The following is a 167,874-nucleotide window of genomic DNA, read 5'->3' on the forward strand; positions in this document are numbered from 1 at the left end:
TTTCATGGAGGAGGTTCTCTCGGAAGTGCGAACGCTCGACATCCACCGAGAGGACTCCTTCCGTAGATTGGTCCCGCTACTCCCATCGGGTCCGTAAAGGGATCGCCGATGACGAACCTCGGTTTAGCCCACTGTCTTGCCCTCCTCCAGTACCAGCCAGACAGTCTCCGCCTTGAACTCGGAGGTGAAGCTGCGGCGCTTCCTTCTCTGCTTCGTATCCGTGGACATCCCTGAACCCCTTCATCACATCTCGGGTGTTCACGGAACTGGGGCAAGCTCAAGGACATGGTGCGCGCAGCGATATCGCACCGCACCGGGTCAGGGACCTGGCCCGCGCCGACCGTGTCCGCGCCATGACTCGTGCGGCGCGAGGAGCGCGCACCGCTCAGCCAGCGGCCTGCGCGAGCGCCGCGGTGAGCTCTTCGCGATACGCACCATAGAGGTCCTCCGTGCGGAAGCCCTCGGGCAGCCTGCCTCCTCGCCCGACGAAGAGGAGGATGAACAGGTCGAGCCGCAGAAGCTCGATGGGACGGGCGCAGAAGTGCCCGAAGGGGTGTCGCTCTTGATGCTCGGGTGGAACGAGCGTCTCGGCGAGCCGCTTGAGGCGCTCCGTGGCACCCGCCACCGCGGAGGGCGCGGCGAGCTTCGGGCGCTGGATGATGTGCTCGGCGATGGATGTGGGCAGCACGCGTCGGGCGACCTCGCGCAGCAGCACCTTCCGGGTCTCTCCGCGCAGGCGCCAGGACCACGGCAGCGCGAGGGCCAGGTCTCGAACCCGGGTGTCCAGGAATGGCACCCGCACCTCCAGGCCATGCGCCATCGAGCCGTGGTCCCAGACCCGCAGATGTGAGTAGCGCAGCGGACTGTCGAGGAAGAAGCGGTGGACCGCCTCGCGCAGCACGTGCGGGTCGCGCGCCGCCATGGTGGAGAGCACCGCCTTGGCCTCGCGGCACTCCTCCGGCGCCACCCGGCGGGTGCGGATGAGCCGGTTGTAGTTCTCCATCGACGCGCGGACCCACGGCTCGGGGGAGGCATGGACGGCATAGCCGGCGAACAGCTCGTCCGCGCCGTCGCCACAGAGCACCGTCTTCACGTGCCCTCGGATGTCCGGCGCCGCGCTCTCCACCAGGGAGGCCTCCATCGGCGCCTCCAGGCTCACGATGGTCTCGGGCAGCGCCCGCACCAGTCGCTCGGACGAGAACAGGTACTCGTGGTGCTCCGTGCCGAGCAGCGCCGCGAGCTCCCGGCTCGCCTGCACGTCGGGGTGCTCCGCGGACTCCGCGGCGGTGAAGGTGTGGACTTGCGCACCGCCCACCTCGGTGAGCAGCGCCGTGAGCAGGGAGCTGTCGAGCCCGCCCGAGAGGAAGACCCCCACCTCGTGGTCCGCGACCCGCTGCCCTCGCACGGAGGCGCGCAGTCGGCTGTGCAGGGCCTCCACGAGCGCCCCGGGCTCGCTGGGGAGCTCCACCGGGCGCGGCTCCCCGTGTCGGCCGTGCTCGAGCCGCAGCACCCCATCCGGCCCGCGCCGCACCGTGAGGGTGCCCCCCGCGGGCACCTCGCGCACCGCGCGGAAGAACGTCTTGTCCCCGAGCACATTGTGGAGCGTCGACCACTCGAAGAGTGACGCGCGGTCCAGCTGCCGAGGCACCGCGGGCTCCTCCAGCAGGGCCTTCAACTCCGAGGCGAACACGAGCCGCCGTCCGCCATCCACGAGGGCGTAGAGGAGCGGCTTGATGCCGAACGGGTCCCTGGCCAGCCAGAGCTGCTCGCCATCCGTCGCCGCGAAGGCATACATGCCCTCCAGCGCCTCGACGCAGCGCAGCCCCTCGTGCTCGAAGGCCCGCAGGAGGACCTCCGTGTCACTCCGCCCCTGGAACCGGACGCCGCGCGCCTCCAGTCGTGAGCGCAGCTCCTGGTGATTGTAGAGCTCTCCGTTGTAGACGAGCACGGGCTGGCCCTCCCGCCCTCGCATGGGCTGCGCGCCCGTCTCGAAATCGACGAGGCTCAGCCGTGTGCTGGTCAGGGCCGCATGGCCCAGGACCGCCGCGCCCGAGCCATCCGGCCCCCGGTGGGCGAGGCGGTGCCTCATCCTCGAGAGCAGCTGCTCGTCCACCCCTCCGAACATCCCCGCGATGCCGCACATGCCAGGGCTCTTGGACTCAGGCGTGACTGAACGCCACGTTGATGGAGCTGTCCGGCGCCGAGAGGACGATGAGGCCCTTCTGATGGAAGAGCTGCAGCGCCTCGAGCAGGGGGCGTTCGATCTCCTCGGGCGGGCGCCCCGTCCGCGCGGCCTCCGCGTCGAGGAGCTCCTGCGCCGTCTTCGTCCCGTCGCACCGCTCGAGCAGGCCCGCGGTCCACGCGTTCACGCGGAAGTGGTGGCCGTTCATGTTGGGCTGCTTGTGGAACACGACGATGCACGCGCCGGCGCTGGAGTCCTCCCGGCCAGGAGGAAGCCCGGGCGGCAGCACCTCGAACCGCTCGATGCGCAGCAGGTTGGAGCGCGTGGGGACCCGGCGGAGCATCGCCTGGATGGGCGCGGTCCGATTGTCGGCGCCCCACCGGTCCACCCGGTTGAAGAGGGGGATGCGCAGCTCCTCGGCGCGGGTCGTCCCCAGCCAGACGAGGCGCTCGCAATAGCGGGCGACGTCCCGCAGCCGCGCGTCACCTTGCGTCTGGTGATTCAGGACCCACTCGCAGAAGGCCGCGGCGTCCTCGAAGTAGCTGGGGCCGGAGCTCGGATGTGCCGACGCGAAGGACGCCACCGCGACACCGGCGCGCTCCCCGAGCGCCTCGAAGAGGGCGGGGACGAGCGTGCGCAGCGCCTCCTCCCGCGTCTCGGGCAGCCCCCGGTCCACCAGGGGCAGGGTGGAGGGACGCCCCCCGCGCCGCTCGAGCACGTCCTGGAAGATGGGCTCGTAGCCCCGGCCCGGCGGCTGCTCCTCACGCCCGTCGACGAGCAGCTCCGCGCCCTTCTGGCCGATGCGCGCCGCCAGCGCCGCGTCGTCGATGACCAACCGCAGGGCGTTGGCCAGGTCCGCGTGGACCTTGGGATCGGGGACGACCAGCGCGTTCTCCCCCGCCACGATGCGCTCGCGGAAGCGCTGCTTGCCGGCGATCTCCCCCGACAGGATGAGGCACGTCCCCGAGGCGAGCACCTCGCGCGGAACGGTGGGCGCGTGGAAGGTGATGGGGAAGTCGCGCTCCAGGAAGCAGACCGCGCGGCAGGCGCGGATGAAGCGGCCGACCTTCCAGTGCGGCACGAAGGGCAGCACCCACGTGGTGGCGGCCAGCCCCAGGTCCTCGACCACACGGAAGTAGGTGTCCATGTTGCGGCTGCGCGCCAGCGCGACGAGCTGGAAGCGGCGCCCCTCGGCCTTGAGCCGCGCGAGCGCGCGCAGCAAGTCATACGAGCCCTTGGCGATGCCGAGCTTGCCGTACACCCCGATGATGGGGACCGAGGGGTCGATGGGGCGCGAGTTGGAGACCAGGTGCGGATGCTCGCGCTGCATGCGCGCGGCATGCAGGGGGATGTCCAGCGGGGCCACCTCCGGGTTGAAGCACGCGCGCGGCAGGTGGGAGGGAGGGCCGCGGTAGAGCGCCTCGGGGCGAACGCCCATGCCCAGGTAGGGATAGGGGCTGCCCGAGCAGATGCCATCGGCGCGGCGAAGGACCTCGCGGTAGGTGGTGGACAGGCCCAGGTGGTTCATGAGGCGGCCGACGTCGCTGCCCGCGTTGCGCACCAGATAGGGCACGCCGGTCCACGACGAGGCCAGGTGCGCCGCCACCCCGTAGGGCTCCAGGTAGTAGCTGTAGATCAAGTCGCAGCCATACCGACGCACCACCTCCGCCGCGCTGCCAGCCAGCTTGCCGGTGAAGGGATTCGACTGGGGGATGTGCGTGAGCGTCGGGGAGAGCGGCTCGGTGCCGTGGAGGTGCACGCGGCCTTGCCGGAACGAGGGCGCCAGCCACTCCCGGTCATCCTCGTCGAAGATGATGCGGTGCTCCGGCTCCACTTCGTCCGCGTTGGTGACGACGTGGACCTCGTGGCCCGCCTCGGCCAGCCCGCGTGCCATCCAATACGACTGGGCGCTCACCCCGCCTTGAATCGGCGGGTACTTCATGACGGCACAGATGCGCAAGCGATGCTCCTGTCTGACGGGCGCCCGACGTTCACTGCTCCATGCCGAAGTCCAGCATGAGGGCGCCCAGGCGGTAGAGGTCTCGGATGAGCTTCAGGCCCCCCGCTTCGGTCCGGTCCTTGTCCTCTGTCGAGCCCCGCGACGCGAGCCGAGCGAGCAGCTCCGCGGTGGTGCACTGGCCATCGCACAGCGCGAGCACCGTGGCCGTGCGCTCGTTGATGCCCATGGGCTGCACGTTGCGCCAGCCTGGGGCCTTGAGGAAGAGGATGAGGGTGGGCGTGGTGGCGACGTCCTCCAGCGAGGCGCCGCTCGTCACCCGGCGGATGGCTTCGATGACGTCACACCCGAAGCGCTCCACCTGCGTGTGGGCGCCCAGGCGGGGGCGCGCCGTGAGCAGCTCGGCGTCGGTGGGCTCCGGGCGCGCATCGCGCGCGGCGCGGGCGGCCAGCGCGCTCTCCACCGGCGGCTGCGTGGAGTAGAGGCTCAGCTGCGCGCGCTCGAAGCGGGCGATGTCTCGCAGGTGCGCGAGCTGGAACTCGCCGTCGGCGAACATCCGCTCCACCAGGTCGAGCAGCCAGAAGCCATCGCGCACGGAGCGATTGGGGAACTCCCGTGACTCACGGGGCAGGTACGTGGTGACGAAGCGGGTGGTGAGGCCGTGCAGCAGCCGCTCCTTCTGGAGCAGCTTGAGGGTCGCCGGGGCGATCTTGGCCAGCAGCGCGAAGCGCTTGGCGGAGACCTCGCGCCCGAACAGGTCGATGTGCGCGGGGCCCGCCTGGAGCAGCGCCTCGGTGGCGGGGGCGCTCAGCTCCAGCGAGGCACACGTCGCGGCCGGCGCCTCCAGGAAGCGCTGGCGCAGGCCCGGGTCCACGATGAGGCGGGCCAGCGCGGCCTGGAAGCGCGGCTCATCCACGGGCAGGAGGGCAGGGGATGCGTCCAACTCCGGGGGAAGCGCGGCGGGAGCGGGAGCCTCCACGGCGCCTCGGCGTCCGAGGATCTCCCGGGCGTGCTCGATGTCCTGGAGCATCTCCTGGAACTCCGAGGGGAAGTTCTGGTCCCGCTCAATCAGCACGGCGCGCACGGGGCTGCGAGCGACGACGTACTCCAGCAGGCGCCACACCTCGGGGTGCGCGTCGACGGACTGGCTGTGGCTGTCCACCCAGCGTCCGCCGTGCTTCTCGCCCCCCGCCAGGTGGATCTGGATGACGCGGTCCAGCGGGAGCGCCTCCAGGAAGGCGTAAGGGTCGTACCGGTGGTTCTGGGAGTTGATGAAGACGTTGGTGAGGTCCAGCAGGAGGCCGCAGTCCGCCTCGGTGACGACGCGCGACACGAAGGCCTGCTCGGTCATCGGGCTGGGGAAGGCGAAGCTGTAGGAGACGTTCTCCAAGAGGAAAGGCACGCCCAGCAGCCGCTGGATGTCACGGGCCTTCCGGGCCGCGCGGCGCGCGGCGGCCTCCGTGAACGGCAGCGGCGTGAGCTGGCCGATCTCGAAGCCCCCTGCCTTCGTCATGCACAGGTGGTCGCTGTAGAACGGCGCGCGCAGCGTGCGCACCAGCTCGGCGACCTCGTCACAGTATTGAAGGTCGAGCGGCCCCTCGGTCCCGACGGACAGCTCGAGACCATGGGGGACGAGCGCCTGTCGGCCCTTCATGGCCCTGGCGCGCTCGATGCTCTCCGGCACGGAGCGGAGGTAGCGGTCGGCGATCAGCTCGAACCAGTCGATCCGATCCAGATGCCTCGACTGCTCCTTCTGTAGCTCCGGCCGAAAGCCGATGCCGACACCCAGGAATGGCAGTTCACGCAGAGAGACCACAGGCGTCGGCGTACGGGCGTTTGATCAGGCGTTGGTCTCGGACGTGCCCGTGCAGCCACACAGACAGCCGCTGCCGCAGAAGCAGCTGAAACAGACGGCCTCGCTGTTGGAGTAGGTATAGCCAGGGCCGCAGTCGAGCATCTCCAGCTTGAACTCTTCGGTCTCGACGTTCTGCGGAGACCGAGCCGACTGAGACTTGGGGAGTGAGCTGATATTGTTCATGGTGAAGACGAATCTCTCTCGAGGTGCGACTCTCTGTCAAGAAGGATTCACTGGGGGAGGGGTCGCTCTTGAACCAGGCTCATCCGAGGATTGACGCGTCAGCGTGACTCGCTTGCGTTGGATTGACGCGCAAGCGGGGCGCCCGTGCGGCCTTGAACCCTCGAGTGCCCCTGGGGTCGAGCGTGGCGCTCCGCTTGCTATGGGGGTCCAGGGCCTCGAACTGGAGACGCCCATGCCCAAACACTTGCGTCTGATTCCTACCGCGGAGGTTGTTCCCGCGGAGCGCCGTCGTCCGTCCCGCGTGTCGCCTCCCGAGGAGACGCCGGAGGACACCTCCGAGGACTTGCGAAACGCGAGAGACCTCGGCGCGGAGCTGCTGGCCTCGGGCGACCTGGAGGGTTCGCTCGCGGCCTTCCGTGAAGCGGTGCGCCTGGCTCCCGACGGGCTCACCTACCGGCAGAAGGTGGCGGAGCTGCTGCAGAGGATGGGGAGGACCCGGGAGGCCCTCGCCGAGTATCAGGTCCTCGCCGAATCCTGGTCCAGGACGGGCTGGGTGCTGCGCGCCATCGCGGTGTGCAAGGTCATGCTCCAACTCGACCTGAGACACGCCTGGGCCCGGAGCCTGCTCGAGGAGCTCCAGGCTCGGCGTGGTCTGCCCCACGCTTCGTCGCGGGACCCCCTCCCTCCGTGCGCCGTGGACACGAAGCCGGAGCGCTTGCTCGTGTCGGACCTCGAGGAGGCCCGGAAGGGGGCGCTGCGAGGCAGTCCCGTGTTCTCGGGGCTGTCTCCATCGTTGCGTGGCGCGGTCGAGGACTCGCTGGAGCCTGTCGTGCTCCAGGCAGGTGAGCGGATCCTGAACCGAGGCGAGGCGGCGCAGGCCCTCTTCGTGCTCCTGCGCGGCCGATGCTCGGTGTTCCACCCGCACCTGGATGGTCACGAGACGGCCTATGTGGAGCTGAAGGAGGGCGATGTGTTCGGCGAGATTTCACTGCTGCGCAGCAAGCTGGTGACGGCCTCGGTCCGGACGGTCACCGCCTGTCTGCTGATGAAGCTGGAGCGCTCGCGGTTCGATTGGCTCCTCCAGGAGGCTCCGGGGCTGCGCCTCGAGCTGCTGCGACTGGGCGCCGGGCGCCTGTCTCGCACCTCCGACCTATTGTCCAGGCGGTGACGCGCCCCATGGGCGAAGCCTCGCCCCGGACTCCCTCGTGGACGGCAAGCCTTGCCGTCCTCCGGCGAGCCTTGCCGCCCCATTCGTTCGGATTCCCAGCAAGGCTTGCCGGAGCGCCAGGGCCCTCAGAGGGAGAGGCCGCTGGCACCCCCGTTGCTCAGGGGCCAACCCGCTCTGCCCCGCTGCGCCACATCCCGTGGCGTCACGCGCGGGAGCGTTCCGATGTCGCACTGGAAAGGGTTGGGACGATGAACCGGATGAATGTGATGAAGCGCTGGTGTCTGGCCATGCCGCTGGCGGCCTTCGCGGTGGGCTGTGGCGTGGAGCAGGAGGACCTGGGCGCCGAGGGGGCCCCGGCGCCCGTGGCGGAGGTCCCCTCGGAGGAGACGGGCGCGGTGGCCCAGGCCGTCGGCGTCGAGAACGCCTACTGGTGGGGGACCTCGGCCAACGGCTACACGTCCACCAACATCGGGTCGATGACGGGCCGGACGTGCTTCCTCTCCGGGCTGCAAGGCAACATGAAGCCGGCCGTGGCGGGGCGCTGGGCCACCGGCGGCGTGCTCCAGTCCGCGGGCGACTACATCCTGTTCGTGAGCCACAACAACAGCAAGGCGCTGGGCGTGGGCGTGCAGTGCATCTACACGTCGGCCGGCCGGACGACGGAGATGTCCTGGGCCCAGGGCCAGGCGGCGAGGCTGCTCGGCGCCGTGACGGCGCAGCGCCGGTGCTTCCTCACGCAGGTGACGGCGTCGGGCGGCTTCACGTCGAACTCCGACTACGTGCGCGTGTGGAACGACGGCATCAACTGGTACCTGGGTGGCAACCTGTCGGGCGCCGGTGGCGGCCGGGCCGTCTGCGTGAACGTGCCCGAGGACCATGGCGGCTGGCTGTGGATCGCCGGCGACCCGGGCGGCTTCACGGAGACGCTGGCGTACAACCCGGGCGGCGTCGCGTGTGCGCTCTCCGGCGTGGGCGGGAAGTTCGATGACAACAGCTTCACCGACGGCGTGAGCGTCGACTACAACGCGGGCACGCGCTACTGGGAGATGTCCGTCATGAACGGCAAGCGCGGCTGGGGCAACTGCGTGAAGTAGTGCGCGGCCAGGGATGCCGGGCCTCCACCCTGGGAAGCCCGGCGTCCTCGCGTCAGCGCTCGTCTCAGAGACTCTGGAAGCCGTGAATCGTGGCGCCCAGGGTGCTGCCTTCGGCGTTGGAACACTGGACGTGCCAGCGAATCAGTTCGAAGGGCCCGGGCGCCGGCTGCGTGGCGGGGTTGCCCAGGTGGAGCGTCCCGAAGTCGACCGACGGGGGATAGGTGCCGCTGCTCCACAGCTCCGTGGTGGCCCAACCGAAGTTGTTGAGCCCCGTGGTCGTCACCACGCACGAGTCGGCGCCCACGCTCTCGTAGCGCTGGGACACCGTCGTGTTGGGGGCCCAGCTGAACCGGTTCGTGTTGATGCGGGTGCTCGCTCCGGAGAACTCCTGCGGGACATTGCCCGTGCTCGTGCTCTGGATGACCCAGACCACCTTGGAGACGCCTCGCAGGATGGTCGCCGTGATCTGGGTGGTGGCGGAGCGCGTGTTGGCGGCATTCGCGCACTCCAGCACCCACCGGTACTGGCCCGACGTCTGAGGCGCCGTGGGCACCGTGTCGTTGGGCGTGAGGTTGAGGTTCTGGGAAAGCAGGACGTTGTTCCGATAGGTCTTGATGGAGCAGCGCGCCGCGCCGGCCGAGCCATAGCGCAGGATGAACGGGTCGGTGTTGTATTGCTGGAAGTGGCTGGCGAGGCCGTTGTTTCCGAGCGCCACCGTGGGCTGGGAAATCACGGACTGCAGCTGTAGATTGGGCATCGTCGCGGTGGAGCCGGAGTTCGTCACGTGGCGCGCCCGGACCGCCTGTTCAATCTGCGCGGGGGTCGTCAGTCCTTGCGATTCCGCGAGGAACGCGGCGAGGCCCGCGACGTGCGGCGCCGCCATCGACGTACCGGACAGGTCGGCGTAGCCCCCGGGCCACGTCGAGCGGATGACCTGACCGGGTGCCCACGTCTCCACGCACCGGCCGTAGTTCGAGCCCGCGCCATCACCCGCGAGCGGCTGGTTGCGAATGTGGTCCACGCCCGCCAACTGCTGGACGGGCTGTGCATTGTTGTCGATGGCGCCGACGACCATGATTCCGTCGCTGGGGCTCGGCGTGTTGAAGGAATAGTTGCACGCGTCCCGGTGGTCGTTCCCGGCGGACTGGGCGATGAACGCGCCGGGATATCCCACGGACGGGTTCGGCGTCGCGAGGACCCGCAGCTTGTCGCCGAGGGCCCTGCCTTCCTTGAAGTCGGGGCCGTTCATCGAGATGTTGATGATGCCGACCGTGCCGGAGGCGAGGATGCGCTCGTAGACGAGGTCCAGCCCCAACCCGATTCCCACGGTGTTCCCGCCGGACGAGCAGGTCGTGACGCCCGGGTCGTTCTGTCCGACGGCCACCGAGACGATGCGCGCCCCCTTGTTGACGCCCACCACTCCGCCCTGGGGCGTGGGCCTGGCGCCGATGATTCCCGCCACATGCGTCGCGTGCGGATAGCAGCCCGTGGGGGAGTTTCCGGGCATGGCCACGAGCCGCTCGACGAACGGGAGGTTCGAGTGAGGCGCCACGCCGGTGTCGAGCACGTAGACGGTGCGCGAGCCATTGCTCGTCTGCGACCCACCGACGGCTTGGATGCCCCAGGGAATCACGGTCGTCGTGCCGGAGTTGCTCCACACGGCGCTGAAGTCCACGGGGGCATCCTCGGTCAGCCGCTTGACGCGAGGGTCCTTGCTCAGCCGCTCCACCTGCTCCTCGGTGAGATAGGCCGAGAAGCCCTTGCCGACGTGGCTGATGAGGTTCGTGGGGGTGACCGCGTGCGCCAGCCTCAAGTCATTGACCAGGTGCCGGGTCGGCAGGTCGTGGTGGCTGTCGAAGCCGTCGGCCGGGGGCGCTGCCTTCGCCAGGAACGCGTGCGCCGCGGAGTCCTCCAGGTCGACGAGGTAATGCGCTCGGCCCCGCGCATCGCGCATCAACCCCACGCGGTCCTGCTGTGCACGGAAGACAGGCGCTTCCGCCAGCGACGTGGTGCTCGACAAACCCGCGACCAATGCGACGACACTTCTCCAGTGAGACATCGGGAACCCCTTTCAAGGTGGACCCGACCTCCCTAACAACAGGAATGCGCGGACAACCATCCGCCAGATGAACGCAGGGTCCGTCTGTTGAATCGTCGCCCTGTTTTCTCAAACGCCGAGCTTCAGGAGCCCTGGATGGGAGTCAGTCCTCCTTTGTTGGCTCGGCGGGAAAGGCGCGTGTGAGCCGGGCAATCGCCCCGGGCAGGCCGCGCACGCGCAGCTTCCGGCCGTGCTCGTCGTACGCCTCGGCCAGCACGGTGGTGTGCTCATACACCTCGCCGATGCGTCCCTGGCTTGAGTAGGGGATGCTCAGCTGGGCCTCCACCATGGACGCCTCGAAGAAGCGCAGGATGTCCAGCCGCAGCCCGGCGACGTCCTCGGGGCGGTGGGCGGACAGCAGCACCGCCTCAGGATGCTCGGCGCGCAGGGCGTCGCGCGCGGCCTCATCCAACCGGTCGCACTTGTTGAGCAGCAGCTTGCTCGGCACCACGTCCGCGCCAATCTCTCGCAGCACGGACCGGGTGACCTCCAGCTGGGCGGGCCACGTCGGATCGGACGCGTCCACCACGTACAGCAGCAGCGACGCCTCCAGCGCCTCGTCCAGGGTGGAGCGGAACGAGGCGACCAGGTCGTGCGGCAGCTTCTGGATGAAGCCCACGGTGTCCGAGACGAGCACGCGGGGGCGCGTCTCCGGGTGCAGCGCGCGCACGGTGGTGTCCAGGGTGGCGAAGAGCTGGTCGGCGACCAGGACCTCGCTCCCCGTGAGGGCGCGCATCATCGAGGACTTGCCCGCGTTGGTGTAGCCGACCAGGGCCACCCGGAGCTGCTCGCGGCGGGCGTACCGACGCTGGTCCTGCTCCTTCTCGATGGCGGCGAGCCCCGCGCGCAGCTCCGCGAGCCGGTCGCGAATCTTCCGCCGGTCCAGCTCCACCGCGGAGTCACCCGAGCCGCGCCCCTGCTGGCGCTCGCTCCCGCCCGAGGACTCCCGGAGCCGGGGCGCCAGGTAGCTGAGCCGGGCAATCTCCACCTGCATGCGGGCCTCGTGGCTGCGCGCGTGCCGGTGGAAGATGTCGACGATGACGCCGGTGCGGTCCATCACCGGGACGCCGGTGGCCTTCTCCAGGTTGCGAAGCTGGCTGGGGGAGAGCTCGTGGTCCACCACCACCATCGTGGGGCGGGGACCGCTCGCGTCCAGCCCGGTCTCGGACGTCTCCTCGTCTTCCGCGTCGAAGTCCTCCTCGTCCTCCACGGGGGCGTCCGCTCCCTCGGGGGGCTCGCCCGTGGGCTCGGGGGCGGCCTCCTCGGTGCCCTCCTCCTCGGCGGCCTCCCACTTCGCGCGGGCCTTGCTGGTCCTGTCGCGCGCACCCGACGACACGACGCCCGGGCCGCCGGTGAGCGCGGCCAGATCCTTGAGCTTCCCCTTGCCGAGCACCGTCCCGGTGGCGAGCGCGCCCCGGCGTTGGCTCACCGTGGCGACGGCGTCGTAGCCCAGGGTGTGCACCAGTCGCTTCAACTCCGCGAGGTCCGCGGCGTGCTCCGTGTCCGACACGGTGGGGAACTGGACGCCCACGAGGATGACAGGCGGGCGGGGGGTGGGCGGCGTCTTCGACATGAGGCCCTCGTAGCACGGTGCGGGCCCAGGGTGGGGTGAAGCTGAACCCCCTCCAGGCGCCGTGGAGACACTCGCAAAGCCTTGTCTGCACTTGGAATCACAGGCTCAAGACAGGATTGACACACGCCGACGGCGCGCCCGGGGTCGTGTCTGACATGGCATGGGACTGGGAGTCCGGGTCTGTCTGTATGAGGACGAAGGGGTTGTCGTGGATTGTAGTTGTGCAGCCTCGCTGCGCTGAACGGGCTCCGACTGATTGAAAGGCGAAATCCGCTGCTCGTACTTTGGGTGTGCGTGTAGAAGGCGCTTGCCCTTTCCCGGGGCCCTTCCACCAAAGGCATGGCCGTGAATAGACGATTGGCATTGCTCCTGTCGGGGCTCGCCCTGGCTGCGTGTTCCGAGCCGGAGACGAGCGAGACCCAGGACTCCGCGACCCAGGCGCAGGAGTTGCCCGGGGACCCCATTTGCAAGTGGACCCCCGCCGCCGCCACCGCGCTCCCCGCCGCGGCCACGAGACGCTTCACGGGCGCCGCGAGCTCCCGAGCGGGCGCGTCGCTCGCCGCGGGCGATTTGAATGGAGACGGCATCCCCGAGCTCGTCGTGGGCGCGCCGGGCATCGGCACCACGTCGGCGCTCAAGGGCTACACCCACGTCGTTCCCCTGGGGCAACCTTTGCCCCACCTCTTGGACATCCGCTTCTATTCGACGCGCTACGAAGGAGAGGTGGCCTCGAATCGCCTGGGCACCTCCGTCGCGGTGGGAGACTTCGTCGCGGGCGGCCCGAGCGATCTGCTCATGGGCGCCCCGGGGTTCACCACCGCGCAAGGCATTGCCTATCCAGTCGACGGCAACACCATCTTCGGTGGAGACCGGCCGCTCACCGCGACGAGCCATCGCTTGCGGGGCGTGACGACCTCTCCGGAGCAGGCGGGGACCGCGCTGGCGGTGGGAGACATCACGGGAGACGGGACTCCCGACGTCATCGTGGGGGCGCCCTTCTTCGACTCGTCCGTGGCCTATCAGGACACGGGGGCCATCTATGCCTTCAACGGCCCGGTGACGACGACCTCGAGCGGGCAGCTCTCGTCCGCGCCCATCAAGGTGCTGGGCGGCCTGAACCAGGCCAACTACCAGGCGGGGACGTCCGTGGCCGTGGTGGACGTGAATGGCGACGGGACGAAGGACCTGGTGGTGGGCGCGCCACGGTATGACGCGGGCACATTGGTGGACGCTGGCGCCGTCTTCGTCTTCTTCGGTCCGGTCTCCGGACTGCAGAGCTTCTCGACGGCGAACCTCGTGCTGACGGGGGCCGTGGCGGGAGAGCTCGTGGGCTCCGCGGTGGCCAGCGCGGGCGACCTGGACAACGACGGACTGGAGGACCTGCTCATCGGCGCTCCGGCCTCGGGCAGCGTGGCGGGCAAGGCCTACGTCGTGTACGGCGGCAGCGTCACCTCGACGCCGTTCCCCCTGGCGGCGCAGCCTCGCTTCACGGGCATCGCGGCGGACCTGGCGGGCACCGCCGTCCTCGCGCCGGGCGACATCAACGGCGATGGCTTCAAGGACCTCCTCATCGGCGCGCCGGGCCACACCAGCAACATGGGCGCCGTCTACACGGTGTATGGCTCCGCGACCCGGTTCACGGGGAACGTCGCGCTGCTGTCGGTCGCCCGCCTCATGGGGGCCGCGGCGACCAGCGAGCTGGGCAGGTCGCTGGTGGCGCTCGGCGACGTGGACGCGGACGGCTCGGCCGACTTCGCCGTGGGCGCGCCGGGCTTCAACAGCAGCCAGGGCGCCGTCTACCTGGTGCTCGGCCATGGTCCTCGCACGTGGTTCGTGGACAACGACAGTGATGGGTTCGGAACGAGCGCGGGTTCCTCGCGGGTGTGTGGTGAGCCGGCGGCTGGCAGCAAGCGGGCGCTCACGGACGGCGACTGCGATGACACGCTCAACACCGTCTATCCCGGCGCGGACGAGCTCTGCGAGGCCACCCCGGAGGCGGAGATCGACAACAACTGCGACGGGCTGAAGGGGGATGAGCCGGGTGCGAATCCGGCGAATCCCAAGGATTGGGTCCTGGACCTGGATGGTGACAGGGCGGTCTACCTCAGCACCGCGCAGCGGCGCTGTGCTCCGCCCGAGACCTCGGGCTGGATTGCCTACGTGCCCGAGCTTGGCCAGGAGTGTGAGGCGCCTCCGGAGAACCCGGCCTACACGACCGACAATGACGCCTCCATCTACCAAGGCGCCCCCGAGGTCTGCGACGGCAAGGACAACAACTGCGACGGGGCCATCGATGACGACCAGAACCACTGGCCATCCTGGTATCCCGACAGCGATGGCGACGGCTTCGGCCGCAGCGACGCGGCGGCCGTGAAGGCCTGCGCGGCCCCTCCTCAGCATGTGGCGAGCAGTTCGGACTGCGACGACACCCGCAACACCACACATCCGGGCGCCCCCGAGGTCTGCGACCTCCGGGACAACAACTGCGACGGCGCCGTGGACGAGGGCGTCCAGACGACCTTCTACCGCGACGTGGATGGCGATGGTCACGGCGTGCCGACGGCGACCACGCTGGCGTGCACCCGCCCCAACGGCTACTCCGCCGTCAGCGACGACTGCAACGACACCGGACCGAACGGGCCGAGGATGTATCCGGGGGCCGTGGAGGTCTGCGATGGCCTCGACAACAACTGCAACTTCGACACCGACGAAGGCGTGAAGTCCAACTTCTTCCGTGACGCGGATGGGGACGGCTACGGCAACCCGCTCGTCGTGGTCGTCGCCTGCTCCGCGGCGGGTCATGTCTCCAACAACCAGGACTGCGACGACTCCCGCTCCGCGGTCCGCCCGGGTGCGACGGAGGTCTGCGATGGCCGGGACAACAACTGCGACGGCGCCGTGGACGAGGGCGTGCTCAACGCCTGGTATCCGGACGCGGATGGAGACGGCGTGGGCACCACCAACGAGACCTTCCGCGTCCTCGCCTGCACCGCGCCCCCGGGCTACGTGAACAGCAAGGTGGACTGCCATGACGGCAACGCCACGGTGAAGCCCGGCGCGCCCGAGCTGTGCGACTCCCTGGACAACGACTGCGACGGCGCCGTGGACGAGGGCATCGCCACCCGCTCCTGGTTCCCGGACGCGGATGGAGATGGCTATGGCAACGGCGCCGTGAGCGCGGTGGCGTCGTGCGCGTCTCCTGGCCCGGGGTACGTCAGCAACCGCACGGATTGCGATGACACCAGCGCCAGCATCAGCCCCGCGCAGTCGGAGGTCTGCGAGCTGACGGGCCCGCAGGTGGACAACAACTGCGACGGGAACACGGAGGGCGCCGTCAACGGCACCGCCTGGTACCGCGACGCGGATGGAGATGGCTTCGGTGTGAAGACGGACACGCTGAGGCGGTGCGTGCGCCCCGCGGGCTACGTCGCGGTGGAGAACGACTGCAACGACGGCAACGCGAGCGTGAATCCCGGCCAGACGGAGCTGTGTGAGGCGGGGGCCTTCTCCGACCAGGTGGACAACGACTGCGACGGGGACAAGAACGACGTGGACCCGGACCTGCCGGCCTCCGCGGGCGGAACGCGGCTCTGGTATGGAGACGCGGACCGGGATGGCCACTCGGGCCCTGGCTTCAAGCTGCGCTGGTGCACCAACCCGACGAACCTGGTGGACCCCACGACGGGCAACGTCCTGGTGCAGGGGACCTATCTGGCGACCGAGCCGGATGACTGCGACGACACCCGTGCGGGCGTCTTCCAGCGGTTGGTCTGGTACGAGGACCGCGACGGCGACGGGTGCGGCAACCCGCTCGCGGGCCGCGAGTCGTGTGGCTCCCCGGCCGGGTGCGGGTTCCCGTTCGTCCTCAACAACAAGGACACCAGCGACAACAACGCGTCCGACTGTCGTCCCTGAAGTCGGGCTCCCACCGTGTCCTCCACGGTGGGGCCGGGTCCTCCGCGGGTGACGGCTGCTCGCGGAGGCCCGCGCAACAGGTGCGCAGGGCTCATTCCGTCTGGATTCGAGCTTTCTCCAGACACGGAAGACCTGAGTCGGATTTACTGTCGGAATCACGACAGTCTCGCGAGGCCCTGTCGCCAGGGTGCCGGTGTCTGTCTTCATCTGCGGCTTCACGACGGACTGATTGCTCGTGGAGCCCATGAAGACCTCTGTGCGGACGCGTCTCATTCTCGTGGTGGTGATGAGCCTGGCGTTGGGGAGTGTGCTCGTGCCCGTCCCGGTGAGGGCGCAGGAGCCGAGCGGGGTGCGGCCCTATGTGCTGGCCGCGACCCGCCTCTACAACGACCTCGAGTATGAGCAGGCGCTGGAGCAGATCTCCCGAGCCAAGCGGCTGTCGAAGAGCCAGTCGGACGACGCCCTGTTGTCGCTCTTCGAGGGCGTCATCCTGGCGGACCTCGGGCAGCCGACCTCGTCCGACGCGGCGTTCAAGGCGGCGCTGTTCCTCCAGCCGGACGCGAAGCTCCCGCTCTCCGTGTCGCCCAAGGTCTCCGAGCGCTTCGAGTCGCTGCGAGGACAGGTGAAGCGAGAGCTGGCCGCGGCGGCGCCACCCCGCGAGCCGGAGGGCCCGCGCCGGGTGACCACGGAGGTCTCGGATGTGGCGGTGCCCGGGAAGGACGCCTCCCTCCCGCGGAGGGTGTGGCTGTCGGGCGCGGTGGGTGGAGGCCTGCTGCTAGGCTCGGGCGTGACGTGGATGTTGGCCCGGGGACAGCACTCCAAGCTGACGCAGGCGTCCGGCGCACCCGCGACGATGTCCGAGATGAAGGACACGGCCTCGCGGGGGAGGACCTATCAGACGGTGAGCGCGGTGCTCGCGGGCGCGGGCGTGGTGGGGCTGGGCGTGGCCGCGGGTCTGTATCTGTGGGGCGGCGCGTCGCGGCCTCCGGAGCCAGGACTGGTGTTGGGGACGGATGGCACGTCGGCCTTCGTCTCCGGGAGGTGGCCGTGAAGACGTGCTCGTGGTTCATCGTCCTGCTCTCGGGCGCCCTGGTGTTCCTCGCGGGGTGTGTCGACTTCGACGAGGGCGAGAAGACCTGGTGCCAACGCCATCCGGAGGTCTGCACGCCGTCCTTCGAGCAGGTGCCGGCCCCGGTGCTCTACGTGGAGAAGAAGGGGACGTTGCGGCTCCAGGCGGGCGCGAAGGACCCCGCGGGAGAAGCGCTCCAGTTCACCTGGTCGTCGAACGTGGGGAGTCTGGGCCAGGCTCGCGACACGGCCACGACGACGGAGGTGGAATGGACCGCGCCCGAGTGCATCCCTCCTCCCGCGGCGACCTTCACGCTCACCGCGAGCAGCAAGCTGGGGGCGTCCACGCAGGTGACGTTCTCCGCCATCGGCATTCCGGAGTGCCCGAAGATGGACGGCACGGGCCGGCTCACGGCGGCGCGCTCGGGCCACACGGCGACGCTCCTGTACACCGGCGTGGTGCTGGTGACGGGAGGCGAGTCCTCGGGGGCTCCGCTCGACGTCTCGGAGGGCTACTCCGCCAGGGCGCGGACCTGGGCCGCCGCGGGGAGGATGTCCACGCCGCGAGTCGACCACGTGGCGGTGCGGTTGGTGTCGGGCACGGTGCTGGTGACGGGCGGCCGCAACGCGACGGGCGCGCTGAAGAGCGCGGAACTGGTGAGCGAGGACTTCACCTGGACCGCCGCGGTGAGCCCCTCGACGGCGCGCCATGGCCACGCCGCCGCCCTCCTGGAGAGCGGCAAGGTGCTGGTGACGGGAGGCTTCGATGGCAACTCGGTGGTCACCACCTCGGAGCTCTACTTCCCGGGGCATGAGGGCGACCCGGTGCCCAAGTGGAGCACCACCGCCAGCGCGCCCGTGGCCCGCAACCACCCCGTGGCCACCGTGGTGGATGCGGGGGAGAAGGTGCTGGTGACGGGAGGGACGACGGAGGGCGGCGCGTATCCGACCAGCGCGGATGTCTACGATTCGGGGACGGAGATGTGGACGCAAATCGACGCGGTGGGGGAGGGCCGCATCGACCACACGGCGACGTCGCTCGCCTCCGGGCGGGTGCTGGTGACGGGTGGGAGGCGTGCGGGCGGGGCCCTGGGCTCGACGGTGCTGGTCGATGTGGCGACGCGGGTGGTGACGCCGGGGCCTCCACTGGCGACACCCCGGTACGGCCACACGGCGACGTTGCTGCGCTCCGGCCAGGTGTTGGTGGCGGGGGGGCTCGGTGCCCGCGGGGAGGCGCTCGCCTCGACGGAGCTCTTCGACCCGGAGACCGGGACGTGGTCTGCCACGGTGCCGCTCGCGGCGGCCCGACATGGCCACGAGGCCATCCTGCTGGATGCGGGGAAGGTGCTGCTGGTGGGAGGGCAGGGGACGGGGGGCGAGCTCGCGTCGGCCGAGGTGTATGACCCGGGGACGAAGACGTGGACGACCGCGGACCGCCTGCTCGTGCAGCGTGGGAACCATACGGCCACGCTCCTGCCGAGCGGCCAGGTCCTGGTGGTGGGGGGCAGCAACCGGTTGGTCTCCTCGGGCGCCTATCTCTCCGCGGTCGAGCGGTATGACTCCGTGGCGGGGACCTGGCGCGCGTTGGCGCCCCTTCGCGTGGCGCGTGATGGCCACACCGCGACCCTGCTGCCCTCCGGCGGCGTCCTGGTCGTGGGCGGCTACAACGGGGGAGAGCACGTGGCCGAAGTGGAGCTCTTCGACCCTGCCCGGGAGGAATGGCTGACGGGAGGCAGGCTCGAGAAGGGGCGGGACCTGCACTCGGCCACGCGTCTGGCCTCCGGCAAGGTCCTGGTCGCGGGCGGTCATGACGACAATGGAACACTCGCCACGGCGGAGCTGTATGACCCCGTCGCGGGGACGTGGTCCCGCACGGGGCCGATGGCGACGGCGCGCGCCGCGCACACGGCGACCCTGCTTCCCTCGGGCAAGGTGTTGGTGGCGGGCGGCTTCGCGCATGCGTCGGGCGTCTCGGCTCCGCTCCAGAGCGCGGAGCTCTACGACCCGGCGACGGAGCAGTGGTCCCCCGCGGCGAGCCTGGGGGCCCGGCGCGGCGGGCACACGGCGACGTCGCTGCCGACGGGCGACGTGCTGGTGGTGGGCGGCTATGCGGAGGAGATGGGGAAGGGCTCGCTGGCGACGGCGGAGCGCTATGAGCTGGCCACGGGGACGTGGACCCAGACGCCGCCCTTCGCGGAGAAGCGCGGGGCTCACACGGCCACGCTCCTGCCGTCCGGAAAGGTGCTCATCGCCGGAGGCTACGGGGGATACCAGGACCTCTATTTCCTCTCGCCTTGTGAGCTGTATGACCCGGCCACCGGACAGTGGACGTCCACCAGCGGCGTGTTGACGCCTCGCGCGAATGCCACGGCCACGCTGCTGCCCCTGGGCAAGGTGCTGGTGGTGGGCGGCTATGGCTACAACGACGAGGTCCACGGGGAGGCGGAGTTGTTCATGCCGTGACAAGGCCCGTCACCGGCGTGCCTTCGCCAGCCGTGGTGCAATCCCTTGCGGGTGAGGGGGAGGCGGGGCGTGTAAATGCTTGCGCCACCTTTTTCCCCAGCGCCCGCTGCGATATGACAGCCATCGCAGAAGGCTCTCGAGATTCCAGGGGGATGCCGCGTGTCGGATTCATCAGACGACGTGCTGCGCCAGGTTGGAAAGGCAGCGCAGGGAGTCCGGGAAGCGGAGACGGCCGCCCGTCAGGTGCGAGCCGGTGAGCCGCCCGTCCAGGCGGTGAAGCCGCTGGAGAGTGCCCTGCGGCAGATGCCAGGCGTTCAGCAGGCGACTCAGCAGGTCCAGCGCATCCAACAGGTCGCGGCCGTGGCGCAGGGCGCCCTGGGCGCCGTGGGCGGGTTGGAGGCCTTGTCCGGGGTGGTGCAGGCCCTCGGTGGTCAGGCGCCGTTGGACAAGGTGCGCTTCTCCTTCCAATCCAGCGCGGCGCCCGGCGCGGGCTGGCGCGTGGTGGCCTTGCACGCGCGCGAGGGGCTCAGCGAGCTCTACACCTGCGGGGTGGACCTGGCCAACGAGCACCTGGACGCGGACGTGGACGGGCTGCTCGGCTCGTCGGCGGAGGTGCTCATCGCCCATGAGGCGGGCGCGCGCCGCCTGTGCGGCATCGTCCACCGGGTGGAGCACCTGGGCACGCAGGCGGGGCATCTGCTGGCGCGCGCGCACGTGGTGCCCGCGCTCTGGGCGCTGTCGTTGCGCAAGGACCAGCGCATCTTCCAGGAGAAGACCGTCCCGGAGGTTCTCGAGGAGGTGCTCCTCCAGGCGCTGAGGCCCTTCGAGCGGCCCTTCCGGCTGGAGCTCAACCGCGAGTACCTGCCGCGTGAGTACTGCGTGCAGTACCGGGAGTCGGACCTGGACTTCCTCCAGCGCCTCATGGAGGAGGAGGGCATCGTCTTCTACTTCGACCACTCGGGGGAGAAGGAGGAGCTGGTCCTCATCGAGGAGAACGAGCAGTCGCCCGCGTGTCAGGCGGTGATGGGCACGCCCATCACGGTGCGGGGACCGGAGGCGGCGACCGCGTCGGATGAGTGCCTTCGTCACTTCGACTATTCGCAGCAGCTGCGCACCACCAGTACGGTGGTGCGGGATTTCAACTGGACACACCCGGACTACGATTTGACGCGCGAGTCCCGGAGCAAGGACGAGCTGGGCCGGGAGCGCGAGTCCTACGAGTACCCCGCGCCGCTGCTGGGGCCGTATGACGTGAAGGAGAAGAAGTACAAGTACGAGCCGGCCCAGAAGCAGGAGCTCCAGCGCCGTCAGGCCTTCCAGGCCGAGGGCAAGCGGGGGCTCGGTGAGGGCTACGTGACGGGCTTCACGCCGGGCTACATGTTCGAGCTGACGGGACACGGCCATGCGGCGCTGGACCAGTGGTACCTGCTCACCCGGGTGGAGCACCACGGCGACGCGTCCGAGGAGCTGACGCAGGATTCGCTGTCGTTGCGCGCGCCGGGCGAGCCGCGCGAGCGCTATCGCAACACGTTCGAGTGCATCCCGCTGGATGTGCCCTTCAAGCCCGAGCGTCGGCGTCCGCGCGCGAGGATGGCGGGGTTGCAGACGGCGACGGTGGTGGGGCCGTCCAGCGAGGAGATCCACACCGACGAGCACGGCCGCATCAAGGTGCAGTTCCATTGGGATCGACAGGGGAAGCGGGACGAGAAGAGCTCCTGCTTCCTGCGCGTGGCGCAGGCGTGGGCGGGGCTGGGGTGGGGCTTCGTCTTCCTGCCGCGCATCGGGATGGAGGTGCTGGTGGACTTCCTGGAGGGGGACCCGGACCGGCCGCTGGTGGTGGGCTGTGTCTACAACGGGAAGAACACGCCCCCGTATGCGCTGCCCGAGCACAAGACGCGCAGCACCATCCGCACGTCGAGCTCCAAGGACAGCGATGGGTTCAACGAGCTGCGCTTCGAGGACGCCAAGGACGCCGAGGAGATCTTCCTGCACGCGCAGAAGGACTTCAACGAGGTGGTGTTGCACAACCACTCCACGTCGGTGAAGGCGAACCAGACGAACGCGGTGGACGGCTCGCAGTCGGAGACGGTGGGCGGTGACCAGTCGATGTCGGTGACGGGCAAGCGCACCAAGTCCGTGGACAAGGACGAGACGACCACCGTCAAGGGCAAGCGGACGGAGACGGTGGACCAGGACGAGGACATCACCATCAAGGCCACCCGCACGGAGAGGGTCACCGGGAAGGAGACGCTGACGCTGGATGGCGGGCGGGAGGCGACGGTGAAGACGCAGGAGACGCTCACCGTCAATGGCAACCGCCAGGAGACCATCAACGGCAACGACGACCTGACCGTCACCGGCTACCGGAAGGACCACGTCACCGGCGTGTACGAGATGAAGGGCGACGCGCAGGTGAAGGCCCTCCAGGGCGAGGTGAGCATCACCCTGGAGGGGAAGATCGACGTCGCGGGACAGTCCAAGACCATCGAGATCCACAACAGCGCGGGCTCGATGAAGTACGAGGGCTCGAAGATCGACGTGACCGCCACGAGCGAGCTGAACCTCGTGTGTGGCAACGCGAGCATCTCGCTCAAGAAGGACGGCACCGTCGAAATCACCGGCAGCACGGAGGTCACCCTGAGCTCGAAGGGAAGCTCGGTGAAGGTGTCGCCGGAGGGCGTGTCGAGCTCCGGGGGGAAGGTCACCTCGTCGGCCACCGGGATCAACGAAATCACCGGCCTGATGGTGAAGATCAACTAGCGAGCGCGTCGACCTCGGGGGATGTCGTGGACTCAATCGCGAAGCCGCTGCGCGCCCTGGCGGAGGATGCCGCCTGGTTCGCGCGTGAGAAGTCGCTGCGACTGCTTCACGTGGTGACCACCACCGACCTGCGGGCTTCCGTGCTCGAGGTGGTGATGGGACAGGAGTTCCATGCGGACAACGTGAGTCCGTTCTTCCTGCTGGAGGATGCCTACGGCGAGGAGGGCCGCGGCTGGGACCTGCGCGCGCACCGGGTCCGTGAGCAGCACGCCGCGCGGCGCGAGGCGCTGGCGAAGGAGGGGATGGCGCTGCCGGCGTTGCCTGCCCCCCGTCCGGAGCGAGGCGATGGGCTGACGGCCTTCGCGGTGCTGCTGGGCCAGGTGCTGGACGCCCGGTGCGCGCCGCTCGAGGGCGCGCTGGTGGTCCTGGCGCCCACGCGCATGGCGGCGGCCCGGGAGTGGCAACGGGAGCTGCGCGTGTTGCTGGAGGCGCCGAAGCTGGCGGCGGTGCGGTGGGTGGTGGTGGAGCTCGACACCTCTTCGTCCGGCCCTCTCATGGATTGGCTCGGGGCGCGGGGCCTCTGCGTCACCTGTCGGGTGGACGATGCCGCCTTGCAGGCGGAGCTCGCGCGGATGGTGGAGCGCGCCGGTTCGACGTCGGCCACGGCTCCCGGGCCCGCGCAGACGGGCGCGGCCTGGCCGAGGGGGGTGACGCCTCCTGCGCGCAAGGGAATGCCCACGCCAGCGCCGGGAGCCCTGGACGAGGCCTTGCGGGGCGCGGGCGTGGCGCCCGCCATCGCTGGAGCGCCAGGACGGCAGATCCGCCAGAAGGTGCTGCTCGCGGCCCAGGCCCTGCGGCAGAAGAAGGTCGACGCCATTCGCTTGCAGCGTGAGGCGCGAGACCTGTGCCTCGAGTCCGGCCTGCCGCGCGAGGCGCTGCTCATGGAGCTCATCCTGGCGAGCTATCTCACCCACTTCGGGCAGCCCGCCAAGGCGCTGGAGCACTACGAGGACGCCTATGCCCGCGCGGAGCGGGAGGGCTTGCCGCAGCTGGCGGCGCAGGCGCAGCTGGGCATGGGGGCCCTGTACCACCTCGAGCGAAAGCCGGAGCTGGCCGCCGCCGCGTATGTCCGAGGCGCCGAGTGCTCGCGGTCGGCGGGGGAGCCCCTGCTCGCCATGGAGGGTTATCGCCTCGCGGGGCAGGCCTGGGCCGACCTCGGGAAGGGCGCGCTCGCGACCCAGGCGTGGCGCTCGGCGTTGGCCGTGGCGGAGGCGTCCTCGGCGCAGGAGGTGAAGGCGAGCAGCGTGGCCGAGACGGCGCGGGCGCTCGCCGCGCTCTGTCGTCGACATGGCCTGTCGGCGCAGGCCCAGTCCCTGGAAGAGCAGTCGCTGCGGCTGGAGGAGCAGGGCGTGCTGTCCGCGCCGGGAAGGGAGGTGTCGCGATGATCGCCAGCACGGACGGTCTTCGTCACCCGGGTGGAACTCAATCGCCAGAAGGCCATGACGGTGAGCCTGGGGAGTGGCCCGTCGTTGACCATGACGGTGACCCAGCGCAAGCGGGCTGGAGACCCGGTGTCCACGACGCTGCTGGGGGCGTGTGCCTTCTTCCGCGCCAAGCGGATGGGGGACGCCGCGAAGCTGATGAGAGAGCGTGCGTGCGCGAGAATCTTCGACACGCACCTGCTCATCGGCTGTCTGTCCGAGAGCGCACTCGGCGCGGAGGCGGAGGCGTTGGTGGGCGGGGTGGCGGAGCACTTCCGGGGCATGGTCTACAGCGGTCACGCGCTGCGAGACTGGGCCGGGCGCCTCATCATCGACGTGAGGGGGACGTTCGATGAAGGGGCGCTGCCCCCCGCCTATTTCTGTGTCGCCACGCGGCTGCCGCTGGCGAAGGCCCGGCAACAGGTGAAGGAGGAACTCGGAGCGCGCGCTGAGAGGCTGCGGTGGTATGCGGCGGATGACGTCTCCGGGTTCCCGTTCAGTACCAGCGTCGAGAAGCAGGTCGGCTATCTCGAGGCCAAGCCGCGGAACGCCAAGGCCGCTCAGCGACTCGAGCAGTTGCATCAGTTCTGGAGCGGAGTGCGAACGCTGGCTGCCTTCGAGACAGAGGAAGACCCCCGGCGGGACCTCTCCGAGGCGTTGGGTGTCTCCTCTGCTTGTCAGGGCATCGTGATGGACGGCTGGTCATTTCTCGCGCCGGATGGACACCTGCTCCTCGATCGTGGGGAGCAGCTGTCCTCGGACGCGAGCCTTCCCGCCGTCGCTGGGTGAGCACGCCCACCCAGGTGCTGGCGCTTCCGCCGGAAGCCTCACGGACCCGCGAGGCTCTCGATGTTCTTGCGGCGCGCCTCGAGGGTCGTGCGCTCGGTGTCGGAAATCTCGGGCAGTTGGAGCCAGGCGCAGACCAGCGCGTACTCGTAGCTCGCGTAGTCCTGGGTGTGCTGGTCCAGGGACTGGAAGAGGGCGCGGACCTCGGTGCGGGCCTCGGGCGTCGTTCGTGCCACGTGGGCCAGCGTCATGAGCGCGGCCTCCACCGTCCAGTCCATGGGGCCCTTCGCCAGGGCCAGCAGGAGCGTCCGTCGCCGTGAGTCGAGCCAGCCTTCCTCGCGGGCCGCGATGACGAATGCCGCGGCCAGCTGGATGCGCTGGAGCCACGCCCAGGTGGAGTGGCTTCCTCGCGGAGGCGGTGGATGCACCATCGCTCGGGCGAATGCCTCGGGCTCGTGCGCGCTCAGCGCGCGAGCCGTCCGCTCCGCCTCACGCCACCAGCCCTCCAACTGGAAGGGCGCGCTGGCCAGCTCGGCGAGCGCCGCGCCCACCTCGTCAGGCGGTGGCGGGACCGCGCGCGTCGGCCGTGTGTCGGTGTAGCTCCACAGCGTGAGCTCCACTGGCTCCACGGGCTGGCGCGGGTCGGGGCGCTGCACCTCCTGGACGACGACGTCGACGATGCAGGGGAAGCCGCGCCATTCACGATGGAGCTCCCACGCCAGTTGGACGCTGGGCGCCTCGAGCCACTGGGTGGTGAGCTTCACCCTCGGAGGCGTGTTCCCCGTCGCTGCGGGCGGCTGGAGGCTCATCTGCCGCAGGGCGTGGATGCCCGCGTCGATTCTCAGGGGCAGGTAGTCCACCCAGGGCACGAGCTCTCGCGTGACGGAGGCCGCGAGCTGACTCTCGCGCGAGGGCCCCGGCGTCGTGTCCGCCACCGACAGCAGGTGCTCCAGGGCGTCGCGTTCCCCGTTCGCGCGGTACTGGAGTGCAGCCACGGAGGCCAGTGCCCAGGATCTGCCCGGCTCATGGCTCAGCGCTGCTTGATACCAGGTGAGCGCCTCGTCGAAGCGTCCCTGTTCATGCAGCATGTCCGCGATGTCCAGCCGCGTGGCGTTCTGGGTGGCGTCGTGGCCGAGCGCGGCCTGATAGGCCTCGAGCGCGGGCGTCACGTCGCCTCGTGCGCGGTGGACGATGGCCAGGAGCGTGGCCGTGACCCAGTTCGGAATGGTGGCATGGGCCTCGGTGGCCACGGCGAGCGCCTCATCCAGCCGGCCGAGGCGGTGGAGCAGGGTGCCGCGCAGCCACACGACCCCCGAGTGGGTTCGATGCCGGGTCGAGAGCCGCTCCAGCACCTGCAGCACCCGCGTCGGTACGCTCGGGTCGGAGGGCGCCAGCCTCGTGAGGATGACGCTCAGCAGGCTCAGCGTGGGCTCGATGGGTGCCTGTTCGGCGACACCCTGGGCCTCCATCCAAGGGAGGCCCCAGCGCACGAAGTCCGTGTCCCGCTTCGCGTGGACCACCTGGGAGAGCAGCTCGAGGGCCTGTGCGGGCTGACCTTGTTCGTGGAGCATCCACGCGCGCACCCCGACGGTGGCGAAGGACACCCGACCCTGCAGGGGGACGATTCGCAGCGGGTCCGGGCCCGCGTCCTGCTTGATGCGCCGCAGCAGGTCCAACCACTCGGGGCGGGTGACGTCCGAGCCCAGCGCGCAGCCCACATGGTAGGCCGCGTGGGCGAGGTCGCCCGCGAAGAGCGCCTCCGCGGCGAAGGAGGCATCCTGGTCCGGCGTGGGCCGAAGTGAAGCGTGTGTGCAGTCCATATCGAAGGCCCACGGTACTTCGCCGACCCTGGTTCCGCCACGACTGGAACGCGTGGGCTCCTCGATACAAGGTCGCGCCTGACTCGGAGACAATGGCTTGCCACTGCGGGTCCGGCTCGCGCGGAGGTCACCCCTCGTTGTTAGGATTCAGACTGCGATTGACCTCAGGGGGACGGTCACATGGAGAAATGGGCCGAGCGGCGCATTCTCATCTTGGGGATGACCTACCCGAGCTACTCAAGCAGACGTGTGGAGAATGTCTGCACGGGCGGCTTGGACAGTGAGGATTTGAGGATGGTCCGGCTCCATCCCATCCCGCGCCGCTTCATGGAGGAGGGCCAGTGTCTGCGTGGCTTTCAATGGATAGCGGCCAAGACGAAGAAGCATGAGCGGGACCCACGTCCGGAGAGCCTCGAGGTCGCCCCGGATTCCCTCCGGCTCGAGGACCGGATGCCGGACACCGACGCGTGGAGGCAGGTGGAGATGCTGCGCGCCTCTCCGGGCTACGTTGCATCGCTCGAGCACCTCGCGGAGCTGCAGCGGACCGAGCACCGCTCGCTCGGAATCGTCGAGCCGAAGGTCATCACCGACGCCTACCTCCAGCCGCGCACCGAAGAAGACCGCCAGGCCTGGTTGAAGACCGAGGCGCGCGTGTTGCGTCAGGGATTCTTGTTCGCGCCGCCGAAGCCGCTGCCGTTCCCCGATGTGGAGTTCGTCATCAAGTGGGCATGTGACGATGCACGCTGTCAGGGGCATCGCCATTCCTTGAAGAAGTGGGACCTGCACGAGCGCTACCAGTCGCTGGCGGGAGACTCCCGACGCAAGCAAAAGCTCGAGGGCTTCCTCCGGGAGCAGCTGGACCTGCGCCAGCGGAAGGTCTTCTTCTTCATGGGGAGCTTTCGCAGGCGGCTGTTCCAGTTCGGTTTGATGGACATGTTCAGCACGCCCAGGGCCAGCCAGCTCCCGCTCTTCGAGAGTGATTGAGACGCCCGTGCCCGCGAGACACATCGCTCGCGGGCACGGTGGCACTCACGGTGTCTGGGTGAGCGTCTCCAGGCCCGAGGCGAAGAGCACGGCCGCCTCCGCCTGCTGCACCGCCTCACGTTGCTCCAGGTGCTGCAGCCGCAGGTCCTTCAGCGAGCGGAACGCGTCGAGCAGCTCCAGGATGCTCCCGCGTCCCTCACGGTAGGCGTCCTCCGCCATGCGCCGCAGCGTGGGCAGGCGCTCCACCACGTCGCGCTCCAGCGTGGCCAGGGCGCGGTGCCTGCCCGCCAGCACGGCGTGTGCGCGGGTGAGCTCCGCCCGGGCCTCGGCGACCTCCGCGTCCAGCGCCCGGGTCTCCGCATCCACCTCCGCCGAGGCGCGAGCGATGGCGCCCTGGTTCCGGTCGAACAGCGGCATCGGCAACGACAGCCCGAGATAGCCAATCGTGCTGTCCTCCCGCCGCGTCACCACCGCGCCCGCCTCGAGCGAGGGCACCGGCATCCGCTCCCTCTTCGCCACCGCGAGCCCCCCCTGCGCCACGGATTGCCGCTGCCGCGCCGCCACGAGCGACGGCCGATGCCGCACGCTCGCCTCCCACAGCCGCCCCAGCTCCGGGAGCGTCCCCGTGGCCCCCAGCGTCCCCTCTGCACGCGGGCTCCAGCCCGGTCGACCGAGGAGCGCCGCCAGCCGGCCCGCGGCGTCATCGACGCTGGCCTTCGCGTTGAGGACCTCGACCTCCAGCGTGCGTCCCTCCACCTCGATGCGCTCCACGTCATACCGGCTGGAGTCACCCGCGGCGGCGCGACCCTTCACCACCTTCTCCACGCGCCCCAGGTCCACGGAGGTCTCCTCCAGCAACCGCAGCGCCTCCTGGCTCGAGAGCAGGTTCGCGAAGGCCTCGCGCACCGACAGCTCCCGCTCCGCGAGCGACGCCGTCACCCGGGCCTTCTCCGCCGCCACGCTCCGCTCGGCGAGCTCCCGTCGGACACCGCGCTGCCCGAAGAGCAGCAACGGCTGCTCCACCGTGAACTGGTGCGACATCGACGAGCCCGTGTTGGCCCCGTGCAGCAGCCGCTGCCCGCCGTAGTTGAACGACGGGTTGGGGAGGATTCCCGCGGCGATGCGCTCCGTCTCCGCCACGCCCACGCGCGCCTTCTCCGCCGCCATCCACGGACTGTCCTTGGACAACAGCTCCAGCGCCTGGGGCAGGGTGATGACCTCGGGTGGCGCGGCGGCGGTCTCCTCCGCGCGGGCCCCCACCGACGTCAGCGCCCAGCACAAGCCCCACATCGACACGAGGCGCTTCATGCCGCCACCCCCTCGGCCTTGCCCGCTTCATGGCTGGAGCCCGGCACGACATGCGTCATGCCCGAGTCCCCGGCGTCCTCGTCCTCTTCCTCCTCCGGGGCCGCGTTGGGGCTCCGGTTGCCGACGATGACCGAGTAGAACGCGGGCAGCGCGAACAGCGACACCAGCACCGCCGTCACCAGTCCGCCGATGATGACGATGGCGAACGGGCGCTGCGTCTCGCTCCCCGCGCCGCTGGAGAGCGCCGCCGGCATCAACCCCAGCATCGCGAGCAGCGCCGTCATCAACACCGCGCGGAACCGGCTCGCCGCGCCCCTCGGGAGCGCCGTCTCCAGGGCCTCGCCCGATTTGCGCCGGTCATCCACCGCGCTCACCACCAGCAGCGACGCGAGGCACACCTGGCCCAGCAGGGTGATGAACCCCACCGCCGCGCTGACGGACAGCGGAATGCCCGTGAGCGCCAGCGCCAGCACGCCGCCGCACATCGCGAACGGCGCGCCCGCGAGCACCGCGCCCGCGCTGCGCATGGAGCCCAGCGCCGCGTACAACAGCGCGAACACCACCAGGAACGACAGCGGCACGATGACCGCCAGCCGCCCGAGCGCGCGCTCCTGGTTCTCGAACTCGCCGCCCCACTTGAGGAACATGCCCTCGGGAATCGTCACCTCGCGCTCCACCGTGGCCATGGCCTCCTGAATCGTCGAGCCCATGTCACGCCCCTCCACGTTGAACTTCAGCGCCAGCGTGCGGCTGTTCGCCTCGCGGTTGATGCTCGCGCGGCCCAGCGCCTTCTCCAGTCGGGCCACCTCGCGCAGCGGGACATGGCCGCCGCCCGCGGTGGGCACCAGGATGTCGCCGATGCGCGACTCGTCCTCCTTCTCGGTGCCGGGCAGCAGCACGCGCACGGGCACGGGCCGCTCCTGCTCCCACAGCTCCGTCACCACCTTGCCGCCCAGCGCCGTCTCCACCAGGTCCTGCGCCGTGGACACGTCCACGCCCGCGCGGGCGAGCGCCTGCCGGTCCAACACCACCTGGAGCTGCGGCACGCTCGAGTCGCGATAGAGCCCCAGGTCCACCACGCCCTCCACGTCCTGCAGCGACGTGACGGCCTTCTCCAACGTGGCGCGCATGGCCTCCAGGTCCGTGCCGAAGACCTTGAGCACCACCTTCCCGCGCACGCCGCTGATGGCTTCCTCCACGCTGTCCTTGATGGGCTGGGAGAAGTTGAAGCTCACGCCGGGAATCTCCAGCAGCGACGCGCGCATCTCGCGCACCAGTCGCTCCTTGTCCCAGCCATCCCGCCACGTCTCCGACGGCGTGAAGCGCACGAAGGTCTTCCCCATGTTGACGGACTCGTTGTCGGTGCCGTCCTCCGGGCGCCCCTGTTCGACGAGCACCTCCTTCACCTCGGGGAAGTCCAGCAGGCGCTTTCGGACCTCCAGGAGGATGTCCGCGCCCTTGGCCAGGGAGATGCTCGCGGGCATCTCCACGAAGACGTTGATGTCGCCCTCGTCCAGCTCGGGCAGGAACTCACTGCCCACGCGCGAGCCCACGACTCCCGTGAGCACCACCAGCGCCGCCATGGAGCCGAACACCAGGGCCCGGCGCGGCATCAGCCAGGTCACCGCGCGCGCATAGGCCTCGCGCAGGGTGACGAGCAGCTTGGGCTCCTTCACCTCGGCGTCCTTGGGCCTGAGGAGCAGCGCGCACAACGCGGGCACCACGGTGAGCGCGAAGACGAGCGCCCCCACGAGCGCGAAGCTGTACGTCAGGGACAGCGGGCGGAAGATGCGGCCCTCCACGCGCTCCAGGGTGAAGACGGGGATGAGCGCGGCGATGATGATGGCCATGGCGAAGAAGGTGGGCCGGGCCACGTCGAGCGCCGAGTGGATGATGAGCCCCAGCATCTCGCGCCGCTTGCGGGGCCGCTTCACGCCGGCTTCGTGCAGCACGTTCTCCACCAGCACCACCGCGCCGTCCACGAGGATGCCGAAGTCGATGGCGCCCATGGAGATGAGGTTGGCGGGCAGCCCCACCATGCGCAGGCCGATGAAGGCCGTGAGCAGCGCCAGCGGGATGACGGACGCGACGATGAGCGAGCAGCGCATGCTGCGCAGGAACAGCCACGCCACGGCGACCACCAGCAGCGCGCCGTGCAGCAGGTTGTGGTGCACCGTGGACAGCGTCTGGCCCACGAGCACGTTGCGGTCATAGAACGCCTCGATGCGCATGCCCTTGGGCAGCACCTGCTCGTTGAGCTCCTTCACCTTGGCGTGCACGCCCTCCAGCACCGTGCTCGGGTTCTCGCCCCGGCGCAGCAGGACGACGCCCTCGGTGACGTCCATGTCCAGATCATGGCTCACCGTGCCCCGGCGCGGCGTGTGGGAGGCCACCACGCGCGCGACGTCGCCCACCGTCACCGGCGTGCCGTCCTCGCTCTTGAGGACGATGTCCTGCACGTCCTTGGCGCCCTTGAGGTAGCCGACGCCTCGGATGAGCAGCTCCTGGTCTCCCTGGCGCAGGAAGCCTCCGCCCACGTTGCGGTTGGAGCGCTCCAAGGCCTCGGTGACGTCCGCCAGCGTCAGCTCGTGCGCGAGCAGTCGCGACGGGTCCACCTGGACGTGGAACTCCTTGAGGAAGCCTCCCAGGCTGAGCACGTCCGCGACGCCGGGCACCTGGCGCAGGTGCCGCGCGATGCTCCACTCCATCTCCGAGCGCGTCTCGGTGAGGGTGTGCCGGTCGCTCAGGACGCGGAACTGGTACACCTTGCCCAGCGGCGTGGCCTCCGGCGCGAGCCGCACGTCGGCCTCGTCGGAGAGGTCCGCGTTGGACAGGCGCTCGCCGACGATGGTGCGCGCCTTGAACGGGTCCACGCCGTCGTCGAAGGTGAGGAAGATGAGCGACAGCCCGAAGAGGCTCTCGCTGCGCATCTGGAGCATGCCGGGGGTGCCGTTGAGCACGCGCTCCAGCGGCACCGTCACCTGGCGCTCGATCTCCTCGGGGGCCAGCCCCGGCATCTGCGCGATGACGTTGACCTGGAGGTTGGTGACGTCGGGGAACGCCTCGACGGGCGTGTCCAGATAGGCCTTCACGCCGAACAGGCCGATGCCCAGTGTCAGCAGCAACACGGGCAGGCGGCTGCGGACGCAGAATTCGATGAGTCGTTGCAACATGGGGTGGGGTCTCCGCTAGAGCAGCTGGTCCGCGGCGCCGTCGAGCAGCAGCGCGCCCCGGGTGACGACAGGCTCACCCGCGGACAGGCCCGCGATGACTTGCACGCGCCCATCCACGGGCGTGGCGACGACGACGGGCCGGCGCACGAAGGTGCGCGCGTCCTGCCGCACGTACACCACCGAGTCCTTGCCGTTGCGCAGCAGCACCGCCTCCACCGGGAGCGTCAGGCTGGCCTCGGCCGCGTCGATGCGCGCGCGGCCGAACATCCCCGGACGCAGTCCCTTGTGCGGGCTGTCCAGCGCGATGCGCACCGGCGCCGTGCGCGAGCCGCTGGTGACCACCGCGCCCACCGACACGACCTGGCCCGTGAGCGGCTCGTGCAGCGAGGGCAGGGTGACACTCGCCCGCGTGCCCTCACGCACCTGCGGCAAATCCCGCTCGAACACCTCCGCCACCACCCACAGCGCGGAGGCGTCCCCCACCTCCACCAGGGGCTCGCCGCCGGGCTGCACGGAGACGCCTTCGGTCGCGGTGCGCGCGAGCACGGTGCCCGCCAGCGGGGCGCGCAGGACGACGGTGGTGCCGCCCCCCGTGCCCACGAAGCCCACGGAGGCCTGGGCGCGGGCCAGCTCCGCGCGGGCCTCCGCCAGGCGCGTCTCCGCGGACAGCCGCTCGCGCTCCGTGCTCACGCCCTGGTCGAACATGCGCCGCTCGCGCTCGAAGCCGGACTCCGCCTCGCGCAGCGCCGCCGTCGCGGTGGCCACCGCCGTGCGCGCCGCCGCGGCCTCCGGGCAGTCGAGCGTCACCAGCGGGTCTCCGGGCTTCACCGCATCGCCCGTGCGCACGTGCACCCCCACCACGCGGCCCGCCAGCGGCGCGCCGAGTCGGGACACCGCCCCGTCCCGGAACGCCACGCGCGCGGGCGCCTGGAGCCTCGCGCCGCCGGAATCGGGCTGGACGGGGGTGACGGTGACGAAGGCCTGGGAGGCCTCGGCGAGCTGCACCACCCCCTCCTTCAGCGTCTTGGGCGGAGGCCGCTCCGTGGTGGCGGTGGTCGCGGCGGCGCTGGAGCAGGCGGAGGAGAGGGCCAGCAGGCCCAGGAGCACGGTCCTTTTCATGGCCGGGCACCAAGGCAAGTCCTGGTCCAGCGTGTCTCGTACTCAACTCGTTGAAATCACACGGAGTGAACTCGCCCAGCGAGCAGGTAGGAGTGAGGCGAATTGAATCATCTGTGCACTTTCGCCACAGTGGGCGGCGTGCGCATCGCGACCAAACTGGGGCTCTGGCTGACCCTGACCAGCACCCTCATCCTGGGCTCCTACGGCTACGGGCAGCTCCAGCGGGAGGAGCAGGAGCTGCGGACGGCCACGGAGGAGTCCTCGCGGCTGTTGGCCACGGCGCTCCAGGTGGCCATGGAGAACGCGCTGCGGGACGGGCAGGGCGCGGACGTGCGGGAGATGCTCGAGTCGTTGGAGGTGAAGGACCCCACCGTCGACGTCTTCGTGTTCGACGCCAGCGAGGGGCTGGTCGCCCGCTCGTTGGGGAGCTCGCGCACGTTGCCGCTGGTGGAGGCGGAGGCGCTCCGGGTGATGGAGGCGCACGGCGTGACGTCGCGCTTCGAGGGGCCGGAGGGCCTGTCGCACCTGTCCGTGGTGGTGCCGCTGCGCAGCGACGAGGGCGGGACGGTGGGCGCGCTCGCGGTGGTCAATCCGCTGGATGGGCTGCGCATGGACCTGGACCGCACGCGTCGGTCCACGGTGCTGTCCGTGCTCACGCTCATCGCGGGCATCTCGTTGGTGGGGTGGTTGCTCTTGTGGCTCCACCTGCAGCGTCCGTTGGAGCGCGTGGTGCGGGCGATGCGCGCGGTGCGTGGCGGTGACTTCTCGGCCTCGGTGGTGGTGGAGCGCGAGGACGAGGTGGGCGAGATGGTGCACGCCTTCAACGCGATGGTGAAGGAGCTGGGCGAGGCGCGGGGCCGGCTCAACGTGGAGACGGAGGCGCGCATCTCGATGGAGGTGGGGCTGCGCCGCGTGGACAAGCTCGTCACGCTCGGCCAGCTGTCGGCGGGGCTGGCGCATGAGATTGGCTCGCCGCTGCTCATCCTCGGTGGGCGGGCGCAGGCGCTCGCGTCGAGGACGGAGCTCCCCGACGACGTCCGTCGCAACGCGGGCATCCTGGTGCAGCAGTGCGAGCGCATCACCCGCACGGTGAGCCAGCTGCTGGACCTCACGCGCCGCAAGCCTCCGCGTCGGGAGGTGCTGGATGTCCACCGGCCCGTGCGCGCCGTGGTGGAGCTGCTCGAGCACGACGCTCGCAAGCGGGACGTGACGCTGGAGTTCCAGGTGGAGACCCCGCTGCCTCGCGTCCTCGCGGATGGGGACGGCTTGCAGCAGGTGGCGCTCAACCTGCTCACCAACGCGCTGCGCGCCACGCCTCGCGGAGGTCGGGTGCGGGTGTCGTTGGCGCCGTCCGTCTTCCGGAGCGCGCCGGGGCTGTCGGAGCGCCGAGGCGTCTGTCTGCGCGTCGAGGACACGGGCGTGGGCATCGATGAGGAGCGGCAGGCGCGAATCTTCGAGCCCTTCTTCAGCACCTGGACGGAGCTGGGCGGCACGGGGCTGGGGCTCGCGGTGGTGAAGTCCATCGTCGTGGACCACGCAGGCGCCGTCTCGGTGTCGTCCCGCGTGGGTGAGGGCAGTCAATTCATCGTCCAGCTGCCGGCGGCCGAGGGCGAGGACACGAGTGAGGAGGCGGTATGAGCGCGCGAGGACAACGGCTTCTCATCCTGGATGATGACGCGGCGGTGGTGGACTTCCTCTGCGAGAGCCTCACGGAGCGGGGCTATGTGACGGTGGGGCTCACGTCCCCCGAGGAGGCCCTGTCCCGCTGCGCGGAGGAGACCTTCGACCTGGTCATCTCCGACGTGGAGATGCCGCGGATGCGGGGGACGGAGTTCCTGGAGGCGGTGCTCGCGCGGAAGCCGGGGCAGTTGGTGCTGCTCATCACCGCGTTCGGGAGCATCGAGCTCGCCGTGGCGGCGGTGAAGGCGGGGGCTTGCGACTTCGTGACCAAGCCCTTCAACATCGACGCGCTGGTGCTCTCCCTCGAGCGCGCCTTCCGGGAGCGTCAGCTGCGCAGGGAGATTGTCCGGCTGCGCGCGGCGGTGCCCATGGATGCGCCGGGGGGGCTGGTGGCGCGCAGCCCCGCGATGCGCAAGGTGCTGGAGCTGGCGCGGCGGGCGGCGCGCACGGACTCGACGGTGTTGCTCACGGGGGAGACGGGGACGGGCAAGAGCGCGCTCGCGCGGCTGGTGCACGAGTCGAGTGCCCGGCGCGCGGAGCCCTTCCTCCAGCTCAACTGCGCCGCGCTGCCGCCGGGGCTCGCGGAGAGCGAGCTGTTCGGCGCCCGGCGGGGTGCGTTCACGGACGCGCGCGAGGACCGGGCGGGCGTCTTCGTCGCCGTGGGCGCGGGGACGCTCTTCCTGGACGAGGTGGGGGAGTTGTCGCTGGAGGTGCAAGCCAAGCTCCTCCAGGCGCTGGAGACGGGGAAGGTGCGGCCGCTGGGGGCCAGCGCGGAGGTGACGGTGCGCGCGCGGGTGGTGGCGGCGACGAACCGGCCGCTCGAGGAGCTGCTGCGCGATGGGAGGTTCCGGCCGGACCTCTACTATCGGCTCAACGTCATCCGCCTGGAGGTGCCCCCGCTGCGCGAGCGGCGCGAGGACATCGTCCCGCTGGTGGACTTCTTCCTGGGGAGACTGGGTGGAGCGCAGGCGCGCGAGGTGCTTGGTGTGTCCGCGGCGGCGATGCGCAGGCTGGTGGCGCACGCGTGGCCGGGCAACGTTCGGGAGCTGGCGAACCTGCTCGAGCGCGCGGTGGCATTGGCGGACCACGACACGCTCGTGCCCGAGGACTTCGACCTGCCGGGCGAGAACGGCGGGATGCAGGCGCTGTTCACCCGGGCCAGTGGCGAGGAGCTGCCCCTGGAGGACGTCGAGCGGGCCTACGTGCGGCGAATCGTGGACGCGCAGAACGGCAACAAGGCCGCCGCCGCGCGCATCCTCGGCATCAACCGCCGCACGCTCTACCGGAAGCTGGGCGAGGAGTGAAGCGCCCTCAGTCCCAGACGAACAGCCACTTCACGGCCTTGCCCAGGCCGTAGAACACCCAGCCCACGGGCCCGGGGCGCACGGGGCGCTCGAAGTCGAGGTTCACGGTGGACAGGGCGACTTCGCCCTCGAGCCCCTCCAGGCGCGCCTTGAGCGTCTCGTACTCCACCGTGATTCGCTCCAGCTCCTTCTCCACCTTGAGGGTGTCCTCGACGCTGACGGCGCGCTCGAGCAGCTCCAGGTATCGCTCGCGGATGCGCGTCACGTTGGCCAGGCGCACCTTCAAATCCCGGTGCACGTCCGTCACGTCGCTGGCGGAGACGCTCTTGCGCTCCACCTCGCCCAGCGCGGGCACCGCGGCCAGGAAGCCCTCCAACCGCTCGGCGGGGATGCGCACCACCGCGGAACGGGTCGTCACGTGCTCGGCGTAACCCCCATGCGTCTTCGCGAGCTGGACGGCCTGCGCCGGTCCCGTCTCGGGCTCGTCCCGCTCCAGCGTCAGGGAGGCCCGATGGATGATGGAGCGATTCTCCAGCGGCACGGCGGCCCCCGGCGCACCGCCCGCCGTCAGGCCATCGGCGAACGCGACGCGCTCGTGGGCTCGGTGGGTGGAGCAGGCGGTGAGGGTCAGGGTGAGGACGACCAGGAGCGAGCGCACGCGGGTACCTTGTGAAGGGGAGAGGTCCGTTGAACCGGTCCTCTCAGGACACACCCGCCGGGCTCGACGTTCCAGCTCGACGGCCCGGTGTCGGGCCGGAGCCTCGACGTCCCTTCAGGACGCCCTGGGCGCGGGGAGGGGACGCACGCCGTCCCCCTCGTAATAGATGCTCGCGCAACCCTTCTCGTAGACGACGAGGACGCGATCACTCTGCTCGAGCAGGTCGGAGGCCTTCTCCGTGGCCTTGCGGACGAGGGTGTCGAACCTCCCCGAGCTCTGCTTGCTGCTGGCCCGGACTGTCACGACTGGCATGCGGTGTCCCGCTCCTTGTGCCCCACGGTAGGTGGCTCCAGGTACGACCTGGCTCCCGGCCCGTCCGCAGGTAACGAACGCGTCATAGCCAAACGAACACTTCGTTGACAAGCGCTCCGCTCCGTGGCGCAAAGATGGATTCTATGCACCGCAAGCTCCTCTTTTTGCTGGTTTTCACGCTGGGTCTGGTCTCCACGGCGCAGGCGCAGACGTTGCCGAGCACGCCTCGTCGCGTGCACACCTCGCCCACGCCCTTCTGGCTCCCGCGTGGCGCCTTCCTGGGGACCTCGTACAACGATGCGTTGCTGACGCCCCGGCTGAAGGTGCAGTGGGAGCTGACCTTCTTCCAGGACCGCAAGGACGCCTTCGTCTTCCTGGTGGAGGGCGGCCTGGGGTGGGGGGCGCGCATGCCCACCCCCAAGGCGGGCAAGCCCGAGACGAACCTGGGCGCCTACTACGAGCACACCGCGCAGGTGGGCTTCGGCTACCGCAACCAGCTGCCCAACGCCGCGCACTGGGGCTTCCAGGTGACGGGCGGCCCCGTCTTCTATGGCGCCAAGTTCAACGGCGGCCCGCTCCCGGACAAGAACGTGGCCGGCATCGTCGAGGGCCGAATCCAGATTGGCTACCAGTTCGACAAGGTGGGAGCGGGCATCGCGGTGGGCTACGGGGAACCCTTCGGTCTCAAGCGTCGCTACTTGGGCCGGGGTTTCGTGGGTGGCCCGATGGTCGGGTTGTTCATGGATTGGCGCTGAAGTCCGCGTAGACTGGGGTGCGTGGGAGCCTCCCCCCTTCCCGCGCCGCCCTTATGCCCGAGCTTCTGAGCGCCCATGTCTCGCGGTACCTGCGCAACCGGGGCGACCTCGAGCGGCAACTGCCGCCCGGGCTGCTCCTGTTCTCCCCCTCGCCCGCGGACGAGAGCCTGGTGGACCAGGAGGAGTACCGTCTCAAGACGGTGACGAACGCGGGGACGCCGACGCTGGGGGCGAGCGAGTCGGTGGTCTTCCCGGTGGTGAAGGCCCGCTCCAACGCCTTCGGCCGGGGAATCACGGTGGGGCGCACGGGCAACAACGACGTGGTGCTGGATGACGGCAGCGTGTCGCGCTTCCACGCCTGGTTCGCCCGGGACGAGGCCCAGGCGGGCTTCCTGCTGACGGACGCCGGCTCCAAGAATGGCTCGTGGCTGGGGGGCGTCCGGTTGACCCCGCGCAAGCCCGTTCTGCTGGAAGATGGCGCGCGGTTGCGCTTTGGACAGGTGGAACTCGCGTTCTACACGGCAAGCGGTTTTGTCCGGATGCTCTCCGTACGGATGGCTCCCTGAGCCTTGCCACGTCTCAAGTGGCCTGCGTAACGTACGAAGTCGCCTACAGTCACACACGGGAGTGTTCGCGGTGGCCTTGACCACAGAAGCCTTCGGACTGACCGACGTCGGCCGCAAGCGGCAGCACAACGAAGACGCGATGCTGGTGGACGTGTCGCTCGGGCTGTACGTCGTCGCGGATGGCATGGGCGGGCACGCGGCCGGCGAGGTCGCCAGCAATCGCGCCACCGAGGTCGTCAAGCAGCACATCACCGCGAACCGGCACCTGCTCAAGGATTTGGGCAACAACCCCACGGCGGATAGCCGCTCGGCGGCGGCGGCGCTGGTGGAGGTGGCCGTGCAGCGCGCGTGCGCGGACATCTACCGCACGGCGATGTCGGACTCGACGAAGCGGGGCATGGGGACGACGTTCGTGTGCCTCGCGGTGGGGGGCAACAAGGCCGTCATCGGTCATGTGGGCGACAGTCGCGTCTATCTGGTGAGGCACGGCCAGTGTCACCGGCTGACGGAGGACCACACGCTGGTCGCCGCGCAGCTGAAGGCCGGCACCATCACCAAGGAGCAGGCGGCCACCTCGCAGTACCGCAACGTGATTACGCGCGCGGTGGGCATCCAGGAGTCCGTCCAGGTCGACACGCTCATCGTGGACCTGGTGCCCGGGGACATGTTCGTCCTGTGCTCGGACGGCCTGCATGGCTACGTCGAGGACGAGGAGCTGTTGCCGCTGGTGTCGGGGCTGGCGCCGGGGGACCTGCCCAAGCGGCTCATCGACATCGCGAACGAGCGGGGCGGCAAGGACAACATCACCGCGGTGGTGGTGAAGATCGCCGGGGACAGCGCGGCGCTGGCGAGCGAGGAGTCGACCGAGGCGCAGTCGCGGATGGAGGCGCTGCGCAAGATTCCGCTGTTCCGTCACCTCACGTACAAGGAGCAGACGGCGGTGTTGTCCATCGCGACGACGCGCACGTATCCGGCGGGGCGTGAAATCGTGGTGGAGGGGCAGCCGGGCGAGGAGCTGTTCGTCGTCATCCGGGGCCGGGTGGCCATCGAGAAGAACGGGGTGGAGATCGCCGAGCTGCGCTCGGGCGGCCACTTCGGAGAGATGGGGCTCATCGACAACGCGCCGCGCTCGGCGACGGTGAGGGCGACGGAGCCCACGCGCACCATGGTCATCTCGCGGCCCGACCTGATGGGGCTGATGAAGCGCGAGTCCATCCTCGCGGTGAAGATGCTCTGGAGCTTCGTGCAGGTGCTGAGCGACCGGCTGCGCGCGACGAACTCCGAGCTGAGCGAGGCCCGCCAGGAGCTCGCGGTGGCGCAGGCCATCCAGCCCTTCGCCGAGGAGTGAGGGAGGCCACACCATGAGCACGCGCACCCGTCGTTCCAGCACCGTCGGTTCAGGTCAGACCCGTCGCGTAAGGTCCCGTCAGGATGTCACGGGAGGTCGTATGGCGAGGGTGGCGGGCAGGGACGTGATGGTGAAGTTGATGGGCGAGGTGGTGGATCTGCGCGAGGAGATGAAGTCCTCGCGGATGCAGACGCGCATCCTGGCCTCGGGGATGGGCTCCATGCTGAAGAGCATGGGAGAGATGCGCGAGAGCATGAGCGCGACGCGGGCGAGCATGAACGCGATGCAGGCGAACATGGGCGCGATGCAGGCGAACATGGGCGCGATGCAGGACGCCATCAGCGCGACGCAGGTGGCCCTGACGGAGACGCAGGTATCCCTGCGTGCGACGCAGGCGAACATGAACGCGACGCAAGAGAGCATGGACTTGATGATGACGACCATGGAGTCCGTGGTTGGTGCCGTCCGGACCGTGTCGGGCGGCTTCCAGCGGATGGAGACGCATGTCGGGCGCATGGCCCGGCTGTTGGGCTCGTTGGCCGAGACGACGAACAAGCGCTTCGAGCGAGTGGAGAAGCGCCTGGACGCACTCGAGGACGACACGAAGCAGTGATGGCTGCGTGACGTTGTCGCCCCACTGCGCTGGGGGCGACGTGGGGTGGGGGAGAGCGTCGGGGAGAGGACTGGGTCCGGAATTTCCGGTGGGAATCGGCCGTTGCCGGGCCCGCCGCGGGCTAAGGTCCTCGTGACGAGCGCATGCGCAACTGGATTCTCATAGGGGTTCTGTCCGCCCTCGTGGTGGCTGGGGCCGCCTGGCTCTGGTCTCGCTCGGAGCGAGCGCCTCGCGACTCCCGCGCGTCCGCGTCCCTGGGCGCGACGTCCAAGTCACTGCCCGAGTTCTCCGCCGTCGAGGTCACCTCCGGGAGCCAGGAGGGCCTGGTGCTCACGGGCCGCGTCCTGGATGCCTCGGGGCGGCCGGTGCCGGACGCGGAGGTGTTCCTGTCGGCCAGCGCGGAGCGCACCCTGGTGGATGTGCGCTGTGACGAGTGCGACCAGGCGCTCCTGTCCTGTCCGGCGCGCGAGTCGACGCTGCACACGCTGGCCTTCTTCGAGCAACAACGTGGCTTCCTCAGCCCTCGCGCCACGACGCGAACGGACGCCGAGGGGCGCTTCCGCTTCGAGCACCTGGTCGGCGTGTCCTTCTCCGTGTGGGCCCGCGCTCCCGGATTGGGTGTCGCGCTGCGGGACAGGGCCGCGCCGGGTGATCCGGTGGAGCTGTTCCTGCCGCCGCTGCGCTCCATCCTCGGCCAGGTGGTGAACGAGTCCGGACAGCCCTTGCGCGAGGCGCGCGTGTACGCGGTGTCTCGACGGGTGCCGCTACCCTTCGAGGCGCGCTCCGGGGCGGACGGCGCCTTCATGCTGGAGGGGTTGGGCGAGGGGCCGTTCTACGTGCTGGCCATGGCGGAGGGCTACCTGCCAGCCGTGGAGTCCCAGGTGGAGGCGGGCTCCCAGCCCGTGCGGCTGCAGCTGACGCCCTCGAGGACGCTGGAGGTCCGCGTGACACGCGATGGCCAGCCCGCCTCCGCGACGGTGCGTGTCCGGGGCGACCATCTGTCGCGCGACCTGCGCACGGAGGGCGAGGTCGTCCGCTTCACCGGCCTGTATCCCGATGAGCTGGTGGTGACGGCGGAGGCGCCGGGGCTGGGCTCGATTCCGCGCACGCTGACGCTCGAGGCGCGCGTCACGCAGGTGACGCTGGAGCTCGAGGAGGCCGGCAAGCTGCTCGTCACGGTGGTGGATGAGGCGGGTGAGCCCGTGCCGTCGCCGGAGCTGCTCCTGCGCACCGCTCGCGGAGACATCGTCCGCCGGGAGCGCGCGAGCACGGGCGCGTTGGTGGAGCTGGGGCCGCTCGCCGTCGGCGAGTACGTGCTGGAGGGCAAGGCGGAGGGCTTCCGCGACGCGCAGCTGCCTGCGCGCGTGGGCAAGGGCGAGACGTCGCTGGATCTGGAGCTGGAGCGCGCGACGCTCATCACCGGGCGGGTGATGGACGTGTACGGCCGTCCCGCGCCGCGCGTATCCGTGCTGGTGCAGCCGACGGGCGAGACGGTGCTGGCGGATGGGGACGGGCACTTCTCCGCGTCGGTGCCCACGCCGGGCTTGTACGAGCTGCACGCGCACCACTCCGAGTGGGGCGGTGGACAGGTGAAGGTGACGGCGCCCGCGACGAACGTCGAGCTGCCCCTGGAGCCGCATGCCTCCGTGGAGGTGACGGTGTCCTCCGGAGGTCGCCGCGTGGAGGGCGCGGACGTGGTGCTCTGGGTGGACCAGGAGGGCATCTTCCGGAGTGATCGCTCCTCGGGGCCCGACGGGGTCGTGCCCATGCGTGGGATGCCGGAGGGGACGTACTCGATGGTGGCCTCGCATCCGGACTACCAACCCTCCGAGCGCAAGCAGGTGACGGTGACGGAAGGGCAGACGCTGAAGCTGGAGGCGGAGCTGAAGCCCGGCGCGCCGCTCACGGGCGACGTGGTGGACATGCAAGGCGCGCCGGTGTCGGGGGCCGCGTTGTCGGTGGTGCCTCGTGGCGCGGAGCCCGTGGTGAGCGACGCGCGTGGCCACTTCGAGTTCCGCTCCCTGCGGCCCGACCGGGGCTACCGCCTGGAGGTGAAGCACTCCGGTTACGACCAGACCGAGCGCGCCGAGGGCAAGGCGGGCGGGCCTCCCGTGAAGGTGGTGCTCAAGAAGCGCGACATGTTCCGTGGCCGCGTGGTCGGCAATGACGGCGCGCCGGTGCGCCGCTTCCGCATGGACGAGCATCAGGTGGACAGCCCCGATGGACGCTTCGAGCTGCCGCTGCCCACGGCGGGAGACCGCGTCATCGTCGCGGTGGATGCCTCCGGCTACGAGCCGTTGATGGTGGACCGTCCGGTGGCTCCCGAGTTGGGAGACCTGGTGCTGGAGAAGCTGCCGAGCATCAGCGGGAGGGTGCGCGACGCGAGCGGCGGCCCCGTGGCGGACGCCGTGGTGTCCTGTGAGGTGTGCGACGAGTCCGTGATGTCGGGTCCAGACGGCACGTTCACGCTGGCGAGCCCTCCGTATGTGGCCCGCTACACCGTGTCCGCGCGCAAGGGCCGGCTGACCGGGACGCAGGCGGTGGAGCGCGGCAGTCGCGCCGCGCTGGAGCTGACGCTGAAGCAGGCGACGCGGCTGAGCGGTCGCGTGTTCCTGCAGGGAGGTCAGCCCGCCGCGGGCATCGGCATCGAGGCGGTGAACGGAGACCGGGGTGAGCCGCTCAACATCGTCACCGGGCCGGATGGGGCCTATTCGGTGGACGTGGCGCCCGGCAGCTATCGGTTCATGCTGGGCACCGGCCGAGACTTCGCGGGCGAGCCCGCGCTGGTGGTCCAGGTGGGGGGCGCGCAGATGCACCTCGACCTGGGGCCCGCGCCGGGCAGCGCGTCGCTCACCGTGCAGCTCAAGCCCGAGCGCGGCAAGGCGCTGTGGGTGGTGGCCGGGGAGGTGTCCGTGACGAGCAACCCGCCCGCGCAGGAGCTGATGCGCTCACGCTGGGCGCACCTCATCTACCAGCCACGCTCCGAGCAGGTCGTCATCAGCGGCCTGCCGCCCGGGCGCTACACGTTGGTGTGGGGGGCGTTCCATGTGGAGACACCCGGAGGCCCCGAGGTGCGGGTGGTGGACGTGCCCTCCAGGGGCGAGGTGACGCTGGGACGTTGAGGCACCGGGCCTGCGCGTGTGCGGCTCGGGTTGCGAGCCGGCATGCGGGCGCATTAGGAAGCCGCATGGACGTGACCGCGCTGAAGGGCCGTCGCATCGTGGTGGGTGTGGCCGGTGGTATCGCCGCGTACAAGGCCTGTGAGCTCGTACGTGAGTTGGGGCGCGCGGGCGCCGAGGTGCGCGTGGCCATGACGGAGGCCGCTCGGCAGTTCGTCACCCCGCTGACCTTCCAGGCGCTCAGCGGGCATCCCGTGCTCACCGACTATTTCGACCCCTCGCAGGAGGGGAACTTCGGCCACCTGGACCTGGCGCGGTGGGCGGAGGCGTTCGTCGTGGCGCCGGCCACGGCAGACCTCCTGGCGCGGGTGCGAGCAGGCATGGCGAACGACGCCGTGACGACCTCGCTCCTGGCCTTCCGAGGGCCCGTGGTGCTCGCTCCGGCGATGAACGTGGCCATGTGGGACAACGCCCAGACGCAGGAGAACGTGGCGGCGCTGGCGGCGCACGCGCGCTTCAGCTTCGTGGGACCAGGCGCGGGACTCCTGGCCTGTGGCGACGTGGGTGAGGGGCGGCTGGCGGACGTGCCGGCCATCGTGGCGGGAGTCGCCGCGCGCTTCGCGCCGGGGCCGCTCGCGGGCAAGCGGGTGCTGCTGACGGCGGGTCCCACGCGTGAGTTCCTGGACCCGGTGCGGTTCATCTCCAATCCCTCCACGGGGAAGATGGGGATGGCGCTGGCGCATGCGGCGCGTGCGCTGGGGGCCTCGGTGACGGTGGTGCTGGGGCCGGTGGGGGCGGTGGACCGCACGGGGCTGGAGGTGGTGGAGGTCGTCTCCGCGGAGGAGATGGCGCGCGAGGTGCTGAGCCGGGTCGCCGAGTCCGACGCGTTCATCGCCACGGCGGCGGTGAGCGACTGGCGGCCGGAGACTCGCGCGCCGCAGAAGGTGAAGAAGGGGTCGATTGCAGGCCCGGAGACGCTGAAGCTGGTGCGCACGCCGGACGTGCTGGCCGAGGCTTCGCGGAAGGTGGCGGGGCAGGCGCGGCGGCCGGTGCTGGTGGGGTTCGCGGCGGAGACGGAGCGGGTGGTGGAACACGCGCGCGAGAAGCTCGAGCGCAAGGGGCTGGACGCCATCGTCGCCAACGACGTGACGGCGCCCGGCGCGGGCTTCGGCACGGACACGAACCGGGTGACGGTGTTGACCCGGACCGGCGCGCCGCGAGAGCTCCAGGGCACCAAGGACGCCGTGGCCCGGAGCATCCTCGAGCTCCTGCTGGTGCAGCGCGCTCCTTCCGGTACTTGAGTCTCAGGGCGTCCAGGGCTCGAGGACGGCGAGCGTGGCCTGGACTCCCGCGCGGATGACGTCGTCCTGTTTCAGGTCGCCGGGCCGCACCGTGCGTGCCGTCACCTCTCCCGGGAGGATGGAGACGGGCTCGACACCGAGGTCGGCGACGAAGGGGGGCGTGCGGCAGAAGCGCTACGAAAGTCCTGCCGGCAGTCCGGGTTCCATCTCGCTCGGGAGGATGGAGACGGGCTCGACACCGAGGTCGGAGACGAAGGGGGCGTGCGGCAGAAGCGCTCCGAGAGTCCTGCCGGCAGTCCGGGTTCCATGGATTCATGGGAGGCGCGCCCGCCAACCCGCGGACTCACCCCCGGAGCCGGCGCGCGGGTCGACGGGGTGCGGTGAGTCGAACCGTTGGCCTTTGGCTCCGGAGGCCAACGGCGAGGGTTCGACAGGCCGCCCGTGACCCGGTGTGGTGGGGAACTTGACGCCGCGCGGGAGGTCCGGTCCACCCCGTCGAGGCGTGCTCCCGAGCGAGAGTCGTCCGCTTCCTTGCGCCCGGGCCTGCCCTCCGATACCGATCGGTCATCGTGAACGACGATTCGCCCGAAGCCACGCAGGAACTGAGCGCCGTGCTGGAGGATGTGCGCCGTCACCTGCTCTGGCAGGAGGACGGCGGCGGGCGCATGCTGATGATCGACGCCAAGGCGGCGGCCGAGCTCCAGCGCCTGACACCTTCCCTGCGCTCCCGGTTCGCCCGTCCGGGACCCGCGACCGAGCCCGCACCGGCCGAACGCAGGCCCGCCCCCGCCACGAGCACCGCCCCCACCACGCCGGTGTCGCGGCCGGTGGACGCGGCGCCAGGCCCGGGCACCTCGCGCGTCGATCGGCCCGTGGGCGCTGCTCCTGGCAACGCGACTCCCGCTCCGTCGGGCCGTCCACTGGCCCCCCCGGAGCCCGCCACGCATGCGCCCATCGCGGCGCGAGCGACCCCCCGTCCCACCGCGCCCACCTCGAATGGGATGCTCCTGGACGTACCGAAATCCTCTCCCACGGGCAGCGGAGCGCTGCCGGGCGTGGTCGACGGCGAGCGGCCGACGCTGGACCAGGTGCGGCGCGAGCTGGGCGACTGCCAGCGCTGCAAGCTGTGCACGGGCCGCAAGAACATCGTCTTCGGCTCGGGCAACCCCCGCGCGGAGCTCGTCTTCGTGGGCGAGGGCCCGGGCGAGAACGAGGACATCCAGGGCTTCCCCTTCGTGGGCGCCGCGGGAGACCTGCTCACGAAGATGATCGAGGCGATGGGCTTCCGTCGCGACGACGTCTACATCTGCAACGTCGTGAAGTGCCGGCCCCCGGGCAACCGGAACCCGGAGCCGGATGAAATCGCCGCGTGCGAGCCCTTCCTGCGCGCGCAGCTCGCGGCCCTCCAGCCGAAGGTGGTGGTGGCGCTGGGCAAGTTCGCGGCGCAGACGCTGCTTCGAGATTCGACGCCCATCACCCGCATGCGCGGGGCCTGGCGTGTCTACGAGGGCATTCAGCTGATGCCCACCTTCCACCCCGCGTACCTGCTCCGCAATCCCGCGGAGAAGCGCAAGGCGTGGGAGGACCTGCAAGCCGTGATGAAGATATTCGGCAAGAACCCGGGCTCGCGCGCGTAGCGCGGCCGCGAAGGGGAGACTCGGATGAAGGGATTGCTGGAGACGCGCGAGGTGCAGTCGCCCGCGCTGGAGTCCAACCCGCTGGGCGACCCGGCCCGGCGCAAGCTCACCGTGTACCTGCCGCCGGGGTACGCCGAGTCGGACCGGCGCTACCCGGCCGTGTACTTCCTGCACGCGTTCGGCAACAGCGGGGGCACGTGGACCAACGCCTCGGGCTTCGCACCCTCCGTGCCCGAGCGGCTGGACGCGCTCATCGAGTCCGGCGCGGTGCCGCCCGTGGTGGGCGTGTTCCCCGATGCGTGGACGTCGCTCGGCGGCAGCCAGTGGATCAACAGCGACGCCATCGGCCGGTATCGCGACTACCTGGCCAAGGACATCGTGGGCTTCGTGGACCGCACCTTCCGCACGCTGCCCAAGGCGGCGTCGCGCGCGGTGCTGGGGCACAGCTCGGGCGGCTACGGCGCGCTGGTGATGGGGCGCTACCACCCGGAGGTGTTCTCGCTGCTGGGCGCACACTCGGCGGACGCCTACTTCGAATACTGCTACCTGCCGGACCTCCCGAAGGCGGCCGGCTCGCTCCTGAAGTCGGGCGGCATCGAGTCGTGGCAGGGCGAGTTCCGGCAGCGCGTGCGCGAGACGAAGATGCGCGGGGAGGACTTCCCGGTGGTGAACACGCTGGCGATGGCGGCGGCGTACTCGCCGAAGAAGGGTGAGCCGCTCAACCTGGAGCTGCCCTTCGACGCGCAGACGGGCCGGCTGAAGCTCGACGTGTGGAACCGGTGGCTGGTGCACGACCCGGTGCGCTTCGTCCCCAAGTTCCTGGACGCCTTCCGCAAGCTGAAGGGCGTCTTCCTGGACTGCGGCACGCGCGACGAGTTCAACCTGCGCTGGGGCACGCGCATGCTGGCGGACGACCTGAAGAACGCGGGCGTGGACCTGGTGCACGAGGAGTTCGAGGACGGCCACTCCGGTGTGTCCTATCGCTTCGAGCGCTCGCTCTCGGTGCTGTTGCCCAAGCTGTCCCAGGAGTAGCCCCCCGACCCGGGCTCGCGCGGTGCTTGGCTCCCGCAAGGCCTTCCTGGTGACACAGGGGGGCTTTCGGGAGTGAACGCCGCGCGACGTGACGCTGGCCATCCCCCCGGCGGAGCGGATAGACGCAGGACTCCCGCGCGACAGGCCGCTCGGCTGCGGGCGCGGATGGACCTTCAGGGAGATGGGAACATGAGCAACGACCTCTACGGGCTGTCCCGCGTCGTCGGCGAGAAGGGCGTGCTGCCGCAGCGCGCGCGCAAGCTGGACCCCTCGCTGCCGTGCCGTGATTCGGAGGTGCTCATCGACGTGGAGAGCCTCAACATCGACGCGGCCTCCTTCAAGCAGATCAAGGGCGAGGTGGGTGGAGACCCGGCGCGCATCGGCGCGCGCATCCAGGAGATCGTCCTCGAGCGCGGGAAGATGCAGAACCCCGTGACGGGCTCGGGCGGCATGTTGATTGGCCGGGTGAAGCAGATTGGCGCCAGGCACCCCGCGCAGGGGCAGCTCCAGGTGGGCGACCGCATCGCCACGCTGGTGAGCCTGACGCTGACGCCGCTGGTCATCGAGGAGGTGAAGGCGGTCCACGTGGACATCGACCGCCTGGACATCCGCGGCCACGCGCTGCTCTTCGCCACGGGCATCTACGCGAAGCTGCCGGCGGACCTCCCGGACACGCTGGCGCTGGCGGCGCTCGACGTGTGTGGCGCGCCCGCGCTGGTGGCGCGCTACGTGCGGCCGGGCATGACGGTGGCGGTGCTGGGCGCGGGCAAGAGCGGCGCGCTGTGTCTGGCCCAGGCCCGGCGAAATCTGGAGAGCCGGGGACAGCTCATCGCGATGGACGTGTCGCAGGCGGCGCTGGACGCGCTGACGGCCATCGGCCTGTGCGACGTCGCGCTGAAGGTGGACGCGACGCAGGGCGTGGACGTGATGGAGGCGGTGAGCCAGGCCACCGGCGGTCAGCTCTGCGACCTGGTGGTGAACTGCGCGAGCGTGGGCAACACGGAGATGGCCACCATCCTCTCGGTGAAGGATGGCGGCACGGCCATCTTCTTCTCCATGGCCACCAGCTTCACCACGGCCGCGCTCGGCGCCGAGGGCGTGGGCAAGGACGTCACCATGCTGGTGGGCAACGGCTACGTGCCCGGCCACGCCTCGCTCACCCTGGCCCTGCTGCGCACCGAGCCCGCGCTGCTCCAGCTCTTCGCCACCCGCTACGTCTGAGCGGCGGACCTCCGTCGCGAGGCTATCTCCCGGCGGAGGTGTCTTCGGGTGACGCGGGGGCGGGCGCCACGGGGGCCTGGGGCGCGCTCTGCGTCCGGGCCCAGTCGGCGGCGCTGCGACCGCTGGCGTCCTGGACCTCCGTGGACGCGCCCTTCTGTCGGAGCGCGTCCACCACCTCCTGCCGACCGAAGAGCGAGGCGAACATCAGCGCCGTCTGGCCCAGGCTGTTGGCCTGGTCCACGGCGCACGGCTGCGCGTTGAGCAGCGTGACGATGTCCGCATGGCCCTTGAAGGCCGCGCCCATGAGCGCGGTGTTGCCGCGCTTGTCCCCGGCGCAGGCATCCACACCCGCCGAGAGCAGCACGCGCACGGTGTCCAGATGTCCGTGGTAGGCGGCGAGGATGAGCGGCGTGAAGCCGCGCTCGTCCCGGGCCTCCGCGGACGCTCCCGCCTTCACCAGGCCGGAGACGACCTCCGTGTCACCCACACGCGCGGCGGCGAGCAGGTAGCGCTCCGCCTCGTTCGCGGCGAGCAGACGCCCCTGGGACACGGGCTCGGCCTTCAGCGAGTACCACGCGGCCGTCGCCACCACGCACACCAGGACCAGCAGACCGAGGGCTCCGAGGAGCAGCTTGCGGAACATGTTCATCCTCCAGGTGGATGAGAGGGGAGGGGCCCGCGCCGGTGCTCAGGCACGGGCCCCGGTGCTTCACTCAGGAGTGCTTCAGCGGGTGGCGAGCGGCGCCACGGCGGCGCGGGCGTCATCCACCTTCACGTTCACCGCCTTGGCCAGCTTGGTGCCGTACTCCTCGTTGGCGACGAAGAAGTGGCCCACCATGCGCGCCTTCACGCGGGCGTCACGCACCTGGCCCAGGTCCCCGGCCAGGTTCTTCACCAGGCGCTCGCGGGCCGCAGGATCCAACGAGGCGTAGAACGCGCCCGCCTGCGAGAAGTTGTCCGTCTTCTCGATGGGCTGCTGCTGCGTGGTGCCGGACAGGGGCAGCTGGGAGAACAGGTGCTGGGGGGCCTCCTGCGACTCGCGGGCGATGCTCGGCTCGTAGTTCACGTCCGACTTCGTGTTCGCCACGTTCATGGCGCCGGCCTGGTTGTTGTTGTTCACCGAGGCGCGCGCGCGGTTGACGGGCAGCGACTGGTAGTTGGCGCCGACGCGGTAGCGCTGCGTGTCCGCGTAGGAGAAGAGCCGGCCCTGCAGCAGGCGGTCCTCGGACGGCTCGATGCCGGAGGGCTGCACGCCGGGGGAGAACGCCGCCTGCTCGGTCTCCTCGAAGAAGTTGTCCGGCAGCTTGTTGAGCGTGAACTTGCCCAGCTTGACGGAGGGCGCCTTGTCCTCGGGCCAGACCTTCGTCGGGTCCAACGGGTTGAACGCGAAGCCGTCCAGGTCCTTCGGGTCCAACACCTGCGCCGACAGCTCCCACGAGGGGAACTTCCCCGCGCCGATGGACGCGTACAGGTCCGTGGTGGCGTTCTGGTGGTCCTCACCGGCGATGCGCGAGGCCTCCTCGTTGGTGAGGCTCTTGACGCCCTGCTGCGAGGCCCAGTTGAACTTCACGTACTTGTACTCACCCTTGGCGTTGACGAACTTGAACGCGTGCACGCCGTGCCCGTTCATCTGCCGGTAGTTCGCCGGGATGCCGATGTCCGAGTACAGCTGCGTCAGCATGTGCGTGGACTCGGGGATGTGGGAGAAGAAGTCGAAGAAGCGGTTCGGGTCCTGCTTGTTGGTGACGGGCGACGGCTTGAGCGAGTGCACCATGTCCGGGAACTTGATGGCGTCGCGGATGAAGAAGATGGGCAGGTTGTTGCCCACCAGGTCCCAGTTGCCGTCGTCCGTGTAGAACTTGAGCGCGAAGCCGCGCGGGTCTCTCAGTGTCTCCGGCGAGCCGGACGGATGGATGACGGTGGAGAAGCGCACGAACATCGGCGTCTTCTTCCCCTTGTTGGCGAAGAGCGACGCGCGCGTCAGGTTGGAGAAGTTGCCGTAGCTCTCGAAGACGCCATACGCGCCCGCGCCGCGCGCATGCACCACGCGCTCCGGGATGCGCTCCCGGTCGAACCGGGCCAGCTTCTCGATGAGGTGGAAGTCCTCCAGCAGGATTCCGCCGCGCGGACCCGCTGTCTTGGAGCTCTGGTTGGTGCCCACGGTGGCACCCGTGTCCGTGGTGAGCGGCGGTGGATTGGCTGCGAGCGCGGGACCACTCAACAGGACGGCGGACAGCAGCAGCGAACGCGTCTTCATGCGGAGACTCCTCTCGGGGGATGAGGCGGAGCCGCTCCAAAGCACGCACCGTGCCGTCTCTTGGAATCCAATAATTCCGAGCGCTTGAGGGCCGTTGGAGGTCCCGTGTCACCGGCATTTCGGTGATGTCACCGTCCCCTCGGTGGGGGGGACCCCTGTTTTTCGGTGTCGAGGGCAGTCAACCGATAATGCGGTGCGGCAGCGCCATTCCGGTATGCTTCGGCGCTTCCTGTAGGCGTTCGGGCGGGTAAGGTGCGCCCATGCCAGGCCCGTTCATCGACGACGCGCAGATTGCGCATGCGCGCACTCTGGCGGAGGAGATCGTCAATCCGATCTTCGACCTCATCCGCCGTAACACCACTGTATCGATTGAGCGCACCGTGTTGCGCTTCTTCGGAATCTCCGGAGCAGGCGCGCGAGGGGTGCCGCTCGCCAACCTGATGGTCGACAAGCTCAAGGCCGCGGGCGTCCTCAATCGGGGCGCCGCCTATTGGTACGGCCGCGCGCTGCACCTGGGCGCCAAGAGCCCGCTGGAGGCCGTGGAGCGGCTGACGGCGCTGCCCACCGACAAGCTGGGCCCCCTGTCTCCCGAAGTGGAGCAGAACCTGCGCGACGAGGTCCGCTCCGAGGCCCGCTCCGCCTTCGAGGACATGAAGGCCCGAATCACCGCGCGCGAGGACCTGCGCAAGCAGTTCCCCATGTCGCCCGCGCCGCACAAGTACGTCATCGTCGCCACGGGCAATATCTACGACGACGTGGACCAGGCCCGGGCCGCGGCCCAGGCGGGCGCGGACGTCATCGCCGTCATCCGCTCCACCGCGCAGTCGCTGCTGGACTACGTGCCCCACGGCGCGACGACGGAGGGCTACGGCGGCACCTACGCCACCCAGGAGAACTTCCGCATCATGCGCGAGGCCCTGGACGACGAGAGCCGCAAGCTCAAGCGCTACATCCAGCTCACCAACTACTCGTCCGGCCTGTGCATGTCGGAGATCGCCTTCTGCGCGGCCTACGAGAAGCTGGACATGCTGCTCAACGACGCGATGTACGGAATCCTCTTCCGTGACATCAACATGCGGCGCACGTTCATCGACCAGTACTTCAGCCGCCGCATCTGCGCCCTGGCCGGCATCATCATCAACACCGGCGAGGACAACTACATCACCACCGCGGACGCGTACGACGCGGCCCACACCGTCATCGCCAGCCAGTTCATCAACGAGTGCTTCGCCAAGCGCGCGGGCCTCAAGGACTGGCAGCTGGGCATCGGTCACTCGTACGAAATCGACCCGTACCGCGACGACACGCTGCTCTTGGAGCTGTCCCAGGCGATGCTGGTGCGCCGCTGCTTCCCGGACGCGCCGCTGAAGTACATGCCGCCCACCAAGCACAAGGAGACGGACATCTTCTTCAGCCACGCGTACGACGTGATGGCGGACCTGGTGGCCATCTGGACGCGGCAGGGCATCCAGCTGCTCGGCATGATGACCGAGGCCATGCACACGCCGCTGCTGGCGGACCGTTACGTGGCGCTCAAGTCCGCCAACTACATCCACCGCGCGGCGCGGGGCATCGACGAGGAGTTCACCGTCCGCGAGGACGGGAAGATCGCCAACCGGGCGCGCGAGGTGTTCGCCCAGGCGATGAAGCTGCTCCAGGAGTGCCGGGACGAGGGCATGGTGGCCGCCATCGGCAAGGGGCACTTCGGCGACGTCAAGCGCGAGGAGACCGGCGGCAAGGGTCTGGACGGCGTGCTGGAGAAGGCTCCCGATTACTTCAATCCGTTCCTGGAAATCCTGGAGGCACAATGATTGTCGGTACCATCCTGACGGTGGTGATGGCGGCGGGTGGCTCGGCGGACGCGCTGACGCAGTTCCAGGTGAAGAACGTGGCCGTGCAGGTGCCGGCCGCCTGGACGCGCTCCAACGAGGACGGGACGGCGAAGTTCACGGCGCCCAGCGGGGACGCGTACTTCCTGGTGGACGTGGGCGCGGTGCAGACGGCGGGCATGAAGGCGCAGGTCTGCGTGGACAAGATCGTCACCGGCAGCGGCGGCACGGGCTGGGAGAAGCTCAAGGTCGGCGGGCAGCCGGCGGCGCGGCGGCTGGACACGGACGCGTCGACGAACGGGGCGCTGGTGGATACCTGGACGTACGTGGGCTGTGACGGACGCACGACGTGGTCCGTGGTCTTCCACCTGGAGCAGGGCAAGAAGGAGCGCTTCGCGCCCCTGGCGGAGAAGGTGGCCGGGAGCGTGAAGTTCCAGCGGGCGCGGGGGAAATGACGCGATGGTGAAGCCGAGCAAGCAGATCATCCGTCCTTACGGTGACCGGCGGGACGACGGCGTGGTGCAGCTGTCGTTCACGCTGCCGGTGCCCCTGTCGGAGAAGGCCAAGGAGGCCGCCGCCGTCTTCACGCGCAAGATGGGGTTCACCGACGTGAAGGTGGCCGCCGCCGAGCGCGCCGCGGACAGCTACACGTTCTTCATCGTGTACGCCCGCTCGGGCGTCACGCTGGACTACGCCGAAATCGACGTGCCCGAAGTCGTCGTGAAGAAGATGTCCTTCGACGACCTCAACGCCTTCATCAAGGAGAAGGTCGCCCGGCGCATCGTCGTGTTCGGCGCGTGCACCGGCACGGACACGCACACGGTGGGCATCGACGCCATCCTCAACATGAAGGGCTACGCGGGCGACTACGGCCTGGAGCGCTACCCCGGGTTCGAGGCGTTCAACCTGGGCAGCCAGGTGCCCAACGAGGACCTCATCAAGCGGGCCATGGCGAAGAACGCCGACGCCATCCTGGTGAGCCAGGTGGTCACCCAGCGCGACGTGCACAAGGACAACTCGCGTCAGTTCATCGAGGCGGCCAAGGCGGCGGGCATCCACGGCAAGGTGCAGCTGCTGCTGGGCGGGCCGCGCGTGGACCACAAGCTGGCGCTGGAGCTGGGCTTCGACGCGGGCTTCGGCCCGGGCACCAAGCCCTCCGACGTGGCCAACTACATCGTCCACGCGCTCCTGAAGAAGCTGGGCAAGGAGCCCCAGGACATGCACTACCAGGGAGAGCCCACGTGAGCACGGGAACCAAGGCCATCATCCGCCTGCGCATGAGCAGCCATGACGCGCACTACGGCGGCAACCTGGTGGACGGCGCGCGGATGCTCGGGCTGTTCGGCGACGTGGCCACGGAGCTGTGCATCCGGGCCGACGGCGACGAGGGCCTGTTCCGCGCGTACGACTCGGTGGAGTTCCTGGCCCCGGTGTACGCGGGGGACTTCATCGAGGCGGAGGGCGAAATCGTCAGCGCGGGCAACACGTCGCGCAAGATGCGCTTCGAGGCGCGCAAGGTCATCCGCCCGCGTCCAGATGTGAATGACTCGGCGGCGGACCTGTTGCCGGAGCCCATCGTCGTGTGCCGTGCTTCGGGCACCTGCGTGGTTCCCAAGGACAAGCAGCGAGGTCAGCGATGAGCACTCCCATGGTCATCACCGCGGCGATGGTGGGCGCGGAGACGACGCGCGAGCAGACGCCGCACCTGCCCATCACCGCCGAGGAGATCGCGGAAGACGCGGCGCGCTGCCGCGAGGCCGGCGCGGCCATGGTGCACCTGCACGTGCGCACGCCCGACGGCAAGCCGTCCCAGGACGCGGAGCTGTTCCGGGCCGCCATCCGCGCCATCCGCAAGCGCACCGACGTGCTCATCCAGACGTCCACCGGCGGCGCGGTGGGCATGACGGTGGACCAGCGCTGCGGGCCGCTCACGCTGACGGGCGAGGACCGGCCGGACATGGCCACCCTCACCACGGGCACGGTCAACTTCGGCGAGGAGGTCTTCTGGAATCCCCGCCCGCTGGTGCGCGACATCGCGAAGCGCATCCGCGCGCTCGGGCTGCGGCCGGAGCTGGAGTGCTTCGACGTGGGCATGATCGACGAGGCCCGCTACCTGGCCAAGGAGGGCCTGGTGGACCTGCCCGCGCACTTCGACTTCGTGCTCGGGGTGCCGGGCACGCTGCAGGCGCGGCCGGAGGTGCTGGACTTCATGATCGCCTCGCTGCCGGAGGGCAGCACCTGGACGGTGGCGGGCGTGGGGCGCTTCCAGCTCGCGTTCGTGGACGAGGCGGCGAAGCGCGGCGGCAACGCGCGCGTGGGCCTGGAGGACAACATCTACGTGTCCAAGGGCGTGCTGGCGAAGGGCAACTGGGAGCTGGTGGCCGAGGCCGCCAGACGGGCTCGGGCCCACGGCCGGGAGCCCGCGACTCCCGAGCAGGCTCGCAAGCTCTTGCGATTGAGCTGAACCCGCCGCCGACGCACCTGAGTGTGTCGGCGGTTTTTCTTTCCCGACATGTCAGCACCCGGGGCCCCTTCGCGTCGGCGTTCGCCGGACGCCGCTCGTTCGCCCGGACTCCGGCGCGTGAGGGTCTCACTCACTTCCGAGGAGGCATACGCATGGACACGGAGCTGAAGGGGCAGGGCGTCCTGGTGACGGGCGGCGCGGGCGGTATCGGCACGGCCATCGTCCAGGCCTTCGCCGCCGAGGGCGCGAAGGTGGCGGTGCACTACCACTCCCGAGAGGCCAAGGCGCGCGAGCTGGCGGGGCAGGTGGGCGGCGCGGCGGTGGGCGCGGACCTGACGGTGGAGCCCCAGGTGGACGCGCTGGTGCCCGCGTCGGTCGCGGCCCTGGGACGACTGGACGTGCTCGTGTGCAACGCGGGCGTGTATCCGGCCCCGGACGTGCCGGTGTGGGAGATGTCGCTCGAGCGCTGGCGCCGCACGCTGGCGGAGAACCTGGACAGCGTCTTCCTGTGCTGCCGCGCCTTCCTGCGCCACGTGAAGACGACGGGCGTGGGCAACATCGTCATCGTCAGCTCCACGGCGGGCCTGTTCGGTGAGGCGGGACACGCCGACTACGGGGCGGCCAAGGGCGCGCTGGCGAGCGGGTTCCTGCGCAGCCTGAAGAACGAGCTGGGCCGCATCGCCCCCCTGGCCCGCGTCAACGTGGTGTGCCCTGGCTGGACGGAAGTGGACCGGAACCGCGACAAGCTGAAGGCGGATGGCTTCGTGAAGCGGGTGACGCGCACCATGCCGCTGCGCAAGGTGGGCCAGCCCGAGGACGTGGCGCGCGCGGTGGTGATGCTCGCGTCGGATTTCGTCTCCGGCCACGTGACGGGTGAAGTCATCACCGTCGCCGGGGGCATGGAAGGACGGGTGCTGCATGACGACTGACGCCATCGATGTACGGAAGCACAACCGTGACGCCTGGAACCGCCAGGTGTCCCTGGGCAACCGCTGGACGGTGCCGGTGGGGCCGGAGGTCATCGCGGCGGCGCGCAAGGGCGAGTGGGGTATCCTGCTCACGCCGACGAAGACTGTCCCCCGGGAGTGGTTCGGTGAGGTCGCCGGCAAGCGGGTGTTGTGTCTGGCGGGCTCGGGCGGACAGCAGGCGCCCATCCTCGCGGCGGCGGGCGCGAAGGTGTCGGTGCTCGACAACTCGCCGGCGCAGCTCGGGCAGGACCGGCTGGTGGCCGAGCGCGAGGGGTTGACGCTGCGCCTGGAGGAGGGGGACATGCGCGACCTGTCCGTCTTCGAGGACGGCAGCTTCGACCTCATCTTCCACCCGTGCTCCAACGGCTTCGTGGACGACATCCAGCCGGTCTGGCGCGAGGCGTTCCGCGTGCTGCGGCCCGGCGGCGCGCTGCTGACGGGCTTCTGCAACCCGTTCATCTTCCTGCTCGACCCGGACCTCCAGGAGAAGGGCGTGATGCAGCTCAAGTACAAGATGCCGTACTCGGACTTCACCAGCCTCACGGAGGACGAGCGGCGCCGCTACACCGACAAGCACGAGCCGCTCAGCGTGGGCCACTCCCTGGAGGACCAGATGGGCGGCCAGCTCCGCGCGGGCTTCGTCCTCACCGGCTTCTTCGAGGACGGCTTCGGCCCGAGCGACAAGCTCTCCGAGTACATCGATGGCTTCATCGCCACCCGCGCCGTGAAGCCTCCCCTCCCGTAACCGTTCGTCCCTGGAACGGGGAAGTTCATTGCGCCGTGGAGTCCGGGGGGACTCCCATGCGGGCTGTCCTGGATTCCCCAGGACTTCCCGCTAGGAGCGCCAATGCGTACCCCCAGGCATCTCTCCTCGTTCTGTGTCGTGAGCCTCGCGCTGCTGGGCGCGGGGTGTGAGCCGTCGGCCTCGCCGGTGACGTCGCGCGAGGGCGCGGCGCTGGAAGAGAAGAGGGACCGCGCGGTGGGCGACGTGCGGCTGTACTGCGAGACGACGCAGGACGGGAGTTACTTCGAGCTGAAGGAGACGGCGACGGGGTTCGAGGGTGTGGTGGCGACGCTCGAGTACGATCCCTGGGACTGCCGCTGCATCCGGCTGAAGCGCGAGGTGGTGGGGCAGTACACGTCCTGCAACTTCGCGGCGTCGGACCCGCGCATCGCCAACTGCTGGCGGCGTGACGCGAACGGCTCGACGACGAAGGCGTTCATGTCCTCGGCGAAGATCACCCGGCAGTCGCTGGTGTTCGCCAACCCCATCGAGACATCGGACCAACAGCTGGCCGTCACGGTCGTGAACCAGGACCCGGGGCAGACGCCTCGGCATGACCTGTCCTTCCCCCTCAACGACTGCGTGGCGGAGCAGTAGCCCACCAGGCGGGCAGGCCCGCTCCGGCGTCACGGCCGGGGCGGGATTTAACCTTCGCTTTCGCGTGGGGTTCTCCAAGGCAACAGGGCGCGAGCAGGGCTGGACTCGTGCTCCTCGAACCAACGGAGTGTCTCACCATGCGTCAGAATTTCCTCATGCGGTCCCTCGTCACGGCGTCGCTGTTGCTGGCCACCCCGGTGTTCGCGCAGAGCACGGCGCCCGCGGCGGAGGACAAGCCGGCGGAGAGCGGCGAGCGGCACGGCCATCATGGCAAGCGGGGCATGAAGGGCGAGCGGAAGATGGCCCGGATGGAGCACCGGTTGGACCGCGCGGTGGTGGATGGGCGGCTCACCCAGGCGCAGGCGGACCAGTTCAAGGCCGAGGCGAAGCAGCTCCAGGAGGAGCGGAAGGCGCAGCGCGAGGCCGCCGGAGGCCAGCTCACCGAGGAGCAGCGGCAGCAGGGCCGCGAGCGCTTCCGCGCCTTCCACGAGAAGGTGAAGGCCGCGATGAAGGCCAACGCGCCCGCGAAGATTTGAGCGGTGCGTCTGGGATTGTGCGGGGGGCGGGCACGGCGACGTCTGGAGGATGGTAGTTTCTCCAGGCATGACGACCCCGGGGAGGACGTGGTTCGGTCGCTATGAATTGCTGGAGCGGCTGGGCGCGGGCGGCATGGCCGTCGTCTATCGGGCCCGGTACCCCGCGGCCCCTGGCGTCACCAAGTCCGTGGTCATCAAGCGGGTGCTGGGGCACCACGCGCGGGACCCGGCCTTCACGGAGATGTTCCTCAACGAGGCGCGCATCTCGGTGAGCCTGAACCACGGCAACGTGGTGCAGGTGTTCGACTTCGGTGAGGTGGAGGGCGAGTACTTCCTCGCCATGGAGTGGGTGGACGGGCATCCCCTGTCCCACGTGATGAAGCGCGCGAGGACGAAGGGCCTGCCGCGGCTCCCCGCGCCCATCGCCGCGGGCATCGCCATCGACATGTGCCGGGGGCTGCATTACGCGCACCTGGTGCGCGATGAGCAGGGCGAGCCGCTGGGCCTGGTGCACCGCGACATCTCCCCCGACAACGTGCTGATGAGCTTCGAGGGGGAGGTGAAGATCTCCGACTTCGGCATCGCGAAGGCCCGGCTGGTGGGACGGCCGGAGACCGAAGTGGGCGTGGTGCGGGGCAAGTTCCAGTACTTCTCACCCGAGCAGGCGCAGGGGGACGCGCTGGATGCACGCTCGGACGTGTATGCGGTGGGCGTGGTGCTGTACCAGATGCTGTGCGGGCAGCTCCCCACCGAGGGCGGAGAGCTGGAGGTGATGTTCCGCACGGTGGAGGGGCGGCTGACGCCCGCGCAGCAGCTCAACCCGACGTTGGACGTGGCCATGCTGGAGATCCTCCAGCGCGCGCTGATGACGTCGCGGGAGGCGCGCTACCGGACGGCGGAGGCGCTGCAGCAGTCCCTCTCGGATTGGCTGAGCACGAACGCGCCGCTGTTCCCCACCAACACGCGCAAGCACCTGATGGGCTGGCTCTTCCAGGAGGAGCTGGCCGCGCGCAAGCGCGTGGTGGCGTTCCCGTCGGGTTTCCAGGCGCAGCTGGAGGCGTGGCTGACGGCTTCCGGAGCGGGGCCCACACCGTTGAAGCGGAGGGCCGAGGCCGCGCCGGTGACGCAGGAGCTGCCCGTCGGTGGCGCGGCGGAGGTCGCCCCAGTGACGCAGGTGATGGCGGCGAGGCCGCGGCCCAGGAGCGCGGCCATCACCGAGCCGGTGTTGCCGGACTCGACGCCCGTGCAGGACGGCGTCGCGCTGCGGGTCGTGAGGCGGGCGACGACGCTCGTCCAGGAGATGGGGCCGTCGATGCGGCGGCCCCGAAACCTGGCGGTGCTCGTCCTCCTGCTCCTGACGGCGCTGGGGGCCTGGGGCTGGATGCGGCACTACCTGTCGCCCGAGCCCGTGTGGGTTCGCTCCACGCCCGCGGGGGCGACGGTGTATCTCAACGGTGTCCGGGTCGGGCAGACGCCCTTGAGGCTGGACCTCTCGGACGAGCCCTCGCGGCGCGTCGTGAAGGTGGCGCAAGCGGGGTACTTGTCGTGGAGCCGTGAGTACCAGCCGGGCACCTCCGTCTCCCAGGACCTCGTGGCGGAGTTGCTGTGGGATTCCGCATTCGATCGCGAAGAGCCGCCCGAGACGGAGGCGCCCCCCGACGAGCTCACGGAGGACGTGGGAGAAGAGGAGCTCGTCCCCGAGGAGGAGGACCTCTTGTCGGAGGAGGACGCAGCCTCCTCGGAGAGTGGGGTGTCGATGATCCAGGCCCCACCCGCGCGCGTGCTGCTGCGCGAATCCGGGCAATCGTTCAATCCCACGCGCAAGGCGCGGGAGCTCGTGCTCGACCCGGCGGAGACGTACACGCTGCGCACCACGAATCCCTACGGCTATGGCTGGTCGAGAGTGCTCGACGGAGACGGCCGGCACGCGCCGAGCTCGTCACGTGTCCTGGCGTTCATCGCCGACCCGGAGGTCGCTCCCCAGCGGCGCCTGGTGCAGCTGTCCTCCGAGACTCGACGCGTGACGGGGGTGACGCACCTGTGGTTGTTCATCCTGTGGGGGCGCGACTGGGCGCTCACGCGGGGCAGCCGTGTGGACGTGGAGGTGCGCTCCGCGCTGGGGCGCGCGGGGGATGGGAGGCCGCTGAACGTCGCCGAAGTCGCGAGCGAGCTGGAGCCGGAAAGCCGCTTCACCGTGCACAAGCTGCGGCCCTCACAGAAGTACGCGGTCGAGATTCGCGTGCCGAAGGGGCGGCCCATCAGCCCGGTCATCATGTTGGCGGTGCCCGCGGCGCCCCACGTGCTGCGTGTCACGGGGCAGCCGGCGCAGGAGCGACTGCATGTCCTCACGCCGGGACGCCATGTCGTGTCGGGTGCCTCGGAGCTCTGGTTCAGCCTGCCTCGCTGGGCGGGCGACGAAGAGCTCGAGGTGGAGGTCGAGGTGAAGGCGAGCCCTTGAGCCTCAGTCGCGCAGGCGCTCCGCCCACGTGAAGTACGCGGCGCGCGCGTCCACGAACGGGTCACGGAAGAGGGCGCGGACCTCGGCCTTGTCCACCTGTCCCGCGTCGAAGGCGCGGTAGAGCTTGTCGCCGAGCAGGTACCCCAGGCCGTGGCTGACGCCATGGAACAGCCGGTCCTTGCGCAGGGGCAGCAGCTTCACCGCCTCCTCGGGCGCCTCCAACTCGGCGGCCGCGTGGGCGAGCACGAACGCGGAGACCTGCCGGTCCACGCCTCGCGTCTCACCGAAGCGTCGCACCCAGTCCGCCAGGTTCAGGCACGTGCGGCGGGGATTGACCAGCCGCGAGCCGAAGAAGCCCAGCGCCTCCTCCATGCACCGCGCGTAGAACGCCTCTGACGCCGTGCGAGGCTCCTCCATCGCGCTGCCCACCGCGCAGTGCCGCACGAAGTGCGCGGCCTCCTCCGCGGCGTGGTTCAACGACAACGAGGCCAGGTACGCCGTGCGCGCACGCGGGATGTAGCTGCTCTCGCGCGACAGGATGTGCCGACGAAGCTGCGACAGCTCCGTCTGCGTGAAGCGCCCCCGTTGCTGGATGCGCGCCAGCACGTCACCGTCCGCCACCGTGGTGACTTCCACCGACTCCAGCGCGCGACCCACCGGCACTCCGGCCAGTCGGCCGATGAGCGCCGCCATCTCCCGGAACCGCTCCGCCGCGCCCCGGTCCATCAGCGGCGCGTCTCCCGCCTCGGCTTCCAGGTAATCCAGGAAGCTCTGCTGACAGACGACAGGGGAGGCGTTGAGCAGGCACAGGGTGTCGTCGGCCAGCTCCACGGCCTCGGCCGAGCCCATCTGTCCGTCGCGGGCCAGCTTCCACCAGACGCCCTCCGCGTTCTGGTAGACGACCAGGCCACGACGCGGGGTCTCCCCCAGGGCCCGCTCCACCTGCGCGGGCAGGTGACACGGCGCGATGTGGTACTGGCCCACCAGGACGAGGATCAACGGACGGTCCTCGGCGCGGGCCGCGCGGGCGACGCGCTCGGCGGCATAGGCGTCTCGCAGCGCGAGGGAGCGCTCTCCCTGCGCCCGCCGGTCGATTCCGATGACCTCCAGGCGGTGCTTCCGGGCGAAGGCGAGCAGGGTGCGCGGAGCGCTTCCCGGGCCGAAGCCCGCACCCTCCGTACCAGCCCCCAGGCGTGCGAAGAGGGAGCGCTCCGACAGGCGTCCCGTGCCCCACGCATCGAGCGAGGCCTGGTGACGACCCTCGATGCACTCGAGGGCGAGCACGACGCGGCGGCCCGAGGACAGGGCGCGCTCCGCGAGGTCCAGGTACGTCTGCTGGGCCAGGGGGAGCGTGTGGTAGTCGCCCACGTACACCACGTCCGAGGCGCCGACGCGCTGGTGGACGTCGCTCAGCGGCAGGACGCGCCGATAGCTGGCGGTGCGCCGCCGGTAGCGGGCCTCGTAGGAGCGGAAGGCATCTGTCTGCCCGTCCACCACGCGGGCGATTTGTGCCCGCTGTCGACGGAAGAGGGCAAGGTGCAGGGCGAGCGAGTCGCGCATGGAGTGCGGCGATCCCTCGCACGGCCTCGGAGACCCGGCAAAAAATCGGCGGCGCTCTGCCTCGAGACCCCCTTCCTTGACTCGGGGAGGGCCTCAATGGACCATCTGAGTCAGCTTGAAGAACACACTCGCTCGCGCGACCCTCCTCAGCTTCGTGCTCTTCCTGGCGGTGCCTGTCCGTGCCGAGGAGCCTTCTCTTCTCCACTCCGCTCCGGCACGCGCGGAGGCCAACGTGCCGCTGCGGCTCGACGGCACCCTCGTGGAGGGCGCACGCATCCTGGAGATGCAGGTGCGCTACCGGGGCCCGGGAGAGCCGTTCGCCCGCGTGCCGATGGAGCGCCAGTACGGCGACCTGTATCGCGCCGTCATCCCTCCCGAGCACATGGTGCCTCCAGGCATCGAGTACTACGTCGAGGGCCTCACCGCCGACGGAGAGCGCATCGCCATCTTCCAGTCCGCCTCGCGGCCCGCCCGCGTGTTCGTGGCCGGAGAGGCGCCCGCCTCCGCGCGCAAGCCCGGCGCGTCCGAGCCTCCCGCGCTGGCCACCGTCGACGAGCGCCCCAGCGTCACCAGGCCTCCTCCTCCGTCCACGAACGAGCGCTCGCGTCCCTCCGCGTCCTCCGAGGATGACTCGATGGCCGCGCTCACCGCGGACCTGAACGAGGGGGTCCCTCCTCCCACGCCCAAGACCTCCCGGGACTCGCGCGGGTCGTCCACGCCGCCGCCGAAGGGGAGCTCCCCGACGTCGCGTGATTCCTCGCGTGCGTCTCGCGACACCACATCGACCTCGAGAGACGCGCCCACGCGCGAGTCGCAGCCGTCCCGCGAGCCTCCTCCCTCACGCGACGCGGTGACCTCGCGCGAGCCGGGCGTCACGCGGGAGTCGCCCTCGCGCGAATCGGTATCCACGCGCGATACGTCCCGTGACACGGGCTCCTCGCGTGGCGAGCCCGTCTCCTCGCAGCGCACGGAGCTGGAGGACGACCTGGCCCTCTACAGCGCCGAGGACACGCTGGCGCTGGCCACTCGCCACGAGGAGAAGGTCCGCAAGGTGCCGGCCATCGGCGCCTCCTTCAACCGTGAGCAGATCAGCGTGCTCGGCGCGCGCACGGTGGCGGACGTGCTGGACGTGGTGCCTGGCCTCACCGTCAGCCGCGACGTGCAGGGCTTCCACCGCACGGCGGTGCGCGGCCTGCGCAACGACGCGGAGGTGCTGTTCCTGCTCAACGGCCACCGGCTCAACAACTTCTTCGACGGCAAGGCGATGATGAACCTGCCGGTGGAGAACCTGGAGCGCATCGAGGTCATCCGTGGCCCGGGCTCCGCGCTGTACGGCGCCGGCGCGTTCCTGGGCGTGGTCAACATCGTCACCGACACCTCGGACGGAGTCCGCACGGCCGTGTCCGCGGGCGGCTTCCCGGAGAAGGACGACCGGCTGGCCGTCACCGTCAACGGGCACGCCTCCGCGGGGCACACCTTCGGCGACCTGCGCCTGTTCGCGGACGTGGACGTGTGGAACCAGTCCGGCGACGCGAACATCATCGACCACGACGGCCTGGACGACGAGTCCACCTCCCAGGGGCTGCGCTCGGTGGAGGACCCCGCCGGCAAGACGCGCGATGACCGCTTCCTGCTCAACGTGGGCGGCGGCGCGACGTACTCCATGGGCGACGCCGGACGGCTGGCCGCCTCCGTGCGCTACCTCTCCGAGAACCGCACCGCGCTGCTCGGCCTGTTCGACGTCGTGGCCGAGGACTCCGAGCTGAAGTGGAACGTGCTCATGGCGGACGTCCACTGGGAGAAGAACATCGGCTCGTCGGTGCTGCTGCGCGCGCGCGCCGGCTTCGACCAGCAGTCCACGGACCGCCTCTTCCAGATCACCCCTCGCAACTTCCGCACCGGCCCGGACTCGAACCAGCTGTTCGACAACGGCCTGCGGGAACAGACGCAGATTTCGGTGCGCTCGATGACCGGCGGCGTGGACGCGGACATCGTCCTGTCGTCCAACAACCGCCTGTCCGTGGGCGCGGTGGTGGAGCAGCAGTCGCTGGGCGACTACACCTACGAGACGAACTACACGCTGGACGCGCGCGTGCGCCCGGGCGGCTTCACCACGCCCGAGGGCCTGGCGGACCTGCTGGAGCTGGCCGGCGGCGCGGCGTCGCGCAGGCTGACGGTGGGCGCCTTCGCCCAGGACCAGTGGACCGTCATCGCGCCGCTGACGCTCACCTTCGGCGTGCGCGTGGACGCCACGCAGCTGCCCACGGTGGGGACGAGCGGGGACATCACCGGCACCAGCTTCGTGGCGCGCGTGAATCCGCGCGTGGGCCTGGTGTTCTCCGCCACGGACGCGCTGGTGCTCAAGGCCCTGTACGGCCGCGCCTTCCGCGCGCCCACGCTGCAGGAGCTGGTCGAGCGCATCCCCGACACCGACTACAACCAGGGCCGCTTCGAGGGCAACCCGAGCCTGCAGCCCGCCATCGTGGACACCTTCGAGCTGGGCGCGGACCTCATCCAGTCCGCGGGCGAGGCGCGGGTGCGGCTGCGCGCCAACGCGTACCTGGAGCTCTTCTCCTCGCCCATCGTCCCCGTGGACACGTCCGGCAACATCGTCCCGCTGCGCAACCGCGAGCTGGGCGTGCGCGTGTACGGCATCGAGGGCGAGGCCCGCCTGGAGGCCTCCAAGCGCGCCAACGCCTGGTTCAACGCGAGCATCTCCCGCGCGCAGGACATGGAGCTGCCCTCGCAGTCCCGGCTGCTCACCGACACGCCGCAGGCGCGCTTCAACGCGGGCGTGTCCATGCCCATCGGCGCGTGGGTGAACTTCGACGTGGTGGTGCGCACGGGCGCCGAGCGCCGCAACAACAGCCGCTCCGTGCTGGAGCTGGTGCGCCGCTACAAGATTCCCGCCTACAGCCTGGTCACCGCGCAGATTCGCACCGAGCCCATCCTGGACATCTGGGAGGTGTCGCTGGTGGCGCACAACGTCTTCGACCACGACCTTCGCGACGACGTGCCGCGGCCGGACCGCGTCACCGGGAACCTCCCGCGCGAGGGCATGTCCGGCTACCTCACCGTGAGGGCTCACTTCTGATGTCACTGCCCAAGTCCCTCGTCGCCGCGCTCGTGTGCGCCCTGGCCTCGCCCCTGGCCGGGTGCATCTCCTACAACGACTCGTGCCAGCCGCTCGTCGCGGACCCCGACGCCGTCGTCGGCTACCTGGGCCAGGACGTGCTGCTCGACAAGCCCTTCGTCTGGCACGACAACAACGCGCTGGCGCAGGCCGCGGCGGATGCGTTCCGCCACGCGGAGGATGGCTCGGCCCGTCCCGCGGTGCTGGGCGTCATCAACGGCGGCTCCCTGCGCGCGGAGGGCCTGTGCTTCACGCGCCAGGCGCTGCGCAAGGGGCCGCTCACCGACGGCGTGCTCCACGAGGTCATCCTCTTCGAGAACCTCGTGGTCTCCGTGGACCTCACCGAGAAGGAGCTGGTGAGGATGATGGAGAACAGCGTGGGCAGCCTCTACCGGGAAGGGGAGCTCATCGCGTCACCGTCCGGCGCGTTCCTTCACCTGTCCGAGGGCACGACGATGCACGTCAACTGCGCGAGCCCGCGCGGCCAGCGCGTGGAGGCGCTGACGGTGAACGGCCAGCCCGTGCCCCTGCCGCCGCGTGACGACGAGAGCATCCGCTACCGCGTGGCCATGCCCAGCTTCCTGCTCGGAGGCGGCGACGGTTACGGGGAGGCGTTCGGCAACGCGGGCCAGAACCCGGACCGCTTCCCGGTGCAGGCGCGGAAGCTGGGAGGGACGGACGCGAACATCACCTCGGCGTACCTGCGGGAGAGGCATCCCTCACCCGAGCAGTCGCTCACCGAGAAGCCGCGAATCACGTTCTCGAACTGCGCACGACCCGCGCGGCCCGCCGGAGGTTGATTGCCGGGGGCCGTTCGCGGGGCCTTCAGGACTTCGGCTCGTCCGAGCTCGGAGCCGCCGCCACCAGCGGGGTGGTGGCCGCGGGCGTCGCCGCTGGGCTCGCCGCGACGGCGGCGGGACGAGGAGGCGCGCTCAGCACGTCGTTGACCGACGGCATCCGCCGAATCTCGGCGCGCGCCACCTTCCACGCCTGCTGGACGATCCACGACAGCGAACGGTCCTGCCGCGTGGCCTCACGCTGGATTTCCTCCAGCATGTCTTCGGGGAAATAGAGGCTTTGCTTGCGATGGTCGGTGGTGGCCATGCCTGCGCTACTCCTCGCGCGGGTCCGGGTCGCCCGTCACATCGTTGACGGCGGGGAACGACTTGATGCGGTCGCGGGCGATCTTCCACGCCTGCTGGACGACCCAGGAGAGAGAGCGGTCCTGTCGGGTTGCTTCCTCCTGAATCTCCTTCAGCATCTCCTCGGGGAAGTACAGCGACTGCTTGCGCTTGTCGGTGCCTGCCATACTTGAGTCTCCGGGGCGGATTCGAGGTGACGACCTGAACACACCGGTGCCGTTATCCGACAGACGCCCAAGAGGGTCAACGGTTTAGGTCGACTCATTCCGCGCCCGTCGGCTCCCTGTTCGGGCACGTTCAGTGCCGCCTGACGTATCCAGCCGGACGCGAAAAAGGAAACGCCCCGGTCCTCGCGATGGGAGGACCGGGGCGTTTCGGAAAGAGGGACCGCCGGGAGTGGATCTCCCAGCGGTCCCGTGGACCCAGAGGGGGAGGGGGGGGACCCCTAGGTCCAACACCTTGAAAAGTCGACCGTCCCCTCAACAACGTCCGGTGGCGCGCATATTTCCGCTTCCGCGACCGCGCCCATCCGGTGTGACGATCATAAGAACCGACCCCCCTGCCTTCAACCGCGCGCGCCTCTGTAACCCTGTTACCCGACATTCCATTCCGCCCCCGCAGATGTCTCCCACCGGACCCGCGACGCAGTTGCTGAAGAGGACACTGATGGACACGTATGCGCGCCTCGGACTGGAGGGCCGGTCCGTGCTGTGCGCCGTGTCCGGAGGCGCGGATTCGGTGGCCCTGCTCGTGGGCACGGCGAGCGTGCGCGAGCGGCTGCGGCTTCGAGTGGAGGTCTGTACGGTGGACCATGGCGTGCGTCCCGAATCCCGAGCGGAGGCCCTGGCCGTGGGCTCGCTCTGCGAGCAGCTGGGCGTGCCCTGCCACGTGCGATTCCTGGCCTTGCCTCAGGGCCCGGGACTCGAGGCCCGCGCACGGCAGGCGCGCTACGAGGCCCTGGAGGCGGTGCGGCGGGAGCGGGGCCTGTCGGCGGTGGCGACAGCCCACTCGGCGAGCGACCAGGCGGAGACGCTGCTGATGCGGCTGGCGCGGGGCGCGTCGACGCGGGGCGCGGTGGGCATCCATGAGGCGCGAGGCTCGCTGGTGCGGCCGGTGCTCGCGTTGACGCGGACGGAGCTGGTGGCGAGCCTCAAGGAGCAGGGCGTCGGATATGCGACAGACGCGATGAATGATGACCCGGCGTTCCTGCGGGTCCGGGTGCGACAAGACGCGCTGCCGGCCCTGTCGCGCGCGGCGGGCTTCCAGGTGGACGCTAGGCTGGCGTCGTACGCGCGGCTGGCGGCCGAGGACGACGCGCTGCTGAGCGACCTGGCGGACGCGGCGTGGGCGCGCGTGCGACTTGAGGAGGGGGCGCTGGACGCGGTGGCGGTGCGAGCGCTGGAGGTGCCCCTGCGGCGCAGGGTGCTCGAGAGGCTGCTGGCCGGGCACGACGTGGTGGCGGACGCGGCGATGGTGGAGCGCGCGATGCGGGCGGTGGAGCAGGGCGGCTCGGCGACGGTGGGGCGTGGGTTGCGGCTCCGGGCCACGGGCGGGCGGGTGCGCTGCGTGGCGTCCTCGGAGGTGAAGGCGCCTCTGGTGCGGGCCATGGTGCTGACGGGGGAGGGGGCCGGGGGCGTGCTGGAGGGCACGGGGTGGCATTTCCGCGTCGAGCCGCGCGAGCCGCCTCCGGGCATGCACGGGTTGGCGTTGGCGCGCGATGTCCTCTGGCCGCTGACCGTGCGGACGCGCAGGCCCGGAGACCGGGTGCGCGCGGGCGCGAAACAACGCCGGCTGCAGGATGTGTTGGTGGATCTTCGGGTGCCCGCGGAGTCGAGGGATTCGCGGCCGGTGGTGCTGGATGCCGAGGGCACCGTGGTGTGGCTCCCAGGGCTGTGGACACCCCCGTCACGGGCGGAGGTTTCCGGACACTACCTGTGGGCCGCACCCGTGGGTCCGAGCAATCACCAGGACCCTTCGTTATAGAGTGGAATGAGTGTTGTCGGGGGTTGGCCGTGCCCCCTAAATAGTTGAGGGCTTTTTGCTGTTGCTGATACGGTCCGACGACTGGGAAGTCGCCTGGTGTCGGGCAAATGATTGAAAAGGCTGGGTTTCTCCCGGCACGGCCCTCACCCGCCGAGTACCGAAAGGGCAGCTGACACGTGCGTTCGACCTACAAGACCATCGGGCTCTGGGTCATCCTGATCGTCCTCTTCGTCGCCTTCTACAACTTCTTCTCCCAGGGCAACGACCAGGTCCAGGAGCCCTCCTTCACCCAGCTGTTGTCGAAGGTGGAGGAGAAGAAGGTCAAGGAAGTGGCGGTCAAGGGCAACACCTACTCCGGCAAGTTCGTGGACACGAGCGAGCGGTTCCGCACCACGGGCCCCGCGCCGGACGCGGCCATGCTCAACCAGCTCCGCAACAACGGAGTGGACGTCAAGTACGAGCGGGAGGAGCAGAACAGCCTCTGGCTGACCATCCTCGGGCAGTGGATGCCCGTCGTCTTCCTGTTCCTCTTCTTCATCTTCTTCATGCGTCAGCTGCAGGGCGGCAGTGGCAAGGCGATGACCTTCGGGAAGTCGAAGGCCAAGCTGCTCAGCGAGAGCCACAACAAGGTCACCTTCGCCGACGTGGCCGGCGTGGACGAGTGCAAGGAAGAGCTCGAGGAGATCGTCGCCTTCCTGAAGGACCCCAAGAAGTTCACCAAGCTCGGCGGCCGCATTCCCAAGGGCGTGCTGATGATGGGTCCTCCGGGCACGGGCAAGACGCTGCTCGCTCGCGCGGTGGCCGGTGAAGCGGGCGTGCCGTTCTTCTCCATCTCAGGCTCGGACTTCGTGGAGATGTTCGTGGGCGTCGGCGCCAGCCGCGTCCGCGACCTGTTCGAGCAGGGCAAGAAGAACGCCCCCTGCATCATCTTCATCGACGAGATCGACGCCGTGGGTCGTCACCGTGGCGCGGGTCTGGGCGGCGGTCACGACGAGCGTGAGCAGACGCTCAACCAGCTGCTCGTGGAGATGGACGGCTTCGAGTCCAACGATGGCGTCATCCTCATCGCCGCGACGAACCGTCCGGACGTGTTGGACCCCGCGCTGCAGCGTCCGGGTCGCTTCGACCGCCGCATCGTGGTGCCGAGGCCGGACCTGAAGGGTCGCCTGGGCGTGCTGAAGGTGCACACCCGCCGCGTGCCGCTGGCGCCCGAGGTGGACCTGGAGGTCATCGCTCGCGGTACGCCGGGCATGACGGGCGCGGACCTGGAGAACCTGGTGAACGAGTCGGCGCTGATGGCCGCGCGGCAGAACAAGGAGCGCGTGGACCTGAGCGACTTCGAGGCCGCCAAGGACAAGGTCTTCATGGGCCCCGAGCGGCGCTCGATGATCATGACCGAGAAGGAGAAGAAGAACACCGCGGTGCACGAGGCGGGGCACGCGCTGCTCGCCAAGCTGCTGCCGGGGTGCGACCCCCTCCACAAGGTCACCATCATCCCGCGTGGACAGGCGCTCGGCGTGACGTGGAGCCTGCCGACCGAGGACAAGGTCAACGGCTACAAGAAGCAGATGCTGGACCAGATCTCCATGGCCATGGGTGGCCGCATCGCCGAGGAGCTGCTCTTCAACGAGATGAGCAGCGGCGCGGCGAACGACATCGAGCGGGCGACGGAGACGGCGCGCGCCATGGTGTGCCGCTGGGGCATGAGCGAGAAGCTGGGGCCCCTCGCGTTCGGCAAGAGCGACGGTGAGGTGTTCCTGGGCCGCGACTTCAACTCGTCCAAGGACTACTCCGAGGACACGGCGCGGCAGATCGACTCCGAGGTCCGCAGCATCGTCGTCGGCTGCTACGAGCGGGGCCGCAACCTCCTCACGGAGAACCTGGAGGCGCTCAAGCGCGTCTCCGACGCCCTGGTGGAGTACGAGACGCTCGACGCCGAGGACGTGAACATCCTCCTGCAGGGTGGCCAGCTCACCCGTGAGCGTCCGCCCCCGCGCGTGAATGCTCCGCCGAAGGCGACGGAGAAGAAGGACAAGCGGAAGATCCTCGACGCACTCGAGGGCCTGCCGAAGATGGAGCCGAACAAGGCGTAGTCCCAGTCGCCGCCACGCGGCGCTGAACGAAGGCCCTTCCCACCCCGGGGAGGGCCTTTTCGTTTGTCGGGGCACGGTGGGGCGCATGGGGGCGGCCCTCAGGGGGCTCGCGTACCGGGGCGCTGGACCGGGACGCCAGGATGGCCGGACCCAAGCCCGCCGACATGGCGCCCTCCATCGGGCGCAGGAGCGCGGCGAGGCCGCTCTGGGTCTTCGCCGTCACGCGGGCCTCGCATTCGGTGCCGCTCGGGTGTGCGCGAGCGGGTAGGGTGGTCGAGGGCCGCCATCGGCCCGTTCCGCTTCTCGCAGGAGCCCTCGCCCATGATTCGCGCCCGCCCCATCAGCGTCGACCGTCCGGAGGACCTGACGCTGGCCTTGCGTCGCATGGGGTTGCCCACGCCCGCGCGCGAGTACCTGCTGGAGAAGCTGCCGCATGGGCAGTGGCTGCTCACCGGCGTGTCGAAGCAGGTCGGCCAGTTCCTCCACGGCCTGGGCGAGCGCTCGAACGCGCCGGGTCGCGAGGAGTTCCCTTCCTGGGTGTCGGGCGACATTCGCACCCGCGCGGGCGCGGGCCTGTTGTCCGGGCGTCGGGAGCAACTCGAGCGGCTCGTCGCGCTCGCCCGCGCGGAAGGGGGCGAGCTCGTCGCGCTGGTGGGCGCGTTGGACCGGGCCCTGGGGCTTCACGTGGCGCCGACGCCGCTGGTGCTCGGCGAGCGCACCTTCGAGTGGGGCTCGCGCACCTATGTCATGGGCGTGGTGAACGTGACGCCGGACAGCTTCTCCGATGGGGGCCGCTATCAGGACGTCGACGCGGCCGTGGCCCACGGGCTCGCGCTGGCGGAGGCGGGCGCGGACCTGCTGGACATCGGCGGTGAGTCCACGCGCCCCGGCTCACGGGCTGTCTCCTCCGAGGAGGAGGTGGCCCGGGTGCTGCCGGTCATCGAGGGCCTTCGTGCCCGCACCGCGGTGCCTCTCTCGGTGGACACCACCAAGTCGGCGGTGGCGCGCGCGGTGCTCGAGGCGGGCGCGCACCTCATCAACGACATCACCGGCTTTCGCACGGACCTGGAGCTGCCCCGCGTGGTGGCCGAGCTCGGCGCCGCCTGTTGTCTGATGCACATCCAGGGGACCCCCAGCACCATGCAGCAGGCGCCCGCGTACGAAGACCTGGTGGACGAGGTGCTGACGTTCCTGGAGGACTCCACGGCCCTGGCCGCGGCCGCGGGGGTGCCCCGTGAGCGCATCCTGTTGGACCCGGGCATCGGCTTCGGCAAGACGTTCGACCACAACCTCTACCTGCTGCGACGGTTGGAGGAACTGCGCGTGCTCGGGCTGCCCCTGCTCGTGGGCACCAGTCGCAAGGGGTTCCTCGGTGCCCTGACGGGTGGCAAGCCGGCGGGCGAGCGTCTGGCGGCGACGCTGGGCTCCGTGGCGGCGATGGCGGTGCTGGGTGGCGCGGACCTCGTCCGGGTGCACGACGTGGCGGAGGCCCGCGACGCGCTCGTGGTGGCGGACGCGATTCGCCTGGCGCGCGACGGAGGCGCCCTGCTCGGACGCTGAGCCGGCGTGGCCCTTTCGCCACACGGTGGCGGCGGGGCCGCGTGTAGGCGTGGGGTGGGCCCTGGTATCGTTTTCGCACTGAGGTTCAACGGTGATACAGCCTGCAAGCCCGGGCCGTTGCCGGGGGAGCATCGGGGCCCTACCTTCGAGCCCCGGCGGTGGGCGGGGTATAAGCCCCGACGTCGAGCGACCGGCGAAGGCCCGGCGTGGGAAAGGTGGAGCGGCAACCATGGCGTACAGGATGAACATGGCTCCCAAGGAGGAGCGCGCATCGCAGAAGCTGTTCGGCACGGATGGTGTTCGCGGCAAGGCGAACGTCTATCCGATGACAGCCGAAGTCGCGATGCAGCTCGGGCGGGCGCTCGCGTACCTCATCCGCAATGGACCGCACCGCCACCGCGTCATCGTGGGCAAGGACACGCGACTGTCGGGCTACATGCTCGAGCAGGCGCTGGCCGCGGGCCTGACGTCCATGGGCGTCGACGTGGAGCTCGTCGGGCCGCTGCCGACGCCGGGCATCTCCAACATCACCACGTCCATGCGGGCGGACGCGGGCGCGGTCATCTCCGCGTCCCACAACCCGTACGAGGACAACGGCATCAAGTTCTTCTGGCGCGACGGCTTCAAGCTGCCGGACGAGACGGAAGGCAAGATCGAAGAGCTCCTGTCCACGGGCGCCATCGACTCCATCCGTCCCACGGCGACGAAGATTGGCCGCGCGTTCCGCATGGAGGACGCGCGGGGCCGCTACATCGTGTTCCTCAAGGCGACCTTCCCGCGCGAGCTGACGCTCGAGGGGATGACCATCGTCGTCGACTGCGCCAACGGCGCGGCCTACAAGACGGCGCCCGCGGTGCTGGAGGAGCTGGGCGCGAAGGTCATCACGCTGGGCGTCTCGCCGGACGGCAAGAACATCAACCACAAGTGCGGCGCGCTGTTCCCGGAGAACCTGGCGCGCACGGTGCTCAAGCACGGCGCCCACCTGGGCATCGCGCTGGACGGTGACGCCGACCGCCTCATCGTCGTGGATGAGAAGGGCAAGGTCGTGGATGGCGACGCCATCATGGCCATCTGCACCGGCGAGCTGGTGGCCCGCAAGCAGCTCAAGAAGAAGGTGCTGGTCTCCACGGTGATGAGCAACGTCGGCCTGGAGCGCGCGGTGGCGCGCTGGGGCGTGAAGGTGGCTCGCACGCGCGTGGGTGACCGGTACGTCGTCGAGGAGATGCGCAAGAACGGCTACAACCTGGGCGGCGAGCAGAGCGGCCACCTCATCTTCCTGGACCACACCACGACGGGTGACGGCACGCTGGCGGCGCTCCAACTGCTGGCGGTGATGTGCCGCGCGGGCAAGCCCCTGAGCGAGCTGTCCTCCATCTTCGAGCCGGTGCCCCAGACGCTGGTCAACGTGGTGGTGAAGCAGAAGAAGGAGCTGGGCGAGCTGCCGGACGTGATGAAGATCATCAAGTCCGTGGAGCAGAAGCTCGGCAACTCCGGCCGCGTGCTGGTGCGCTTCTCCGGCACCGAGCCCAAGGCGCGCGTGCTGGTGGAGGGCGAGGACGCCGCTCGCAACGAGGCCTACGCGAAGGACATCGCCGACGCCCTGGCGAAGGCGCTCAACCGCTAGTCGTCGTTCACGACGGTTGACTTCCGGACGCTGGCCGCGATTAGAGGGGCCAGCGCGTGCCGGGGCCCCCGACAATCCCGGCACCGCGCGTCAAGCGAGGTGCGGTCGATGGGACAGCGACTGGGTGTCAACGTGGACCATGTGGCGACGCTGCGGCAGGCGCGGCGCACCACGTATCCGGATCCGGTGACGGCGGCCGCGCTGGCGGAGCTGGCCGGCGCGCAGCAGATCACCATCCACCTGCGCGAGGACCGCCGTCACATCCAGGACCGCGACCTGCGCATCCTGCGTGAGACGACGCAGACGCTGCTCAATCTGGAGATGGCGGCCACCACGGAGATGGTGAAGATCGCCTACGAGCACAAGCCGGACGTGGTGACGCTGGTGCCCGAGCGCCGCGAGGAGCTGACCACCGAGGGTGGGCTCGAGGTCGCCGGCCAGCGCGAGCACGTCGCGAAGATCATCAAGAACCTCAAGGACGGCGAAATCACCGTCTCGCTGTTCATCGACCCGGACCTGGACCAGGTGCGCGCGTCGCACAAGGTGAACGCGGACCGGATCGAGCTGCACACGGGCCGCTACTGCGAGGCGCGCAACGAGAAGGAGCGCGCGCGGGAGCTGGCGCGCATCGTCGACGCGGCGAAGGCGGGCACCAAGCTGGGCCTGGGCGTGGCCGCGGGTCACGGGCTCAACTACGACAACGTGCAGCCCATTGCCCGCATCGCGGAAATCGACGAGCTGAACATCGGCCACGCCATCGTCGCGCGCGCGGTGCTGGTGGGCTTCGACCGGGCGGTCCGGGAGATGCTCGACCTGATGCGCAACCCGGGATAGCGCGCCATGGGAATCCGGGGCCTGGGTCTGGACATCTGCTCCATCTCCCGCATCCAGCGCATCCTGGACGGGCCTCGCGCGGAGCCGTTCCTGAACCGCGTCTACACGGAACACGAGCGCGCCCTGTGTGGCCAGCGTCACGACGCGGCCAGCGCCTATGCCGCGCGGTTCGCGGCCAAGGAGGCGCTGGTGAAGGCGCTGGGCGCGCCGCCGGGCATCCGCTGGAAGGACATGGAGGTGCGCCGCGATGGCGGCGCGCCTTACTTCGGCCTGTCCGGCGTGGCGCTCGAGGTGATGGAGGCCCGGGGGCTGGAGGCCTTCCTCGCGTTGACCCACGACGCCGACGTGGCCGCCGCCACGGTGGTGCTGCAGTCGAAAGGGGAGTGAAGCCATGCTGCGCGTCCTCACCGCCGCCCAGATGCGTCAGGCCGAACAGGCCGCCGAGCAGCGCCACGGCATGCCCTCCGCGCTGCTGATGGAGAACGCGGGGCGGGGGCTCGCGGACGTGGCGTGGAAGCTCGCAGGTCCCCATGGGCGCTTCGTGGTGGTGTGTGGACCGGGCAACAACGGCGGCGACGGGCTGGTCGCGGCGCGCTTCCTCCTCGAGGGCGGCGCGCGCGTCTCGGTGACGCTCGTGGGTGACACCGCGAAGCTGACGCCCGAGTCGAAGCGCAACCTGGAGGCGCTGAGGGGGTTCGGTGGCGCGGCGCTCGCGCTGGAGGCCGTGGAGCCTCCCGCCATGGGCGACGTGGTGGTGGACGCGCTGTTCGGCACGGGGCTGAGCCGGGCTCCGGCGGGTGCGTTCGCGGAGGCCATCTCCGCCATCCACCGGTGGCGCCGCGCGGGCGCGAAGGTGGTGGCCGCGGACGTGCCGTCGGGTCTGCAGAGCGACACGGGCGAGCCCTTCTCGCCCTGCGTGGAAGCGGACGCGACGGTGGCCTTCGGCTTCCTCAAGCCAGGGCAGGTCCTGGAGCCCGGGGCTTCGCTGTGTGGTCGCGTGCACCGCGTGGACATCGGCATGGGGGGCGCGTCGTCGCGCGACGTCACCGGTGCCGAGCTCTTCGTGGTGGAGGAGTCCGACGCGCGCCGCACGCTGCCCGCGCGCAAGGCGGACACGCACAAGGGTACCTACGGGCACGTGCTCGTGGTCGCCGGCAGCCGGGGGAAGACGGGCGCCGCGGCGCTGGTCGCGAAGGCGGCGCTGCGCTCGGGGGCGGGGCTCGTCACGGTGGCCACGCGAAGCGACGCGCTCGAGTCCGTGCAGTCACACTCCGCCGAAATCATGGGCATCCCCCTGGAGGGCACGGGCCCGCTCGGCCTCGGGGACCTGGACGCGCTGCTCGCGGCGGCCGAGGGCAAGGACGCGCTCGTGATGGGGCCGGGCATCCCCCGGGGCCCCGAGACGGGCCGGCTCATCGGTGAGCTGCTGTCGCGCGTGGAGCTCCCCGCGGTGCTGGACGCGGACGCGCTCAACGCGGTGGCGGAGGACCTCTCCGTGCTCCGTCGCGCCAAGGGGCCCGTCGTCCTCACGCCGCACCCGGGCGAGATGGCGCGTCTGACAGCCAAATCGACCCAGGAGGTCCAGTCCAAGAGATTGGACATCGTGGGTCGACTCGCGGCCGGGCTCAACGTGACGGTGGTGCTCAAGGGCGACCGCACGCTCACCGCGCACGCGGATGGCCGCGTGTTCATCAACACCACGGGCAACCCGGGCATGGCCACGGGCGGCTCGGGGGACGTGTTGTCCGGCGTGTGTGGCGCGCTGCTGGCGCAGGCCTTCCCGCTGCCCGACGCCATCTGGACGGCGGTGTACACGCATGGCCTCGCCGGGGACCTGGCCGCCGCGCGACGCGGGCAGCTGGGTCTGGTGGCGGGAGACCTCATCGAGCAGGGGCTCTGCGAGGTGTGGCTGCGGTGGGAGCGATGAGCGACACGGTGTTGTCGAGCGAGGTGCGGCGATGAGCGAGGCCAACACGGTGGAGCGGCGCGTGACGCTGGCCTCGCCCGAGGAGACGCACCGGCTCGGAGTCCGGCTGGGCGAGCTGCTCGAGCCGGGGGACTTCGTGGGGCTGATTGGCGATTTGGGCGCGGGCAAGACGCACCTGGTGCGCGGCGTGGCCGAGGGCGCGCGCGTGCCCCGCTCCGAGGTGGCCAGCCCCACCTTCGCCATCGTGTACCCGTACTCCGGCCGAATCCCGCTGTACCACGCGGACCTGTACCGCCTGACGGGCTACGACGACCTCTACGCCACCGGCTTCATGGACCTGGTGGGCGGCGAGGGAGCGGTGCTGGTGGAGTGGTTGGACCGGGTGCCGGAGGCCGCGCCTCGCGAGCACCTGCGCGTCACGTTGGCCCACGCGGGCCAGGACTCGCGGACCCTGGAGGCCCGGGCCTTCGGAGCCCGAGCCTCGACGCTGCTGACGACCTGGCTGCCCTGACGTCAGGCGGCGTGCTGGCTGGGGCCGGGCGTGGGCGGCGGCATGACGCCCCCCGCGAGCTCCGGCACACGCCAGCGGTGGAAGACGAGCCCGGCGTCCACGCCGATGACGTCCTCCTCCTGCACGGGCGCCCAGTTCGGCCCGCCGCACAGCGCCTCGCTGGAGACGATGAGCTGCTCCAGGCGCGTGCCCGCGACGGGGAGGCCGCCCAGCTCGCACCGCGCGCCGCCCACGGACACGAAGAGCGTCCGGTTGCGCCGCGAGGCCACCATCACCTCGCCGTTGGTGACGAGGAAGTTCATCGCGGAGCGCTGCTGCGCCTGCGAGTCATCCGTGATGGCCGCCACCAGCCCCATCGTCTCCGCGAGCGCCCGCGCGACGCCCTCCACGGGGACCGAGTGGCCGATGGGATGCCTGGCCGCCAGGCGGGTGAGGAAGAGGTAGAAGCACCGCTCGCTGTCCGTGGTGCCCTGGATGCCCACGCGCAGCGTCGGGCAGATGAGCTCCTCCACCGCGGCGCGATGCCGGGCGAATTCCCTCAACGTCCCGTTGTGGACGAACGTCCAGCGGCCGTGGTGGAAGGGGTGGGAGTTGCGCAGCTCGACCGCGCCCACCGAGGCCAGACGGATGTGCGCCACCACCGTGTGTGAGGACACACGGCTGCTGACACGCTCGAAGTCGGGGTCACTGTGCGCGGGGCCCACACCGTGGGCCACGACAGGCGACGCTTCGGCGCCATAGGCGGCGATTCCCCATCCATCCTTGTGCTCGCGTGACTGGATGAGGAGCGAGTTCTTCTGCGTCACCAGCGAGGGGTGGACCGCGGAAGGGACTGACGATCTGAATCCAAAAAGTCGGCACATGGCTGCAGTTGGTACTTATAACGGCCGGCCCCGACGGGAAGTTCTCCAACACTCCCGTGCGACGCACGTGTCACCAGTCGACGTCGCTTCACCCGCAGGAATTCAGCTCCTGCTGGACGACGACACGCCCGGCTTTCACCACCGTGCGCGCGTGCCCTATTCCTAAATGGTAGGGCAGATGACGGAAAGACGCACAGCTGAACAAAACCAGGTCGCCTGCATCACCCACGGCCAACCGCCCTTGTCGTTGCAGTCCCAATGACAACGCGGCGCCACGGGTCGCGGCCCAATACGCCTCCGCCGCCGAGAGTCCGTTCTCGAGACACGCGAGTCCCAGCGCCAACGCCGTGTTTTCACTCATGGCGGAGCCCGGGTTGACGTTGGTGCCCAAAGCGACATTGAGGCCCGCGTCGCGGATGCGACGTCCCGGCGCGTAGGGGCGCATGCGCAGGAAGAGGGTGGAGGTGGGCACGAGCACCGCGGTGACGTTGGCGGCGGCGAGCGCGCGCAGGCCCGCGTCGGTGACTTGCTCCAGGTGGTCGGCGGTGGCGGCGCCCAGTTCGGCGGCGAGCTCGGAGGCGCCGAAGGCGGTGAGCTGGTCGGCGTGGAGGCGCGGCTGCATTCCCAGCTCGCGGCCGGCGGTGAGGATGCGGCGGGCCTCGTCGACGGTGAAGGCGCTGTCCTCGACGAAGACGTCGCAGAAGCGCGCCAGGCTCTCGTTGGCGACGGCGGGGAGGATTTCGTCGATGCAGAGGCGGACGTAGTCCTCGCGGCGCTCGCGGTACTCCGCGGGGATGGCGTGCGCGCACAGCAGCGTGGGCACCAGCTCCACGGGCGTCATCGTGTTGAGCCTGCGCACCACGCGCAGCATCTTCAGCTCGGTCTCCACGTCGAGCCCGTAGCCGCTCTTCACCTCGGCCACCGTCACGCCCTGCGCGAGCAGCCGCTGCACGCGAGGCAGCGCCAGCCGCACCAGCTCCTCCTCGCTGGCCGCGCGCGTGGCGCGCACGGTGCTGACGATGCCGCCGCCGGCCTTGGCGATCTCCAGGTACGTGGCGCCCTGGTTGCGCAGGTCGAACTCCGCGGAGCGCTCACCGGCGAAGACCAGGTGCGTGTGCGGGTCCACGAAGGCGGGGCCCACGAAGCCGCCTTTCGCGTCGAGCACCTCGGTGCCCGCGCCCACGCTGCCAGCTGGCAGCTCCGCCTCCGCGCCCACGTACGCGATGCGACCGGCGCGGATGCCCACGCAGGCGTGGGGACGCGAGGTGAGGGCGGCCTCCGCGGGCTCGCGGTGCGTGCCCTCCAGGGTGAGGACCTCGGACGTGTTTCGGACCAGCAAGTCGAGCGCTTCCATGATGTCAACGACCTCCACGCACACCCACGATGGGAACGTTCCAGCTCGTGCTGTCTCCAACCTTCGCGCGACCGAAGCCACCCGACAGCTCCAGGGTGTCCAGCCATCCCCACGTGAAGCGCGCGGCGACGACACCGCCGTAGTACAGCGAGCCGTTGCTCATGCCGTGCGACGACAGCGTGTGCACGGCGACGAAGGGGACCAGGCCCACCGACACACCGGGCTCCGGCGAGAAGCTCAGGGCACACGTCGCCTCCGCGCCCGCCATGCTGCCCGGTCCGCCCTTGCTCGAGGAGATGCCGAAGTCGGACGCCCCGCGCACCGCCAGCGAGGGCGCGAGCCCCAGGCGTTCCGAGCCGATGTAATAGGACATGCCCGCGTAGACGCCGTAGCCGGGCACGGGCAGCGGCAGGAACATCTCGCCCTGCAGGCCCGTGTGCAGGTGCAGCCGCGCGGTGAGCGGCCACGTCATCGCGGCGTCGAAGGCGAGGCCCCACTGCTGGGTGGAGAAGCTCGCGTCGTCGCCGCGGAAGCGGTCATCGGTGCCGACGGAGGGCACCGTCCCCGCGATGGGCGCGCTGAGCCGGGGGCCGGTGCGGATGCCGGCCTGGAGCATGCGCTGCTGGGCGGAGCCGGGCCCCAGGCGCATCACCATGGGGCCGACGGCGGAGGGGGCACACCCCGCGAGCGCTCCGAGCGCAAGGACCAGCAACAGCGAGAGGCTCGGGCGCGCGGGGTGGGCCATGGCGAGGCACAAGGCTACACGGTGATGCCCGGAATCTTCACGCCCCGCTCCTTGGCCACCTCGATGGCCTCGGGGTAGCCCGCGTCCGCGTGGCGCAGCACGCCCATGCCGGGGTCGCTGGTGAGCACGCGCTCGATGCGGCGCGCGGCCTCGGCCGTCCCGTCCGCGACGATGACCTGTCCGGCGTGCAGCGAGTAGCCCATGCCCACGCCGCCGCCGTGGTGGAAGGACACCCACGACGCGCCATTCACCGCGTTCACCAGCGCGTTGAGGATGGGCCAGTCCGCCACCGCGTCCGTGCCGTCCTTCATCGCCTCCGTCTCACGGTTGGGCGACGCCACCGAGCCGCAGTCCAGGTGATCTCGTCCGATGACGATGGGCGCCTTCACCTGGCCGGTGCGCACCAGCTCGTTGAAGGCGAGGCCCGCCTTCGCGCGCTCGCCGTAGCCCAGCCAGCAGATGCGCGCGGGCAGACCCTGGAACGCCACGCGCTCCTCGGCCATGTTCAGCCAGCGCTGCAGCGAGGCCTTCTGGGGGAACAGCTCGCGCACCACGCGGTCCGTGACGCGGATGTCCTCGGGGTCTCCGGACAGGGCCACCCAGCGGAACGGGCCCATGCCCTCGCAGAACAGCGGGCGGATGTACGCGGGCACGAAGCCAGGGAACTCGAACGCGTTCTCCATGCCGCCCAGCTGCGCCTGGCCGCGCAGGTTGTTGCCGTAGTCGAAGACGTGGCAGCCGGCGGCCTGGAAGTCGTTCATCGCCTCCACGTGCTCGATCATGGACTCGCGCGCGCGGCGCACGTAGCCCTCCGGGTCCCTCTTGCGCAGCTCGGCCGCGGCCTCCAGCGACAGGTCCGTGGGGATGTATCCGTTGAGCGGGTCATGCGCGCTGGTCTGGTCCGTGACGAGGTCCGGCTTGATGCCGCGGCGGTACAGCTCGCGGAACACCGAGGCCGCGTTGCCGATGACGCCGATGGAGCGGCCCACGCGCCTGGCTTGCGCGTCCTTCACCATCGCGAGCGCCTCGTCGAGGTCCTTGGCGACGACGTCCAGGTAGCGCGTCTCCACGCGGCGCTGGGCGCGCCACGGGTCGATCTCCACGCCCAGGAACACGGCGTTGTTCATGGTGGCCGCGAGCGGCTGCGCGCCACCCATGCCGCCCAGACCGCCGGAGAGGATGAGGCGGCCGGAGAGGTCGTCGGTGCCGAAGTGGAAGCGGCCGGCGGCGGCGAACGTCTCGTAGGTGCCCTGGAGGATGCCCTGGGTGCCGATGTAGATCCACGAGCCGGCCGTCATCTGGCCGTACATCATCAGGCCCTTCTTCTCCAGCTCGTGGAAGTGCTCCCAGTTGGCCCAGCGGCCCACGAGGTTGGAGTTGGCGATGAGCACGCGCGGCGCGTCGGGGTGCGTGCGGAAGACGCCCACGGGCTTGCCGGACTGGACGAGCAGGGTCTCGTCGTCGGCGAGGCTCTGGAGGCTGGACACGATGCGGTCGAAGGAGGGCCAGTCGCGCGCGGCCTTGCCAGTGCCGCCGTAGACGACGAGGTCCGCGGGATTCTCGGCGACCTCCGGGTCGAGGTTGTTCATCAACATCCGGAGCGCGGCCTCCTGGACCCAACCCTTGCACGAGAGGGTGGAACCACGGGGGGCGCGGATGACGCGGGACATGAACGGGCTCCTGAGGAATGGCTGACGGAAAGGCCCGGCACACTACCCGAACCCGTGGAGCGCGGGGGCAGCACCGTGAAGCCCCTCGCGCGCAGTGTCCATGGGAGGCATCCGCCGCGCCCCGTCCCCGAGGTGGGGACGGGCACGCTCCGTCCATGACGCGCGGGGCCGAAGCCCGCTTCAGGAGTGCAACGAGCCGTCGTCGTCGGGGACCTGGAGCGGCGCCTGGGACGAAGGCGCGCGCGCCACGCCCTCGCTCCGGTGGAGGCGCAGGTGGTTGAGGACCTCCTTCACGCCGAGCACCGACTCGGTGACGTCCTCGATGGCGCGCTTCTCGTCGCGGCTGCGCACGCTCCCGGCGAGCGTCACCACGCCGTCCAGCACCTGCACTCCCACGTCCGAGGCGTCCATCCACTCCTGCATCAGCCGGTCGCAGATGTCCGCGCGGATGCGGTCATCGCCTCGCTGATAGCCACGGGGTCCGCGTCCCTGGGGCGTGCGGGGTCGGCCGGGGAGTCCGGCGTAGCCACCATGACCCAGGTCGTGGTCATCCGCGCGCGTCGCGCTGGTGGAGAACCCCACCCGGGGCGGTGCCATGTTCTCCACGCCGGGTCCGTGGCCCGAGGGCTGCGTGCCGCCCCGTCGCACATCTGCCTCCGCCAGCCGCTCGCGAGGGCGCAGCTCCCTCAGCTCGTCCATCCATGCCTCGGGTTCATCCCAGGTGTCCGCGCCGCGGCGCCCCTGACGCGAGTGGCCCGGGCCCACGCCCCCGCCACGCAGCGAGTCCGACGGAGCGTCCCTCCAGCGCCCCCGGTGCGAGCCGCCCCTGTCGTCGGGCGGGCCGTGGCGTCGGGGGGCCTCCTCATCGAGCGCGCGGAAGGTGCCGCTCGGGCTGTAGCCGGGTCGTCGGGCGATTCGCTCCGGGTCGAAGTGTCGGGCGCGGCGGTCCAGCTCCCGGTCGCGGTCGAAGTCCCGGCCGTATTCGTGGGCCCGGTCCAGCGCCCTGGCCGCGTCGCCGAAGTCCCGGTCGATTTCATAGTCGAGCGAGTCCCGGTCGCCTCGGAGCGTGCGGTATTCGCGGTCGCGCTCGAGGTCCCGGGAGGGGTGCTCGAAGTCGCGCCGGGCGTCCCAGTCCGAGCGGTGGGAGTCGTGGCCCGGCCGTGCGTGGTGCTCAGGGTGTTCGTGACGGGGAGGGCCCCGGTGTTGGTGGCCCGGGTCCTGGGCGCGCCAGGCGGGGGCGTCTTCGTGCTCCCTTCGGCCGTGTCGCTCCTTGCCCCGTCGGTTGGGGTCATCATGGCGCCTTCCACTCATGTCATCCGCCTCCTTGGATTCCGGCTCGCGCGTGGGGTCCTGTCCTCCAGAGGGTTTTGACCGAGCGCGTTCCCGGCAACGCCGCCTCGCCTCGTCGGTCGTCCGGGCGTGGGCCGGGTGGAGAGCGAGGGGCCGACAGGCTTCGAGCAGGCGTTACCGCGAGGCCCGGGAGCGGTAGACTCGCGCGCGCCACGAGCGGACGGTCGTCCGGATGGCACCAGGAGAGGGCGGGCATGGCCGAGACACAGCGGGACGATGAGGAGACGGGGAGCGAGCAGGGCGCGGCATTGGCCCGGCCCCTGCCACCCGTCCAACCGCCCGACGAGCCGAGGCCTCCCTTGGTCAGTCTCCCTCCCACCGTCGCGGGTGGCATGGCCGCCATCGTCTCCTCGATGAAGCACGCGTGGGGCGAGATGGGCCCGGTGCGCGGCACGTTCCTCCTGCACAAGGTGAATCAGAAGGACGGCTTCGACTGTCCGGGTTGCGCGTGGCCGGACCCAGGGCATCGCTCGGTGGCGGAGTTCTGCGAGAACGGCGCGAAGGCGGTGGCGGAGGAGGGCACGAAGGAGCGCGTGACGCCCGACTTCTTCCGGCAGTGGAGCGTCGCGGCGCTGTGCGAGCAGTCGGACCACTGGCTGGGCAAGCGGGGGCGACTGACGCAGCCGATGGTGCTGCGCGAGGACGCCACGCACTACACGCCCATCTCCTGGGACGAGGCCTTCGCGCTCGTGGCCGAGGAGCTCAACGCGCTGGACTCACCCGACGCGGCCTGCTTCTACACCTCAGGGCGCACGAGCAACGAAGCGGCGTTCCTGTACCAGTTGTTCGTGCGGCAGTTCGGGACGAACAACCTGCCGGACTGTTCGAACATGTGCCACGAGTCCAGCGGCACGGGGCTCGGCGAGACGATTGGCATCGGCAAGGGCACCGTCACGCTGGAGGACTTCGAGCAGGCGCAGGCTGTCTTCGTCATCGGCCAGAACCCCGGCACCAACCACCCGCGCATGCTCTCCACGCTCCAGGCCGCCGCGCGCCGGGGCTGCGAAATCGTCAGCATCAACCCGCTGCCCGAGGCGGGGCTCAATCGCTTCCGGCATCCGCAGGAGGTGTTCCAGTTGATGGGCCCGGGAACGGCGCTCAACAGCCAGTTCCTCCAGGTGCGCATCAACGGAGACGTGGCGCTGCTGCAGGGGCTGGGCAAGGCGCTGCTGGAGATGGAGGCCGAGCGGCCCGGCACGGTGGTGGCGCGCGGGTTCATCGAGGACAAGACGCTCGGGTTCGACGCGTATGCGCGCAACGTGAGCGCGGTGAGCTGGGACGACGTGGTGTCGCGCAGCGGGGTGCCGCGCGCGCAGATCCAGACGGCCGCGGAGCTGCTGGCCCGCTCCGAGCGCATCATCTTCTGCTGGGCCATGGGGCTGACGCAGCACCGCAACGCGGTGGCCAACATCCAGGAGATCGTCAACCTGGCGCTCGTGCGCGGCAGCATCGGCAAGCCGGGCGCGGGCCTGTGTCCGGTGCGCGGGCACAGCAACGTGCAGGGCGACCGCACCATGGGCATCTGGGAGCGGCCGAAGCCCGAGTTCCTGGACGCGCTCGCGCGGGAGCTCGACTTCGAGCCGCCCCGGCACCATGGCAAGGACGTGGTGGACACGCTCCACGGCATGCACGAGGGACAGGTCCGGGTGTTCTTCGCGCTCGGGGGCAACTTCCTGTCGGCCACCCCGGACACGGAGTTCACCGCGCGGGCCCTGCGGCGCACGCGGCTCACGGTGCATGTGTCCACCAAGCTCAACCGCGCGCATCTGGTCCACGGACGACGGGCCCTCATCCTCCCGTGCCTGGGGCGGACGGAGCGGGACGTACAGGCGGGTGGACCTCAGTTCGTGACGGTGGAGAACTCGATGGGCGTGGTGCACGCCACGCGCGGCGCGGTGGCTCCGGCCTCCGAGCACCTGCTCAGCGAGCCGATGATCGTCGCGCGACTGGCCACGGCCGTGCTGGGCTCGCGCTCGAAGGTGCCGTGGATGTCACTGGTGGAGGACTACTCGCGGGTGAGGGACTTGATTGCCCGGGTCATCCCGGGCTTCGGCGACTTCAATCGGCGCGTGCAGGAGCCGGGTGGATTCTATCTGCCGAACGGACCTCGGGAGGGCCGCTTCACCACGGCGAGTGGGAAGGCGCACTTCACGGTGCACACCATGCCGGGCGAGGACCTGGAGCCCGGGCAGTTGATGATGATGACGCTGCGCACGCATGACCAGTTCAACACCACGGTGTATGGGCTGGATGATCGCTACCGTGGCATCAAGGGTGGGCGGCGCGTGGTGATGATGCATCCCAAGGACATCCAGGAGCGCGGGCTCGTCGAGGGACAGGTGGTGGACCTGACCAGCCACTTCCGGGGAGAGACGCGCGTGGCGCGGCGGTTCCTGGTGGTGCCGTACAACATCCCCCGGCGGTGCGCGGCGACGTACTTCCCGGAGACGAACGTGCTGGTGCCGGTGGACAGCTTCGCGGAGAAGAGCCGCACGCCGGCCTCGAAGTCCGTGGTCATCACCGTGGCGCCGTCGGTCGAGGCGCCTTCCCTCGTCGAGGGTTCGACTTCATGAGGTCCGTGAGCGCGCATGCACCCGTCCGGTGAGGCCGCGTGGCCGGAGTCGCTCCGGCCGCTCTACGAGGAAGTCGCGAGCACTCCCGCCACGGAGGCGGTGGAGGCGTCCGCGCGTTGGACCACGTCCTTCGCCGACTGGGTGCGCGGGGCGTCGCTGGAGGAGCGGACGCTGGCGCAGCTCGCCACCTGGGAGCGACTGGCCCGAGGGGAGCGTGGGCTCGGGGAGCTGTTGTTCCTGGTGGGCTCTTGCAGTGAGCTCTTGTGGCCCTACGCGGTGCCGCCCGCGGGGCTGTTGGAGCGGTTGTTGTCGCGACAGGGCGCGATGCTGGAGGTCCTGCGCGGCACGGGTGAGCCGGAGGTCGCGGCGCGGGTGCTTCGTGAGAGCGAGGCCGCGCTGTCGACGGTGTTGACGCGGTATCTGAAGCGTCACCCGGACTCGCTGCTATCGCTCGTGGGGAACGTGCCGTGTACGTATGACGGACGGGCCCTGCGGTTCCTCGACTCGGTGGAGGTGGACCTCAAGCGGGTGATGGCTTCGGGGAACAAGGCCATCGGGATGTTGGAGCAGCTGCGCCTGCTGTTGCCGGCGACGGCGGAGGCCGGGCGCGACAAGCTGGCGGACTACATCCGCACGCGGGCCTCACGGATTCCGTGGCAGGAGGCCTCGGAGGTGCTGGCCGAGCGGCTGTTCGCGCTGGCGACGTCTCCGGATGGGCGCGGGGCGATGCGTGGCTTCCTGGCGTGCTACCCGAACGGACGCAAGGAGCCGGACTGGTGTGCTCGCGCGGGTGTTCTGCTGGCGCGCACGTTGGAGGTGGGTGGGTCTCCGGCGGTGGTGGAGAACCTGTGCGAGTTGCTGGCGCGCTTCGATGCACCGCCGGTGGATGGGCTGCGTGGGGCGCTGGGCGCGCTGGTGGGCAGCGACTTCGACACGCTGACGGACCTGGGGCCGGTGCGCTTCGTGCTGGACCACTGTCAGGCGAACCTGCGCAAGGGCGAGCCCGGGCTCGTGCTGACGCAGGTGTGGCTGGAGGAGCGGCTGTTCCGCGCGTCGGTGCGCAAGGGCTTGTCGGACGCGTTCGAGCGGCGCAAGCGGATGCGGGCGAAGCTGGAGCCGATGGCCACGGGCTTCGCGCACCTGTGCTGGCTGGCGGAGGAGTGCGCGGATTTGTGGCCGAAGCTGGGGTCGGAGAATCGGCCCGGGCTGGATGAGCTGGCGGCGTGGCGGGACGAGGTGGCGGAGCGGATTGCTCGCAAGCCCATGCCCCGGAAGGCGGCCATCGAGTTCTTCCTGTGGTGCGCGCCGGACGCGGCGTCGTCCGAGGCGGAGCTCGTGGTGCTGTCGCTGGCGCGGACGGAGACGGACCGGCGACAGGTCCGGCGGCTCAAGGACCATCCCTCGTCTCGGGTGAGGCTGCGGGTTCGCACGCTGCAGCGCTGGTTCCAGGGAGCCACGGGGAAGGATGGAGCGAAGGCTCCGCCGCCCACGGGCGCGGTGGCTCCGGCATCGCTCACGGAGGCGCTGAGGCATCTGCATGTGACGCGTGCGGTGCCGTTGAGTGGGCGGACGTGGCTGCGGGACAGGGACCTGGAGGAGTTGCTGTTCGGCGCGGTGTCTCGCGTGGAGGCGGACTTCTCGACGCGCTATCCGGAGCGGTTCCGCGAGGACACGGTGGAGTTGGTGGACTCGCTGCTCGAGGCGCTGAGTGGCGAGCTGGGACGCGTGAAGGCGGACGTGTTCTCGCTGCTGGCCCAGGGCCAGCCGCCGCCGCTGGATTTCGAGCTGACGGTGCGGCGCGTGGCGGAGCGGGTGGTCGAGGAGCCGAAGCCATCGAGGAGAGGGCGGGGGAGGGCGGCGGCTGTGCCCGTGGCCACCGAGGTGGGCCCGGTGGGTGTGCTGGACATGTCGACATCCTGGGCTCCTGTGGTCGAGTCCGTGATTGCCGAGGATGAAGGCGCGGGGAGAGGGGACGACTCGCTGCTGATGGAGGACGAGGTGTCGCGCCTGTTGGAGGCGGAGGCGTTGGCTCGGGTCGAGGCTTCCGACGAAACGACTCTCGCGGAGATGCCCGAGGCGCCCCATGACGGACTGAGCGTCGAGGCGTTGACGCCTGCTCCCGACTCGCTGGTCGCGCAGGGGCCGGATGCCCCGGTGACGGTTGCCGAGTCCCATCAGGATGCGCTCGTTTCCGATGCGCCGCACGATTCGACGGGACCGATGGCTGGGGAGGCATCCGCGCAGGACGTGATTCGCGCGAACGTGGAAGCGTTGGACGAACCGAACGCCCACTCGCAGGTGTCTCCTGGCGGAGGCTTCGCCATGGCTCCATCGATTGAGGGCGCGGCTTATGCGAAGCCCGTCGGAAGTGACGAGACCGTTCACGTCGTGGCCTCGGTGGAGTCCGCTGACGAAGTGAGCGCCACGACACGCGTCGACGCTCCGTCGCAGGTTGATGACGTCGCGGCGGAGACGGCCTTCTCCGTCGACAACCCCGCGGTGTCCGCGGGTGAGGCGTCCGACAGCACCCCCGTCGGCGCATCCTCATCGGCTGCTGACGAGGCGAGCGACACCGATTCCCACGTCGACGCTTCCACGAGAGTTGCTGACGGCGCTGCCGCTGACGATTCGTCTGACCACACGACGAGCGTCGACGCTGCTGAGCAGGTTGCTGGGAGTCCCTCGCTCGTTGACGCACCTGCGTCGGCTGCTGGCGAAGCGAGCGATGCCACCGCTCACGTTGCCTCTCCCGTCCAGGTCGCTGACGTCATCGCCACGCAGCCTGCTGACGGCGCGATTGACGGTGGCTCGCGGAGTGACGCCCCTGACTCCGCGCCCTCGGCCGCCGCCGATGCGGCCAGTACGGAGCCGCTGCCTCCGCTGGTCGCTCCCGCGTCGACGTCGTCTTCCGAAGTACGTCTCCCCGACGATGAACCCGCTGCTCGCTCGCGACGAAGCCGAGGCAAGCGGGGTTCATCGGACCGGGTCCCGGACTCGCGCACCTCGGGCACCGAAGTCGCGTTCGTCATGAGCGCCGAGGTCGACGGTTTCGTGGACACCGAGCGCGCGGTGCTCGTCCAGGTCGTGAAGCTGGAGCAACGTGGCGAAGGTCAGTGGCTGCCTCACTTCCGCCTCGGCCGTGAGATGGTCGATGGCCTGCTTTCACGTACCGACTCGGCCTACTGTCTCTTCCTCGTCCCACCCATTCCTCGCGCCGAGTGCTGGTTGCTCCCAGCCCGTCTGGTGCGTGACCTGATGGACGCCCAGCGCTCCCTCACCACCGTGTCCCGGGACTCCGTGGCGCGTGCCGCGCGCTCCTTGTCCCAGTGGTGGATGGGCGACTTCGTGAATCTGTGGACCGGAGACGAACGGACCGCCTTCCTCGAGCACGTCTCCGCCGAGTCCCCGAACGCACCGGACTTCGTCGTCCAGTGCTCCTTCCACTCCGGGACTCGCACGCCGAAGCCCTGACCCTCAGGCCGCGAGCTCCAGCTCCACCTTCTCCATGTAGCCGGGCACGTACGCCTTCCAGCCCTTCGACTGTACTCGCTGCCGGAGCGCCTCCAGCGCGTCCGGCTCGCCGTGCACCAGCAGCGTCTGGCGCGGCGGAGAGTCGAAGCCCTCCATCCAGCGCATCGTCTCCGTCCAGTCCGCGTGCGCGGAGAACCCGCTCACCGTCCGGATCTCCGCGCCCACCGGCACCACCTGCCCGTGGATGCGGCACTCCTTCTCCCCATCCAGCAGCTTGCGCCCACGCGAGCCCACGGACTGGTAGCCCACGAACAACACCGTGTTGCGCGGGTCCGGCAACCGGTGCTTCAGGTGGTGCAGCACGCGGCCTCCCGTCGCCATGCCGGAGGCGGAGATGATGATGGCCGGCCCCTCGTGCATGTTCAGCCGCTTGCTCTCCTGCGCCGACGTGACGAAGCGCGTCCGCTGCGTCGCCAGCGGCGATGCCCCGCGCTCCACCAACGACCTCATCACCAGGTCGTGCTCCTCCGGATGCGCCAGGTACACGGGCGTCGCGTCACACGCCATCGGTGAGTCCACGAACACATCCACCACCGGGATTCGCTTCGCCTCCTCCAGGTTGCGCAGGTGGAAGAGCAGCTCCTGCGTGCGCCCCACCGCGAACGCGGGAATCACCACCACGCCCCCTCGGTCGAATGCGCCCTTCACCGCGTCACACAGCGCCTCCATCGGCTTCTGCTCGCGGTGCTGCCTGTCTCCGTACGTGCTCTCGACCACCAGCGTCGTCGCCGAGTCCACGCTCTGCGGATCCCTCAAGATGGGCGCCTGATAGCGGCCCAGGTCACCGCTGAAGACCACGCGCTGACGCGTGCTCTTCAAGTCGAACACGCAGACCGCCGAGCCGAGGATGTGGCCCGCCCGATAGAACGTCAGCGTGATGCCGGGGAGGATCTCCTTCGGCCGCTCGTAGCCGAAGGTCTCGATCATCCCCACCGCGCGCTCGGCGTCCGGCACCGTGTAGAGGGGCAGGGCGGGGTGGTGCTTGGAGTAGCCCTCCTTGTTCGCGTAGCGCGCCTCCTCCTCGTGCAGGTACGCCGAGTCCGGCAGCAGCAGGGCCGTCAAATCCCGGGTGCCGGGCGTGGTGTAGATGGGGCCGTCGTAGCCCTCGCGAATCACGCGGGGGAGTCCTCCCGTGTGGTCGATATGCGCGTGCGTGAGCACGATGGCGTCCAGCTCTCGCGCCGGGAGCGGGAGCGGTTGCCAGTTGCGCTGCCGCAGCTCCTTCTGTCCCTGGAAGAGCCCACAGTCCACGAGCACCTGCTGCCCGTCATGCTCAAGGAGGAACTTGGAACCCGTCACGGTTCCGGCGGCGCCGAGGAAATGGAGGGAAGCCATGGCCCTCAGTCTACCGTGCTAGCGTGGGGTGCTCATGAGTACCTCCGAGCGTCCCCCCGGGGCAGACCGCACACCCTCCAAGGGCGAGGACGCCCAGCAGACCCGTCCCACGGGGACCGGACGCCCCGGCTTCACGGGCGCCGTGCGCCGCTTCCGAGTCACGCTCCTCGAAGGCCCTCAGCCCGGCGTGTACAAGGACTCCAACGCGGACACCTTCTCCCTCGGCTCCCACGGACTCAACGACTTCGTCATCGACGAGCCCACCGTCTCGCGCTTCCACTGTGAGCTCCGCATCGACCGCGATGGCGCCCGGGTGCGGGACATCGACAGCCTCAACGGGACGGTGCTCGACGGCGTCCACGTGCGCGAGGCCTTCTTGCGCGGGGGCAGCGTGCTGCGCCTGGGCCGCGTCAGCCTGCGCTTCGACTTCAGCGCGGAGAGCAACCGGCTGCTGCTCTCCGAGCGCACCGCCTTCGGTGAGTTGGTGGGCACGTCCATCGTCTCGCGCGCCAGCTTCGCGCTCATGGAGCGCGCCTCGGCCAGTGATGCCACCGTGCTCCTGGAGGGGGAGACGGGCACCGGCAAGAGCCGCGCCGCATTGGCCATCCACCGTGCGGGCTCGCGTGCAGCCGGTCCCTTCCTCACGGTCGACTGCGGCGCCATCCCCGGCAACCTGCTGGAGAGCGAGCTGTTCGGTCACGAGAAGGGCTCCTTCACCGGAGCGCTCCAGCGGCGCATCGGCGCCTTCGAGGAGGCCGACGGCGGCACCATCTTCCTCGACGAGGTGGGCGAGCTGCCCCCGGAGCTCCAACCCAAGCTCCTGCGCGTGCTGGAGCAGCGCGAGATTCGGCGACTGGGCGCGAACACGTACCAGCCCGTCAATGTGCGGGTCATCGCCGCGACGCACCGGGATTTGCGCGCGGAGGTGAACGCGAGCCGCTTCCGTCCGGACCTCTTCTTCCGCCTCGCCGTGGTGCGCATCCTCATCCCCTCGCTGCGAGAGCGCCCCGAGGACATCCCGGCCATCGCCGAGCGCATCCTCGCGGGCTTCGGCGCCGCGCCCGAGCAGGTCGCCGCGCTCAACACGCCCGAGTTCATCAACCAGCTCCAACACGCCGCGTGGCCCGGCAACGTGCGCGAGCTGCGCAACCACCTGGAGCGCTGCCTCGTGTTCCAGGACGCACTGCCGCCCGCGACGGAGACCGTGGGGGCCCAGGGGGTCCTGGGGAGCCTGGTGGACCCAAAGCAGCCGTACGCGGATGCACGTCGCAGGGCGCTGGAGAACTTCGAGCGCGAGTACCTGGACGCGCTGATGCAGCTTCACGGCGGCAAGGTGTCCCAGGCCGCCACCGCGGCGGAGATGGACCGCGTGTACCTCTACCGGCTGCTGCGCAAGCGCGGGCTGCGGACGTAGCTAGCGAGCCGCGTGCTCGGTCACCTGGCCGGGCGCGCCACCCGTGGTCCAGCCCTCGAGCCGGGCCATGGGGCTTCCCGCGAGCTGCCGCGCACCGCGTGCATCCGTCGAGAGCGTCCCGGGCTCGGCGTGCAGATAGACGCGCGTCTCCAGCTCCGCTCCCGCGAGCGCCAGGACACGCGCGAGGAGCCGTTCGGCGAGCTCCCGATAACCCCGTTGCTCGCTCGCCCGCGCGGACGCCTCCTCGGACAACGCGCGCCAGGCGAGCAGGGCATTGCCTCCCTCCAGCGCCAGGGTCCACCCCTCGGACTCCAGCAGCTCGCGGCCCGCGTCGAGCGCGGCGTCCCTCGCATCGAGCGCCTCGTCCGTCGGGTCCACGTCCGAGGCCGCGAAGCGCAGGTCCAGGTACAGCGCGGAGGCCCACGTGTTGGACTCGGAGGACGAGGTGAGCGCCGCGCGCAGTGCCGTGAGGAAGCTCGTCACCTCGGGCCAACGCTCCTCGGGCTTCTTGGCCAGACAGCGCGAGACCACCGCCTCCACCGCCGCGGGCACGCGGACGTGCTCACTCAAGCGGGGCGGCGGCGCGTGCAGGTGTTGCTCCTCGACCTCCACCGCGCTCTCGCCGGCGAACGGGGGGCGCCCCACGAGCAGCTGGTAGAGCAGCACACCCAGCGCGTACAGGTCCGTGCGCACGTCCACGGGTTGGCCGAGAATCTGCTCCGGCGCCATGGCCACCGGTGTGCCGAGCACCGCGCCCGCGGTGGTCAGTGCCGTGCCACCCGAGAGGGGCGCCACCTTGGCGATGCCGAAGTCCACCAGCTTCACCGTGAAGCCCTCGGTACGCGGCAGGAACATGACGTTCTGGGCCTTCAAGTCGCGGTGCAGGATTCCCTGCCCGTGTGCCGCCACGAGCGCGCTCCCCAGTTCCTCCATCACCGTGTGGGCCTCGGCGAGCGAGAAGGGGCCTCGCTGGGAGAGCCACCGGTCCAGGCTCATGCCCTCCAGCCACTCCATGGCGAGCCAGGGTCTTCCATCGCGCAGCTCCCCGTACTCCAGCACGCGGACGATGTGAGGATGGTCGAGCGCCTGGAGCGTGTCCGCCTCCTGCTTGAAGCGCAGGAGGACCTCACTGACGTGGTTGAGGTGGGCCCGCACGACCTTCACGGCGGCGGGAGCCCGGGTGTCCAGGTGGATGGCGCGATAGAGCGACGCGGTGATGCCGGAGTGGACCCGATGCTCCACCATCCACGAGCCGACGAGGGCTCCGGGCGCCAGCTCATCGCCATACAGGGCGACCTGGGCGTTGCCCTCGCGCTTGTCCCACTCACTCATTCCGGCCCTCCATCCCCTGCACTCGCGTCCTGCCTGTACGTCTCATCGTGTGCCTACGGTCCTGTCTTGGCACGCGTGTCCGAAGGAGCGCCATCCGACCACTGGCCTTTCACGGCCGACTCGAGTCCTCGCACGCGCGAGGTCCAGAGTGGAGCCTCGTGCACGGTCTGCTCCACCTCGGCCACCCGGGCGCTCAGCGCCTCGTCGTCGCCCGCCGCTCGGGCTGCTCGCGCCGCCCAGACGAGGACCTCCATCCGTTCATCGGGCGGCATCCGCGTTCGCGAGGCCTCCACCTGCGCCTCCCAATACTCGCGGGAGTAGGGCACCGAGGCCGAGGACTCGGCGACCACGCGTCGCACCACTTCGCCCATGAGCTGGTCCGCCGACGTCAGGCGCACCCGCGAGGACTGTTCATCGAGCCACGCGAGCTGCCTCGTGGCCTCGGACAGGTCGCCCAGCTCGCAGCACAGGCGCGCCACGAGCAACGCATCCTGCGCCATGGAGTGGGGGAAGCAGCGCTGGCTGAGGACTCCCGCGCGTCTCGCCAGCGGCAGGGCTTCTTCCGCGCGCCCCTGGTAGCCGAGGAGCACGGCGAGGTTGAACGCCGAGGTGCGCTCAATCTGCACGTTGCCCAGCTCGCGTCCCAGGCTCACCGCGCGCTCCAGGTCCGTGCGCGCCCCGGCGACGTCGCGACGCTGGACGTGGAGCACCAGGCGGTTGTTGAGCGCGACACCCAGGTGCAGCGTGTCTCCGGTGGACTCGCACAGCGCGATGGCTTCGTCGAAGCGTCGCGCGGCGTCCTCGAGCTGCCCTGTCCAGCCCAGCATCGCGCCGAGCATGGCCAGTGCGATGGCCTCCGTCTCCTCGTCGCGCGTCGAACGTGCCAGCGTCACGGCCTCTTCGAGAGGCGCGATGGCCCCCGTGATGTCCTCCCGGCGCACGAAGACACGCGCCTTGGCCAATGCGTGGCGCGCGGCCAGCTCGGAGGGGACGGGCTCTCCGAGCAGTTGGAGCGCCTGCTCCTGCAGCGCGGTGGATTCGTCCGTGTCGTCTCGCCAGTCGAGCGCGGTGGCTTCCTCCAGGAGCAGGTCCGCCTCGCGCAGCATGGCTCCTCGTGAGACGGCGATTCGCCGTGCCTCGCGCAGGTCGTCGAGCGCGTCGTCGATGCGTTGGAGTCGATAGCGGACACGGCCCCGACCCGACAGCAGCTCCATGCGGCGCACGTCGTGCTCGCGAGGCGCGCACTCCAACGCGGCGGAGAAGTGGCGCTCGGCATCCAGCAGCCGGTGCGCACGGCGACCCGACTCCGCCAGGGCGTGGTGGAGGTCGAGCGCCAGCAGTGTCTCTCCCGCGCCCTCGGCCCAGCGGGCGCGTCGGGGCAAGGGCGCGTCGGGCAGGGACTCCAGAGCGGCGGAGCAGATGCGGCGACGGAGCGCTCCAGGCAGCCTCGCGGCGAAGGCCTCGCGGAGCAGGGTGTGCTCGAAGCGCCAGCGGCGGGGGCCTCGGGGCTCCAGCATCCCGAGTCGCGCGAGTCGCTCCAGTCCGACGCCCGGGTCCATGGAGAGGTCCAGCGCCTCGCCCCCGTCGAGTCGGGCGAGCGTGGCTGACAGCTCCTCCCAGCGCACGTCTTCGCCGAGCACGGCCGCCACCTGGAGCAACGCGCGCAGTCCGGAGGGCAGGGCCAGGAGGCCGCGCTCCGCCACGCGCTCGTCCGGGCTCTCCACGGCCAGGGCATCCAGGGCCTCCGCGGCGAGGTAGCCTCCGCCACCGGCGCGAGTCCGGATGGCACCCGCGGCCCTCAACGCGCGGACCGTCTCCACCAGGCGCAGCGGCGAGCCACCACAGCGCTCCACCAGCTCCCGGAGCATGCCCTCCGCGGGCACGTCCACGGGACGCAGGAGCTGTCGCAGCACCTCGCTCGCGGAGTCGTCGTCGAGGGGCGCGAGGGTGCGTCTATCGCTGTCCGCCGCGCGCTCGCCGAGATAGGGGCGCAGCTCCAGGAGTCGTCGGCGTCCGGTGAGGACGATGCACAGAGGCGAGGTGAGGCCGGAGAGCGTGGCCAGCTCCAGCGCGTCCAGCGCGGTGGGGTCCAGCGTCTCCGCGTCGTCCACGAGCAACACCAGGGGGCGCTCTTCGGCACGGCGGCGGAGGTGCGACGCGAGTGCCCGTGCGAGGTGCTGTCTGCGCGCGGCCGGATGCGCGGTCGCGAGGTCCAGCGTCGCGTGCGTGGGCTCGATGAGTCTGCGCACCCCTTCGTCGGAAGGCGTGGTCGGTGGCAGGCCGAGGATGGCTGCGATGAGGTGGCCCAAGCCACTCTCGGTGGCGCTGCCTTCGTCCCGTTGCGCTCCCACCAACAGTGTGGACAGGGCACCGTCTGTCAGCAGCTCGCCGTGGAGTTCGGTCAACAGGCGCGTCTTGCCGAGTCCTTCGTCGCCCAGCAGGGTCAGCAACATGGGCGAGTGCTGCTCGCGCACCTTCGCGATGCTCGCACGCAGCCAGCCCAGCTCCGCGTCGCGGCCCTTCAGGGATGCGATGGGGAGAGGGGAGAGGTCCGCTGTCGTGGGTGTGGCGCCCGGCTCGAGCGCGCCGAGTCCTTCACGCGCTTCGGGCGTCAGCAGGAGTGTGTTGGATGGGGCCGCGGGCTCGGGCCACCACTTGCCCACGTGTTCGAGCGCCGCGCCACCGAGCACCCATCGCCCACCTCGCTCGCGCACGCGGAGCCGAGCCTGGTGCACGACGCGCATCGAGCCGGGAGGAAGCTGGCTCGCCAGGGACTCCGCGACCTTGAGCGCGGTGCGCAGACCTGACTCGACCTGGGGCACATGCGGAAACGCGAAGACAGCGAGCCCTGGCTCCATGCGCGCCAGCTCCGCGCCCGTGCTCGTGAGGAGTCCTCGCAGCGTGAGGACATCGAGCGGTGTCTTGAGGCCCAGCAGGGCGATGTCCCTGGCCTGTTGTGTCGAGGTTTCAGGAAGGGGAGGGGAGCGCGCACTTGTGGTGGCGACCGCCCGCGCTCCGGGAGACGCCCGCACTGGCGAGGAGGCCCCCATGACAACCTCGTCCGCTCCTTGCTTCGCGCTGACCTGTGGGGAGACGGAGCTCCCCGTCCGGGCCACGGCTTCGAGCGCATCCGCCACGTCCGCCGCGCCGGGCCCCCGCTCCTCGGGGGCCTTCGACAACAAGCGCGACACCAGGGCCTCCACCTCGACTGGCACTGCCCAGGGCGCCAGCTTCGAGAGCACCGGTGGCCTCCGAGCCACGTGCGCCTGGAGCACGGACGCGGTGTCCCCCACGAACGGTGGGCGTCCACACAACAACTCGAAGTAGACGACGCCCAGCCCGTAGAGGTCCGCGCGCGCATCGATGGTTCGCGCGTCGAGGCACTGCTCGGGCGCCATGTACTCGGGCGTGCCCAGGCGCTGCCCGGTCCGCGTCACCGTCGGCGCGGGTGCTTCGTCCCGCTCCGTGCCCAGGCGCGCCAACCCGAAGTCCACCAGGATCAGCCGCTCACCGGACAGCATGATGTTCTCCGGCTTGAGGTCGCGGTGCACCACCGACGCGGCATGCACCCGCGCCAACGCACGCGCCAGGGCGACCATCACCGGCCTCGCCTCGTCCCAGGTCATCGCGCCCGACCGGGGCAGCTCCGCCAACCGCTGCGCGAGCGTCTGGCCGGCGATCAACTCCATCACCACCACCGGCTCCCCCGCCAGCGTGCGGGCCTCTCCCAACAGCTCCGGCGTCACGGGCGGGCCGATGCGTCGCAGCGCCTCCAGCTCCCGCGCCAGTCGCTCCACGGCGAGCGGCTCCAGCACCTTGAGGGCCACGGGCCGGCCGTCGGACTCGCGCCGCGCGGCGAGCACACGCCCGAAGCCGCCTCGACCCACGGAGACACCCCGCTGGTATCCCGGGACGTCCGCGGGGGGCGCCGGGGGGGCTCTCGGCGGGAGCTCGGCCGTGGGATGGAGGGGACAGCGCTCCACCACACGGCGATGACAGGCGGGACAACGCATCGATGGCGGCGGCGAGGGGGAAAGAGAGTCCCAGTTGCGAGCGGGCCCGTCGAAGCATCGCCGCTCGGCGGCACGGACGGAAGACCTCCCCCGATACGACCTTCACCCTCCATCAGGCGCCGGGCGGGGTGCTCAGCCCTCGTCCCGGCACGCTTCTGGACTCATCCTCAGTCACTCATCTCCGGCAGCTCCTCCGGCAGATTGTCCGGGTCCAACCGGAGGATGATGCACAGCCGTACCAGGGTGGAGATGGTGGGCACCATCACCCCGCGTTCCACTCGGGAAAGCACCTCCACGGGCATCTCCAGGCGCTCGGCGACTTCTTCCATGCCGAACCCCTTGGCCTGGCGGGCGGCCTTCAGTGCCGCCCCGAGCACCTCGGCCCTTTCCGCGCGACTCGTCTTCATGGACGCGAGCATGACGCCATCCGGCCCGCTCGTCATCCAATTCACCACATGCTTTGTCGCCGACGCCCGGCCTCCAACACTGACGTGGGGCTGGAGTCGGAGCCAGGGAGCCCTTGGCCGGCCGGGTGCCCGGCGCAAGGCGGAGGACCGCCCTGGAGGAGGGCTGGGCGCCTGCCCGGGGCGTGCGTAGCCTGCCGGAAAGGGGGCCGTGGCATTGGCGCCGGGCGAGGGCTGTGTTAGGCCGCCCCTCCCTCGTTGGCCTGCCCAGGAGTCAGGAGAAGCGAATGGCCCGTCGCCACGTCCGCGTCGTCGGTGCGATGCTCGAGAACGAGCTGGGACGCTACCTCATCACCCAGCGCCCCCCCACCGCGTCGCTCCCCCTGCTGTGGGAGTTCCCCGGCGGACGGGTGGAAGAGGGTGAGAGCGACGCCGAAGCGCTCATCCGGGAGATCCACGAGGAGATGGGGGTGGCCGTGGTGGTGCTCGACCAGGCCATGCACACCCGCCACGAGTATCCCACCTACGACATCGACTTCCGGGTGTTCCGCTGCCGTCTGGTCGAGGCCGAGCACCACATCCGCCACCTGCGCGTGCATGACCACCGCTGGGTGACGCTGGAGGAGATGTCGCAGTACCGCTTCCCCGACGCGGACGCCAAGACGCTGGCGAAGCTGTTGGACCTGGACTCCTGACGTGTGGCCCCGCTGGACCTGGGCCCTCCTCGCGGGGATGGGGCTCGTCGGTTGCTCGAGCCCCAAGCCGCTGCCGCCCGACTCGGGCGTCGAGGACGCCGGCGCCCAGGTCCCCGCGACGGGGCTGCCCGGGTGCTCCCAGTATGGGGTGCCGCTGCGCACCGGTGAGGTGCCCTCCGAGCTGCCGGAGCTGTCCGGCCTGGCCGCGAGCCGCCGCTTCCCCGGTGTCTTCTGGGCCCACAACGACTCCGGCAACGACTTCGAGCTGTTCGCCATCGACGAGACGGGCCGCGTGCGGGCGCGGCTGAAGCTCACCGGCGCCCAGCCCCGGGACCTGGAGGATGTGGCGGTGGGGCCGTGCTCACCCGGGGAGACGCGCACGTGTGTCTTCCTGGCGGACACGGGCGACAACTTCGAGATGCGCGACCAGGTGCGCGTGTACCGGCTGCCGGAGCCCGACGCGCTCGGTGACGCGACGGTGTCCGTGGAGGTGCTGGCCTTCACCTATCCGGACGGCGCCCATGACGTGGAGGCGCTGGTGGCGGACGCGCGCTCGGGGCGGCTCATGGTCCTCACCAAGACGCGGCGCTCGCTGGGGGACGCCTTCGCGCTGGACGGCCTGAAGCCCGGCGCCGTCATCCAGGCGACGAAGCTGGGAGCGCTGGAGGCGCCCGGGGGCGTGGACCGCGCGACGACGGGCGCGTCGCTGCATGCCTCCGGACAGCGGATGTTGATTCGCACCTACTCGCGCGTGTGGGAGCTGCGCCAGCCGGGGGCGGAGGACCTCGAGTCGCTCTTGAAGGGCTCGCTCGTCGAGGTGCCGGCCGGACCCCAGGCGCAGGCCGAGGCGGTGTCGTACGTGTCGGATGGCGAGGGGTATCTGCTGGGTACGGAGTTCACCGGTCAACCCTTGTGGCGCGTCGGGTGTCGCTGATCTCGCGACTCGGGTGCGTCCGGGGTGCAGGGAAACCGTCCAGCGGGTTGACGCTCTGGCGCCGGTGAACATCTTTGCCCGGCTGAGTGTGACGCCATCCGGGCACGGGGCCCGAATGAGCGGGGAGGGGGAGGGCGAGCGTGCCGACGATGAAGCCACAGGAGCTCCCGCCGGGTGTGGGCCCGCGGGGAAAGAAGTCCGACAAGCCAGGGACGCCGGGCAAGGGGTTCAAGTTCGGCTCACCGCTGGGCTACATCCTGCTGCTGGTCCTGGGCTTCCTTCTCTTCCGGAACGTGTTCCAGGACGCGGGCGTCCGCCGGGTGAGCTACAGCCAGTTCCGGGACGCGGTGGAGTCCGGCAACTTCAGCCGGGTCCAGATCTCCAACGAGTGGGTGAAGGGCTTCCTCAAGGACACCGCCCAGCCGCCTCCGCCGGCGCAGGGGGAGCGTCCGCTGCGAGGCGAGCCCAGCGCGCTGCCGTGGATGGCCTACCGCGTCCAGGGGGACGAGTCGCTGGTGCCGCTGCTCGAGCAGAAGGGCGTCCAGTTCGAGGCGGTGCCGCAGTCCGGGCTGGGCGAGGCCCTCTGGATATGGCTGTTGCCGCTGGGTCTGTTCTTCCTCTTCTGGAGCTTCATGATGCGCAGGGTGGCCGGCGGCATCGGCCAGGGTCCGCAGAGCGTCATGAGCTTCGGGAAGACGCGCGCCAAGGTGCAGGCCGAGGCCGACACCGGCGTGGGCTTCAAGGACGTGGCGGGCGTGGACGAGGCGGTGGACGAGCTGCGCGAAATCGTCGAGTTCCTCAAGACGCCGGAGAAGTTCCGCCGCCTGGGTGGCCGCATCCCCAAGGGGGTGCTGCTGGTGGGCCCGCCGGGCACGGGCAAGACGCTGCTGGCGCGCGCGGTGGCGGGCGAGGCGGGCGTGCCGTTCTTCAGCCTGTCCGGTTCGGAGTTCGTGGAGATGTTCGTCGGCGTGGGCGCGGCCCGCGTGCGTGACCTGTTCGCCCAGGCCACGGCCAAGGCGCCCTGCATCATCTTCATCGACGAGCTGGACGCCATCGGCAAGAGCCGCAACTCGGGCGTGGCCGGCGGCCATGACGAGCGTGAGCAGACGCTCAACCAGCTGTTGGCGGAGATGGACGGCTTCGACAGCCGCGCGGGCCTCATCATCCTGGCGGCGACCAACCGTCCGGAGATTCTCGACAGCGCGCTGATGCGGCCGGGCCGCTTCGACCGGCAGGTGCTGGTGGACCGTCCGGACAAGCGCGGCCGCGAGCGGGTGCTGGAGATTCACGCCCGCGGCGTGAAGCTGGGCCCGGACGTGGACCTGAGGACCATCGCGTCGCGCACGCCGGGCTTCGCGGGCGCGGACCTGGCCAACGTGGTCAACGAGGCGGCGCTGCTCGCGGCCCGTCGCAACCGCGACGCGGTGATGCGGGCGGACTTCGAGGAGGCGATTGAGCGCGTCGTCGCGGGCCTGGAGAAGAAGAACCGCCGGATGAACGAGCGCGAGAAGGAGATTGTCGCGCACCACGAGGCGGGCCACGCGGTGGTGGGGTGGATGCTTCCGCACGCGGAGCGGGTGACGAAGGTCTCCATCATCCCGCGCGGGCTCGCGGCGCTGGGCTACACCATGTCGCTGCCCCTGGAGGACCGCTACCTCATGTCGCTGGACGAGCTGCGCGACAAGATGGCGGGGATGATGGGCGGCCGCGCCGCGGAGGAGATCTTCATCGGCGAGGTGTCCACCGGCGCGTCCAACGACATCCGGCAGGCCACCGAGATCGCCAAGATGATGGTGCGTGACTACGGCATGAGCACGCTGGGGCCTGTCGCGCTCAGCGCGGACCACGGCCCCAACTTCCTGCGCTCCGCGGGCCTGCCCGAGTCGCGGACGTACTCCGAGCAGACGGCGAGGATGATCGACGAGGAGGTGCGCAAGCTCGTCAGCGAGGCGCTGGACCGGGCCCGGGAGGTGCTCAGCAAGCACCGGGACAAGGCGCAGGCGCTGGCGGCCCGGCTCCTGGCGGTGGAGGTGGTGGAGGAGGACACGATGGCGTCCATCCTCGGCCCCAAGGTGCTGGCGCAGCGGGGGCTGTTGCACCCCGAGGCCCGCCAGGTCATCTCCGCCCACCCGGTGGGCGGCAGCAACGACGAGCCGCCTCCGCCGACGCAGCACGCTGACAAGCCCCTGGACTCGTAGTCGACGTCCGGGCGCCTGCTCTCCGGCCTGGCCCACGCCCCCCGCCACCGCGCATTCCTGCGGTGTCCGGGGGGCGAAATTATCTTGAGACCGAAAGGAGGCGTCGCCGTGGAGAACAGGATCGGCAAGAGCTACATGGCCCGGAAGGCCCTCTTCGCGAAGGGGCTCAAGGAGGGGCGGCTCACGGTTCAGGAGATAGAGGAGGCGCTGCCGGCGGGGACGTTGACGGCGGCGGAGCGCTGGCTCCTCTACTACTCGCTGCGGGCCGCCCAGGTGGAGATCATCGACGAGGTGACGGGACAGGTCGACCATGGGTTCATGGCCGAGTCCCCCGCCGCCCAGGAGCATTAGCTCCGCTGCGTTGACACGCACTCGCGCGCGGTTAGGTTGCGCCAGTTGCCGCCTACCCGCGCGTGAAGCGCGCTTCTCCACCTCGACTTCAGGTTCGACATGTCCGGTCCTTCGCACTCCGACCCCTCCCAGGAACCCCAGCACGCCCAGTCCGCCAACGGCGGAGGTCCGCCGGGCCCGGAGGCCGGTGCGGCGGGCGAGGCCGAGGCCCGGACGCCCGCCGACGACGTGGTCTCCGAGGCGGCCGACGCGGAGAAGGAGCGCCTGCGCGCCGAGCTGGAGTCCTCCCGGCGTCGGGTGGACGAGCTGGCGCGCGCCTACCAGGCGGTGAACAAGGACCGCGAGGAGTTCAAGCAGCGGCTCACCCGCGAGCGCGAGCGGATGATGGACGTGGAGCGTGGCAACGTGGCCGTGACGCTCCTGGAGGCCATCGACGAGCTGGACCGGGCCCTCTCCATGAGCGGCCAGGACCACTCGCCCCTGGCGCAGGGCGTGCGGATGATCCGCGACTCGCTCCTGAGCAAGGCCCAGGGCATGGGCATCGAGCGGATCACGGTGACGGGCCAGTCGTTCGACCCCAACGTGGCCGAGGCCACGGACATGGAAATCACCGCCTCCCCCGACGAGGACCAGAAGGTGGTGGCGGAGATTCGCGCGGGCTACCGGCTCAAGGAGCGGGTCATCCGCCCGGCCCGGGTCAAGGTGGCCAAGTACGTGGCGCCCGCCCAGGCCTGAGCAAGGCCCCGGAAGGAAAACGAGGAAGACGGCGGCGGGGCGGGTTGTTCCCGTCGCTCGTCATGCGCCGCCGTATAAGCTGCCACCTCGTGGCTTCCCGACTGCTCTTCGTCCTGGTGTCCCTGGCCGTGCTCCCCCTGACGGCGTCCGCCGAGGAGGGGCCGGTGGGGCCCTGGCTGCAGGCGCGCCTGCGAGAGCACGCCGCCTGGTTCTCGTACCAGGGCTCCGGTGAGGCCCGTCCTGGCGGCGCGCTGGGCCTGTGGCGCGAGCGCCCCGCTGGAGAGACGGGCCTGCCCGCCTTCGTTCCGCCCACGTCGCTGGCGCCGTTGATCCGCGCGGTGGAGGCGGGCGTCGTCAACATCACCACGGTGAGCCCCCGGGACAGCGGGCTGGCCGGGATGAAGCGCTCGACGGGCTCGGGCTTCGTGCTGACGCCCGACGGGCTGGTCGTCACCAACAGCCACGTGGTGTCGGGGGCGAGCAAGATTGCGGTGCGCCTGTCGGACGGCCGCGAGTTCTCCGCCGAGGTGGTGGGCCGGGACGCGTCCACGGACGTGGCGCTCCTTCGGCTGAGCGGCTCGGACATGGGGGACTTGCCCGCGCTCTACCTGGGGGACTCGGACCGGCTGGAGGTGGGGGACTGGGTGGTGGCCATCGGCAACCCGTTCGGGTTGGACCACTCGGTGTCGCACGGGATGATCTCCGCCAAGGAGCGCGTGCTGGGCGTGGGCCAGTTCGACGACTTCATCCAGACCGACGCGCTCATCAACCCGGGCAACTCCGGCGGGCCGCTCTTCAACATGAAGGGCGAGGTGGTGGGGGTGAACACGGCCATCATCAGCCAGGGGCAGGGCATCGGCTTCGCGGTGCCCATCAACCTGGTGAAGGACCTGCTGCCGAACCTGCGGGAGAACGGGAAGCTCACGCGCGGCTGGCTGGGCGTCATCGTCAACGATGACCGGGAGAGCGCCGAGCGCCGGGCCCCCCTGGTGAAGGACGTCTACCAGGGCAGCCCCGCGGCCGCCGCCGGCATCCGCTCCGGAGACCGGCTGGTGGCGGTGAACGGGCGCACCATCGGCTCCTACCTGCAGCTGCTCCGGAAGGTGGCGCTGCTGGCGCCGGGCACCGAGGCGAAGCTGACGCTCCTGCGCCAGGGGACGACGCAGGAGGTGGCGGTGCGGCTGGTGGAGCGCCCCGCGCAGGAGGCCGCCGAGGGGCTGGTCCAGCGTGTCACCAGCGATGAGGACCTGGGGCTGTCGCTGCGGGATTTGACGCCCGAGGTGGCCGCGCCCCTGAACCAGGTGGCCTGGGATGGGGCGCTGGTGTCGGCGGTGTCGCCGCGCAGCCCCGCGGAGGCGGCGGGCCTGCGCATGGGCGACGTGGTGACGGAGGTCAACCGCAAGCGGGTGAAGGACGCGGCCGGGGTGCGCGCGGCCCTCTCCAAGGGGAGCTCCGGTGCCAGCATCCTGCTGCGGGTGAAGCGCGGGGACTCCCAGCAGTACCTGGCCATCGCCCGGTGAGGGAGCCCCCGAGGCTGTCCGCCTAGCGGCTGGCGTTGGCGTCCTTGCCGTTGAGCCACAGGCCGATGGGGTGGCCGGTGCGGCCCTCGGTGAGGATGAGCCCGTCGATGCGGGCCGTCACCCCGTGGTTCTTGCCGCCGCCCTTCTTGGGCAGGGACCACACCGCCTGCGGCGTGAAGACGACCTGGGCGCGCACCTGCCGCATGGAGAACATGCGGGCGAAGAGCTGCCCGTTCCATCCCTCCGGCAGCGTCCCCGTCACGGTGAGGAAGGGCAGCACCGGGTTGCCGTTGCCGTCCTGCTTCTTCGGGGCGCCGTGGGTGAGCGCGTAGCGGCCGCCGGGGAAGAAGGGGGTGATGTTGACGGTGTACTCGCCCGCGCCCGGGTTGTAGGGCCCCGGGGACAGCATGGTGGCGTCGTCCTCGCCGATGATCATGTACAGCCGCTTGCCCTGGTACTTCTTGCGGAAGGCCTCCGCGTCGGACTTGCACTTCGGGTCCACCAGCGCCCCTTCACACGCGCCGATGTACTTCTCGAGGAAGGCCCCCAGGCCTCCCAGCGGCTCGGCTTCATCGCGCAGCTTGGCGAAGCGCGAGTCCACGTCGGCCAGGGCCAGGGTGGGCAGGAGGAGGGCGACGGCGGCGACCAGAAAGCGGCTCAAGACGAGGGGCTCCGGGGTACGGGGGGGAAGCCCGGATGGTGCCATGTCCCCGTGCAACAGGGGGCTGCCTTCTCGTAGGTGTGTGGGGGTGGATGTAGGTGAATAAATTGCCTACATCTGGCTACCATGTAGGGTGCCTCTGTCACCACCTGTTGCCGGGAGGCACCCCCAGTGTTCGAGCGTCCGCAAGAGCGCCGCAGTCACCTGCGCTTCGACAAGGTCTTCACCGTCTACCTCACCACCCAGGACGGGATGATGAGGGGGGTGGGGCGCAACATCAGCGCGCGGGGCATGTTCGTGGAGGTCCGCGACGCGGTGGGGCTGGGGGAGAAGCTGAAGGTGACGTTCGCGGGCGAGGACGGCACGGAGATGACGTGCCTGTGCGAGGTGCGCTACCAGGTGGCGCTGGCGTTCGGCCGCAAGGACGGGCGCGAGGGCTCCAGCCGTGGGGTGGGCCTGCGAATCGTGGCGTACGAGACGCACGACGACGCGCCGCTGCTCCTGGTGGACCGCGAGCGGGTGATGCACTGAGGTCTGCCTCGTGGCCGCCAGGCGGAAGCGGCCCGGTGGCCCGACGACGCTCCCGGGACAGGGGGCCGCCAGGGGCCGCCACGGCTGGCGCCACGACATGACAAGGGCACGGTCCTCACGAGGAGAACCGTGCCCTTGGCGCTTTCAGGAGGCGAGAGGGCCTACTGCGAGAAGCCCTCGAGCAGGTAGTGGGCCTCGATGCGCTTGAGCGCGAGGATCATCGCGGCGCAGCGGCTGTCCACGGCCTCGCCGACGCAGTACTGGCGGCTGTCGTGCATGTCCGTCTTGCGCGGCTGGTTGCGGGAGATGTCGCGGATGATGCGGTAGTTGCGCTTCATCGCGCGCTCGAGGCGCTGGTCGACCTCCGCCTCGCTCCAGCGCTCCATGCGCTTGTTCTGGATCCACTCGTAGTAGCTCACCGTCACGCCGCCGGCGTTGGCGATGATGTCCGGGATGAGCTCGATGCCGCGCTTCTGCAGGACGCGGTCGGCCTCCGGGGTGGTGGGGCCGTTGGCGCCCTCGGCGATGAGCTTGACCTTGAGGCGCTCGGCGATGTCCGCCGTGATCTCGCCACCCAGGGCGGCGGGGACGAGGATGTCCGCCTGGACGTCCCACAGGTCCTTCTTCTCGATGCGCTGGGCGCCCGGGAAGCCGAGCACGCTGCGCTTGAGGTTCTTGGGGTCCTGCACGTAGGCGGCGAGCGCGTGCACGTCGATGCCGTCACCGTTGTAGATGGTGCCGTCGGCGTCATTGACCGCCAGCAGGCGCGCGCCCATGCCGTGCATGATGATGGCGGCGTGGCTGCCCACGTTGCCGAAGCCCTGGATGACGAAGGTCTTGCCCTTCACGCTCTCGCCGCGGTCCGCGTAGTAGTCCTCGATGCAGAACGCGACGCCCTGACCGGTGGCCTTGCCGCGGCCCTCGGAGCCGCCGATGCGCACGTCCTTGCCCGTGACGATGCCGCGCAGGTTGTGGCGCTCGCGCTCACCGTCGGAGAACTGGCGGTACAAGAGCGCCATGATCTCCGGGTTGGTGCCCACGTCCGGGGCCGGGATGTCGATGTTCGGCCCGATGAGGCTCTTGAGCCGGTACATGAAGCGAAGCGTGATCGCCTCCAGCTCCTCGCGGCCGTACTCGCGCGGGTCGATCTGGATGCCGCCCTTGCCGCCGCCGAAGGGGACCTCGGCGATGGCCGTCTTCCAGGTCATCTCCGCGGCCAGGGCCTTGAAGAGGTCCAGCGACACCTCGCGGTGGTAGCGCAGGCCGCCCTTGTAGGGGCCGCGGGCCTGGTTGTGCTGGACGCGGTAGGCCTTGAAGCGCTGCGACTCACCGGGGACCAGCTGGTAGACCTTGCCGTCCGGCAGGCGCAGGTGGCCCTGGCGGATGGCCACGTCGGAGCCCAGGAGGGCGCGGCCGTTGAGGATGATGCTGCCGTTGGCGAGGGCCTCCAGGCCCTCCTTGTTGCGCACCTGCGTCTCCGGCAGGTCCGCGAACTGCTTGGCGCGCTCGGGGATGAGCGGGACGAGGCGATCCTTCAGCTTCGCCGTCACATAGAAGATGTGCTCGTAGTCGGGCTCCTCGAGCTCCAGCCGGACGCGCTTGTCCAGCTTGATGAGGTCGGCCGCCCGATGGAAGATCTCCATCGCCTCGGTGTAGACGGTGCGCTTCGGCGTCGGCGCCGGAGCGCGCATGAAGTTCTCTTCGCTGGCCATGTCGAAAACGGCTCCTTGTGGTCCCAGCCACGCTCGGGCCGGGGACGCGGGGATAGCGGCGCCCTTATGTGCATATGCGCCAACCGAGTTCAACCGCTGCGGCGCCACGCTTCCTCCCGAAAAAACGGAGCGATGACGGGGACTTATGGCAACGCACTGTGTCACCGGCGGCGGATGCACCGTGTCATGGATGTCACGGTGGGGTGGGTTTGTTCGTTGGGGAACGAAGCACCTGGGCCGGATTGAAAACGGGGGGCGCCTCATTTCGGCTTGCCCTACCCGGAACGCCATGGTACTTCCCGCGCCGCCTTGCGCCGACATAGCTCAGCGGTAGAGCAACTGATTCGTAATCAGTAGGTCCCCAGTTCAAGCCTGGGTGTCGGCTAGAGAAAGAGAAGGGCCGGTTGCGAAAGCAGCCGGCCCTTTTCGTTTTCAGGGTGCCGCTCGCTGGGCGGCCTGCTTCCCGTGCTTGCTTCGTCGCCTTGGAGGCGGGCGGGCTTGTGCTCGGAGCTCCGGCCTTGGGGTGAGCCCGTCCCTCCATGTCCGCCCAGGTCCCTGTGCCTGGCGCTGCCTCGTGGTGCCCCTTCCTCCAGGTCTCTTCAGCAGAGGGCGTGGGTACGACGCGCTCATGGACGTGGGCGTCGGAGCGGGTGAGGCCCACGTCAGGGCGTCGCATCCGACGCGGGGTTCCGGGCTCGAAGGATTGTTCCATGTAACCCCACTGGGTGGTTTGGGTGTGTGTCTTTGATGGGTTGTCCATGCGCGGGGCGGGTGCTCCCGGGTGTGCGCAGGGTGATGGGTGTCTGGATTTTTCCAGGGCTCTCGATGTCTGATTTGAGGAGTGTCCGGGAGCTGACGATTCCAGGGTTCTCGAATGACACCTGGGTGTGTCGGTGACCCATCCGTGGCGTTTTGCAGGCGCCGGCAATGGCAGACAGGTGTTTGCTGAAATCCTCCATTTTGACTGGAAATGCTGGTTTTCCTTGTTATGATTTGCAATGAAAGGGAGCCCGATGTTAGGAAGGTTGCGGCTCAGGCCAACACCAGACAACACAGGAGAAATACCCATGACGAGGAACGTGAAGCGTTTCCTGGCCGTCTCCCTGCTGTCCCTCGCGCCGTCTGTCGCCGCCGCCGAGCAGTTCGACTTTGGTGGGCTGGAGTTCTTCCGGGGTGAGTACGTCACCGCGGTGAAGACGGAGACCTTCGAGCTGAAGGCGCGTCACGCCGAGGGTGGCGCGTCGCTCCTGGCGAACCCCCTGCAGACCTTCGCCGTGGGCAACTGGACGGGCGTCAACGTCAGCTTCGGTGGCACGCTCTCCGGCGTCCGCCTGCCCATCCCTCCGCCGAACCCGCTCGGCCCCGTCGCGAAGCCGTCGGTCAACGGCGTCTTCCAGATTGAGGTTGCCCCGGCCACCTCGGTGACGCAGACGTACTTCTACACGACGAATCCGGCGGACCCGACCGGTGCCGCGAAGACCTGCCTCTGGCAGCTGGCGGTGACGTACAACGCCGGCACCGCGACCTGCTCGGCCACCATCGGCCAGGCCGCCTACGGCACGCAGGGCGTCATCTGCTACCTGGACAATGCGCAGTCGTGGATCAACCCGACCACGTGTGACGCGCAGGTCGTCTCCGCCATGGAGTGAGCCGGGCCTCCTTCCGCGGGTGGCGCGCTCGTTGCCACCCGCGGTGGGGTTCGTGACTCGGAGTGGAGCGGATGCTCAGTAGTCCCAGGCGTTGAACTCGAGGGTGCTCTTGAACTGAGAGACCTCGGGATGGGCGTCCTTCAGCGCGGTCATGATCTGCTGGACCCACTGTTGAAGCTCGGGACTCTTCTCGCTGTACTTCGACCCATACACGAAGGTGTAGACAAGGGTTCCGGGAGAGGTCTGGTCCGGCATGGTTCTGTAGAAGGAGAACCGCAGCGAACCGGGTTCCTCTTCGTTCACCTCGTCGTCGGGCGTGAAGTACCCGTGCTCGGTGAGATAGTTCTTGATGAATGACGTTGCCGTGCTGGCGACAGCATGAATGCCTGGGGGCTCATTCGCAGGAGGGCTTCAAACGTGTGTGTCGCGTGATGAGGCTCGCGGCTCGTGCATTGAATGGGCCTTCAGTAATCCCAGGCGTCGAGTTCGATGGTGCTCTTGAACTGAGAGACCTCGGGATGGGCCTGCTTCAGCGCGGTCATGATCTGCTCGACCCATTGCTGGATCTCGGGACCGTCCTTCTCGACCTTCGACCCATAGACGAAGGTGTACACGATGGTTCCGGGTGAGGTCTGGTCCGGCATGGCTCTGTAGAGCGAGAGCCGCAGAGAGCCGTCGTCGTTCTCGTCCAGCTCATCAGACGGGGTGAAGTACTGGCGCTGGACGAGGTAGTCGCTGATGAAAGATGTGGCTGTCTCGGCGACGGTATCGATTTTCGTGGGGCTCATTCGAGGGGACCTCTGAAAGCAGGTTGAAGGAGGGGGGATGAAGCTCAGCGTGCACTGCCCTTGGTTCGCGCAGGCCCTGCGCCAGGATCTCCACGCAGGCGCGAGGCCTGTTCAGCCCGGCAGCGCCCTCGCCGGAAGGTATTGGCTGCTCGCCGTGCCCTGGTGACTTCCGCCTTGGCCGCATCTTCGCCTGGCGTTCCCCGGGCGGCTTCTCGGTTGGCGGTGGCATTGTGGACGTTCTGGTCCAGATGAGCCTGGTACTGGTCCTGGCGAGGAGGCGGCGGAGGCGAGCCTGTGAATGAGGCGGGCACTGTGCTGTCCCGTTCATGCTTGGCCATGTCATCCGCCATCTTCTGCTTCATCTGTGCTTCGGCCTTCTTCCGCCAGTTGTTGATGCACTTGGCGGCGGACTTCCCATCGATGACGTCGGCTGGAGGACAGGTGGGGGATTTTACCGACCCCAGGCCTGAGCCCGCTGCACCTCCTGGTCCACCCGAAGCGCTTGCCGAGCCGCTAGCGCCACTCCCACTGGTTCCAGCCAGCCCCGGAGGTTGTTGGTTGGCGGCGCGCTCGGAGGTCCGCCACCGTTGTTGGTGCTCTCTCACATACTGGTTGACGCGCGCGTCCTCATCCGCGTGGCGTTGACGTTGTCCGTACTCGGTCTCCGGCCGACCTGACTCTGAGTTGTCATACCGTCGCCGTTGAATATCCGCGTTCTCCCGGCGGGTATGCCGTCCGTGCTCCATGTTCTCGGACGCCATGCCCTGCTGCGGAACGGCGGGCGCGCGATCCGACTCATAGCCGTCGATGACGTTCCGGCAGGGGTCCCCACGTGCCTCGTTGCCCATGTCATCCGTGCCGCTCTCCCGGAAGTTGGAGTCGCGGACGAGATGGCCTGACTGGCAACTTCTGAGGTAGCGGTCACCCGCGGTGGGGCGTTCCAACGGAGTTCCGTCCTTCATCCCAGCTGCATGCTCCGCTGCGGTCGCCGTGTCCCACCGCACGCATTTGGCCTTCGCCTCTCTGTTGAGTTTGGCGACGTGGTCGTACGAGCCGAACCATTCCGGGTTCAGCTTGGCCTTGATGAGCAGTTGCTGGCATTGCCGGGAGAAGAAGCTGCTACCACCGCCCTCGAGATAGTTGACGGGTGTGTGCGGTGGTGGCGTGGGCGCGCTGGCTGTCATATCGGTCCCCCTCGAACGGACGGCTTCGCTGACCTTCGTGAATCGAGTCTCTCACCACTTGCGTGGAATGTCCTGGACGCACGCGACGAAGTCCGCGAGCGGCACGGTCCGGAACTCCTTCGCGTCCTCGGTGTCGACCAACCCCTCCGACGTGGCCATCACCAGCCGCTTCCGCGTGTCCAGGCTCAAGGGCCTCACAGGCGTCTCCACCTCCTCGAGCTCATTGCCGCGCAGCGTGAAGAGCCCATACGTCCCACCGGCCACCCAGACCTGCTCCCGGTACTTCGCCACGCTCATCAACATCCCCGGGGACTCCGCCACCTCCGACCAACCGTAGACGCTGCCCTCGTGCACGCCCGCGTCGCTGCAGGCGTACATCTCGTCCTTGCTGACGACATGCACGGCCGTCATCACCGCCTCCGTGAAGGACGGCGCCGGATGCCACCGCGCCCCATCCCAGCGCGCGATGAGCCCCTCCCCACCCACCGCGTAGACCAGGTCCGGCGCGAGCCCATGCACCGCGAAGACCTCACCAGGGCAGGGGAGCTCATGCCATTGCCTGCCATCCCAGCGGTAGAACGACTCCTTGCGCTGCTGTGAATGCGGCCCCCACGCCAGCACGAACCGGTCATCCAGTCCCCAGATGCCCGAGACGACGCACGGCAACTCGTGGAACTCCCACGCCGGGCGCGAGGGATTCTCCGAACGGTTGATGTGCACACCGCCGCGGCGAAAGCTGCCTTCCGCCACGTAGACGGTGCCCGACGGAGAGCGCCAGAGCGACGTGAGCCACCCCACCTGGCCCAGCAGCGTGAAGACACGCCCGTCCACCACCTGGCCCACCCACGACTCCGCGTGGTCCTCCATCCAGTCCTTGCCATCCCACCGGTCCGCCAGGAAATGGCAATCCCAGGCCGAGTCGCCGCTGGCCCGGCGGAATGCGTGTGCGAGCTTCATGGTGTGTCCACCTCGGGTGCGGCGCGCGTCGTGCGGGCATGTCGGAGCCACGCCCCTTGGATGACAGACAGCCCCCGCCAGAGGGACCGAGGTCCACCCCGGTGAGCGTCATTGAAAGGAAATGCGCCTGGGTCTCTTGAAGCCACGGTCTCGTGATAGTCGTACATCGCTCGGGGTGTTGCCAGGAGGCGGTGACGATGTCGAAGCTGCGTGGACCGGGGGGCGACGTGCTCGCGGACAACCCGGAGGTGACGCTGACGCGGTATGCCCTCGGGCTGACGCTGTACCTGGATGAGCCCTACGTCTGGGCCACCGAGGGCGCCGCGGCCCTGCTCCGGCGCTTCCTCCAACTGGCTCCCGCCGAGCGGCTCACCTGGTACACCACCTCCACGCTTCCGGAGTGGCACCGCTTCACGCCACGAGTCGCCGACGATGTGCTCGCCTCCTTGTCCGTCTCCTGGGCCGATGTCCGCGTCAGGCACCTGTTCACGTTCCGGCTGGTCGATGACCTCGGCGCGCCAGGGCTCGGCTTCATCTACCGCGAGATGGACTCGGCGAGAGGGCGTCGCGGCTTCCTCCAGGTGCTGCTGCCGGAGACCCTCGACCCGAAGCAGCTGCTTCAGCTGGCCAAGGAGATTGGCGAGCGCTGGCCCCTGCTCTGCGGCGTGGGCGGCTACGTGGGCACCTGGAACGAGTGGGTCAAGTCCACCGCGTTCTGGAGCCTGTTCCGCTCCAGCCAGCGCTACCTCGGGCTCGACATCCAGGACCCGGATGCCATGTCCTGGTGCGTGGGCGAAGGGCTGCCCGGCAGCAACTGGCTCACGCTCGTGGGAGACGGCCTCGCCGGGAAGCTCTCGCTGGACCTCGCCGCGCTCAAGGCCCGTGCCTGGACGTCCGCGGTCCACGTGCACACGCTGAAGGGGACCACGCTCATCCAGGCCGGCGAGGCTCCGACGCTCGGTGACGTCAACGCGCTCGAGTACCCATCCGCCTATGCCGAGGTGGCGCGGGTGCTGGAGCCCCACTTCGTCAAGACGCCCACCGAGTACTGGGGCGGCTTCCAGGAGGAGCAGAAGACGGGGGCCTGGCTGCGCCGCTTCGTCTTCCCGGAGGACCTGCGCTGAGCCCATCTCACGGCTCCCGTGAGAGCAGCACCACGCCGCGCGCGCCGCCCGCGCTCGAGCCCGTCAGCAGGCAGGTGGCCGCGCCCGGGTCACCTCGCAGCATGCCCTCCACCGCGACGGCCAGCCCCGTGGGCATCGCCGCGGCGCCGAGGTCGCCCAGGCATTCGGACAGATACTCGAGCGCGGCCTCCGGGGGCATCACGTCATGGGCCACCCGGGGCCAGGCCAGCTTGAACTCGTGCACGCGCAGCTCCTCCGCCGTCATGTCGGAGAGCCACCAGTCCAGCGTGCGCCGCTCTTCACGCAGGCGCTCGGACACCACGCGGCCCGCGCGCGTCAGCGCCGCCGCCATGCAGGGGACGTCGTTGTCCTGGGTGGCCAGCTCGACGTCGGTGGCCACCGTGTCGAGCCTCGCGAGCACCGGCCACTTCGTCCGCTTCGCCACGTCCGTCCGGGTCAGCGCGCAGAAGGCCGCGCCTTCTCCTCCGACGAAGGTGTCCAGGTTCTCCCCGTCGAAGATGCGCTGCTGGTCGATGAGCGTCTGGACCACCTCGGGGTCGTAGTACGTGTCCACGCCTCCGACGAGCGCGACGTCCACCTTGCGGCTGCGCAGCGCCTCGCCCGCTTCGATGAGCGCGAAGGCCAGCGAGGCATGCCCTCGCGGCACCACGTGGACCACGGGCCGGAGGTCTTTCTCCTCCAGGAGCCGCACCAGCGCCTTCTCCACCTGGCGTCGCTGCGTCGCGAAGCCCTCCTGCGTCCGCTCACCCATCCGCTCGGGAAGGCAGAGCACCAGGGCCACGGTCGCGTCCGGAGGCATCGTCTCCAGGTTCGTCAGCAACTGTGTCAGCGTCCGGGTGGCGATGGGCACCAGCCGCTCGGCGCCCGAGTCCCGCGTGGGCAGCGTCCGGATGGGCGCCATCGTCACGCGCTTCCCGTTCGGCGCGCGAAACGGTGTCTCCGCGTACGCGGACAGCTCCGCGCGGCGGAAGGCCCACGTCTGATACGGCGCGAAGGCCAGCCCGTTCCACGCGGCCGTCCCCACGATGACGGGCGCGGAGCCCCACCGTCCGCCGTAGTGCGCCGAGTCCAGGCGTTTAGAGGAGCTCATCGCAGGACCTCCTTCTCGTGCACCTGGATGTAGTGCAGGCGGCGCGCGGGGCGCGGCATGGGCACCACGGCGCGCCAGGTCAGCTCCAGCGTCTCCTCGTCCGAGGGCCGCAGCAGCACCGTGTCGAGGACCGGGCGGTGCTCCTTCTCCCCCTGGTCCGTCCGCGTCGTCACGGCGAAGTGCAGCCGGGGGAGCGCGAAGTGATACGCGCCGCCCGCGGAGAGGTTGAGCAGCTTCACCATCTCGCCCCCCTTCAGGTACTCGGGGCAGATGAGCTCGGGTGTCGCGCACTGGTTGTGGCGCTCGTCGAAGTCCAGCGGCTGCAGCGGCATGCGCTCCTTCATCCACTTCTCGTCTGCGGTCCCCGCGTAGCGGCGGCGGGGCTCCCAGTGTCTGCCGATGGCGCCCACGCCGGCGGGCGCGGGCCGCGTCCTGGCGGACGAGATGAGGTCGCGCGGGTCCTCGATCTGCGGAGCGGGCTGGTTCACCAACACGTCCGAGTCCCGCGCGACGCCGCGGCCCAGGGGATTGCGCGCCTCCTCCATGGGCGGCTTGCCGGAGTCGCTCGCGTCGAAGCCTCCGTACGCGAGCTCCCACTTCAGGGGCACGCTGGTGAAGGGCTGCGGCGGCCCGAGCGCCAGCCCGAGCGCGCCCCGGTACCAGACCCGGGTGCCGAACACGCGCAGGCTCTTGGAGACGGGGCCCACCTCGATGTGGACGTCCAGCTGTTTGACGGCCTGGCCGCCCTTGCTCATGGCGTTGCCCACCACCACCACATCCGTGGAGGGCTTGCGGATGCACACGTCCGCGGGGAGCTGGATGCTGCTGGCCTCGGGCGCCTTCTTGTCCCAGGGCTCGTCGGCGTGGCGGACCTGGGCGCCACCGACGCGTGTCACCCGCGCGCCGCCCGGGGTGATGGAGAAGAGCTCCTTGATGAGGACCACCATCAGGATGCCGCCGTCCATCCCCAGCTGGGGGACGAGGGCCACCGTGGACGAGGTGCCGTTGAGCAGCTCGGGCGTGTTCACGTTACGTCACCTCGCATACCGCGTCGTCCATCCATCCGAGGGGCTTCGCCGGCTGCCCGACTCCACATGAACCCTCCAGGCCTCGAGCTGCGCGAGCTGCCGGGCGACGAAGTCCGAGCGGTCCAACGGAACGGCTCCGCCCGTGCGCACCGCCAGCTCCACGTGCACCCACCGGCGCGCCGCCGGCAGTGACTCCGGGGCCTCCAGCTCCCACAAGGAGACCTTCGGACTCCACGCGTGACCGAAGCGGTAGCGCGTGCCCTTCCTGGCGTGGCGGCCATGCTTCGCCCACCAGCCAGCCCACACGACGGCCCGGTCCGTGACGTCGAGCACGGGCGTGGGCGGTGTGAAGGGCTGTTGGAAGGGCAGTGCGTCCCGCGCGTACTCGGGGCTCGGGACGTCCTCCGTCAAGGACGCTCCCGTCAGCCGTTGGAGCGCGTCCAGCGCCGCTGCCTTCGTGTCGGGCGCGTCCATCGCGAGGTGCCCGAGCAGCACCTCCATGAACGACAGGTCACCGAACCACCCCAGGGCCCGCAGCACCGCGGGCACCTCACCCGAGTCCAGCGCGGCGCGCAGGTCGTCGGCGCCAGACCCGTCCGCGGACACCGCCAGGAAGAGGGCCGCGTCCGCGAAGGCGCCCTGACCCTTCAGCACCAACGCGCGCGCTCGCTCCAGGCCGAGCTCGCTTCGCCGCAGCAGGGCGCTCTCCAGCGCGGCGCGGACGACCTCCTCGTCCTCGTGGCGCAGCGCCTGTTCGAGCGCGCGGTGAGGCACGGGCCCCTGGGTGGCTCCGAGCACCTGGCTCGCGGCCCGAACCACCTCCAGCTCCGGGTCCTCCAATCCGCGCTCCACGTCGGACACGGAGAGCGCGCCGCGCCGCGCGAGGATCCGCAGCCCCGCGGCCCTTCGCGCCGGCAACTCCGCGTCCAGCCACGGGCGCACCACTCGCTCGATGCCTGGATGTGGCGCGAGCGAGAGCGCGTCCGTCACCGCCTCGGCCATCCTCGGCTCGCTCAGCTCCACGGTCCGGATGATGCGCAGGGCCTGGTCGAGCGCGTCGTTCCCGGCGAGTGAGCCGAAGAGGAACACGTTGGCCCAGGTGAGCTCGGGGTCCGGCTCGGGACGCTCCTCCAGCAGCTTCACCAGGCGCGGCAGGATGGGCGCGCCACAGGCGACGATGGCGTCCACGCGGCGCACCAGCCGTCGCTCGGTGCGCTCGCCATTCGACCAGGGCGTGAGGGGCCGGGCCCGACGCATCAGCCCGAACATCCCCAGCTCCTCCAGGCAGGTGCGCGCATGACCGAAGAGCACGTCCTCCTCGGCCTTCGAGTCGCCGAAGTGGAGAGGCAGGGCCCGCGCGTCCGTCGCCGCGACCCTCGCTTCGTCCTCCTCCGGCGCTTCGTCCTCTTCTTCCTCTTCTTCTTCTGCCTCGAACGCCGCCAGGCGTGCGTGCGCCTTGGCGAGCAGCGCGTCCAACTGCGCGAGCGTCGTCACCGGCGGAGGCGCCGCGGGTGGGGCAGGGGGCGGCGCTTCCGGCTCGGGCAGCTCCGGCAGGGGGATGGCCGGCAGGAGGACCTCGCGCACCGGCTCGAGCAGCCGGGGCTCGCGGAGGCTCGCGCGCAGGGGCTCCGCGCGGCTCTTGGGCGGGAGCGGCCGCTCGTCGGCGCCGGTGGAGAAGGGCTCACCCAGGGCGCCGATGGCCGCCTTCATGGCCTGCTGGAGCAGCGCCAGCTCCGCGAGTCCGCCCGGGTCCTTCGTGGGGACCTGTGCGAGCAGCCGCGCCGCCGCGTGGAGGTTCGTCGCCATGGCGCGGATGCGCTCGCGCCGGACGTTGAACTGCGCGCGCGCCGCGTGGGCCTCGTAGGCCTCACGCAGGGCCAGGGCGAGCTGCTCCTCGGCCTGCCGGATGGGCAACGCCGGGTCTGTCACCGCCCTCAAGCCGAGCAACGCCTCATCGAGCAACGCCTGGACTGTCTGGATGCCCATCCGCTCCGTCACGCCCACGCCCCTACCGGGAGTCCCCGAAGCCCACGTTCCCCGTCACGCAGACGGGCTTGCCCTCGAAGTGCACGGTGACGGCGGGGACGGGCAGTCCCCACGCCACGCCGCGGTTGACGCCCGCGACGGTGATGTCCTTGGTGAGCGCGACGCCGGGCTCGTTGCCCTTCATGTTCCCCGTCTTGCAGAACGAGCTGTGGACGTGCTTGCTCTCGATCTCGATGTTGCTGCACTTGACGCTCAGCGAGCCCGAGTCCCCGGTGATGGGGTAGGGCATGGGCAACGGGCTGGGTGCCGCGGGCGTGTGGCACATGTTGGGCGCCATGGGCACCACGGTGTGCTTGCTCTTCTCTCCGACGACCGTCATTCCAAGCGCGGTGACGCTCATGGGCGCGGGCTCCTAGTTCAGCTTGATGAGGGTGGCCAGGACCTTGGCCACCTCGCGTGCACGGGTGATGACCCGGTCGGCGTACAGCTCGACCTCGGTCGCGGTGACTTGGAGGAACGCGCCGGGGACGCGCAGCAGCGCCTTCTCGTCCGCCGTCACCGAGAAGCTGCGCACGCGCGCGTTGACGGCCCCGCTCCGGTCCATGTGCAGCGCGCGCTGCGTGGTGAGCAGGCCCGCGATGAGTGGCGCCTCGTCGGAGGCATCCACGATGACCCTCGCGCCCGAAGCGAGGGCCTCCTCGAGGAGCGCGGGGTCCACCGAGGGGTCCACCCGGAGCACGTGCTCCGCTGCGCCGATGCGCACGCGCCACCCCGCGTCCTCCTTTGCCACCAGCCGCCCCAGGCTCATCGGAGGCAGGGCCACCGCGGGCGCCGGTGCCAGCCTCACCTGACGCGGAGACTCCTCGGAGGTCTCGGCCTCTTCACGTGCCACGCTCTTGAGTGCCTGCATGCTCATGTCCGTCTCCTCATCCCGGCATGATGGCGGGAGGGTTCATCTTGATTTCGGAGGTGCCTTCGATGGTGACGCCCAGCGCGCCCTTGATGGCCACGCCGCTGGAATCGATGACGACCTCAGAGGCGCCACACGTCAGGGTGATCTTCCCGGAGGCCTCGAGCTTGAGATTGGCGGCGGTCACCACGCCCGCGGCACCCGCGGTGATGGAGTGGCCTCCGGTGATGTCCTGGGTCTGGCTGGCCACGTTGATGGCCACGGCCCCCTTCGCATCGATGGCGAGCGCCTTGGCCACCTTCACCATGTACGCGCCCACGGTCTCGAGCTTCGCGATACCCACCTGCTCGTTCTTGCCGCCGTTGATCAACTCGATACGGGCCGCGCCCACCGTCTCCGTCGAATCTCCGCCGACCGCGAACGAGACGCCCGTCACGGCGTTGATGACCGCCAGCGCGCCGATCTTCTCGGTGACGGAGCCCTCGACCGTCGTGCCCCACGTACCGGGGCCACCGCCGCCGCCTCCTCCTCCGCCACCACCACCTCCTCCGCCACCACCACGACCTCCGCCTTCACCTCCAGCGTGCCCCGAGTTCTCGGTGGCCGGAGCGTCCCACGATCCCCCCGCGCCGCCTCCGCCACTACTTCCCCCTCCGAAGCCCCCGAAGTCTGGTCCCCCAGCGCCACCACCGCGCGCTGCGGTGCCCCCTCGCGTCAGCGCGCCGCTCGACACGGCTTGGGCCATGCCGGAGGCCATGACGTTCGAGAGGGACAGGTTCCCATCCTCGGCGAGCTGGCCGACCTCCGAGCCGAAGACGGCCACGGCGGTGTTGTCGCCTCCGAGGAGGGCTGCTGCCGGGCCGGCCAGCTCCGCGGCGGTGCCCAGCGCATCCCGGGCGGCATTCAGCCCTGGCATCAGGGGCCCGAGCAGGGCGGCTTCGGCACGGCTCGCCGCCTTGCCCGCCAGGGCGGTCGCCGCCTCGAGGGCCAGGGACTCGATGCTCTCGAGTATTCCTTGCGCCGGGTTACCGACCTGCATGTTCTCCAGCCCGCCGACCTTCAGCGTGACGGCGCCGGTGATCTCCTCGCCGATGATGCCGCTGACCTTGACCGCGCGGTTGGCGCCCACGGTGACCTTGTGGTCCTTGCCCACCGAGGCGTTGTGGATGCCCTTGACCGCCACCTTCTCGTTGGCGCCGACGGACATCTCCCGGTTCGTGCCGATGGTGCGCTTCTGGTTCACGGCGACCTTGGCGCTCTTGTCGTTGGCGGCCTTGATGTTGATGTCGTAGGCGCCATTGACGTAGACGCGCTGGCTGTCCGCCGAGTCGTCGAAGCTGACCTCGTTCGAGCCCCCCGCGCCGGGCGACGAATTGGAGCGGTGCCCGGACACCGTCTTCTGCGCGGGCAGGCTGTAGTCTGGCGGGTTCAGCGGGTTGTAGAGGCGCCCCAGGCACACGGGCCTGTCCGGGTCTCCCTCCACGAACTCGATGAGCACCTCCCAGCCGATGCGGGGAATCATCACGGAGCCCGTGGTGTGCGCCTGCGCGACGCGGACCCAGCAGGACGACGTGTCGTCGAGCATGCCGTCACGGTCCCAATGGAACTGCACCTTCACGCGGCCGTGCTCGTCGCAGTGGAGCTCCTGACCCGAGGGCCCCGTGACTCGCGCCGTCTGGAGCCCCTGGATTCGCGGCCGCGGCGTCTCACGTCGGGGGCGGAACACCTGCGCGGAGGGCACCACGTCGAAGTCCACCTCGCAGTGCGCCGCGCCGGTGTCCACGAGCGGGCCGGGCTCCTGCTGGCCGTGGAAGCGCAGGTGCAGGCGCGAGGCGGTGATGAAGTACTCGCCGTCCGCGAAGGGGTGGCCCACCAGCGACACGCGACGCCCCGCCGCCAGCGTCATCGCGTTGGTGCGAGCCCGCGCGGACTTCCGCCGTCCCCGCAGCTCCTCCAGGCGACGCTTCGCCAGCCGCTTGCCGTCCGCGGGCTGCGTGTACCGGCCCGGGTACTCGTACCACTCCGCCTGCACGGAGTCCTCGGCGAGCTGGTCCGCCGCCAGCTTCTTCGAGGGGTTCAGCATGTCGTAGTCGTCCAGGCTGACCTTGGAGACGCTGGCGCGCACGCCGCTGCGCCAGTCCCACACCGCCACCGCGTCGCCTCCGAGCGAGGCGTCGTAGCGGAAGGGCAGGGCGTCCGGCTCCATCACCTCGGCGGACTCGCTCGCGTCCGAGAGCACCATCACATGCCCGTCCGCGCTGTGCTCGAACGCGAACCAGATGCCCTCCTCCTCGAGCAGCCGGCACACGAAGTCCCACTCGGACTCATCGTACTGCACGCAGTACTCACGCCGCGGATACGAGCCCTCCAACGTCCAGCGGAACAGCCGGTCCTCGAGCCCCGCGTCCTTGAAGACGGCCTTCACGATGTCCGGGACGGACAGCTCCTGGAAGATGCGGAAGCCGTACCGGTACGCGAGGAGCCACGGCTGCGGGACGAGCGTGAGCCGGTAGCGCACGAGCTGCGCCGGGTCATCCGTGGCGACGACGTCGAGCCGGTCCACCACCCCCGACACCTCGCGCACCTGCCCGAAGGCGTCCTCCAGCACCACGTGGGCGAACCCGCCGCGCGCCTCCTCCGGCGCGAGCTCGGTCGTCGACAGGTCGAGTTCGAACACGAACCGCCGCGACACCTCTTCTTCGCCACGCAGGGCGTGGACGACGAGGTCCCCACTCTGACCGGGGATGCTGGCGGTGACGGATACTGCCGAGGGCGAGTCGCTCATAAAGCCTCAGGCGCTCTTGTGCAGCAACTGGTTGAGCACCTTGTTGTTCTTGATGACGACGGTGGGCGCCTTGATGTTGATCTGCCCGCTGGCCAGCAGCTCCACCGTGCAGGCGCCGCCCCGCAGGACCAGCTTGTTCTCCGCGGAGAAGGTGATGTTGGTGGCCTTCACCTTCATGCCCCCGCCCGCGGTGATGGCCACCAGGCCCTTGGCCGTGTCCGTCCTGCTGCCGCCACACTTCACCTTCTCCACGCCCGCGTTCATCACGTAGCCCGCGCCGCAGGAGACGGACATCTGCTTGGCCTTGGTGAACTTCAGGGCGCCGATGGTCTCCGTGAAGTTCGTCGACACCGACACGAGCCGGCTCTTGCCCGCAAGCTCCATCCAGGCCGCGCCGACCTTCGTCGAGGAGGCCCCCACCACCTTGCGCGTGTAGGCGACGAGCGCCGTCACCACCTGCAGCGCGGCCACCTTCCGGTCCAGGGTGCCCTGGATGCTCTCCGCCATGTCCCCGCCCACCTGCACCATGCGCGCGCCGCCGATGCTCACGCTCAAGTCCCCGCCGACGCCATCCGTGTAGTCGCCCCCCACGTTGATGTCCTGGTTGGCGCCCACGCTGAGCGTCCGGTTGCCGGTGACGTTGGCGTAGTGGTTGCCTCCCACGCTCATCGTGTTGTCCACGCCCACCGAGCAGCGCTCGTCGTTGGCGACCGTCATCTCCGCGTCGTTGTCCACCAGCAGCGTGTAGTCCTTGGACGCGTTGATGAAGATCTCCTCGGCGCCCGCCGCGTCCTCGAAGCGCAGCTCGTTGGCGCCCGGTCCGCCTCCCGTGGTCGCGCTCTGGATGGAGCTGCGCGTCGCCCCGTCCGGCAGCGCGTAGGGGGGCGTGTGCTCGGCGTTGTAGAGGTGGCCCGCGACGAAGGGCCGGTCGAAGTCCCCCAGCTCGAAGTCCACGAGGAGCTCGAACTCCACGCGGGGGATGATGAGCGAGCCGCTGAGCGGCAGCTGGCCCACGCGCAGCCACGTGGAGCTGCGGTCATCCACCAGGCCGGAGCGGTCCCACGGGAAGCGCACCTTCACCCGGCCGAACGACTCTGTGTGGATCTCCTCGCCCGAGGGCCCCGTGACGAACGCGAGCTGCGTGCCTCCGATGAGCGGCTTGGGCGGCGCCGTCACCGGCCGGTAGGGCACGGTGTGGGGGATGGCCCGGACTTCGTTCGAGTAGAAGCCGGGTCGCTGCGTGTCGTGCTCGCTGGAGGCGTGGTGCACCACCCGGGTGATGAGCAGGTCGACGTTGGACTCGGTCCGGCCATGCCCCGTCACGCAGAACGTCCTGCCGGGCTCCAGCCTCGGGCAGGTGCTCTGGCCCTGGAGCGTGCGCGTCCCCAGCCGCAGCCGCTCCATCAGGCGCCTGGCGCGCGTGCGGCCCGCCGCCGCCTCCACGAAGTCACCGGGATGCTCGTAGACCTCGCGCCCCGAGGCGGACTCGGCGCTGTGGGTCGCGGACAGGTCGACCGCGGGGCGCTTGAAGTCGTAGTCGCGCAGGAACACCTGGTCGGAGGCCATGCTCCGGCCATCGCGCAGGTCGATGACGACGTCGTCGTCGAGCTGGCTGCTGTCCCGGTCCACCAGCAGGCTCTGCCCCCGGATGGGCTCCAGCCGGGTGCTGTCGTCGAAGAAGAGCAGCCGCGCGCCGTCCGCCTCGTGGTGCACCGCGAAGGCGATGCCCTCCGAGTGGAGCAGCCGCGACATGAAGGCGAAGTCGCTCTCGTTGTACTGGACCACGTTGACGCGCGTGGGGGGCGGCTCCGTCAAGTCCCAGCTCGCCGTGTCCCCCAGGCCCGCATCGTCGAGGACGCTGGAGATGACCTCCTGGACGCTCTGCTCCTGGAAGATGCGCGAGGTGCGCCCCAGCTTGAGCAGCTCCACCGGGGCGCAGATGACGACCACCAGCCGGAAGGCATGGCTCTGCGTGACCTCCAGGTGCGCCTCGGTCACCACGCCGTGGAAGGGGCGGTCCTCCGAGTCGTCGTGGAAGCGCATCCACAAGGCCGCCGGCGTGCCCGGCAGCGCGTCCAGGTCCACGTGCTCTGGGGTCTCCGCCTCGACCTGGACCCGGCAGCCCTCGCTCAGGGCCTCCGTGGCCTCCATCCGCAGGACGCGGAAGCGGGTGGGGTCGAATCCCTCCAGTGACAGCTCCAGGCTCAGTCGTCGCATCCCCATGAGCGCCCCCTACTTCTTGAAGTGGATCTTCCCCTTGAGCTGCACCTTGGCGCCGCCCTTGAGGCCTTCCGCGTCCACCATCAGCGTCGAGCCCGACAGCTCGAACACCTTGCCCCCGCCCTTGAGCTTCGCGCCGCCGGGAGCGGTGAGGGTCACCGTCTTGGCCGACATGGCGAAGTCCTTGCCCACCTTCTCGGAGATGGGCCCCGCGGAGGTGATGGCCACCGCGCCCGTGGCCTCCAGGATGATGTCCTCGCCCGTCTTGAAGTCCGCCAGGCCCGTGGTGAGCACCTTCGCCGCGCCCACGTCCTCCGACTTGGCGCCCTTGAGCACCTCCACCTTGGCGCCGCCCACCGACTCCGTCTTCCCGCCGCCCACCGTCTCGACGATGGCCGTCGCCGCGTTGATGGAGAACGCCGCGCCCACCGTGCGCGAGCAGTCCGCGTTGAACGTCTCCAGCACGTGGTTGGTCAGGACGTTCATCGCGCCGCCGATGGTGTCGCTGCGCTTGCCGTCCACCGTCTGGGAGAAGTTGCCGGTGACGCCCCAGTCGTCCAACGCCCCGACCTGGACCACCTTGGAGCCCGTCGTCTCCAGCACCGCGTTGCTCGTCACGCTGAGCCCCTGGTTGGCGCCGATGTCCACCGTCTCGTCGCCGCCCACCAGCGAGGTGGACTGGTCGCCCACCTCCTCCTGCGCGTTGTTGACGATGTCCTCGGAGAGGTCGTGCCCGGTGACGAGCTTGAAGTCCTTGGAGGAGTGGATGAAGAACTCCATGCCTCCGTTGCCGTCCTGGATGCGCACCTCGTTGGTGCTGCCGCCGCCGGGCGAGGTGGCCGACTGGAGCGAGGACTGGGTCCGCTCGTCCGGCAGGGCGTACGGCGGCATCGTCTCCTGGTTGTAGAGCTTCTGCAGGACGACGGGGCGGTCCGGGTCTCCGTCCAGGAAGCCGACCTCCATCTCCCAGCCCACGCGGGGGAGAATCATGCTGCCGCTGGTGTTCTGCTGCTGCACGCGCATCCAGCACGAGGCGGTGTCGTCCACCTTGCCCTCGCGGTCCCAATAGAAGTGGACCTTGATGCGCCCGAACTCGTCGACGTGGATCTCCTCGCCCGGCGGGCCCGTGACGACCGCGCTCTCCTTGCCCCACACGCGCGGGCGCGGGGTGCGCCGCGCGGGCCGGAAGTCGGTGCCCGCCGAGGGGATGGCCCGCACGCGGGTGCCGAAGCGGGTGGACTCCGCATCCTCCGCCTGGACCAGCGCGTAGTCGTGGGTGACCTGGAGGAGCAGGTACTCCTGGCAGAGGAAGGAGGGGAGGGCGTCGAGCAGGGAGAACAGGCGCCCGGGCTGCAGCCGGAAGCTGTTGCTGCGCGCCTCCAGGACCATCCGCTCCTGCACCAGCCCGCTCAGGCGGTTGCGCGCGCGGCGGACGCCATCCGAGGGGCTGGAGAAGGAGCCCGGGTATTCGTAACGCGGGAAGTCCGCCTCGCTGGAGCGCTCCTCGGCCTCCAGCGGCTCGCTGGGGCTGCGCCAGTTCCAGTCCCGCGCGGTGTACAGGCCGTGCACCAGGCGCGAGGTGAAGGTGAGCTCGGCCACGCGCTCGTCCTCCGCGTGGATGAGCGAGTCGCGCGTGAAGCCGAGCGCGGGCGTCCCCAGGATGGGCTCGTAGGTGGAAGGGTCGTCCGCGAGCTTCAGCACGTGCTCGGTGGGCAGGTGCTCGAACCAGAAGAAGATGCCCTCGTCCTCCAGCAGCCGGAGCACGAAGTCCAGGTCGCTCTCCTTCCACTGGGTGCAGTACTCCCGCTTCATGTAATCGCGGGACAGGAGCCACTCGGTGGACGCGGCGGGCAGGCCCGCCTTCTCCAGGACGGCCTGGATGATCTCCACCGCCGTCATGTCCTGGAAGATTTGACTGCGGCTGCGGTAGCGCAGGCCGTGCAGCCGGGGCCGCAGGCGCAGCCGGTAGACGAACCCATGGGTTGCGAGCCTCGCGCGGTACTCCGCCTCCTCCACGACGCCGTGGAAGCAGCGCGCCTCGAAGCTGCCCTCGGAGAAGGTGGGTGAGAGCCTCAGCGTCCCCGCGGTCCCGATGAGGGCCGTCAGGTCCAGATCGGGATCATCACAGGCGAACTCGAGCTCCACGTCGAAGAGCTCGGACAATCCCTCACGCGCCGTGGCCCGCAGGACGATGGCCTCCGCGGGAAGGTCCGCATGGTCGATGTGGGCACGTACCTCCATGCACTCTCCCCCTCTTCGATTGAGATGTCAGTTTCTGGACATCCCTGCCCCGTTGCAACTCCATGGAGCGTGTCAGCCCTCCGCCCTCTGGCCAACACCTTCATGGGTGTGACGAACGCGAACGGCGTCGAGTCTTCGCGCTGTTGGATGCGTGTGTGCTTGGGGGAGGCCCGCGGGGTGTCGTGGATGGGCGCGAATCCCCTACATTTCGCGCCATCCTTGGGCATCCCGTTCTTAAAAAAGCACACACGGCCAGGCCCCAGGCTGTCTAACTGTCAAGTTGTTGTACTACAGTGTCGTTCACTGGGGGTGCGCCTGAATGCGCTTGAGGTCGACGATTCTCCATGCCTCCCTCCCCTCGGAGCTCGGCGTGTCGCGCCTGGTGGTGGAGGAAGGCCTCTCCCAGCTATTCGTGGCGGACGTGGAGTGTGTCAGCGCAGACCCCGATTGGGAACTGACGCCACTGCTGGGGACGAGTGCTTCCGTGAGAGTGGAAGCGGATGATGGCTCCTCACGTCACTTCCACGGCGTCGTCGAGGATGCCGAGTTCGTGGGGACGCGAGGCGAGCTGTTTGTCTATCGCCTGCGCTTGATGCCCCGACTGAAGGGGCTCGCGCACCGGGTCCGCACCCGAATCTTCCAGGACAAGAACATCGAGGCCATCCTCCGGGAGGTGTTCTCCGGCGCGGGTGTCCCCGCCGGCGCCACGCGGTGGAGCGTGGCGGAGGGACCCGTTCGCGAGTACTGCACCCAGTGGAAGGAGAGTGAGCTGGGCTTCGTGCTCCGGTTGTTGGAGGACACGGGCATCTTCTTCTGGTTCGAGCACTCCGAGTCGGACCACGTCATGTGTCTGGCGGACTCGCCCGCGGCGCATGTGCCCATCGACGGCGCCGCCGGGCTCTCCTTCCGGGCCTGGGACGAGCGCGAGACCCTTCGCGACATCGTCACGCGCCTCACCTACACGGCCCGCGTGGTGCCGGACGCGGTGATGTTGCGCGACTGGAACTGGCAGACCCCGCTGACGCTGCCCGAGGCGAAGCTCTCCGCGTCTGAAGGGGGCGGCTTGGAGGTCTACGAGTTCCCCGCGGGGTTCGTCAGCGCCGCCGCGGGCAAGCAGCGGGCCGCGGATCGCCTGAGCGCGGTCCGGGTCCGCCAGCGGGTCCTCCGCGGGACGACGCCGTCGCTCCGGTTGTCGCCAGGGCGCCTGTTCCAGATCTTCGACGCGGAGCCCGCGCCGCTCAATGGCGAGTACCTGGTGCTGGAGCTGCGCCACGTCTACGAGGACCCGACGGCGGGGACGCTGGTGGATGGAGACGGGCGCTACCGCGCCGAGTTCACCGCCGTCCCGGGAGGCGTGGAGTTCCGCCCCTCCCGCGTGACGCCCCGGCCTCGCGTCATGGGCAAGGAGCTGGCGGTGGTGACGGGGCCGGCGGGCGAGGAGATCCACGTCGACGAGTTCGGTCGGGTGAAGGTGCACTTCTACTGGGACCGCGAGGGCAAGGTGGACGACACCGCCTCGTGCTGGATGCGGGTGCAGCAGCAGAACACCGCGGGCAGTCAGATCCTCCCTCGCGTGGGCTGGGAGGTGGAGGTGGGCTTCCTCCACGGCGACCCCGACAGGCCCCTGGTGCTCCAGAAGCTCTACAACGCGGACACCCTGCCGCCCTATGCCCTGCCGGACAACCTGATGCAGAGCGCGTTGCAGTCCTCGACGACGCCGGGGGGCGGGGGCACCAACGAGGTGCGCCTCAACGACGGAAATGGCGGCATGGAGTTCTTCGTCCACTCCCAGAAGGACCTCTCGCTCCAGGCGGGGCACAACCTCACCGAGCAGATCGCCGTGGACGAGGCCGTGCAGATCACCTCGGACAGCACCCACAGCATCGGCGTCACGGAGGACGTCTCCGTGGGGGGAGACCAGAGCGCCAGCATCACCGGGATGATGGTGGAGGACACCGCGGGGACCAAGAAGGTGGTGGTGGGCGCCGTGGATCAATGGGGGGTGGGCGCCATGCATGCCATCACCGTGAAGGGCGCGCGCACGGAGAACGTGGGGGGCTTGCGCAACGTGCTGGCGCAGAAGGTGACGGAGACCTTCAACGCGGACCTCACCACGAGCGTGGGGGGCGTGCTGAGCATCAACGCCGTCGGCGCCATCACCGAGGCCGTCGCGGGCAACAAGACCGAGACGGTGGCCGGCGCGAAGCTGGAGATCATCACGGAGTCGAAGGCGGAGAACATCGGCGCGGCCAAGGTGATGACGGCCGGGATGGTGAACATCAAGACGGGCAAGGACCTCACGCTGGCGTCGGGCGCGGCCATGGCCATCACCACGGGGGGGCCCATGGCCATCAAGTGCGACAAGGACTTCAACCTGTCGGGCTCCTCCGTCACCATCACCGTGGGCAAGGCCAGCGTGAAGTCCGGCTCGAAGCTGGAGGCCACGCCCGCGTCGCTGCAGCTCAAGGGCGACACGGTGGGAGGGGACGGCGCCCAGGTGAAGCTCAAGGGAACCATCGAGTACAAGTAGGTAGGGGGGGAGATGAGCAACGGTCGCGTCCTGCAATTCGCGCTGTCCATCGACGACGGTGACGAAACCCTCTTGCGTGTCGTGCGCTTCGAGCTCGAAGAGGCGCTCTCGGAGGGGAGCCGCGGCTGGGTGGAGACGGAGACGACCGAGGTGGTCGATGCCGCGGCCATGTCCGGCAAGCCCTTCCGGCTGCGCATCCTCCAGGGGGACGGGCGGCCCGACAGGTGCTTCCATGGGCTCGTCTTCGGGGTCAGCCTGGAGGCCTTCCAGCCCGAGCACTTCCGGCTGCGGTTCGAGGTGGGCTCGTCCCTCCACCTGTTGGAGCTGGGGCAGGAGGTGCGCCTCTTCCAGCAGAAGTCCGTTCCCGACGTGGTGAAGGCGGTGCTGGAGGAGGCTGGCATCCCCGGGGACTCGCAGTCCTGGACGCTCGCGGAGCCGCCTGCCGCGCGCGCGGCGTTGACCCAGTACAACGAATGCGACCATGCCTTCCTGCGGCGCCTGTTGGCGGAGGAGGGAATCGTCTTCGCCGTGCGAAACGACGACGACGGCGAGACGCTGGCGTTCTTCGACGGCCCGGATGGACTGGAGCCGCTGGCGGGGGACGGTGTGCTGCTGGTCCGCACCGAGACGCGGACCGACGAGGACACCGTCCTCTCCCTGCGAGAGCGTCACGTGGCGGCCCCGGACGCGGTGATGGTGCGTGACCATGATCCGAAGCAGCCCACGGTGGACCTGAGCCACCGCGAGGAGGCGCCGGAGGCGCGAGGAAGAGAGGTGTACCTCCACCCCGGCGGTTTCGATGCGATGGGGCACGGCAAGCGCCGCGCGAAGCGCATCCTCGAGCGGCACCAGTCCCGGACCGTGGTGCGCGAGGGCACGAGCGACTGCCCCCACCTGGAGCCCGGCCGCACCTTCGTGCTGGATGGCCACTCCCGCGTGGAGCTCAATGGCGGACAGCTGGTGCTCCGCGTGGTGCATCGGGGTGGGCTGACAGCCCGGGAGTCCGGGGCCTCTGAGGAGACGTACGAGAACAGCTTCCGGGCCATGCCCCAGGAGCGCCCGTTCTTCCGTCCGGAGGCGCCGCCGGAGCGCCCGGCACCGGGCGTGGAGGTGGCGTTCGTCACGGGCGCCTCGGGGCAGGAGCTGCACGGCAGCGAGCGCGGCGAGGTGCGCGTGCGCTTCCCGTGGGATCGCTCGGGTCTGACGGACGACCGCAGCTCCCCGTGGCTGCGCGTGGGACAGCTCGCCCTGGGCGGCTCGATGATCATCCCCCGTGTGGGCTTCGAGGTGGTGGTGGACCACGAGCTGGGGGACCGGGACCGGCCGCTCGTCATCGGCCACCTCTACAACGGGGAGGCGACGCCGCCCTACGCGCTGCCGGACCACGCCACGCTCAGCTCCATCCAGACGGCGACCACCGGAGGCGGGCCCGGCGCGAACGAGCTGCGCTTCGAGGACGCGGCGGGCGCCGAGGAGATCTTCTTCAACGCCTCGCATGACCTCACCGTCTCCGTGGAGCACGACTCCGACTGGAAGGTGCTGGTGGACGAGTCCACGGAGGTCGGGGGGAACCGGACGTTCAGCGTCGGGGCCAACCACACGCACCAGGTGACCAGCCATCGCTCGCTGAACGTTGGCGCCAACCAGCGCTTGAGCGTGGAGGCGGACCTGTCCGACGGAGTCGGTGGAGACTCCGCGGTGCAGGTGGGCGCGACGCGCAAGCTGACCGTGGGGGGAGACCTCACCGAGAACACCCAGGGTTCGTTGGAGCGCACGGTGGGAGGGTTGCAGGCGGTGACGGGCCTGGCGGGTTACGAGCGCAAGGTGGTGGGCGGCTCGAAGACGATGGTGGGGGCGGCGTGGCTCGAGGCGACCGCCGACAGCCGCATGAGCACCTGTGGCACGGCGCGGGTGGAGACGGTGGGCGCCTTGAAGATGGTGAAGGCCAGGACGGTCGCCGTGTCGAGCGGCGCGGCCTATGCCCTCACGGCGGCGTCGGAGAAGGTCAAGGTCGGCGGCAATCGCGTGGACAAGGCGGAGGTCGCGCTCGCCATCACGGCGGGTGGAGGGCTCAGCATCAAGGCGGAGAACATCAACATCACTGGCGAGAGCAAGGTCGTGCTGAAGGTGGGGGGCTCGACGGTGGAGGTCACCCCCACGGCGGTGAAGATCAAGTCGTCCAAGATCCAGCTCAAGGGCGTGAAGAAGCTGGGCTCGAAGTTGAGTCACAAGAGCAATTGAGGCCCGAGGCGACCCATGGGTGACGAGCAGCGCCTGACGGCGACATTCTTCTTCGACGCACAGGAGGGCGCGCTCTCCGTGCACGCGGTGCGGGGGCAGGAGGCGCTGTCACGCGCGTACCGCTTCGAGGTGGACTTCTCCGCGCAGGACGTGGACGTGGATGCGGCGCCTGGAGCGCGCGCGACGCTGGTGCTGGAGTCTCCTCGCGGCGGCGAGCGCCACGTGGGCGGGGTGCTGGAGGAGGTCTCCCTCGCCGCCATGGCGCAGGCGGGGGAGGGCGCCTTCGGTCGCTACCGGGCGGTGCTCGTCCCCGAGCCGTACCTGGTGCTGAGCTCGAGGCGCGGCTTCCGCATCTTCCAGCAGAAGTCGGTGCCCGACATCGTCAAGCAGGTGTGCGAGGCCGCGGGCCTGGAGGACTCCGCCTTCGATTGGGGCGGCGTCACCGGCGCCTACACGCAGCGCGACTTCTGCGTGCAGTACGACGAGTCCGAGTGGGACTTCATCTGCCGATTGCTCGAGGACGAGGGCATCTTCTTCTCCTTCAGCCATTCCGCGGACGGCGCGCGCATGCGCTTCGAGGATGACAGCACCGGCGTGGACCTGCTCTCGCCGGACGCGCTGGACTTCACCTTCTTTCCCCAGGAAGGGGCGCCCACCGCCCGGGTCTGGGACTTCCGGGTGCGCACGCGGCTGCGGCCCTCCAAGGCCACGGTCAACGACTACGACATGCTGCGGCCCGGCACCTCGCTGCTCGCGAGCGCCGAGGCCCAGGAGTCCCTCTCGCGTGAGTGGTACGAGTATCCTGGAGGTTTTCGTGCTCCCGCGGAGGGCAAGCGGCGGGCGCAGGTCCGGCTCGATGAGCTGCGCACCCCCCGGGTGACGGCGCTCGGACGCACCGACGCGCTCTTCGTGGCGCCGGGCCGGCGCTTCCACCTCCAGGGCCACCCGTCGTCGGACGCCGAGTACCTGCTCACCGCCGTCGGCTTCCAGCTTCGTCTGGAGGAGGAGCCCGCCAGCGACAGGCCCCTGGTGGACGCGGGGCCCTGGCGGTACGAGGTGGACTTCGAGGTCATCCCCTCCACGCAGGTGTTCCGCCCCGAGCGGCGCACCCCGAGGCCTCGGGTGGCGGGAGTGCATACGGCCCGGGTGACGGGACCCGAGGGCGAGGAGATCCACTGCGATGCCCACGGCCGGGTGAAGCTCCAGTTCCCGTGGGACCGGGACGGTCAGCTCGATGAGCGCACCTCCTGCTGGGTGCGCGTCAGTCAGGCGCACACCACCGGCTCGGTGATGATTCCGCGGGTCGGCTGGGAGGTGCTCGTCGAGTTCGAGGAGGGAGACCCGGACCGTCCGTTGTGCCTGGGCAAGGTGTGGAACACCACGTTCCTGCCGCCGGTCGAGCTGCCCGCGGGCAAGACGGTGACGGGCCACAGCTCCATCTCATCGCCGGGAGGCGGGGGCGTCAACGAGGTGCTCTTCGACGACACGGCGGGCGCGGAGAGCGTCACCATCAATGGCCAGCACGACATCCTCGTGAAGGCGGCCAACAACAAGCTGTTCAGCGTGGGCCATGATTCGAGCCACCTGGTCAACGGCAAGCGCGCCGCGAGCGTCGGGGGCAACGAGCAGATCGCCATCCAGGCCAACCTCAACGTCAACGTGGGCGGCAATCAGTCCACCGAGGTGGGCGCCATGCGCGACGTGAAGGTGACGGGCAGCACCACCGAGGAGGTGGCGGGCGCGTTCGACCTCCAGGTGGGCGCCATGGAGCTGGTGCAGGTGGGCAACCCCATCAAGGCGGTGATGGAGGTCATCGCGAGCATGGTGGTGGAGAAGGCCATGGGCGCGGCGGCGAAGGCGGCCAGCAAGGCGGAGGCGGCGCTGCTGGGGCCCATCCTCCCGGTGCTGCAGCAGGCGCGCGAGGCGGTGGGGCCCGCGGCCCAGTTCGCGGGACCGGCGGCGGCGCTGCTCGGCGGTGGGAACCCGGAGATCGCCGCCTTCGCTCAAGCCGCGGGCAAGCTGTCGGACGCGGCGGGCGCGGCGGACGCGGGGCAGATCGCCGCCGGCGTGGCGCAGTCCATCGTCGCGGACAAGATCACCAGCAAGGCCATCGAGGCGGTGACGGGGGAGGGCGGGGGTGGCGGTGGTGGGGGCGGGGCAGACGCGGCGCCGGAGGCGGCGGGGAGCGCGACGAGCGGCGGGGAGGGGACATGGGCCACGGTGGTGGGGGGCTCGGTGAAGGAGACGGTGGGGGGGCTTGCCGCCACCAGTTCCTTGAGCGGCGTCTCCTACGCGGTGGGCGGCGCGTCCCAGGAGCTGGTGGGCGCGGCCCGCGTGGAGCTCATCAAGGGGAGCAAGTCGGAGACGACCGGCGCGGTGAAGATGGAGACCGTGGGCGTGTACATGGTGGACGCGAAGGAGTCGTTCGTCACCGACGCCAAGGCGGCCATCGCCATCAACATCGCCGGGAAACAGACGCAGCGCATCTCCGGCAGCCACAGCATGAGCACGGACGGGCCGGTGCTCGTGACGGCGCCGCGGCTGTCGCTCAAGGGGCAGGGGACCATCACGCTCACGTGTGGTCCCTCGAAGGTCATCGTGAAGTCGAATGGCATCCTCGTGGAAGGCGCGGCCGAGGTGACCATCGAGGGCTCGAAGATCGAGCTGGATGAGAACGCGCTGGGCACCTAGGCGGGTCGAACGCGATGGGACAGGCCGGACAGACTCCTGTGACGTGGCTTCACGGCGGCGCGGCGGCCTTGTGGAGCGCCGCGTGCAAGAACGCGCTGATTGCGTGCGGCATCAACCCCGCCAACTTCGGCACCTATGACATGCGCGCGAAGGCGCAGGCGGCCGAGCGCAGGACGTACCGCGAGAAGCGCGAGAAGGAGGCGAAGCGGCGCGGGGCGAACAAGCGCCCCCATGAGGGCAACTGCGAGGTGGGGAAGAAGGACAAGGCGCTGTGCATGTGTATCGAGAGCGATGCGGCCTTCGCCGAGCTGGGCTCCGAGAAGTGGATGCTGGCCAATTCACAGTCGGGCCACATCTCGCAGAACGCCCTCTACCAGAACGAGCGCGCCGACCCTTGCTCCAACGTCCCGCCTGAGGGGAAGCACGGCGGCACGTATGGCTATCGGGACAACAAGGCCTTCTGCATGGACCACCTGGGGCGGGCGAACAACCCGGGGACCATCCACTACGAGATCACCAACCGGGAGGCGCAGTTCGCGGAGAGCCTGAAGAAGCGCAATGTGAAGAACGTCACCGAGGATGTCATGCAGCAGGGCGTGCAGGGCACGGCATCGGTGGCAGCGCAGGGGGCCGGGGCGCGACAGAAGGGCAACGACCCGCACGCCAAGCACGACAAGAGCCTGGGTGAGATGACCCCCGAGCGCAAGAAGGAGGGGCAGCGCAGCGACGCGGCCAAGAACCAGCACGCGAAGGATCTGAAGGCCAATCAGAACGCCAACGCGACCGCGGGGGCCTCGGGGCGGGGCAATAATGGGACGCCGAATGCCCCGTCGACGAAGGGGCCGCCCAAGAAGGATGTGGACAAGGCGGTGGAGTGCATCTCGGACGCCTGGAAGCAGTCGCTGGACGAGATGCGCAACGACGTCATCAATGAGTTCTCCACGGCGGCGCGCTCGGACGAGTGCAAGAAGCAGATCAAGGAGTACAAGAAGACGCTGCCGAAGGACCAACGCAACCGGAAGATCCGCTATACGGACCTGCCTGCGGAGCATCGGGCCAAGGTGGACGCCGCGGTCAACAAGAAGACGGGCAACCCCAAGATGTCCGCCGTCGAGAGGGACCAGAAGAAGCTGGAGAAGAAGGGGGCGAAGACGGCCGGCCAGGCCAACAACCCGCCCACGAAGAAAGACTGTCTGGAGTACCAGGCCAACTGGCTGCAACAGCACCAGAAGGCGGATGGAAGTCACCCACCGATGCAGGGGCGCGTGCCTGATTCGAACGAGGGTGATGGTGACGAGGTCAAGCAGAACAAGCGCGGTAAGAAGAGCGCCGATTAGCGCCAGGAACGTTGGCGGGGACGAGGAAGGACGAGGGAAATGGCTTTGCGGATTGCGACCCACTACTACAGCGCCAGTGGACCGATGCTCGACGCCTGCGCGTTTCTCGGGCAGCGCTATGACGAAGAGCGCGGTTACAAGCCGCTCGAGAGCGAATGCTGGGTGATGAACATCCAAGTGGCTGGGGACGAGGACTCGACGGTGTGGTCCCAATTGGGAAGCACGGGTTGGCTGACACGCTTGTGGCGCTCGCCTTCAGGCGCGGTCTTCGTCAGCAGCGCCACGGACTCCAAGGTCCTCTACCACCCAGACGTCGAGGGAGATCGCAGTCGCAAGTTCGAGAGCATGAAGCTGGGCGCGCCACTCAATGGCGTGTGGGGGCTCGACGACGACTTCGTGCTGGCGTGGGGGGCGACGTTCGAGAACACCCGGCACGTGTTCCGGTACGACGGCAAGAAGTGGAAGGAGTTGCCGGCGCCGGACTTCGAGGTGCGCGCCATGCATGGACTGTCGCCTGACCTGGTCTATGCGGTGGGCGTGGGAGGGGGCGTGGCGAGGTGGGAAGGCAAGGCGTGGAAGCGCTTTCCGACGCCGACGGACGAGGTGCTCAACAGCGTCTTCGTGGCGGACGAGGATGAAATCTACGCGACGGGAGGTTCGGGCTCGTTGCTGGAGGGAAGCGCGCACGGCTGGGGCCGCATCGCGGAGAGCCCCGTACCAGGCATGCCCTTGTTTGGCGTCGCGAAGTGGAAGAAGGGGCTTTGGGTGGCGGCGGGTCAGTTCGGCCTCTTCAAACGCGTGGGCAGTCAGAACAAGATCGAGTGCATCAAGCCCAATCTCTGGGCCGTGGACCTCGATGCCCGCAAGAACCTGCTCGTCTCGTGCCGGGACCGGGTTTCGGAGTCGGCCGATGGCAAGGCCTTCATGTCCCTCGGACAGGAGTTCCTCCTGGAGAGCCGAGCGAAGAAGAAGCTTGGGAAGATCTAGGTAGAGGTTCTGGCCAGCAGGAAGGGCAAGGAAGATGGCCTCGCAGATTACCAGCGACTACTACAGCGCCAGCGGCCCGGCGCTCGATGACTGCGCCTTTCTGGGACAGCGCTACGACGAGGAGCGTGGTTACAAGCCCCTCGAAGGCGAGTGTTGGGTGTTGAGTCTTCGCCCCAAGGCAGGTGGTGGCCTGACGGCGATGTACCACTTTGGGAGTACGGGTTGGCTGACACGCCTGTGGCGCTCGCCGTCAGGCGCGGTCTTCGCCAGCAGCGTCACGGACTCCAAGGTTCTCTTTCACCCGGACCTCCATGGAGATCCGAAGCATCGATTCGAGAGCATGAAGCTCGGTGCGCCACTCAATGGCGTGTGGGGGCTCGACGACGACTTCGTGCTGGCATGGGGAGCGACGTTCGAGAACACCCGGCACGTGTTCCGGTACGACGGCAAGAAGTGGAAGGAGTTGCCCGCGCCGGACTTCGAGGTGCGCGCCATGCATGGACTGTCGCCTGACCTGGTCTACGCGGTGGGCGTGGGAGGGGGCGTGGCGAGGTGGGACGGCAAGGCGTGGAAGCGCTTTCCAATGCCGACGGACGAGGTGCTCAACAGCGTCTTCGTGGCGGACGAGGATGAAATCTACGCGACGGGAGGCTCGGGCTCGTTGCTGGAGGGAAGCGCGCACGGCTGGGGCCGCATCGCGGAGAGCCCCGTGCCAGGCATGCCCTTGTTTGGCGTCGCCAAGTGGAAGAAGGGCCTGTGGGTCGCGGCGGGTCAGTTCGGCCTCTTCAAGCGCGTGGGCAACCAGAACAAGCTCGAGTGCATCAAGCCGAACCTGCCCGCCATGGGCCTCGACGCCCGCAAGAACCTGCTCATCTCCTGCAGGGACCGGATCGCCGAATCGGCGGATGGCAAGGCCTTCACCTCCGGGGGCAAGGACTTCCTCCTGACCTCCCGCGCGGGAAACAAACTGGGAAGCATCTAGACAGGAGCCCACCATGAAGCCCGCCCGACAGAGAGCAAGACGTGCCCCGGTGAAGCGGGGCTCCACCCCGAAACCCGAGGCCTCGTCCCAACCGGAGCTCGACGGCTCCGTGCGACTGGCCACCGTCCTGGCCGAGGAGCCCCAGGGCTGGCGCGTGCGGCTCGGCGCCCGGGACCAGGTGCTCTCGCTGGATGCCTCCGTGGACCCGGCGTTGGTGCGCGAGGCGCTCGAGGACGGAGCGCGGGTGCTCGTGGAGCTCGCCTCGCCCCCCGTGCTCGTGGGCGTGGTGCAGACGTCGCGCGCCCTGCGCGTGGACCGCCAGGGGCGCGTGGACTCGGAGGTGGAGCGCTTCGAGCTGCATGCCCGGCAGGGCGCCACCGTGAAGACGGCCGGGGCCTTCGTGCAGGTGAAGGGCTCCGAGGTGGAGCTCTACGGCACGCGCATCCTCACGCGCGCCCGCGAGGTGGCGAAGATCCTCGCGCGGATGATCAACCTGAACTGAGGCAACCATGAGCCTGACGACCAGTGGCATGTCCGCCGGCACCAGCAAGCAGAAGCTCAACATGGTCCCCATGGCGCCCAACGTGTGCCTGGTGCCCGCGCCGCCGCCTCCGGCGGGACCTCAGGGCATCCCCGTCCCGTTCCCCATCACCACCGACACCGGCAGCATCAAGAAGCCGGTCCCCAAGGTGAAGCACAAGGGCGGCAAGGTCCCCAACACCGATTCGACCTTCTCCGGCGTGAAGGGCAACGAGGCCGGCGTGGGGCAACTGCCTCCCTCCACGCCCAAGAAGGACATCGTCACCGGCGTGAACATGAAGCTGGGGTCCGCGATGGTCGGCTGTCCCAACTGCCAGGTCGGCGGCAAGAGCTTCCTCATGACCGGCAGCCCGGGCTTCGGGAACCACGGCTGAGCCCGCGGACGCCTCGCCATGTCCGAACCTCTCCTGGACCCACGCGTCCACATCGACACCGAGGACGTCGTCGTCCGAGTGGAGCTCGGGTTGACCGCGTACCTCGCCGACCCCCGGTTCTGGGCCCGGGAGGGGGCGCAACAGGCGCTGGACCTGATGCTGGCGCTGCCCTCCGCGGACCTGCTCCGCTACTACACGACGTCCGTGATGACCGAATGGGGCGAGGTGGGCCCACGGATGCTGCGCTCCCTGCGCGACGGACTGACCTCACGCGCGTTGATGCTGGAGTGGCCCCGACACCACTTCTTCCTCCGCCTGGCGGACGAACCCAACTGCCCCTCGGTGGGCTTCTCGTACACGGAGATCGACCCGCGCCGGACGACCCGCGCCGGGGTGCTGGAGCTGACCCTGCCGCAAGGGCACGCGCCGGAAGACCTCCAGGCGCTCGCCGCCGGACTCGCGGACATCGGCCCGCTGTACTCGCTGGTCGGCGGCTACGTGGCGCGCTGGAACGTGCTGCACCCCAAGCTGGCCTTCAACCAGTTCTATGTGTGGGCCCAGCGCTACCTGGGGCTCGACATCCAGGACGCCGAGGAGATGGCGCCCCACGCGCCCCTGGGGCTGCCGGGGAGCAACTGGCTGACCTACCTCGGCGAGCCCTTGACGAAGCCGCTCGAGCTCGACGTCGCGGCGCTGGAGCGCGCCGTCCGAGCAGCCCCCAGCGTGGAGTCGTTGCCGGTCCGCTCCGGGCTGCTGCTCCGCGCGGGCGCGCTCCCCACGATGGGAGACCTCAACCGCTTCGCCCATCCCCAGTCCTACGCGGAGGTGGCCCGGCTGCTCGAGCCGCACTTCGTGAAGGAGCTCCCGGAGTTCTGGGGCGCCTTCACGGACACTCAGCGCACGGGCGCCTGGCTGCGGCGACTGGTGGGCGCGGAGGACTGGTCGGCCTGAGGCGCGTCCTCGGGCACCGGAGCGGGACATGACGAGATGAGCCAGACCAGGGAGGACGTTTCGCGGAGTCTGGACCTGTCCCGGGTGCGCGCCCTGCTGGATGGCGTGCTCGTGGGACTGCGGGACGTGAAGGACCCCACCGTCCCCCTGCGGGCCGTGGAGCGGCACCTGACGGCCTCGCTCGGGGCGCTCTACCAGGCGCTCGCGGCCGAGGCGGGCTCGGACGCGTTCCACGAACACGCGCAGACCGTGCGCGGGCGGGCGGCGGCGGCGCTCAAGTCGCTGCGGTCCGCGCGCGGCAAGGACGCCGTGGTCCGACGCCATGTCGCCGCGGTGGACGAGGTGGTGCGCGGCTTCCGGGACTCCCTGCTCCACGCGCCGAGGGAGCCCCTCCGCCTGCCCCGGCCCGACGTCCATCACGTCCCCAGGGCCCAGGGCGACGTGCCCACGCTCACCGAGCTGGCGCGCGCGCCGCTGGTGCCCGCCATCGTCCTCCAGTGGGAGGAGCCACCGGACCTGGAGCCCCTCCCCACCGTGGCCACGCTGCCGGAGGGCCCGTCCGTCACGCTCGCGGACCTGGACGCGCTGCTCGCCCGGACGAAGGCCCAGGCCCGCGCCCTGTCCGTGCCCGCGCGGACCCCCCCGGAGCCACCGGCTCCCCCCAAGAAGCCCCGCCCCCCGGTCGAGCGCGACGCGCTGGAGCGGGCGCAGTTCGGAGAGACGCTGCGCCGAGAGGACGTGGAGCTTGCCCGGGCCCGGTCCTTCTTCGAGGACGTGGCGATGATGAGCCTCATGCGCCAGCCGGACGAGGGCGACCTGTGGAGCGAGCTGCGCCCGGTGGAGGAGCGGCTGCTGGCGCGGGTGGACGGCATCCTCGCCTGTGGTCTCTGGGTGTTGCCGGAGCTGGTGAAGCTCCTCGACGAGCGCCCGCTGCCGGACCCCGAGATGTCATGGGGCGTCCTGTTCCTCCACGGATGTCTGGCGGGAGAGGACGCGCTGCACCAGGTGGAGCGGCTGCTGCGGACCGTGGGCCTGGAGGTCCCGGAGGTGTTCGACGCCGCGGCCGACGCGCTCTTCTTCGCGCCGCACCCCGGAGTCGAGGGGCTGCTGCGCCGCTGGTGGAAGGAGCAGGGCGTGGCGCGCCGGTTGGCGGCGCGGGTGCTCGGCCGTCGCGGTGTGCTGTCGGGCCCCGAGGCATTGTCGCTGGTGTGGAGTGAATCGCCCGAGCTCGTGCTGGAGGGGGCCCGCGCGCTCCGCCGGGTCCGAGGGGAGCTGGATCTGCGCGAGACTGCGCGATTGCTGCGCCACGAGCAGGCGGAGGTGGTGTCCTCGGCCATCGAGGCGCTCCTGTTGCGGCGCTCCCCGACGGGCCTCGAGTACGCTCGGGAGCTTCTGGCCGAGGGGCATGGAGGCTTCGCGGGCGCGGCCTTGTGGGCAGCGGTGGGGGGAGGCACGGAGGCGAGCGCGGACTTCGAGGCCGCGCTCCGCGCCCCGCGGCTGTCATCCATCGTGGTGGAGGCGCTCGGCTGGTATGGCGGCACGCGCTTCATGGAGTTCCTCCTGACGCGACTGCGCGCGGGGCAGGTGGACGCGGTGGGCGCCCTACAGCGGATCACGGGGGCCTCGCTCACGGATGACGCGCCGGATCCGGAGTACGAGAAGGGGGAGGAGCCCTTCACCCGTGCGTTCTCGCCTCCGCCGCTGGAGCTGGAGCTGTCCGCGGACCCGGAGGTGTGGGCCGCCTGGTGGAGCAAGCACGGCGCCCGGGCCTCCGACACGAAGCGCTATCGCTGGGGCCACCTGTGGTCCACGCAGGACAGCCTGTGGGAGCTCGAGCATGCTCCCGCGTCCATGCGCGAGCGGCGGCTCGCCTGGCATGAGCTGGTGGCGCGCACGGGCGCCACCCATCCGTTCGACCCCCAGGACTTCGTCGCCCGCCAGCAGGAGGCCATCGACCGGTGGCGCGAGGCCCCGGAGGCACGCCCCGCGGCGGCTGGCACCTGGCCCCTTTCCCTCAGGCGTTGAGATGGTCCTTCCCGAGCTCAATACGCGCACCCCCGCCACCGTGCAGCTCCTGCCCCAGTTCGGGCAGGACGGCGCCCCCTGCATCGCCGTGGTCATCAAGCAGCGCTTCTCCGTCGTTCGCATCGGCCACGTGCGTCGCGAAGGTGGTGCCCAGGTGCGGCGGGTGGACGAACTCTGGGAGCCGGAGGCGGAGCAGAGCAGCATCCGACGTCCGGCCGACGTCGGCCTGCGCAAGCCGAGTACGGATGTGGTGGTGGCGGGCAGCGCGATGGCCGTCCATGGCGAGCCCACGAAGGTGCTGGACGTGTCGGTGCGCGTCGGCCCTGTCGGCAAGCGCCTCCGGGTCTTCGGAACGCGCGTCTGGTACCCCGGTGTCGTGGGCCTGTCGCTCACCGCGCCGCAGCCCTTCCAGGAGGTGCCCCTGCGCTGGGAGCTCGCGTACGGCGGCCTCGACACGAGCAACCCCCGGAAGCTCGCCCACGAGCCCCGCAACCCGCTCGGGCGCGGCGTGGTCGCGGACGCGGACTCCCTGAAGCACAAGCCCGCGCCCCAGATAGAGGACCCCTCGGACCTCATCAGCTCGGTGCGCTCCCGGCCCACGCCCGCGGGCGTCGGAGCCATCGGGCCCCAGTTCGAGCCACGTCTGCGGCTCGCGGGGACGTACGACGACCGCTGGCAGAAGGAGCGCATGCCGCTGCCTCCCCTGGACTTCGATGAGCGCTATCGCAACGTCGCCGCCCCGGGCCTCGTGTGCCCGTCCTACCTGACCGGCGGCGAGCTGGTGGAGGTGGAGGGGATGAGCGAGAGCGGGCAGCTGCGCTTCGAGCTGCCGAAGCTCTTCTTCGGCGTCGTGGCCGTGACGGCGCAGGGCGACGTGGAGCACCGCCCCGTGCTGGACACGGTGTTGCTGGAGCCCAACGAGCGGCGCTTCGAGTTGACGTGGCGCTCCGTCGTCCCGGTGCCGAAGCGGGCCCGTGAGCTCTCGGCCATCAACGTCTTCGAGAAGGAGCGCCTGTCATGACGGGCCGCCCGAATGGCTCGTGGATGGGAAAGGGGGGCGACGTCGGGCTGTACGCGATGGGCGCCTTCAACGGCCTCGCCTTCGATGCCCACCAGACATGGGCCTTCTGGCGCGCGGAGGCCGTGGGCGTGACGGAGGGCCCCTTCCGCTGCGCCAACGGGACGCGGGCCACGATGCTGTCGGCGCGGACCCTGCCGCCCCGTTTGTGCGGAGTGGAGCGGATGATGGCGCTGGTCGACGGAGCGCTCGGCCAGCTCGAGGCGCCGCTGGCCCGGCTCCGTGGGGACGCGCGCCTGCGGCTGTGGTTGGGGCTTCCCGAGCGCTACGGCCCCGAGGCCTCGAAGGCGCGAGCGGTCGAGCGCCGACACCTGGAGGGCCACGTGAAGCGGTGGTGTGAGCGCGCCGCCGCGGGCGCGCCCGTCATCGCGGTGCCGCGAGGGGCGGCGTCGCTGGCGTTCGCCCTGGCGGAGGCGTGTGCGGACGTGACCTCGGGGCAGGTGGATGCGGCCATCGTCGGAGGCGTGGACACCTTCCATGCCCCTGACGTGATGGACGAATTGATGGCGCAGTCCCGGCTGTTCGATGGCGAGAACATGGACTCGCTGATTCCAGGCGAGGGCGCGGCGTTCCTGGTCATCACCCGTCCTCGCGCGGCCGCGAGCGCGGGGATGCCAGTGCTGGCCCTCGTCGATGCCGTGGGGCTGGGGCAGGAGCCGGGGGCCCTCCTGTCCGAGGCGCCATGCTCCGGGATGGGATTGACGCACGCCATCCGCGCGGCCACGGGAAGCCAACGCGACCCGAACTGGCGACTGGAGTGGCTCCTGGGGGATGTGAACAACGAGAGCTACCGCAGCGGCGAGCTTCAACTGGCCTTGCCCCGGGCCCTGGCTCCCGGAGGCATGGACGGAGGAAAGGGCTATCGCCCCATCGCGGTGGATGATCTGCCCGTCGATTTCCTTCCGCTCCGTTTCGGGGACCTGGGCGCGGCCACGCTGCCGACCGCGGCCATCATCGCCTCGCAGGCCTTTCTCCGGGGCGCCCCCACGGCAACCAATTGCCTGTGCGTGAGCAGCTCGCTGGGGCCCGACCGGGGCGCGGTGCTGCTTCGGGCCGCCCCGCCCACCTGAACAAGTGCGCCGATGTGTGTCCATGGGCGGTCGCCAGGTCGCCAACCTGGCTTCACGCGTCGGCCACACGTGTCAAGGGCTGACGGACCCACCGTGAAGCGTGAGGCTACGCACTTTCCGTGAACAGTAACACTTGATTATTCCTGGGTGAAATTCGCGCCGTGCCGCGTCAATGACATCCCTGCGCCGGGATGTGCCCTGTCTTGAACTGAAAGGGGTGGCTGTGGCACGTTGTGAGCGATTCTGCTGGCGCGTCGCAAACTTCAGAGAGGATGCCATGCCGGTTAGTGGGGGGGGCTTCGGCCCACGGGCGCGGGTTTGCGTCTGGTTTTTCCCGGGAGTGACGCTGCTCTTGGGGCTGCTCGCCGGTGCTTGTGCCCACAACCCACCGCCCCCGGCGGCGTGTGAGCAGCCGCCCCCATTCCTCATCCAGCTGGAAGCCGGCGCGCGCCTCAATCCGGATGACCAGGGCCGCTCGCTGCCCACGAACGTCCAGGTCTACCAGCTCAAGGACTCGCGCCGCTTCGAAGCCGCGGAGTTCCAGGACCTCTGGCAGCGCCCCAAGGAAGTGCTGGAGGAGGACCTGCTCGCCGTCGACGAGCTCACCCTGGAGCCGGGCCAGCGCCTCTCGCGCGAGGTGAACCGCGCGCCCAAGGCGGAGTACCTCGCCGTGGTGGGCGTGTTCCGACGTCCCGCGGGCGTGGTGTGGCGCGACGTGGAGCGGCTGCCCGCGGTGAAGCCGGAGGACTGCCGCCCGGGCGCGCCGCGCGAGACGTCGCTGCGCTTCCTCGTCGAGGACTACCGCGTCGAGGCCCGGGCCGGCGAGGTCCGCAGATGAAGACGCCGCAGCGGGTCGTCTGGTCCGAGGGGATGTTCATGAATCCCCAGCACCTGCAGCAGTCGGACCTCTATCACGAGGGCCTGCTGGCGGCCCGGCTCGGCGCGCTGACGCCGTACGACTGGGGCGTGGTGGAGCAGGATGTGGACGAGAAGGCGCTCTCCGCCGGCCAGTTCCAGTTGCTGCGCTTCTCCGGCATCCTCCCGGATGGCCTGCCGCTGTCCTTCGAGCGCGGCCAGCCCGAGGCCCCCCAGACGCGGCCCATCGAGGAGCACTTCAGCGCCAACAAGCGCTCGCTGGACGTGTACCTGGGCGTGGCGCGCGAGCGCGACGGCATCGCCAGCTATGGCGCCCCGGACGAGTCCACCACGGCGCCGCGCTTCTCCCTGGTCAACCGCACCGTGCCGGACCTGGCGGCGGCCGAGTCCGTGGTGCCGGTGGCCTTCGCGCAGCGAAACCTCCGGCTGCTCTTCGGCACCGAGGCGCGCGAGGACTACGACGTCATCAAGATCGCCGAGCTGGTGCGCGACAAGACGGGCGGCGTCGCGCTCGCGGGCAACTACATCCCTCCGTGCCTGCGCGTGTCCGCCTCGCCCTTCATCCTCGAGCGCATGCGCAGCATCCTCAAGGCGATGCAGGGCAAGCAGCGGGAGCTCGCGGACGGGCGCCGGCACCGCGACGCCACCGCGCTCGAGTTCACCGCCGGGGACGTGACGAAGTACCTGCAGCTGAGCGCGCTCAACGGCCTCATCCCCCAGGTGGCGCACGTGGTGGAGGTCGCGGACCTCAACCCGCAGATGGTGTACCTGCTCCTGTGCCAGGCGGCGGGCCAGCTCTCCACGTTCTCCGCGGAGGCGGACCCGGGCGATTTGCCCAAGTTCCAGTACACGAACCTGCGGGCCACCTTCGAGGGCCTGTTCCAGGTGCTCCAGAAGCTCCTGGACGTGGTGGCCATCGAGCAGTGCATCACCGTGTCGCTGGAGCCGCGCAAGGACGGCATGCACCTGGGGCGCATCGAGGACGAGCGCTTCCTGAAGTGCTCGCAGTTCATCCTCGCGGTGCGCAGCGACCTGCCCGAGGCGGACGTCGCCAAGAGCCTGCCGGTGCTCTCGAAGATCGCCAACTTCGCGGAGATACGCGACATCATCAAGGCCGCCGCCCCGGGGGTGCCGGTGGAGGTCACCTTCCGCCCGCCCGCCGAGGTGCCGGTGAAGCCGGGCGTCGTGTACTTCTCGCTCGAGAGCGGCGACCCCTACTGGAAGAACGTGATGAGCGAGCAGAACGTGGCCGTGTACCTGCCACGTCCGTTCGAGCCATCGAAGACGAAGCTGGAGCTGCTCGCGGTCCCCAAGGGGGGAAGCGGGGGGCCTCCGGCGAAGAAGAACGCCGTCAGTCGTTGAAACAAGGTCGTGCGGGGGGCCGTCCAAACACCGGCGAGTGGCGGTTCGCGGTGAGGCTCCCTGTCGACATGGGGTGGAGGCATCGACAGGATGGACCGGATCAATTCCATCACGCAGGAGTGCTTCGGGGCGCTGCTGCAGTTGAGGCAGTTCGGGGACCATGCGCTCCCCTCGGCGGAGCTCGTGCACCGGCAGCTGCGCACGTTCTTCGACCGGCTGCTCAAGCGCGCCGGGGAGCTGGGCTTCAACCACCAGGACGCGCAGGAGATTGCCTATCCCATCGTCGCGCTCGCCGACGAGCTGGCCCTGGCGCGCGCCGACACCTTCCGGGAGTACTGGCTCGCGAACCTGCTCCAGTTCCACTACTTCCGGGAGAACCGCGCCGGTGACGGGTTCTTCACGCGGCTGGAGGAGGTGCGCAAGGACTCGCAGCGCACCGAAATCCTCCGCGTCTACTACCTGTGCCTCATCTTCGGCTTCAAGGGCCGCTTCCGGGTGCGGGGCGGCGAGCTGGAGCTGATGCAGCTGACCGAGACGCTGCAGCGGGAGCTCTCCCGCACGCACAAGTTCGACACCGAGACGCTCTCGCCCCATGGAGACCGTCCGCCCGACAGCGCGGTGAGCGCCAAGCGCACGCTACCCCTGTTGGCCATCTCCGCCGCCGCGGTGGTCTTCGCGCTGCTGGTCTACACCGGCCTGCGCATCGGCCTGTCCAGCAGCGTGTCCTCCCTCGTCGAGGAGGTCGCGGCCTCCTCTCCCCAGCAGCCCTAGGACGCTCGCGATGCTGCTGCTCACCTTGTTCATCGCGGTCTTCATCGTCATGGTGTGGACCGTCGTCATCCTCCTCAGCCTGCCGCTGTGGGGCGCCATCGTCCCCACCGTGCTGCTGGTGGCCATCGTCATCGGCGCGTACCTGTACCAGCGCCACCTGGCGTCCAAGGCCGCGCGCGACATCGAGCGGGAGCTGGGCGTGCAGGCGGACGCGCAGCTGCAGAACGTGCGGCCGGATCAGCAGGAGGAGATCCAGGCCATGCAGGCCGAGTTCTCCAAGGCGCTCCAGTCGCTCAAGTCCTCCAAGCTCGCGCGAGCGCGGCAGGGCAAGGACGCGCTGTCGGTGCTGCCCTGGTACATGATCATCGGCCCGCCGGGCTCCGGGAAGAGCACCGCGCTGCGCAACTCGGGCATCCAGTTCCCGTACCTGTCGGCGCGCGGCGGCGGCGTGAAGGGCGTGGGCGGAACGCGCAACTGCGAGTGGTGGCTCACCAACGAGGGCGTCATCCTCGACACGGCCGGCCGCTACACCACGGAGGACGATGACCGCGAGGAGTGGCTGAGCTTCCTCGACATGCTCAAGCGCAACCGCCCGCGCAAGCCCGTCAACGGGCTGGTGGTGGCGGTGAGCGTGGGGGAGCTCATCGGCATCGACGAGGAGCAGACGGTGCAGCTCGCGCAGACCATCCGCGAGCGCGTGGACGAAGTGATGGAGCGGTTGAAGATGATCGTCCCCGTCTACGTGATGTTCACCAAGTGCGACCTGCTCGCGGGCTTCGTGGACCTGTTCGGGGACCTCGCGAAGACGGAGCGCGGGCAGATCTGGGGCTTCACGCTGCGGCCCGAGGACGCGCGCGAGGCCATCGGCGAGACGTTCGCCGTGCGCTTCGACGAGCTGGCGGAGGTGGTGGAGCAGCGCTCCATCGTGCGCCTGGGCTCGGAGCGACACCCGGAGACGCGCGAGCGCATCTTCCGCTTCCCCCAGCAGTTCGAGGGGCTGCGCGGCAACCTCATCGAGTTCGTGCAGGCCCTGTTCGCGGAGAACGTCTACGCGGACACGCCGGTGATGCGCGGGGTGTACTTCACCAGCGGCACGCAGGAAGGCAGCCCCATCGACCGGGTGATGAACAAGATGGCGGAGGCCTTCGGCATCCGTCGCACCACCACGCCCTCGGGCAGCCGCCCCGCGGTGGAGTCCCGCTCCTACTTCCTGCGGGACATGTTCGCGGACGTGGTGTTCCCGGACCAGAACCTGGCGATGCGCAGCTCCGCGGAGGTGCAGCGCCAGAAGCGCATGCAGCTGGCGTACGCCGGAGGCTGCCTCGCGGTCGCCCTGCTCATCCTGCTGTTCCCGGCGATGTCCTTCTTCGAGAACCGCAAGTTCATCCAGACGACGCGCGTGATGGCGCAGGCGCTCAAGCTGGAGGAGGCCAACAAGGACGGCGGCGCCGGGAAGATGGTCGACGCGATGATGCCCATGCGGCAGCAGCTCGACCAGCTGCTCCTGTGGAAGGAGGACGGCCCGCCCACCGGGATGCGCTTCGGCATGTACCGGGGCGACGACCTGCTGGGGCCGCTCGGCGCGTTCTATGGCGCCACCGTGCGCCGCGTGCTGGTGGACCCGGTGCTCACGGGGGACCTCAAGGACTCGAAGGCCTGGGTGGAGAAGGCGCGCGACCGGGAGGAGCGCCCCACGGCGAGCTCTTACGCGCTCTACTTCGACCGGTTGAAGCTGCACCTGCTGCTCTCCGGACCTCGCACGCCCCGCGAGCCGCAGCTCGGTGAGGCGGAGCGCGAGTGGATCGTCAACAGCCTCCGGGAGCGATGGGGGCGCAAGGCGGGCTTCACCGAGAGCGCCCACCGCACCATGCAGATGGCGAACCACATCGACCTGTACGCGAAGCTGCTGGCGCAGGACCCGGCGCTCGCCTTCACGCGCAATGACCAGGTGGTGCGCGACGTCCGCGTGGTGCTGGACCGGCTGCCGTTCTCCGAGCTCGCGCTGGCGCAGCTCATCTCGGAGGTGTCGCGCAAGAAGGACCAGTACGACGTGACCCTCTCGTTCATCCTGGGCAGCACCGCCCAGCACATCAAGGGCACGGGCCGCGTGCGCGCCGCCTTCACGCGCAAGGGCTGGGAGAAGGTGGTGGAGCCCAAGCTGGAGCACCCGCTGCAGGGCGCGGACATCTGGGTGCTCGACAAGGACGCCAACTCCACCAACGAAATCGAGCTGGCGCGCCAGGAGCGGGCGCTGCGCTCCGCCTACTACAAGCAGTACATCGAGGAGTGGAAGGAGTTCCTCAGCACCCTGAGCATGAAGGAGCCCACGGACGCGACCGTGGCGCTGGCCATGCTGGAGGACCTCACTCGCGGCGAGCCGCCTCCGCTGGGAAAGCTCTTCCGCACCGTGGCCTTCAACGTGCGGCTGGGCGGAGAGCAGGTGGAGGGCAAGTCCGACGTGGACGGCATGCTCGAAAAGCTCAAGCAGAAGCTGGGTCCCAAGGGGAAGGTCATCGAGTCGGGCGTGCGGTTCGCCAACGGGAAGCTCTCCGAGGACGAGGCGCCGAGCGAGGAGGAGGAGCGTGACTACACCGCGGATGACGTGGAGCCGGCCTTCGCGGGCCTCTTGAAATTCGGTGCCGCGCCGCCGCAGGCGAAGGGGCCCGACGCGCCTCCGCCCGAGGCCATCCCCCTGGACATCTACCAGGAGCAGCTGCAGTTCCTCCGCGACGCGCAGCGCGCCTCCATGGAGAGCCAGTCGGAGACGGCCGCGATGATGACGCGGGTGCAGACGGCGCGCGTCATCATCCAGTCGCTCATCCAGGCGCAGGAGGTGGGGTGGCGCCCGCGCATCGAGGCGCTCTTGTGGCCGCCCATCGAGAAGATCTCCGACCTGACCATCCGCGAGCAGGGTGGCAAGGCGAGCGACCAGTGGTGCAGCGAGGTGGCCAACGCCTTCAAGCAGAAGCTCGCGGGGCACTACCCCTTCAACCGCAACGGGCAGGACGCGGCGGTGGCGGACGTGGGGGACTTCTACCGCTTCGAGTCCGGCACGCTGTGGGGCTTCTACGGCGGCGTCCTCAAGAGCCACGTCGAGCAGTCGGGGACGCGCTTCAAGTTCGTCACGCGCGCGGGCCGCGCGGGCGGCAACATGTACTACGGCTCCGTGCTCTCGTTCCTCGCGCGCTCGCGGGAGATCTCCGAGTCGCTCTTCGGCGCGCGGGACCCCGAGCCGGGCGTGAAGTTCGCCTTCCACATCCGCCCCTCGCCGAAGCTCTCCTCCATCCGCTTCACGGTGGACGGACAGACGGTCGAGTACAACAACGGCCCCGAGGAGTGGCACAACTACGAGTGGCCCGGGAAGGGCGGCAAGTCGTTGGGCGCCACCATCCGCGTGCGCAACAACCAGGGGAAGACGGAGACGCTCGAGCAGGAGGGCGAGTGGGGCCTGTTCCGCCTGATGGAAGAAGGCACGCCGAGTGTCTCGGGAGCCGGTCGGACGTTCTCGGTGACGTGGTCGATGCCCTCGCTGGATGCCGAGGTCGTCATCGACTTCCGGCCGACGCGCAGCGCCTCGCCGTTCTTCGGCGTGTCCCCGGGCCGCACCCCCAAGCTGATGCAGCCGTTCCGCGCGCCGGGGATGAGTCCTCCACGTGTCATCGCGAAGGGAGGCTCGGGATGCTCGGGGTAGTCGGCCGCAACCAGGTGGCGCTCTTGGGCAAGGCGCCGTGTCAGGGCGACTTCATCCGCTGGAACGCGGCGGACGCGGTGTCGCAGGCCTTCCACCGGTGGCTGGAGGAGTCGCACGAGGCGGTGCGGCGCGCCAACACCCAATTGCCCTCGGAGCCCACGTGCTTCGTCTTCACCATGCCCGGCGGACGCCAGGCCCTGGTGGGCACGCTGGCGACGAGCACGGACAAGGTGGGGCGCGTCTTCCCGCTCGCCGTGTACGTCGCCGTCGACGCGGCGGGCGCGGCGGAGCAGTTCCCCTCGATTCCCGACAGCTTCCGGGCCTTCTTCGCCGCCGGCGCGCGCCTGCTCGCGGACGCCGCGACACTGTCCGCCAGCGAGCTGGAGTCGCGGGTGGAGGCGCTCTGCGCGGTGTCCTCCGCGGACGCCATGGGCGCGAGCGCGCAGCGCCGACGGTTGGAGTCGAGCCCCGCTGGGCCGCTCGTCCAGCGCCTGCAGGGCGACGGCGCGGCGCCCGGCGTGGCCTACTACGCGTTCAACACCTTCCTGAAGGCCTGTCAGGCCGAGCGCGGCAAGGAGCCCGCGAAGCCGGGCGTGACGCTGGAGTGTCCGTTCCCGGAGGCGCTCGGGCCCTTCTGCTGGGCGGAGCTGGCGAAGCGGCAGCTGGCCTGGCGCTCGATGCCCCCGGCGATGTTCTGGCACCAGGGGTCGTCGCCACGGCTGCTCCTGTCCATCGGCACGCCGGGCGTCGCGCTGCTGATGCACCTGGCGAAGCCCGAGCACTCCAGCATGAAGGTGTGGCCGCTGCTCACCCGGCAGCAGTCCGCCATCGACAGCGCGCAGAAGGCGCTCACTCCCGCGAGACGACAGGCGCTCGAGGACCCCACCACCACGGTGGAGTCCCTGCTCGCGGCGTTCGGGACCTGAGCACGAAGTCCGCACGGCGAAAGGAGGGGAGATGGCGATGACGTTGGAGCAGCTCAAGCAGCGCGCGAAGGAGTGGTTGGAACCCGTGTCGGCGGCGTCCCCCGCGGGCAAGGCGGCCAAGGCGGACCCCGGCTATCTCGCCGTGCTCGCGGAGGTGGCCAAGTTGGAGTCCGTCACCGGCGGCGCCGTGGACTGGGCGCTCGTCCTGGACTCCAGCGGCAAGGTGCTCCAGTCGAGCTCGAAGGACCTGCGCATCGCCACGTATCTGGCCCAGGGCCTGTACCAGACGCAGGGCCTGGAGGGGCTCGCCACGGGCCTCGTCGTCGTCTCCGAGCTGATGGACCGCTACTGGCCGGAGCTCTTCCCGGAGCTGGCGCGCATGCGCGGACGCTCCAACGCGGTGACGTGGCTGGTGGAGCGCGCGTCCAATCAGCTGCCGTCGCTGGAGGTGGGCGCGTCGGACCGCGAGCGCGTGGAGGCGCTCGACGTCGCGGCCAAGCGCCTGGCGGAGGTGGCGCGCCAGAAGTTCGAGGTGAACGGGCCCGCGATGCGCCCGCTGCTGGAGAGTGTCCAGCGCCTGCTCGCGTCGCTGCCCGAGGCCGCGCCGCCCCCGCCGCCCGTTGCCCCCGTCACGTACAAGCCCGCACCCGCGCCGAGCGCGCCGACTCCTCCTGTCGCGGCGCCTCCACCTCCGCCGAAGGTCGCGCCGGTGGCCGCGCCCACGGCGGCGATGCCCGAGGTGGGCGCGCTCGCGAGCGCGGAGGGCGCGGTGGACTTCCTGCGCCAGACGGGCACGGCGTTGGCCAGCGCGGCGGGGCTCGTGCGGCGCGCGTCGCCCGCGGAGCCCATGCCCTACCGACTGCTGCGCGTGGGGCTCTACCTGCACCTGGCCCAGCCGCCTCCAGGGGACGCCAGCGGCAAGACGACCATCCCCGCGCCGCCCGCCGCGCTGCGGGCCAACCTGGAGCGCATGGCGGCGAACGCGCGTTGGGTGGAGCTGCTCGAGGAGTCCGAGTCGGCGCTCGTCCAGCACCGCTTCTTCCTGGACCCGCACTTCCTCAGCGCCCGGGCGCTGGGCGAGCTGGGACACGGCGCCGCGCGCCAGGCGCTGATGGGCGAGCTGGCCTCGTGGCTCAAGCGCATGCCCGCCGTCCCCGGGCTGCTCTTCGGCGACGGCACGCCCGTGGCCTCCGGCGAGACGCGGACCTGGCTGGACACGGTGCTCGCCACGCCTGTGGCGCCATCCGTTACACCCGCCTCGAGCGGCGAGAAGGACGACGGCGGCGAGGACGTGCTGGCCGAGGCGCGCAAGCTCTTGGCGGGTGGGAATCCCGCGGGCGCCATCGGGCTGTTGCAGACCCAGGTGGGCGCTGCGGGCACGGGCCGCAAGCGATTCGTGGCGCGGCTTTCCCTCGCGCGGCTGTGCGCGGCGGCGGGGCAGGCCCCCGTGGCGCGGGCCCTCTATGAGTCTTTGGACCGGGAGTCGGTGACGCACGGGCTGGATGTCTGGGAGCCGGCGCTCGCGGCGGAGTGTCTGGAAGGATGGCTTGCGCTCACGCGGCCTCCTCCAAAGTCGCCCGAGGCGCTGGTGTCTGACTTCACTGCCCGTTATCATCGGCTTTGTCTGCTTGATCCCGGTGCTGCGCTGAAGGTGTCTCTGTGACGGGGGGCAGCGAAGCCATCCCCAACCAGGAGGTCGTGCGGTGAGCAAGGAAGGGTCTGTGGCTCCGAAGGAGCGCGTCAACATCGTCTACAAGTCGGAGACCGGCAATGCGCAGTCGGAGGTCGAGCTGCCGCTGAAGGTCCTCGTGGTGGGCGACTACACCGGTCGTCAGGACGAGCGCCCCGTGGAGGAGCGCGCGCCCATCAACATCGACAAGGGCAACTTCAACGAGGTGATGGCCAAGCAGGGGCTCGCACTGGATGTGAGTGTGCCCAACAAGCTCTCCAACGAGCCTGACGCGTCCATGTCTGTCTCGCTGAAGTTCCAGACGCTGGCGGACTTCACGCCGGAGGGCATCGTCAACCAGGTGCCGGAGCTGCACCAGCTGCTGCAGCTGCGCGCGGCGCTCAACGCGCTGAAGGGCCCCCTGGGCAACGTGCCCGCCTTCCGCAAGAAGATCCAGATGCTGCTCGGGGACACCGAGGGACGTCAGCGATTGATGGCGGAGCTGGGGCTGGACAAGAAGTCGGAGTAGGGCGGCATTCGCAAACGCACTCAGAAAAGGCGTGACACAGATGAGCACTGAAGCCAAGGCGTTGGCCCCGGTCGAGACCGCCGATGCCGCCCCCTCGCTCCTGGACGAAATCCTGTCCGAGACGAAGATGAAGCCCAACGACGACGGCTACGACGTGGCCCGTCGAGGCGTGCAGGCCTTCATCGCGGAGATGCTGGCCCCGGGCCGGTCCGCCGAGCGCGTGGACAAGGCGCTGGTGGACGCGATGATCGCGGAGGTGGACCAGCGGCTGAGCGCGCAGGTCAACGAAATCCTCCACCACACGCAGCTCCAGTCGCTGGAGTCCGCGTGGCGCTCGCTCAAGTTCCTGGTGGAGCGCACCGACTTCCGGGAGAACGTCCGGGTGGAGGTGCTCAACGCCTCCAAGCAGGACCTGCTCACCGACTTCGAGGACGCGCCCGAGGTGGTGAAGTCCGGCCTGTACCGCACCGTCTACTCCAACGAGTACGGCGTCTTCGGTGGCAAGCCCTACGGCCTGGTGGTGGGCAACTTCGACATCGGACCGGGCGCGGAGGACCTGACGCTGCTGCGCAACATCGCCTCCGTGGCGGCCATGTCCCATACGCCCTTCGTGGCGAACGCCTCCCCGGAGTTCTTCGGTCAGCCGTCGTTCCTGGAGCTGCCGGCGCTCAAGGACCTGAAGTCGCTGTTCGAGGGGCCGCAGTACGCGCGCTGGCACTCGTTCCGCGAGAGCGAGGACGCGCGCTACGTGGGCCTGTGCATGCCGCGCTTCCTGTTGCGGCTGCCCTACAGCGAGAAGACGGTGCCGGTGAAGTCGTTCAACTTCACCGAGGACGTGGTCGGCTCGCATGACCGCTACCTGTGGGGCTATGCCTCCACGGCGTTCGCCACGCGCGTGACGGACTCGTTCGCCAAGTTCCGCTGGTGCCCGAACATCATCGGCCCCCAGGCGGGTGGCGCGGTGGAGCAGCTGCCGCTGCACCAGTACGAGGCCATGGGGGAGATTCAAACGAAGATCCCCACCGAGGTGCTCCTCACCGAGCGGCGCGAGTACGAGCTGTCGGAGGAGGGCTTCATCGGCCTGGTGTTCCGCAAGGACACCGACAACGCGGCGTTCTTCTCCGCCAACTCCGTGCAGAAGCCCAAGTTCTTCGGCAACAGCCCCGAGGGCAAGGTCGCCGAGACGAACTACCGGCTGGGCACCCAGCTGCCCTACATGTTCATCATGTCCCGCCTGGCGCACTACGTGAAGGTGCTCCAGCGCGAGCAGATCGGCAGCTGGAAGGAGCGCTCGGACCTGGAGCGCGAGCTCAACCAGTGGATCAACCAGTACGTCGCGGACATGGACGACCCGGCGCCGTCCGTGCGCTCGCGCCGCCCGCTGCGCACCGCCCGCATCAAGGTGGAGGACGTGGAGGGGCAGCCGGGGTGGTACCGCTGCAACCTGCAGGTCCGCCCGCACTTCAAGTACATGGGCGCATCCTTCACGCTCTCGCTCGTCGGCAAGCTGGACAAGGAGTGAGCTGAGCGGGCGTGAGACCCGAAGCCGAAGGGTCCTTCAGGTCGCCGTTCCAGTCAGGGGCGGCGGCCACCATGCAGTCCGGAGCCTCGCGGCACGGGGGCTTCTGTTCCACGTCGCAGGCGTCACACCACCAACAAGCAGGGGGAGAGCCACATGGCCGAGACAGTACATCTGTACCTGAAGGCGAACGGGAAGGACATCAAGGGCGCGAGCACGCAGACGAGCCTCGGTCGCGAGGACTCCATCGAGTGCGTCTACTACGAGCAGGGTGTCGTCACCGCGCGCGAGGCCGGTTCCGGTATCGCCACGGGCCGCCGCCAGTACCAGCCGCTGCTCATCCGCAAGCGCATCGACAAGGCGACGCCGCTCCTGATGAAGGCGCTGACGAACAACGAGGCCATCGACGCCACGTTCAAGTTCTTCCGCCCCAGCCCCACCGGTGACGGCACCACGGAGCAGTTCTACACGGTGACGTTCTCGAAGGGCCGCGTCGCCAGCGTCAAGCAGGTGGTGGAGAACACCATCGTCCCCGCGACCGCGACCAACCCTCCGCTGGAGGAGGTCTCCTTCGTGTTCCACACCATCAGCTGGACGGTCAGCGAGGGTGGCGTGACGCACGAGGATACGTGGGACAAGCAGCAGTAAGGGGCGCCATGGCGCGTGCTCCCTGAAGGGAGCGCGGGCCGGGGCGGCGAGGCAGGAGGGAGCGACGGGATGGGACGCGGGTTGTTGTCGCGAATCGAGGTGGGGACGGGCTCGGCCGAGCGTGAGCAGGACATGACTGACTCCATTGCCCAACACCTGCGCGTGCTGCTCAACGCGCGCAAGGGCGGCTCGGCCACGGTACCGGGCTTTGGAGTCATGGACTTCACCGACCTGGTGCACACCTTCCCCACGGCCATCCAGACGCTCCAGTCGGCCATCCGCGCGACGGTGTTGGAGTTCGAGCCGCGCATCCAGCACGTGAGCGTGCGCCACGTCCCGGACGTGGACCCGCTGCTCTTGCGCTTCGAAATCACCGCGCAGCCCGCGGGCAAGGGCGCGCGGGGGATGCTCCGCTTCCGGACGCAGATGTCGCCGGGCGGCAAGGTCGAGGTCTGGTAAGCGAACCGGTACGGCGGGGGAGTCGCGGTGTTCAGCAAGTACTACCAGAGCGAGCTCACATATTTGCGGGAGATGGGCCGCGCGTTCGGCACCGTCAACCCCGCGCTCGCCGGGCTCCTGGTGGAGCGCGGTGGCGACCCGGACGTGGAGCGGCTCCTGGAGGGGTTCGCGTTCCTGACGGCGCGGGTGCGCGAGCGCATCGACGGGGCGGTACCCGAGGTGATTCACGGGCTGACGGAGCTCTTGCTGCCGCACTACCTGCGGGTGGTGCCGGCGTGCTCGGTGGTGGAGTTCACCCCCCATGCGCGCCTGCTGCGCGGCCGCTCCCGGATTCCCGCGGGGACGGAGGTGGGCGCCAAGCCCGTGGACGGTACCGTCTGCACCTTCCGCACGACGCAGCCGGTGGACCTGCTGCCGCTGACGCTGGCGGAGACGACGCTGGACCAGTCCTCGCCCGCGGCGCCCGTGCTGCGCGCGCAGCTGCAGCTGGTGGAGCAGGGCCGGGCGGAGATCTTCACGGAAGAAGGCCTGTCGCTGTTCATCCAGGCGGAGCTCCCGGTGGCGTCGATGCTGCTGGTGTGGCTCTTGCGCCATTGCAAGGGCGTGGTGCTGCGCAACCCCGCGGGCGGTCCGTCCGTGCGACTGGGGCCGGAGTGCATCCGCGCCTCGGGCCTGGAGGCGGGCAACACCCTGTGGCCGTGGCCGGCGACGGTGCCGGAGGGCTACCGGCTCCTGCAGGAGTACTTCACGCTGCCGCAGAAGTTCCTCTTCATCGACGTGAAGGGGCTGCAGGCGGCCAGCGAGCTCACCGGCCAGAAGCTGGAGCTGCTCTTCGAGTTCGAGCGTCCGCCCACGCTGCCGGGGCGGCTGCCCAAGGACGTCTTCCGGCTGCACTGCGTGCCGGTGGTCAACCTCTTCGCCGCGTCCGCGGACCCGGTGCGCACCGGCTCGTTGGGCCACGAGCACCTGGTGCGCGCCTCGGGCGTGGAGCCGGGGCACATGGAGGTGTACTCGGTGGACTCCGTCACGGGGCTGCCGCAGGGCCGCACCGAGCGCCAGCAGTACCGGCCGTACTTCGACTTCGCGCACGCGACGGGCAACGCCTCGCGCTTCTATCGGCTGCACCATGGGCTGTCGCCGCTGGATGACGCGATGGACGTCTCGCTGTCGTTGGGCAGCCCGCGCGACGCGACGCCGTCACTGACGGATGAGACGCTGTCCATCGAGCTGACGTGCACCAACCGCTCGCTGCCCGCGCGGCTCCAGGTGGGGGACTTGAGCGTGCCCACCGCGGCGTCGCCCACCACGGCGCGCTTCCGCAACATCGTCGCGGTGACGCGGCCGTCCAGGCCGCCCATGGGCTCGGAGCTGCACTGGCGGCTCTTGTCCCACTTGAGCCTCAACCAGCGCTCGCTGTTGGAGCCCGGCGCGCTGCAGTCGATGCTGGCGCTCTACAACTTCCAGGCGACGGCGGACCAGTCCACCGCGCGCGCCAACGAGCTGCGCGTGGGCGCGCTGCGAGAGGTGAAGGGACAGCCCATCACCCGCTTCCTCCAGGGCGCGCCCGTGCGGGGCGTGCAGGTGACGGTGGAGCTGGACGAGGCGGGCTTCACGGGCCCGGGGGACGCGTTCCTCTTCGGCTGCGTGCTCGACGAGCTGTTCGCCTCGCACGTGAGCCTCAACTCCTTCAGCGAGCTCGTGCTGCGCCTCCAACCCTCTCGACTGGAGTACCGGTGGCTTCCCCGGAACGGCCGACAGACGATCTGCTGAAGGCCGTCCAGAGCTTGAGCGAACGCCCCGGGCAGTGGGCCTTCAGGCCGCTGGTGGCGCTGCTCGAGCGGCTGACGTCGGAGGCGGTGCCCGTGGGCGGCACGGGGCCCGTCGTCGAGGAGGCTATCCGCTTCCGGCATGACCCGTCGCTCACCTTCAGCTCGGGTGACGTCAGCCGCATCCGCGTGCTGCCCCCGTCGGGCGAGCTGGAGGGCTCCGCGCGCGTGGTGGAGGTGATGACCACGTTCCTCGGGCTCACCGGCGCGGTGTCGCCGCTGCCGGACTACATCCCGGAGGAGATTGCCCAGGAGGACCCGGACTCCGCGCGCCGACGCGACTTCCTGGACCTGTTCCATCACCGGATGCTCTCGCTCCTGTACCGGGCGCTGTCGCGCTACTCGCTGCAGGCGGAGACGACGCGCGAGGGCAGCGATGTCTGGTCCCAGCGGCTGTTGTCGCTCGCCGGGCTGGACACCTATGAGCGCCCGTACCCGGGCCTGTTGTCCTCCGCGCAGCTCTTGCGCCTGGCGCCCCTGCTCGCCGCGCGCTCGCGCACGGCGGGGACGTTGGAGCTGGCGCTGACGGACGTGCTGGCGCCCGTGCTGGGCGAGGCGAAGGTGTCGCTGCGTCAGTTCTCGGGCCACTGGGTGGACATCGAGGCGGACAACCGGATGCGGCTGGGGCGGACGAACACGAACCTGAGCCGCACCGCGCTGCTCGGCTCGAAGATGTTCGACCGCTCGGGCAGCTTCGACATCCACATCGCGCCCCTGGAGGGGGACGTCTACCGGCGGCTGATGCCCGAGGGAGACTTGTCCCCGGTGGTGCGCGAGGTGGTGGACCTGGTTGTGAGAGACCCTCTGGACTGCTCGCTGGTGCTGGGCGTGCGCGAGGCGGAGCTGCCGCGCTTCCGTCTGGCGACCCAGTCGGCCTCCCGGTTGGGCCAGGACTGTTACCTGGGGCAGCGCCGGAGCGACACGCGTCTGCGCCTGCGCACCGTGCCGCTCCCGGCCGCCCCCCGCCGCGCCGCGCCGCCCTCGCCGTCATGACGCCGTCCTTTCGGTGTTCCCACCCGCCGCCAGCAAAAACCCTGGAGCGAAATCATGCGCGTTGAACCCAAGACCCTCGTACGGCGCCTGACGCCCTCGGCCACGCGGATGCTGGAGGCCGCCGTGTCGCGGGCGAGCACCGCGCGCTGCTACGAAATCATCCCCGAGCACCTGCTGCGCCAGCTGCTGGAGGACGAGGACGGCGAGGCCTCGCGGCTGTTGCGCCACTTCCAGGTGGACCGCGCGAAGGTCATCGGCTCCATCGAGGACGCGCTGCGCGAGCTGCGCACGGGCAACGCGGGCCGGCCCGTGTTCTCCGAGAGCCTGTTCCAGTGGTTCGAGGACGCGTGGCTGGTGGCCTCGCTGGAGCACGGGGCGGTGCGGCTGCGCTCGGGCACGCTGATGTGGCAGTGGATTGCGCGCTCCTCGCGCTACTCCGCGGAGTCCTATCCGGCGCTGGACGCCATCTCCGTGGAGGCGCTCAAGAAGGTCTTCGACGAGGTGGTCGGCGGCTCGAAGGAGGCGGCGGAGGTGGGCAGCGCGGCCTCGGCGGCGCCGGCGGCGGGAGGCGGACGGGGGGAGGAGGCCCTCACGCGCTTCACCAACTCCTTCACCCAGAAGGCGCGTGACGGGAAGATCGACCCCATCTTCGGACGCGACCGGGAGATTCGTCAGGTCATCGACGTGCTGGCGCGGCGGCGCAAGAACAACCCCATCATCGTGGGCGAGCCGGGCGTGGGGAAGACGGCGCTGGTGGAGGGGCTGGCGCGGGCCATCGTCGCGGGCGACGTGCCGGAGTCGATGCGCAACCTGGAGGTGCTCGGGTTGGACCTGGGCGCGCTGCAGGCGGGCGCGGGGGTGCGCGGGGAGTTCGAGAACCGGCTCAAGGCGGTCATCTCCGAGGTGAAGGGCTCGCCCAAGCCCATCATCCTCTTCATCGACGAGGCGCACACGCTCATCGGCGCGGGAGGCCAGCAGGGCGGCGGCGACGCGGCGAACCTGCTCAAGCCGGAGCTGGCGCGCGGCGAGCTGCGCACCATCGCGGCCACCACGTGGGCCGAGTACAAGAAGTACTTCGAGAAGGACGCCGCGCTGGAGCGGCGCTTCCAGCCCATCAAGGTGGACGAGCCGTCGGAGGAGGACGCGGTGCTGATGCTGCGCGGCCTGACGCCGACGTATGCGCAGTCCCACGGCATCACCATCCGCGACGAGGCGGTGGTGGCCGCGGTGGAGCTGTCCCACCGCTACATCTCCGGGCGGCAGCTGCCGGACAAGGCGGTGGACCTGCTCGACACGGCGGCGGCGCGCGTGAAGATCGAGCAGAGCGCCCGGCCGGACGAGCTGGTGGAGGCGGAGTCCCGGCTGGCGGCGCTGGAGCGTGAGCTGGGGGTGCGCGAGCGGGAACTCGCCGCGGGGCACGTGCCGAAGGAGGAGGACGAGGGGCCGACGCTGGAGGAGAAGCTCTCCGCCACGCGCGACCAGGTGGCCACGGTGAAGGCCCGCTGGGAGCAGGAGCGGGCGGCGGTGGACGAGGTGAAGAAGGCCCGCGCGGCGCTGGAGGCGGCGGAGCCCGGCGCGGACACCGCGAAGCTGAAGGCGGACGTGGCCCAGGCGCGCGCGAAGCTGGAGACGCTGCAGGGCGAGTCGCCGCTGATTCACGTGGAGGTGGACCCGGACGTGGTGGCGCGCGTGGTGGCGGGGTGGACGGGCGTGCCGGTGGGCAAGCTGCGCAGCAGCTCCGTGGGCGCGGTGCTCTCGCTGGAGCAGACCCTGCGCTCGCGGGTGCGGGGCCAGGACGCGGCGCTGCGCGCGGTGGCGGAGACGCTGCGCATGTCGCACGCGGGCATCCGCAACCCGAACACGCCCATCGGCGTGCTGCTCTTCGTGGGGCCCAGCGGCGTGGGCAAGACGGAGACGGCGCTGGCGCTGGCGGACTCGCTCTACGGCGGGGACCGCTTCCTCACCACCATCAACATGTCGGAGTTCCAGGAGAAGCACACCGTCTCGCGGCTCATCGGCTCGCCGCCCGGCTACGTGGGCTACGGCGAGGGTGGCGTGCTCACGGAGGCGGTGCGCCAGCGGCCGTACTCCGTCGTCCTCCTGGACGAGTGCGAGAAGGCGGACCTGGAGGTGATGAACCTCTTCTACCAGGTGTTCGACAAGGGCATGTTGTCCGACGGCGAGGGGCGGCTCATCGACTTCCGCAACACGGTGGTCATCCTCACCAGCAACCTGGCCACGGACGCGCTGATGCAGCTGTACGCGGGCCCGGAGGCGCCGAGCACGGACACGGTGAGCGAGACCATCCGCCCCATCCTCAGCCGGCACTTCAAGCCCGCGCTGCTGGCGCGCATGTCGGTGGTGCCGTTCCTGCCCATCGCCCGGGACGTGCTCAAGCAGATCGCCGAGATGAAACTTTCAGCCCTGGCGGAGCGGCTGCACACGTCGCACCGGGTCAAGACGGAGTTCGCCCCGGAGGTGTACGAGGAGTTCGCCCGGCGCTGCCAGGACAACGACTCGGGGGCGCGCAATGTGGACCACGTGCTGCGCGCCTCGCTGATGCCCCGGCTGTCGTTGGAGGTCCTGGAGCGGCTCGCCGCGGGAGGCGTCCCGAGCCGCCTGCGGGTGGGCCTGGGGGCCGGGGGCGAGTGGGACCTCGCATTCTCAGACACGTGACAGTCGGGTGGTGCATCTCGGACCTGGGGGAGGGATGATGCCTCCCGCCGGGCCGTGACGAACTCTCACGAGGTACACCCCCGGGGGGGCGCCCCCCCACCGCTTCGGGATAGGAGTGAGCCGTGCTGCCCCTCGTCATCCGCATCAAGGACCTGGAGACGCAGCCGCCGAAGGAGCGGCAGTATGTCTTCACGCATTCGCCTGTCCGCATCGGTCGCAACCAGCTCAACGACATCTCCATCCCGAAGACGTTCGTGTCGCTGTTTCATGCGCTCGTGCGGTTCAACCCGAAGTCCATCCACGTGGTGGACCTGGGCTCGACGAATGGCTTGAGCATCGACGGGCGGCGCATCGACAAGAACGTCCCGGTGCGGGTGGGCGAGGAGACGCGGGTCACCATCGGCACCATCGAGATGCGCTTGTCGCGGGAGGCCGCGGCGTCGGTGGGGGATGGGCAGTCGCGCATGACGCAGTTCCGCGCGCTGGCCACGCTACAGGGCCCCGATGACGGGACGCCCATGAGCTTCAAGCCGACGCCGGTGCAGGGGCGCGAGCAGGTGGTGGCCACCTCCATGCTGCCCGCCCTGAGCGACGCGGCGATTTCACAGGCCCGCCGCCAGGACGAGGTGAGCCCGCGCACGCTGCTGGTGCCGGCGCTCGACGAGGAGCTGGAGGGGCAGGACCCGGGGCAGCGGACCATCGTCTCCGGCATCCCCATTCCGGACCCCGAGCCGCCGACGGCTCCGGCCGGACGCCGCGCGACGAGCAACAGCGTGCGCGTGGTGGCGCCGCAGCCCGCCGCGTCCTCGAGCAGCGGCTTGCAGAGCACCATCCAGCAGCTGGTGCCGCTCTACAACGCGTATCGCGGCGCGTGGCAGACGCTGCACGAGTCCATGGTCCGTCAGGCGGGCACGCTGCCGGAGGCGGACCGCGCGTCGCTCATCGCGCAGCTGCAGCGGCGCCTGCCCGGGGTGGCGTACGAGCCGCAGTTCGGGCAGTTCGCGCGCTCGTTGGGGGTGGCGCTGCCGCAGTCGTCCGGGGGCAACTCACAGGTGACGCCGGTGCCGGTGGCGCCTGGGGGCGCCAATCGGCTGGATGTGATGGCGCGGGAGTTGTTGGGACAGTTCGTGCGCTCGTACCTGCCGGGGAGCAAGGGATTGGAGTCGGGGGCGGACATCGACCGGTTCCTGGACCGGTTGGCGGACGTGCTGGAGACGTTCGGCCGCGCCTTCGTGGAGCTGCGGCAGGGGCATGACCAGTTCGGTCAGGAGATGGCGGTGATGCTGCCGCGGGACGTGACGCCGCTCTCCAAGAGTCGCAACACGCGCGAGGTGTTGCGCTACCTGCTGGACTGGAAGGCGCCGGACAGCGCGGAGCGGGTGCAGGAGCTGATGGGCGGGTTCGTGGACGTGATGATCCACCAGATTGCCTTGCTCAACGGCATGCGCGAGGGCGTGAAGGACCTGCTCCAGCGCTTGTTGCCGGGCGAGTTGGAGGGGAGCAAGGGGGGCTCGTTCCTCTCGCGGCTGTGGCCGTTCCAGGCGTCGCGCAGGCTCAAGCGACTGGAGGAGCGGGTCCGGACGTTGATGGAGGAGGAGCGCGAGCTGAGCGCGGTGTTGTTCGGACCGGAGTTCGCGAAGGCGTACCACGCCATCGTGGGCGACGCGGCGAACAAGAGTGGTGACGGGGAGGTCTCAGTGGTGTCCAAGCGCCGGGCTCGGGAGTCATCAGGGACATGAGGAAGACACGGTTGTTGAAGTGGGGTGGGGTGTTGGGGTGCGCGTTGGCGCTGGCCGGGTGCAAGAGCACCGCGCCGGTGCGCGCGGCGCCGGCGGTGGCGGCGTTGTGTTTCTCGGAGCGGCCCACGGGGGTGCACGCGCTGTCTCCGGACCAGTGGCGGGCGGAGGTGCTCTATCCGTTGCTGCTGAGTGGTTACGACACGCGGACGTGGCAGGTGGCCACGCCCGTCACGGACTGCATGGGGACGCCGGTGCTCTGGCAGGACCCTGCGCCGGGGGAGTGCGTGGAGGCGGGCTCCACGGCGGCGATGTTGCCTCCGACGACGCTGACGGCGGGGGACGTGGTGGTGAGTGAAATCCGGCCGGAGCTGCGGCTGGTGTGGGCGGTGGCGCGTCACTTCGCGGATGGCGAGGGGCTGGGGCCGGTGGCGTTGGTGGAGTCGACGCCGCGAGGGTTGGCGGTGAAGGCGTTGGGGGTGCTGCGCTCGCGGACGAAGAACGCGAAGCTGCGGTTGGAGCGGATGGGCGGGGTGGAGATGCTGGTGGCGGAGGGGGAGCGGTGCGCGGGGCCGATGGGGACGGCGTGCCAGCGCGCGGTGCGGGTGTTGTTGCAGCGGGGCAATCGCTTCATCAACGAGCCGGTGTTGACGGCGGAGGGGGCGTGCGCGAGCCCGGCGCTCTTCCAGTTGAACCGGACGGCGTCGCGCTCGTTGCCGAGCCGGTGGCTGCGTCGGTACGACTACACGGCGGCGCTGAGCTTCACGACGGAGGTCATCCGGTTGCAGGAGCAGATGGTGGTCAACGACATGGACCCCAAGCAGCCCAGCATCCCGCCGAGGCAGTTCCGCAAGGCGCAGATCGACCGGAGCGTGAAGCTGTCCGCGGGACGACTGGTCGTCGACGACTCGTCCCTGTGGGGCCGGCTGTTGGAGGACGGCGCGACCGAGTCGACGAAGTAACGCTCTGTCGGTGGGGCTGAGCGCGACCGAGCTGCAGCTCCGATTGCCAATAGGCAATGCCAATAAGGATTGCCAATAAGCGCGCCGTGGGCATGCGTCGCGCGGGTCTGTGAACCGCGGTTCACGACTGCGCTAGGGTGCGCGCATGACCACGGTCGATGAAGCCGGAGGCTCGCTCGCGAAGACGCCGCGGCGGCAGCAGTTGGACGCGATGGAGAACGACGCGCTTCGACAAGCGGCCAACTGGTTCATCCTCGCCGCCGGTACAGCGAACGTGATCATGCAGCTGTCCCGGCAGGCCGTCGCCTACGGCGTCATGGAGAGCAAGGTCGACGAGGGCAGCCTCTTCAAGAACCCGAAGCGGCGGGCCCGCACCACGCTGGCGTACGTCGCGGTGACGATGCTCGGCGGAGCGGAGGAGCGCGCCGCGATGCGCCGGGCGACGAACGCCTCCCACGCGCGCGTCCGCTCCGAGCCCGGGCATCCGGTCGGCTACAACGCGTTCGACCCTGGTCTCCAGCGCTGGGTGACGGCGTGCCTGTACGTCGGCGCGGAGGACGCTTACCAGCGCGTGCACGGCCCGCTGCAGGGTGAGTTCCGGGAGCGGTTCTACCAGCAGGGGAGCGTGTTCGGGACGACGCTGCAACTGCCGCCCGAATCGTGGCCGGCGACCCGCGACGACTTCGGTGCGTACTGGCAGGCGGAGGTCGCGGGGCTCACGATGGACGAGCGCACGCGCGACTACCTCTCCCGGATCGTGCGACTCGAGTACCTCGGTCGCCGCATCCCCGCGCCCGTCCTGCGGCTGCGGCAGCGACTGGTCGCGGGCTACCTGGGGCCGGAGTTCCGCGCGCTGATGCAGTTGCCGTGGACGGATGACGACGCTCGGACCTTCGAGAAGTTCAACCTGCGTCTGGCGCGTTTCATGCGCCTGGTCCCCGCCGCCGTGCGCGAGGCGCCGCTGCGTCGTCAGCTGCGGGACGTGCGCCGGCGGCTGGCCGAGGGGCGCCCGCTCTTCTGACAAGGTCGGCCGTCAGCGCGGGGAGACAACCCGCCGCCCGCTGGGTGGCGGCCGCTCGGGCCTGACGACGAGCTTCTCCGAACGCTCCTCCCCGACGAAGCAGCCTGACCCTCAAGCGGCACTCCCCTCAGGAGGGCCCCGGTGACGAGGCCCTCCTCGGGCCTACGCCGCCCCCGCCGTGGCGAGCAGGGCCCTCAGGTGCGCGAGGTACGCCGACGACAACTCCTCGAGCGTTCCGCGCGCATGCAGGTTCTCGCTGTACGCCCACGCGAGGTGGAAGGTGCCCTCGGAGACGTAGGCCGTGATGTCCAGGACGCGTGAGCGGGGCCCCCCCAGTGCTCGCTCAGGCCCGACGGACTCCGACGCGGGCCGCAGCGGCGCGTTGCCCGAGCGCACCAGGTCGAAGTGGCCCAGGTAGTTGAAGCACACCTCGGTCCTCGGCAGCCGCGCGAGCTGTTCCCGCACCGCGGTGTCCCGGCTCAGGTAGCGCAGCACTCCGAAGCCCACGCCTCGATTGGGCACCGCCTGGAGCTGCTCCTTCACCGACTGGAGCAACGTCCCCACGGAGGCCCCCGCGGGTTCCTCCACCACCACGGGGCTCAGCGCCGTGAACCAGCCGACGGAACGTGACAACTCCACCCCGTCGAGAATCGACTCGCGGCCGTGATTGTCCAGTTCGAGCAGATGGGCCGCTCGGCCCGTCCACTGCGTGAGCGCCCGCACCAGTGCCGCCAGCAACACGTGGTCCACGTTGACGCCGTGCACCTCGCGCATCCGGTGGAGCAACACGCGCGTCTCGTCCTGCGTGAGCGCGCCCTCCACGATTCTCGTCGAGCCTTCGAGATTTCGTCCCTCGGGGAAATCTCGGGGAATCGGCGCCACCCGGCCGTAGACCTCGGAGGTCCACGTGGGCAGCTCCTGCCGCGCCTTGTCCGACTGCGCGTACTCGGACAGCTTCCTCGCCCACGCCTGATACGACGTGCTCTTGGGCGGAAGCTGGAGCTCCTTCCCCGCGCCGAGCTGCTCCCACAGTGTCTGGAGGTCCTCCATCAACACCCGCCACGAAATCCCATCCGTGGCCAGGTGATGGACGATGAGCAGCAACCGCCCCGGCTCCTCCCGTCCCCAGTCGAAGAAGGCCACCCGCATGAGCGGCCCCGCGGACAGGTCCAGGCTCTTCTGGAGCGAGGTCGATAGCCGCTCCTGCTCCTGGACGCGCTCGCTCGCGGGCAGCGCACTCAAGTCGTGGTGGCTGAACGGCACTGTTACGTCCGGCCCGGCGTAGGACTGCTCCCATCCGGCGGAGCCCTGCACGAAGCGCAGTCGCAGCGAGTCGTGGTGCCGCATCAGCTTCCGCACCGCCTCCTCCATCTGCGCGGACGACAACCGCTGGTGCACCTCGAACAGGAACGCCTGGTTCCAGTGGTGCCGCTCCGTCGGATACAGCTCGAAGAAGCGATTCTGGATGGGCGTGAGCGGCAGCGTTCCGGACACCGCCTGCTCGTCGAGGGTCTCCTCGGGGCTGCGCACGCGCGCGGCGAGCTCCGCGAGACTCTGGCACTCCAGGATGTCCAGCGGCGTGAGCTGCAGCCCGGCCTGGATGGCCTTGGCGACGACCATGATGCTCAGGATGGAGTCGCCTCCCAGCTTGAAGAAGTTGTCCGACGGGCTCACGTGCTCGACTCGCAACACCTGCTTCCAGATGTCCGCCAGGAGCAGCTCCGTGGGCGACTGGGGCACCTGTGCCTCGGCCGGCTTCGGAGCGCTGGGGCTCACGGGCTCGGGGAGCGCCTTGCGGTCCACCTTCCCGTTGGGCGTGAGGGGCAGCGCCTCCAACACCATGAGGACCGCCGGCACCATGTACTCCGGCATCTGCTGCGCGAGCCGCTCGCGCAGCGGCTCGGTGGCGAGCGTCTGTCCTGGGTGGGAGACGAGATACGCGACGAGCCGCTTGGTGCCCACGTCGTCCTCGCGCGCGAGCACCACGGCGTCACGCACCTCGGGCTGTTGGCAGAGGATGGCTTCGATCTCCCCCAGCTCGATGCGGAAGCCGCGAATCTTCACCTGATGGTCGATACGGCCGAGGAACTCGAGCGCTCCGTCCGCGAGCCGTCGCACCACGTCTCCTGTCCGGTAGACGCGCTCCTCGCCGAACATCACGAAGCGCTCAGCGGTGAGCTCGGGCCGTCCCAGATAGCCGCGCGTCACACCCGGTCCACCGATGAACAGCTCTCCGGGCACGCCGACAGGCACGTGCTGCCGGTGGGCATCGAGGACGTGCGTGGTGGTGTCTCCGATGGGGAAGCCGAGCGGCACGGTGGGCGCGGGCTTCGCGACGAGGCGTTGCGGCACGGCCCAGGTCAACACGCCGATGGTCGTCTCGGTGGGGCCGTAGTGGTTGATGACCCGGCACTCCGGCGCCAGGGTCTGCACCCGCTCCATCAGCTCCCAGCGCGATGCCTCGCCGCCGAGGACCAGCCGCTTAGCAGGCAGGACGTGCTCGGGACGGGACGCCGTGAGCAGCGCCGTCAGGTGCGACGGGACGATCTTCAGGCAGTCGATGCTCCGCGAGCGCATGTACTCAGCCATGGCCTCGGGATTGGAGGCGCACTCGTCGGAGATGATGTGGAGCGCCCCGCCCGTGGCGAGCGCCGGGAAGACCATGGTGTTGCCCAGGTCCGCGGCGAACGTGGACACCGTGGCGTAGCGAAGCCCTGGTGGCACATCGAGGACGCGGGCGATTCCTGACAGGTAGTGGCTCAGGTTGCCGTGCGTGATGCCCACGCCCTTGGGCCGCCCCGTGGAGCCGGACGTGTAGATGACGTACACGAGGTGCTGGGGCTCGACGGTGAGCGGTGGATTCTCGCGAGGCCGCCCGTCGAGCTCCTTCCATTGTGAGTCGACGCAGAAGACGTGCGCCTCACCCGGAGGAATCGATGCGCGGAGGGATTCCTGCGTGAGCACCACGGGCAGTCGCTGGTCCGACACCATGAACGCGAGTCGCTCCCGCGGGAGCCCCGGGTCCATCGGAAGGTACGCGCCACCGGCCTTGAGGATGGCGAGCAAGCCCACGAGCAGGTCGAGCGAGCGCTCCAGGTACAGGCCCACCACGCGGTCCGGTCCCACGCCGAGCGATTGCAGATGCGCGGCGAGCTGGTTGGCGCGCTCGTTGAGCTGTCGATAGGTGAGGGATTGGTCCTCGGACACGAGCGCCGTGGCGTCCGGCGTGGCGACGGCCTGTTGCTCGAACCGCGCGTGGAAGCACGTCGAGGGGGCCGCCAACGCGGGAGCCGTGTTCCACCGGGTGAGCTGCCGCTGCTCCTCCGTCGTCAGCAGGGACACGGTGGTGATGGGCACATCGGGGTTGGCCGCGATGTTCTCCAGCAGCTGGCCCAGGTGGCCGAGCATCCGGCGGATGGTCTCCGGCTTGAAGAGGTCCGTGCTGTACGCGAAGGACGTCTGCAGGCCCTCGGCGGCTTCGCTCATGAAGAGGTGGAGGTCGAACTTGGTGTAGTTCCACTCCGTCTCGAGCATCGACACGTCGAGCCCCGCCATCTTCAGATGGCCATAGGGGCTGTCCTGCAGGTTGAAGCGGACCTGGAAGAGGGGCGAGTAGCGAGGGTCTCTCGGAATCTGGAGCGCCTCGACGACCTGCTCGAACGGGACATCCTGGTGGGCATACGCGCCCAGGGACACCTCACGCACGCGACGCAACAGCTCGCGGAACGTGGGCTCGCCGGACAGCCGCGTGCGCATGACCAGGGAGTTGACGAAGAAGCCGATGAGGCCCTCGAGCTCCGCGCGGTTGCGGTTCGCGATGGCCGTACCGACGCTGATGTCGTCCTGTCCCGAGTAGCGCGAGAGCAGGAGCTGGAAACCCGCGAGCAGCGTCATGAAGAGGGTGGTGCCCTCCTTCCGACTGAGCCGCACCAGCGATTCGAGGAGCGCGGGCGGCAGTGTGATGCTCTCGACGGCGCCACGGAAGGACTGGGAGGGAGGACGCGGGAAGTCCGTCGGCAGCGGCAGGAAGGACGGCGCGCCCGTGAGTTGCTCCTTCCAATACGCGAGCTGGGCGTCCAGCCGCTCACCGTGCAGCCACTGGTGTTGCCACACCGCGAAGTCGGCGTACTGGATGGCCATCGGCGCGAGGGGCGAGGGCTCGTCCCGCGTGAACGCGGTGTAGAGCGCGCTCAGCTCGCGGAAGAGCACTTCCAGCGACCAACCATCCGAGACGATGTGATGCATCGTCAGCAGCAGCACGTAGTGCTGAGGCGCGGTCCGCAGCAGCGTCGCGCGGATGACGGGTCCTTGCGCCAGATTGAAGGGCCGCTGCGCCTCTTCGACCGCCAGCGCGCGCGCCGTCGCATCAGCGTCCGGCTGGGTGGAGAGATCGAACAGCGCCACATGCAATGACTGCGAGGGCGCGATGAGCTGGAAGGGCTGACCGTCGTGGAGAGTGAAGGAGGTGCGCAGGGACTCGTGCCGCTCCATGAGGGCGTCGAGAGCGCGCTGGAGGGCTGGGAGAGAGAGCTGGCCGGAGAGGTGGATGGCGAGAGGGACGTTGTAGGCGGCGCTGCCGAGCTGGAGCTGGTCGATGAGCCAGAGGCGCTGCTGAGCGAAGGAGAGAGGGAGGCGAGCGTCCCTGGGGGAAGGGACGATGGGGGACTGGGCGCCGGAGAGGGAAGCGGAGAGGACGCGAGCGAGAGA

At 69.9% G+C, this 167,874-nt stretch carries 121 protein-coding genes and 1 tRNA gene; 81 read left to right on the forward strand and 41 right to left on the reverse strand.

Translation table 11 applies throughout. From position 1 onward, the window contains the following. Nucleotides 1-385: 385 nt before the first annotated feature. The 4 genes from asnB to LXT21_RS41010 are packed head-to-tail and all read right to left on the reverse strand — an operon-like array spanning nt 386 to nt 6,177. Nucleotides 386-2,143, reverse strand: coding sequence for an asparagine synthase (glutamine-hydrolyzing) (gene asnB / locus LXT21_RS40995; protein ID WP_254043707.1), 1,758 nt, complete (start codon nt 2,141-2,143; stop codon nt 386-388). A 16-nt stretch (nt 2,144-2,159) separates the two neighbouring features. After that, nucleotides 2,160-4,142, reverse strand: a complete 1,983-nt coding sequence (locus LXT21_RS41000) for a glycosyltransferase (RefSeq protein ID WP_254043708.1) — start codon at nt 4,140-4,142, stop codon at nt 2,160-2,162. A 31-nt stretch (nt 4,143-4,173) separates the two neighbouring features. Beyond that, entirely contained in the window at nt 4,174-5,955 is a 1,782-nt protein-coding gene (locus LXT21_RS41005; RefSeq protein WP_254043709.1) for a DUF692 domain-containing protein, read from the reverse strand. Nucleotides 5,956-5,979: 24 nt separating this feature from the next. Next, nucleotides 5,980-6,177 (reverse strand): hypothetical protein, encoded by a 198-nt coding sequence (locus LXT21_RS41010; RefSeq protein WP_254043710.1) that lies wholly within the window; start codon nt 6,175-6,177, stop codon nt 5,980-5,982. A gap of 232 nt (nt 6,178-6,409) precedes the next feature. Here LXT21_RS41010 and LXT21_RS41015 point away from each other — a divergent pair, with 232 nt between their 5' ends. Both LXT21_RS41015 and LXT21_RS41020 read left to right on the forward strand, forming a co-directional pair. Further along, nucleotides 6,410-7,345 (forward strand): cyclic nucleotide-binding domain-containing protein, encoded by a 936-nt coding sequence (locus LXT21_RS41015; RefSeq protein WP_254043711.1) that lies wholly within the window; start codon nt 6,410-6,412, stop codon nt 7,343-7,345. Between the two features lie 248 nt (nt 7,346-7,593). Beyond that, nucleotides 7,594-8,439 carry a hypothetical protein gene (locus LXT21_RS41020; protein WP_254043712.1) on the forward strand — a complete coding sequence of 282 codons (846 nt, stop codon included), beginning with the start codon at nt 7,594-7,596 and terminating at the stop codon, nt 8,437-8,439. 64 nt (nt 8,440-8,503) lie between these two features. On the opposite strand, the gene LXT21_RS41025 is transcribed toward LXT21_RS41020, so the two are convergent. Beyond that, complete coding sequence (locus tag LXT21_RS41025) at nt 8,504-10,498, reverse strand: S8 family serine peptidase (protein WP_254043713.1); 1,995 nt, start codon at nt 10,496-10,498, stop codon at nt 8,504-8,506. A 142-nt stretch (nt 10,499-10,640) separates the two neighbouring features. Beyond that, nucleotides 10,641-12,110, reverse strand: a complete 1,470-nt coding sequence (hflX, locus tag LXT21_RS41030) for a GTPase HflX (RefSeq protein WP_254043714.1) — start codon at nt 12,108-12,110, stop codon at nt 10,641-10,643. 357 nt (nt 12,111-12,467) lie between these two features. On the opposite strand from hflX, the gene LXT21_RS41035 reads away from it, so the two are divergent. The 6 genes from LXT21_RS41035 (at nt 12,468) to LXT21_RS41060 (ending at nt 24,586) form a co-directional block, all read left to right on the forward strand. Beyond that, nucleotides 12,468-16,025 carry a MopE-related protein gene (locus tag LXT21_RS41035; RefSeq protein ID WP_254043715.1) on the forward strand — a complete coding sequence of 1,186 codons (3,558 nt, stop codon included), beginning with the start codon at nt 12,468-12,470 and terminating at the stop codon, nt 16,023-16,025. 244 nt (nt 16,026-16,269) lie between these two features. After that, nucleotides 16,270-17,076: a hypothetical protein gene (locus tag LXT21_RS41040; protein ID WP_254043716.1), complete on the forward strand. Its 807-nt coding sequence runs from the start codon at nt 16,270-16,272 to the stop codon at nt 17,074-17,076. Continuing rightward, nucleotides 17,073-19,556, forward strand: coding sequence for a kelch repeat-containing protein (locus LXT21_RS45585; protein ID WP_254043717.1), 2,484 nt, complete (start codon nt 17,073-17,075; stop codon nt 19,554-19,556). The genes LXT21_RS41040 and LXT21_RS45585 overlap by 4 nt, the downstream gene beginning before the upstream one ends. 159 nt (nt 19,557-19,715) lie before the next feature. Beyond that, a complete protein-coding gene (locus LXT21_RS41050) occupies nt 19,716-22,316 on the forward strand; it encodes a type VI secretion system Vgr family protein (RefSeq protein ID WP_254043718.1) in 2,601 nt (866 codons plus the stop codon). A gap of 26 nt (nt 22,317-22,342) precedes the next feature. Then, nucleotides 22,343-23,761 (forward strand): hypothetical protein, encoded by a 1,419-nt coding sequence (locus LXT21_RS41055; protein WP_254043719.1) that lies wholly within the window; start codon nt 22,343-22,345, stop codon nt 23,759-23,761. Nucleotides 23,762-23,815: 54 nt separating this feature from the next. After that, nucleotides 23,816-24,586, forward strand: a complete 771-nt coding sequence (locus LXT21_RS41060) for a hypothetical protein (protein WP_254043720.1) — start codon at nt 23,816-23,818, stop codon at nt 24,584-24,586. Nucleotides 24,587-24,624: 38 nt separating this feature from the next. Here the strand turns inward: LXT21_RS41060 and LXT21_RS41065 are convergent, their stop codons facing one another. Beyond that, on the reverse strand, nt 24,625-26,403 hold the full coding sequence (locus LXT21_RS41065; RefSeq protein WP_254043721.1) for a tetratricopeptide repeat protein: 1,779 nt from the start codon (nt 26,401-26,403) through the stop codon (nt 24,625-24,627). A gap of 294 nt (nt 26,404-26,697) precedes the next feature. Between LXT21_RS41065 and LXT21_RS41070 the strand changes: the two genes are divergently transcribed. Beyond that, a complete protein-coding gene (locus LXT21_RS41070) occupies nt 26,698-27,387 on the forward strand; it encodes a hypothetical protein (protein ID WP_254043722.1) in 690 nt (229 codons plus the stop codon). 45 nt (nt 27,388-27,432) lie between these two features. Here the strand turns inward: LXT21_RS41070 and LXT21_RS41075 are convergent, their stop codons facing one another. From LXT21_RS41075 to LXT21_RS41085, 3 genes are read right to left on the reverse strand one after another with little or no spacing between them, the layout of a single operon-like run. Then, nucleotides 27,433-28,695, reverse strand: a complete 1,263-nt coding sequence (locus tag LXT21_RS41075; RefSeq protein ID WP_254043723.1) for a TolC family protein — start codon at nt 28,693-28,695, stop codon at nt 27,433-27,435. Next, the gene (locus tag LXT21_RS41080; RefSeq protein WP_254043724.1) at nt 28,692-31,868 is read right to left on the reverse strand and encodes an efflux RND transporter permease subunit; all 3,177 of its coding nucleotides are present in this window, start codon (nt 31,866-31,868) and stop codon (nt 28,692-28,694) included. The genes LXT21_RS41075 and LXT21_RS41080 overlap by 4 nt, the downstream gene beginning before the upstream one ends. 15 nt (nt 31,869-31,883) lie before the next feature. Beyond that, complete coding sequence (locus LXT21_RS41085; RefSeq protein ID WP_256572417.1) at nt 31,884-32,987, reverse strand: efflux RND transporter periplasmic adaptor subunit; 1,104 nt, start codon at nt 32,985-32,987, stop codon at nt 31,884-31,886. Between the two features lie 138 nt (nt 32,988-33,125). Between LXT21_RS41085 and LXT21_RS41095 the strand changes: the two genes are divergently transcribed. Together LXT21_RS41095 and LXT21_RS41100 are read left to right on the forward strand one after the other, a co-directional pair. Then, the gene (locus tag LXT21_RS41095) at nt 33,126-34,625 is read left to right on the forward strand and encodes a sensor histidine kinase (RefSeq protein WP_254043725.1); all 1,500 of its coding nucleotides are present in this window, start codon (nt 33,126-33,128) and stop codon (nt 34,623-34,625) included. Further along, nucleotides 34,622-35,971 (forward strand): sigma-54-dependent transcriptional regulator, encoded by a 1,350-nt coding sequence (locus tag LXT21_RS41100; RefSeq protein ID WP_254043726.1) that lies wholly within the window; start codon nt 34,622-34,624, stop codon nt 35,969-35,971. Before LXT21_RS41095 ends, LXT21_RS41100 begins: the two co-directional genes overlap by 4 nt. A gap of 7 nt (nt 35,972-35,978) precedes the next feature. Here LXT21_RS41100 and LXT21_RS41105 read toward each other — a convergent pair whose 3' ends face one another. Next, nucleotides 35,979-36,629: a DUF4349 domain-containing protein gene (locus LXT21_RS41105; protein WP_254043727.1), complete on the reverse strand. Its 651-nt coding sequence runs from the start codon at nt 36,627-36,629 to the stop codon at nt 35,979-35,981. A gap of 114 nt (nt 36,630-36,743) precedes the next feature. Beyond that, nucleotides 36,744-36,941, reverse strand: coding sequence for a hypothetical protein (locus LXT21_RS41110; RefSeq protein ID WP_248545279.1), 198 nt, complete (start codon nt 36,939-36,941; stop codon nt 36,744-36,746). A gap of 143 nt (nt 36,942-37,084) precedes the next feature. On the opposite strand from LXT21_RS41110, the gene LXT21_RS41115 reads away from it, so the two are divergent. From LXT21_RS41115 to kdd, 9 genes are all read left to right on the forward strand, one after another. After that, on the forward strand, nt 37,085-37,696 hold the full coding sequence (locus tag LXT21_RS41115; RefSeq protein ID WP_254043728.1) for a hypothetical protein: 612 nt from the start codon (nt 37,085-37,087) through the stop codon (nt 37,694-37,696). A gap of 53 nt (nt 37,697-37,749) precedes the next feature. Next, complete coding sequence (locus LXT21_RS41120; protein ID WP_254043729.1) at nt 37,750-38,262, forward strand: FHA domain-containing protein; 513 nt, start codon at nt 37,750-37,752, stop codon at nt 38,260-38,262. A gap of 61 nt (nt 38,263-38,323) precedes the next feature. Beyond that, nucleotides 38,324-39,610 carry a Stp1/IreP family PP2C-type Ser/Thr phosphatase gene (locus LXT21_RS41125; protein ID WP_046714538.1) on the forward strand — a complete coding sequence of 429 codons (1,287 nt, stop codon included), beginning with the start codon at nt 38,324-38,326 and terminating at the stop codon, nt 39,608-39,610. A 100-nt stretch (nt 39,611-39,710) separates the two neighbouring features. Further along, nucleotides 39,711-40,223: a hypothetical protein gene (locus LXT21_RS41130; protein WP_254043730.1), complete on the forward strand. Its 513-nt coding sequence runs from the start codon at nt 39,711-39,713 to the stop codon at nt 40,221-40,223. A 143-nt stretch (nt 40,224-40,366) separates the two neighbouring features. Next, nucleotides 40,367-43,345 (forward strand): carboxypeptidase regulatory-like domain-containing protein, encoded by a 2,979-nt coding sequence (locus tag LXT21_RS41135; RefSeq protein WP_254043731.1) that lies wholly within the window; start codon nt 40,367-40,369, stop codon nt 43,343-43,345. A gap of 65 nt (nt 43,346-43,410) precedes the next feature. Next, complete coding sequence (coaBC, locus tag LXT21_RS41140; RefSeq protein ID WP_254043732.1) at nt 43,411-44,643, forward strand: bifunctional phosphopantothenoylcysteine decarboxylase/phosphopantothenate--cysteine ligase CoaBC; 1,233 nt, start codon at nt 43,411-43,413, stop codon at nt 44,641-44,643. 569 nt (nt 44,644-45,212) lie between these two features. Then, the gene (locus tag LXT21_RS41145) at nt 45,213-46,280 is read left to right on the forward strand and encodes a uracil-DNA glycosylase (RefSeq protein ID WP_254043733.1); all 1,068 of its coding nucleotides are present in this window, start codon (nt 45,213-45,215) and stop codon (nt 46,278-46,280) included. 24 nt (nt 46,281-46,304) lie between these two features. After that, entirely contained in the window at nt 46,305-47,312 is a 1,008-nt protein-coding gene (locus LXT21_RS41150) for an alpha/beta hydrolase (protein WP_254043734.1), read from the forward strand. 189 nt (nt 47,313-47,501) lie between these two features. After that, nucleotides 47,502-48,533 carry an L-erythro-3,5-diaminohexanoate dehydrogenase gene (kdd, locus tag LXT21_RS41155; protein ID WP_254043735.1) on the forward strand — a complete coding sequence of 344 codons (1,032 nt, stop codon included), beginning with the start codon at nt 47,502-47,504 and terminating at the stop codon, nt 48,531-48,533. Between the two features lie 22 nt (nt 48,534-48,555). Here the strand turns inward: kdd and LXT21_RS41160 are convergent, their stop codons facing one another. Together LXT21_RS41160 and LXT21_RS41165 are read right to left on the reverse strand one after the other, a co-directional pair. Next, a complete protein-coding gene (locus LXT21_RS41160) occupies nt 48,556-49,176 on the reverse strand; it encodes an ankyrin repeat domain-containing protein (RefSeq protein WP_254043736.1) in 621 nt (206 codons plus the stop codon). Nucleotides 49,177-49,257: 81 nt separating this feature from the next. Further along, nucleotides 49,258-50,790, reverse strand: a complete 1,533-nt coding sequence (locus LXT21_RS41165) for a catalase (protein WP_254043737.1) — start codon at nt 50,788-50,790, stop codon at nt 49,258-49,260. Nucleotides 50,791-51,050: 260 nt separating this feature from the next. Here LXT21_RS41165 and kamD point away from each other — a divergent pair, with 260 nt between their 5' ends. The 10 genes from kamD to LXT21_RS41215 all read left to right on the forward strand — a co-directional run bounded on the left by kamD (nt 51,051) and on the right by LXT21_RS41215 (nt 60,426). Next, on the forward strand, nt 51,051-52,601 hold the full coding sequence (kamD, locus tag LXT21_RS41170) for a lysine 5,6-aminomutase subunit alpha (RefSeq protein WP_254043738.1): 1,551 nt from the start codon (nt 51,051-51,053) through the stop codon (nt 52,599-52,601). Next, entirely contained in the window at nt 52,598-53,074 is a 477-nt protein-coding gene (locus LXT21_RS41175; protein WP_046714529.1) for a hypothetical protein, read from the forward strand. The genes kamD and LXT21_RS41175 overlap by 4 nt, the downstream gene beginning before the upstream one ends. A gap of 4 nt (nt 53,075-53,078) precedes the next feature. Next, the gene (gene kamE, locus LXT21_RS41180) at nt 53,079-53,864 is read left to right on the forward strand and encodes a lysine 5,6-aminomutase subunit beta (protein WP_254043739.1); all 786 of its coding nucleotides are present in this window, start codon (nt 53,079-53,081) and stop codon (nt 53,862-53,864) included. Then, nucleotides 53,861-54,259, forward strand: a complete 399-nt coding sequence (kal, locus tag LXT21_RS41185) for a 3-aminobutyryl-CoA ammonia lyase (RefSeq protein WP_141324212.1) — start codon at nt 53,861-53,863, stop codon at nt 54,257-54,259. Before kamE ends, kal begins: the two co-directional genes overlap by 4 nt. Next, entirely contained in the window at nt 54,256-55,083 is an 828-nt protein-coding gene (gene kce / locus LXT21_RS41190) for a 3-keto-5-aminohexanoate cleavage enzyme (RefSeq protein WP_141324211.1), read from the forward strand. Before kal ends, kce begins: the two co-directional genes overlap by 4 nt. A 152-nt stretch (nt 55,084-55,235) precedes the next feature. After that, nucleotides 55,236-56,012, forward strand: coding sequence for an SDR family NAD(P)-dependent oxidoreductase (locus LXT21_RS41195; RefSeq protein ID WP_254043740.1), 777 nt, complete (start codon nt 55,236-55,238; stop codon nt 56,010-56,012). Next, the gene (locus LXT21_RS41200; protein WP_254043741.1) at nt 56,002-56,796 is read left to right on the forward strand and encodes a class I SAM-dependent methyltransferase; all 795 of its coding nucleotides are present in this window, start codon (nt 56,002-56,004) and stop codon (nt 56,794-56,796) included. The genes LXT21_RS41195 and LXT21_RS41200 overlap by 11 nt, the downstream gene beginning before the upstream one ends. Nucleotides 56,797-56,898: 102 nt before the next feature. Beyond that, nucleotides 56,899-57,432, forward strand: a complete 534-nt coding sequence (locus tag LXT21_RS41205; protein ID WP_254043742.1) for a hypothetical protein — start codon at nt 56,899-56,901, stop codon at nt 57,430-57,432. A gap of 137 nt (nt 57,433-57,569) precedes the next feature. Continuing rightward, nucleotides 57,570-57,968 carry a hypothetical protein gene (locus tag LXT21_RS41210; protein ID WP_254043743.1) on the forward strand — a complete coding sequence of 133 codons (399 nt, stop codon included), beginning with the start codon at nt 57,570-57,572 and terminating at the stop codon, nt 57,966-57,968. 67 nt (nt 57,969-58,035) lie between these two features. After that, nucleotides 58,036-60,426 carry a serine/threonine protein kinase gene (locus tag LXT21_RS41215; protein ID WP_254043744.1) on the forward strand — a complete coding sequence of 797 codons (2,391 nt, stop codon included), beginning with the start codon at nt 58,036-58,038 and terminating at the stop codon, nt 60,424-60,426. A gap of 3 nt (nt 60,427-60,429) precedes the next feature. Here the strand turns inward: LXT21_RS41215 and LXT21_RS41220 are convergent, their stop codons facing one another. After that, the gene (locus LXT21_RS41220) at nt 60,430-61,986 is read right to left on the reverse strand and encodes a ChaN family lipoprotein (RefSeq protein WP_254043745.1); all 1,557 of its coding nucleotides are present in this window, start codon (nt 61,984-61,986) and stop codon (nt 60,430-60,432) included. A gap of 115 nt (nt 61,987-62,101) precedes the next feature. On the opposite strand from LXT21_RS41220, the gene LXT21_RS41225 reads away from it, so the two are divergent. Both LXT21_RS41225 and LXT21_RS41230 read left to right on the forward strand, forming a co-directional pair. Then, complete coding sequence (locus tag LXT21_RS41225; RefSeq protein ID WP_254043746.1) at nt 62,102-65,080, forward strand: TonB-dependent receptor plug domain-containing protein; 2,979 nt, start codon at nt 62,102-62,104, stop codon at nt 65,078-65,080. Continuing rightward, nucleotides 65,080-65,919: a 5'-nucleotidase C-terminal domain-containing protein gene (locus tag LXT21_RS41230; protein ID WP_254043747.1), complete on the forward strand. Its 840-nt coding sequence runs from the start codon at nt 65,080-65,082 to the stop codon at nt 65,917-65,919. The genes LXT21_RS41225 and LXT21_RS41230 overlap by 1 nt, the downstream gene beginning before the upstream one ends. Before the next feature lie 25 nt (nt 65,920-65,944). Here LXT21_RS41230 and LXT21_RS41235 read toward each other — a convergent pair whose 3' ends face one another. Continuing rightward, the gene (locus LXT21_RS41235; protein ID WP_254043748.1) at nt 65,945-66,223 is read right to left on the reverse strand and encodes a TIGR04563 family protein; all 279 of its coding nucleotides are present in this window, start codon (nt 66,221-66,223) and stop codon (nt 65,945-65,947) included. Between the two features lie 7 nt (nt 66,224-66,230). Further along, a complete protein-coding gene (locus tag LXT21_RS41240; RefSeq protein WP_254043749.1) occupies nt 66,231-66,428 on the reverse strand; it encodes a TIGR04563 family protein in 198 nt (65 codons plus the stop codon). A 499-nt stretch (nt 66,429-66,927) separates the two neighbouring features. Between LXT21_RS41240 and tilS the strand changes: the two genes are divergently transcribed. The 8 genes from tilS to tsaE all read left to right on the forward strand — a co-directional run bounded on the left by tilS (nt 66,928) and on the right by tsaE (nt 76,793). Next, nucleotides 66,928-68,244 (forward strand): tRNA lysidine(34) synthetase TilS, encoded by a 1,317-nt coding sequence (gene tilS / locus LXT21_RS41245; protein ID WP_254043750.1) that lies wholly within the window; start codon nt 66,928-66,930, stop codon nt 68,242-68,244. A gap of 176 nt (nt 68,245-68,420) precedes the next feature. Next, entirely contained in the window at nt 68,421-70,337 is a 1,917-nt protein-coding gene (gene ftsH / locus LXT21_RS41250; RefSeq protein WP_046714517.1) for an ATP-dependent zinc metalloprotease FtsH, read from the forward strand. 321 nt (nt 70,338-70,658) lie between these two features. Continuing rightward, nucleotides 70,659-71,897 carry a dihydropteroate synthase gene (gene folP / locus LXT21_RS41255; protein WP_254043751.1) on the forward strand — a complete coding sequence of 413 codons (1,239 nt, stop codon included), beginning with the start codon at nt 70,659-70,661 and terminating at the stop codon, nt 71,895-71,897. A gap of 229 nt (nt 71,898-72,126) precedes the next feature. Next, the gene (gene glmM / locus LXT21_RS41260; protein WP_254043752.1) at nt 72,127-73,521 is read left to right on the forward strand and encodes a phosphoglucosamine mutase; all 1,395 of its coding nucleotides are present in this window, start codon (nt 72,127-72,129) and stop codon (nt 73,519-73,521) included. A gap of 108 nt (nt 73,522-73,629) precedes the next feature. Beyond that, the gene (locus LXT21_RS41265; RefSeq protein ID WP_254043753.1) at nt 73,630-74,355 is read left to right on the forward strand and encodes a pyridoxine 5'-phosphate synthase; all 726 of its coding nucleotides are present in this window, start codon (nt 73,630-73,632) and stop codon (nt 74,353-74,355) included. 6 nt (nt 74,356-74,361) lie between these two features. Then, nucleotides 74,362-74,742 carry a holo-ACP synthase gene (gene acpS / locus LXT21_RS41270; RefSeq protein ID WP_046714514.1) on the forward strand — a complete coding sequence of 127 codons (381 nt, stop codon included), beginning with the start codon at nt 74,362-74,364 and terminating at the stop codon, nt 74,740-74,742. Nucleotides 74,743-74,746: 4 nt separating this feature from the next. After that, on the forward strand, nt 74,747-76,282 hold the full coding sequence (locus LXT21_RS41275; RefSeq protein ID WP_254043754.1) for an NAD(P)H-hydrate dehydratase: 1,536 nt from the start codon (nt 74,747-74,749) through the stop codon (nt 76,280-76,282). A gap of 31 nt (nt 76,283-76,313) precedes the next feature. Beyond that, nucleotides 76,314-76,793 (forward strand): tRNA (adenosine(37)-N6)-threonylcarbamoyltransferase complex ATPase subunit type 1 TsaE, encoded by a 480-nt coding sequence (tsaE, locus tag LXT21_RS41280; RefSeq protein ID WP_254043755.1) that lies wholly within the window; start codon nt 76,314-76,316, stop codon nt 76,791-76,793. Between the two features lie 2 nt (nt 76,794-76,795). Here tsaE and LXT21_RS41285 read toward each other — a convergent pair whose 3' ends face one another. From LXT21_RS41285 to LXT21_RS41305, 5 genes are all read right to left on the reverse strand, one after another. Beyond that, complete coding sequence (locus LXT21_RS41285) at nt 76,796-77,656, reverse strand: class II glutamine amidotransferase (protein WP_254043756.1); 861 nt, start codon at nt 77,654-77,656, stop codon at nt 76,796-76,798. Nucleotides 77,657-77,744: 88 nt separating this feature from the next. Beyond that, complete coding sequence (hutI, locus tag LXT21_RS41290; RefSeq protein ID WP_254043757.1) at nt 77,745-79,010, reverse strand: imidazolonepropionase; 1,266 nt, start codon at nt 79,008-79,010, stop codon at nt 77,745-77,747. 4 nt (nt 79,011-79,014) lie between these two features. Then, nucleotides 79,015-79,755 (reverse strand): hypothetical protein, encoded by a 741-nt coding sequence (locus tag LXT21_RS41295; RefSeq protein WP_254043758.1) that lies wholly within the window; start codon nt 79,753-79,755, stop codon nt 79,015-79,017. 14 nt (nt 79,756-79,769) lie between these two features. Then, nucleotides 79,770-81,425, reverse strand: coding sequence for a urocanate hydratase (gene hutU / locus LXT21_RS41300; RefSeq protein WP_254043759.1), 1,656 nt, complete (start codon nt 81,423-81,425; stop codon nt 79,770-79,772). Nucleotides 81,426-81,605: 180 nt separating this feature from the next. Further along, nucleotides 81,606-82,736: a BON domain-containing protein gene (locus tag LXT21_RS41305; protein WP_254043760.1), complete on the reverse strand. Its 1,131-nt coding sequence runs from the start codon at nt 82,734-82,736 to the stop codon at nt 81,606-81,608. Nucleotides 82,737-82,969: 233 nt separating this feature from the next. Between LXT21_RS41305 and LXT21_RS41310 the strand changes: the two genes are divergently transcribed. Next, nucleotides 82,970-85,348, forward strand: a complete 2,379-nt coding sequence (locus LXT21_RS41310) for an FdhF/YdeP family oxidoreductase (RefSeq protein ID WP_254043761.1) — start codon at nt 82,970-82,972, stop codon at nt 85,346-85,348. A gap of 15 nt (nt 85,349-85,363) precedes the next feature. Next, a complete protein-coding gene (locus tag LXT21_RS41315) occupies nt 85,364-88,819 on the forward strand; it encodes a hypothetical protein (protein ID WP_254043762.1) in 3,456 nt (1,151 codons plus the stop codon). A gap of 3 nt (nt 88,820-88,822) precedes the next feature. Here LXT21_RS41315 and LXT21_RS41320 read toward each other — a convergent pair whose 3' ends face one another. After that, nucleotides 88,823-90,214, reverse strand: coding sequence for an MBL fold metallo-hydrolase RNA specificity domain-containing protein (locus LXT21_RS41320; RefSeq protein WP_254043763.1), 1,392 nt, complete (start codon nt 90,212-90,214; stop codon nt 88,823-88,825). A gap of 34 nt (nt 90,215-90,248) precedes the next feature. On the opposite strand from LXT21_RS41320, the gene LXT21_RS41325 reads away from it, so the two are divergent. Further along, entirely contained in the window at nt 90,249-91,628 is a 1,380-nt protein-coding gene (locus LXT21_RS41325; protein WP_254043764.1) for a sigma 54-interacting transcriptional regulator, read from the forward strand. Here the strand turns inward: LXT21_RS41325 and LXT21_RS41330 are convergent, their stop codons facing one another. From LXT21_RS41330 to LXT21_RS41340, 3 genes are all read right to left on the reverse strand, one after another. After that, entirely contained in the window at nt 91,629-92,960 is a 1,332-nt protein-coding gene (locus tag LXT21_RS41330) for a serine/threonine-protein kinase (protein WP_254043765.1), read from the reverse strand. Nucleotides 92,961-93,013: 53 nt separating this feature from the next. Further along, entirely contained in the window at nt 93,014-96,973 is a 3,960-nt protein-coding gene (locus LXT21_RS41335; protein ID WP_256572419.1) for a serine/threonine-protein kinase, read from the reverse strand. A gap of 167 nt (nt 96,974-97,140) precedes the next feature. Next, the gene (locus LXT21_RS41340; protein ID WP_223747546.1) at nt 97,141-97,392 is read right to left on the reverse strand and encodes a helix-turn-helix domain-containing protein; all 252 of its coding nucleotides are present in this window, start codon (nt 97,390-97,392) and stop codon (nt 97,141-97,143) included. Between the two features lie 272 nt (nt 97,393-97,664). Between LXT21_RS41340 and LXT21_RS41345 the strand changes: the two genes are divergently transcribed. The 6 genes from LXT21_RS41345 (at nt 97,665) to LXT21_RS41370 (ending at nt 103,810) form a co-directional block, all read left to right on the forward strand. Further along, complete coding sequence (locus tag LXT21_RS41345) at nt 97,665-98,072, forward strand: (deoxy)nucleoside triphosphate pyrophosphohydrolase (protein ID WP_254043767.1); 408 nt, start codon at nt 97,665-97,667, stop codon at nt 98,070-98,072. A gap of 37 nt (nt 98,073-98,109) precedes the next feature. After that, nucleotides 98,110-99,006, forward strand: coding sequence for a hypothetical protein (locus LXT21_RS41350; RefSeq protein ID WP_254043810.1), 897 nt, complete (start codon nt 98,110-98,112; stop codon nt 99,004-99,006). A gap of 149 nt (nt 99,007-99,155) precedes the next feature. Beyond that, nucleotides 99,156-101,204, forward strand: coding sequence for an ATP-dependent zinc metalloprotease FtsH (gene ftsH / locus LXT21_RS41355; RefSeq protein ID WP_254043811.1), 2,049 nt, complete (start codon nt 99,156-99,158; stop codon nt 101,202-101,204). A gap of 108 nt (nt 101,205-101,312) precedes the next feature. Beyond that, nucleotides 101,313-101,555, forward strand: a complete 243-nt coding sequence (locus tag LXT21_RS41360; protein ID WP_046714502.1) for an RNA polymerase sigma factor region1.1 domain-containing protein — start codon at nt 101,313-101,315, stop codon at nt 101,553-101,555. A 99-nt stretch (nt 101,556-101,654) separates the two neighbouring features. Continuing rightward, nucleotides 101,655-102,290 (forward strand): nucleotide exchange factor GrpE, encoded by a 636-nt coding sequence (locus LXT21_RS41365; protein ID WP_254043768.1) that lies wholly within the window; start codon nt 101,655-101,657, stop codon nt 102,288-102,290. Between the two features lie 62 nt (nt 102,291-102,352). Further along, nucleotides 102,353-103,810, forward strand: a complete 1,458-nt coding sequence (locus LXT21_RS41370; protein ID WP_254043769.1) for a trypsin-like peptidase domain-containing protein — start codon at nt 102,353-102,355, stop codon at nt 103,808-103,810. Nucleotides 103,811-103,832: 22 nt separating this feature from the next. Here LXT21_RS41370 and LXT21_RS41375 read toward each other — a convergent pair whose 3' ends face one another. Beyond that, nucleotides 103,833-104,471 (reverse strand): DUF6066 family protein, encoded by a 639-nt coding sequence (locus tag LXT21_RS41375; RefSeq protein ID WP_254043770.1) that lies wholly within the window; start codon nt 104,469-104,471, stop codon nt 103,833-103,835. Between the two features lie 171 nt (nt 104,472-104,642). On the opposite strand from LXT21_RS41375, the gene LXT21_RS41380 reads away from it, so the two are divergent. After that, a complete protein-coding gene (locus tag LXT21_RS41380) occupies nt 104,643-105,002 on the forward strand; it encodes a PilZ domain-containing protein (RefSeq protein WP_046714499.1) in 360 nt (119 codons plus the stop codon). A gap of 161 nt (nt 105,003-105,163) precedes the next feature. Here LXT21_RS41380 and LXT21_RS41385 read toward each other — a convergent pair whose 3' ends face one another. After that, on the reverse strand, nt 105,164-106,714 hold the full coding sequence (locus LXT21_RS41385; RefSeq protein WP_046714498.1) for a Glu/Leu/Phe/Val family dehydrogenase: 1,551 nt from the start codon (nt 106,712-106,714) through the stop codon (nt 105,164-105,166). A gap of 313 nt (nt 106,715-107,027) precedes the next feature. On the opposite strand from LXT21_RS41385, the gene LXT21_RS41390 reads away from it, so the two are divergent. Further along, nucleotides 107,028-107,099 (forward strand) — tRNA-Thr (locus LXT21_RS41390). Nucleotides 107,100-107,781: 682 nt separating this feature from the next. After that, nucleotides 107,782-108,363, forward strand: coding sequence for a hypothetical protein (locus tag LXT21_RS41395; protein ID WP_254043771.1), 582 nt, complete (start codon nt 107,782-107,784; stop codon nt 108,361-108,363). 75 nt (nt 108,364-108,438) lie between these two features. Here the strand turns inward: LXT21_RS41395 and LXT21_RS41400 are convergent, their stop codons facing one another. The 4 genes from LXT21_RS41400 to LXT21_RS41415 form a co-directional block, all read right to left on the reverse strand. Beyond that, nucleotides 108,439-108,618 (reverse strand): hypothetical protein, encoded by a 180-nt coding sequence (locus LXT21_RS41400; RefSeq protein ID WP_254043772.1) that lies wholly within the window; start codon nt 108,616-108,618, stop codon nt 108,439-108,441. Between the two features lie 209 nt (nt 108,619-108,827). Further along, nucleotides 108,828-109,151, reverse strand: coding sequence for a hypothetical protein (locus LXT21_RS41405; RefSeq protein ID WP_254043773.1), 324 nt, complete (start codon nt 109,149-109,151; stop codon nt 108,828-108,830). A 44-nt stretch (nt 109,152-109,195) separates the two neighbouring features. Then, nucleotides 109,196-110,335, reverse strand: a complete 1,140-nt coding sequence (locus LXT21_RS41410; RefSeq protein WP_254043774.1) for a hypothetical protein — start codon at nt 110,333-110,335, stop codon at nt 109,196-109,198. Nucleotides 110,336-110,386: 51 nt separating this feature from the next. Further along, nucleotides 110,387-111,292, reverse strand: coding sequence for a beta propeller repeat protein (locus LXT21_RS41415; RefSeq protein WP_254043775.1), 906 nt, complete (start codon nt 111,290-111,292; stop codon nt 110,387-110,389). 197 nt (nt 111,293-111,489) lie between these two features. Between LXT21_RS41415 and LXT21_RS41420 the strand changes: the two genes are divergently transcribed. Further along, nucleotides 111,490-112,416, forward strand: coding sequence for a type VI immunity family protein (locus LXT21_RS41420; protein ID WP_254043776.1), 927 nt, complete (start codon nt 111,490-111,492; stop codon nt 112,414-112,416). Nucleotides 112,417-112,423: 7 nt separating this feature from the next. Here LXT21_RS41420 and LXT21_RS41425 read toward each other — a convergent pair whose 3' ends face one another. The 8 genes from LXT21_RS41425 to LXT21_RS41460 are packed head-to-tail and all read right to left on the reverse strand — an operon-like array spanning nt 112,424 to nt 124,697. Continuing rightward, nucleotides 112,424-113,527, reverse strand: a complete 1,104-nt coding sequence (locus LXT21_RS41425) for a beta-ketoacyl synthase N-terminal-like domain-containing protein (protein WP_254043777.1) — start codon at nt 113,525-113,527, stop codon at nt 112,424-112,426. Next, nucleotides 113,524-114,555, reverse strand: a complete 1,032-nt coding sequence (locus LXT21_RS41430; RefSeq protein WP_254043778.1) for a DUF2169 family type VI secretion system accessory protein — start codon at nt 114,553-114,555, stop codon at nt 113,524-113,526. The genes LXT21_RS41425 and LXT21_RS41430 overlap by 4 nt, the downstream gene beginning before the upstream one ends. 6 nt (nt 114,556-114,561) lie before the next feature. After that, nucleotides 114,562-116,553: a hypothetical protein gene (locus LXT21_RS41435; protein ID WP_254043779.1), complete on the reverse strand. Its 1,992-nt coding sequence runs from the start codon at nt 116,551-116,553 to the stop codon at nt 114,562-114,564. A 10-nt stretch (nt 116,554-116,563) separates the two neighbouring features. Then, nucleotides 116,564-116,941: a PAAR-like domain-containing protein gene (locus LXT21_RS41440; RefSeq protein ID WP_046714488.1), complete on the reverse strand. Its 378-nt coding sequence runs from the start codon at nt 116,939-116,941 to the stop codon at nt 116,564-116,566. Nucleotides 116,942-116,953: 12 nt separating this feature from the next. After that, nucleotides 116,954-117,457, reverse strand: coding sequence for a hypothetical protein (locus LXT21_RS41445; RefSeq protein ID WP_254043780.1), 504 nt, complete (start codon nt 117,455-117,457; stop codon nt 116,954-116,956). 10 nt (nt 117,458-117,467) lie between these two features. Next, entirely contained in the window at nt 117,468-120,236 is a 2,769-nt protein-coding gene (locus LXT21_RS41450; protein ID WP_254043781.1) for a type VI secretion system Vgr family protein, read from the reverse strand. A 6-nt stretch (nt 120,237-120,242) separates the two neighbouring features. Next, nucleotides 120,243-122,453, reverse strand: a complete 2,211-nt coding sequence (locus LXT21_RS41455) for a type VI secretion system Vgr family protein (protein WP_254043782.1) — start codon at nt 122,451-122,453, stop codon at nt 120,243-120,245. Nucleotides 122,454-122,468: 15 nt separating this feature from the next. Next, nucleotides 122,469-124,697: a type VI secretion system Vgr family protein gene (locus LXT21_RS41460; RefSeq protein ID WP_254043783.1), complete on the reverse strand. Its 2,229-nt coding sequence runs from the start codon at nt 124,695-124,697 to the stop codon at nt 122,469-122,471. Between the two features lie 319 nt (nt 124,698-125,016). Between LXT21_RS41460 and LXT21_RS41465 the strand changes: the two genes are divergently transcribed. The 28 genes from LXT21_RS41465 to LXT21_RS41600 all read left to right on the forward strand — a co-directional run bounded on the left by LXT21_RS41465 (nt 125,017) and on the right by LXT21_RS41600 (nt 163,167). Then, nucleotides 125,017-127,227: a type VI secretion system Vgr family protein gene (locus LXT21_RS41465; protein WP_254043784.1), complete on the forward strand. Its 2,211-nt coding sequence runs from the start codon at nt 125,017-125,019 to the stop codon at nt 127,225-127,227. A 12-nt stretch (nt 127,228-127,239) separates the two neighbouring features. Then, the gene (locus tag LXT21_RS41470; RefSeq protein ID WP_254043785.1) at nt 127,240-129,468 is read left to right on the forward strand and encodes a type VI secretion system Vgr family protein; all 2,229 of its coding nucleotides are present in this window, start codon (nt 127,240-127,242) and stop codon (nt 129,466-129,468) included. Nucleotides 129,469-129,483: 15 nt separating this feature from the next. After that, nucleotides 129,484-132,159 (forward strand): type VI secretion system Vgr family protein, encoded by a 2,676-nt coding sequence (locus LXT21_RS41475; RefSeq protein WP_254043786.1) that lies wholly within the window; start codon nt 129,484-129,486, stop codon nt 132,157-132,159. Between the two features lie 38 nt (nt 132,160-132,197). Further along, nucleotides 132,198-133,496, forward strand: a complete 1,299-nt coding sequence (locus LXT21_RS41480; RefSeq protein WP_254043787.1) for a hypothetical protein — start codon at nt 132,198-132,200, stop codon at nt 133,494-133,496. 39 nt (nt 133,497-133,535) lie between these two features. Then, nucleotides 133,536-134,483 (forward strand): hypothetical protein, encoded by a 948-nt coding sequence (locus LXT21_RS41485; RefSeq protein ID WP_254043788.1) that lies wholly within the window; start codon nt 133,536-133,538, stop codon nt 134,481-134,483. 34 nt (nt 134,484-134,517) lie between these two features. Beyond that, complete coding sequence (locus tag LXT21_RS41490) at nt 134,518-135,465, forward strand: hypothetical protein (RefSeq protein ID WP_254043789.1); 948 nt, start codon at nt 134,518-134,520, stop codon at nt 135,463-135,465. Between the two features lie 13 nt (nt 135,466-135,478). Next, nucleotides 135,479-135,967 carry a hypothetical protein gene (locus LXT21_RS41495; protein ID WP_254043790.1) on the forward strand — a complete coding sequence of 163 codons (489 nt, stop codon included), beginning with the start codon at nt 135,479-135,481 and terminating at the stop codon, nt 135,965-135,967. Between the two features lie 7 nt (nt 135,968-135,974). Further along, entirely contained in the window at nt 135,975-136,379 is a 405-nt protein-coding gene (locus tag LXT21_RS41500; RefSeq protein ID WP_254043791.1) for a PAAR-like domain-containing protein, read from the forward strand. 18 nt (nt 136,380-136,397) lie between these two features. After that, entirely contained in the window at nt 136,398-137,330 is a 933-nt protein-coding gene (locus LXT21_RS41505) for a type VI immunity family protein (protein WP_254043792.1), read from the forward strand. Between the two features lie 36 nt (nt 137,331-137,366). Continuing rightward, nucleotides 137,367-139,355 (forward strand): hypothetical protein, encoded by a 1,989-nt coding sequence (locus LXT21_RS41510; protein WP_254043793.1) that lies wholly within the window; start codon nt 137,367-137,369, stop codon nt 139,353-139,355. Nucleotide 139,356: 1 nt separating this feature from the next. Next, nucleotides 139,357-140,376, forward strand: coding sequence for a DUF2169 family type VI secretion system accessory protein (locus LXT21_RS41515; RefSeq protein ID WP_254043794.1), 1,020 nt, complete (start codon nt 139,357-139,359; stop codon nt 140,374-140,376). Then, nucleotides 140,373-141,503: a beta-ketoacyl synthase N-terminal-like domain-containing protein gene (locus LXT21_RS41520; protein WP_254043795.1), complete on the forward strand. Its 1,131-nt coding sequence runs from the start codon at nt 140,373-140,375 to the stop codon at nt 141,501-141,503. Before LXT21_RS41515 ends, LXT21_RS41520 begins: the two co-directional genes overlap by 4 nt. Nucleotides 141,504-141,843: 340 nt before the next feature. Beyond that, entirely contained in the window at nt 141,844-142,341 is a 498-nt protein-coding gene (tssJ, locus tag LXT21_RS41525; RefSeq protein WP_254043796.1) for a type VI secretion system lipoprotein TssJ, read from the forward strand. Continuing rightward, the gene (tssK, locus tag LXT21_RS41530) at nt 142,338-143,741 is read left to right on the forward strand and encodes a type VI secretion system baseplate subunit TssK (protein ID WP_254043797.1); all 1,404 of its coding nucleotides are present in this window, start codon (nt 142,338-142,340) and stop codon (nt 143,739-143,741) included. Before tssJ ends, tssK begins: the two co-directional genes overlap by 4 nt. Before the next feature lie 90 nt (nt 143,742-143,831). Further along, a complete protein-coding gene (locus LXT21_RS41535) occupies nt 143,832-144,512 on the forward strand; it encodes a DotU family type IV/VI secretion system protein (protein ID WP_254043798.1) in 681 nt (226 codons plus the stop codon). Nucleotides 144,513-144,522: 10 nt separating this feature from the next. Next, complete coding sequence (gene tssM / locus LXT21_RS41540; RefSeq protein ID WP_254043799.1) at nt 144,523-148,203, forward strand: type VI secretion system membrane subunit TssM; 3,681 nt, start codon at nt 144,523-144,525, stop codon at nt 148,201-148,203. After that, nucleotides 148,191-149,129 carry a type VI secretion system-associated protein TagF gene (gene tagF, locus LXT21_RS41545; RefSeq protein WP_254043800.1) on the forward strand — a complete coding sequence of 313 codons (939 nt, stop codon included), beginning with the start codon at nt 148,191-148,193 and terminating at the stop codon, nt 149,127-149,129. Before tssM ends, tagF begins: the two co-directional genes overlap by 13 nt. Before the next feature lie 31 nt (nt 149,130-149,160). After that, a complete protein-coding gene (gene tssA / locus LXT21_RS41550) occupies nt 149,161-150,792 on the forward strand; it encodes a type VI secretion system protein TssA (RefSeq protein ID WP_254043801.1) in 1,632 nt (543 codons plus the stop codon). 58 nt (nt 150,793-150,850) lie between these two features. Next, a complete protein-coding gene (tssB, locus tag LXT21_RS41555) occupies nt 150,851-151,327 on the forward strand; it encodes a type VI secretion system contractile sheath small subunit (RefSeq protein ID WP_254043802.1) in 477 nt (158 codons plus the stop codon). A gap of 40 nt (nt 151,328-151,367) precedes the next feature. Beyond that, on the forward strand, nt 151,368-152,849 hold the full coding sequence (gene tssC / locus LXT21_RS41560) for a type VI secretion system contractile sheath large subunit (protein WP_254043803.1): 1,482 nt from the start codon (nt 151,368-151,370) through the stop codon (nt 152,847-152,849). Between the two features lie 153 nt (nt 152,850-153,002). Further along, entirely contained in the window at nt 153,003-153,494 is a 492-nt protein-coding gene (tssD, locus tag LXT21_RS41565) for a type VI secretion system tube protein TssD (protein ID WP_046714479.1), read from the forward strand. Nucleotides 153,495-153,563: 69 nt separating this feature from the next. Beyond that, nucleotides 153,564-153,953, forward strand: a complete 390-nt coding sequence (tssE, locus tag LXT21_RS41570; protein ID WP_141326401.1) for a type VI secretion system baseplate subunit TssE — start codon at nt 153,564-153,566, stop codon at nt 153,951-153,953. Between the two features lie 27 nt (nt 153,954-153,980). Further along, nucleotides 153,981-155,723: a type VI secretion system baseplate subunit TssF gene (tssF, locus tag LXT21_RS41575; protein WP_254043804.1), complete on the forward strand. Its 1,743-nt coding sequence runs from the start codon at nt 153,981-153,983 to the stop codon at nt 155,721-155,723. Between the two features lie 14 nt (nt 155,724-155,737). Further along, nucleotides 155,738-156,772 carry a type VI secretion system baseplate subunit TssG gene (tssG, locus tag LXT21_RS41580; protein ID WP_254043805.1) on the forward strand — a complete coding sequence of 345 codons (1,035 nt, stop codon included), beginning with the start codon at nt 155,738-155,740 and terminating at the stop codon, nt 156,770-156,772. Between the two features lie 54 nt (nt 156,773-156,826). Beyond that, on the forward strand, nt 156,827-159,448 hold the full coding sequence (tssH, locus tag LXT21_RS41585) for a type VI secretion system ATPase TssH (protein ID WP_254043806.1): 2,622 nt from the start codon (nt 156,827-156,829) through the stop codon (nt 159,446-159,448). 122 nt (nt 159,449-159,570) lie between these two features. Then, nucleotides 159,571-161,187 carry an FHA domain-containing protein gene (locus LXT21_RS41590; protein ID WP_254043807.1) on the forward strand — a complete coding sequence of 539 codons (1,617 nt, stop codon included), beginning with the start codon at nt 159,571-159,573 and terminating at the stop codon, nt 161,185-161,187. Further along, a complete protein-coding gene (locus LXT21_RS45285; RefSeq protein ID WP_267145446.1) occupies nt 161,184-162,146 on the forward strand; it encodes a hypothetical protein in 963 nt (320 codons plus the stop codon). The genes LXT21_RS41590 and LXT21_RS45285 overlap by 4 nt, the downstream gene beginning before the upstream one ends. A 145-nt stretch (nt 162,147-162,291) precedes the next feature. Then, nucleotides 162,292-163,167, forward strand: a complete 876-nt coding sequence (locus tag LXT21_RS41600) for an oxygenase MpaB family protein (RefSeq protein ID WP_254043808.1) — start codon at nt 162,292-162,294, stop codon at nt 163,165-163,167. 162 nt (nt 163,168-163,329) lie between these two features. Here the strand turns inward: LXT21_RS41600 and LXT21_RS41610 are convergent, their stop codons facing one another. Next, nucleotides 163,330-167,826 carry an amino acid adenylation domain-containing protein gene (locus LXT21_RS41610; protein ID WP_323395693.1) on the reverse strand — a complete coding sequence of 1,499 codons (4,497 nt, stop codon included), beginning with the start codon at nt 167,824-167,826 and terminating at the stop codon, nt 163,330-163,332. Between the last annotated feature and the right edge of the window lie 48 nt (nt 167,827-167,874).

The sequence above is a fragment of the Myxococcus guangdongensis genome (assembly GCF_024198255.1).
Taxonomy (GTDB): Bacteria; Myxococcota; Myxococcia; order Myxococcales; family Myxococcaceae; genus Myxococcus; species Myxococcus guangdongensis.

Bases quoted from the DNA above. Each gene is read 5' to 3' on its own strand.
- asnB (WP_254043707.1), bottom strand. From the start codon at position 2,143: ATGTGCGGCATCGCGGGGATGTTCGGAGGGGTGGACGAGCAGCTGCTC.
- LXT21_RS41010 (WP_254043710.1), bottom strand. From the start codon at position 6,177: ATGAACAATATCAGCTCACTCCCCAAGTCTCAGTCGGCTCGGTCTCCG.
- LXT21_RS41015 (WP_254043711.1), top strand. From the start codon at position 6,410: ATGCCCAAACACTTGCGTCTGATTCCTACCGCGGAGGTTGTTCCCGCG.
- LXT21_RS41020 (WP_254043712.1), top strand. From the start codon at position 7,594: ATGAACCGGATGAATGTGATGAAGCGCTGGTGTCTGGCCATGCCGCTG.
- LXT21_RS41025 (WP_254043713.1), bottom strand. From the start codon at position 10,498: ATGTCTCACTGGAGAAGTGTCGTCGCATTGGTCGCGGGTTTGTCGAGC.
- hflX (WP_254043714.1), bottom strand. From the start codon at position 12,110: ATGTCGAAGACGCCGCCCACCCCCCGCCCGCCTGTCATCCTCGTGGGC.
- LXT21_RS41040 (WP_254043716.1), top strand. From the start codon at position 16,270: ATGAAGACCTCTGTGCGGACGCGTCTCATTCTCGTGGTGGTGATGAGC.
- LXT21_RS41060 (WP_254043720.1), top strand. From the start codon at position 23,816: ATGACGGTGAGCCTGGGGAGTGGCCCGTCGTTGACCATGACGGTGACC.
- LXT21_RS41065 (WP_254043721.1), bottom strand. From the start codon at position 26,403: ATGGACTGCACACACGCTTCACTTCGGCCCACGCCGGACCAGGATGCC.
- LXT21_RS41070 (WP_254043722.1), top strand. From the start codon at position 26,698: ATGGTCCGGCTCCATCCCATCCCGCGCCGCTTCATGGAGGAGGGCCAG.
- LXT21_RS41075 (WP_254043723.1), bottom strand. From the start codon at position 28,695: ATGAAGCGCCTCGTGTCGATGTGGGGCTTGTGCTGGGCGCTGACGTCG.
- LXT21_RS41080 (WP_254043724.1), bottom strand. From the start codon at position 31,868: ATGTTGCAACGACTCATCGAATTCTGCGTCCGCAGCCGCCTGCCCGTG.
- LXT21_RS41085 (WP_256572417.1), bottom strand. From the start codon at position 32,987: ATGAAAAGGACCGTGCTCCTGGGCCTGCTGGCCCTCTCCTCCGCCTGC.
- LXT21_RS41100 (WP_254043726.1), top strand. From the start codon at position 34,622: ATGAGCGCGCGAGGACAACGGCTTCTCATCCTGGATGATGACGCGGCG.
- LXT21_RS41110 (WP_248545279.1), bottom strand. From the start codon at position 36,941: ATGCCAGTCGTGACAGTCCGGGCCAGCAGCAAGCAGAGCTCGGGGAGG.
- LXT21_RS41115 (WP_254043728.1), top strand. From the start codon at position 37,085: ATGCACCGCAAGCTCCTCTTTTTGCTGGTTTTCACGCTGGGTCTGGTC.
- LXT21_RS41120 (WP_254043729.1), top strand. From the start codon at position 37,750: ATGCCCGAGCTTCTGAGCGCCCATGTCTCGCGGTACCTGCGCAACCGG.
- LXT21_RS41130 (WP_254043730.1), top strand. From the start codon at position 39,711: ATGGCGAGGGTGGCGGGCAGGGACGTGATGGTGAAGTTGATGGGCGAG.
- LXT21_RS41135 (WP_254043731.1), top strand. From the start codon at position 40,367: ATGCGCAACTGGATTCTCATAGGGGTTCTGTCCGCCCTCGTGGTGGCT.
- coaBC (WP_254043732.1), top strand. From the start codon at position 43,411: ATGGACGTGACCGCGCTGAAGGGCCGTCGCATCGTGGTGGGTGTGGCC.
- LXT21_RS41150 (WP_254043734.1), top strand. From the start codon at position 46,305: ATGAAGGGATTGCTGGAGACGCGCGAGGTGCAGTCGCCCGCGCTGGAG.
- kdd (WP_254043735.1), top strand. From the start codon at position 47,502: ATGAGCAACGACCTCTACGGGCTGTCCCGCGTCGTCGGCGAGAAGGGC.
- LXT21_RS41160 (WP_254043736.1), bottom strand. From the start codon at position 49,176: ATGTTCCGCAAGCTGCTCCTCGGAGCCCTCGGTCTGCTGGTCCTGGTG.
- LXT21_RS41165 (WP_254043737.1), bottom strand. From the start codon at position 50,790: ATGAAGACGCGTTCGCTGCTGCTGTCCGCCGTCCTGTTGAGTGGTCCC.
- kamD (WP_254043738.1), top strand. From the start codon at position 51,051: ATGCCAGGCCCGTTCATCGACGACGCGCAGATTGCGCATGCGCGCACT.
- LXT21_RS41175 (WP_046714529.1), top strand. From the start codon at position 52,598: ATGATTGTCGGTACCATCCTGACGGTGGTGATGGCGGCGGGTGGCTCG.
- kamE (WP_254043739.1), top strand. From the start codon at position 53,079: ATGGTGAAGCCGAGCAAGCAGATCATCCGTCCTTACGGTGACCGGCGG.
- kce (WP_141324211.1), top strand. From the start codon at position 54,256: ATGAGCACTCCCATGGTCATCACCGCGGCGATGGTGGGCGCGGAGACG.
- LXT21_RS41195 (WP_254043740.1), top strand. From the start codon at position 55,236: ATGGACACGGAGCTGAAGGGGCAGGGCGTCCTGGTGACGGGCGGCGCG.
- LXT21_RS41200 (WP_254043741.1), top strand. From the start codon at position 56,002: ATGACGACTGACGCCATCGATGTACGGAAGCACAACCGTGACGCCTGG.
- LXT21_RS41205 (WP_254043742.1), top strand. From the start codon at position 56,899: ATGCGTACCCCCAGGCATCTCTCCTCGTTCTGTGTCGTGAGCCTCGCG.
- LXT21_RS41210 (WP_254043743.1), top strand. From the start codon at position 57,570: ATGCGTCAGAATTTCCTCATGCGGTCCCTCGTCACGGCGTCGCTGTTG.
- LXT21_RS41215 (WP_254043744.1), top strand. From the start codon at position 58,036: ATGACGACCCCGGGGAGGACGTGGTTCGGTCGCTATGAATTGCTGGAG.
- LXT21_RS41220 (WP_254043745.1), bottom strand. From the start codon at position 61,986: ATGCGCGACTCGCTCGCCCTGCACCTTGCCCTCTTCCGTCGACAGCGG.
- LXT21_RS41230 (WP_254043747.1), top strand. From the start codon at position 65,080: ATGTCACTGCCCAAGTCCCTCGTCGCCGCGCTCGTGTGCGCCCTGGCC.
- LXT21_RS41235 (WP_254043748.1), bottom strand. From the start codon at position 66,223: ATGGCCACCACCGACCATCGCAAGCAAAGCCTCTATTTCCCCGAAGAC.
- LXT21_RS41240 (WP_254043749.1), bottom strand. From the start codon at position 66,428: ATGGCAGGCACCGACAAGCGCAAGCAGTCGCTGTACTTCCCCGAGGAG.
- tilS (WP_254043750.1), top strand. From the start codon at position 66,928: ATGGACACGTATGCGCGCCTCGGACTGGAGGGCCGGTCCGTGCTGTGC.
- folP (WP_254043751.1), top strand. From the start codon at position 70,659: ATGATTCGCGCCCGCCCCATCAGCGTCGACCGTCCGGAGGACCTGACG.
- glmM (WP_254043752.1), top strand. From the start codon at position 72,127: ATGGCGTACAGGATGAACATGGCTCCCAAGGAGGAGCGCGCATCGCAG.
- LXT21_RS41265 (WP_254043753.1), top strand. From the start codon at position 73,630: ATGGGACAGCGACTGGGTGTCAACGTGGACCATGTGGCGACGCTGCGG.
- acpS (WP_046714514.1), top strand. From the start codon at position 74,362: ATGGGAATCCGGGGCCTGGGTCTGGACATCTGCTCCATCTCCCGCATC.
- LXT21_RS41275 (WP_254043754.1), top strand. From the start codon at position 74,747: ATGCTGCGCGTCCTCACCGCCGCCCAGATGCGTCAGGCCGAACAGGCC.
- tsaE (WP_254043755.1), top strand. From the start codon at position 76,314: ATGAGCGAGGCCAACACGGTGGAGCGGCGCGTGACGCTGGCCTCGCCC.
- LXT21_RS41285 (WP_254043756.1), bottom strand. From the start codon at position 77,656: ATGTGCCGACTTTTTGGATTCAGATCGTCAGTCCCTTCCGCGGTCCAC.
- hutI (WP_254043757.1), bottom strand. From the start codon at position 79,010: ATGGAAGCGCTCGACTTGCTGGTCCGAAACACGTCCGAGGTCCTCACC.
- LXT21_RS41295 (WP_254043758.1), bottom strand. From the start codon at position 79,755: ATGGCCCACCCCGCGCGCCCGAGCCTCTCGCTGTTGCTGGTCCTTGCG.
- hutU (WP_254043759.1), bottom strand. From the start codon at position 81,425: ATGTCCCGCGTCATCCGCGCCCCCCGTGGTTCCACCCTCTCGTGCAAG.
- LXT21_RS41305 (WP_254043760.1), bottom strand. From the start codon at position 82,736: ATGAGTGGAAGGCGCCATGATGACCCCAACCGACGGGGCAAGGAGCGA.
- LXT21_RS41310 (WP_254043761.1), top strand. From the start codon at position 82,970: ATGGCCGAGACACAGCGGGACGATGAGGAGACGGGGAGCGAGCAGGGC.
- LXT21_RS41315 (WP_254043762.1), top strand. From the start codon at position 85,364: ATGCACCCGTCCGGTGAGGCCGCGTGGCCGGAGTCGCTCCGGCCGCTC.
- LXT21_RS41320 (WP_254043763.1), bottom strand. From the start codon at position 90,214: ATGGCTTCCCTCCATTTCCTCGGCGCCGCCGGAACCGTGACGGGTTCC.
- LXT21_RS41325 (WP_254043764.1), top strand. From the start codon at position 90,249: ATGAGTACCTCCGAGCGTCCCCCCGGGGCAGACCGCACACCCTCCAAG.
- LXT21_RS41330 (WP_254043765.1), bottom strand. From the start codon at position 92,960: ATGAGTGAGTGGGACAAGCGCGAGGGCAACGCCCAGGTCGCCCTGTAT.
- LXT21_RS41335 (WP_256572419.1), bottom strand. From the start codon at position 96,973: ATGCGTTGTCCCGCCTGTCATCGCCGTGTGGTGGAGCGCTGTCCCCTC.
- LXT21_RS41340 (WP_223747546.1), bottom strand. From the start codon at position 97,392: ATGCTCGCGTCCATGAAGACGAGTCGCGCGGAAAGGGCCGAGGTGCTC.
- LXT21_RS41345 (WP_254043767.1), top strand. From the start codon at position 97,665: ATGGCCCGTCGCCACGTCCGCGTCGTCGGTGCGATGCTCGAGAACGAG.
- LXT21_RS41350 (WP_254043810.1), top strand. From the start codon at position 98,110: ATGGGGCTCGTCGGTTGCTCGAGCCCCAAGCCGCTGCCGCCCGACTCG.
- ftsH (WP_254043811.1), top strand. From the start codon at position 99,156: ATGAAGCCACAGGAGCTCCCGCCGGGTGTGGGCCCGCGGGGAAAGAAG.
- LXT21_RS41365 (WP_254043768.1), top strand. From the start codon at position 101,655: ATGTCCGGTCCTTCGCACTCCGACCCCTCCCAGGAACCCCAGCACGCC.
- LXT21_RS41370 (WP_254043769.1), top strand. From the start codon at position 102,353: ATGCGCCGCCGTATAAGCTGCCACCTCGTGGCTTCCCGACTGCTCTTC.
- LXT21_RS41385 (WP_046714498.1), bottom strand. From the start codon at position 106,714: ATGGCCAGCGAAGAGAACTTCATGCGCGCTCCGGCGCCGACGCCGAAG.
- LXT21_RS41395 (WP_254043771.1), top strand. From the start codon at position 107,782: ATGACGAGGAACGTGAAGCGTTTCCTGGCCGTCTCCCTGCTGTCCCTC.
- LXT21_RS41400 (WP_254043772.1), bottom strand. From the start codon at position 108,618: ATGCCGGACCAGACCTCTCCCGGAACCCTTGTCTACACCTTCGTGTAT.
- LXT21_RS41405 (WP_254043773.1), bottom strand. From the start codon at position 109,151: ATGAGCCCCACGAAAATCGATACCGTCGCCGAGACAGCCACATCTTTC.
- LXT21_RS41410 (WP_254043774.1), bottom strand. From the start codon at position 110,335: ATGACAGCCAGCGCGCCCACGCCACCACCGCACACACCCGTCAACTAT.
- LXT21_RS41415 (WP_254043775.1), bottom strand. From the start codon at position 111,292: ATGAAGCTCGCACACGCATTCCGCCGGGCCAGCGGCGACTCGGCCTGG.
- LXT21_RS41420 (WP_254043776.1), top strand. From the start codon at position 111,490: ATGTCGAAGCTGCGTGGACCGGGGGGCGACGTGCTCGCGGACAACCCG.
- LXT21_RS41425 (WP_254043777.1), bottom strand. From the start codon at position 113,527: ATGAGCTCCTCTAAACGCCTGGACTCGGCGCACTACGGCGGACGGTGG.
- LXT21_RS41440 (WP_046714488.1), bottom strand. From the start codon at position 116,941: ATGAGCGTCACCGCGCTTGGAATGACGGTCGTCGGAGAGAAGAGCAAG.
- LXT21_RS41445 (WP_254043780.1), bottom strand. From the start codon at position 117,457: ATGAGCATGCAGGCACTCAAGAGCGTGGCACGTGAAGAGGCCGAGACC.
- LXT21_RS41450 (WP_254043781.1), bottom strand. From the start codon at position 120,236: ATGAGCGACTCGCCCTCGGCAGTATCCGTCACCGCCAGCATCCCCGGT.
- LXT21_RS41455 (WP_254043782.1), bottom strand. From the start codon at position 122,453: ATGCGACGACTGAGCCTGGAGCTGTCACTGGAGGGATTCGACCCCACC.
- LXT21_RS41460 (WP_254043783.1), bottom strand. From the start codon at position 124,697: ATGGAGGTACGTGCCCACATCGACCATGCGGACCTTCCCGCGGAGGCC.
- LXT21_RS41465 (WP_254043784.1), top strand. From the start codon at position 125,017: ATGCGCTTGAGGTCGACGATTCTCCATGCCTCCCTCCCCTCGGAGCTC.
- LXT21_RS41470 (WP_254043785.1), top strand. From the start codon at position 127,240: ATGAGCAACGGTCGCGTCCTGCAATTCGCGCTGTCCATCGACGACGGT.
- LXT21_RS41475 (WP_254043786.1), top strand. From the start codon at position 129,484: ATGGGTGACGAGCAGCGCCTGACGGCGACATTCTTCTTCGACGCACAG.
- LXT21_RS41485 (WP_254043788.1), top strand. From the start codon at position 133,536: ATGGCTTTGCGGATTGCGACCCACTACTACAGCGCCAGTGGACCGATG.
- LXT21_RS41490 (WP_254043789.1), top strand. From the start codon at position 134,518: ATGGCCTCGCAGATTACCAGCGACTACTACAGCGCCAGCGGCCCGGCG.
- LXT21_RS41495 (WP_254043790.1), top strand. From the start codon at position 135,479: ATGAAGCCCGCCCGACAGAGAGCAAGACGTGCCCCGGTGAAGCGGGGC.
- LXT21_RS41500 (WP_254043791.1), top strand. From the start codon at position 135,975: ATGAGCCTGACGACCAGTGGCATGTCCGCCGGCACCAGCAAGCAGAAG.
- LXT21_RS41505 (WP_254043792.1), top strand. From the start codon at position 136,398: ATGTCCGAACCTCTCCTGGACCCACGCGTCCACATCGACACCGAGGAC.
- LXT21_RS41510 (WP_254043793.1), top strand. From the start codon at position 137,367: ATGAGCCAGACCAGGGAGGACGTTTCGCGGAGTCTGGACCTGTCCCGG.
- LXT21_RS41515 (WP_254043794.1), top strand. From the start codon at position 139,357: ATGGTCCTTCCCGAGCTCAATACGCGCACCCCCGCCACCGTGCAGCTC.
- LXT21_RS41520 (WP_254043795.1), top strand. From the start codon at position 140,373: ATGACGGGCCGCCCGAATGGCTCGTGGATGGGAAAGGGGGGCGACGTC.
- tssK (WP_254043797.1), top strand. From the start codon at position 142,338: ATGAAGACGCCGCAGCGGGTCGTCTGGTCCGAGGGGATGTTCATGAAT.
- LXT21_RS41535 (WP_254043798.1), top strand. From the start codon at position 143,832: ATGGACCGGATCAATTCCATCACGCAGGAGTGCTTCGGGGCGCTGCTG.
- tssM (WP_254043799.1), top strand. From the start codon at position 144,523: ATGCTGCTGCTCACCTTGTTCATCGCGGTCTTCATCGTCATGGTGTGG.
- tagF (WP_254043800.1), top strand. From the start codon at position 148,191: ATGCTCGGGGTAGTCGGCCGCAACCAGGTGGCGCTCTTGGGCAAGGCG.
- tssA (WP_254043801.1), top strand. From the start codon at position 149,161: ATGGCGATGACGTTGGAGCAGCTCAAGCAGCGCGCGAAGGAGTGGTTG.
- tssC (WP_254043803.1), top strand. From the start codon at position 151,368: ATGAGCACTGAAGCCAAGGCGTTGGCCCCGGTCGAGACCGCCGATGCC.
- tssD (WP_046714479.1), top strand. From the start codon at position 153,003: ATGGCCGAGACAGTACATCTGTACCTGAAGGCGAACGGGAAGGACATC.
- tssE (WP_141326401.1), top strand. From the start codon at position 153,564: ATGGGACGCGGGTTGTTGTCGCGAATCGAGGTGGGGACGGGCTCGGCC.
- tssH (WP_254043806.1), top strand. From the start codon at position 156,827: ATGCGCGTTGAACCCAAGACCCTCGTACGGCGCCTGACGCCCTCGGCC.
- LXT21_RS45285 (WP_267145446.1), top strand. From the start codon at position 161,184: ATGAGGAAGACACGGTTGTTGAAGTGGGGTGGGGTGTTGGGGTGCGCG.
- LXT21_RS41600 (WP_254043808.1), top strand. From the start codon at position 162,292: ATGACCACGGTCGATGAAGCCGGAGGCTCGCTCGCGAAGACGCCGCGG.